Origin of the sequence: Streptomyces avicenniae, from assembly GCF_000719135.1 — a bacterium.
GTDB lineage: Bacteria > Actinomycetota > Actinomycetes > Streptomycetales > Streptomycetaceae > Streptomyces > Streptomyces avicenniae.
In genome coordinates this window covers 1-190,738 of sequence record NZ_JOEK01000013.1, presented here as the reverse complement: position 1 = coordinate 190,738, position 190,738 = coordinate 1, and the positions used below count along the sequence as shown (strand labels likewise).

Sequence of the window (190,738 nt, the reverse complement as noted above, 5' to 3'; positions counted from 1 at the left end):
GACCACCGAGATCTACACACTGCATATCGTCGGCAGCGTCAGATGTGTATAAGAGACAGGGACCGAGTTGTCTCGGTCCCGGCCACCCCGTGGGGCCCGGTCATGGGGCCTGGTTTCCGCAGGTGGTCCGGGTCAGTACATGACGGTCCGGGCCAGGGCCCGGCGGGCGCGGTGTGAGGCGCGCTCGGCCCGGCGCCGGAGACGTGCGGACCGGCGTTCGAGCCGGCGCGCCACCGCGAAGCGGTGGGCGGTGCGTTGGGACTCCGCTTCCCTGATCTGCTCGCTCATATGAGAGCGGGCCATGGCTTCTTGGATGAGTTGCAACTTGCTTGTCCTGTTCGGTTCTTCTTCTGTGAGCGGGTGAGCCGCGCGGGGCGCGGTACCCGGCTCGGTGGTCATGAGGGTCATGGGGAGGTCTCTCCGTGGGCCATGAGGTGCAGGCCGTCCGATGGTGCCCAGCGTGTTCATGCGACGACCGGGTTCTTCCGGGGACGGCCACGCGGGCGCTTGCGGGGTACGACGACTCCCTGGACGAACAGCTCGCCGCCCCAGACGCCCCAGGGCTCGCGGCGCTCCTTGGCTCCGGCGAGACATGCCTCGCGCAGCGGACAGGTCCCGCAGAGGGACTTGGCGTACTCGACGTCCTCGGGGGTCTCGGCGAAGAAGACCTCGGGGTCGTAGGCGCGGCAGGGCACGGCCTGGTCGAGGCGCTCGATGGCTTCGTCGAGCTCGTTCAGCGTGTACAGCGGGGTCACAGCGTTCTCCGGAGTGGGTGGCGACGTCAGGTCGGGGCGCGGGTACGGCGCGAGTGGCACGGTTATTCCTCGTGTCGTGTCGGTCCCGGCTGGTGGCCGGGCTCTGTCGGCGGAAAACAGAAGGGCCGCGGATCCCGGTGTGGGTTCCGCGGCCCTGGAAGGTGCCGACCTGATCTCGCCGATCAGGCTGGATCACTCCAGGGATCAAGCCCGCGGAGGGCCCACATCGTGTGAAGCTGCGTGTTCTGCTGTCCGAAGATCTGGTGTCCGGCGCCGGTGGTGGTGTCATAGGCGTCAAAAGTGCTGCCTGCTGTCACCGTTGCTTCCACGGGCGCCTGGATCGGTCGCTCGCTGACGGACCCGCGGAACGCGGCGACCGACAGCTGTGCGCACGCGGCGGCGGACAGGGAGGTGCCCGCGTCACGGACTACGCCACCGGACACGACGGTGGTGGCGAGCGGCCGACCGGCCAGTTTGGTGATCAGCTGGTTAATCAAGGGACTCGCCTCCTTCGGCGTCTCGGTGGGCTCGTGCGGAGCCCGATGCGTGCACTTCAGTAGAGCATGGTCCAGAGGTGAGGGGAACCCTCCCCCCTGTGCCACGAGAGGCACGGTATGCGGATTTCTCCAGCGGGCGCAAACTATTTTTCGGTGACGTCCGAAGTCACTTCTTCAACCATGTCCTCGGGGGGCTCCTCGGCCTCCGGGGCGGGCGCGTCCGCGGCCTCCCGCGCCCCCGGAGCCGCCTCCCCGGCGCACAGGGCGAGCACGTCCGCGCCGAACTGCCGGAGCTTGTGCGGGCCGACGCCGGAGATGCGGGCCAGTTCACGCTCGGTGCCCGGGAGGTTCTCCGCGATGGCCATCAGGGTGACGTCGGTGAACACGGCGTAGGGGGGCCTGCCCAGTTCCTTCGCCTGGTCGAGGCGCCAGGCGCGGAGCCGCTCGAACAGTTCCTCGTCCATCGTGGACGGGCACTCGGCGCAGCGGCGCAGTTTGATCTCGGGTGCCTCGGTCAGCGTCCGGTCGCACACGCGGCACTTGACGGGGCCGCGGGGCTTGCGCCCCCGTGCGCCTGTGCCCCGCTCCACGCTCCCACCGGCGCTTCCGCGGCCTCCGGCGGGGGCGCCGGGGCGCAGGCCGTCCAGGAAGCGGCTGGGGCGGCGTCCGGCCCGGCCGCCGGGTGAACGGGCGAGTGCCCAGGACATCGCCAGGTGTCGGCGGGCGCGGGTGACGCCGACGTAGAGGAGGCGGCGTTCCTCCTCGATCTGTTCCGGGGTCTTGGCGTGGGTGATGGGGAGCATGCCGTCGGTCAGGCCGACGAGGAAGACGGCGTCCCACTCCAGGCCCTTGGCGGCGTGCAGGGAGGCGAGGGTGACGCCTTCGACGGTCGGCGCGTGCTGGGCGGCGGCGCGTTCGTCGAGCTCGGTCATGAGGTCGGCGAGACCGGCTCCTGGCTTGGCGCGGCCGACGTCCTCGGCGAGCCGGACGAGGGAGCGCAGTGATTCCCAGCGGTCGCGGACGGCGCCGGATCCGGCGGGGGGCTCGGGGGTCCAGCCGAGGGTGGCGAGGACGGCGCCCACCTGTGCGGCGAGGCCGTCGGCGCCCTGGAGGGCGGGGTCGTTGTCCCCGGCGCGGGCGGCGCCGCGCAGTGCGGTTCCGGCCTGGCGGATCTCGGGCCGTTCGAAGAAGCGTTCCGCGCCGCGGAGCTGGTAGGGGACGCCCGCGTCGGCGAGTGCCTGTTCGTAGACCTCGGACTGGGAGTTGGCGCGGAAGAGGATGGCGATCTCGCTGGCGGGGACACCGGCGCCGCCTTCGGTCGCCGGGAGGGTGAGGTCGCGGACGCGGCGGGCGACGGCCTCGGCCTCGGCGGGTTCGTCGGTGTGTTCGGCGAAGACGGGTTCCGGGCCGGTGGGGCGCTGGGAGACGAGTTCGAGGCGGTGTTCGGCGGCGGCGCCGGTGGCCTGGGCGAGGAGGCCGTTGGCGAGGTGGACGACCTGGGGGGTGGAGCGGTAGTCGCGGACGAGTTTGACGAGGGTGGCGCCGGGGTGGCGGGTCCTGAAGTGGAGCAGGTACTCGGGGGTGGCTCCGGCGAACGAGTAGATGGTCTGGCTCGCGTCGCCGACGACGCAGACGCTGTCGCGGTCGCCGAGCCACATCTGGAGGAGGCGTTGCTGGAGGGGGCTGACGTCCTGGTACTCGTCCACGACGAAGTGCTGGTACTGGCGGCGGACGGTCTCGGCGATGTCGGGGCGGTCGTTGAGGATGCCGACGGTGAGGAGCAGGACGTCCTCGAAGTCGATGACGCCGCGTTCGCTCTTGAGGCGTTCGTAGGCGGCGTAGACCTGGCTGGTCTGGGCGGGGTCGCGGGGGACCTCGCGGCCGGTCTTGAGGACGGCGGCGGGGTAGTCGTCGGGCGTGGTCTGGGTGACCTTGGCCCAGTCGATCTCGCGGGTGAGGTCGCTCAGCTCCAGGCGTTCGAGGCGGAGGCGGGAGCGGCTGGCGGCCTCGGCGACGAGGGAGATCTTGCGGTCGAGGAGCCGGGGCAGTTCGCCGCCGACGGCCTTGGGCCAGAAGTACTGGAGCTGGCGGAGGGCGGCGGAGTGGAAGGTTCTGGCCTGGACGCCGCCGACGCCGAGCTGGCGCAGGCGTCCGCGCATCTCTCCGGCGGCGCGGACGGTGAAGGTGACGGCGAGCACCGTCGTGGGCTGGAGGACACCGGAGCGGACGCCGTAGGCGATGCGGTGGGTGAGGGCGCGTGTCTTGCCCGTGCCCGCGCCTGCGAGGACGCACACCGGTCCGTGCAGGGTGGTGGCGACGGCGCGCTGCTCGGGGTCGAGTCCTTCGAGCACGGCGTCGGCGGAGTCCGGTGTGGCTGTGGGGGGGGTGTCCGGTGTGGTGCTCACGGGGCCATGCTGCCAGGTTCGGGCGGTGGGGCGGGCGGGTTGTCCACAGGCCCGAGGAATTAGTCACACCGGGGTGCGTGTTCTCCTGGTCGGGAGCCCGCCGCGCATGGGTGGGGTGTTCCCTGGACAGCGGTGGAGCAGGACCCGTCGGCCGGGCGGAAGGGCCGTGTGGGGCGACGGGACGACATGAAGGAGTACGGGACGATGCCTGGCACTGTGACGATGTACAGCACCACGTGGTGCGGCTACTGCCGCCGCCTGAAGAGTCAGCTGGAGCGCGAGGGCATCGCGTACGAGGAGATCGACATCGAGCAGGAGCCGTCGGCGGTGGCGCTCGTGGAGAAGGCGAACAACGGGAACCGTACGGTGCCGACGGTGGTGGTGTCGCCTGAGTCGGGGGGCGATGAGGTGACGATGACGAATCCGTCCCTGCTCCAGGTCAAGCAGGCGCTGACCGCCTGACCCGGGCGGTCCCGGCGTCCGGGTCGGGCGTCACCAGGGTGACGCGGACGCGATGGGCTTGCCGTACCACATCTCGACCAGGCGGGCCGCGATGGAGACACCCGCGGGGGGCAGGACCTCCCCGGCCTCCATGGCGGCCCGCAGGTCGTCCCGGGAGAACCAGCGGGCCTCCTCGATCTCCTCGCCGTCGGCCTGGACGTCGGTGCCGGTGGCGTGGGCGAGGAAGCCCAGCATGAGGCTGGACGGGAAGGGCCAGGGCTGGCTGGCGACGTACTGGACCTCGCCGATGGGGATGCCCGCCTCTTCGCGCACCTCGCGCACGACGGCCTGTTCGATGGATTCGCCTGGTTCGACGAAGCCGGCGAGGGTGGAGAAGCGTCCTTCGGGCCAGTGCATCTGGCGGCCGAGGAGGGCGCGGTCGTCCTCGTCCACGACGAGCATGATCACGGCGGGGTCGGTGCGGGGGTAGTGCTCGGCGCCGCAGGCGGGGCAGCGGCGGATGTGTCCTGCGGCGGCGATGACGGTGCGTTCGCCGCAGCGGGAGCAGAAGCGGTGGAGGCGCTGCCAGTTCTCGAGGGCGACGGCGTGGACGAGCAGCTCGCTGTCGCGTTCCGACAGGAGGGCGGCGGCTTCGCGGAGCCCGGCGGGGCGGGCGGCGGCGTCCATGCGGCCGGGGAGGGAGTCCTTCTGGAGGGCGAAGTACTTGACGCCGTCGGCGTCGGTGCCGAGGAAGTAGCGGTGTGCTTCGGTGAGGGGCGCGTCGAAGGACGGCATGGTGACCAGTTCGGTGCCGCCGTCAGGTGTGTCCACGATGAGTGCCTGGCCGCCCGACACCACGAAGACGCGTGTGGTGGGGTGGCTCCAGGCCGCGGCGAGCCATGCCTCGTCGAGGCGGTGACCGGCATCGCGGTCGATCCCGCCGGTGCCGGTGAGGGCGATCGGGCGGACGTCGTTGTCCGGGGACGCCGGGGTTGTACTCATGATGAAAAGCCTAACCGGGGTCGTTGGGCTCCCAGGAGTCCTCCCCCAGCAGGAGGCGTTCCAGACCGCGTCTTCCGGGCAGGACGGTGGGGCGTACGACCTCGCCGCTGCGGATGTAGAGAAATGCGGCGGTGACGGCCGAAAGGGGCAGTTCGCGGCGCTCGGCCCAGGCGAGCCGGTAGATGGCGAGCTGGAGGGGGTCGGCGTCCTGGCGGCGTGAGGTCTTCCAGTCGATGATCTCGAAGGTGCCGTTCTGGCCGCGGTAGACGGCGTCGATCCGGCCGCGGATGACGCGTCCGGCGAGCTGGAGCTGGAAGGGGGCCTCGATGCGGTAGGGCCTGCGGTGGGCGTACGGGGTGCGGGCGAAGGCTTCCTTGAGGGCTGTCAGCTCGCGTTCGTCCCTGATCTCCATGTCTTCGCGGTCGCCGCCCGGCAGCTCGTCGGGGTCGAGCATGGGGAGTTCGAGGGCTTCGAAGCGTGATTCGACCCAGGCGTGGAAGCGGGTGCCGCGGCGGGCGGCGGGCTGGGGTGGGCGGGGCATGGGGCGGGCGAGGTCGCGGGCGAAGCCGTCGGGGTCGGAGGCGAGGCGCTGGACCTGGGAGGCGGAGAGGGACACGGGCAGGGGGACGTCGCGGGAGGCGGCGCGTGTCTGGCGGAGTTCGCGGGAGAGGGCGGAGAGGTCGCGGTCCCAGGAGGCGACGGTCCGTAGTTCCTCGGGGGTCAGTTCGTCGGTGTCGTCGTGGTGGCGGGTGGGGTCGTCCTGGCGGGGTGGGGGGACGGTGCCGTCGCGCAGCCGGGCGAGGACGGCGTCGGCCGCGGCGCGGCGGCGGGTGAGGGCGCCCGCGTCGAGGGGCAGGGGCCAGGGCTGGTCCTGGTCGCGGTCGGCGAGGGCGGGGTTCTCCTCGTCGTCGGCGGGGGGCTGTGCCCATGCCTCGACCTCGCCGTGGGAGGGGTGGGCCTCGCAGTGGGCGCGGAGGGCTTCGAGGAAGGCGGAGGGGCCGCGGGGGCGTTTCTGGCTGGGGCCCCACCAGTGGCCGGAGCCGAGGAGCAGGGTGCGGGGGCGGGTGAACGTGACGTAGCCGAGGCGCAGCTCTTCGAGGGAGAGGTGCTCGGCGACGGCGGCGAGGTACTCCTTGTGGGCGGTGGAGGTCCATGCGGGGGTGGCGGGGAGGGTGTCGGCGTCGCCGCGGAGGGGGTGCGGGAGGGCTCGGGGCTGTTTGAGCCAGGAGTCGCGTGTGGGTTTGGCGGGGAAGGTCTCGGCGCTCAGGCCGGGGACGACGACGACGTCCCATTCGAGGCCCTTGGCCTTGTGGGCGGTGAGGACCTTCACGGTGTCGTCGCCGCCGGGGAGGGAGCCGTCGAGTCCTTTGTCGTACTGGGCGGCGGCGCGGAGGAAGGCGAGGAAGGCGGGGAGGGTGGCTTCGCTGTCCACGGCGGTGCCCGCGCGTCCGGCGGCGAATCCGGCGGCGACGTCGAGGAAGGCGCTGAGGGTTTCGCGGCGGCGGGCGGCGAGGGCCTGGGGGGAGGCGGCGAGCTCGACTTCGAGGCCGGTGACGGACAGGACGCGGTGCAGGACGTCCATGAGGGGGTCGCCGAGGGAGCGGCGGAGTTCGCGGATCTCGGCGGCGAGGTGGGCGAAGCGGACGCGTGCCTCGGCGGAGAAGGGGAGGGTGACGGCTTCCTCGCCGCCTTCGCGGGGGGTGTCGCCGGGGGGGCCGCTGTCGATGAAGGTGTCGAGGGCGTCGGCGAGTGAGGTGATCTCGGAGGGGTCGGTCCCTTCGACGGCGGCGGCGAGGCGTTCGGGGGTGAGGGCGTCGTCGGTGCGGCGGACGAGGAGGCGGGCGAGTCTGCCGAGGAGCGCGAGGTCGCGGGGGCCGATGCGCCAGCGGGGGCCGGTGAGGAGGCGGACGAGGGCGGCGTTGGCGGTGGGGTCGGCGAGGACCTGGCAGACGGCGACGAGGTCGGAGACCTCGGGGAGGTGGAGCAGTCCTGAGAGGCCGACGACCTCGACGGGGACGCTGCGGGCGACGAGTTCGCGTTGGATGGCGCCGAAGTCGCCCGCGGTGCGGCACAGGACGGCGATCTCGCCGGGGGTGGTGCCGGTGCGGACGAGGTGGGCGATGGAGTCGGCGGCCCAGGTGAGTTCTTCGGCGTGGGTGCGCAGGAGGGCGCAGCGGACGAGGCCGTCGTGTTCGGCGCCGGGGGCGGGGCGGAGGGGGGCGACGGCGGGGTGGCGGGCGCGTAGGGGTGCGGCGAGGTGGTTGGCGAGGGTGAGGAGGCGTCCGCCGCTGCGGCGGTTCTCGCTGAGGCTGTGGCGGGTGGCGGGGGTGCCGTCGCGGTGGGGGAAGTGGTCGGGGAAGTCGTCGAGGTTGGCGACGGAGGCGCCGCGCCAGCCGTAGATGGCCTGGCAGGGGTCGCCGACTGCGGTGACGGGGTGTCCGGTGCCGTCGCCGAAGAGTCCGGCGAGGAGGACGCGTTGGGCGACGGAGGTGTCCTGGTACTCGTCGAGGAGGACGACGCCGAACTGGTCGCGCAGGGCCTGGCCGACGTCGGGGACGTCGCGGGCGAGGCGGGCGGCGAGGGCGATCTGGTCGCCGAAGTCGAGGAGGTCGCGGGCGCGTTTGCGGGTGCGGTACTCCTCGACGAGGTCGAGGAGGCGGGTGCGGCCGACGGCGGTCTCGGGGATGCGGCGGAGGTCGGCGTTGGTGAGTTCGGCGTGGGCGAGTTCGGCGGTGAGGGCGGTGTCGAAGGCGCGGAGGCGGGGGGGTTCGACGAGGTGTTCGGACAGTTCGGCGTCGAGGGCGACGAGGTCGGTGACGAGGGTGGTGAAGCTGCCGGGGGGTGGTTCGTAGGTGGCGGGGGCGGCGCGGAGGACTTCGGCGGCGAGTTGGAAGCGGCCCGCGTCGGCGAGGAGGCGGGAGGCGGGTTCGACGCCGAGGCGGAGGCCGTGTTCGGCGAGGAGGCGTCCGGCGAAGGCGTGGTAGGTGGAGATCTGGGGTTCGCCCGCGGTCTCGGTGTCGGGCGGGGGGGTGCCGGGTGGGGTGTCGGCGGGGGTGCCGATCCCGGCGAGGGTGAGGGCGGCGCGGACGCGTTCGGCGAGTTCGGCCGCGGCCTTGTTGGTGAAGGTCAGGCCGAGGACGCGTTCTGGGGCGACCTGTCCTGTGCCGGTGAGCCAGACGACGCGGGCTGCCATGACGGTCGTCTTGCCCGAGCCGGCGCCGGCGACGATCGCCTGGGGCGCCGGCGGCGCGGTGACGCACGCCAGCTGCTCTCGGGTGAACGGGATGCCGAGCAGCTCGCTGAGCTGCGCGGGGCGTTCGAGGGGGGCGCCTGGCACATCGGGGAGCCTATCGCCGGTCGCTGACAGCGGTGTCGGTGCCGCTGCCGAGGAGGCCGTGGGCGAGGGCGGTGTGGAGTGCGGTGAGGCCGCGTACGAGGGGGACGGCGGTGGCGAGGAGGAGGGCGCCGATGGCGGTGTTGAACGCGATGTCGGCGGCCTGGGACGAGATGCCGAACATGAGGTCGAGGAGTCCTTCCTCGCCTTCGTCGCGGGGCAGGGACCAGGACCAGGTGCCGTAGAGGAGTGCGCCGAGCCCGCCGAGTGTCCAGGTGAGGGCGAGGGAGAAGGAGACGACGCGCAGGGGGAAGGAGACGAGGGCGTGGGCGAGGGCGCGCCAGCGGGGTGCGTCGCGCAGGGCGTGAAGCCAGCCGGTGACGCCGGTGCCGTGGCGCTCGCGGGGGTGGGGTTCGGGGAAGGGGCGGCCGGTGACGTGGGCGACGCGGCGGCGTTCGAGGCGGGCGAAGGTGTGGGCGACGGCCAGGGCGGCGAGCAGGACGGGCATGCCGACGACGAGGACGAAGCCGACGGTGCCGAGGGCCAGTGCCGTCAGGACGACGGTGAACGCCGCGATGCCGAGGGGCAGTCCTGTGAGGAGGTATCCCAGCTCGCGGCCGAAGCGCCCGGCGCGTCTGCGTTGCCGTGGTGTGTCCTGCTCATCCTGTATGCGGTACGTCGTGGTGCTGCCGGTGGCCGTCACTGCGGTCTCCCTCGTCTGTGCGGTGCGCCCAGACTCTCGCACGGGGGTGGCCGCCCCCAGCCGTCCAGGTGGTCATCCGGAGGTGGTGCCAGCAACACCCTGCGGGCGCGCGGTCAGTCCACGACCTGTCGTCCTTCTGGTCGTGCGCCGCACGCGCCGTGGAAGGAGCACGTCCCGCAGTGCTGTCCGGTGCGGGGCGAGAACCGTTCGTCCAGTACCCGGCCCGCGGCCTCCGCCAGGAGTTCCCCGACCCAGGCGCCGTCCTGCCCGTGCTCCCCTGTGCCGTCCAGGGACTTCTGGCGCTGCACGACGGGCAGAGCGTCGCCGCCGTCCTTCTTCGCGGCGCCCTGGCGCAGGTGGACGAGCTCGGCTCCTGCGGGCGTGGTGCCTTCCTCGCCGTGTCTGATGGCGAGTTGGTAGACGGCGAGCTGGGGGTGGTGCTCGACCTCTTCGCGGGTCGGTTTCCTGCGGCCCGTCTTGAAGTCCACGATGTAGGCGCGCCCCTCCGCGTCGTGCTCGACGCGGTCCATGACGCCGCGGATGCGTACCTCGTGGCGCCCGGCGCTCAGCGTGACGTCGAACTCCTGCTCGCTGGCGGTGGCCTCGCGGCCGTCGCGCTGTTGCAGGACGTGCCAGCGCAGGAAGCGTTCCAGTGCGGCCCGTGCCTCCGCCTGTTCCTTGCGTGACTGCCACGGTGCCTCGAACGCCAGGGCGTCCCAGACGGTCTCCAGGCGTTCCATGAGGACGGACAGGTCGGCGGGTGTGGTGCCGGACGCCACTTCGTCCGCCAGGACGTGCAGGACGTTCCCGAATCCCTGGGCGGCCGTCGCGGGGGCGTCGGCGTGCACCTCGCGGCCCAGGAACCATTGGAGGGAGCAGGTGTTGACCAGTTGGTCGAGGGCGCTGCCCGACAGGGCCACGGGGCGTTCGGGGTCGCGTACGGGCGTGGGGGAATGCGAGGTCTCCCGCAGGCCCCACCAGCGTTGCGGGTGCGCGGCGGGTACGAGGGGGTGGCCGTCGTCGTCGCGCAGCGCGGCGAGTTCGGCCAGCCGGTCGGCGGCGGCGCGGCGGAGGGCGGGGGACGCGTCGGGGTCCACGGTGGTGGCGCGGAGTTCGGCGATCAGGGCGGCGAGGGCGAGCGGGCGGCGGGGGCGCTGTCCGGCGTCCACCGGTTCCGTGCCGAGTTCGCGCAGGAAGCGTGAGGGCTGGTCGCCGTCGTCGGCGCCTCGTACGGCGGTGACGACGAGCCGGTCGCGGGCGCGGGTCGCGGCGACGTAGAACAGGCGGCGTTCCTCGGCGAGGAGCGCGCCGGGGGTGAGCGGGTCGGCGAGGCCGTGCCGTCCGATGCGGTCGGCCTCCAGGAGCGAGCCGCGGCGGCGCAGGTCGGGCCACAGGCCCTCCTGGACTCCGGCGACGACGACGAGGGACCATTCGAGGCCCTTGGCGCGGTGGGCGGTCATGAGCCGCACGGCGTCGGGGCGTACGGCGCGTCCGGCGAGGGTGTCGGCGGCGATGTCGTGGGACTCCAGCTCGTCGAGGAAGATGCGGGCGCCGCGTCCGCCGACGCGTTCCTCGGCGCGCGCGGCGACCTCGAACAGGGCGCAGATCGCGTCGAGGTCGCGGTCGGCGTTGCGTCCGGCGGCGCCGCCGCGCCGTGCGGCGCGTTCGAGGCGGGCGGGCCAGCCGGTGCCGTCCCACAGCTGCCACAGGGCTTCCTCGGCGCTGCCGCCGCCCGCGAGGAGTTCGCGGGTCTTGCGCAGCAGGAGCCCGAGGCGCTGGGCCGCGCCCGCGTAGGCCGGGTCGTGGGCGACGAGGCGTTCCGGTTCGGTGAGGGCGCGGGCGAGGAGTTCGCCGGAGGGGCGGGGTACGGCGGTCCCGGCGGCGCGTTCCTCGTTGCGCAGGGCGCGGCCGAGGCGGCGGAGGTCGGCGGCGTCCATGCCGCCGAGGGGGGAGGTGAGGAGGGCGTGGGCGGTCTCGGCGTCGAGCGGGGGCCCGTGGGGCGGTTCGTGGCCGGTCTCGTGGTCGGGTTCGGTGACGGCGACGGCGCGCAGGGCGGTGAGCAGCGGGGCGACGGCGGGTTCCTGGCGCAGGGGGAGGTCGTCGCCGTCCACGTCGAGGGGTACGCCCGCGGCGGTGAGGGCGCGCCGTACGCCGGGGAGGGAGCGTGCGCCCGCGCGGACGAGGACGGCCATCTCGCGCCACGGGACGCCGTCCTCCAGGTGGGCGCGGCGCAGGAGGTCGGCGATGTGTTCGAGTTCGGCGCCGGGTGTGGGGCAGGTGAGGACGTCGGCGCGGCCTCCTTCGCGGACGGGGTGCAGCGCGCGGTGGCGGCGGACGGCGTCGGCGGGGAGGCGGGGCAGTGGCATGCGCTGCGTGAGGAGGCGGGTGGCGGCGAGCAGTGCGGCGCCGGAGCGGCGGGCTGTGGTGAGGACGGCGACGGGGGCGGGGCGGCCGTCGCGGGTGCGGAAGGTGTCGGGGAAGCCGAGGATGCCGTTGACGTCGGCGCCGCGGAAGGCGTAGATGGACTGGTCGGGGTCGCCGAAGGCGGTGAGGTCGCGGCCGTCGCCCGCGAGGGCTTCGAGGAGGGCGGCCTGGGCCGGGTCGGTGTCCTGGTACTCGTCCACGAACACGGCGTCGTAGCGGGCCCGTACGCCCGCGAGGACGGTCGGGTCGTCGGCGAGGCGGACGGCGCCGCGTACGAGTTCCGTGTAGTCGAGGACGCCCTGTGCCTGGGTCACGTCGAGGTATTCGGCGAGGAAGTGGGCGGCGGCCTCCCAGTCGGCGCGGCCGGTGCGGCGGGCGAACGCGGCGAGGGTGCCGGGGTCGAGGCCGAGTTCGCGTGAGCGGGCGAGGACGGCGCGCAGTTCGTCGGCGAAGCCGCGTGTGGTGAGACAGGCGCGGAGGTCGTCGGGCCATGACCAGTCCGTGGCCATGTGGCCGGACTCGCGGTGTCCGGCGAGCAGTTCGCGCAGGTAGAGGTCCTGTTCCGGTCCTGACATGAGGCGCAGGGGTTCGGCGAACAGCTCGCGGTCCTGGTGGGCGCGGACGAAGGCGTAGGCGAAGGAGTGGAACGTGGTGGCCTGGGGTGCCCGCCCGCCGAGCCGTGCCGTCATGCGGTCGCGCAGTTCGGCGGCGGCCTTGCGGCTGAAGGTGAGGACGAGGACGCGCTCGGGGTCGGTGCCGCGCCCCACGCGTTCCGCGACGGCCTCGACGAGGGTGGTCGTCTTGCCGGTGCCTGGACCGGCGAGGACGAGCAGCGGGCCGCCGGATCGGGCGGCGTGCTCAACCACGGCGCGCTGGCTTGCGTCCCCAGCGAGGGCACGCGCGTCAGCGGCCGGAGGGCGGACGAGTCGGTACGCTCCCGGGGCGGACGGCGGGCGGTCGGTCAACGGGACGGAGAGGCTCACGTGCATCGCGCAATCTGGGAGACCGGCGCGCCTTGTGGCGGCACGGCCGGACGGACGGCGGGCGGTTCGGGCGGTTCCGGCGGAATGACGACCGTACGCCTCCCGGTGCGGCGCGCGCACGGCGCCGCCGGTGTCCCCCGGTCGGACCGGCCAGCCGATGGGTGGGGGCGCCGTACGGGATGCTGGTACGTGTGAGGCTCGTTCCCGACGGCACCGGACACCGCGCCCTGCGGCGTGTCTCAGGGCGCCGCGCCGTCGGCGCGGGCCTGGCGCATGTCCACGCGCGGGTAGGTGCCGGGGTCGGTGGCGTCGCGCAGGGGGGTGCCCTCGGCGCGGTAGTTCTCCAGGGCGCGCCGTTCGTGGCCGGGGAGGAGTCGGCCGTCGGCGCGGACCACGCGCCACCACGGGACGGCGCCGCCGTACTGGGCCATGACATGCCCGACCTGGCGTGGGCCACCGCGTCCGACGGCCGCCGCGACGTCGCCGTAGGTGAGAACCCGTCCTGGCGGGATGTGTTCGACGACCGACAGGACCTGGTCGGCGTACTCGCCGATCTGATGGGGCGCGGTGGGCTCGGCCATGCCGCCCATCGTGCCGTATGTCACGGGGCGGCCCGTGCCGGGCGTCTCGCGTGCCACTATCGTCCCAGCACGGGGGGGATCACGGTGACGTACGCACGTGGGAGCTGGCGGGTGGCCCCGGGACGAGGAGAGGCGCGGGGGCACGGCCGGTGATACGGGGCGAGGAAGAGCGTGTGCGGCGTTCGGGTGACCGGGGCGAGGAACCGGTGCTGGGCGCGACGAGGGTCGGTGACCTGCCGGACGTGCCGGACGTGCCGGACGGCACGGGTGTCGAGGGCCCGGGGGGTGCGCCGGGGCCGGTGGACGGCGACGAGCCGATCCTCGCGGCGCGGGTGCACCGGCCGGCGGACCTGCTGCGCGTGCTGCTCGGCCTGCTCGGTATCGGCGTGGTGCTGGCGCTGGCGACCTGGGCCATCGGCACGACCGAGGGCATCGAGCACGACGTGGACGCAGGCGCGGAGCAGGCGCCTTCGCTGCTGATCAGTTTCGTCGGGTTCGTGTCGAGCGTGGCCGTGCTGGTGGTGCCGGTGGCGTTCGCCATCGAGCGGCTGGTGAAGCGGGACGGGCTGCGCATCGCGGACGGTGTGCTGGCGGCCGTGCTGGCGCACGGGGTGTCGCTGACGTTCAGTCTGTGGGTGGCGCGCATGTCGCCCGACTCGGTGCAGAACGCGCTGACGCGCGAGGCGCCGGGCGGCGGGCTGACCGATCCCGTGCACGACTACCTGGCGCCGGTCATCGCGTACGCGACGGCGGTCGGGATGACGCACCGGCCGCGGTGGCGGCTGGCGATGTGGTCGGTGCTGCTGCTGGACGGGGTGGCCGTGCTGGTCGCCGGGTACACGACGCCGTTCTCCATCGTCGTCACGCTGCTGATCGGCTGGACCATCGCCTACGCGACGCTGTACACGGTGGGTTCGCCGAACGTGCGGCCCACGGGGCAGCAGTTGCTGGCCGGGCTGCGTCACGTCGGGTTCCGCCCGGTGAGCGCGCTGCGGGCCGAGGACCCGGACGAGGCGGAGCGGCGCGCCAAGCGTGACCGCAGCGACTACAGCGAGCCGTCGCGCCGCTATCTGGTGACGCTGGAGGACGGCCCGCCGCTGGACGTGACGGTCGTGGACCGCGCCCAGCAGGCGCAGGGGTTCTTCTACCGCCTGTGGCGGCGGCTGGCGTTGCGCGGCATCACGCAGCGGCGCAGTCTGCCGTCGCTGCGTCAGGCCCTCGAACAGGAGGCGCTGCTGTCGTACGCCGCCATCGCCGCGGGGGCGAACGCGCCGAAGCTCATCGCCACCTCGGAGCTGGGCCCTGACGCGGTGATGCTGGTCTACGAGCACATCGGCGGGCGTGACCTCGACTCGCTGCCGGACGACGAGATCACGGACGCGTTGATGGAGGCGGCCTGGCAGCAGGTGACGGCGCTCCAGTCGCGGCGTATCGCGCACCGGCGCCTCGACGGGGGCTCGCTGCTGGTCGGGCACCAGGGCACCGTCTTCCTGACGGATCTGCGCGGCGGCGAGATCGCCGCCGGGGATTTGCTGCTGCGCATGGACGTGGCGCAGCTGTTGACGACGTTCGGGCTGCGCGTGGGCGCGGAGCGGACGGTGGCGGCGGCCGTGGCCGTGCTCGGCCCGGACACGGTGGCGGACAGCCTGCCGCTGCTCCAGCCCATCGCGCTGAGCCGCAGTACGCGCGGGACGCTGCGGCAGCTGGCGCGGGAGCGCTCGGGCCGGGAGCGGCAGGCCGTGCTGGAGGCGACGCGGGCCTACCGCGAGGCGCGCGGCAGCCTGCCGGAGAACGCCGACCGGAAGACCGTGCGGGCCGCCAGGCAGGCCGAGAAGCAGGTCATGGAGGAGGCGCTCGACACGGCGCGCGAGCAGGACCTGCTGTCGCTGATCCGTCAGCAGGTGCTGCTGATCAGGCCGCAGGCGCCGATAGAGCCCGCCAGGGTCGAGCGCATCAAGCCGCGCACGCTCGTCACGATCATCGCCGCCGTGTTCGCGGCGTACTTCCTGTCCATCCAGATCATCACGCCGGAGTTCCAGCGGGTCTGGGAGGACGCGAACTGGGGCTGGGTCATCGTCGCGGCGCTGTTCTCGGCGCTCACCTACTTTGCGGCAGCGATGAGTCTGCTGGGGTTCGTGCCGGAGAAGGTGCCGTACGGGCGGACGGTGATCACGCAGGTCGCCGGGTCGTTCGTGAAGCTGGTGGCACCGGCCGCGGTGGGTGGCGTCGCGCTCAACACCCGCTATCTCCAGCGGCAGGGCCTGCGGCCGGGGCACGCGGTGGCGAGCGTCGGGGCGTCGCAGCTGTTCGGGCTCGGCAGCCATGTGGCGCTGCTGGCGATCTTCGGGTACATCACGGGCGAGGAGCACACGCCGTCGCTGTCGCCGTCGAGGACCGTGATCGCGGGGCTGTTGACGGTGGCGGTGGCGGTGCTGATCATCACGGCCGTGCCGCGGCTGCGGAAGTCGTTGTCGGAGCGGGTCCGTACGCTGTTCGCGGGTGTCGTGCCGCGGATGCTGGACGTCGTGCAGCGGCCGAAGAAGCTGCTGCTCGGCATCGGCGGGATGCTGCTGATGACGCTGGCGTTCGTGATGTGCCTGGACGCGTCGCTGCGCGCGTTCGGGTGGGAGCTGAGCTATCCGACGATCGCGGTCGTCTTCCTGGCGGGGAACGCGCTGGGCTCCGCGGCGCCGACGCCGGGCGGTGTCGGGGCGGTCGAGTTCGCGCTGAGCGCGGGTCTCGCCGGGTTCGGGGTGCCGGACCACGCGGCGCTGGGCGCGGTGCTGCTGTTCCGGCTGATGACCTTCTGGCTGCCGGTGCTGCCCGGCTGGCTGGCGTTCACGCAACTGACCAGGAAGGGCGCCATCTAGACGCGGCCTGACGCGGCGTCGCCTCACAGGCCGCGGATGCGAGCCGTGAGGCCGTCGCCGCCTTGCGTCCGCGAGCCCGCGCCGCATAACGTGCCGCACATGCGTTCCTACGGAATCGGCCGCGCCGCCCGACTGCTCGGGGTCAGCCCCGACACCGTCCGCCGCTGGGCGGACGCCGGACGGCTGCCGACCCGCCGTGACGACGCGGGCAAGCGGCTGATCGACGGCGTGGACCTCGCCGCCTTCGCCGCGGCGCTCGCCGCCGACGGCACGGGCGAGGGCGACGACGCCCCGTACACCTCCGCGCGGAACGCGTTCCCCGGCATCATCACGGCCGTCAGGCTCGGCGACGTGGCGGCCCAGGTGGAGGTCCAGGCGGGCCCGCACCGGCTCGTCTCGCTGCTGACCCGCGAGGCCGTCGAGGAGCTGGGCCTGGCCGTCGGCATGGAGGCCGTCGCCCGGGTGAAGGCCACCAACGTCCACATCGACACGGTGTGAGGTACTCAATGCCGCCGCTTTCCCGTCTCACCCGGGCCCTGCCCGCCGTCCTCGCCGTCGCCCTGCTCGCGGCGTGCGGCTCCGACGACTCCTCGGACGGGGACGACGCCTCGGGCGCCTCGCCGTCCGCGAGCGGCGGTGGTGAGTCCGTCGAGCTGACGGTGCTGGCCGCCGCCTCCCTCACCGACGTGTTCGAGGACGCGGCGGAGGTGTACGAGGCGGCCAACGACGGCGTGACGCTGACCTTCTCGTTCGCCGGTTCCCAGGAATTGGCCGCCCAGGTCCAGGAGGGCGTGCCCGCCGACGTCCTGGTGACCGCCGACACCACGACGATGGACGGTGTCGCCGACCTCACCGAGGACCCGTCCGTCATCGCCCGCAACGCGCTCACCCTCGTCACCCCGCCCGACGACCCGGGCGGCGTGGACGACCTGACCGATCTGGCCGACTCCGACCTGCGGCTCGTCCTGGCCGCGCCCGAGGTCCCGGCCGGGCGGTACGGCCGCGAGATCCTGGACGCCCTCGGCATCGACGCGCAGCCCGACTCGGAGGAGCCGAACGTCCGCGCCGTCCTCAGCAAGGTGGAGCTGGGCGAGGCCGACGCGGGGCTCGTCTACGTCACGGACGCGACCGCCGCAGGGGAGGACGCGGTCCGCACCGTGCCGATCCCCGAGGAGGACAACGTCCTCGCCGCCTACCCGGCCGCCGCGCTGACCGAGTCGGAGAACGCCGAGGCCGCGGCGGACTTCGTGGAGTGGCTGCTGTCCGACGAGGCGCAGGCGGTCCTGGCCGACGCGGGCTTCCTCGCCCCGTGACACCTCGGCGCGGCGGCGGCCGGACGACGACCCGCGTCCGGCACCGCCCGCCCCTGACGCTCGCGCTGCCCGCGCTGCTGGCCGTCGCGTTCCTGCTGGTCCCGCTGCTCGGCATCGTCGCCGACGCGCCCTGGCACGACCTGGGGGCCCGGCTGACGGAGCCGTCCGTCGTCGAGGCGCTGCGGCTGTCATTGCTCGTCTCCGGCTGGGCGCTGGTCCTGTCCGTCGCGGTCGGTGTCCCGCTGGCCTGGCTGCTGGCGCGCACCGACTTCCCCGGCAGGACGGCGGTGCGCTGCCTCGTCATCCTGCCGATGGTGCTGCCGCCGACGGTCGCCGGGGTGGCGCTGCTGCGGGGGCTCGGGCGGCGCGGGCTGCTGGGCGGGCCGCTGGAGTCGATCGGCGTCAACCTGCCGTTCAGCACGGCGGGCGCGGTGCTGGCCGCCGTGTTCGTGTCGATGCCGTTCCTCGTCATCACCCTGGAGGGCGCGCTCGCCGGGATCGAGCCGCAGTACGAGGAGGCCGCCGCGACGATGGGCGCGGGCCCGCTGACGACGCTGCGCCTCGTCACGCTGCCGATGGTCGGGCCGTCGCTCGCGGCGGGGGCGGCGCTGTGCTGGGCGCGCGCGCTGGGCGAGTTCGGCGCGACCATCACGTTCGCGGGCAATCTGGAGGGCACGACGCAGACGCTCCCCCTCAAGGTGTACCTGCTGCTCCAGGAGGACCCGGAGGCGGCCACCGCCGTCTCGCTGCTCCTGCTGCTGATCGCGGCGGCCGTGATCGTGGGGCTGCGCGGGCGCTGGCTGGGGTCGGTGCGCCGCTCACCCGGTTGACGTCCTGCGGGGGCGGGGCGCGGCGGGCGCGCCGACGATGGGCCTGTCGGAGCAATCGATGGGAGCCCGTATGCGCCGTGCCCGACTCGTCGCGCCGTCCTGCCTTGCCCTTGCCGCGCTGCTGACCACCGCCGCCTGCGGCGGGGGGACGGGCGGCGCGGACCCGGGCTCGCTGCGGCCCGCGGCCGACGGGCGCGCCACCGACACGTCCGACCTGCCCGACTCCCTCACCGGCCAGCGCCTCGACTGGTCGGCCTGCCCGAGCACCGACCCGGCCCAGGGCCCCGAGACGTCCCCCACGCCGCTGCCCGACGGGGCCGCGTGGGAGTGCGCGACGCTGACGGCGCCCCTGGACTACACGGACCCGGAGGGCGACACGATCGACCTCGCCATGATCAGGGCCCGCACCGACGCGAAGGGCGAGCGGCGCCTCGGCTCGCTGCTGTTCAACTTCGGCGGCCCGGGCGGCTCGGGCGTCGCGACGCTGCCCGCGTTCGGCCGGGACTACGCCGAGCTGAACAAGCGCTACGACCTGGTCAGCTTCGACCCGCGCGGCGTCGGCGACAGCGAGGGCGTGCAGTGCCTGGACGACCGGGGGCTCGACGCCTTCTTCGCCGCCGACGCCGACCCCCGTACGGCCCGCGAGCGCCGGGAGTTCACCGACCGGCTGAAGGACTTCGCGCGCGGCTGCGAGGAACGCTCGGGCGACCTGCTGCCGCACCTCACGACGACCGCCACCGCGCGGGACATGGACCTGATGCGCGAGGTGCTCGGCGACCGGAAGCTGCACTACTTCGGCATCTCCTACGGCACGGAGCTCGGCGGCGTCTACGCGCACCTCTTCCCGCGCCGCGTCGGCCGGGCACTGCTCGACGCCGTCGTGGACCCGACGGGCGACAGCGAGCAGGGCGCCCTCGGCCAGGCCAGGGGCTTCCAGCTCGCGCTCGGCAGCTACCTCGACCACTGCACGCAGGACGACGACTGCCCGCTCGGCGGCGACAAGGACGAGGCGGAGGACCGGCTCGGCCGCTTCCTCGACCGGCTGCGCGACCACCCCCTGCGCACGCAGGACCCGGAGGGCAGGGAGCTGACGCAGTCCCTGGCCTGGAACGGCATCGCCCAGTCGCTGTACTCGGAGGACTTCTGGCCGTACCTCACCCAGGGCCTGGACGACGCGCTGTCGGGCGACGCCCGCGACGGCACCGTCCTGCTCTCCCTGGGCGACTCGATGAACGGCCGCAACCCCGACGGCACGTACTCCACGCTCCAGTCGTCGCTGACGGCCATCAACTGCGCCGACTCCAAGGCGCGGTACTCGGTGGACCACGTCCGGGACCGGCTCGACCAGTTCGAGGACGCGTCGGCGGTCTTCGGGCCGCCGATGGCCTGGGGCATGCTGTCGTGCACCTACTGGCCCGTCCGGGGCCGCCACGACCACCCGGACGTCGAGGCGAAGGGCTCCGCCCCCATCCTGCTGATCGGCACGACGGGCGACCCGGCGACCCCGTTCGAGGGCACGGAGCACATGAAGGACGCGCTGGGCGACGACGTCGCCGTCGAGCTGACGTACGAGGGCGAGGGGCACGGCGCGTACAACAGCGGCAACGACTGCGTGCGCGACAAGGCGAACGCCTACCTCCTCGACGGGCGCGTGCCGGACGACGGGACGACCTGCGAGGCCTGAGCGCGGGCGCGGGCGCGGGAATGCCCGGCCATAACCGATGGGCATGACGGCGGGTATTGGACCGCCCGCGCGCGGGGCGCGGAGCATGAGGCCGTCCCACGGCTCTCGCGAGGAGAACGCCCCATGCGTGCCCTGATCCACGACCCCGACGCGCCGCGCGGCCTGCGCCTGGCCGACGACGTGCCCGCCCCTGAACCGGCGCCCGACGAGGCGCTGGTGCGCGTCGCGGCCGTCTCCCTGAACTTCGGCGAGCTGGACCTCGTCGGCGGCAACCCGCCAGGGCAGGTCGTCGGCCGCGACAGCGCCGGAACCGTGCTGCGGGCCGCCGCCGACGGCTCGGGGCCCCCGGCGGGGACGCGGGTCGCGTCGTTCGCGCCCGGCGGCGGCGCCTGGGCGCAGCTGCAGGCCGTGCCGGGCCGGGACCTCGCGGTGCTGCCCGACGGGGTGGAGCCGGGCGCCGTCGCCGCGCTGCCGTCCGCCGGGGTGAGCGCGCTGCGCGCGGTGCGGCGCCTCGGCGCGGTGCTGGGGCGGCGGGTGCTGGTGACCGGCGCGTCCGGCGGCGTCGGGCGGTACGCGGTGCAGCTCGCCGCGCTGGCGGGCGCCGACGTCGTCGCCTCGGTGGGCGCGCCCGAACGCGGCCGGGGCCTGCGGGAGCTGGGCGCGGCGCAGGTGGTCGTCGGGCTGGACGGCGTGGACGAGCCGGTGCACGGCGTGCTGGACAACGTCGGCGGGCCGCTGCTGGCGGACGCGCTGGACCTCGTCGCGGAACACGGCGTCGTGCAGCAGATCGGGGCGGCCTCCGGCGAGCCGACCGTGCTGAACCTGGCGCACAAGCTGGTCAACAGGCGGCTTGAGCTGTTCGTCGTCGGCACCGGGCTGACGACGGGCGACGCGCGGTTCGCGTTCGGGCCGGACCTCGCCTATCTCGCCCGGCTGCTCGGCGAGGGGCGGCTCGACGCGCAGATCGGCTGGCGCGGGCCGTGGGAGCGGGCGGTGGAGGGCGCGGACGCGCTGTTCGGCCGCCGCGTCGCGGGCAAGGTGGTGCTGGACGTCACGTGACGGCGCCGGACACGACGGACGGCGGCGCCGGGAGAGCTTCCCCGGCGCCGCCGTCCGTCGTCCGTCGTCGTGCCGCCGGTCAGTAGACCGGCTTCTCCGGCTCGATCTGGTTGACCCAGCCGATGACGCCGCCGCCCACGTGCACGGCGTCGGCGAAGCCCGCGTTCTTCAGGACCGCGAGCACCTCGGCGGAGCGCACGCCCGTCTTGCAGTGCAGGACGATCCGCCGGTCCTGCGGCAGGTCGCTGAGCGCGTTGCCCATCAGGAACTCGTTCTTCGGGATCAGGCGCGCGCCCGGGATCGAGACGATCTCGTACTCGTTCGGCTCGCGGACGTCGATGATGTCGATCTTCTCGTCACCGTCGATCCACTCCTTGAGCTGGCGCGGCGTGATCGTGGAGTCGAGCGCCGCCGCCTGGGCCTCGTCGGAGACGACGCCGCAGAACGCCTCGTAGTCGATCAGCTCGGTGACGGTCGGGTTGTCGCCGCAGACGGCGCAGTCCGGGTCCTTGCGGACCTTGACCTGGCGGTACGTCATCTCCAGGGCGTCGTAGATCATCAGCCGGCCGACCAGCGGGTCGCCGATCCCGGCGAGCAGCTTGATGGCCTCGGTGACCTGGATGGAGCCGACCGACGCGCACAGCACGCCGAGCACGCCGCCCTCGGCGCAGGACGGGACCATGCCGGGCGGCGGGGGCTCGGGGTAGAGGCAGCGGTAGCAGGGGCCGTGCTCCGACCAGAAGACGGACGCCTGCCCGTCGAACCGGTAGATGGAGCCCCACACGTACGGCTTGTCGAGCAGCACGCAGGCGTCGTTGACCAGGTAGCGGGTCGCGAAGTTGTCCGTGCCATCGACGATCAGGTCGTACTGCGCGAACAGCTCCATGACGTTGGACGAGTCCAGGCGCTCCTCGTGCAGGTTGACCTGGACGAGGGGGTTGATGCCCTGGACGGTCTCCTTCGCGGAGAGCGCCTTGGACTTGCCGATGTCCGCCTGGCTGTGGATGATCTGCCGCTGGAGGTTGGACTCGTCCACGGTGTCGAACTCGACGATGCCGAGCGTGCCGACCCCGGCGGCGGCCAGGTACATCAGCGCGGGCGACCCCAGACCGCCCGCGCCGACAGCCAGCACCTTGGCGTTCTTCAGCCGCTTCTGCCCGTCCATCCCGACGTCGGGGATGATCAGGTGGCGGGAGTACCTGCGGACCTCATCGACGGTGAGCTCGGCGGCCGGCTCTACCAGGGGTGGCAGCGACACGGGGACTCCGTAGGTCTAAGGGAACAGTCGTGACTCTCCCCCAACACTGCCACGCGCCGTCCCATTCCGAGACACCCGTTCCACAGTCCGGGCAGGCGGCCGGGCCGGGCGCCGGTCACATACGGCAGGCGGCCTCCATCCAGATGTCGGCGAGCGACTCCTCAAGCCCGATCCGCGCGCGCCAGCCGAGGCGGTCGCGGGCCGTGCGGACGTCGGCCTGCTGCCAGCCGCCGCAGCCGTCGGGGTAGGGCGGCGCGACGGGGTGGGAGGCGGCGGGCGTGTGGTGGTGGCCGCCCGGCTCGTGGAGCTGCCGGGGCACGGACGGCCCCTCCAGCTCGTGCAGCGCCCCGGTGAAGCCGGAGATCCGCGCCAGGGAGACGGCGGCCTCGCGCAGCCGTACGGCGTGGCCCGTGCCGATGTTGACGACGCCCTGGGCGGCGGACAGCGTCGCCGCGTGCACGGCGCGCGCGACGTCGCGGACGTCCACGAAGTCGCGGTGGACGGCGAGCCCGCCGAGCTTCAGCTCGGTGTCGCCGTGCTGCATCGCGCGGCGCAGGGCGTCGGCCAGCCGCCCGAGCGGCGACCCGGCGGGGGTGCCGGGGCCCGTCGGGGAGAAGACGCGCAGCACGATCGCGTCGAGCCCCGAGCCGAGGACCAGTTCGGTGGCGGCGAGCTTGCTGACGCCGTAAGGACCGCCCGGGCGCGCGACGGCGTCCTCGGCGATCGAGGAGCCGTTCGGCGAGGGCCCGTACTCGGCGGCGCAGCCGATGTGGACGAGACGGGCACGGCAGCCGCTGCGGCGCAGCGACTCGCACAGCGTCGCCGTGGCGACGGTGTTGTGGCGGGCCAGCTCGCTGGCGGTGCCGCGGATGGCGCCCGCGCAGTTGATGACCACCCCGGGGTGGACGGCGTCGAGGAAGCGGGTCAGCGCGCCGGGGCTGCCGGTGGACAGGTCGAAGCGGACATCGGCGTCGTCACCGCGGCCGAGTGCGGTGAGCTGGACGGCGGGGTCGGCGAGCAGCCGGTCGGCGACGAACCGGCCCAGGTAGCCGGCGGCGCCGAGAAGCAGCACTCTCATGGCTCTGTGCTCCTTGTGTGTGCACGATCAATCGTGGGGGTCGGGATTCGGGAAGGTGGGGCGTGGGGCGTCGGGGACGGCGGCGGGGGGACCGCGGGCGGTCAGGCGCAGGGCACGGAACGGGGTGTGCCGTGTCCTGCCGCGTCCGGGTGGGGAGCGGGCCGGGGGGCCGACGCCATGGCGAGGAGTTCGGGGTAGACGGCGCCGTAGGCGGCGGCACCGTGGTCGGCGGTGAACAGTTCACGGGCCCGCGCGCGGGCCGCCGCGCCGAGCGAGGCCCGGCGTTCCGGGTCGCGCAGCAGGGCGAGGCAACCGGCGGCGAGCGCGGCGGGGTCGAGCGGCGGCACGAGGACACCGGCGCCGCCGACGACCCGCCCCGCCGCGCCGACGTCGGTGGCGACGGTCGCGTGCCCGCGCGCCATCGCGGCGATCAGGGGCACGGGGACGCCTTCCACGACGCTGGAGAGGACCGCGACGGCGGCCGTCGGGCAGGCGTCGGCCGACGCGGGCGCGCCCGCGCTGGTGAACGAGACGCCGCCGGGGACCAGCCGTCCGGCCAGCTCGCGGCACCGCGCGAGGTACCCCGCGTCCGTGCGGGCGCCGCCGGTGTCCACGATCCGCAGGGAGGCGGCGGGCTCGGCGGCCCGTACGGCGCGGAACGCGTGGAGGAGCCCGACGAGGTCCTTGGCCGGTTCGATCCGGTCGGCCCACACCAGCGTGACCGCCTGGCCCGGCCTGCCCTGGGGCGTGGGGGGCGGGGCGGGGGGCGGGCCGCAGCCCGGCGTGACGAGCGAGGCTGCGGCGCGGACCTCGCGCGCGAGCCGGTCCTGGAAGGCGGCGAGCAGCGCCCGTACCGGCGCCCGTGCCGCCGAGGGCGCCACCGCGTACGCCGCGCCGAACGCGCGCCCGGCGCCCGGCCGTTCCGTCTCCTCGGTGAGGAGGAGCGGCACGCCGTGCAGCCGCGCGGCGACGAGCGCGGGCAGCGCGACGGGCCCGGCGCCCACGGCGTGGCACAGGTCGATGCCGGGGGCCGCGCCCGGCGGCAGGAGCCCGAGGGGCCGGAGCGCCCGCTCCAGCCGTTCGGTGACGGCCAGCAGGTCGGGGACGCGGGCGGCGCGTACGGCCCGGGGGGCGCCGGGGGCGCGGCAGGCGGCTTCGAGGAGGCGGACGGCCTGCTCGGAGTAGAGCCAGCGGGTGAGCCCCGGGTGCCGGGCGGCGAGCGCGGCGAGGCCGAGGAGCGCGCTGCTGAAACGGTCCGCCTGCCCGTGAGGCCCGCCCTCGCGCTCCAGCGGCGCGCGGTCGGTGCCGGGCGCGGGGCGTGAGCACAGGGCGGCGGCCAGGTCGGCGAAGCACTCGGCGAAGCGCCGCGCGGGCCGCCCGTACGCGCGCCAGGGGCCGCCGGGCGGCGGGCCCCACAGCGCGGCGGTGCGGACGCGGCGGACGTTCGGCGGCAGCGGACGGCGCGGCCCCGCGGCCTGCCGCCCGCTACGGCTGAGCGCCCAGATCTCGAAGTCGTGCCGGGACAGGCCGCGCAGCAGCCGGTCGCACCAGGCGGCCGATCCACCACGGGCGTACGGATAGCCACCCTCGGTCAGCAACGCGACGCGCACCGGCGCACCCCCTGTCATACGTCTCTCCCATGACGGCAAGACGGTATGTCTACATGTGCCGGTTACGGCGGACGGTTGTCCGTCACACCACCGGAAGGGGTGAAGTTTCGTGACTCGGAGCGCGCCCCGGTCGTTAACCGCGATTGGTTCGAGAGTCGGTCAGTTGTCCGGATGCGGCCACGGGTTCGGCAGGCAGGTCAGCCCGTCCGTGTCGAGGAACTTGGTCTGCTGCATCATCACCGGGGCGAGCGCGCCGTCGGCGGGGCAGAGCGCGTGCCCGTAGCCGAGCCGGTGGCCGACCTCGTGGTTGACGAGCATCTGGCGGTACGCCGCGATGTCGCCGAAGTACGTCTCGGAACCCTGCGCCCAGCGCCAGGCGTTGATGATGACGCGCTCGGTGTTCGAGGAGTTGCAGGAGACGTTGTCCTCGGTGATGTCGAGGCCCGAGCGCGCGCACCAGTCGGCGGCGGTGCCGGGGCTGGCGAGGGTGACGACGAAGTCGTGGTCGCCGCCCGAGACGCGGGCGAAGCTGCGCTCCCCGCCGTTGCCCCAGCTGCGCGGGTCGTTGAGCGTGCGGTGGACGACCTCGGCGAAGAACTCGGGGTCGAGCCCGAGCCCCGCCTCGACATCCACCCGGTAGCGCAGCACGGTGGTCGCGTCCGGGTCGTCCGCCGGGTCGGTGCCGGGCACGGGCACCAGCTCACCTGAACCGGTCAGCTCCGGGTCCATGGCGAACATCGTCATCATCATCCGGTCGTACGTCTGCTCGCCGTCGGGCAGCGTCTCGGCGGACGGGGACGACAGGGCCTCGGGCTCCTGCCCCGACGGGCCGTCGTGCGTCTCGGGCCCGCCGTCGGCGGGGCCGCTCGCGGCGGGCGCGCGCTCGTCGCCGCCGGTCCCGCGCACCAGCGCCGACCTGTCGTCCTCGCCGCCCGCGACCTGCACGGCGACGGCCACGGTGAGCACCGTCACGACCGCCGCGGCGGCCACCCCGGTCAGCGTCCTGCCACGGCCGCCCGCCCGGCGGCCCCCGCTATCCCCGGGCACGCGTCGGCGCCCGTGCTGCGGCGGGAGGCGGTGACGGCCGCCCGGCGACGGGCTCTTCCGCTCCGCCGCGCGCTGCCTCGGGATGGGCTGCGGTCGTCCGAAGGTGTCTTCCTCGAAGGCATCCAGATACTCCTGGCGCGGTCCTGGGCCCGTCTCCGCGTCGGCGGACGGGGCGGCGGTCTCGCGGTGGTCCATGCGGCTCCCTCAGCCATCCGTGACGACGGTGGTCTCGGCGCCCTCGGCCCTGAAGTCGAGGAACGCACCGGCCACGACGGCTGGGTACTCCATCATCGCCACATGTCCGGCTTCCGGCAGGACGACCAGCCGGGAGCACCCGAATGCCCGGCTCGCCCGTTTCGCGGACTTGAGCGCGACGAGCCGGTCCCGCGCCCCGTAGATCAGCAGCGTCGGCGCCAGGACGCGTTCCGCCTGCCGCCACAACGACTGCTGCCCACCGAGCGTGTAGGCGTTCACGATGCCACGCGCGCTGCGGCTGAGCGAGTCCCAGAAGTAAGGAAGTGCTTGACGTCTCTCCTGCTCCGCCTCGGCGGCGGCGTGCTCCTCGGGGGTGATCAGCTCGGGGTTGCCGTAGCAAAGCCGCAGCACCTCGCGGGCCCGCTGCCCCGGGGAGACGTCACGGGTGAGGCGCCGCACGAGCGTGGGGATGCCCGGCAGGCCGAGCAGTCCGGTGGGCAGCGCGGTGCGCTGCGGCGGCAGTTCCGGCAGCGCGGGCGAGATGAGCGTGAGCGTGCGCACCAGGTCGGGGCGCAGGGCGGCGACCCGGGTGACGGCGGCGCCGCCGAGGGAGTTGCCGAAGAGGTGCACGGGGCCGCGTCCCGAGGACTCGATGATGCGGACGACGGCGCGCGCGTGGCCGTACACCGAGTAGTCCCCGTCGTCGGGCGGCGGGGAGGCGCCGAAGCCGGGCAGATCGACGGCCTCGCACTCGACCTCGTCGGCCAGGAGGGCCATCAGCGCCGACCAGTTGCGGGAGGAGCCGCCGAGGCCGTGGACGAAGAGGGCGGGGTCGAGACCGTCGCGTCCGGCGGCTCTGCGGCGTACCGCCAGGATCGTCCCGGGGAGTGCGACGGACCGCAGCGTCTCCCCGTCCCGTACCCCCGGCCAGCCCTCGGCCGCGGCGAGTGCGGCCTCGACGCGCTGCTCTTCGGTGCTCGGCATGGCGCAATATTACGAGCACGGCAACGGCCGTACGCCGTACGGCGTGCTCCCGGCCGGTTCGCGTCCGGGGGCCCGCGCCCCTACGCTGGGAGTTACCCGCCGGTTGTCCGGAGGTGACCGCCAATGCCACGGGAACGCAAGGAGAACGGGCCCCCAGGCGAACCGCTGCCCGACGCGCGGCTCGTCGAGGAGGCCGAGCGGTACGAGACGCTCGACGCACAGCGCGCCGCGCGGCCGTACCCCGGTGACGGGGAGGGACCGGCCGACGGCACGCCGGAGGCCGACGCCGCGGAACAGCGGCGTCCGCTGCTGGAACCGGTGGACCCCGGGCCGGGCACGCGGCTCCCGGCCGAGGCCGATCCGGCCGACGCGGCGGAGCAGGACCGCGAGATCGGCGCGGGCGACGACGACTACCGGTGACCACCGGTCACGGCGCCCCCAGGGGTCCCTTCCCTGACGACAGGGTGTCCGCAGCGTGAGATCGTCCCCCGCCGGATGCACGCTGCGCGACGGCACGAACGTACGATGACGGGACGGCACGTGGCCCCGAGCCGCGCGGCCCACCGAACCTGAGACACCGGGAGGCGGCGTGAGCGCCACCGAGCAGACCGAGGCTCGCCCCCGCGGCACCCGCCTGCCGCGCCGGGCCCGACGCAACCAGCTGCTGGGCGCGGCGCAGGAGGTGTTCGTCGCCCAGGGTTACCACTCGGCGGCCATGGACGACATCGCCGACCGGGCCGGGGTCAGCAAGCCGGTGCTCTACCAGCACTTCCCGGGGAAGCTTGAGCTGTACCTCGCGCTGCTCGACCAGCACTGCGAGGCGCTGGTCCAGGCGGTGCGCGAGGCGCTGGACTCGACGCACGACAACAAGCAGCGCATCGCCGCGACGATGGATGCGTACTTCAGCTACGTGCAGCACGAGGGCGGCGCGTTCCGGCTGGTCTTCGAGTCGGACCTGACGAACGAACCGGCCGTGCGCGAGCGGGTGGACCAGGTCGCGGAGGACTGCGCGAAGCTCGTCAGCCCGCTGATCTCCGAGGACGCCGACCTGCCGGAGGAGCAGGCGATGCTGCTCGCGGTCAGCCTGTGCGGCATGGCGCAGGTGACGGCGCGGCACTGGCTCAGCTCGGACCGCGCGATCCCCCGGGACGTCGCCAAGAACCTGACGGCGTCGCTGGCCTGGCGCGGCATCGCGGGCTTCCCGATGCAGCAGCACTGAGACGTACGGCACGTACCGCACGTCCGTCGGCCGCCGCTCCCCCGCCCGGGGGCGGCGGCTGTTCGCTCTCGGCGTGGCAGGGCGGCGACGGGCGCAGGGTGGGCGCGGATAACCTGTGACCAGTAACGGACCAGTGGAGGGACAAGCCGTGGAGATCAAGATCGGCGTTCAGCACACGCCGCGCGAGATTGTTCTCGAAAGCGGGCAGTCTGTCGAGGACGTGGAGGGCGCTGTGTCCGACGTCTTCTCCGGCACCGCCAAGTTGCTCAGCCTGGTCGATGTGAACGGGCGCAAGATCCTCGTCCCGGCCGACCGGATCGCCTACATCGAGATCGGCAGGCCGGCGTCACGCCGGGTGGGCTTCGGGGCGGTCTGACCCCCTCCCACCGACACCGGCCGCGGCCGGTGCGCACGAACGGCGCCCTGAGGGCGCGCGGGCGGTCCGCGACGGCGGGCCGCCCTCCGGCGTTCCGGGCTTGTGCGGGACGGCCGCGCGCCCGCATGCTCGACAGGCGCGGCCCCGGCGTGGGCGCGCCGGAGGAGGAAGGGAGGCGCCGTGTCCGCTCCCGGCACGGAACGCCGGGCGGCCCCCGGCCGTGCTGCGCGCGCCGCCGCGTCCGTGCCCTCCGTCCCCGCCTCCCCCTTCGCCGCGCACCGGCTCGACTTCACGCTTCTCGCCGTCGCCGTCGCCGGCATCTCCCTCTCCGGGCCGCTGATAGCGGCGACCGCCGCACCGGCCCTGGCCATCGCCTTCTGGCGCAACGGGCTCGCCGCCGCCGGTCTGGCGCCCGTCGTCCTGCTGCGGTCCGGGCTGCGCCGGGAGCTGGCACGCGCGGGGCGGCGGACGCTGCTGCTGTCGTGCGCGGCGGGGGTGGCGCTGGCGGCGCACTTCGCGCTGTGGCTGCCCAGCCTGCGGATGACGTCGGTCGCCTCGTCCGTCGCGCTGGTGACGACGACGCCGCTGTGGACGACGCTGCTGCTGCGCTGCATGGGCCACCGGCCGCCGTTGGCGGTGTGGCTGGGGACGTCGGTCGCGTTCGGCGGGGTGCTGCTGCTGACCGGCGTGGACCTGAGCGTGTCGGCCGAGGCCCTGGCGGGTGACGCGCTTGCGCTGGGGGGCGGCGCCGCAGGGGCGGTGTACGTCCTGATCGGCGCCGAGGTGCGGCGCACCACCAGCACGACCGTCTACACGTTCCTGTGCTACGGCTGCACGGCCGTGCTGATGCTCGTCCTGTGCCTCGCGACGGGCGCCTCGCTCGGCGGGGACTACAGTGCGCGGACGTGGGGTCTGCTGCTGGCCGTCACGGTGGTCTCGCAGCTGCTGGGGCACTCGCTGATCAACCGCGTGGTGTCCGGCCTCGGCCCGACCGTCACGTCCACGGCGCTGCTGTTGGAGACGCCGGGGGCGGCGCTGGTCGCCGCCGTGTGGCTGGGGCAGTACCCGCCCGCCGCCGCCTATCCGGCGCTGGCCGTCGTGCTCGCGGGGCTGGCGCTGGTCGTCCGAGGAGAACGCGTTCCATGACGTCGCCCGTGTCCGTCCTGCCGCTGGTCGAGGAGCGGCTGCGCGCCGCGCTGGGCGAGCCCGACGCCCGCGCCTCCGTCACGTTCCTGGGGACCGAGCGCGTGGAGGTGCTGCGCTTCGCCGACGGCGTGACGGTGCGCTACGCGACGCTGGGCATGTCGGGGGCGCCGATGGCCGACCCGGCCGCGGTCGTCGCCGATCCGGCGCGGGGGCCGCGTGCCGAGCTGCTGCTGACGTTCCGCGCGGGGGCGGCGGACACCGACGGTGTGCTGCGCCCGCTGGCCGTGCTCGCCGCGACGCCTGTGGTGGAGGGCGTCGTCGTGGCGCCGGGCGCCTCGCTGGACCTCGGCGAACCGCTGTGGCCAGGCGCGCCGTTCACCTCGGTCCTGGTCGGCGAGCCGGGCGACCCGGTGCCCGACCTCGCGCTGCCCGCGCCGCTGGATCCGGTGCGGTTCCTGCCGCTGCTGCCGATGACGCCGCACGAGACCGCCTGGAAACGCGCGCGCGGCGCCGAAGCCCTGCGCGAACGCTGGCGGGCACACGGCGTGGACCCGCGTGATCCCCTACGGGCCGGGGTACCCCTCAGCGGGTGAGACAGCTTGACGGACCGACAGGTGGAAGGGACTGTTGTTCCCCATGAGGGGCGAACCCAGTTGCCCGAAGTGTGGTGGACGGGTGAGGGCGCCCAGTCTGTTCGCCGACGTGTGGCAGTGCGCCGCGCACGGCACCGTCCATCCCGTGCAGCCCGTCGTCCCTCCGAGCGTCGGCGCCCTGACCGTCGTGGTGGAGCGGGCGAGGGTGCCGGTGTGGATGCCCTGGCCCCTCCCTGTCGGCTGGCTGTTCAGCGGCGTGGCCTGCGCCGGTGACGACCGCAGCGGCGGGCGCGCCACCGCCGTCGCGTGCACGGGCCCCGGTCCGCTGGGCGGCCCCGGTGAGCTGGTGCTGGTCGCCGAGGAGCCAGGCGTCGGGCTCGGCGCGCGCTACGCGGGGATACCCGGGCCCGATCCCGGGCCGAAGCTGCACACCGAGCAGGCGGCCGAGGCGAGGGTGCTCGCCGCCGGACGCCCCACACCGCTGTGGCACGTCGAGGACGCCCCCGCCGACCGCGCCGTGTTCGCGGGCGAGGCGATGGGGCTGTGGCTGTGGGCCGTGATGTGGCCGGAGCGCTGCGGCCCGTTGCTGTACGAGGACCTGGTGCTCACCGACGCGCGGGACGCGGGCTCCGAGATCGACCTCGTGCCCTGCGGCGCGCTGTCGCCCCGGCTGATGCGGCCGGACGGCTGACGCGCGGGCCCGTCCGGGGGCTGTGCCCGCCTGCCGTAGCCTTGCACCCGTGCGCATCGACCTGCACGCCCACTCCACCGCTTCTGACGGCACCGACTCGCCCGCCGAGTTGGTCCGCGCCGCGGCGGCTGCGGGGCTCGACGTGGTGGCGCTGACCGACCACGACACCGTCGCGGGGCACGACGAGGCCGCGGCGGCGCTGCCCGCCGGGCTGACGCTGGTGCCGGGGGCGGAGATCTCCTGCGTGCTCGACGGCGTGAGCCTCCACATGCTGGCCTACCTGTTCGACCCGGCGGAGCCCGCGTTCGCGCGCGAGCGTGACCTGCTGCGTGACGACCGGGTGCCGAGGGCGCAGGCGATCGTGGCGCGGCTCCAGGGTCTGGGTGTGCCGATCACCTGGGAACGGGTGCGGGCGCTCGCGCAGGGGGCCGTGGGCCGTCCGCACATCGCGCAGGCGATGGTGGAGGCCGGGGTGATCGGGACGGTCTCCGAGGCGTTCACGCCGGAGTGGATCGGCGACAGCGGCCGGGCACACGTGGGCAAGCACGAGCTGGACGCGTTCGACGCGATCGGCCTGGTCCACGGCGCGGGCGGTGTCGCGGTGTTCGCGCACCCGATGGCCGTCAAGCGGGGGCGGGTCGTGGCGGACGAGGCGATCGCCCGGCTCGCGGCGGCGGGCCTCGACGGGGTGGAGGTGGACCACATGGACCACGACCTCGACACCCGCCTGCGCCTGGACGCGATGGCGGTGGATCTGGGGCTGCTGGCCACCGGTTCGAGCGACTACCACGGGTCGCGCAAGTCGTGCTCGCTGGGCGAGCACACGACCTCGCCCGAGGCGTACGAGGCGATCGTCGCGCGGGCCACGGGCGCGAGGCCGGTCACCGGCGGGCGGTAGCCGGGGCGCACACGAGACGCGGTTACTCTCGGCAACGGATTCCGGCGGCCCGCCGCCCGGCGTTGACGACGGCGAATCCGCAGGTCAGACCAAGTACGGGCTCGATTGTCAGACCCGTGGCGCATGATGTCCTCATGAACATCGCTCCCACGTTCGTCACCGTCCGTGAAGGTCATCGGCTGGCGGTCCGCCGTCGCGGGGAGGGCGGCGTGCCGCTGCTCCTCGTGCACGGCTTCCCCTGCACGAGCCTGATCTGGTCGCGCGTCATAGTGCCGCTGGCGGACGCGGGGTTCGACGTCGTCGCCCCCGACCTGCGCGGCTACGGCGACTCCGACTTCGCACCCGACGGCTTCTACGACTTCGCCGCCTTCACCTCCGACCTGACGGGGCTGTTCGACGCACTGGGCTGGGAGCGCGCCGTCGTCGCGGGCCACGACCTGGGGGCGATGGTGGCCATCGACATGGCGACACGTCACCCCGGGCGTGTGGACCGCCTGGTGATACTCGACGACTCGATGCCCGACCTGCCGGAGGAGTTCGCCGCCGCCGGGATACCCGCGAGCCGCCCGAAGCCCGCCGTGTACGACTACCAGCGGCGGCAGGGGCTGCACGCGGACGAGCTGGTCGCCGAGCTGGACACGCCCGAGCGGCGGCGGCGCTACGTCGCCGAGTTCTTCGGACACCGGATGTGGTGCCCGCCCGACGCCTTCGGCGAGGAGGACCTCGCGCTCCTCACCGAGCCGTACGCGGACGCCGCGCGGCTGCGCGCCTCGTTCGCCGACTACGAGGTGGTCATGGGCACCCGCCCCGTGTCCGGGCCGGAGCTGACCGACCGGCCCGTGGAGCAGCCCGCGCTGATCATGATCGGCACCGACCAGGTCACCCTGGGCGAGCACGTGGACGAGCGGTGCGCCCTCGCGTTCCCCCGGGCCGTCGGGCCGTTCTGGATACGCGGCGCGGGCCACTTCATGCCCTGGGAGCGGCCGACCGTGGTGCACCGCGCCGTCAGCGCGTTCTGCGGGGACCTGCTGGCGCGCCGACCACAAGGGGCGGAGGTGTGACGGCCGCCGGGTCAGCGGTCGGGGCTGCCGCCGGGCAGGCCGGTCCAGAAACCGGCGAGCGCCGCCGCCGTCGCGCCGGGCTGCTCGGCGTTCGGGGAGTGCTCGGCGCCGGGGATCACGGTGCGGTGGGCGCCGAGTTCGGCCGCCATGCGGTCGAGCGACGGCACCGGCCAGGCGCCGTCCCGCTCCCCCGACACGACATGGACCGGCAGCCCCGCGGCGGCGAGACGGGCCACCCGGTCCGGCTCGCGCAGCAGGGTGCGGCCGGTGGCCAGCAGTTGGGTCGGCGCGTTGGCCAGCCAGCGGCGGCGCAGGAACTCCGCGATCTCCCCCGCGTCCGCCCTCGGATGCAGGAACCGCCACACGAGATCGGCGCCCAGCACGGGCAGGCTCACCGACAGCATGCGCACCTTCCAGCGCTGGAGCGGCGCCACCCGTCCCGGGCCTGACGCGATCAGCGTCAGGGAGGCGAACGGCAGCGGCACGCGGCCCGCCGCCGCGGCACGCAGCACCGCGCCCCGCGCGATCAGCCCGCCCAGCGAATGCCCCACCAGGTGCACAGGGCCGGCGTCGGACAGCGCGTCGGCCTGCGCGAGGACGTCCTCGGCGAGCGCGCCGATGCCGTAGGAGGCACGTGCCCGCGTCCCGACCGTCTCGTACTGCCCGCGCCCGTCCACCGCGAGCGTGCGGAACCCGGCCGCCGACAGCGGTACGAGCAGCGCGATGAAGTCCTCCTTGCTGCCCGTGTAGCCCGGCACGAGCAGGGCCGTGCCGATCGGCTCGCCCGCGGGCTCCACGTCCAGCACCGCGAAATCCCCGCGCCGCGTCACGAGCGGATACGCGCGCACCCCCACCGGCGGCACGTGGAACGGCGGCTTGCTCACCCAGTCCTCCCGAACACCCGAACCGAACACCCGGCCCCCGGACAGCCCGTGACCGACCCTAACCGCACAGGGCGCGCGCCCGGGGGGTGACTCCCACCCGGGCACTCCGCCAGAATCTCGCGTATCCCCCCACACCGCGAGGAGTCGCCCGATGCCCGCCCTCGACCGCAGGTCGTTCCTCGGCCGCACCACCGCCACCGCCGCCACCGTCACCGCCGCCGGAGCCATGACAGCGACCACCGCCGACGCCGCCACGCCCACGGGGGGCCGCCCTGGACGCCGCTACGCCTTCACCGTCCTCGGCACCACCGACCTGCACGGACACGTCCACAACTGGGACTACTTCACCGACGCCGAGTACGACGACGCGACGCACAACGACGTCGGCCTCGCCAAGGTGTCCACCCTCGTCGAGCGCGTCCGCGCCGAGCGCGGCCGACGCCACACCCTGCTCATCGACGCGGGCGACACCCTCCAGGGCACCCAACTCGCCTACTACTACGCCCGCGTGGACCCGATCACCGGCGCGGACGGCCCCACCCACCCCATGGCCACGGCCATGAACGCCCTCGGCTACGACGCCGCGGCCCTCGGCAACCACGAGTTCAACTACGGCATCCCCCTGCTCCGCGCCTTCGAGCGCCAGTGCGCCTTCCCCCTGCTGGCCGCCAACGCGCTCGACGCCCGCACCGACCGCCCCGCCTTCCCGCCCTACTGGACGACGCGCCTGCGCACCCCGCACGGCCGCGACGTGAAGGTCGCCGTCCTCGGGCTGACCAACCCGGGCATCGCCGTCTGGGACCGCGCGAACGTCGAGGGCAGGCTGCGGTTCCCCGGCCTGCCCGAGCAGGCGGCCCACTGGGTGCCGCGCCTGCGCGCCATGGGCGCCGACGTCGTCCTCGTCTCCGCGCACTCGGGCACCGACGGCCGCTCCAGCTACGGCGACCAGCTCCCGCACGTCGAGAACGCCGCCACGCTCGTCGCCCAGCAGGTGCCAGGCATCGACGCGATCCTCGTCGGCCACGCGCACGCCGAGCTGCCGGAGCACCGCGTGAGGAACGAGGCGACGGGCCGCGAGGTCGTCCTCTCCGAGCCGCTGCGCTGGGGCCAGCGCCTCACCCGCTTCGACTTCACGCTGGTCCTGGAGCGCGGCCACTGGCGCGTCGAGGCGGTGACGGCCGACGTCCTCAACACCAACACGGTCCCCGAGGACCCGCGGATCACCGGCCTGCTCGCCGACGAGCACCGGAAGGTGGTGGCCTATGTCAACCAGGTCGTCGGCACCGCGACCGAGGCCATGTCGGCGGCCGAGTCGCCCTGGCGTGACACGCCGCTCGTGGACTTCGTCAACGACGTGCAGGCGGAGACGGTGCGCGCCGCGCTCGCGGGCGGCGAGTGGGCCGACCTGCCCGTCCTGTCGCAGGCCGCCTGCTTCTCGCGCACGGCCGCGATCCCGGCGGGGGACGTCACCATCCGGGACGTCGCGGGGGTCTACGTCTACGAGAACACGCTGGAGGCGCGCCTGATCACCGGCGCGCAGCTCAAGGACTACCTGGAGTACTCGGCGCGCTACTTCGTCCGCACCCCGGCGGGCGCCCCCGCCGATCCGGCCGACCTGACGAACGCGGACGGCATCCCCGACTACAACTACGACGTCGTGAGCGGCGTGACCTACGAGATCGACATCGCCCGGGAGCCCGGGTCACGTGTCACCGGGCTCGCGTACGACGGCGCCCCCGTGGCACCTGACGCGCGGTTCGCCCTGGCCGTCAACAACTACCGCGCCTCGGGTGGCGGCGCGTTCCCGCACGTCGCGGCGGCCGAGCAGCTGTGGTCGGACCCCGAGGAGATCCGCAACACGCTCATCGCCTGGGTCCGCGCGCACGGCGAGATCGACCCGGCCGCGTTCGCCCGCGACGACTGGCGGCTCACCCGCGAGGGAGAGCCCGTGCTCTGACGGCGACGGGCCCCTCGCGCGAGGCGGACAGCGCACGGCCCGCCTCGCCCGTTCCCACCGACCGGCCCCACCGGGGGCCGGTCCATGCCTCTCAGTCGCCCGCGACCGCCTGGCCCGCCGCGGCGGCCCCGTCGCCCCCGGCGCCACCGCTGCGCCTGCGCCGCCTGCGGCGCGGGGTACGCGGCGTGGCGGGCGCGTCGCCCGGCTGCTCGGCAGGGGCTGCGGCCTCGGCGCGGCCCGCGGGGGCACCCGCCGTCTCCGCCACCGGCGCCCCGGCGCCGTCGCCCGCGGTCGCGACTCCACCACGCGTACGGCGGCGCTGACGCGGCGCGCGCGACGTCCGCTCCTTCGGCGGCTGCGGCTCCTGCCGCGCGCCACCGCGCTTGCGGCGGCTGTCGGGACCGCCGAGGTCCTCGACCTCCTCCGCGTCGAGCCCCGCCCTGGTGCGCTCGGCACGCGGAAGCGTGCCCTTCGTGCCCGGCGGGATACGCAGCAGCTCGAAGAGGTGCGGCGAGGTCGAGTACGTCTCCGGCGGGTCGGGGAAGTCCAGCACGAGCGCCTTGTTGATCAGCTGCCAGCGCGGGATGTCGTCCCAGTCCACGAGGGTGACGGCCGTGCCGGTCGCGCCCGCGCGGCCCGTACGCCCGATGCGGTGCAGGTAGGTCTTCTCGTCCTCGGGCGTCTGGTAGTTGATCACGTGGGTGACGCCGTCCACGTCGATGCCGCGCGCCGCGACGTCGGTGCAGACGAGGACGTCCACCTTGCCGTTGCGGAAGGCGCGCAGCGCCTGCTCACGGGCGCCCTGGCCCAGGTCGCCGTGGACCGCCGCGGTGGCGAAGCCGCGCCGCGTCAGCTGGTCGGCGACGTCGGCGGCCGTCCGCTTGGTGCGGCAGAAGACCATGACGAGGCCGTGCCCCTCCGCCTGGAGGATGCGCGCGACCAGCTCGGGCTTGTCCATCGAGTGCGCCCGGAAGACGTGCTGTGTGATGTTGGCCACGGTCGCGCCCGCGTCATCGGGCTCGGTGGCGCGGATGTGGGTGGGCTGGCGCATGTAGCGCCGGGCCAGGCCGATGACCTGGCCCGGCATGGTCGCCGAGAACAGCATCGTCTGGCGCTTGGCCGGGAGCAGGTCCATGATCTTCTCGACGTCCGGCAGGAAGCCGAGGTCGAGCATCTCGTCGGCCTCGTCCAGGACGAGGCTGCGGACCTCGGACAGGTTCAGCTTGCGCTGCCCCGCGAGGTCGAGCAGCCGCCCCGGGGTGCCGACGACGACATCGACGCCGCGCGTCAGGGCCTCGACCTGCGGCTCGTAGGCACGGCCGCCGTAGATCGGCAGGACACGGACGTTGCGCACCTTGCCCGCGGTCAGCAGGTCGTTGGTCACCTGCTGGCACAGCTCACGCGTCGGCACGACCACGAGGGCCTGCGGCGCGTCGGTGAGCTGCTCGGGCGTGGCGCGGCCCGCCTCGACGTCGGCGGGGACGGTGACGGCCTCCAGCAGCGGCAGGCCGAAGCCCAGCGTCTTGCCGGTGCCGGTCTTGGCCTGGCCGATGACGTCGGTGCCCGCGAGGGCGACCGGCAGCGTCATCTCCTGGATGGGGAACGGGGTGATGATCCCGACGGCCTCAAGGGCCTCGGCGGTCTCGGGCAGGATGCCGAGATCGCGGAAAGTGGTGGGAACGGTAGCGGACAGGGTCGTTGCCTCTTCTAGTGTGACGCGGCACACGGCGGCGAGGCGGGTCTTGTCCACCGCGCCGTGGTCAGGCGGCCACCAGGGGCCGGCCGGCCGGCGCGGGACCCGGTCGTCTCGCTCAAGCGCACGCACCGCGCGAGCGGGTCCCTCGTGACACGGGCCGTGCGAGGGTGCACGGTTCCGCTGCGGAGGGCTGGTCAGTCGGAGCCGATCGGGCCACCGACCGGGCATCCGCGGAGGGTCCCCGGGCGCCGTGACTTCCGGGCCGCCGGGACTCCAGCAGGGGGAACGCGAGCCGCCGCGTACGGGTGGCTCTTCTTAGCACTGTACCCCGGAACCGCGCACATGTGTCAGGGCCAGGACGTGAGGGCTTGGCCACGGGCGGGTACGAGGCCGTCGGCGACGGCTATTGTGCACTGCCATGGAGACGCCGCAGACTTCCGCAGACCAGCCCCCGTCCGACGCGCCCGCGCCGACGGGCATCGCCGCGCAGGACTGGGCCTCCGCGTCGGCCGACCCGCGGTACCGCGCGGCCGTCGTCGATCTGCTGGGCGCGCTGGCGTACGGGGAGCTGGCCGCGTTCGAGCGGCTCGCCGAGGACGCGAAGCTGGCCCCCACGCTGGGTGACAAGGCGGCGCTGGCGCGGATGGCGGCGGCCGAGCTGAGCCACTTCGAACAGCTCACGGAGCGGCTGCGCGCGATCGACGAGGAGCCGACGACGGCCATGGAGCCGTTCGCGGCGGCGCTGGACGGCTTCCACCGGATGACCGCCCCGTCCGACTGGCTTGAGGGCCTGGTCAAGGCGTACGTGGGCGACGCGATCGCCGCCGACTTCTACCGCGAGGTCGCCTCCCGGCTCGACGCGGACACCCGCTCGCTGGTGCTGGGCGTCCTGGACGACACCGGGCACGCCTCGTTCGCCGTGGAGAAGGTGCGGTCGGCGATCGAGGCCGAGCCGCGGGTCGGCGGGCGGCTGGCGCTGTGGGCGCGGCGGCTGATGGGCGAGGCCCTGTCGCAGGCGCAGCGCGTGGTCGCGGACCGTGACGCCCTGTCCACGATGCTGGTCGGCGGGGTCGCCGACGGCTTCGACCTGGCGGAGATCGGCCGGATGTTCTCGCGGATCACCGAGGCGCACACGAAGCGGATGAGCGCGCTCGGGCTGTCGGCGTAGCGCGGTGGCGACGGTGGCCTCGGACGGGCCCGGAGCGGCGTTCGACCGCGCGCTGGTCGAGGAGGCGGCGCGGAAGTCCGCGCTGGTGTGGGTGCGCGGCCCCGGGGGGACGGCGCGGGCGCTGTGGCACGTGTGGCACGACGGCGCGGTCTGGCTCGTCGGCGGCCCTGGCGAGCAGCCGCTGGACGGGCTCGGCCTCGTGGACGGCGGCCGGGCGGAGGTCTCCTGCCGCAGCAAGGACAAGGGCGGGCGGCTCGTCGTGTGGCCCGTGGCCGTGACGGAGCCCGCGCCGGGCGGCGAGGCGTGGACGGCGGCCGTGGCCGAGCTGTCCGCGAAGCGGCTGAACGGGCGGGACGCCCCCGGGGCGACCGCCGACCGCTGGCGTGACGGCTGCCGGGTCCTGCGGCTCGGTCAGGAAGGGGAGCCGACGCAGCGGCCTGGCGCGATGCCCACCGCGTCCGAGGCGGCGCCGCCCCTGCCGTCCCCGGCCACCACGCGCTCCCCCACGCCCAGCGGCCTTCCGGCGCGGCGGGCGCGGCGCGGGCGCCGGGGCGGGGTGTGACGGGCCGGGCGCGTCACCCGTCCTCGTCCGACTCCGACTCCTCGTCCGCCTCCTCGTCGAGGATCGCGTCCCCGTAGTCCACGACCTGCTCCTCGGCGGGCAGCACCGGCTCGAACGGCTCGTCCCAGTCCCGCAGCATCAGCTCACCGGCCGCGCCGCCCCGTTCGAGGCGCAGCGGATACGGCTCCCCCATCAGCGCGACGTCCAGCGCCCCGCCCGCGCCGTCACCGGCCGTCACCCGGATCGTCTGCACCCCGCCGACCTCGGCGCGGTCCGCCGTCGCCCGCTCGCCCTCCATGACCAGCAGCCCGTCCAGCAGGACGTCCATCTCGGTGAACCCGATCAGCTGCTCGTACGCCGGGTCCTCGGGGGCCACCAGCACGTACTTGCCGTCCAGCTTCTCCGCCGGGTCCGAGTTCAGCCCTTCGGGTACGGCGTCGCTCTCCCAGAACGCCTGGTCGGCGGAGATGTACAGCTCCTCGCCCACCCGCAGCAGCTCGAAGAGGGCGCCCTCCCAGGACACCTCGCCCATCGCGCCGTCCTCGGCGAGCTGCACGTCCAGCTCGAACTCCTGGTCGGCGGTGATCACCGTGCCCTCAAGCCGCACGGACGAGGCGCCCGCCGCGGCCTCCCTGGCGCGCTGCTCGATCTCCTCGGCGGTGAGCCTGCCGACGCCGTTCGTCCCCGCGTCGGGGTCCTCGCCGCCGCCGCAGGCCGTCAGCGCGGCGCCCAGCAGCCCGACGCACAGGGCCGTGCGCGCGCGGCCTCTCCCACCGCCGCCGCGCCCTGCCGGGAGGCCGCGCCGACGCCGGGGGAACAGGGGGGAACGAGGGGTCACGAGGGCTGCCTCTCGCCGGGGGTCGCGGACAGGTGAGGCGCAGCGTACCGGCAAGGGCGCGCGGCCCGGAAAGGGCCATGGCCGTGGGGAGTTCCGGCCGCCGTACCATCGGGGCATGGCTACCGATACCTCCCTCGTCGGCGAGGACGCCGTACGGGCGGCGCTGCAGCGGGTGAACGACCCGGAGATCCACCGGCCCATCACCGATCTCGGCATGGTCAAGTCGGTGGAGATCGCGGCGGACGGCACCGTCACCGTGGGCGTGTATCTGACCATCCAGGGCTGTCCGATGCGCGACTCGATCACCGCGGACGTCACGGCGGCGGTCCGCGCGGTCCCCGGGGTGACGGACGTCCGGGTCGATCTCGACGTGATGAGCGACGAGCAGCGCAAGGAGCTGGCGACGACCCTGCGCGGCGGGAAGGCGGAGCGGGAGATCCCGTTCGCCCAGCCCGGCTCGCTGACGCGGGTGTACGCCGTCGCGTCGGGCAAGGGCGGCGTCGGCAAGAGTTCCGTGACGGTGAACCTGGCGGCGGCCCTCGCCGCGGACGGGCTGAAGGTCGGCGTCGTGGACGCCGACATCTACGGCCACTCGGTGCCCCGCATGCTCGGCACCGACGCGCGGCCGACCCAGGTCGAGAACATGATCATGCCCCCGTCGGCCCACGGCGTGAAGGTCATCTCCATCGGGATGTTCACGCCGGGCAACGCCCCGGTCGTGTGGCGCGGCCCGATGCTGCACCGCGCGCTCCAGCAGTTCCTGGCGGACGTCTACTGGGGCGACCTCGACGTGCTGCTGCTCGACCTGCCCCCGGGGACGGGCGACATCGCCATCTCGGTGGCGCAGCTGGTGCCCGGCGCGGAGATCCTCGTCGTGACGACGCCGCAGCAGGCGGCGGCCGAGGTCGCCGAGCGCGCGGGCTCGATCGCGGTGCAGACGCACCAGAAGATCGTCGGCGTCGTGGAGAACATGGCGGGCCTGCCCTGCCCGCACTGCGGCGAGCTGGTGGACGTCTTCGGCACGGGCGGCGGGCAGCGCGTCGCCGACGGGCTGACGCGGGCCACGGGCGCCGAGGTGCCGGTCCTCGGGTCGGTCCCGATCGACGTGCGGCTGCGCGAGGGCGGCGACGACGGGACGCCCGTCGTGCTGGCCGACCCCGGCTCCCCGGCCGCCGAGGCGCTGCGCCGGGTGGCGTCCACGCTGAGCGGACGGCAGCGGGGGCTGGCGGGCATGTCGCTGGGGCTGACCCCGCGCGGCAGGCTCTGACCGGCCCGCCGGAGGGCGTACGCGGGCCGGGCCGGGGGTCCGGCCCGGCGGTCGCGGGCCCGCGCGGGGGGCGGGTCAGGGCGTGGGGGTGGTGCGCTCCGCGTAGCTCTCGATGTCCTTGACGACGGCGAAGCCGAGGCCGTAGGCGCTCATGCCGCGGCCGTACGCGCCGATGTGGACGCCGTGCTGGGCCGCCCCGGCGAGGACCCAGCCGTACTCGGACTCGCGGTAGAGGAAGTCGGTGGGGATGCCGTCCACGGGCAGGGACAGGGTGGACCAGCCGCCGCCGTCGAGGTCGTCGGCCAGCTCCCACGCGATGGCCGTCTGCTGTTCGAGCCAGTCCTGGCGCAGCGCGCGTTCCATCTGGGCGGGCCAGGTGCACGACAGCAGTCCTGAGCCCGCGAGCCAGGCGGCGGAGGAGACCGAGGTGGCCTCCAGCATGCCGCTGCCGTCCGGGCTGCGGCGTCCCGGGCGGCTCGCGACCGTCACGACGACGGTGAAGCGCTGGTCGGCCTCGCCGCCCAGCTCGCCGCGGAGCGAGGGCTCGTCGCCGTGCCCGGTGGAGCCGTGCTCGACGGCGCCGTCGGCGGCCATGCCGACCTGCATGAGCCAGCGCGGTCCGGTGAACGCCTCGTCCAGCCCGTACCAGGGGAACTGGGCCAGCAGATAGCCCTCCACCGCGCGCCGCGCCCCGGGCACCCCCTGCGCCGCGCCTTGTCCCCCGGTGTCGTCGCCACCACCCGTGGCGTCCTGCGGTTCGGCTCGACTGGTCGTCTCCATGTAACGCGACGCCTCCTCATTGCCCTCGTCCTGGGCACACCCCGGACATAGGGAGGATAGCCATCCGCATCGGAGCTGTCGGGCATGCCGGAAGACCGGGTGGCGTCATGTGCCCGCGCGCGGGTGTGATTCCACTCAGGTGGCGTCGGGCGGGCGCCCTCCGGGCCGGTTCGGCGCCCCGCGTCAGGTCGCGTCGGCGTCGTACGGGCTGCGCTCCGCGGGGGAGGTCGCCGGGGGCGGCACGACGGGCTTGACGTCGGTGTCCTTGGCGAGGCTGACGGGTCCGGCGGCCGGGCGGGCGGCGGCGGTGTCCGAGGGCTTCGTCAGGTCGGGACCGTCCGGGCGGCTGTTCACCGCGTCGGCGACGTCGGACAGCTCCTTGCGCATGTCGAGGCTCGTGCCCAGCTCGCGCAGGCCCAGGTCGTCGTTGTCGAGGAGGTGCTTCTTCGCGAAGGTGCGCGGGTTCAGGTCCTCGAAGTCGAAGTCCTTGAACTCCGGGCCCAGCTCGGAGCGGATGTCGCGCTTCGCGGTGTCGGAGAACTCGCGGATCTTGCGGATGAAGGCGGCGGCCTCCTGGATCATCTTGGGCAGCTTCTCCGGCCCGAAGACCAGGATCGCCAGCACCAGGAGCACGATGAACTCCAGGGACCCAATATCGAAGAACACCTGTCAGCTCCCTCGCGCGCGCGGTTGTCACAAAACGGTACCCGCCCAGGGGGGCGTATGGGAGAGGCGGGGAGCCACGAGCGGGTAAACGATGCGGGTCCGCGCGTGGCACGGGCCGCCTCACGCGTCGCCCGCCGCCTCCCCCAGGACCACGGTGAGCGTCACGTCCTCGCCGTCGCGCTCCACGGTCAGGGACAGCTCGTCGCCCGGGCGGTGGCTGCGGATGCGGACGATCAGCTCGTCGGCGCTGCGGACCTGGGCGCCGTCCACGGCCGTGATGACGTCGCCCTCCCTGATGCCCGCGGCGTCGGCGGGGCTGCCCGGCTCGACCGCCGTGCCGCCGGTGGAGCTGCCGACCCGGGCGCCGTCGCCCGTCCAGCCGGTGTCGAGGGTCACACCGATGACCGGATGGGTCGCGCGCCCGGTGTTGATCAGCTGCTCGGCGACGTCGGCCGCCTGGTTGACGGGGATGGCGAAGCCGAGGCCGACGCTGCCCGAGCCACCGGCGTCGAAGCCGCCCGAGTCGCCGGTGCGGATGGCGCTGTTGACACCGATCACGCGGCCGTCGAGATCGACCAGGGGCCCGCCCGAGTTCCCCGGATTGATGGGGGCGTCGGTCTGGAGCGCGTTGACGTAGCTGATGTCGGAGCCGTCCGCCTCCTCGCCGCCCGCGGTGATGGGGCGCTCGGTGGCGCTGATGATGCCGGAGGTGACGGTCCCCGCGAGGTCGAAGGGCGCGCCGATGGCGACGACGGGGTCGCCGACGCGGACGGTGTCGGAGTCCCCCAGCTCGACGGGCGTGAGGCCGGTCACGCCCGAGACCTTGACGACGGCCAGGTCGTAGCCCGCGTCCTGCCCGACGACCTCGGCGCGCGCCGTCTCGCCGCCCGCGAACATGACCTGTATGGCGCCGCCCTCACCGGCCGGGCGCACGACGTGCGCGTTGGTGAGGATGTGGCCCTCGTCGTCGAGGACGAAGCCGGTGCCGGTGGCGCCGGAGTCGGTGCCCGAGACGTGGAGGGTGACGACGGCGGGCAGCACGGCGTTGGCGATCCCGGCGATGCTGCCCGGCTCGGGGGCGCTGTCCTGGCCCGCCGTCCTGGAGAGGTGGACGTCGCTGAACGCGCCGTTCCGTTCCAGGTAGACGCCGATGACGCCGCCCAGGACGCCCGCCAGCAGCGCGAGCAGCGTGGCGCCCGCGACCAGGCGGCGCGCGCCGGGGCGCGGCGGGGTGTCCGTGGTGTCGTCCGCCGGCGGGACGCCGGGCGGCGCGGGGGCCGCCCAGGGGCTCCGTGCGGCCCAGGGGTCGTAGCGCGGGGGCTGCGGCGGGGGGCCCGGCAGGACGGTCTCGCCCGAGGGCGGTCCCGCCGGTGGCGTGCCGACGCTGGTCCCGGCCGGTGGCGTGGGCTCGGGCCGCTGGACCGGGGGCGCGGGGGCCCACGGGCCCGGCTGGCCGTAGGGCGGGGTGCCGTACGGGTCGTGGCCCGGGTGGTCGTCCGGCTCGGGGGCGACGCCCTTCGGCTGTTCGGGCCGCTCAGGCGGCCCCGGTGGCAGTTGGGAGTCGGCCTGGTGGCCGGGAAGGCTGTTTCCCTTGTCCATGGCGTGTCCCCATCGTGTGACGAGCCGTCCGAATCCCCCGTGCCCCGTTCCCCCTAGGCATTGAACCAGGTGAGGCGGCCGGGATCAGCGCGGGCTCACGGCTCCGTCGGTGACGGACGGCGGGGCGGTGGGGGCCGGGGTGGGGGACGTGCCGTCGGACGCCGGGGCCGTCGGCGGGGCGAGGGTCAGCAGCGAGACGGCGGGGACGACGACCGGATCGGGTGAGAAGGGCGTGGCGGGGTAGCTCAGCGGGTCGGGGGCGAGGAACGGCATGCCGGGCGGCGGCAGCTGGCCGCTCGGGGCGACCGGACCGAGCGAGCCGCTCAGCGCGGCGAGCTGGGAACGGGGCCCGCGGCTCTCCTCGTCGGACCGGCCGCTCACCGGGCGGAGGGAGGAGGTGGCGGGGGCACCGTTGCCCGCGGCGACGGTGCCGGGAGAACCGGTCCCGCCGGAGGGGGTGCCCAGGCCGGAGAGCGCGCCGCCGATGGCGAAGGCGGCCAGGGAGACCGCCCCCGCCGCGGCGAAGGCCAGCCGGTGACCGCGGTGCGGGCGGGCCGTCTCGTGGATGCGGAAGCCGCGCTGTGCGTCGAGCGTGGCGGGGGCGAGCAGCGAGTCGCGGTCCTTGCCGCCGGGCAGCAGCCCGAGGGCGAAGGCGCGCTCGGCCTGCGGGCGCTCCTCGCCGCCGGGCAGCGCCCGGCCGCCGAGGCCGCGCCCCAGGGGGCCCGCCGCGTCCGGGCCTTCGGGCCCGTCGGGGGGGGCCGACGCCGTCGTGGGGAGGCCCTGGAGGCGTGCCAGGAGGCCCGCGGAGGGGGCCGGCGGCGGGGTGCTGGCGAACGCGGACTTCAGCGCGCGCTGGGCGTCCGCCTCGGCCTTGCAGCCGGGACAGGTCGCCAGATGCGCGAGGACGCGGTCGCGGCTGTCGTGGGACAGCTCGCCGTCCACCAGGGCGGCGAGCCTGTCACCGAGATGCCGGTCGGCCGGGCCGTGCTCGGGAGGGCTGCTCATACCGCCCCGCTTTCCGGCCCGGCGGGCGCGACGGCGAGGACGGACTCGTCCGCCGGCTGCGCGTCGGCGTCCGCGCGGCCACGGGGGGAGCGGTGCGGCAGGGCCTTGCGCAGGTGTGAGCGGCCCCGGTGGATACGGCTGCGGACGGTGCCCAGCTTGACGCCGAGCGTGGTGGCGATCTCCTCGTAGCTCAGGCCCTCGATGTCGCACAGGACCACGGCGGCGCGGAAGTCGGGCGGCAGGGTGTCGAGCGCCTGCTGGATGTCGGCGTCGAAGTGGGTGTCGTTGAAGTGCTGCTGGGGGGTGGGCTCACGGCTGGCCAGCCGCTCGGCCGCGTCCTCCCCCAGGGCGTCGAACCTGATGCGCTGCTTGCGGCGGACCGAGTCGAGGAACAGGTTGGTGGTGATGCGGTGGAGCCAGCCCTCGAAGGTGCCCGGCGTGTAGGTGGACAGCGAACGGAACACCCGGACGAAGACCTCCTGGGTGAGGTCCTCTGCGTCGTGCTGGTTGCCGGTGAGGCGGTAGGCCAGCCGGTAGACGCGGGTGCTGTGGGTGCTGACGATCTCCTCCCAGCTGGGCGGTGCCCAGCTCTGACCCTCGGGCCCCGCGCCGAACGTCGCGACGGCGGTGGTGGTGCCGTCGGTGAAGGCGGCGGTGGTGTGCGCCCGATCTGCGTCAGCGGTGTCTGTCACGGAATTCGGCCCGCCGGACGTCCGCAGAAAGCGCCTGAGCCCTCTCCGCCCCGTGGACGTGGCCGCACCTCCCCTGTCGGCTCTGGTGGTGTCCAGTGGAGTCCCTACCATAGCCACCTCGCCCGTTAGCTCCGGATAAGCATTCTTGACCGGCTTTGACCGCGGGCATCGGGTCCGCGGGCCGTCCGGTGGATCCAACGAGCGGTCCGGGCGTCCTGTTCCCGCCCGGAGTCGCTACAGTCGAACCGCGTGACAGACGGGGACAGGAGAGGGTCATTACCGGCAACCGGCTGAGGAGCTGGGCGTTCGCCGAGGCGTATGGCGAACCTGACGCCGACAGCGCCGGGGGAACGGCCCTGCGCTGGGCCCGCGAACGGGCACGGGAGGCAGGCGTACGCGCGGTGTCCCCCGGGACCGGCGACACCCTGCGACTGCTCGCCTCGACGGCGGGCGCCCGCGCGGTGGCGGAGATCGGCACGGGCACCGGCGTCTCCGGCCTGTACCTGCTGCACGGCATGCGCCCCGACGGGGTGCTCACCACCGTGGACATCGAGCCGGAACGGCAGCAGTTCGCCCGGCAGGCGTTCAGGTCCGCGGGCTTCGCCGCCAACCGGGCCCGCTTCATCCCCGGGCACGCGCTGGACGTCCTGCCCCGGCTCGCCGACGGCGGCTACGACCTCGTCTTCTTCGACGGCGACCGGCTCGAATGCCTGGAATGCCTCGCAGAATCGTTGCGGCTCCTGCGGCCCGGCGGGCTGCTCTGCTTCGCCGGGATGTTCGCCGGGGGACGCACCGTGGACTCGGCGGCCCAGCCCACGGAGGTCCGCAGGATCCGCGAGCTGCTGCGCACCGTCAGGGAGAGCCGGGAACTCGTCCCGGCGCTGCTGCCGGTCGGCGACGGCCTGCTGTGCGCCACGCGCGTGTGAGCCGCGGCGGCGCCCCGACGCCGAGACGGCGCTGCCCCGGACCAGGCCGGGGCAGCGCCGAAGGAATACGACGGTGGAACGGTGAAGCGGTAAAACGCTGATACAAGGAGATATAAAGAACGGCCGAGCACCGGGGCTCAGCCGGTCACCTTCTTGAGTTCCTCGTCAAGGGCGACCGCTTCGTCCGGGGTCAGCTCGACAACGAGTCGGCCACCGCCTTCGAGCGGAACGCGCATGATGATGCCCCGCCCCTCCTTGGTCACCTCAAGCGGACCATCGCCCGTCCGCGGCTTCATGGCCGCCATGCTCGTTCCCCTTCCTGAACCAGCCCGTCTCCACCGGCGCCCCTTGGACGAGAAGCCAACGGACACCGGCGTCGAACACATTGCTCCAGGTCATTATCCCGCATGGAACGTCCCCCTGACCAACATCGGCCGGTATCCCTTCGGCAACGCGTACGCGCAAAACCACTCAATACGGCGATTGACCGCGATACCCCCGATGTCTGCGCCATGCTGAAAGACATGGACGACACGGTGCTGCGGGAAGTGACCGAGAGTCTTGCGACGATCACGCTGAATCGACCGGCGCAGCTGAATGCCCTGAATGTCGCGGCCAAGGAAGCACTCCTGGCGGCGCTGCGCGAGGCGGCGGCGGATTCCGCGGTACGGGCGGTTCTCCTGACGGCGGGCGGCCGTGCGTTCTGCGTCGGACAGGATCTCGCGGAGCACCGCGCGGCCCTCGCCGGGGAGGCGGAGCCGGGGGACGCCATGGCCACCGTGGCGCGCCACTACGGGCCGATCGTCCGGGAGATCGCCGCGATGCCCAAACCGGTCGTCGCCGCCGTCCAGGGCGCCGCCGCCGGAGCGGGGCTCGGTCTCGCCCTCGCGGCCGACCTGCGCGTGGCGGGCCTGAGTGCGTCATTTCACACCGCGTTCGCCGGGATCGGCCTGACGGCGGACTCCGGGCTGTCCTGGACGCTGCCACGCGCCGTGGGCGCGGGCCGGGCCGCCGAGCTGCTGCTGTGCCCGCGCCGGATCGGCGCCGAGGAGGCGGAACGGCTCGGCCTCGTGCAGCGTGTCGTGCCGGACGACGCGCTGGCGGCGACCGCGCGCGAGCTGGCGCGCGCTCTCGCGGCCGGGCCGACGCTCGCCTACGCGGCGCTGAAGCGGTCCCTGGCCTTCGGCGCGGCGCACACGCTGGACGAGACCCTGGCGCTTGAGGCGGAGCTCCAGCGGGAGGCCGGGGCCTCGGCCGACCACCGGGCGGCCGTCGAGGCGTTCCTCCGGAAGGGGACGCCACGCTTCGAGGGCCGCTGAGGGCCGCCGACGCTCAGACGCCGGGCCCCGCCGAGCGCTCCTGGGCCGGGCCGCCGTCCGCGAAGGCGCCGTCCACGAACGCCGCGTTCTCCGCCGCCCGGTCGGCGAACGCCTCGCGCGGGTACGCGCCGCCCCCCGTGGCCTCGTCCGCGCGCGCGGGCGCCTCGTCCGCGAGGTCCTGGTGGTCGAGCGCCAGGGCCTGCGCGCCCGCCAGGGCGGTCTCCAGCTCGGTGATGCGGGCGTCCCGCTCGGCCAGCTCGGCCGCCAGGCGGTCCAGCACGTCGTCCACCTCCGCCATGCGGTAGCCGCGCGCGCCGACCGGGAACCGGACGCGCACCACGTCGGCCGGGGCGACCGGCCGGTCACGGGGCAGCGGGTCGTCGAGCCGGTCGGGCACGGCGTCCACGAGCCCGCCGGTGACCGGGCCGCCCGTGCCGTCGCCGCTGCTGAGCACGGCCAGCGTGACTCCGGCGATCACCAGCACCATCGTGGCGATGAGAATCCAGAACACCCGCGTCCCCTTCGTCGGTTCCTGCCGTCCGCGCCCGCCCCGCCCGCCGCGCGCTCCGCCGATCGTCGCACGTCCCGCCCACGACCGGTGGCCGGACCGCCAGGTAGGTTCGTGCCCCGGGGCCGGCGCCCGCGCGGCGGCCACGGAGGACCCCAAGCGCCTGAAGAGGGAGCGGAGAGCTGAACGGCATGCTGCGTCTCGGAACCGCGACGTATCCCCCGGACGAGCCGGTGATCATGGCCATCGTCAACCGCACGCCCGACTCCTTCTACGACCAGGGCGCGACCTTCGCCGACGGCGCGGCGCTCGAACGGGTCGCGCAGGCGGTCGAGGAGGGCGCGGGCATCATCGACATCGGCGGGGTCAAGGCGGGTCCCGGCGCCGAGGTGGACACGGCCGAGGAGATCCGGCGGACGGCCGGGTTCGTGGCGGCGGTCAGGGAGCGGCACCCGTCGGTCGTGATCAGCGTGGACACCTGGCGGCACGAGGTGGGGCGCGAGGCGTGCGCGGCGGGCGCCGACCTGCTGAACGACGCCTGGGGCGGCGTGGACCCCCGGCTGGCCGAGGTGGCCGCCGAGTTCGGCGCGGGCCTCGTCTGCACGCACGCGGGCGGCGCCCTGCCCCGCACGCGACCGCACCGGGTGGCGTACGACGACGTGATGGCGGACATCCTGCGCGTCACGGTCGGGCTGGCGGAGCGGGCCGTCGCCCTCGGCGTGCGCCGGGACGGGGTGCTCATCGACCCGGGCCACGACTTCGGCAAGTCCACGCGCCACTCGCTGGAGGCGACGCGGCGGCTCGGCGAGATGACGGCGACCGGCTGGCCCGTGCTCGTCTCGCTGTCCAACAAGGACTTCGTCGGCGAGACGCTGGACCTGCCGGTGAAGGAGCGGCTGCTCGGGACGTTGGCCACCACCGCCGTCTCCGCCTGGCTCGGCGCCCGCGTCTACCGGGTGCACGAGGTGGCGCAGACGCGGCAGGTGCTCGACATGGTGGCCTCGATCGCGGGCCACCGGCCCCCGGCGGTCGCCCGCCGGGGGCTGGCCTGACGCGGACGGGGCCGCTCAGGGCTCGGTGACGCGCGCGATCGCCTCGTCCACGTCGTCCGTGACGTGGATGAGCGCCAGGTCACGGTCGGACGCCTTGCCCTGCGCGATCACGGTCTCGCGCAGCCAGTCGGCAAGACCGGCCCAGTAGGCGGTGCCGACCAGGACGATGGGGAAGCGCGTCACCTTCCTGGTCTGCACGAGGGTGAGCGCCTCGAACAGCTCGTCGAGCGTGCCGAGCCCGCCGGGCAGGACGAGGAAGCCCTGCGCGTACTTGACGAACATCGTCTTGCGCACGAAGAAGTAGCGGAAGTTGATGCCGATGTCCACGTACTCGTTGAGCCCCTGCTCGAAGGGCAGCTCGATGCCGAGGCCGACCGAGACGCCGCCCGCCTCGCTCGCGCCGCGGTTGGCGGCCTCCATCGCGCCGGGCCCGCCGCCGGTGATCACCGCGAAGCCCGCCTCGACGAGCCCGCGGCCGATCCGCCTGCCCAGCTCGTACTCCGGCGCGCCAGGGGGTGTCCTCGCGGAGCCGAAGACGCTGACCGCCGGGCCGAGTTCGGCCAGCGCGCCGAAGCCCTCCACGAACTCGGACTGGATGCGCAGCACCCGCCACGGGTCGCCGTGCACCCAGTCGGACGGGCCCCTGGTGTCCAGCAGCCGCTGGTCGGCCGTCCCCGGGACGACCTGGCCGCGGCGGCGCACCACCGGGCCGAGGCGCTGCTCGCCCCGGTGCGTCGTCGCCCCGGCGCGCTCGCGCGCGACGGCCTCGTCCGCCGCCGCGGAATCGGCCGGTACGCCCTCCCGCAAGCCCCCGGGACGGTCCCGTTCGGGCTCCGCGCTGCCGTTCATGCCCTGCTCCTCACCTCTGGGTACCTCCGTGCGGGCGGTACCGGTCGTCGTCCCCGGCGGGCGTCGGCGTCAGGCCGCCGTCAGCCAGGCGCGCAGCCGCTCCTCGCAGCGCAGCACCTGCCGCGTGTCCACCCGCTCGTCCCGCTTGTGGGCGAGATTCGGGTCACCAGGACCGTAGTTCACGGCGGGCACGCCGAGGGCGCTGAAGCGCGAGACGTCCGTCCAGCCGAACTTGGGCCGCGCCGTGCCGCCGACCGCCTCGATGAACGCGCGGGCCGCGGGGTGCGCGAGGCCGGGCAGGGCACCGGGCGAGTGGTCGTCCACGGTGAACTCGGCGACGCCGCAGTCCGCGAAGACCTCGCGGACGTGCGCGACGGCCTCGCGCGCGTCGCGGTCCGGGGCGTAGCGGTAGTTGACGGTGACGACGCACTCGTCCGGGATGACGTTCCCCGCGACGCCCGCCTCGATCCGCACGGCGTTGAGCCCTTCGCGGTACTCAAGGCCGTCGATGAGGGGGCGGCGCGGCTGGTAGGCCGCGAGGCGGGCGAGGACGGGGGCGGCGGCGTGGACCGCGTTCTCGCCGGTCCAGGAACGCGCCGAGTGCGCACGCCTGCCGGTGAGCCGCAGCAGCATCCGCAGGGTGCCCTGGCAGCCGCCCTCGACCTCGCCGTCCGAGGGTTCGAGCAGGACGGCGAAGTCGCCCGCGAGCCAGTCGGGGTGCGCCGCCGCGAGGTGGCCGAGGCCGTTGTGCTCGGCGGCGATCTCCTCGTTGTCGTAGAAGACGAAGGTCAGGTCGCGGTTGGGCTCGGGGACGGTCGCGGCGACGCGCAGCTGCACGGCCACGCCCGACTTCATGTCGCAGGTGCCGCAGCCCCACAGGGTGCCGTCCGCGTCGAGGCGGGACGGGACGTTGTCCGCGATCGGGACGGTGTCGAGGTGCCCCGCCAGGACGACGCGCTCGGCCCGGCCGAGTGCCGTGCGGGCCACGACGTTGTTGCCGTGCCGGTCCACGCGCAGCCACGGGAGGGTCCGCAGGGCCGCCTCGACCGCGTCGGCGAGCGGCTTCTCCGTGCCGCTCACGGAGGGGATGTCCACGAGGCGCGCGGTGAGCGCCGCGGCGTCCAGGCCGAGGTCCAGCAGGGGCGGTTCCATGGGCTCACCGTACCCGGGCGGCGGGAGGGGGCGGGCCGCACCGGCTACCCTCGTCGCGTGCCAGAACGGACGGACGCCGCAGGAGCACGCCGCGTGGTGCGCGGCCTGTTCGGCATGGTCGTGCTGGCGGCGCTGGGAGGCTACGCGTACGCGCAGTTCGTGGCCGGTCCGGGCAGCGAACCGGCGCACTGCCTGGTGACCGCGGCGGCGGAGGGCGGTGAGCCGTACCGGCTGGAGCCGCAGCAGGCGGCCAACGCGGCGACGATCGAGGCGGTGGCCTCCGTACGCGGTCTGCCGGAGCGTGCGGTGACGATAGCGCTGGCCACGGCGATGCAGGAGTCGGCGCTGCGCAACATCGACTACGGCGACCGGGACTCCCTCGGCCTCTTCCAGCAGCGGCCCTCGCAGGGCTGGGGCACGGAGGAGCAGGTCATGGACCCGGTGTACGCGGCGGGGCAGTTCTACGACCACCTGGTCGAGGTGCCCGACTACGAGACGCTGCCGCTGACCGTCGCGGCGCAGGCGGTGCAGCGCAGCGCGTTCCCCGACGAGTACGCGAAGCACGAGCCGCGGGCGACGCTGCTGTCCGGCGCGCTGACCGGCCGGGCGCCCGCGTCCCTCACCTGCGTGCCGGACGAGCCGGGCGCGGGGGACGGCGCGGAGGGCGACGAGGGGCGCGCGGACGGCGGGGCGACCGCCGCGCAGCTCGCCGAGGCGGCGGCCGCCGGGGTGACGGCGCGGCTGGTGCGGGACTTCGGCCCGTCGGCCGACCCGCGGGGCGAGGGCGCGGACGTGACGGTGCCGGTGCCGGACGAGGGCGGCGAACGGCGCGGCTGGGAGCTGGCGCACTGGGCGGTGGCGCACTCGGGGGAGCTGGGAATTACCCGCGTCGCCTATGCGGGACGGGTCTGGGAGGCCGACTCGGGCGCCGACGGCTGGCGGGAGGAAAACGCGGGGGAAAACGCGGCGGGGCCGCCGTCCTCCGTGCTGATCTCCGTGTCCCCCGCGGGCGGGTAAGTCCCCGGAATCGCCCCGGTACAGGTGTGCGGAAATCCCCTCGTCCGGGGAGAGGAACGGAATGAGGACGCCCGCTTCCTCATCCGCCGTACAACATCCCGCGGCCGCTTTTCGTGTGACGCGTCGCGGACAAGGAGAGCTTCCACGGGGCGTGCGCCGCGTGAACACGCCTTGCCGGTACGTGATGCTGACGTGACGTCAATTCCCGTACGTGGCGGGCCGTCCGCCGAATGCCCCCTTACCCGCCCGCCGGTAATTCCGCGCATTGCCAATCCTTTACCCGGAAGGCCCGCAACCTCCCGCCGCTCCCGGCCGATAGGCACGGAGGCAACCGAGGATTCCCTCCACGGCCCCCGCAGAACCCAGGCGAAGGAGCACCATGTCCACCTCCCGCAAGCCGTTCGCCCGCCGGATCGCCCGCGCGGCCCTCCTCCTGGCGGCAGGCGCCGCGCCGGTCGCGGGCGCGGCCGGACAGGCGGTCGCGGCAGGAGCAGAACAGCCGCTGGCCGCGCCGCTGGCGGGCCTGGAAGGGCTGGAGAGCGCGGGCGTCGAGCAGACGCTCGAGAATGTGACGACCGCCGCGAACGGCGTGGTGAACAAGATCGGCGGCGAGTTCGTGACGGCCGTCATGCCGGTCGTCGGCCCGATGGCCAACGACCTCGCGACGGGCACCGGCCGCACGGCGGCCACGACGGTGCGCGACGTCGTCGGCAGCCCGGAGGACGCCCGCGCCGCCACCAACGAGCTGAGCGGCACGGCCGCCTCGGTCGCGCGGCCCGACGCCCAGAACATCGGGCTGCTCTGACACGTCCGACCGGTCCGACCGGCGCGCCCCGCCGGGCCGCGGCTCCCGCCACGGCCCGGCGGCGGCTCACGCCAGGCGGCGTACGGCGGCGGCGACGCGTTCGTCGGTCGCCGTGAAGGCCACGCGGACGAAACGCCGCCCCGCCTCGCCGTAGAACTCCCCGGGCGCCACGAGAACGCCCAGCTCGCTGAGCCACGCAACCGTCGCCCAGCAGTCCTCGTCCCGCGTCGCCCACAGGTAGAGCGACGCCTCGCTGTCCTCGACGCGGAAGCCCCGCCCCTCCAGCGCCCCGCGCAGCGCGGAACGCCGGGCCGCGTACCGCGCGCGCTGCTCCGCGACATGCGCGTCGTCGTCCAGCGCGGCCACCATCGCCGCCTGCACGGGCGCGGGCAGCATCATCCCCGCGTGCTTGCGTACGGCGAGCAGCTCCCCCAGGACCGCCGCGTCCCCCGCGAGGAACGCCGCCCGGTAGCCCGCCAGGTTCGACCGCTTCGACAGCGAGTGCACCGCGACGAGACCCGCGACGTCGTCGCCGCACACGTCCGGGTGAAGCACCGACACCGGGTCGGCCTCCCAGCCCAGTTCGAGGTAGCACTCGTCGCTGAGGACGAGCACCCCGTGCTCCCGCGCCCAGGCGACGGTCTCCCGCAGCTCGTCCACCGACAGGACGCGTCCGGTCGGGTTGCCGGGCGAGTTGAGCCACAGCAGCCGCAGCCCGGCCGGGTCGAGTTCGGTCGGCTTCCCCCGGTACGGCACGGGCTCGGCGCCCGCCAGCAGCGCGCCCACCTCGTACGTCGGGTAGGCGGGCTCGGGGTAGGCCACCCGGTCGCCGGGGCCGAGCCCGAGCTGCGCGGGCAGCGCCGCGACGAGTTCCTTGGAGCCGATGACCGGCAGGACGTTCCGCTCGCCGAGCCCGGCGGCGCCGGTGCGGCGCGCCAGCCAGCCGAGGATCGCCTCGCGCAGCCGCGCCGTGCCCCACACCGTCGGATAGCCGGGGCTGTCGCTCGCGGCGGCCAGCGCGGCCCGGACGAGCGCCGGGACCGGATCGACCGGGGTGCCCACCGACAGATCGACGATCCCGTCCGCGTGCGCGGCGGCGGTCGCCTTGTACGGCTCCAGACGATCCCACGGGAAGACGGGCAGCCGGGCGGAGACGAGGGACACGGGGTGGCTCACTTTCTCGAAGGCGGGCGCGGGCGAGGGCACACGTCCGACGACGCGCCGGTCCCGCGCGGCTGCTGCCGCGCGGGACCGGTGACGGGCGGGGTGACGCGGGACGTCACTCGTCGTGGCTCTGCGGGGGCAGCGCGGCGATGAACGGGTGGTCACGTTCGATCAGGCCCAGCTTGCTCGCACCGCCGGGCGAGCCCAGCTCGTCGAAGAACTCCACATTCGCCTTGTAGTAGTCCTTCCACTCCTCCGGGGTGTCGTCCTCGTAGAAGATGGCCTCCACCGGGCAGACCGGCTCACAGGCACCGCAGTCCACGCACTCGTCGGGGTGGATGTACAGAGCGCGTTGACCTTCGTAGATGCAGTCAACAGGGCATTCCTCGATGCATGCCTTGTCCTTCAGATCGACACAAGGCTCCGCGATGACATAGGTCACGCTGTCTGTCCTCCTCATTACGGTGGCGGCGGTCCGCCGGGGCGCGCGGGGCGCGGCGTCGTCGGTGCCCGGGCTTAGTATCTCCGGTCCGGACAGCGCGAGGCCAAAGAGGGGGCTCACTCAGCCATGGAGTTCACCATGAGCGGACAGCTCGTCGTCCGTATCACACCCTCTGACGTGGGCAAACGGGTGTCGATCCGCTCGCTGACCGGCCCGGGAGATCGCAACGCGACGTTCACGGACACGGTGGGCGTCCTGACGTCCTGGCGTGACGGTGTGGTCAGCGTCACACGGCGCGACGGGCGGATCGTGCGGCTGGCCGAGGCCGACGTCGTCGCGGGGAAGGTGGTGCCGCCCGCCCCCGCCCCACGGCGCGGCGCCCCGGCGGCGGGCACGGCCGAGCTGACGGCGGTCGCCGCGCGCGGCTGGCCGGGCGAGGACACCGCGCGCCTCGGCGACTGGCTCGCCCGCGCGGGCGGCGACGGCTGGACCCGGCGCGCCAACTCGGCGGTGCGGGTGGGCCCGGCCGATCCGGAACCGGGCGCGCTCGTCGCCTGGTACGCGGCGCGCGGCCTGCGGGCCGCCGTCCAGGTCACGACGGGCGACCCCGGGGGCGACGGCGCGGGCGAGTTGCTGAGCGCGCGTCTCGACCAGCTCGGCTGGACCGCGTCCGGCCACTCGGCGACGCTCGTCGCGCCCCTGGCCCGGCTCGCCGACCGCGCGCCCGACCCGCGTGTGACGGCCGACAGGACGCCGTCCGCCGCCTGGCTCGCCGCCTACCCCCGCGTCGCGGAGAACCCGGCGGGCGCGCGGCGCGTCCTCACCGGCGGCCCGTCCGTCCTGTTCGGCGCCGTCCCGGCCGACGACGGGAACACGCACGCCGCGGTGGGACGTTGTGTCATCGACGGCCGCTGGGCCGGTTTCGGCGCGATCGAGGTGGATCCCGCCCACCGCCGCCGCGGACTGGCCACCGCCCTGATGGGCGAACTCGCGCGCGCGGCGCTCGCCGAGGGGGCGAGCGCCGCGTATCTCCAGGTCGAGACGGGCAACGATGCCGCCGCCGCGCTCTACGAGCGGCTCGGCTTCACCGTGCACAGCCACTACCACTACCGCGCCGCGCCCCCTGAACGGTGACGGCCCGTCGGCCCGTACGTGACGCGTACGGGCCGACGGGCCGCCTGGGTTCGGCGCGTGGCCGTCCGGGGTCAGTTCGCGTCCAGCTCCACGACCGCCACGCGTGCTTCCGGGTCCGTCTCGCGGAGCGCCAGCCGCAGTGCCCCCGCGACGTCCTCGGGGCTGACGGGCGTCTGCGAGCCGTCGCCGCGCGTGACGAGGACGCCGTCGAACAGCGAACCGTACAGCGCCGCCAGCGCGTCGAGGTCGTAGGTGTCCACGAGCGTGCCGTTGGCCGGGGCCATGCCGAGGAACTGGTGGATCGAGTTCTCCGGGCTGAAGTCGATGCTCAGGTCGCCCGCGACGACCGTCACGAGACCCGACATCGCGGGCTCCGCGAAGTCCGCCATGGCGGCGCGCACCTGCTCCTCGCCGATCTCCGGCTGCTGCTCGATCAGCGGCAGTTCGACGACGCCGTCGCCCGTGCCCGCCGCGCGGTCGCGGAAGGCGGCCTCCACGGCGTCGGCGGCGGCCTCGGCGTCCACGCCCATGCCGGGCCGTCCCGTGTCGGCGATGGGCCCGTCCGAGGTGAAGGTGATGCTGCCGTTGACGGGGCCGCTGCCCACGCCCTCGGTCAGGTCGCGCAGCGCGACCGTCAGCTTCTCCCGGTCCACGGCGACGACGGCGTCCCGCGTGCGCTCGGCGCCGAACAGCGAGCCGTAGACCGCGACCGGGCTGTAGTCCTGCCCTGAGACGGCCGCAGCGGTCGCCTCGGCGTCCACGGCCAGACCGGCGACGCTGGGCTTCAGCTCCACCTCCTGGTCGCCGAGCCGCAGGACGAGCGGCTCGTTGTTCGCCGCTTCGAGGCTGCTCTCCAGCTGGTTCTGCGCCTCCTGCGTGGTGAGGCCGCCGATGTCGATGCCGAGCACCGTCGTGCCCTGGGGCACGTCGGCCGGGCTGAGGAACAGCCCGGCGCCGTAGGCGATGACGCCGATCCCGACGAGCCCCACGGCCAGCAGCTTGACCTTGGACCGGCCGCGCTTGCGTGCCGCCGGTTGCGCGGGCGGCGGCGCGGCCTTCCGCGCCGGTTCCGCGGGCGGCGGCGCGGCGCCGCCACCGGGGCCCTGGCCCGGCGTACGGGGCGGGGCGGGGCGGTCGGCGTCGGTGATCGGCGCCATCCGCCCGGTGGACTCCAGGTCGGCGATCCCGGCCGGGGGCGCGGGCGGGAACGGGCCGCCGAGGTCCATCGTCGTGCCGGTCGGGTCCTCGTCCTCGGGACGGACCGGCTGGCGGCGCGGCAGCGGCATGGTGCCGGTGACGGGCCCGCTGGTCGCGCCGACCGGACGCGGCGGCAGGTGCGGCACGCCGTCCGCGGGCGTCTCGGGGTGCTCCGGGTACCACGGGTTGCGCGGTACGCGCGGCTCGTGCTCCACCGGGGTGTCGCCGCTGAGCAGCGGGTTGGGCCCGGTGCCGGGACCGTGGTCGGGCTCGGTGTGGCCGAACAGCGGGTTGGGCCCGGTGTCCGTGACGGAGCGGGGCGGCACGACGGGCGTCTGCCCGGTGGCGGCACCGGACGCGGACCGCGCGTCGGGCACGCCGGCGGGCGGGGTGTCGCCGACGACCGGGTGCCCCCCTGGCGGGGTGTCCGCGCGCAGGGGCGGTGTCGTCTTGCGGGGCTCGAACCAGGAGCTGGTCTTCTTGTTGCCCCCCGCCGTGCCGGGACCGCCCGGTGCCTCAGGTGGCGCCGTGGCGCGCGGCGGCGCGGCGGCGGCGGGCGGCGGCGCGGCCTCGGCGGCGCCCTCCGCCGTGTCCTCGGCGTCCTGCACCGTCTCACGCACCACGATGGGAGGGATCGGCCGGGACCCGGGGATGTTGATCCGGGCGCGCGTCGTCAGCGTGGTCTCGGTCTTCTTCTCCTCCGGCTGCGGAGCCGCCGGGCGGGCGCCACCGTCTCCTTCGCTGCGCTGGGGGTCCCCCCACCCCCTGGGACGGGGGGACGGATTGTCAGATTCACGACTCAAGGCAGGATCTCCCGGTTGGGCTACACCGGCCGCCCCGGGAACACACCGGGACCGGGCGGCTGGCCCCACGATACTGGTGACGGCCGTGTGGTACGCCGCCCCCACAGGATTGGCACATCCGTGCAACACACCACGGCGGCACACCGTCCGGCAACGGTACGGCGCCGCGCGACGCGGCGCAAAAACGCGCCACTCCCCCGCAAGTCTTCGCAGGTCAGGCCCGGTTGGGTGGCAGCCGGACGCACCGTGACCGCGCGGTGCGGTCCGCGTCACGGCGCGTGGGGCCCGTCCGCCCGCGCAGCCGTTCCCCCCTTCGCGCTGACGTGCGACAACGCGCCGTTCCCGGCACCACCCGTCAGCGCCGTGGGCGCGGTTCCTGGACGGCGAAGAGCGGGCGCTCGGACGGCGCGAGGGTCGCGGCGGCGCCCGCGACGGCCATGCCGCCGAGGAGGAAGAGGTAACTCCCGGCGCCCGCCGCGAAGACGAAGTCGCCCTGCGGACGGCTCGACGTCAGCGCCAGCACCGCGAGCGCCCAGCCCGCGGCCGGGGCGCCCGCCCCCGCCCGTGACCTGGTGGCGAGCGCGCCGCCCCAGAACAGCCCGGCCGCGCCCGCCAGCCCGAGCAGCAGCCCGAGCGGGAACCAGCCGCCCTGGATCAGGGAGCCCGCGACCCCGGCGAGCGCGCCGAGCACCCCGAGCAGGACGTACGCCGCGATCCTCATGCGTTCCCCTCCCGTACGGGGCCGGTCGTCCCGTCGATCGGCAGGCCCGCGAACACGTCGTCCGCGCCCGGGGGTACCGGCGCCCCCACGGCGAGACGGTAGTACTCGGTCTCCCACAGGGGCTGCGCGTGGCCGTTGGAGAGGGCGAACACGGCGCCGTCCACCTCGATCTGCGTCGCGTGCGCGGCCATCGCCGCCGCCTTGGCCGCGGTCTGCTCCTGGGTGCCGCGCACGGTCACGGCGACCTCCTCGTCCGGCACGACGCCCGGCACCTCCGCGAGGTCCGCGACGTCCGCGAACCGCCCCGGGCCCGTGGCGCGCAGCGCGGCGAGCCGCGCCTCGGCAACCGAGCGCGGCACGCAGGCCCACAGCACGCGCGGGACGGCGTACCCGTGCCGCTCCCGCGCGATCTCCGCGCCGCGCATGGCGGTGCGGTGGGCCTGGATGTGGTCGGGGTGGCCGTAGCCGCCCTCGGGGTCGTACGTGACGAGGACGTGCGGCCGTACCTCCGCGATGACCTCGGCCAGCACGGCGCCCGTGACGGCGGGGTCGGCGCGGTGGAAGGCGGCGGGGCGCTCGTTCTCCGGCAGCCCGACCATGCCGGAGTCGCGCCAGCGCCCCGGGCCGCCGAGGAAGCGGTGGTCGGTGACGCCGAGCGCGGCCATGGCGGCGGCGAGTTCGCGCGCGCGGTACGGTCCGAGCGCGTCGTCCCGGCCCGCCGCCAGATGGGCCAGCGACGCCGGGATGACCTCGCCCTCCTCGCCCTGCGTGCAGGTGACGAGCGTGACCCCGGCGCCGGAGGCGGCGCAGGCCGCCATCGTCACGCCGGTGGTGATCGACTCGTCGTCGGGGTGGGCGTGCACCAGCAGCACCCGGGGAGTGACCGGACTCATGCCGCGAGCCTACGCCGGAGGCAAGTGCCCGGGAAAAAACAAAGGGGGTCGCTCAGAAGCTCAGCTCGCTGATCATCCCGGCGACGCTCGACCCGAAGTCGCTGATGGCGGGCGCCACGTTCGACCCGGCGAGGTAGAAGCCGAGCAGCATGCACACGAAGGCGTGCATCAGGTTCAGTCCGGCTTTCCTGACGAGGAGGACGACGATGATGCCAAGCAGCAGCACGGCGGAGACGGAGAGCGCCACCGAGGATCACCCCTTGAGTTTCGGGCCCGTTCAGGGCAGGCCGGCGACAGGCTTCAGCGCGTGCTCGGGTGAGTGCTGCCCGTCACGTGCCATGGATCATAACGACCGGACGCACGTGCACGGCCGGGTGCACGGAAGCAGAGGAGGGGCGCACGCCCCCTCGGGCACGCGGGCGCCGGGGGCCGTCATGTCGGGCCGTGCGCCGGGCCGTTGACGTGCGCGGTCGCCACCGCCCGGCTCGGGGACGGGACGGGCTCAGGGCTCGACGGGTGCGGGGAGCACGGGCTCGGGCCGGTCGGCGGCCAGGGTGGTGCCCGCCTCGGGGAAGTGGCAGGCGGTGAGATGGCCCTCCGCGTTCCCCTCGATCCGCACGAGCGGCGGCTCCTGCTCGGCGCACAGGTCCTGCGCCTTCCAGCAACGCGTGCGGAACCGGCAGCCCGAGGGCGGGTCGGTGGGCGAGGGCACGTCGCCCTGGAGCCTGATGCGCTCGCGCGGCGGCTCGGCCGGCGTGCCGTCCGGGTGTTCCAGCGCGACCTCGGGGACGGCGGACAGCAGCGCGTGGGTGTACGGGTGGCGGGGCCGCTGGTGGATCGCCTCGCGGTCGCCCACCTCGACGATCTTGCCGAGGTACATCACGGCGATGCGCTGCGAGAAGTGGCGGACGACGGCCAGGTCGTGCGCGATGAACAGGAAGGCGATGCCCAGTTCCTCCTGCACCTTGCGCAGCAGGTTGACGACCTGCGCCTGGATCGACACGTCGAGCGCGGAGACCGGCTCGTCGGCGACGATCAGCCGCGGTTCGAGGGCCAGCGCCCTGGCCACGCCGATGCGCTGGCGCTGGCCGCCGGAGAACTCGTGCGGGAAGCGGTTGTAGTGCTCGGGGTTGAGGCCGACCGTCTCCAGCAGTTCGCGGACGCGCGCCGCCCGCCCGCCGGGCGGCCGGATGCCGTTGATCTCCATCGGGCCGCCGATGATGGTGCCGACGGTCTGCCGGGGGTTGAGCGAGGAGTACGGGTCCTGGAAGATCATCTGGATCTCGGAGCGGATCGGCGCCAGTTCGCGCCGGGACGCGTGCGTGATGTCGCGGTCCCGGTAGGTGAGGGTGCCGCCGCTCGGCTCAAGCAGCCGGGCGAGCAGCCGTCCTGTCGTGGACTTGCCGCAGCCCGACTCGCCGACCAGGCCGAAGCTCTCGCCCTCGTGCACGGTGAAGTCGAGGCCGTCCACGGCGTGCACGGCGCCCACGGTCCGCTTGATCGGGAAGCCGCCGCGGACCGGGAAGTACTTGGTGAGGCCCTCGGCGGTCATCAGCGGGGTACGCGTCCCGGCGGGGGCGGGCTGGGTCTCGGCGGTCTCGGTCGTCATGGCGGGTCCTCGGTCTCCGGTCCGTGCGGGCGGTGTCGTCGGGGCGGTGCTCACAGGAGCCGGGGCCTGATCCGTTCGGTGAACAGGACGGTCCTGCGCTCGCCGGTGAGGTGGCACGCGGCGCCCCTGCCGTCGGGGAGCGCGGGCCGGTCGTCCGCGCAGGAAAGGTTGTCGGGCACCTCGTCGCGGAAGGTGCAGCGCGGCGCGAACGGGCAGCCTGACGGCGGGTCGAGCAGGCTGGGCGGCGCGCCGGGGATGGACACCAGCTCCTTGCCGACGTCGCCGCCGAGCCGGGGCATGGAGCCCAGCAGGCCCCAGGTGTACGGGTGCTGGGGGCGGCTGAGGACGTCGTGGACGGTGCCCCGCTCGACGGCGCGGCCCGCGTACATCACGAGGATGTCGTCGGAGACCCGCGAGACGACGCCGAGGTCGTGCGTGATCATGATGATCGCCGAGCCGAACTCCTGCTGGAGTTCGAGGAGGAGGTCGAGGATCTGGGCCTGGACGGTGACGTCGAGGGCGGTCGTCGGCTCGTCGGCGATCAGGAGGTCGGGGTCGCAGACCAGGGCCATCGCGATCATGACGCGCTGGCGCATGCCGCCGGAGAACTGGTGCGGGTAGTCGTCCACGCGCCGTGCCGGGTGGGGTATGCCGACCTTCGCGAGCATCTCCACGGCCCGTTCGCGGGCCTCGCGGCGCCCGGCGCCCCGGTGTTTGCGGAACGGCTCCGCGATCTGCTGGCCGACGGTGTGGTAGGGCGACAGGGAGGTCAGCGGGTCCTGGAAGATGATCGCGATCTTGTTGCCGCGCAATTGCTCCATGCGCCGCTCGCGCGCCGTCACCAGGTCCTCGCCCTCCAGCAGGATCTGCCCGGTGATGTCGGTGGCCTTCGGGTTGTGGAGGCCGAGGATCGCCTGGTTGGCCACGGACTTGCCGGAGCCCGACTCGCCGACGATGCCGAGCGTCCGGCCGCGCGCGACGTCGAACGACAGCCCGTCCACGGCCTTCACGACGCCGTCCTCGGTGCCGAAGCGCACGCGCAGGTCCCGGACGGACAGGAACGGCTCGGCGGCGGGCTCCGTCGCGGGGCGGCCGGTCACCTCGGGCCCGGGGGCGGCGGGTTGCGTGGTCGTCACGTCGTCAGCTCCTTGCCCTACGCGAGCCGTACGCGCGGGTCGATCAGCGCGTAGCAGGCATCGACGATGATGTTGAACACGACGATCATCAGGGCGGCGAAGAGCATGACGCCCATGAGCATCGGCAGGTTGGACTGGGTGACCGAGTCAACGGCCAGGCGGCCGAGTCCCGGCAGGGCGAAGGTCTGTTCGGTGATCATGGCGCCGCCGATGAGCGAGCCCATGTCGATGCCGAGGACCGTCACGATCGGGATCAGCGAGCCGCGCCAGGCGTACCGGAAGAAGACCGTGCGCCGTCCCATGCCCTTGGCGCGGGCCGTCCGTACGTGGTCCTCCTGCAACTGCTCGATGAGCGCGGCGCGGGAGAGGCGCGTGTACTGGGCGGTGAAGATCGTGGAGAGCACCAGCCAGGGCAGCAGCAGCCCGGCGAACCACGCGCCTGGCCCCTCCGTGATCGGGAAGTAGCCGGGCTGCGACAGGATCTGGTTGTTGTAGACCAGCAGCGCGAGCGCGAGCGGCCCGAGGAAGTAGATCTGCGCGGAGCTGAGGACGAGGGACGTCGAGCTGACGGTCCGGTCCGTCAGGGTGCCGCGGCGCCAGGCGGCGACCATGCCGAAGCCGAGGCCGAGCACCAGGAAGACGACGACGCCGCCCGCGGCGAGCGACAGGGTGGTCGGCAGCCGGTCGAGGATGGTGTCCAGGACGGGGCGGTTGTCACGGAACGAGAAGCCGAGGCAGGGGGCGGGGCAACTGCCCGCGGGGAACTCCCGTCCGGCGAAGATCCCGACCATGTACTCCCAGTACTGCTGGGGGATCGGCTTGTCGATGCCCAGGTTGTGCTCGACGACGGCCAGTTGCTCCTGCGTGCAGACGCCCTTGCCGCAGGCGAGCAGCGCGGGGTTGCGCGGGATCGCGTAGAAGAGGAAGAAGGTCACGGCGCTGATGAGCAGCAGGATGGCGAGGGCGCCGAGGGATCGCCGCAGGAGGAATCTGAGCATCGGGTCGCAGCCTTCGGTTCGTTGGCCTGGGAGGGCGCCGGGCGATGCGGGGCGGGCGGCGGCCCGCCCCGCACCCGGCCGGACGTGTGCCGCCGGGGGGTGTCCGCGCGGCCCCCGCACGGGGCGGGGGCCGGGCGGACCGGCGGGCCAGGGTGCGTCTTCACAGGGGGCGTCCGGCCGCTCGCGGACGCGGCGGGCGTGCCGGGCGCCGCGAGCAGGGCGCCCCCTGTGAGGACGGGCCTAGCTGCCGTCCTGGATGACGTACAGGCGCTGCATGTCGATGGTGCCGACGTCGTCGTTGAAGACGGCGCCGCCGATGAGCGAGCCGTGCAGCATCGTCTGGCGGTAGTAGATGACCGGCACGGACGCGACGGCGTCCTCGACGACGTACTTGCTCAGCTCGAACCACTCGGTGGCGGCCTGGTCGGGGTCCTCGATCAGCAGGATGCGGTCGATCTCGGAGTTGACGTGCTCGTCGTCCAGGTGCGCGTAGTTCGACGCACCGTCGGCGATCTGGCGGCCGTCGTACTGCGGCGGGACGACCGTGGAGCCCGACAGCCAGTCGGCGCCCCAGCTGGAGCGGTAGATGTCGAAGCCGGAGTCCACGACGCCGATGGTGTCGTAGTAGGTCTCCGGCGGCACCTCGCTGCGGTTGACGTCGAACCCGGCCTCCTCCAGCGCGTTCTCCACGGCGATGGCGGCCTGCTGGTCCTCGGGCGCGGTGTGGTGGACGTAGTTCAGCTCGTAGCCGACCGCGTCGGCCTCCTCCAGGAGGGCGCGGGCGCCCGCGATGTCGCCCTGCGGGTTGGCGACCTTGCCGAACGGGTCGTAGTCGTCCTCGCGTCCGGGCAGCAGCGGGCTGATGAGGCTGCCCGCGTACTCGCCGCCGAGGGCGCCGCCGTACGCGGCGCGGACGCCGTTGAGCGGCACGGCCAGGGCTATCGCCTCGCGTATGCGCCGGTCGGTGACGGTCTGCTGGTTGATGGCGAGGCTCCAGACGTAGGGCTGGTAGCCGTCCACGAGGCGGTCCTGGTACTGCGGGTCCTCCACGACGGCGGGGCCCTGGCCCGCGTCCAGACCGTTGTTGAACGTCACCGTCGTCTGGTTCTCGCCGTTGTCGGCCATGAGCCGCGCGGTGGTGTCCTCACGGGTGTGGCCGAACGTGATCTCGTACCGGTCCGGGTACGCGTTGCGCGCCGGGTCGCTCGCGGCCTCCCAGTACTCGTTGCGCGTCAGCGTCATCGAGCGCCCGGGGCGGAACTCCTCGATCTGGTACGGGCCGGAGGTCATCGGCTCCTGGTCGTACGCCTCCTGGGTGTCACCCTCCGCGGAGACGACGGCGTAGCCCGGCATCGACAGGGCGTACGGCAGGTCGTTCTGCGGCTGCTCGAAGTGGAAGATGACGGTCCGCTCGTCCGGGGTCTCCAGGACGCTGTCGGGCAGGTGCTCGCCCCCGTACGGGCCGTCGGGCAGCAGCTCGCGGTACGTCTCCGGCTCGTTGGCCAGCCACCGCTGGAGGTAGCTGGGCCCCTGCGTGATGAAGTCGGCGAAGAGGCGCTCGACGGAGTGCCGGATGTCGGCGGACGTGATGGGGCTGCCGTCGTTGAAGTAGATGTCTTCCTTGAGGGTGTACGTCCAGGTGCGGCCCTCGTCGCTGACCTGGCCCGCGTCGGTGGCGAGGTCGCCCAGGACGCTGTAGTTGCCCTCGTTGTCGAGCCGGACGGCCGTCAGGCCCCGGTGGAGCAGGCGCGTGATGTTCGACTCGTGGGAGACGTAGACCTGGGCCGGGTCGAGGTGGTCGGGCGCCGTCTCCTGGAGGACGTTGACGGTGCCGCCCGGTGTCGCCCCCGGGACCTCCTCGGCCGGTCCCGTGGAGGCGGCCTCGTCGCCGAAGGTGATGGCCGCGGACTGCTCGGGGCCCGCGCTGTCCTCGCCCTCCGGCTCGCCGCCGCCTCCGCCACCGCTGCACGCGCTGAGGACGAGGGCTCCGGCGAGGGCGAGCGCCACTCCCGCCGTGCGCCTTCTGTGCGCTGTTCGCTTGCTCATGGGTTCCTTGGCACCTGCCCGTTCGTTGTGAGAGGTCGTGCCGGTCATCGCACGGTCTTCGGGTCGAAGGCGTCCCTGACCGCGTCTCCCAGGAGGTTGAAGGCGACGACGAAGATCACCAGCGAGACTCCGGGGAAGAACATGTAGGTGATGTCGCTGCGGTAGACGGCCGCCGCGGTGGCGAACATCCGGCCCCAGTCGGGCGTCGGCTCGGTGATCCCGACGCCGAGGAAGGACAGGGCCGCGGCCGTCGTCACGAAGGAGGGGAGCATGTAGGTGGCCTGCACGAGGATGGGCGAGACCGTGTTGGGCAGCAGTTCCTTGCGGATGATGCGCCAGGGGGACGCGCCGCTGACCTTGGCCGCCTCGACGAACTCGCGCTCGCGCAGCGAGAGGGTGACGCCGCGGAGGATGCGGCCGAGCGTCATCCAGCCCAGCGCCCAGAGCACCACGATGATCGAGACGACCTTGATCCAGACCGGTGTCTCTTCTCTGGGGTCCACGAACAGACTGGTCGTGATCGGCAGGAAGGCGACGAAGAAGAGCTGCTGGGGGAAGGCCATCAGCAGGTCGGTGAGGCGGCTGATCAGGAAGTCCCAGACGCCGCCGAGATAGCCGGCGGCGATGCCGAGGACGATCGCCGTCAGCACGGCGAGGACGGTCACCGCCAGCGCGATGAACAGAGACGTGCGGATTCCGTAAAGGAGTTCGGTGAAAACGTCACGTCCCGTGCTCGGTTCGAGCCCGAACCAGAACTCCCCGTCCATCCCGCCATTGGGCTTGATCGGATACCCGTACTCGTTGAGCAGACCGGGCTGGATCTGCCCATATCGGGTGTACGGATCTTTGCCGTACAGGGCCGATATGACCGGTGCCAGCAGTCCGATCAGAAAGAAGAACGCCACGACAAGGGCGGATACGACTCCGATCCGGTCACGCCGGAAGCGGCGCCACATCAGCTGTCCCGGCGAGCGGCCGACAAGTGCCGGCTCGGCGGGCTTGGTTGCAATGGACATCTCGGTGCCCCCGGCGGGATCGACCTGCATGCGATGCGTGTAGATCGCGACTGTGGCAAGGCACACACTTTCCCGTCAAGGGATAGCAATGGTATAAACCTATGGCAGTCCATTCATGGGCGAAGGTTATGCAGATCGACGCCGTAGCGTGCTTGACCTTGTTCTTCGGTTTTTCTTTTTTCCGGAATCTGCCCACAAGTACGGACCGCGCCTGTTAACACACAGGCAACACCCATGACGCCCTACCGATATGCGAACACCCCAGACTGAGGCGGTACGGCCGTGCGGGTGCCGTAGACCGGGGTGGCACCGCTTCCGAGCGGCGCCACCCCGGTCCTTGTTCAGGCGTTTTGCGCGCTCCCGGCGCTCACACCGCCGTCGCCGACGGCTCCTCCGCCGCGAAGTGACAGGCCGACTCGTGGGCCGCGGGTCCCGATGCCTTCGCGAACACCACCGGGACCGCGAGCGGCGGATCGACCCGTGTGCACAGCTCCTGCGCCTTCCAGCAGCGCGTCCTGAAACGGCAGCCGGAGGGCGGATCTGCGGGCGAGGGGACGTCACCGGTCAGAATGATGCGCTCCCGCTCCCGGGTCGCCGAGGGATCGGGAACCGGCACCGCGGAGAGCAGCGCCTGCGTGTACGGATGGGTGGGGTGTTCGTAGATCTCCCGGTCCGTTCCGGTTTCCACGATCCGCCCCAGATACATCACCGCGATCCGGTCCGAGATGTGCCTGACCACGGAAAGGTCGTGCGCGATGAAGAGATACGCGAGGCCGAACTCGTCCTGGAGCCGTTCCATCAGGTTCACGACCTGCGCCTGCACCGAGACGTCGAGCGCGGAGACCGGCTCGTCCGCGATGATCACCTCGGGCCGCAGGGCGAGTCCGCGCGCGATGCCGATACGCTGCCGCTGCCCGCCGGAGAATTGGTGCGGGTATCTGTTGATGTATTCCGGATTGAGCCCGACGACGTCGAGGAGTTCCCGCACCCGGCGGCGGCGGTCCCCCTTCGGCGCGACCTCCGGATGGATGTCGAACGGCTCCCCGACGATGTCGCCCACCGTCATCCGCGGATTCAGCGAAGTATAGGGGTCCTGGAAAACCATCTGGATGTTTCGGCGCACGGATTTCAGGGCACGGCCGGACAGTCCGGCGATGTCCTCGCCTTTGTAGAGAATCTTTCCCTCGGTGGGCCGCTCCAGGTGCATCAGCAGTTTCGCCACCGTGGACTTCCCGCAGCCCGACTCGCCGACGACGCCCAGCGTCTCCCCCTCGCGCAGCCGGAAGGAGACCCCGTCCACGGCCTGCACCGCGCCCACGCGCCGACGCACCAGCACGCCCTGCGTCAGTGGGAAGTGCTTCACCAGATCGCGGACTTCGAGCAGGACCTCACTCACCGACCGTCTCCTTCCAGAAGTGGCAGGCGCTCGCGCGCCCGAGCGCCGAGGGATCGTCCGGCATCAGCTCCGCCGCGCGCACGGCCTCGGCGTCGCGCCCCGCGTACGTCACCTCGTACAGCGGCGGCGGCGGGTCCACGCGGCACACGTCGCGCACCTGCGGGCAGCGCGGGTGGAACGGGCAACCGGGCGGGATGCGCAGCAGGTTGGGCGGCAGCCCGCTGATGGCCCGCAGCTCGCGGCCCTTGCGGTCGAGGCGCGGGATCGAGTCGAGCAGGCCCCTGGTGTACGGGTGCGCGGGCCGCTTGTAGAGGTCGGCGACCGGCGCGTTCTCCACGATGCGGCCCGCGTACATCACCGCGATCTTGTCGGCGACGTCCGCGACGACCCCGAGGTCGTGCGTGATGAGGATCAGCCCCATCCCGAACTCGCGTTGCAGGTCCTTCAGCAGATCCATGACCTGCGCCTGCACGGTCACGTCCAGCGCCGTCGTCGGCTCGTCGGCGATGATCAGCTCGGGCTCCAGCGCGAGGGCCATCGCGATCATGATGCGCTGGCGCATGCCGCCGGAGAACTGGTGCGGATAGTCCCCGGCGCGCGCCCCCGCGGCCGGGATGCGGACCCGGTCCATCAGCTCGACCGCCCGCTCGCGCGCCTCCTTGCGCGACGCGCGCCGGTGCACGCGGAACATCTCGCCGAGCTGGTAGCCCACCGGCAGCACCGGGTTGAGGGACGACAGGGCGTCCTGGAAGATCATCGCCATCCGCTCGCCGCGCACCCGGCGCCGGTCCTCCTCGCCGAGCCGCAGCAGGTCCGTGCCCTGGAAGAGGACCCGGCCGCCGGTGACCCGGGCGGGCGGGCTGTCGAGGATGCCCATGACGGCCTGCGCCGTCACGGACTTGCCCGAGCCCGACTCGCCGAGCACGGCGAGCGTCTCCCCCTCGGCCACCGAGTAGCTGACCCCGTTGACCGCGCGCACGACGCCTTCCCGCGTGCGGAACTCGACGCGCAGGTCGCGTACGTCCAGCAGCATGGGGCCTCCCGGCGGGTCAGCGGAGCTTGGGGTCCAGGGCGTCGCGGACGGCGTCGCCGAGCATGATGAACGCGAGCACGGTGATGCTCAGGGCACCGGCCGGGTAGAGCAGGATGTGCGGCGCGTTGCGGAACTGCATGCCGTCCGAGGCGGCGGAGATGTCCACGCCCCAGGACACCGTGGGCGGGCGCAGCCCGACGCCGAGGTAGCTGAGGGTCGCCTCCAGCGCGATGAAGGTGCCCAGCATGATCGTCGCCATCACGATCACGGGCGCCACCGCGTTCGGCAGGATGTGGCGCAGCAGCATGCGGGTGTTGCTCGCGCCGAGCGCGCGGGCGGCCTGCACGTAGTCGTTCTGCTTGGCGGTGATGACCGCGCCGCGGGCGATGCGGGCGATCTGCGGCCAGCCCAGCGCGGCGATGATCAGGACGACCGGCCAGATCCCGCCGAGGGAGACCATCGACAGGAAGACGATGGCGCCCAGCACCATCGGGATGCCGAAGAAGATGTCGCCGAGCCGGGAGAGCACGGCGTCCCAGAAACCGCCGTAGAAGCCCGCCAGGCCGCCGATGACGGCGCCGAGCAGGGCGACGCCGAGCGTCGCGCAGACGCCGACGGTGATCGAGGCGCGGGCGCCGTGGACCGTGCGGGTGTAGACGTCGCAGCCCTGCGTGTCGAAGCCGAACCAGTGGCCAGCCGACGGCCCTTCGAGCGAGCGGATCAGCTCGCAGTGGTTCGGGTCGCCCGTGGCGATGAGTCCCGGCCACAGGGCGACCAGGACGAGGAAGAGGATCAGCAGGGCGGAGACGAGGAAGACGGGGTTGCGCCGCAGGTCGTGCCAGGCGTCCGTCCACAGCCCGTGCGGGGCTCCCGGCTCGGGCGTGGCCTCCGACGCCCCGGCCGTCAGTCCCTCGGCGGTGGCGTCCTCCTGGGCGCCCAGCGGCTGGCGCGCCTGGTCAGGCATAGCGGATCCTCGGGTCGAGCACGGCGTACAGGAGATCGACGAGCAGGTTGGCGATCAGGAAGATCAGGACCAGGACGACGACGAAGCCCACGACGGTGGGCGAGTTCTGGCGCAGGATGCCCTGGAAGAGCTGGTAGCCGACGCCCTGGATGTTGAAGATCCGCTCGGTGACGATGGCGCCGGCCATCAGCGTGCCGATGTCGGCGCCGAGGTAGGTGACGACGGGGATCAGCGAGTTGCGCAGCAGGTGCCGCACGGTGATGCGGCTGCGCGGCAGGCCCTTGGCGACCGCCGTGCGGATGTAGTCGCTGCGCGCGTTCTCGACGACGGAGGTGCGCGTCAGCCGCGTCACGTAGGCGAGGGAGACGAGGCACAGGATCAGGCCGGGGACGAGGAGTTGGTTGAACGGGGCGTCGGGGCCGACGGCCGGGTCGATCCAGCCGAGCTTGACCCCGAGGAAGTACTGGGCGGTCGTGCCGAGGACGAAGGTCGGGATGGCGATCACGACCAGCGTCAGGACGAGGACCGTCGTGTCCACCGCGCGCCCGCGCCGCAGGCCGGTGACGACGCCGAGCGCGATGCCGATGAGCATCTCCAGGACGAGCGCGACGACCGCCAGCCGCAGGCTGATGGGGAACGCGTGCCGCATCAGGTCGGTGACCGGCTGGCCGTTGAACGCGGTGCCGAAGTCGCCGGTGAAGATCTTGCCCATGTACAGCAGGTACTGGTGCCACAGGGGCTTGTCGAGGTTGAACTCCGCGCGCAGCGCCCGCGCGGTCGCCGGGTCGGGGCTCCGGTCGCCGAACAGGGCGGTGACCGGATCCCCCAGCGCGTACACCATCAGGAAGATGATCAGCGTGGCCCCGATGAAGACGGGGATCATCTGGAGCAGGCGGCGGACGATGTAGCGCCCCACGGAGTCAGTCCACCTTGATGTCGGTGAAGACGGGGACGGAGAACGCGTTGAGCCTGACGTCGCTCAGCCGGTCGGAGAAGCCCCCGGTCCCGTTCTGGTACCACAGCGGGATGGCGGGCAGGTCCTTGGCGAGCTGGCGTTCCGCGTCCTGGAAGAGGCCGATGGCCTCGCCCTCGTCGCTGGCCGCGTTGGCGCGGTTCACCAGGTCGTCGAAGCGGCTGGAGCTGTAGCCCGAGTCGTTGGACGAGCCGTCGGTGTAGTACAGCGGCTGGAGGAAGTTCTGGATCAGCGGGTAGTCCATCTGCCAGCCGGTCCTGAACATCCCGGTCATCTTGTGGCCGCTGACGCGGTTGCGGAAGTCGGCGAAGGTGGCGACGGGGTTGACCGTGCACGCCTTCGACTTGTCCAGCGCGTTGTTGATGCTGTTGCAGACGGCGTCCATCCACTGCCGGTGCGAGCCGGTGTCCACGTTGGAGGTGATCGTGATCTTGCCGCCCGGCAGGCCGCCCGCCTCCTCGATCAGCTCCCTGGCGCGGTCGGGGTCGTACGTGCACGCCTCGCCGCACAGCCCCTTCTTGTAGCCGCCGTCCTTGCCGAGGACGGGCGAGGTGAAGTCCGTCGCCGGGGTGCGGGTGTCGTGGTAGAGCTTCGAGGTGATCTCCTTGCGGTTGATCGCCATCGACAGGCCCTTGCGCAGCTTGGCGGCGTCCGCGCCCTGCCAGTCCTCGTCGTAGAGCGGGAAGGACACGGTCTGGATGATCCCGGCGGGCTGGTTGATGAAGCGGTCGCCGAGGTCGTTCTCCGCGTTGGCGAGCTGCGAGGCCGGGATGTCGTCCACCAGGTCGATGTTGCCTGCCTGGAGGTCCGTGTACGCGGTGTTGTTGTCGGTGTAGACGCGCAGCTCGACGCCGTCGTTCTTCGGCTTGTCGGCCCCGGCGAAGTGCTTGTTCTTCACGAGCTTCATGCTCTGGCTGGGCCGGTAGGAGTCGATGCGGTACGGGCCGTTGCCGACCGGCTTGTCGAGCCAGGCGTCGTGGTCGTCGAAGAACGACTGCGGCAGCGGCGAGTAGGCGGCGTAGCCCAGCGTCTCGGGCCACAGGGAGAACGGCTCGCTGAGGCGGACGGTGAACGTGTGCTCGTCCTTGACGGCCAGGCCGCTGAGCGTGTCGGCGGTCGGCTCGGCGTCCTCGTCGGCGGGGTGGACCGCGTCGTAGCCGTCGATGAACTGGAAGAAGTAGCTGCTGACCTGGGCGTTCTTCGCGTTGGCGCCGTAGTTCCACGCGTCCACGTAGGACGCCGCGGTGACGGGCGTGCCGTCGCTGAACTTCCAGCCCTTCTTCAGGGTGATGGTGAAGTTCTGCTGGTCGTCCGTCGTGATCGACTCGGCCATGGCGTTCTTGGCCTTGCCGGTCTTCGGGTCGTACCGCTTGAGCCCGCGGAAGATCATGTCGAGGACCTTGCCGCCCTGCACCTCGTTGGTGTTCGCGGGCTCCAGCGGATGCTGGGGGTCGCCCCACGAGGCGCGCACCACGCGGTCGCCCGCCCCGGCGTCGGCGGGCGTGCTGCCGCAGGCCGTCGCCGTCAGGGAGAGGGCCGTCGCGCAGGCGAGGGCCATGGTGAGGTGGATGCTGCCGCGCATGGGGCGCCTCCTCGAATATCCCGAAAGTCACATCCGAGTACCATCACACCCCTTATGTCCGCTTCGTGCACGACGGGAGTACGGTGCGTCCGGTGTTTCGCCGAGAACCCCCCGTATGCCTCAGGCGCCTGCTCCGCTACTTTCTGAGGATGCGCGGGAAACCGTTCGTCGCCCTCGTTCTGCTGGCGCTCTTGGGTCCGGTCGGGTGTACCGCCGCCGAACCGGCCCCGCCCGACGACCCGTCGCCGCCCTCGCCCACCGCGCGGCCGTCCGTCGAGCCGCCGTCCGTCCCGTCCGCCCCCGACCTCCCGGCGGGCGACGAGTGGAGCATCGAGTTCGCCGACGAGGAGCACGCCTTCGCGCTCCCCTGGACCAGCTGCCGGACGAACATGCCCGAGGCCCGGTGCCCCCCGGGCATCGCGGTGCTCTCCGGGACGGACGGCTGGGCGCTGCGGCAGACCCCGGGGACCCCCACGCCCGGGACCGACATGACGCGCGACCTGCTCGTCGCCGCCCCGGGCGTGGCCCGGCTCTCCCTCCCCGACGGCGTGACCGGGTACCCCACGTGCTGGGTCACGACCGACGCCGCCGTCACCTGGGCCGAGACCTCCTGCACCGCGTCAGGCGAGACGGAGGAGGCGCCCGAGGGCGCGCGCCTCGTCCCCGCCCGCACGGAGACGGGCACGACGGCCATCCACGCGCTCGCGCCGGAGACGGGCGAACTCCTGCTCCTCACCGCGCAGCCGGGGCCGGTGGACGCCTGGTCAGGGGACTGGGGGGAACTGGCCGACGGCACGTTCTGGTGCGCCCTCGACGTGGGCTTCGACGACCCGCGACGCGTCGCCCTCACCCGCGACCGGGGCCGCACCTGGGAGCGTCCGGCGGCCCCTGCCCGACACGGCGACGGCCCCTCGGTCACGTCCTACCCCTGGCTCGTGGCGGCGCGGGACGGGCTCTACCTCTTCGAGAGGGGCAGCAGCCGGCAGAGCCAGTCCACGCTGCTCGGCGTCCACCACAGCGCGGACGGCGGCGCGAGCTGGGACACCCGCTGGGCACGCGCCACCGGCGAGACCTTCGGGACACCGCTCGGCCCCCCGGTCCTCACCTCGGACGGCCGGATACTCCTCTACGCGCAGGACGCCGTCCGGGTCAGCGAGGACGGCGGGCGGACCTTCACCGTCGAGCGGCCGGGCGCGCCGCCCGAGCGGCCCGCCACGACCCCGTTCGGCTACCTGCTGACCGACCGCGAGCGGTCCGGGCACTTCCGCCTCTCCATCGACGGCTTCACCTGGCGCACCGTGATCCTCGGCAGGACCGACGGCTGAGCCCCCGGACCGCGCCGCGGCCGGGGGCTCGGGGGCGGCGTGCCGGACGCCGCCCGAACCGTCAGACGCGCTTGGCGCGGGCCGTCGTGCGGGCGCGCTCGCGCTGGTCGAGGACGACCTTGCGCAGCCGCACCTCGTCCGGCGTCACCTCGACGCACTCGTCCTCGCGGCAGAACTCCAGGGACTGTTCGAGCGACAGCTTGCGCGGCGGCACGAGGTTCTCCGTGTTGTCGGCCGAGGCCGCGCGCATGTTGGTGAGCTTCTTCTCCTTGGTGATGTTCACGTCCATGTCGTCGGAGCGCGAGTTCTCGCCGACGAGCATGCCCTCGTACACCTCGGTGCCCGGCTCGATGAAGATGACGCCGCGCTCCTGGAGGTTCATCATCGCGTACGGGCTGGCGACGCCCGCCCGGTCGGCGACCAGCGAACCGCTCTTGCGGGTCCGCAGCTCACCGGCCCACGGCTCGTGCCGCTCGAAGATGCTGTGCGCGATGCCGGTGCCGCGCGTCTCGGTCAGGAACTCGGTGCGGAAGCCGATCAAGCCGCGCGAGGGCACCAGGAACTCCATGCGCACCCAGCCGGAGCCGTGGTTCGTCATCGTCTCCATGCGGCCCTTGCGCCCGGCCATGAGCTGCGTGATCGCGCCGAGGTGCTCCTCGGGCGCGTCGATCGTCATGCGCTCGACCGGCTCGTGCAGCTTGCCGTCGATCTCGCGGGTGACGACCTCCGGCTTGCCGACCGTCAGCTCGAAGCCCTCGCGGCGCATCGTCTCGACCAGGATGGCGAGGGCCAGCTCGCCGCGGCCCTGCACCTCCCAGGCGTCGGGGCGCTCGGTGGGCAGGATGCGCAGCGAGACGTTGCCGATCAGCTCGCGGTCGAGGCGGTCCTTCACCAGTCGGGCGGTGACCTTGCGGCCCTTGCCGCCGCGGCCGACGAGCGGCGAGGTGTTGGTGCCGATCGTCATGGAGATGGCGGGCTCGTCCACCGTGATCAGCGGGAGCGGCAGCGGGTTCTCCGGGTCGGCGAGCGTCTCGCCGATCATGATGTCCGGGATACCGGCGACGGCGCAGATGTCGCCCGGGCCCGCCTGCTCGGCGGGCTTGCGGGTGAGCGCGTCCGTCATCAGCAGTTCGGTGACGCGGACGTTCTGCTGGCTGCCGTCACGCTTCAGCCAGGCGACGGACTGCCCCTTGCGCAGCGTGCCCTGCCGGATACGGCACAGGGCGATACGGCCGAGGAAGTTGTCGGCGTCGAGGTTGGTGACGTGCGCCTGGAGCGGCGCGTCCTCGTCGTAGACCGGCGCGGGGACGGTCTCCAGGAGCGTCGAGAAGAACGGCTCCAGGCTGTCGCTGTCGGACGGGACGGTGCCGTCTGCGGGCTGCGTCAGCGAGGCGATGCCGTCGCGGGCACACGCGTAGACGATCGGGAACTCGATCTGCTCCTCGTCCGCCTCCAGGTCGAGGAACAGGTCGTAGGTCTCGTTCAGGACCTCCGAGATACGGGCGTCGGAGCGGTCGGTCTTGTTCACGCACAGGATGACCGGCAGCCGGGCCTGGAGGGCCTTGCGCAGGACGAACCTGGTCTGGGGCAGGGGCCCCTCCGAGGCGTCCACGAGGAGGACGACGGCGTCCACCATGGACAGGCCGCGTTCCACCTCGCCGCCGAAGTCGGCGTGGCCCGGGGTGTCGATGATGTTGATGACGACCGGGTCGCCGCCGCCCTTGGGGTGGTACCGGACGGCGGTGTTCTTCGCGAGAATGGTGATGCCCTTCTCGCGCTCCAGGTCGTTGGAGTCCATGACGCGGTCGTCCACCTGCTGGTGGGCTGCGAAGGCTCCCGCCTGCCGGAGCATGGCATCGACCAGGGTCGTCTTGCCATGATCGACGTGGGCGACGATGGCGACATTACGGATGTCGTGGCGCGTAGGCATGGCTGTGCGCTTCTCCCGAGCGAGGACGGTGTCAGGACGGCTCGGCGGGCGATGTCCGCCCGGCGGGGGTTCGCCCCCGAACAGACCACAGCACCGGCGTCACCCGCCATCGTACGTTGCCCGGGGAAGCCGGGCTGTTCCCCCAAGGGCGGACGCGGCCCCCGGCGGGCGCGCGGGACCGGCCCCGGGGGTCAGCGGCGGTGGCCGATGTCCTGGTAGCGGGGGGTTTCCAGGCCGAACGCGCCCACCCCTGCGAGGGTGTCCCGGACCGCGACGAGTTGCGGGCGCTGGTAGAGCGGGACGGAACCGGCGGCGGCCCAGATACGGGCGTCGGCGCGGTCGAGGAGGGCGTCGTACTCCTTCTCGTCCAGCTCACCTGCGGCCTGGTCGAGGAGCTGGTCCACGTAGTCGGTGCCGACGCGCGCGTAGTTCTGCTCGACCCGCAGGGTGCCGCCGGGGAGGGTGCGCGGCTTGGCGAACAGCGGGCGGGCGTCGGTGGCGGGGTAGGCGGTCGCGGGCCAGGAGAAGAGCGCGAGGTCGAAGTCGCCGGTCGCGACGTGCCCCTCGAAGAAGCGCGCCGCGTCCACCTCCTCCGTCACGGCGCGGATGCCGACGGTCGCGAGCATCGCGGCGACGCGCCGCGCGGTGGCGCGCAGCGGCTCGGCCTCGGCGCCGTCCGGCAGGACGAGGCGCAGTTCGAGCGGCGTGCCGTCCTTGGCGCGCGGCGGGACGGCGGCGGCCTCGGCGGCGCTCCTGGCGAGGGAGGCGGCGCGGCGCTCGGCGTCGTCGGCCCGGCGTTCCGTCTCCGCGGCGGCCTGCTCGTCCCCCGCGGCGCGCCGGGCCGCGGCGGACTGCCGCAGCAGGGCGGCCGACTGGGCGGCGGCGGGCCCGGCCGCGTTCAGGGGGGCGGCGGCGGCCGTGCCCGGCTTGGCGTCGGCCGTGGGGCCGCCCTCGCGCCAGCCCGCCTCGTCGAGCAGGGCGCTCGCGGACTCGGCGCCCGCGTCGCCGAGGGCCGCGCTGTTGTCCTGGTAGCCGGCCTGGCCGAGGGTGCGCAGGTGGTTGCCGAGCGGCCTGACGGGCAGGTCGGCCGGGGCGTGGACGGCCTCGGCGAGCGCGTCACGGTCGATCGCGCGGGCGACGGCCCAGCGGACCCGTTCGTCGGCGAGGGCGGGCGAGGTGCCGTTCAGCGTGAGCTGCGTCCAGGAGGCGTCGTAGGCGCGGTGGACGACGAGGTCGCCCATGGCCTCGCGGTCGGCCTCCTCGCGGGTGGCGTACTGCCGCTCGCGGGCGTGCTGCGCGGCGGCGTGGGCCGCGCGGTACTGCTCGGCGGCGACCTCCACCTCGTCGCCCGCCAGGCGGGCGCGGGCGAGGTCGTCGAGCGCCTCGGCGGCGGAGGGCACGGCCTCGGTGCGGCGCTTGCCGTCGTCGGCGGCTCCCGGGTCGGCGGCTCCTGAGTCGGCGGGGTCCCCGGCGGCTCCGTCCGCGTCCGGCGCGGGGGCGGCGGCGGTGTGGCGGGCGGCGGGCTCGTGGCGGGCGGCCGTGATCCGGTCGGCGTCCTGCGGGGAGACCTCGGCGATGTCCAGGTCACCGGCGGCGAGCGCGGCGCGGCGCTCACCGCGTGGCACGGCGGCCAGGACCAGTTCGTCCAGCAGGGCCGCGTCGCCCCACCAGGCGTCGTTGCGGGCGAGGGTGACGGTCCCGGCCTCGCCGTCCACGTCGGCCACCTCGAACGGGCCGCCGGAGACCGGGAGTTCCGTGCGCGCCCCGTCGTTGAAGACGTCGGGGTCGCCCGTGACGGCGCGGGGGTAGAGCGGGGTGAACAGGGACTTCCAGTCGGCGTAGGGGCGGGTGAAGGTCACCTCGACCTGGTGCGCCTCCGGGCCCTTGCGGACCTTCCCGATCCGGTCGTACCCGACGTTGCGCGCCGACCAGTAGTCCTTGTCCTCACCGTTGAGGGCCTTCCACTGGGCGAGGAAGTCGTCGGCGCCGACGGGGGTCCCGTCGCTCCAACGCGCCTTCGGGTTCAGGGTGTAGACGACGCGCTGGCGCGGCTCGCGCTCGGTGATCTCTGCCGAGCGGAGGTAGTCGGTGTTGAGCTGGGGGCGGCCCTCGGCGTCGAGGGTGAACAGGCTGGGCAGCACGGCGCCCGCGACGCGGTCGGTGACGGCGTCGGCCTCGAACTGGTAGGCGTTCAGCGTCGCGGGGAGGGCGTCCACCGCCCAGCGCGCGGTCCCGCCCGACTCCAACTGGGCCCGGCGGACAGTGCTGACGGACTGCACGGACCCGGGGGCCGCCCGCTCGGACTCCGCCCCCGAGGTGCAGGCCGTCAGCGTCGGCACGAGCATCGCTCCCATGACGCACGCGGCCCACCACGTCCGTCCCGTCCCGCCTGCCATGTCGCTACCTCCGGCCTCACCGGTGCGTTGATCACATCTTTTTGCTCACTGAAGAGGAAGCGCAGGTCATCGCACCGGAGACACGGCGGCGCCACGGCGGCAGGCCACCCGCACGGCCGAGCGGACGGCCCGAGGAGGCCGCGGGACAACGCGTGTGCCGTGACCACCCGGGCCGACCTCGGCGGCGGCGAGGCGCGCGGACGGATCATCGCCTCGACCGCGCCATGGACCGCCACGGCCCCAGCGGTACCCGGCACAGCGGCACGGGCGCGGAACATGTACCGCCACCGATCGCCAAGACAGCACCGGTGACGCCCGGCCTCGCCTCGGCGCCTCCACCGCGCCGCTGAACGGCCGCGCCCCAGCGATACCCGGCGCGAGCGCTGGCCGCGCCGCGGGACGAGACGTGTATCGCCACCGATCGCCGGGACGGCACCAGTGACGTCCGGCCTCGCCTCAGCGGCGGCGAGCAGGCGGAATCACCGCCTCGACCACGCCGTTAACCGCCGCAGCCCCAGCGATACCCAGCACAGCGGCACGGGCGCGGAACATGTACCGCCACCGATCGCCAGGGCGGCGCCGATGGCATCCGGCCTCGCCTCAGCGGCGGCGAGGCGCGCGAGCGGATCACCGCCTCCACCACGCCATGGACCGCCACGGCACGGGCGGCGCAGGCGCTGGCCGCACCGCAGGACGCGCCGAGCGCGGGCCCGGCCCGGGCCACCCCCGTGCCGCCGCCGCTGACGAGGGCAAGCCAGTCCAAGCGGCCGACGACGGCGTCGCCCCGGACCGGAGGCAGCGACAGCCTCGACACGCTCGACGGACCGGCCAGGGTCCGCTGTCGGAGGCGCCTCCAGGCCAGGCCGGGAGGACAGCGCCCCGGCCGCCCGCGCAGCGGAAGGAACCACCTGGCGACCCGCTCCACGGCCGCGCCCCCGTGGGCGGAGCAGGCTCCGCCGACCCCACGGCCGACGGCACCCCGCAACCAGCGGGCCAGGGCAGGCGGACGCTCACCCGTGCCGACCGTCCGCCACGGACGCGCCCACGGTCACGGGCCCGCCAGGAGCGAACTCACCGTCTCGACACCGGACCCGCGAGCACTCCTCCGCATCAGCCACACGGCCGGGCGCCGCGCCACCGCCACGCGCCGCGACGGCACAGTCTCCGCCCCGACCCGACGCTCCACGCGGGGCGACCTGCCACCTATCCCCTCACCCCACACCTCCTCAGCTCGGTCTCTCGCATGCTGTGGTTCCACGTGCTCGCCGCCTTCCGAGGCACGTGCGCGCTGTCGGAACTGCGCTGGCGCGCCCTGGTCACGAACGGCGGGGACCCCACCGCTTCCGGCCCGGCCCGGCCCGGCAACAAGGTCGTCGCCCCCATGGCGGGCACAACCCCGCTACCGGCCGAGGCCGAACGCGCCTTCCGACTCCCCACCGAACCCGGCAGCTGAACGCCGCCCTCCCGGACGAGGCGCCGAGCCCCGTCCGCGTGGCGCGGGACCGACCGGCCCCACCCCGCCCGTCCGGCCCGGACCCGCTCGCGCCGGGTGAGGGCCACGCCTACGGTCGAGGCAACGCGGTCCCCGGTCGGGAGGTGGGCGGATGCGCGGACGTCCCGCCGCCGCGATGATCGCCGCCCTGACCGTGTGGCTGACGGCCACCCCGCTCCCCGCCCGGGCCGCCGACACGGTCACGCTCGACCACGCCGGGCAGGTCACCGACCAGGTGGGCGCCCTCGGCCACCGCCGGGACGCCGTGCAGCGGGCACTCACCCGGCTCGAAGAGGACCACAGGTACCAGCTGTTCGTCGTCTTCGTCCGGGACTTCTCCGGACACGAGGCGCAGTCGTGGGCCGACGGCGTGGCCGACCGCAACCGGCTCGGCGTCCGCGACCTGCTCATCGCCGTCGCCACCCACGAGCGGCGGTACGCCCTCTCGGCCGACACGCACTCCGGCTTCTCCCCCGAGGACCTGGAAGCGGTCGAGACCGTCGCCGTCGCCCCGCCGCTGCGGCAGGCGGACTGGGCGGGCGCGGCGATCGGGGCGGCCGAGGGATTCGCCGCGCTGGCCGGGCGGACGCCCGTCCCCTCGCCCCGGATCACGCCGGGCGTCCGGGACCCCGGCCCCTCCCCCGGAAGCGGGCTGGGTGACTGGGTGGTGCCCGTGCTGCTCCTGGTGGGCGCGGCGGCACTGGCGGTCTTCCTGATCCGGCACGGTGAGCGGAGCCTGCCGCCCGTGGTGCCGCTGACCGCGCTCGACAGCCATGTGAGAGGCCTGCTGATCGACCTGGACGACGCGGTGCGCACCCGGGCGGCCGAGCTGTCCTTCTCCCCCGAGGCCACCCGGGCGGCCATGACCGCCCTGGAGACCGCGCGCACGACGGCGGACGCGGCGCTGCGCGCGTGGTACGCGTCGGGCCTGGCGCGCCGGCCCGGTCGCCTGGCCAGGCGCCGGGCGCTCACCCGGATCGCCGAGCGCTGCGCCCTCGCCCGCGAGCACCTCTCCGCCGCAGGGCCCGTCGCCGCCGCGGGCACGGCGGGCGCCCTCACGGCGGTGCGGCAACGGATCGCCGACGTGTCGGCTCCCGCCCGGGCGCTGCCGCAGTCCCACGTACGGCTCGCCGGGGCGCGCGAGCAACTGCGGCGGGCCGAGGAGGCGTTCGGGCGCGACGACCGCCCCGCGACGGCCCGAGCGGTCCGTGCCGCGCGCGCGGCGACGGTGGCCGCCGAGACGCTGCTGTCGGCCACGGCGCACCGGACGGCCGCCACGACGCGGGCGGATGCCCTGCTGATCCGGGCACGGACCGGCGCGGAGCAGGACCTGACGGATGCCCAGGGGGCGCGCGCCGCGCCCGTGGCCGTGCGGGAGGCCGAGACCGCGCTCACGGGCGTGCGCGGGGCGCACGATCCGATCGAGACGCTGCGGACCCTGGTCGCCGGGGGAGCCCCGCTGGCCCAGGCGCTGGCACGGGAGCGCACGGCACAGGCCCACGACCGGCGCGCGCGGGCGCTGCTCGGCCAGGGTCTGCTGCTCGCCAGGACGGAGCTGAACTGGACGGACGCCCTGGTCACGGCACATCGCCACAGCGTGGGCACCGCCGCCCGCGCCCGGCTCGCGACGGCCCGCGGCGCACTGGCCGACGCCGTCGCGCGGGCGGACCGCGATCCTGCCGGGGCCCTCGCGTCCGCCCGCCGGGCGGACACCCTGGCGCGCTCCGCCCGCGCCCGGCTGGAGCGCGACGCCGGGCCGCTGACCTGAGGGGACGCACTGTCCGGCCGGAGCCCTGTTCGGTGGGTGACGCGCTGGCGTATGGTCTGGCATATGCGGATGGGGGGTGATGAATGAACGTCGGCAATCCACAGCCCTGGCAGGTGATCCGGCAGGACGAGGACGGCAGCAGGTACCGCATAGGGCACTGCGCGACGCGGGCCGAGGCGCAGCGGCTCATCCAGCGCCTGCGGCTGAACGCGGGGGCGCACACGGCGGACGCTCCGGCGCACTATCTCGTGGAGCGCGTCGATACCGCCGAGGAGCGCATACCGCGCTGACTCGGGACACTCTTGGCACAATCGGGTAAGAGGGACAGGAAAACCCATACCCGACAGGGGCCGGCGGTGTCTGCACAACCTTCCGAACCGAGCGGCCGGGACGCGGCCGTCCCGGAACAGGCGGGTCCGCGCTCGCCGCTCGACCACCTGCCCGTGGGCCCGGTCACGCTGGACCCCCGGGGCACCCTCCTGCTGTGGAGCCCGCCCGCCGAAGACCTCCTCGGCTGGACCGCGCGGCAGGCCACCGGACGCCCGCTCGCCGCATTCCTGCCGCCGGGCCACCCCGCCGGCCACGGCACCGCCGCCCTGCGGGCGCTGCTGCGTGACGGCATGTGGCACGGCGTCCTGCCCCTGCGTCACCAGGACGGCCGGACCGTCGAGGCAGCCGTGCGCGCCTGGCTCGCCAGGGAGGCCGACGGCACCCTCCGCGTCCTGGCCGATCTCACCCCCACCACCGGGCTCGGCGCCCTGGAACGGGACGTCGCGGCGCTGGACGCCCTGTTCACCGCCTCCCCCATGGGAATCGCCCTGTTCGACACCGAGCAGCGCTGCACGCGCGTCAACGAGGCGCTGACCCGCCTCTACGGCATGTCCGCCGACGAACTGATCGGGCACACCGTCCTTGAGGTGCTGCCCGCCCCGATGGGACAGGAACTGCACCGCATCCAGCGCGCCGTCCTGCGGACAGGGCAGCCCATCACCGACCTGGTCACGGCCTCGCCCGACGGACAGGGCGCGCAGTCCGTCTCGTTCGGCCGCCTCACCGACCCGGCGGGCCGCCCGCTGGGCGTCAGCTGCACCGTCCTCGACATCTCGGAGCGCCGTGCGGCCCTCGCCGACATCGAACGGTCCCGTCGGCGCCTGGCCCTGCTGGACGACGTCGGCACCGCCCTGGGAGACCTGCTCGACCTCCGCCGCATCGGCGAGGCCCTGGCACTCACCCTCGTGCCGCGCTTCGCGGACTACGCCGGGGTGGAGCTGCTCATGCCGGTCGCCACCGGCGGGGAGCCGCCCACCGCCATGGAGAGCGCCGCGACCGAGCTGGTGCAGATCGGCGTCGCCGCCAAGCGGCACGACGCGACCGTGGACCGGTGCCTGGGCATCGGCCTGGAGGACCTGTCGTTCCGTCCCGGCTCCGTCCTGAGCCAGGTCCTCACCACGGGCGCCCCCCATCTGGCCGAGACCCGCGACCAGCTGCGGGCCGCTGTCGCCACGGACGCCCCGCTGGCGGACGCCGTCGCCGACCTCGGCATCCACTCGATGCTCACCGTGCCGCTGCGCGCGCGGGGCACGGTCCTCGGCCTGCTCGTCGTCAGCCGGGCCGGGGAACGCGCCGGCTTCGACCGGGAGGACCTCGCCCTGGCCCTCGAACTGGCCGCCCGCGCGGGCATCTCCCTGGACAACGCGCGGCTCTACGTCCGCGAGCGCGAGGGCGCCCTGACCCTCCAGCGCAGCCTGCTCCCCCAGTCCTTCCCCTCGCAGCCGGGCGTCGAGGTGAGCCACCGTTACGTCCCCGGCAGCATCGGCGCCGAGGTGGGCGGCGACTGGTTCGACGCGATCCCGCTGACGGGCGGCCGGGTCGCGTTCGTCATGGGCGACGTCACCGGGCACGGGCTGCGCGCCGCGGCCCTCATGGGGCAGCTGCGCACCGCCGTCCGCACCCTCGCCGGGCTCGACCTCGCGCCAGGCCAGCTGCTGCGGCGGCTCAACCAGCTGGGCCGTGACATCGCCGAGCGCCCCGACGACCCGGTGATGGCCACCTGCCTGTACTCGGTGTACGACCCGGCCACCGGGGTGCTCGTCCTGGCCAAGGCGGGCCATCTGCCGCCCGTGCTGGCAGGGACGGACGCCGCCACCGGCCACGGGACCTCCCGCGTCCTCGACATGCCCTCCGGCGCGCCGCTCGGCGTGGACGGGGTGCCGTTCGAGGAACTGCGCGTCGATGTGGCGCCGGGCAGCGTCCTCGCCCTCTACACCGACGGCCTGGTCGAGACGCGCGACGAGGACATCACGGACCGCGTGGCGCGGCTCGCCGACCTCCTCGCCGGAGCCACCGGACGGGACGTCCCGCTGGACGACATCTGCGACCGGGTCATCCGCGAGCTGCGCCCCCGGGACGACGGCCGCGAGGCCGACGACCTCGCGCTGCTGCTCGCCCGCCTGAGCACCCTGCCCGCCGACCGCGTGGACAGCGACGTCTTCGCCGCGGGGCCCGACACCGTGGACGCGGCGCGGCGGCGGGCCCGCGCCACCCTGTCCGCCTGGGGACTCGACGCGCTCGCGGACCGGACCGAGCGTCTGGTGGCCGAACTCATCGGCAACGCCGTCGGCGCCGCGCGCGAATCGGTCGCCCTGCGCATGGTGCACAGCGCCATGCTGCTGGTCGAGGTCACCGACCCGTCGCCCGACCCACTGCGCGAGACGGCCTCCGTCCTCGACGACGACGCGCGGCACGGCCTTCCCCTCATCTCCGCGGAATCGCACCGCTGGGGCACGCGCGAAGGCCCGATCGGCCGCACCATCTGGTTCGAACTGGCCCTTCCCGACCGCTGAGGTCCCCACCTCGTCCCCCCTCTCCCCTTCCCGTCCCCGGCCCGCCCGCCTCAGCGCACCGGCAGGTGGTAGGCGATGCGGAACCGGTCCGCCGGGACGATCACGTCCGCCGTCTCCACCGGCAGCCCGCCCGCCTGGTACGTGCGGCTGATCACCAGCACGGGGTGGCCGGGCAGTCCGCCGAGCAGCCGGGCCTCGTCGGCCAGCGCGGGCCGGGCACCGACGTGCTCGACGACGTTGTCCACCGTGATGTCGATGGCGGCCATCCGCTCCACCACCCCCCGACCCGCCAGCGGCCCGTGCTCCGGGAGCACCACCGGCGTGCGACCGGTCAGCCGCAGCGGCTCCCACGAGGTGGAGAGCATCGTGGCCTCGGAACCGGCGCGGAAGACGTACCGGGTGCACATCACCGGGTCACCCGGCTCCACGCGCAGCCGCGCGGCGATCCCCGGCTCCGCCTCCTCGCGCTCGCTGTCACCCTCCCAGGTGCCCCGCACCCGCTCGTCCGTCTGTTCCTGGCGGAACGGCGTGCACCCGCCGAGCATGCGGAAACCGCTGCGGCGGATCGCCCGCGGCACGGGCTGCTCCCGGACATATGTCCCCGAACCCGACCGGCCCTCCACCAGTCCTTCGGCCATGAGCACCTTCCTGGCCTCAAGCGCGACCGTGTCCGAGACGCCGTACGCGGCACGGATGGTGGCCTGCGAGGGCAGTCTGGTGTGCGGCGGCAGCGTGCCGTCGGCGATCTGCGCTCTGAGGTCTTCCGCGACACGGAGGTACGCGGGCTTCTCACCCAACGGCATTGGCCCTCCCGGTGCTGTTGACCGCGGTGCTCGTCACCCGGTGCTGTTGACTACCTGCAACAGCTTGACAACGCTCGGTTGCCATCCGCAAGAGACGGCCAGAGTTTCACCCGAAGTGATGACCGGCTGCCAGGGCCGCCCGTACGTACCGGGCGCGCACCGGCTCACGGGCCCACCCACCGGCCCGCGCGGCGGTGGGAGCTGCTGCAAGAATGTGCCGCCGTACGCGAGGAAGCATTCCGAAGGGGGACCCACAGACATGAGTGCGTCGGGCGGAACCAAGGCGATCGTCGCCGCGTTGACCGCCAACCTGGCCATCGCCGTCGCGAAGTTCGTGGCCGCGGTCTTCAGCGGCTCGTCGTCCATGCTGGCCGAGGGCGTGCACTCGCTCGCCGACTCGGGCAACCAGGCGCTGCTCCTCCTCGGCGGCAAGCGGGCCAAGCGCGCGGCCAGCGAGGAACACCCGTTCGGCTACGGCCGCGAGCGGTACATCTACGCCTTCCTCGTGTCGATCGTGCTGTTCTCGGTCGGCGGCGTCTTCGCGCTCTACGAGGGCATCGAGAAGATCCGCCATCCCCACGAGATCGAGCACTGGTACTGGCCGGTGGGCGTCCTGGTCTTCGCGATCATCGCCGAGACCTTCTCCTTCCGCACCGCCATCAAGGAGTCGAACGAGACACGCGGCTCGCAGTCGTGGGTGCAGTTCATCCGGACGGCGAAGGCCCCCGAACTCCCCGTCGTCCTGCTGGAGGACCTCGGCGCGCTGGTCGGCCTCGTCCTGGCGCTCGGCGGCGTGAGCGTCGCCCTGGCCACGGGGGACGGCGTCTGGGACGGCATCGGCACCCTGTGCATCGGCATCCTGCTGATCGTCATCGCCCTGGTCCTCGCGGCCGAGACCAAGTCGCTGCTGCTGGGCGAGTCCGCGGGCAAGGACGCCGTGGCCCGTATCCGCGCGGCGCTGACGGACGGCGAGACCGTCACCCAGGTCATCCACATGCGGACGCTGCACCTGGGGCCTGACGAGCTGCTGGTCGCGGCGAAGATAGCGGTGGACAGCGGGGACGACGCGGCCACCGTCGCCGCGGCGATCGACGCCGCCGAGGCACGCGTCCGGGCCGCCGAGCCGACCGCCCGCGTCATCTACCTGGAGCCGGACATCCTGCGGAGGCCGACCCCCGCGGAGTGACGGCGCGGCACACGCGGACCGCCGGCCCGTCCTCCTCAGGACGGGCCGGCGGTGTCATGTCCGGCGGCGGGTGGCCGTCAGAACTGGAGCGCCCAGGAGTCGATGAGCCCCTGGTCGAGGCTGGCGTTGTCCGTCACCTGGAGCGTCCAGGTGCCGTCGGCGTCGATCCCGGCGCCGTTCAGGTTGTAGGTGGCGTTGATGTCGTCGGCCGAGCCGCCCGTCTGGTCGCGCAGCAGGATCGTGTCGCCGTCGGGGGCGACCAGCTCGACGGTCAGGTCGCCCACCCACGTGTGCTGGATGTGGATCTCGACCTGGTACAGGCCGCTCAGCGTGCCGACACCGGAGACCGGGAGCGTGGACGACACCGTGGTGTTGTCCACGATCGACACGTTCGTGTCACTGGTGAAGCGCGGACCGGTCGGCGGCTCAGGGGCGCCGCCGCCCTCGCCGCCGATGTGCAGCAGCGCGTTGGCGGTGTCGGACGGGATGCCCGCCAGCTGGTTCCACACGGCGGTGTCCACCAGCTCGTCCTCGACCTGCGCCGGGGTGGCGGCCGGGTTCTCGCTCAGGTAGAGCGCGGCGGCACCGGCGACGTGCGGGGTCGCCATGGACGTGCCGGAGATGGTGTCCTCGTCCGTGTCGCTGCCGTTCCAGGCCGACGTGATGTCCGAGCCCGGCGCGTAGAGGTCCACGACGCTGCCGACGTTCGAGAAGTACGAGATGTTGTCGGACGAGTCGCTGGAGCCGACCGTGATGGCGTCCGCGACACGGGCGGGCGAGTAGCCGCTCGCGTCGTCGCCGTAGTCGTTGCCCGCCGCGACCGCGTAGACGACACCGGCGGCGACGGAGTTCTCCACCGCCTCGTCCAGCACGTCGTCACCGCCGCCGCCCAGGCTCATGTTGGCGACCGCAGGACCGTCCAGGCCCGCCGCGTCGCCCGTGACCCAGTCGATACCGGCGACGACCGACTCCGTGGTGCCCGAGCCGTTGTCGTCCAGCACGCGGACGGAGACGATCTCCGCCTCCTTGGCGACGCCGTAGCTCGCCCCGGCGACGGTGCCCGCCACGTGCGTGCCGTGGCCGTACCCGTCGAGGCCGTCGCCGCCGAAAGCGTCGAAGCCGACGCGCGCGCGGTCCTCGAAGTCCTCGTGCGTGACGCGCACACCGGTGTCGATGATGTACGCCGTGACGCCCTCACCGGCCGAGTCCGGGTAGGTGAAGCTGTCGTCCAGCGGCAGGTACGGCTGGTCGATGCGGTCGAGGCCCCACGACGGCGGGTCGGTCTGGGTCGCGTCCGCGCGGAAGACGCGGTTCTGGACGACGCGCTCGACCGCCGGGTCGGCGGCCAGCTCCAGCGCGTCGGCCTCGCTCAGCTCGGCGGCGAAACCGTTGAGCGCGTGGGTGTAGACGCTGGTCACCTCCGCGTCGTGCCGCTCGGCCAGGGTCTCGGCCCGCGCGGAGGACGCGGAGAAGCCGCCGTCCTTCAGTACGACGATGTAACTGCCCGGCACGGCGTCCGCCGCGTCGGCACCCGCGATCGTCGGCCGTGGGGCGTCCGCGGCCTGTGCTGTCATCGGCATCAACGCCCCGGCGCCGAGAGCCAGCAGCGCGGCGGTGGCCACGCTCGTCCTGGTCCGCGGCCGACCGGGAAATCGCATCACTGCCATCGAGGGGTTCCTCCTCATCGGTGGTGCGCCAAAACCCAAGGGGGCAGCCCACGACCACCGGTTAGTCATGTCATGGCCATGACATCTCCATGACCGCGGCGACTGCCAGATGGAATGATCCGATCACCTACCGGAATCCACAAGGGCCCCTCGGGCGGACGTCACACGGCGGACAACTTTGTGAAATCCGGGCACCGTTCCTTCGCGCAGGTCACGGCCGCATCACGGCGCACGGGCGGTCGGATGTTACGTTTTCCGCCACACGAACAGCACAGCGGACACCGGCCGACCCGTGCGACGGATCACGACATGCCCGGCAACGGCGACGCGTCGCGCGCCCCCTCACCGGCCTCCCGCACGCCCGGTATCCCTACGAACGACGGCGCGGTTTGCCGCTCCGCTTGGCCTGCGTGCTCCCGGAGCCGCCACGGCGCGAAGTCCGGCCGACGGCGCCCTTGCCACCGCCCGCCTTCGCGGCCTTCTTCGCCGCGGGCTTGCGTTTCGGCTCCGCCGCGGCTTGGGGGCGTCCGCGCGTGCTGTTCACGGTCCGGCCGCGCACGATCCCGATGAACTGCTCCACCAGGTCGGTCGTCCCGTCCTCCCGCCAGGACAGCGCGACGCGCGACTGCGGCACGTCGGCGACGGGACGGTACGTGAGGTCCTTGCGGTGGTGCAGGCGCGCGAGCGACAGGGGCACGACGAGCACGCCCACGCCCGCCGCCACCAGCTCGACGGCGTCGGCCGTCGTCGCGGGCCGTTCGACCGCCGGACGGCCGGGCGGGCGCTCCCAGTCGAGGGCGTCGTCGAGCGGGTGGAACAGCACCTCGTCCGCCAGGTCGGCGGGCGAGACCTCCTCGGCGGCGGTCACGACGTGATCCTTCGGGACCACGACGACGGTCGTCTCGGTGTAGAGGGGGATGGCGCTGAGGTCGGTGCGGTCGATCGGCAGCCGCAGGAGCCCAGCGTCCGCGCCGCGCTCGCGCAGCAGCCCCGGCGCGTCGGCGACGGCGACCGGCACCAGCTCAAGCGGCACCTCGGGCAGCCGCTCCTGCCAGATCCGCACCCACTTGCCCGGCGTCGCCCCCGGGACGTAGGCGAGCCTGAACGACGGGGGTGTGTCCGGGTCTGTCACCCGGCCAGGGTACCGGTCGCGTCCTGGGCACCCCGACACGCTCGTTAGGCTTGACACCATGACCTCGCACAGGACCTCCCAGACCATGAAGCCCGCGACCGCGGCGAAGAAGCTGGAGGTCTACCTGCAAGCCACCCCGGCGGAGTTCCAGGAGGGCACCGTCACGCGCGACGAGCTGAACGCCCTCCAGACCGACCCGCCCGCGTGGCTGCGGGACCTGCGCCGCGACGGCCCGCACCCGCGCTCCGTCGTCGCCGCCCGCCTCGCCGTCTCCATCTCGGGCCTGGCGCGCGGCGGCGTCACCGAGGCGCTGACCACGGAGCAGATCGAGGCGCTGCGGGAGGAGAACCCGGAGTGGCTCCAGAAGGAGCGCGCCACGCAGGCGGAGGTCCAGAAGGAAGCCGAGCGCATCAAGGCCAAGAACACCGCCACCACGCGCCCCTGATCCCCACGGCTCTTCCGGCGCAGCCCCCGCTCGTACATCCCGCTGCCCGACACCTCGCACCCGAGCGCCCTTGCAGCGCGGAATGCCCACGGCAACGCTGCGAACTGCGGAAACGGTGATTTCTGAAGGCCCAAGTCAGCACGGGGACAGCACGCCACGACCGGGGATCAGTAGTGGTAGCGGGCCGCCAGGATGATGATCTGCCGATCCATGACGAGATAGACGAGGCGGTGTTCGTCATCGATCCGCCGCGACCAGGCCCCCGGCAGGTGGTACTTCAGCGGCTCGGGCTTGCCGATCCCCGTGAACGGGTCCCGCAGGACGTCCTCGATGAGCTTGTTGATCCGGGCGAGCATCTTGCGATCGTTCTTGAGCCAAGACGTGTAGTCCTCCCAGCCGCCCTCCTCGAAGACGAGCCTCACATGGCGCCCTTCTCGGCACGCGACGCATCAGGGTCGATGAGCTCCCGCTCGGAGAGCCCTTTGTCACCCAGCGCGTTCTCGTACGCCTTGAGCAGCCGGCGAGCGTTGGCCGGCGAGCGCAACAGGTAGGAGCCTTCGCGCAGGGCGGCGTAGTCCTCGGCCGAGACGAGTACGGCGTTCCCGTGCTTGGAGACGATTTCGATGGCCTCATGATCGTCGTTGACCTTCTTGATCAACGGGAAGAGAGCCTTGCGCGCCTCGCTGGCAGTGATCGACATCGACGGAACTCCCTTCAGAAGTGGTACCATATACCGTACCACTGGGGAGAGGGTCGGGCAGGGCGAGAAGTCAGCACCAGGTCGGCAGGGAAGCAGAACGGGGCTCACCTCAGAAGAGACGGGCCCGCTCGACATGCGCATGTGACAGATGAATTCGGCTCAAGTTGATCGAACGCTCACACGTCGAAGCGGTGCGTACCCCACCTGGGGAAATACGGTTCTGCGAGGCTCAAGTCAGCACGGATCCAGGTCAAGATTCAGCCGTACCAGGGGACGTTCGCGAACGCCGGTGAGGAACGGATCGCCCGTTGGGGCCTCCCACGCCGCGGCGGAGACCCGGTGCATGGTGACCTCACGACGCAAGCGCCGTGACGCCTCCTCGGCGAGGTCGAAGAGGGCGTCGGCATCCGGGGTGCCCACGACGAGGACATCCACATCAGCGGGCAGCGGCCCCGGCTCACCGTTGTACCGAGCGGCCCAGGAACCGTAGATGTAGGCACGATCCACACCATCGAGCCCCGCCAACGCATCCGTCAGCACGGGCACGGGGCCGAAGGAGACGGACATGAGCTCGCTCAGCGGACGGCACAGTCGGAGGATGGGGAGCAGACTCGACGACACTTTCAGTGGGCGCAGTCTCCGTGAGGGCGTTGGCCTGCGCCACCGCTCTTGCCTGACGTCGGTTGTGGACGAGGGCCCAGAACGCGGCCGTCGATGAGAAGACGAGAGCCACCACGGAGATGACCACCGTTGCGATCTGGACCGATGAGTCGCTCGTGGCCGGATATCAGGTGGGGTGTCCGGTCGTGGTGCGGCACGTTGCCGAAAGTCCTCCGGCGGGGATCGTTGGCTCTCCGGCCTCAGCTGCGGGCCGCTACCGTGAAGCCATGACCGCACTGCCCGACTGGATGCGCCCGCCGCGCGCGGAAGGCTGGTTCGCGGAGGACCTCGACCGCCTCCCCGAGGCACCCCGCCACACCGAGCTGATCGATGGAGCCCTCGTCTTCATGATGTCGCCCCAGAGGTGGTGGCACGGCCACCTCGTCACCATGCTCACCGTCGCGCTCATGGAGCAGGTGCCCGCCGACACCAGAGTCGGCCGCGAAATGACCATCAAGCTCGACCCGCGGAACCGCCCCGAGCCAGACCTGCTGGTGACGACGGCCAATTTCGACGGCGACCGTACCTGGTTCGCACCGGAGGACGTCCAACTCGTCATCGAGGTCGTCTCCCCGGAGTCGGCCCATCGCGATCGCACAGTCAAACTCCGCAAGTACGCGGAGGCCGGCATCCCGCACTACTGGTGCATCGAGGACGAGGACGGGGCACCCGTCGTCCACGTCTACGAGCTCGACGAACCCACCGGCGCCTACGCGCCCGCCGGGATCTTCCGGGGGACCCTCCAGCGCCCGGTGCCCTTCCGGATCAGCCTCGACCTCGACAAGCTCACACCGCCCCGGAGCGGCTGAAAAGTCAGCACCAAGTCAGCACGGAATGCACAAGGGGCCGGACTCGCCAGAATCCGGCCCCTTCCGACGTGCCTGTTCGCCACGTCAGCGACGTGGTGCCACTTCATGCGTTCACACGTTGAAGCGGAATTCCACCACGTCGCCGTCGCGCATCACGTAGTCCTTGCCCTCCATGCGGGCCTTGCCGCGGGAGCGGGCCTCGGTGGTGGAACCGGCCTCGATCAGGTCGTCGAACGAGATGACCTCGGCCTTGATGAAGCCCTTCTGGAAGTCCGTGTGGATCACGCCCGCCGCCTCGGGGGCCGTGGCGCCCTGCTTGATGGTCCAGGCGCGGGTCTCCTTGGGGCCTGCCGTGAGGTAGGTCTGGAGCCCGAGGGTGGCGAAGCCCGCGTGCGCGAGGGTGGCGAGCCCCGGCTCGGTCTGGCCGACCGTCGCGAGGAGTTCGAGGGCCTCCTCGTCGTCCAGCTCGGCGAGGTCGGCCTCCAGCTTGGCGTTCAGGAAGATCGCCTCGGCCGGGGCGACGAGGGCGGCCTGCTCGGCCTTGAAGGCGTCGTCGGTCAGCTCGTCCTCGTCCACGTTGAACACGTAGAGGAACGGCTTGACCGTCAGCAGGTGCAGCTCGTGCAGCGGCTCGGCGCGCTCGGTGCCCTGGGCGATGCCCGCGGCGAAGAGCGTGCGCCCCTCCTCCAGGATCGCCTGGGCCTCCTCGACCGCCTTCACCAGCGGCTGCCGGTCCTTCTTCACGCGGGCCTCCTTCTGGAGGCGCGGCAGGACCTTCTCGATGGTCTGGAGGTCGGCGAGGATCAGCTCGGTGTCGATGGTCTCGATGTCGCTCTTCGGGGAGACCTTGCCGTCCACGTGCACGACGTTCTCGTCCTTGAACGCCCGGATGACCTGGCAGATCGCGTCGGACTCGCGGATGTGGTGCAGGAACTTGTTGCCCAGGCCCTCGCCCTCGCTGGCGCCGCGCACGATCCCGGCGATGTCCACGAAGTCCACGTGCGCCGGGATGATGCGCTCCGAGCCGAACACCTCGGCGAGCCGCGCGAGGCGGGGGTCCGGGACGCCGACCACGCCGATGTTGGGCTCGATCGTGGCGAACGGGTAGTTGGCCGCCAGCACGTCGTTCTTGGTCAGGGCGTTGAACAGCGTGGACTTGCCGACATTCGGCAGGCCGACGATACCGATCGTGAGCGACACGTGAGACTTCCCGGGGCGAGGTCGTGGTCCGCCGGACGGCGGAAGGGCCGAGGGCCCAGTCTACGGGCGCATCACGGGCCGGCGGCCGGGGCGGCGTCGTACCGTCCGACGGGCAGCCAGGAGGACAGTCATACGGCCCGCACGCGTGTCCATCACCGCTCTCGCGGGGCCCGACAGCTTACCTTGACCCCGTGGAACACTCTACGCACACAGCTCATCACCCTCGGCACCCGGCTGCCGCGGCCCGGGTGCGGACACGGGTGCCCCGGCCGGCCGGGGCCGTACGGGCCAGACCGCAGCCCGGCCGCCCGCCCCGCAGGCTGCCGCGCCCCCGGCTGACCGGTCTCGGCTGCGGCGTGCTGACCACGGTGGCGATGGTGGGGTCGGCGTGGTTCTGCGAACTGTTCGGCGGGGTCCCCATGCTCTACGGGATCCTGTTCGTCGTGACCGGCACCGCCTCGGCGGTGTGGGTACGGCCCGCCGACCTGGTCTTCGCGCCGGTGGCGGCACCCATCGCCTTCGCGACGGGCCTGCTCACCACCGGCGGGCCGCTGGACGCCGTGACGCAGCTGGCGCTGCGGGCGCCGTGGGTCTTCGCGGGCACGGCCGTGGCCGGGGTGATCGTCCTGGTGCGGAAGCTGCTGCTCGTCCTCGGCCGCAAGCTGCGCGAACGCCGCCCCGCGGCCGGGCGCCGCGCCTGAGCGGCGGCGGCGCGACGGCTCAGCGGGCGGCGGCCTTCGCCGCCGCGGCCTCGGCACGCAGGTCGCGGCGCAGTTCCTTCGGCAGCGAGAACTGGATGTGTTCCCGCATCGGCTGGACGAGCTGCACGTCGGCGAAGCCCCGCGCGGACAGCCACTCCAGCACGCCGTCCACCAGGATCTCGGGCACGGAGGCGCCGGAGGACAGCCCGACCGTCGTCACGCCGTCGAGCCACGCCTCGTCGATCTCCTCGGCGCCGTCCACGAGGTACGCGGCGTCCGCGCCCGCGCCGAGGGCGACCTCGACCATGCGGGCGGAGTTCGACGAGTTCTTCGACCCGACGACGAGGACGAGGTCCGCGTCGGCGGCGACCTGCTTGATCGCCGTCTGCCGGTTCTGCGTGGCGTAGCAGATGTCGTCGCTCGGCGGGTCGATCAGGGCGGGGAAGCGCTCCTTGAGCGCGGTGACCGTCTCCATCGTCTCGTCCACCGACAGCGTGGTCTGGGAGAGCCAGACGACCTTCTCCGGGTCGCGCACCTCCAGGCCCGCGACGTCGCCTGGCCCGTCCACGAGGGTGATGTGCTCGGGGGCCTCGCCGCTGGTGCCGATGACCTCCTCGTGCCCGTCGTGGCCGATGAGGAGGATGTCGTAGTCGTCCTTGGCGAAGCGGACGGCCTCCTTGTGGACCTTCGTGACCAGCGGGCAGGTCGCGTCCACGGTGGCGAGTCGGCCACGCTCCGCCTCGCGGTGCACCTCGGGGGCGACGCCGTGGGCGGAGAAGATGACGATCTCGCCCTCGGGGACCTCGGCGGTCTCCTCGACGAAGATGGCGCCCTTCTGTTCGAGGGTGCGCACGACATATTTGTTGTGGACGATCTCGTGGCGGACGTAGATCGGGGGTCCGTACTGTTCCAGCGCGCGTTCCACGGCGATGACGGCCCGGTCCACTCCCGCGCAGTATCCGCGGGGGGCGGCGAGCAGGACGCGGCGCGTGGTGTCGGTCGGGTCGGCCATGCGTTCATCGTACGGGGGCGGGCGGGGAGCCGTGGCACGGACCGCGTTGTCAGTGGCGGGCGTTAGCGTTGCGCGCATGACTGTGACGACGTCGGCGGAGGCCCCGATCCCGGTCGGGGAGGTGTCGCGGCTCATCGGCGGGTGGATCGACCGGCTGGGCGCCGTGTGGGTGGAGGGGCAGATCACGCAGCTCAACCGGCGTCCGGGGAGCGGGGTGGTGTTCCTCACGCTTCGCGACCCGGCGCGGGACGTGTCGCTGCGGGTGACGTGCTACCGCGCCGTGTTCGACCAGGTCGCGGATCTGGTGCGCGAGGGCGCGCGGGTCGTGGTGTTCGGCAAGCCGTCCTGGTACGCGGCGCGCGGTGAACTGTCGCTGCGGGCGACGGAGATACGCGCCGTGGGGATGGGTGAGCTGCTGGTGCGGCTGGAGCGGCTGAAGCGGGAGCTGGCCGCCGAGGGGCTGTTCGCGGCCGACCGCAAGCGGCGGTTGCCGTTCCTGCCCGGCTGCGTGGGGCTGGTGACGGGCCGGGCGTCGGCGGCCGAGCGTGACGTGCTGGAGAACGCGCGGCTGCGCTGGCCGGCCGTCCGCTTCGCGGTGCGGAACGTCGCGGTGCAGGGGGTGCACGCCGTGTCGCAGGTCGTCGCGGCCGTGCGGGAGCTGGACGAGGACCCGGCGGTCGAGGTGATCGTCGTGGCGCGGGGCGGGGGCAGCGTCGAGGACCTGCTGCCGTTCTCCGACGAGGAGTTGGTGCGCGCCGTCGCCGCCTGCGTGACGCCGGTGGTCTCCGCGATCGGGCACGAGCCGGACGCGCCGCTGCTCGACCTGGTGGCCGATCTGCGGGCCTCGACGCCGACGGACGCGGCGAAGCGGGTCGTGCCCGACGTGCGGGAGGAGCTGGCGCGGGTGGGGCAGTTGCGGGACCGGGCGCGGCGCTGCGTCGAGGCGCGGCTCGACCGTGAGGAGCGGGGGCTGGCGGGCATCCGCAGCCGTCCGGCGCTGGCCGAGCCGTACGGGCTGGTGGAGGGGCGCGGGGCGGAGCTGGCGGATCTCGTCGGGCGCTCCCGGCGTGCGCTCGGCCATCTGCTGGACCGCGCGCGGGCGGACGTGGAGCACACGAGGGCGCGTGTGGTGGCGCTGTCGCCCGCCGCGACGCTGCGGCGGGGCTACGCGGTGTTGCAGCGCCAGGACGGCGCGGCGGTGCGGGCGCCGGACGAGGTGGCGGAGGGGGACGAGCTGCGGGCCCGCGTGGCGGAGGGGACGTTCACGGTGAAGGTGAGTGGCGCATGAGCCGGGCGACGGGCGGAACGGTGAGCGGGCGGCCTGCGGGCCCCGGAATAGGGTGGTGGTCATGACCGATGCGGGGAGCGGGCCGGGCGCGGCGCTGGGCTACGAGCAGGCGCGCGACGAGCTGATCGACGTGGTCCGCAGGCTGGAGGCGGGCGGGGCGACGCTTGAGGAGTCGCTGGCCCTGTGGGAGCGCGGGGAGGAGCTGGCGCGGCTCTGCGGCCAGTGGCTGGAGGGCGCGCGGGCGCGGCTGGACGCGGCGCTGGCGGCAGGTGAGGAGCCGGAGACCGTACGGCGGGGCGGCGGCGAGGAGGACGGGCCGGGGGACGAAGGGGAATAGCATCACGGTCGAAGAAGTTGACCGGTCAATCAGGTGACCGTCGGCCGACCGCGAAAGGTACTCCCCCATGCCCCTGACCCTCGACTCCGTCGCGCAGGACCTCCTGTTCCACCAGGCGCACACCGCCCGGGCGTTCACCGACGAGCCGGTGTCCGACGAGGAGGTGCGGGCGGTCTACGACCTGATCAAGTTCGCGCCGACGGCCTTCAACATCTCGCCGCTGCGCGTGACGGTCGTCCGCAGCCAGGAGGCCAAGGCCAGGCTGCTGCCGCACCTGACCGAGGGCAACCGCGCGCAGACGGCCGCCGCCCCGGCGACGGCGATCCTCTCGGCCGACCTGCGGTTCCACGAGAAGCTGCCCACGCTCTTCCCCGTGTACCCGACGCTGGCCGACGACTTCTACGGCGACCCGGAGGTCCGCGAGGCGGACGGGCGGCTGAACGCGACGCTCCAGATCGGCTACTTCGTGCTCGGCGTCCGGGCTGCGGGGCTGGCGGCCGGGCCGATGAGCGGCTTCGACGCCGTCGGCCTCGACAAGGAGTTCTTCCCCGACGGGCAGCAGAAGTCGCTGGTCCTGGTGAACATCGGGCGGCCCGCCGAGACGTCCTACCGGCCGCGTCAGCCCCGGCTGGACGCGGCCGAGGCCGTCAGCTTCCTGTGACGGCGTGGCGCGACGGCGCCGTCAGGCGCGGCCCGGCTCGACGGTGAGCGCCCCGGTCAGGTCGGCCAGCTGGTCGAACGGCGCGGTGCCCATGACGACGGTGGTCTCCTCGGGGCCGACCCGCACCAGCGCGTCGTACTTCTCGCCCTCGTAGCGCTCCCACGTGTCACCGGCGACGCTCATGGTGTCGCCGGTGGCCTCGGCGCCGATGGTGACGGAGGAGACGAACGCGTCCTCGTTGCCCACCACGGGGACGGCCTGGGTGAGCGCGACGTACTCGTCGGCCGGGTTCATGTACCCGAGGCGCCAGGTCGGGCCGAACTCACCCTGCGGGTCGTAGCGCACGGCCGTCGCCCGCCAGTCCTCGCCGAGGCCACGCGGCACGACCAGGTCGTAGGGGGCGGCGCGGGCGGCGGTGCTGGCCGCCACGTCGTACTCGACGGTCCGCACGGGGTCGCGCGACTCGTCGTGCGGGATCACGAGCCAGAAGCCGAAGGCGCCGACGCAGATGAGCGCCATGGACAGCACCATGTTGCGGAAACTCTGGAGGCGCAGGCGGTTCGCCCGCCGGTCGCCGCCGGTGCTGCCGCCCGCCGGGACCCCCCCGTCGTCCACGGGGCCGCTCCCCGGCTCGTCCACCGGCCGCTGGGTCCCCGGCGCGGGGCTCTCGCTCGACACTTCGCTCGCCACACAACCATCGTCGCGCACGCCCCGCCCGTGCCCGCACCCGCCCCCCGAGGGGGCGCCGGGGAGCGACGGACGAGCAGTGCGCTCAAACGATGATTGCCGCGCTCATCTGTCGGGCAGGGGGCTAGAGTCGGGGCTACCCTCCAGCGCCGACCGGCGCAGAAAGGGGTGTCCTCCGATGCCCGATCACCTTCCGTCCCCCCTCGACGTCGCCCCCGCGGCCCCGGACCGCAACCTGGCGCTCGAACTCGTCCGCGTCACCGAGGCCGGGGCGATGGCGTCCGGCCGCTGGGTGGGCCGCGGCGACAAGAACGGCGCCGACGGGGCGGCCGTACGGGCCATGCGCTCGCTCGTCTCGACCGTCTCGATGAACGGCGTCGTCGTCATCGGCGAGGGCGAGAAGGACGAGGCGCCGATGCTCTTCAACGGGGAACGCGTCGGCGACGGCACCGGCCCGGAGTGCGACGTGGCCGTGGACCCGGTGGACGGGACGACGCTGACCGCGAAGGGCATGGCGAACGCGGTGTCGGTACTGGCCGTGGCCGAGCGCGGCGCGATGTTCGACCCGAGCGCCGTCTTCTACATGGACAAGCTGGCGACCGGCCCCGAGGCCGCCGAGTTCGTGGACATCGACGCGCCGCCCGAGGTGAACATCCGGCGGGTCGCCAAGGCCAAGGGCGGGACGCCCGAGGACGTGACGGTGGTCGTCCTCGACCGGCCCCGGCACACCGACCTCGTGCGCCGGGTGCGGGCGAGCGGGGCGCGCATCAAGTTCATCCAGGACGGGGACGTCGCCGGGGCGATCATGAGCGTCCGCGACCACACCGGCGTCGATCTGCTGCTGGGGATCGGCGGCACGCCCGAGGGCATCATCGCGGCCTGCGCGATCAAGTGCCTGGGCGGCACGATCCAGGGCAAGCTGTGGCCCAAGGACGAGGCGGAGCGCCGCGCGGCGCTGGACGCCGGGCACGACCTGGACCGCGTGCTGCACACGGACGACCTGGTGCGCGGCGAGAACGTGTTCTTCGTCGCCACCGGGGTGACGGACGGGGAGCTGCTGCGGGGGGTGCGCTACCGCGCCGAGACGGCGACGACGCAGTCGCTGGTGATGCGTTCACGGTCCGGGACGATCCGTCAGATCGACTCCACGCACCGGCTGTCGAAGCTGCGGGCGTACAGCGCCGTCGATTTCGACCGGGCGGGCTGACGGGTCGGCAGGTGGGGCCGGGGGACGGCGGGGAGCCGGGGCGGGGCGGGCGGTGGGTGGGGGACGGCCGCCCCGCTCGGCGGCGTGCGGCGCGGCTCAGGCGATCCGCGGGATCTCGGCCGCCCGGCTGCCGGGCGCGGCCGTGTCCCGGCGGCGCCTGCGGCTGAGCACGACGCGGCGTTCGGCCGCCGTCAGCCCGCCCCAGACGCCGTACGGCTCCGGTTGGAGCAGGGCGTGCTCCCTGCACTCCAGCAGGACGGGGCAGCGGGCGCACACGGACTTGGCCGCCTGCTCGCGGGACAGCCGGGCCGCTGTGGGCTCCTGGGAGGGCGCGAAGAACAGGCCCGCCTCATCGCGCCTGCACGCGGCCTCCGAGTGCCAGGGGCCGGCCAGGTCTCTCGGGCTGCGCTGGGCAGGGGCTGCTGGGGACCACTGGGACTCGTGTGGCGGTGACGATTGCAGCACGGTCAACTCCTGACGACGGCTACGGGGGTCGCTCCTGGCTGGTGGACCCTCACCCGTCCTGGGGGACGCCGCGCTGTCCTTCCCACCATGCGGCCATACGAGTGACGGTCCCCCGAGCCCTACCCGCTGTGCGCACGCTTATGCACGGAGCGACAACGTCGCCTGCCGCGTCAGCCGTACCGGTCAGTCCTTGCGCAGGTCCTTGACGCGTTTGCCGCGCACCGACTTGGCCTCGACACCCCCCATGAAGGCGAAGCCCTTCACCACGACGACGGGCGCGCCAGGTTCCGGCGCGTCGAACTCACGGACGTCGAAGCCGCCCATGAAGCCGCTGCCCTCGCAGCGCAGCGAGACGTTGTCCGGCACGCGTATCTCGATGCCGCCGAGGACCGCGACCGCGTTGACCACGACCTCGCGCTGCTCGAACAGGGCCTCGGTGAAGTCCAGTTCGATGCCGCCGAGGACGGCCACGGCGTCGATCGTGCCGCCGACGCGCCAGCGGCCGTGGCGGGTGGAGCCGCTGAGGACGGCGACGACGTTGCGCTTCCCGCCCGGTGTGCCGCCGGGCGCGGCCCACGGGCCGGGGGCGGTGGGGGCGGCGTGGGTGGGGGAGGTGGCGCCGAAGTGCTGACCTTCCGGCAGGTCACGCACCAGTGGCTCCAGTTCGCCGAGCGTCTTGGCGCCGTAGACGGCGTCGAGGCGCTCGGCGTGCTCGTCGGTGTCGAGGCGGCCGTCGGAGAGGGCCTGGGCGAGGATCTCGGCCACCCGGTCCCGGTCGGCGTCGGAGGCGCGGACCGGCGGCGGCGGCGGTTCTTTGCCCAGCGGTACCGCGGGCGGATTCTCGGCTGTCACGGACAACAGCCTAGCGACTCGCGATACATCGCGACCACCCCCATGGTGTAAAGTGATATCACTTTGCTAGATCCTGGCGCCGCGACGACGCGCGCCGACCGCTCGGAACGGGGACCTCATGACCGACACGACACCTCCGCGACACACCACCTCAGGCGGACGCGGGCCGCGGGCCGCCGACGTACCGGCGATGCCCGAGCCCGGCGTACGCGAGTTCCCCGCGCACAGCGTGCCGGGCGGCCTCGCCCTCCTCCTCACCTTCGTCGGCGTCCTCGCCGGTCTCGGCGGCGCCGCCGTCGGCGTCTCCCTGATCGACGACGGGTCAGGGCCCGCGGGAGCCGCCCTACTGGCCGCCGGTCTCGTCGCCACCGTCGTCAGCATCGTCCTCATGACCGGGCTGAACATGGTCGCGCCCGGCGAGGCCAGGGTCGTCCAGTTCTTCGGCCGCTACACGGGCACCATCCGCAAGGACGGCCTGCGCTGGGTCAACCCGCTGACGACCCGTGGCAAGATCTCCACCCGCGTGCGCAACCACGAGACCGCCGTCCTCAAGGTCAACGACGCGTACGGAAATCCGATCGAACTGGCCGCCGTCGTCGTCTGGCAGGTCGAGGACACGGCGCAGGCGTCGTTCGAGGTGGACGACTTCATCGAGTTCGTCAGCGTGCAGACCGAGTCGGCCGTGCGGCACATCGCCCTCGACTACCCCTACGACGCGCACGGCGAGGACGAGCTGTCCCTGCGCGGGAACGCCGAGGAGATCACCGACAAGCTGGCCGTCGAGCTGACCGCGCGCGTCGCCGCGGCGGGCGTGCGCATCATCGAGTCACGCTTCACGCACCTCGCCTACGCCCCCGAGATCGCCTCCGCGATGCTCCAGCGGCAGCAGGCGGGCGCCGTCGTCGCGGCCAGGAAGACCATCGTGGAGGGCGCGTGCGGCATGGTGGAGGACGCCGTCTCGCGCATCTCGGAGATGGACGACATCTCGCTGGACGACGAGCGCAGGGCGGCCATGGTCTCGAACCTGCTCGTCGTCCTGTGCGGCGACCGCTCCCCCCAGCCCGTGCTGAACACCGGGACGCTGTACCAGTGACCCCACCGCGCAAGCAGGTCCTGCTCCGGCTCGACCCCGCCGTCCACGACGCGCTCGCGCGGTGGGCGGCGGCGGAGCTGCGCAGCACCAACGCGCAGATCGACTACGTCCTGCGGCAGGCCCTTCTGGCCGCAGGACGCCTGCCGTCCGACGCGGGCCCCACCGCCAGGCGGGGCCGTCCGCGCCGCCCGGCCGCGCCGGAGGGGGGCGCGGCCGGGGGAACTCCCCCGGCCGCGGGGCCAGGACCGCGCGACGCGGACGGCACGCGCGACGCGGAGCACGGCGAAACGTGACGACTGTGGCACGGTAAGCGACGACATCTGTCGTGGACCGCTCCTGAAGGAGGCCCCGCCGTGCTGACCGTCGGCGACCCGTTCCCCCCGTTCGACCTCCCCGCCTGCGTCTCCCTGGAGAGCGGCGCGGAGTTCGCCAGGATCACCGAGAAGACCTATGCGGGCGCGTGGAAGGCCGTCTTCGCCTGGCCCATGGACTTCACCTTCGTCTGCCCGACCGAGATCGCCGCCTTCGGCCGCCTGGAGCAGGAGTTCACCGATCGCGGCGCGCAGGTCCTCGGCGTGTCGCTCGACTCCGAGTACGTCCACCACGCCTGGCGCCGCGAGCACCCCGACCTGCGGAACCTGCCGTTCCCCATGATGTCGGACGTGCGGCGCGAACTGTCCGCCGCGCTGGGCATCCTGGGCCAGGACGGGCTGCCGATGCGCGCCGTCTTCCTCGTCGATCCGCAGGACGAGATCCGCTTCAGCATGGTCACGGACGGCTCGGTCGGGCGGAACCCCGAGGAGGTGCTGCGCATCCTCGACGCGCTCCAGAGCGACGGGCTGACGCCCTGCGGGTGGACGCGGGGCGAGGCGACCCTCGACCCGGACGCGCTCCTCGCCGGCACCTGAGCCGGGCCTCCGGAGCGTCCGGGCCGGGAACGTCCTGGCCCGGGGCTCAGGCCGCCGAGGGCGTCGCCATCTCGAACCAGACGACCTTGCCCGTGCTCAGCCGCGTCGCGCCCCAGTTCCGCGCCAGCCGCTGCACCAGGTAGAGGCCACGGCCGCCCTCGTCGGCCGGGCCCGCCTGGCGCAGCCGCGGCAGCTGGGGCACGTCGTCGCCGACCTCGCAGCGCAGCACGTCGGTACGCAGCAGCCGGACGGTGACGGGCCGCTCCGCGTAGCGGACGGCGTTGGTGACGACCTCGCTGACCAGCAGCTCCACCGTGTCCTCGATGTCCAGCAGGTCCCAGCGGGCCAGGCTCTCGCGGACCAGGCGGCGCGCCTCGCGGACCGACTGGGCGCGCGGGTCGAGTTCGAGGACGGCGGTCGCCTCGGGCGCGATGCCCTCGAAGCGGGCGGCCAGCAGGGCGATGTCGTCGTCGCGGTCGCCGGGGCCGACGATGTCGAGGATCTCGTCGCACATCGGTTCGAGGGGCAGCGCGGCGTCCGGGCGGGTCAGCCGGGAGATCTCGGTGAGCTTCTCGCGCAGCTGCTCCACGCCGGTCCACACGTCACGCGTGCGGGACTCGACGAGGCCGTCCGTGTAGAGGACGAGCGTGGCGCCCGCCGGGGCGTCGAACTCGACGGTCTCGAAGTCCACGCCGCCGACGCCGATCGGCGCGTTGGGCGGCATCTGCACCAGCTCGGTGGAGCCGTCCACGTGGAGGAGGACGGGCGGGGGATGGCCCGCGTTGGCCGCCTTGATGCGGTGCGCGACCGGGTCGTAGACGGCGTACAGGCAGGTCGCCATCCGGTCGGTGCCGAGCCGCTGGGCCTGCTCGTCGAGGTGGTGCAGGACCTCCTGCGGCGGCAGGTCGAGCCCGGCCAGGGTCTGCACGGTCGTGCGGAGCTGGCCCATGATGGCGGCCGACGTGGTCGAGTGGCCCATCACGTCGCCGACGACGAGGGCGACGCGGCTGCCCGGCAGGGGGATCGTGTCGTACCAGTCGCCGCCGACGCGCGCGGACTGCGCGGCGGGCAGGTAGCGGCTGGCGAGCCGTACGCCGGTGGGCTCCGGCAGGTCGTCGGGGAGCATCGTGCGCTGGAGTTCGTCGGCGATCGACGCCTCGCGGCCGTAGAGCACCGCCTTGTCCACGCCGAGCGCGGAGTGGGTGGCGAGCTGGGCCGCGACCTGGAGGTCCTCCTGCTCGAACGCGTCGCGGTCGGGTGTGCGCAGGAAGACGGCCGCGCCGATCACCCGGCGCCTGCCGCGCAGCGGGGCGACGAGGACGCGGCGGCCCTCCGGCAGGTCCGTGGCGCCGGTCAGCTCCCGCATGGCGGCGCGCGGCACCTGCGAGTCCGTGAAGACGGGCCGGACGCCGCGCAGCACCTCGGCCAGCGGCCCGTTGCCCCGCACCTCGACCTGCGGCACCGGCTCGCCGAGCAGCGGCAGGCCCTGCGTGCTCTCGGCGGGACGGCTGCCCCCGAAGCTCAGCTGGTCGGGGATGCGGTCGCTGCGGCGCAGCTTGAGCACCCAGGGGGTGACCGGCTGCTCGTCGCCGACGGGCAGCGGGTGCCGCAGGTAGACGAGGATGACGTCGCAGAAGGTGGGGACGGACGACCGGCACAGTCCGAGCACGATCTCGTCGAGGTCCATGCCGCGTGCGATGCGGCGCGTGGCCGACCCCACGAAGCGCAGCCGGTCGGTCTCCGGCATGCCGCCGCCGAGGCCCTCACCGGCCAGGGGCCGGACGGGCGGATGTTCCGCGGGGGCGGACTCGGAGCGCGCGTGCGGCAGCACCCGGCTCTCGGCGAACGTGGTCACGTCCGCCGTGCGAGCCACGGGCTGCGGTGAGGTCGGGTCCGTCACGAGGGGATGTCCATCCAGGCTGGCACTGCGGAAACTGGGGTGCGTGATGGGGGTGTTGTGCAGTTGTGCGGTCGTGGGGACCGATCCTACGGTCGGCGCGGGGGGTGGTATCAAGAGGCTCGGGGATGATCGGGCATCCGCCGGGCCTGTGGACGGCTCGCGAGCGTGGGCCCCGTGTGGTGCCAGTCGTCGGGCAGCGCGGGGGTGCGCCAGCGTGGATCGGGGCGCCAGGCGGGCCAGTTCCCGGAGAACGGCGGGCCCCAGTCGCTGACGAGCCTGGCGGCCTCGCGGGCCGCCGCGCCGATCCTGGCGGCCTGCGTGGCGTCCAGCAGCCCGGCTCTCCTGGCCTGCGCGAACTCGTCCTCGTCGCGCCACTCCCAGCTGCGGTCGGGGTACACGGCGATGTCGAGGAAGTGGTCCTCGGAGTCGATGCCGCCCGGCCAGCGGGTCCGCGGCTCCTCCAGGTTCAGGTACCAGTTCTTGAAGCGCCAGCCGCGGTCCCAGAAGAGCCAGACGGACCACGGCTCGTCCGGTCCGGCCAGCTTGAGGACCCCGGCGCCGAACCAGCGGGAGCGCACGGTCGTGCGGGGCTTGGTGTAGCGCGTGGCCAGCGGCTCCAGGTGGATCGGCGTGCCGTCGGCCAGCTGGGGCTTTATGCACTCGGTGCCGGGTGCGAGCCACACGGCGAGCAGGTCGGGGGTGTCCTGGACGACGGTCACGGGACGGCAGATGTGGAACTGCCCGGCGGTGCCGCCCGCGCCGTTGGCGCGGTAGCGCCACAGGATGTGGTCACCGGGTCGCCACGGATGCGCACCGCCGTTCCCGTCAGTTCCCCTTGTCATCTACACATGGTATGGGTGACGACACGGACAGCGGGCGCATCCGGCCGAGAAGTACGTCAGGGGCGCGTCATGCTGAGGACGTCCAACGCCTCGTCCAGCTGTTCGAGGGTGAGGTCGCCGCGCTCGACGTACCCGCCGTCGAGGACGGCCTCGCGGATGGTCTTGCGCTCCTTCAGGGCGCGCTTGGCGACCTTCGCGGCCTCCTCGTACCCGATGTAACGGTTGAGGGGCGTGACGACGGACGGGGAGGACTCGGCGTACTCGCGGGCGCGCTCGGCGTCCGCGGTGATGCCGTCCACCGTGCGGTCGGCGAGGAGGCGGGAGGCGTTGCCCAGCAGGCGGATCGACTCCAGCAGGTTCTTCGCGATGACCGGCAGCATGACGTTCAGTTCGAAGTTGCCCGCGGCGCCCGCCGTGGTGACGGTCACGTCGTTGCCGATGACCTGCGCGGCGACCATGAGGACGGCCTCGGGGATGACCGGGTTGACCTTGCCGGGCATGATCGAGGAGCCCGGCTGGAGGTCGGGCAGGGCGATCTCGGCGAGGCCGGTGCGCGGGCCCGAGGACATCCAGCGCAGGTCGTTGCAGATCTTGGTGAGCGAGACGGCGATGGTCCGCAGCTGGCCCGACGTCTCCACCAGGCCGTCGCGCGCGCCCTGGGCCTCGAAGTGGTCGCGGGCCTCGGTCAGCGGCAGGCCGGTGACGCGGGCGACCTCGGCGATGACGGCCGCGGAGAAGCCGGGCGGGGTGTTGATGCCGGTGCCGACGGCGGTGCCGCCGAGGGGCAGTTCGGCGAGGCGCGGCAGGGAGGCGTTCAGCCGCTCGATGCCGTAGCGGATCTGGGCCGCGTAACCGTCGAACTCCTGGCCCAGGGTGACGGGCGTCGCGTCCATCAGGTGCGTGCGGCCCGACTTCACGATCCCGGCGAACTCGGCGCCCTTGCGCTCCAGCGCCTCGGCGAGATGCGCCAGGGCGGGGATCAGCTCGCCGGTGACGGAGCCGGTGGCGGCGATGTGGATGGAGGAGGGGAAGACGTCGTTGGACGACTGGCTGGCGTTGACGTGGTCGTTGGGGTGGACCGGGCGGCCGAGGCGCTCGGTGGCGAGGCTGGCCAGCACCTCGTTGGTGTTCATGTTCGAGGAGGTGCCCGAGCCGGTCTGGAAGACATCGACCGGGAAGTGCGCGTCCCAGCCGCCCTCGGCGACCTCACCGGCGGCGGCGGCGATGGCCTCGGCCATGTCCTTGTCGATGACGCCCAGCTCGGCGTTGACGGTCGCCGCGGCGGCCTTGATCCGGGCGAGGGCGGCGATGTGCGCGCGCTCGATGCCCTGACCGGAGATGGGGAAGTTCTCCACGGCCCGCTGGGTCTGCGCACGCCACTTCGCGTCCGCCGGGACCCGCACCTCGCCCATGGAGTCGTGCTCGATGCGGAATTCGTTGCTACCACTCATGGGCACGAATCTACCGGGAGGGGTTCAGCCGAGAGTGATGCGCTTCCCCTTCAGGGCCTTGCGGGCGCGACGGGTGCGTCCGGCCCCGTGCTCGCGGCGCAGCTGCTCGGCGACGGCGCGGGCCGTGCCGGTGGGGTCGAGCTGCCCGAGGCGTACGCAGGCGCGTTCCGTCGGCCAGCCGTCGGGGCCGAAGTAGCGGGCCAGGTCGGGGATGAGCGCGACCCACTCGGCGGGGGACTCGGCGGCCTCCGCGGCGGTGATGCGGTCGCGCAGGGTGGTGGCCTCGCCGGGGGCGTGGCGGAGGGGGCTGCGGCGCAGCGGGCGCGGGTCCTGTGCCCCGGAGGCGGACGGTCCTGTGCGCGGCGTCCGGGGGTGGGCGCCGGTGTCGGGCGTGGGCTGCGGGGTGACGGGGGGCGCGGTGCGCGGGTCGCGCGTGCGGGCGGAGGTGGGGCGGGCGTCCTCGGGCGGGCCGGTGGGAGGGGCGTCGGCGGAGGGTGTACGGGGGTCGGGCGCCGGGGTGGGCCCGTCGTGCAGCAGGTCGCGCGTCGGGGTGTCGTGGGACGGGCCCGCGCCGTGGCGTGCGGCCAGCTCGCGCAGGTGGTCGCGGACGGTCGTGGCGTGGGCCGGGCGTTCGCCGGGGTCCTTGGCCAGCAGCCGGAGCACCAGGGCCTCGACGTCGGCGGGGATGCCGTCGCGTACCTCGTGGAGGGGCTGCGGCGCCTGGTGCACCTGGCGGTAGAGGACCTGCATCACGGTGCCGCCCGGCGGGAAGACCGTGCGGCCGGTGAGCATCAGGTAGAGGACGCAGCCCAGCGCGTAGAGGTCGGTGCGCGCGTCCACCGGGTCGCCGAGGCACTGCTCAGGCGCCATGTAGTCGGGGGTGCCGATCGCGGCGCCGGTGGCGGTCAGGGAGCTGCGGTGGCGGTCGCTGAGCCCTTCGGCGAACCGCGCGATGCCGAAATCGAGCAGTTTGACCCGGTTGTGGATCACCATGACATTGGCCGGTTTCAGGTCACGGTGCACGATGCCGACGCCGGGCGCGTGCGCGGCGGAGAGCGCGTCGGCTATCTGGGCGGCCCACTCCAGGGCGGTCGGCAGGGGCGGCGGGTCCTGGGCGAGGTGCCGGTCGAGGGAGCGGCCGGGGACCATCTCCATGACGAGGAAGACGGTCGGACGCCCGTCGAGGGCGCCGGTGAACAGGTCGTGGACGGTGACGATGTGGGGGTGCGCGAGGCGGGCGATGGCGAGGGCCTCGCGCTCCAGGCGGGCGACGAGGTCGTCGGTCGCGCCGCCGTCCGTGGCCGTCTTGACGGCGACGTCGCGCCGCAGCCGCTCGTCGTGCGCGTGCCAGACCTGGCCCATGCCGCCCTCGCCGAGCTTGCGGACGAGCCGGTAGCGGCCATCGAGTACGTCGCCGGTCGCGACCATGGTGGTGTCCCCCGAACCCGCTTGTGTCACCGTCCCGGTGAGCGGCGTCGAACGTGCGTGGCTGTCGTCTGTCGGCACGTCGGCGGTGATCTCGCGCGGGGCGGGTTCCGCTGTCAGTGGCGCGGCTTAGGATTCCACAGCGATCGGCGACGGGTGAGGGGGGTTCGCGATGGGGAGGCGGACAGGGGGGCGTGCCGCGGGGCTGCTGGCCGCGTTGCTCGCCCCGGTGCTGGCGTTCGGTCTGCTGACCGCTCCCCCGGCGCACGCGGTGGGTCAGCTCGACGAGGCGGCGGAGGCGCTGGCCGACGGGTCAGGGGTGTGGGTGGCCGAGGGGTTCGAGGGCGCGCCCGAGACGCTGCTCGACCTCGTCAGGGCGCGGTACGCGCGCGCGGAGACGTCCATACGTGTCGCCATGGTCACCGAGGAACTGGGCGAGGACGACGCGGCGGCGCAGCAGTTCGCCGCCGCTGTGGGCGAGCCCGGGGTCTACCTCGTCTACAGCGAGACGGACGACCCGACCTCCGACTACCCCACCACGGCGCACCAACGGGCCGTGCTGGGCGGGGACGTGACGTACGAGCAGGTCTACGAGGAGTACAACGACCACCTCGGCTCGGGCTCGGGGAACTTCCTCCTGAGCCTGCCCGACGCCCTGGACGGCGACCTGTCGCCCGACGTGTTCGCGCTCTCGGACGACGCGCCGTTCTTCGTGGACCCGGCGGTGACCGACGTGTTCCCCGACGTCACGGCTGAGTGGCTCCGGGAGGTGTACGCCGACGTCGAGACGCCGGTGCGGGTGGCGGTCGTGACGGCCCTGGGCGGTTCCGACGCGGACACGCAGGACGCGCTGTTCGGTGAGCTGCCCGCGGACGGGACGGCGGTGCTGCTGCGTTGGGAGAGCGAGGAGTTCTCGGTGGCGGGGGCCACCGGGGGCGAGGCGCCGTTCGGCGTGGACGACGTGGAGAGCACGGTCGGCGGCATAGGCGCCGGGGACGTGCCGCCCGAGGTGCTGCCCCAGCGGATGGCGCTGCTGGCGGCGCTGCTCGGGCCCGACCCGGTCGAACTGGCGCGGCAGGCGCTCGTGGACGACCCCGTGTACGTCCATCCAGGCGTGTCGGACGGCGAGACGACTGCGGCGGAGGTGGACGCGCTGCGGGAGCGCCTGCGGGAGGCGTGCCCGTCGGCGCGGGCGGCGTTCATGCCGGAGGAGGTGCTGGAGCTGCGTCTCGGCGGCACCCTGCCCGACGCCGACTCGGGGGATCTGGCGCGGCTGTTCGTCCCGGAGAGCGACGGCAGCGACGAGCCGGGCACCGATGTGGTGGTGTGGACCCTCAGCTCCGAGGTGGGCGGGTACTTGTCGAACACCTCGGCGACGGGCCAGGCGTCCTTCGTGGAGGCGACGCAGTGGACGTTCGGCGCGTCGCCGCCCATCTCGGGCGCGCTGGAGGAACTGCTCTCCGAGGTGGACGACGGCGGTGGTGGCGGCGGCGGACTGCCCGACGCGGTGGGCGACACGGGGCAGTTGCGGATCTACCTCCTCGTGGCGCTGGGCATAGCCCTGCTGTGGCTGGGACCGCTGATCGCCGCCAACGCCACGCGCCGCAGGCGCCGCATACGCGCCACGGCCAAGTGGCGGCGGCGGCTCACCCGCCTGCCCGTGGGCCAGGCGCGCGAGGAGCAGGAGCGGGCCGATGTCGCGGCGCTCGCGGTGTGGCGCGACCTGGTGGCCCTGGGCGACGACCTCGGACACATCGCCTCTCCGCACGACCCCGTCAGGCTGCGCGCCTTGCAGCGGCTGCGCAGCGAGTACGAGCGCCTGCTCGCGATGCACGACCAGGCGATGACGTGGCACGAGGTCGCGATGGTGCGCGCCGACGCGCGGCGGCTGCGGCGGTCGCTCGACGTGTGGCTGCGCACGGCCGCCGCGCCGCAGCCCGCGGACGCCCGCTGAAGGGCGGGCGCCCGTCGTCCCCGCCCCGGCCGGATCCGCGGGGGCCCGGCCGGGGCGGGACGGCGTGTCACTCCGTGCGCAGGCCGTCCGCCCGCATCAGCCGCCACAGCGGCGGCAGGCTCGCGAACGTCACCATGGCGATGACCCCCGCGCCCGCCATCGCCATGGGCCAGAAGACGAACCAACTGCCCACCGGCACGTCCACCATCGCGAGCAGCAGCCCGCCGAGCACGGTGCCCACGAGGGAGGCGAGCGCGAGGCCGAGCACCACAGGCACGGCCGACTGCCACAGCACCGAGACGCCCAGCGTGCGGCGGCGCGTGCCGAAGGCGACGAGGACGGACAACAGGCGCTTGCGCTCCCGCAGTTGCTCGACGGTGGAGACGACCATGCTCAGGCCGATGATCAGCATGATGCCGGTCGCCCCGACGAGCAGGCCGCGCTCGATGCGCTGGAACTCCTCGGACGTCCGCTGGGACTGCATGTTCCAGATGGCGGTGTCGAAGCCGTAGCCCCACGCCACGTTCCTGATCCGTTCGACGGCGTCCGGCTCGCCCGGATCGACGCGCACGAGGACGCGGGTGATCACGTCGGGCAGCGTGCCCTGGTCGAGCGCCTCGGGCGTGGCGAAGACGCCGGAGCTCTCCACGCCGCTCGGGTCGAGGCGCGGCGGCACGACCCGCGCGTCCGCCGGGACGGTCCAGCTCCCCTGCTCGCCGGTGAAGTGCAGCTCCTGGCCGGGATCGGGATGCTCGGGCCCCCCACCCGGACGGCCCGTCTCGGTGAGGAAGACGTCCCCCGGCTCGCACGAGTCGGTCTCCACCACTTCCCGCAGGGCGGCGCAGTCCGCGATCTGGAAGTCGAACATCCCGGCGTCGGTCTCGACACCCCACGCGTTGACCGAGCCGAGCGTCGCGTCCACGCCTGGCTGCCCGCCGACGTCCGACACGAGCCGCCGCGAGGCGGCGGTGTCGAGGCCGTACGCGACGACCTCGTACTGAGCCCGGCTCGGATCCTGGCCCGTGTCGAACGTCTGCTCGTCCTCGACGCCGGACAGCAGCATGGACAGCGCGGTGGCGCCCGCGACCGCGACGGTGATCCCGCTGACCGCCCGCGCCGCCGGGCCGCTGCTCAGCTGGAGGCGGCGCACCGCCAACTGCCAGGAGACCGGGCCGCGGTGCAGCCGGGCGACGACCCGTTCGACGAGCCAGGGCAGGACGACGGTCACGCCGACGAGCAGCGCCACGACACCGACCGCGGCCTGGACGAGGGTCAGGTCGTCCGCCGCCTGGTAGGTGACGGCCAGCGGCGCGAGCAGCAGCAGGCCGAGCACGCCGGGCACCAGCCGCCAGCCGAGCCGCCGCGGGCGTCCCGCGGCCTCCCGTACGACGCCCAGCGGCTCGATCACGACGCCGCGCAGCGCGAGGAGGGTCACGACGACGGCCGACACGGGCACGGCCAGGGCGATCACCAGCGCGAGCGCCGGTGAGGGCACGATGTCGGACGGGTATCCGCTCTCGCCCCGGAAGGTGATGCCGCCCAGGAACTGACGGCCGAGGAAGAAGAGGGCGACGCCGAAGAGCAGGCCGAGCACGGCGCCGGTCAGCGCCTCGCCCGCGGCCACCCGGCGCGTCATCGCCGTGTCGGCGCCGACGAGGCGCAGGGCGGCGAGCCGCCGGTCGCGGCGTTCGCCGCCGAAGCGCACCGCCGTGCCGATGAACACGGCGACCGGCATCAGCAGGACGACGCAGACGATGAGGATGAGCAGGGTCAGCGTCGGCCCGATGGCCTCGCCCCGCGTGCTCACCCCCCACGCGACGCTCCGGGGGCTGTCGGCGGGGAGGTCGTCCGTGCCCGCGTAGAAGTACAGCTCGCCCGAGCCGACGAGCCCTTCCTGCCCGATGCTGCCGACGCGTTCGCCGCTCAGGCGCTCGGCGAGCAGCGCGCCGTCGTCCGAGTCGAGGAGGCGGTCGAGGGCCGGGGAGACGAACAGTTCGCCGGGGGCGGGCCAGCGGTCGGTGCCCGGGGGCGGCGGCGCGGTGGTGTCGGCGCCCGCCTCGGGCTGGACCCAGTAGCCGCCGATGTCCTGACCGCGGTAGGTCGTGTCCGCGCCGGTGAAGCGGAAGGCGTCCTGGCCGGGCGTGGGGCCGTCGTTCCAGACGATCTGCCGCGCGTCGCTCCGGTCGGTGCGCGCGGTGAGCATCGCGGGCACGGACGCGGCCAGCAGCAGGACCGCGACGCCGAGGCCGACCCCGACGGCGGTCAGGACCGTCCTGACCCGGCCGGACCTGCCGCTCGCCAGGGCGAACCGCGCGCCGATCCCGAGGTCGCGCCGCCAGCTCGTGGAGCCGCCGCCGCGCGGGCCCTGGGGGCCGTGCGCGCCGCCCGGGCGGGTGTCGGCGCGGTCGCGTCCCGCGAGGCCCGCGCTCACGCGGCGCCCGCCATGTCCCTGGCGCGCCCGTCGCGGACGACGACCTCGCGGTGCGAGTACGCGGCGACGCGCGACTCGTGCGTCACCAGGACGACGGCGGTGCCGGTCTCCTGGGCCGCGGCGACGAGCAGTTGCATGACGCGCTCGCCGTTCAGGGAGTCGAGGGCGCCGGTCGGCTCGTCGGCGAACAGGACGCGCGGGTCGTTGACCAGCGCGCGGGCCACGGCGACGCGCTGGCCCTGGCCGCCGGAGATCTGGCCAGGCCTGTGGTGGCGGACGTCCTGGACCTCCAGGCGGGTCAGCCACTCGGTGGCGCGCCGTTCCGCCTCCTTGCGCGGGACGCCGGTCAGCCGCAGGGGCAGGGCGACGTTCTCCGTGCAGGTCAGTTCCGGCACGAGCTGGCCGAACTGGAAGACGAAGCCGAAGTCGGTGCGGCGCAGGGCGCTGCGCTCGGCGTCGGAGAGCGCGCCGAGGTCGTGCCCGGCGTAGTGGATCGTGCCGCTGTCGGGCGGGACGATGCCGGACAGGCAGTGCAGCAGCGTGGACTTGCCGGAGCCGGAGGGGCCCATGACGGCGACGATCTCGCCCGCCCTGATCGTGAAGCCGGCGCCGTCGAGCGCGGGCGTAGAGCCGTAGGTCTTGTGGACGTCCGTCGCGGTCAGGAGCGCGGGGGCGGCGTGCGGGGGGTTCATGGGCGTATCTCCGATGCGAGCCGGTCGAGGCGGGCTGCGGTGAGTTCGAGCCAGCGGAGGTCGGCTTCGAGATGGAAGAGGGCGTGGTCGCAGATGAGCTGGTCGGCCAGGTCGCCGCCCGTCTTGCGCACGGTCAGCTCCCGCATGAGGCGCAGGTGTTCGGCGCGCTGCACGTCGAGCAGGGCGTCGGCGTCGCGGTGGGTGAGGAGCGCGAGGACGACCTTGGTGTACAGGAGGCTCTGGAGGTACGGCTCCGGCTTCTCCGGGCGGGCGAGCCACGCGGCGACGTCGGTGACGCCCGCGTCCGTGATGGCGTAGCGCTTGCGCTCGGGGCCGCCGCCGGGCTCGACGGCGTCCACCTCGACCAGCCCGTTCTTCAGCAGGCGCGACATCGTCGAGTAGACCTGCCCGTAGTGCAGGGCGCGGTCCTGGCCGAAGTGGGAGTCGAAGGCGCGCTTGAGGTCGTACCCGTGCCGCGGGCCTGCTTCGAGGAGGCCGAGGAGCGTGTGACTGATGGACATGCGCAGCACTATACACATGAGGTATACGCCACGTGTATAGCTGGAGTGCATAGGCGCTGAGCTGGTCTTTCTCCTGACTGGGCGTCATCCGGTCGGGTGGCCGCCGGGACAGCGGCGCACAGCACGCCTACAGCACGGATCGGCACCGGTGAGGCAACGCCGCGTACCGCCCCTGCGTCTGATCATCTAGCGTGGAGAGGCTGGGAAAGGGCCGCGGGTGGACGGGGGGCGTACCGTGAACGACCGACCGACGCCGGAGCCGGACAGACCCGGCGGACCCCAGGTCCGCGAGGCGGGCACGCCGCCCGGCGGCGTCCTGGTCGCCCCGCAGGAACCGCCCGCCCCCGGGCCGCGGGAGCGCCTGCGCGCCGCCGGGCGCCGCGTGGCCGCCCGCACGGCGGCGATCGCCCGGCACCCGTACTGGGAACGGCCCGACGCCGACTGGCTGATCCGCCGCTGGCCCGACCTCACGGCCTGCCTGACCGCCACCTTCTTCTTCTGGCTGTCCCTGACCCCCTCCCTCGTCCCGCGCCCCTGGTACTACCAGGGGCTCATCGGCGGCATCACGGCCGCGATCGGCTACGGCCTCGGCGGGCTGGCCAGCTGGCTGTTCCGGCTGCTCTCGCCCTGGCAGCCGGACGAGCGGGCGCGGGCCCGCTGCTGGCTCGCGTACCTCGTGCTGCTGCCCCTCGTCGTCGCCTTCCTCCTCGGCCGCAGCGCCGACATGCAGCGCGAGCTGCGGCGGCTCCAGGAACTGCCGCCGACCCTGACGTGGCACTCGCTGATGATCGCGCTGATCTCCCTGGTCGTCCTGGCGCTGCTGCTGACCGTGGCCCGCTCGATCCGGCTGGGGACACGGCTCCTGACGCGGCTGCTGGGCCGTTTCGTGCCCTGGCCGGTGGCCGTCGCGCTGGGCCTCGCGCTGTCCACGACCGTCGTCTTCGTCGGGACGCGCGACATCGTGTGGGACCGCGGCGTGCTGGGCGTGGCGAGCCGCCTGGCCGCCGCCAAGGACCGCAGCACCGACCCGGGCGTCATGCGGCCGTTCTCGCCGTCGCTGTCCGGCAGCCCCGACTCGCTGATCGACTGGGACGACCTCGGCAACAAGGGCCGCACCTTCACCGGAACGGCCCTGACCGCCGACGAGATCTCCGACTTCACCGGCACGGACGCGGTCGATCCCGTCCGCGTCTACGTCGGCCGCAAGGCGTACGAGGACTTCGCCGACGGCGCGCAGCTCGCCGTCCGCGAGCTGGAGCGCACCGGCGCGTTCGACCGGGACGTCCTCGCCGTCACCGGCACCACGGGCACCGGCTGGGTGAACCCGACGACCGTCGAGGCCCTGGAGTACATGCACGGCGGGAACACGGCCGTCGTCACGCTCCAGTACTCCTACCTGCCGAGCTGGGCGTCCTTCGTGGTGGACCGCGACGAGGCCGGGACGGCGACCCGCGCCCTGTTCGACGCCGTCTACGCGCGCTGGCAGCAGGAACCGGCCGACGATCGGCCCGAGCTGCTGGTCTTCGGCGAGAGCCTGGCCGTCTCGGCGGTCGAGGCCGCGTTCGACGGCCTGGACGACATGCTGGAGCGCACGGACGGCGCGCTCCTCATCGGGCCGCCCGACTTCAGCACGATCCACAGCGAACTGGTCGAGCGGCGCGACCCCGGCAGCCCCGTCTGGCGCCCGCAGTACGACGACGGGCGGCACGTACGGTTCGCGCAGTTCCCCGCCCGCGACCTGCGGCTGCCGCAGGGCGCGCCGTGGCTGGAGCCGCGCGTCGTCTACCTCCAGAACGCGTCGGACCCGGTCGTGTGGTGGTCGCCCGACCTGCTGTTCCAGCGGCCCGACTGGCTGGACGAGCCGCTGGGGCCCGACGTCACCTCGGCGATCGACTGGTTCCCGTTCGTCAGCTTCTGGCAGACGACCGTGGACATGGCCGTCTCCTACGGCGCGCCCGCGCCGCACGGCCACCGGTACGGCGCGAACCCGGTGTTCGCCTGGGCGGCGATCTCCCTGCCCGACGGCTGGACGGAGACCGACTCGGAACGCCTCGGCTGGCTGCTGGAGATCCGCCACCCGCCGAAGCACGGCTGGGCAGGCTGACCGACACCGGCCCGCCGCTCCCCCGGCACGGCGACGGCCCGGGCGCCGCGTCCCCGCGGAAAGCGGAACGCGGCACCCGGGCCGTGGGGCGTGTACGCCGCCGTCAGCTCTGCTCGGACGGCGGGTTCGCGGCGGGCGCCGGTGACACCTCGGCGATCGTCGCCCCGCCGCCGAGCGCCTGTTGCCCGGCGCGCTGGTCCAACTCGTCCTGGTAGGCCCGCAGATAGCCGACGACCGTGCTGATGACCGCGATCAGCGGCACGGCCACGACCGCGCCGGGGATCCCGGCCAGCATCGACCCGGCGGCGACGCCGAGCACCACGGCCAGCGGGTGCACCCGGACCATGCGGCCCAGGATGAACGGCTGGAGGATGTGCCCCTCGATCTGCTGCACCAGCAGCACGACGCCGAGCACCAGCAGCGCGTCCACCACACCGTTGGTCACCACCGCGACCAGCACGGCCAGCGCACCGGACGCGATCGCGCCGACCAGCGGCACGAAGGACGACAGGAAGACGATGACCGCCAGCGGCACCGCCATCGGCACGTCGATGACGAGCAGTCCGACGCCGATGCCGATCGCGTCGATCAGCGCCACGAGCACCGTGCCGCGCACGTACCCCGTCAGCGTGATCCACGCGCGCGGGCCCGCGCCCGCGACACCCTCACGGGCGGCACGCGGCACCAGCCGCAGGAACCAGCCCCACACCCCGGCGCCGTCGTACAGCAGGAACAGGACGACGAACAGCGTGATGCCCGCGCCGGTGAAGAACTCGACGGCGTAGTTCACGCCTTCGAGCCCGGCGGACGTCAACTCGCTGCTGTGGCTGCTGATCCAGTCGTTGAGGTTGTCCACCCATTCGTCGAGGTTGTCCTCGGTGATGTCGAACGGCAGCTCGGTGACCCAGTCCTGCAACTGCTCGATGCCGTCGCGGACCTGCTCGACGAGGTTGTCCGTGTTCTGGATGATCTGCCAGACCACGAACCAGCCGATGAGGCCCATCACGGCGAAGCCGCCGAACGCGGTCACCGCCGTCGCCGCGCCCCGGCCGAAGCCGAGCCGCTTGAGCCAGCCGACGAACGGCTGGAGCATCGCGGTGATCAGCAGACCGGCGGCGAACGAGATCACCAGCAGGCTCACGGCGCTGACCACCTGCATCAGCACCCAGACGACGCCCGCCAGCACCAGCATCCGCCAGCCTGCCTCGGCCGCGACGCGTACGCCCCACGGGATCGCCTCGGCGGCCGGTGGGCGGCTGGGGACCGGTCGCGAGGACGTCGGCGGGCGGACGCCGCCGCCCCCACCCCCGTCCCCTTCACCGCTGCCGCCGACGACGACCACGCCGCCACCGGCGGACGGTGCGGAGGGCGCGGCGGCGATCGCGGGCTCGGGCGCGGGTTCCCGCGCGCCTGTCACCTCGGCCTCGCCCCGGTCGCCCGCCTCGCGCTCCCGGCGCTCCTGCTCACGTTCGGCCTCGCCGCGCAGCCCCGACACTCTCCTGCCGAGCCGGGACATCCTGGCCCCGAACCGGCCCAGTCGTGACATCCGTTCTCCTCCGCCCCCTCGTGCTCTCACTGCCGTCCGACGTTACATGGCGGCGGCTGCGGCGCGGAGTCCGCGGGCGGGACGGCGAAGCCCCCGTGTCAGTTCTGACACGGGGGCTTGACCGGAACGATACGGGCGCGGGCCGCGCTCAGTACCAGTTGTTGACCGTCCAGAAGTCCCAGGCGCCGCAGGGGCTTCCGTACCGGCTGTCCATGTAGTCCAGACCCCAGCGGATCTGCGTCGCCGGGTTGGTCTGCCAGTCGGCGCCCGCGGAGGACATCTTGGAGCCGGGCAGCGCCTGCATCAAACCGTAGGCGCCGGACGACGGGTTGGTGGCCGTGTGGTTCCAGCCGCTCTCGTGGTCCACGATGTTCGAGAAGCACTGGAACTGGTCGGCGGGAACCAACTGCCGCGCCAGAGCCTGGACTTCAGCGACCGAGTAGGACGACTGCACGGGCGCGGACGCGGCGCTCTCCGCGGCGGCGGCGACCCGCAGTTCCTCCCGCTCCGCCTCCTCGGCGGCGGCTGCTTCCGCGGCGGCGCGCTCCGCCTCCTCCTCGGCGGCACGGCGGTCGTGGGCGTCCTCAGCGGCCTGGAGGCGGGCGGCCTCCTGGGCGGCGCGGCGCGCCTCGGCCTCGGCGGCGCTCGACTGCGACTCCGCCTGCTGGGTCAGCGACGCGGTGTGCAGCTGGGCATTCGCTCCAGCGGGTATCTCAGCGAGCAGCGTCGCGTCGGCAGCGACCACTTCGACCGGCTCGGTCGAACGGACCTGCTCATCCCCCGAGGCGACACCGACGGCAGCGCCGACGCTGGTCACCGCGGTGGCGGACGCCACTGCGAATCCCCGGACCGAAATCCCGGTCACACGGTTTCCTTCCGACATCGTCCGCGCGGCCGAAGCCTGCGGGCGCAATCGTGCCCCTGACACGGGCCTCCCCTGGTGGTGATCACAGGAGGCACTGACCCGGCCGGGTTCCCCAGGGGGAACCGCGTGGTGCTTCGGGCGGCATACGGCGGGCGGCTGTTCAGTTGTGGAACGCAGTCGTGGAGGTGTCCTCGCGGACACCGGTTGCCGTATGCGGGGCCTGACAGAGGCACACACTGCCGGACGCCGCCGTCCGGTGGCAATTCACCGCTGTGTGGGAAAGGTCACACGCGCGCCGGGCTTGTCAACCCTCCCCGGCCCGCCCCCACACCCCCCGCCTGCGGTTTCGCCGGTCCACCCGGGGCGCGGACGGCGAAACGCGCGCGGGGCGGGTGCGCCGGGTCACGTCGCCCGGCCCACCCGCCCCGCACCGGCGGTCAGCCGCGGTCGTCCTCCAGCATCTCGGTCACCAGAGCGGCGATCGGGGAGCGTTCCGACCGGGTGAGGGTCATATGGGCGAAGAGCGGATGCCCCTTCAGCTTCTCGACGACGGCGACCACGCCGTCGTACCGGCCGACCCGCAGGTTGTCGCGCTGCGCGACGTCGTGCGTGAGGACGACCCGCGAGTCCTGCCCGATGCGGGACAGCACGGTGAGGAGCACGTTGCGCTCCAGGGACTGCGCCTCGTCCACGATGACGAACGTGTCGTGCAGCGAGCGGCCCCTGATGTGCGTGAGCGGCAGCACCTCCAGCATGCCGCGCGCCACGACCTCCTCGATGACCTCCCGGCTCGTCACGGCGGAGAGGGTGTCGAAGACGGCCTGCGCCCACGGGTTCATCTTCTCGGCCTCGGTGCCCGGCAGATAGCCCAGCTCCTGGCCGCCGACCGCGTACAGCGGCCGGAAGACGACCACCTTGCTGTGCTGACGGCGCTCCAGCACCGCTTCGAGCCCCGCGCACAGCGCCAGCGCCGACTTGCCGGTACCGGCCCGGCCGCCGAGCGACACGATGCCGACCTCGGGGTCGAGCAGCAGGTCGAGCGCGATCCGCTGCTCGGCGCTGCGGCCGTGGATGCCGAACGCCTCCCGGTCGCCGCGCACCAGCCGCACCCGGCCGTCCGCCGTGACGCGGCCCAGGGCGCGCCCGCGGTCGGAGGAGATGACGAGGCCGGTGTGCACCGGCAGGCCCTCGGTCACGGGGTCGGCGACCTGCTCGGCGGTGAACAGCTCGTCCACCGCCTCCGCGCTCAGCGCGACCTCGACCAGGCCTGTCCAGCCGTCCGCGTCGGTGACGGCCAGTTCGGCGCGGTACTCCTCGGCGGCGAGGCCCACCGACGACGCCTTGATCCGCAGCGGCAGGTCCTTGGAGACGACGGTGACGTCGTGCCCCTCGGCCTGGAGGTTGCGGGCCACGGCGAGGATCCGTGAGTCGTTGTCCGCGAGGCGTCCGCGCTCGTTCAGCATGGCGGCGGGCAGGACCGTCGGGTCGGAGTGGTTCAGCTCCACCCTGAGGGTGCCGCCGAGGTCGCCGATGGGCAGCGGCATGTCGAGCCGCCCGTACCGCACGCGGTAGTCGTCCAGTCGGCGCAGCACCTGGCGGGCGAAGTAGCCCAGCTCCGGGTGCGCGCGTTTCGCCTCCAGCTCGGAGATGACCACGACCGGCAGCACGACCTCGTGCTCGTCGAAGCGCGTGAGGGCCGATGGGTCGGCGAGCAGGACGCTGGTGTCGAGGACGTACATGCGGCGATCGTTCGAACGCTTGTTGCTGGTGGCCACGTGTGGACGAACCCCCTCGGGACGAGGTGTGGGATCACGGCGCCCAGGGCGCCGGGGATCTGCCGGCCGGCGAGGCCCCGCGACACACGGGGCCCGTTACCGGCCCTGGTCCCCAGTGGAGAGGGGGGATTCGTGGTGCGCAAACGGGCCTCCCGGGGACCGCACCCGCGCACGGTCCGCCGGGAATATGCCCGCTTCCCGCACAACTCATGCGGACGGCGCGCGTCGCGGCGCTCCGCGCCCGCGCGTGTCGTCCGGGTGACCGGGCCGGTCAGCGGCCCGCGCGCCCGGCCATCCGGGCCCCGTCAGACCCCGTATCTCCGGTCACGCGCGGCGTAATCCCGCAGGGCGCGCAGGAAATCGACCTTCCGGAACGCGGGCCAGTACGCCTCGCAGAACCAGTACTCCGAATGAGCGCTCTGCCAGAGCATGAAGCCCGACAGCCGCTGCTCGCCGCTGGTGCGGATCACGAGGTCGGGGTCGGGCTGGCCGCGCGTGTAGAGGTGCTCCGAGATGTCCTCGACGCTCAACGACTCGGCCACCTGTTCGAGCGCCTGCCCCTCGGCGGCGCGCTTGGCGAGAAGGGAACGCACGGCGTCGGCGATCTCCTGCCGGCCGCCGTAGCCGATGGCGACGTTGACGAGGATGCCCTTGCGGTCCCCCGCCTGCTCCTGCGCGTCCCGCAGGACCCGGCGCGTGCGCTCGGGCAGGACGTCGAGCGCGCCGACGTGGTTGACGCGCCAGCGGCCGTCGGCGGCGAGGTCGAGCACCGCGCCCTCGACGATGGACAGGAGCTGCCCCAACTCGCGCGGCTCCCGGCTGAGGTTGTCCGTGGACAGCATCCACAGGGTGACGACCTCGACGCCGGTCTCCTCGCACCAGCCCAGCAGGTCGCGGATCTTCGCCGCGCCCGCCTCGTGCCCCTCCTTGGTGGTGCTGCCCGCCGCCTTGGCCCACCGCCGGTTCCCGTCCAGGATGACGCCGATGTGCTTGGGGGCGCGGTCGGTGTCGAGGCGCCCCTCCACCCGCCATGCGTACAGGCGCACGACCAGGCGGCGCAGTGTCTTCTTCATCGCGCTCTTGAACGCGCTCATGCCGTGTGCCCAACCCCTCGGAGACCGCTCGGGTGCTCCGGAACTCTACTGCCGCCCCACAGGCCCCAGAACCGGAACCGGTGGATCCGGCCATACGAGGGAGAGGCCCGCGCCCCTGGGAACAGAAAGCGGGCCGGTCCGTGGGGGGGGTTACGGACCGGCCCGAGGGGGGGTTTCCACCGTAACGCATCGGAGACCGTCTCGGGGCATCCGCGCACGAGTTTTACGCGGCGAGTCCGCCGAGGAGCAGACCGGCCAGCGCGCCGAGCGCCATGAAGGGCCCGAACGGCACCGCCGTCCTGCGTCCCGCCCTGCCCAGCGCGACCAGCGTCAGCCCGTAGCAGGCGGCCAGCAGGAAGCCGGTGAACGTGCCGAGCAGCACGGTGGACCAGCCGTACCACCCGAGGGCGACACCGATCGGGACGGCCAGCTTGACGTCGCCGAAGCCCATGCCGCGCGGGTTGACGAGGAAGAGGACGAAGTACACGCCGCCCAGGACCGCCCCGCCCAGCAGGGCCCGCGTCCAGTCGCCGCCCGCGCCGGGGGCGAGCGCCGCCGCGCCGAGCCCGGCGGCGACCAGGGCCGCCAGCGGCAGCGTCAGCACGTCGGGCAGCCGCTGCACGGCCGCGTCCACGGCGGCCAGCAGGACGGCGAGGGGCGCGACGGCGAGCCAGACGGCCAGTTCGGGCCGCGCCCCCACGGCCGCCGCGAGCGCGGCGCACACGGCGGCGGTCACGGACGTCAGCACGAGGGGCGTACGGGCGGCGGCGGGGGACAGCGGCGCGGCGCAGTCGGCGCAGCGTCCGGTCCCCACCCAGCCGGTCGCGCCGGGGGCGAGCGGATGCCCCGCCGGGCAGGCCGCACGCCAGGGCTCGCCGGGTTCGACGGCGAGCCGGTAGCCGGGCCGGGCGACCAGCGCGCCGGTCAGCACGCCCCAGAGGGCGGCCAGCGGGATCAACAGCGGGGCGGACACGGCCCCGAGCGTAATGCGGGCCGGTCTGTCCAAGTGGGGGGGAAGGACAGACCGGCCCGTTGATGGGGCGGGATCGGAGCGGGGGGGGGTGGCTCACGATCGCCCCGCCAGCTGCCGCCGGGGTGGGAATGGCGACACTGGCCGTAAAAGGTGTCAGCGACTGCCAACACTCGGAACGATACCGCACGGTCAGCGACGCCGTGACCCCTTGGCACAGAGCCGTCCGAGCGCACGGGCGTAACTGTGTGCGATTGTCCGCTGAGAGGCTCGTCCGACCACCCCAGTTCCGCGCAGGTACCACGCGGCCGGACGACTGACGGCTGTCACCGTGAGCGACACTCTACCGTCGGAGCGTCGTTCAACGATGAACGACTCCTCCCCCCGTACGGGGTGTCCTGGCAGCGTGCCGTAGGCGAAGCCGGCACGGTCGGGATCGCGCGTCGTCCACACCACGCGGCAGGGTGCGCGCAGCCGCAGCGGCCCGATCCCGGCCGCGAGCACCACCTCCGCGCCCGGGACGGCCTCGGGCGCCGCCGTCCGCACGCGCAGCCCACGCGTCGCCCGGTGCATGTCCCAGCCGAGCAGGGCGCGGACGGCGGCCTCCCAGGCGTCCGCGCCACGCCCGACGTCCGCGCGCACGCGCATCAGGCGCGTCCCCGGGGGCGGGGGCGCGTCGTCGCGCAGGTCACGGGTGACGCCGGTCCAGGGGTAGGTGAAGTCGCTCACGTCTCCTCCGGTACCCCCGCCGGGCGTGGACGCACCGCGGCGGACGGTGGCCAGTAGGATGCGCTGCGCAGCCGACACACCTGTGGGGGGTCACGCCGTGGCAGGGTTCGAGACGCCGTCGCCGTTCCGGCCGCTGGGCCGGGAGGATCCGCGCGAGGTGGCCGGTTATCGCCTCATGGCGCGGCTCGGGTCCGGCGGAATGGGCACCGTGTACCTCTCTTATACGCGCGGCGGGCAGCCGGTGGCGCTGAAGCTCGTGCGGAACGAGTTCGCCGAGGACCCGGACTTCCGGCGCCGGTTCGAGCAGGAGGTACGGGCGGCGCGCCAGGTGCACGGCGTGTACACCGTGCCGGTGCTCGACAGCAACACGGAGGGCGCCGCGCCCTGGCTGGCGACGGCCTACGTGCCGGGCATGCCGCTCTCGGAGGCGGTGCGCGACCACGGGCCGCTGCCGCTGGCGACCGTGCTGCTGCTGATGGGCGGCGTCGCGGAGGCGCTGTCGAGCATCCACGCGGCGGGGATCGTGCACCGGGACCTGAAGCCGGGGAACGTGCTGCTGGCCCCTGACGGGCCGAAGGTCATCGACTTCGGCATCGCGCGGGCGGCGGACGCGACGGCGCTCACGGGCACGGACGTTCGGGTGGGGACGCCGTCGTACATGGCGCCCGAGCAGATCACGGGCGCGCCGGTCGGACCGGCGACGGACGTGTTCACGCTGGGCCTGGTGACCTACTACGCGGCGACGGGCGGTCACCCGTTCGGGGAGGGCGCGGCGCACGCCGTGATGTACCGGGCGGTGCAGGACGAGCCGGATCTCGGCGCGGTGCCGCCCGAGGTGGCCGGGCTGATCCGGGCCTGTCTGGCGAAGGCGCCCGAGGCACGGCCGACGCCCGGGCAGGTGATCGAGGCGTGCCGGAGGCTGTCGCCCGGCCGGACGCTCCAGCGGGCGGAGAGCTGGCTGCCGCCGCCGGTGGCGGCGGCGGTGGGGCAGCGGGCGGCGACGCCTTCGGTGGCGACTCCCCCGCCCGTGCCCGCGCCACCCGCCGCCGCGCCCGCGCGTGGGGGCCGCAGGACGGCCGTCGCCATGGCGGCGACGGCGGTGGTGGCGGCGATCGTCGGCGGAGTGCTGGCGACGCAATTGCTGGACGGCGGCGACCGGGAGACCCCGGACGCGGCGGACGCCGACACCCCCACCACCACCCCACCGGACACCGCACCCCCGTCGGAGGGGGCCCCACCGCCGGACGAGGCCACGGGAGAGCCCTCGGCGACGGCCAGCAGGCAGCCGCCGCCGGACACCGACCCGGACGCGCCGTACTGGGAGTCGCTGAGCGACGCGGAGCTGACCATCCGCGCGCCCCGCTACCGGGAGGACGTGGACGTGTTCGCCGGTGAGTGTCACGGCGCCCAGGTGACGGTCGTGAGCCTCGAACGCGTCGAGGTGTTCAACGACATCGGGTACGGGAGCTTCGACCACCTCGGCGAGAGCACAGGGCTCGAATACCTCTTCTGCGACCAGGAGAACGCCAGCGACGACGGCATATCGTTCGATCCCGACACCTTCGCCGGAACGGTGGACGACCCGGACGTGTCGGCCGAGGAGTGCTACACGGCGGCGCACGAGTCGCCCCTGCCCAATCCGGTGCCGCCCGACGACGTGCTCCAGGGCCACAGCATCCACGAGGGCATGGGCATCTGCACCGAGAACCCCGACGCGTCGGTCACGCTGCTGTGGATCGACCGGGTGGAGACGAATCCCACCAACCGCGACCTGCCGACCTACTTCGTCACGGCGACGCAGTGGCAGCCGAACGGATGAGGGTGGAAGAGCGGCGGGTCACTCCCCCGTCGGCCAGGAGATCTCCACCCGGCGGTTGCGCTGCCGTCCGTCCTCCGTGGCGTTGTCGTAGAGCGGATAGTCCTCGCTGTAGCCCCGGACGTTGAAGACGATCGCGGACGGGTCCTCGATGAGCCCGAGCAGCGCCTGATGGGTGTTGCTCGCGCGCTCGTCTGACAGGCTGCGACCGCTCTCGTACGAGCCCTGGTCGTCGGTGAAGCCGAAGACGTTGACCCGGTCGGGCCGGTACTCCTCGATGGCCGCGGCGACCTCGGCGAGGGCCTCCTCGGTCTCCGGCGTGACCTCGCTGCTCCCCTCGCCGAAGATCACATCGGTCTGGAGGGTGAACTTCCGGGTCGAGCCGACCTGTTCCTCCCGCTGGCCGCCGTCGCCACCGTTCGGCTGCTGGCCGCCGCCTTCCCCTTCGTCCTCGCCGCCGGACGGCGGGGGATCGCTCTCCCCGCCTCCCCCCTGCTCGTCTCCCTCGTCGGCCCCACCGCCGAGGTCCTCGGTGATGAACTTGATGTCGAGGACACGGGCCGGGGCCAGCTCGGCGCCGTCCCCGAGCATCAGACCGGGCGAGTCCGGGTCGATCTCCGGGGATGCCGGGGCTTCGTACCCCGGGGGCTGTTCCGTCTCCGGCGTGACCTCGTCGGCCATCGCGGGGGTGCCGAAGGCCAGGACGGCCGCGCCGGTGAGGGCGACCACGGCGCCGCGGGCGGCACGTTCAGTGCGGAAGGTCATCCTCTGTCCCTTTCAACGGATCTGGACGGTCGCGGGAGGCATGTTGCCCACCTGGAACTCGATCTCGCTCGTGGACGCCTCGGGCTCGGGGAACTGGGCGAACCAGGAGACGGTGGCCCCGGGGTCGATGGGCTCGCCGAACCCGGTGCACAGGCAACGTCCCGTGGTGTCACGGAGGATGAGGTAGCGCTTCCCCTCGGTCCTCGCCACGACGGTGGCGCCCGCCATCGAGAAGCCGTTCTGGTCCAGTTCCTGTTCCGGGCCCGACCACCCGAGGTCGAGCCAGCCGTCGGATCCGCCGTTGTGGAGCGTCCCCTCCAGGGTGAGGAAGCCGCCCTCCTCCCGCTCCGCACGGGTGACCGCGAGGGTGAGGTCCACCTCGCCGGACACCTCGGCGAGCACCTCGCCCGGCTCGTCGTCCTCCGGCTCCTCCTCGGCCGGGGACTCCTCCCCCGCCGCACCGTCGTCGGAGGGTGAGCCCTCCGACGCCTCCTCGCGGCCCTGCGCGTCGTCACCACTGTCACCGCCGCCGCCCGAGCAACTGGCCACGGCGACGACCAGCGCGGCGCCGAGCGCCACGACGATGAGGATGAGGCGGGACTTGCTGTCGCGGAGATCCATCGGGCGCCGGTCCTTCGTGCGTCAACGTATGGGGGGTCAGTCTTCCAGGTACACGTGGAACAGGTCGCGGGGATCGGGGAGTTCGTCCTCGTTGTCCGGGTCGATGCTCCACTCGTCGTCGCCGCAGTCGAGCTGAACCGGATCGGGCTCGTCGGCCTCGCCGCCGTCGTCCTCGTCCGGGGGTGGTTCCTCGTCCGGGTCGTCGGGCTCCTCGGGCTCCTCGGGAGGAGGCTCGGGCGCCGTGCACAGGCCCTCGATGACGGCGACGGCGCCCGCCTCGGCCCTGCGCCCCTCGGTCCCCGGGATCACCGACTCACCGATGGCGTCGTCGGTGAGGACACGCACCTCGTAGCCCGCGCGTCCACCGGCGATCCCGCACTCCTGAAGCGTGGCGCCGTTGCGCGCCGCGAGGCGTTCCGCGGCCTGACAGGCGGACGGCACGTCGAAGTCGTCCCCGTCGAGGATGCCTCCCAGATCGAGGCCGCCGTCCGTGTCCACCGCGTCCAGCAGGTCCTCGAACAGACGGTCCCTGGCCTCCTGCGCCGCGGCGAGCGCCGCCGCGTCGGCCGCCGACTGCCCGCCGCCGCGCAACGACGCGGCCTGGGCGAAGACGAAGAACGTCAGGGCGATGAGAAGAAGCCCCGAGACCATCCAGATGTACAGCGGGAAGACCGCGCCCGTGTCGGCGGCACTCCGAGGCCGGTGTCTCAGCCGATGACGCTGTCCACCTGCGCAGAGATGAAGTTGCCGATCCGATCGGCGAGTCCGAGGCCGATGACGGCGCCTACGATCCCTGCGATCAGCAGCAGCAGGCCCGCGTATTCCACGAAGCCCGCGCCGCGGTCCGTGTAACGGCCCTGGAGCCGCGTGGTGATGGTGTGCAGCCACCTCAGCGTCAACCTGCTCATGGTGTCCCTCTCCTCCGGCCGGGGCCGGTGCGGGCGGCCTCTCCGAGCCTGTCGTGCTGCCGCCCTCACGGTACTGCGGAGCGTCCCGCCGTGGTACGGGAACCGGCGGACAAGTCTGCCCGGCGGCGGTTCGGTTGACGACGCGCCGTCTCATGTCGGTCCCCCTCCCCACAGGCCAACCCGTACCCCTGTCGGATCTGACTGTGCCACACCGGCCGTGCCTTCGGCAGCGGGACCATCCGATCAGATGACACCACATCAGGAACGGCCCGGCGCATCCGGGACGGTGCCCGGTGCGCCGGGCCGTGAAACCCGTGGCGCGTGTGCTCAGACGGCCTGTTGGTCGCCGCCGCCCCCGTCGCCGTCCAGGGTGGCCTCCAGCTCCGCCTCAAAGTCGTTCACCGTCTGGATGACCGTGTCGGCCATCTCGGCGAGCCCTTCGAGCTGTTCGCTGATGTCGCCCCGGCCGTCCTTCCAGCCGTTCACGAAGCTGTCCAGCGCGTCCACCACACGGTCGTCACCGAACGAGTCGTTGTACGAGTCGAACGTGTCCCCCGTGCGGTTCATGTACTCCCTGACGCTGCGCAACTGGGGTCCGAACTCGGCCAGTTCCGTGAGCGGGATCGCCATCCGCTCGCCGCTGTCCGCCATGTGCCCTCCTCTCCCGTCCTCGGTCTCGTCACGCCGCCGTGAAGCGGAACGTGGAGGTGATCGCGTCGAACACGTCGAAGAAGGAGTCGGCGAGGTCGAGCACCTGGCTGCTGCCCGCGACGAGCGCGACGGCCTGCTGGTCGCCCGGCACGGGGATGAACGTCTGCATCAGCACCGCGCGGATCGTGCGGGTGTCGCCGGGGACGCTGATGTCCTCGACGCCCCGCGTCCTGGCCGCCGTGCCCACCTCGGGGATGTCCACGGTGGTCACGTCGCGCCAGGCGTCGCCCTCGCGGCGGGCGACCCGGGTGCCCAACTGGCCGACGATCGCGGCCGGGTCGGTCGGCAGGACCTCGCCGGACGACGTGCGCGCGCCCACGATCGAGACGGTCACGGACGCGGTGATCGGCGGGCCGCCGCCGAAACTCTGCGCCATGCAGCCGCAGTAGACCGCCCCCGAGTCCCACGCCTGCCGCGCCTGCCGCCGCAGGAACGAGGTGACGACCTCGCGGTGCTCCGCCATCTCCGGCACGTTGCTGACGCGCTCGTCCACCATGCGGCGGATGCTGTTGTCCCGCGTCTCAGGACGCAGGTCGAACTCCCACCACGAGTCGGGGACCGAGATACGGAATCCCTGTCGCTCGACCGTGACGGTGTCCACCCATTTGTCGGCCATGCCGCTCCTCCCTCCGGGCCCCGGCGCCAAGGCCCGTCTTCCGATCTTCCCGGGACCGACAAGACCCGAAGACGGACCCTAGTCGCGGAGACCTTCCTCCAGCTGCTGGTCGAGGTCGGAGAAGCCGTCGGCCGCTCCGTCGAGGAAGTCCCCCATGCCCACGAGCGCCTCGACGGCGTCCCGCGCGCCGGTGGTGAACTCCTCGTACAGCGCGTCGAACCGTACCGACGACTGTGACGTCACATAGCCGTCGGACACGAGGTCGGTGATGTAGACGCGCAGTTGGTCGAGCTTGGTCCTCAGCTCGTCCTTCGCGTCACGCAGGTGGTCCGCCGCGTCGTGCATGTCCTGGTAGGTGACGTCGAGATCGCCCTGTGCCATGGGTGACACCCCCTTCCGACCAAGCCTACGCGGCCCGTCGCGTGGGCTTCTCCACGGATTCGTAACAGGCGGCGCACAGCGCCGCAACAGCGCCGCGGCGAGGGGAGGGTCACTCCCCCAGGATCGCGCCGAAATCGGTCCCCGAGCCGAGGATCATCCCGGTCACGATGATGATCATGGTGGCCGGGACCATGAAGACGAGGGTGGCCATCGTCGCCTTCGGTATGGCGCGGGCGGCGCGGCGACGGGCGTTCTGCGCGTCCGTGCGGCGCATGTCGGTGGCGATCTGGATCAGCGTGTCGGCGATGGGCGCGCCGAGTTCCTCGCCCTGCTGGAGGGCGGAGACGAACTGGTTGACGGGCTCGGAGTCGTTGCGCCTGCGCAGTTCGTCGAACGCCTGGCGGCGCGGCACGCCCATGTCCATCTGCCGCAGGGTGATGCGGATCTCGTCGGCCCACGGCCCCTCGTAGCGGGCGGAGACGCGGTCGAGGGCCTGCCGGAAGCCGAGCCCCGCGGCGACGACGACGGCGAGGACGTCGAGGAAGTCGGGCAGCGTGCGGTCGATGACGTCGCGGCGTTCGCGGGCGCCCTGCCAGATGGCGGCGTCGGCGGCGAAGGCGCCGAAGGCGACGCTGAACAGCGCCAGGACGGGCTGGCCCGCCGAGAGGAAGCTGACGGTCGTCAGCAGCCCGAAGACGCCGTAGACGGCGCGGCGGGCGGCGTAGCGGTCGATGGTGAGGCCGCCCGGGTTGCCCGCCTGGTCGATGCGGCGGCGCTTGCGGTCCACGGCGCGGCTGCCCATGAGCCGCAGGACGAGGGGGGCGAAGCGCATGCCGAGGCGGTCGATCGCGGAGCCGCCGGCCGAGACGCGGGTGGAGCCGATCTCCAGGGCGACCGCGAGGTCGGGTGGCAGCGGCGTACCGGCGCGCAGGATGCGGAGCGCGGTGACGATGCCGAGGACGGCGGCGCCCATCGCGAGGCCGAGCAGCAGTCCCACCATTGGCTTGTCCTGTTCTTCCTGGCTAGACGTCGATCCGGCCGAAGCGGCGCACGACGACGAATCCGACGATGTAGAGGGCCAGCGCGACGACCATGGCGATCTGGCCGCCTGTGCTGCCGGTGACGCGGCTGAGGGAGCCCGGCGAGATGCCGTTGAGCATCAGCAGCGCGCCGACGCCGAGCAGCGGCACGGTGACGGCCGTGGCGTTGACCTCGGCGAGGACGGTGCGGACCTCGCGCCGTGTCTCCTTGCGCTCCTCCAGGGTGGTGGTGAGGTTGCGCAGGGAGGCGACGATCGTGCCGCCCGCGCGGTTGGCGAGGATCAACGTGGTGACCAGGACGTTCAGTTCGCGGGAGGGGAGGCGGTCGCCCAGCTCGGTCAGCGCCTCCTCCATGGAGCGGCCGACGGCCAGCTGGTTGGCGACGGTGGCCAGTTCGGCCCCGGCCGGTTCGTCCATCTCCTCGGCGGCCATGGACAGCGCGGTGCGCATGGCGAGTCCGGCGGCGGTGCCGTTGGCGATGAGGCGGGCGAGTTCGGGGAGTTGGCCGATGAAGCGTTCGGTACGGCGCGCCCGCTGCCAGTTGAGGAAGGCGTTGCCGCCCCAGAGGGCGACGATGCCGCACAGCGGTCCGAAGAACGGCGCGAGCACGGCGGCGCCGATCAGCCAGAGCGCGGCGACGGCGCCGAGGACGTACGCGGCGTACTCGCCGACCGTCAGGTCGAGTCCGGTCGCCTGGAGCTTGCGGCGCAGGCGGCGGCCCAGCTCGGTGCCGCGCAGGCGGCGGTCGAGGGAGTCGAAGCGGCGGCGTCGGCCCGGCGTCCCGCCGCCGCTGCCAGGCGGGAGGGCGGCGGTCGCGCTGAGCCGGTCGAGGAGGTCGCGGCGCTGGGCGCGGCCCGAGGTCCACATCTGGAGCCCCGCGATGCCGAGGACGAGCGCGAGGACGGTGAGTCCGATGGTGAGCAGGGAGAGGTCGCTCTCCATGTCAGCTCGCCTCCCGGGTGCTGAGGTGGGAGTCGTCGAGGTGGACGCCGAAGGCGGCGGGGACCTGTTCGCCCGCCAGGTAGAGGCGGTCGGCGACGGCTCGGGGCAGGGGGTGGTGGACGAAGGCGCCGTGGACACGGCCGTCGGCGCCCATCGGCCGTACGCGGAACTCGGCGAGGGTGGCGATGCGGAACGACTCGCGGCCGTGGGAGGCGAGGACGGCGATCTCGGTGAGGCGGCGCGTGCCGTCCGGGTGGCGGACGAGCTGGACGAGGATGTCCACGGCGCTGTTGATCTGGTCGCGCAACGCCTCGAAGGGGACGTGCAGTTCCGACATGGACGCGAGCGTCTGGATGCGCAGCAGCGCGTCCTCCGCGCTGTTGGCGTGGACGGTGGCGAGCGAGCCGTCGTGGCCGGTGGACATGGCCTGGAGCATGTCGAGGGTCTCGCCGCCGCGCACCTCGCCGACGATGATGCGGTCGGGGCGCATGCGCAGGGAGTTGCGGACGAGGTCGCGGATGGTGACCTCGCCCTTGCCCTCGATGTTGGGCGGGCGGGATTCGAGCCGGATGACGTGGCTCTGCTGGAGCTGGAGTTCGGCCGCGTCCTCGACGGTGACGATGCGCTCGCCCTCGGGGATGAGGCCGCTGAGCGCGTTGAGCAGGGTGGTCTTCCCCGAGCCGGTGCCGCCGGAGACGATGACGTTGAACCGCGCGCGGACAAGTGCCGAGAGCAGCAGGACGAGTTGTTCGTCCAGGGTGCCGAAGCCGATGAGCTGCGGGAGCGTGTAGGCGCGGGGGAAGCGGCGGATGGTGAGCGTGGCGCCGCTGAGGGAGAGCGGGGGGATGATGACGTTGACGCGCTCGCCGGTGGGCAGGCGCGCGTCCACCATCGGATTGGACTCGTCCACGCGGCGGTTGACCGTGGAGACGATGCGTTCGATGGTCTGCATCAGCTGGTCGTCCGAGGCGAAGCGCAGCGGGAGCCGTTCGACGCGCCCCGACCGCTCGACGTAGATGTGGTCGGGGCCGTTGACCATGATCTCGGTGATCGAGGCGTCTTCGAGGAGCGGTTCGAGGATGCCGAGGCCGAGCGCCTCGTCCACGACACGGCGGATGAGGAGCGCGCGCTGCTGCGTGGACAGGACGGGGCCCTCGCGGCTGAGGATGTGGCCGAGGACGCGTTCGAGCCGGTCGCGGCGTTCCGCGATGTCGAGGGACGACATCTCGGCGAGGTCGATCTCCTCCAGGAGCTTCGCGCGGTAGGTCGCGACGAGTCGGCCGTCGCCCGGTCCTGTGGCGGCGGGCTCGCCGGGGGCGGTGACGCGGGATCGCAGGGCCATGGTTGCCTCCTCGGTCGCTGGTGTCGGGGTCGGGGACGGGGGTCGGGTCAGTCGCAGGGCATGGTCACGGTCCGGCTGGCCGTGCCGACGTTCAGGAACGGCAGGACCTGCGGGATGACGACGCTGACGGTCACGGTCGTCTCGTCGCCGCAGGCGGCGGTGCGGTCCACGCTGGCGCCGTCCGCCAGCGCGTCGCTGAGGGACGCGAGCCCGCCCGCGACGTACTCGTCCTCCGTCTCCTCCTGCGCGGCGAGGCGCGCGGCGGCGCGGGCGGCGGATCCGGCCTGGAGGGCGGCGTATCCGGCGGCGCCGAGCTGGAGCGCGGCGAGGGCGACGATCAGCAGGATCGGCACCCAGCCGACGAACTCGACGGCGGTGACGCCCCGGTCGCGCCCGCGCCGCGCCGTCACGGCCGGTCCTCCTCGGCCGCGCCCGCCGTGCCGGTGACGGTGACGGGCAGGCTGAACGCGCCGGGGAACAGGACGGGGACGCGCAGTTCGACGTGTGCGCGGCGCACGGAGCCCTCCAGCGGGCAGGAGACGGACGCGTCCCAGCCGCCCGGCAGGTCCTCCGTCGCGGCGGCGGCGCAGGCGCCCTCGGCGTCGCCCCGGGCGGCGGCTCCGGCGCGGGCCCCGGCGTCGGCGGCGTTCCCGGCGAGCGAGAAGGCGTAACCGATGAGGATGCACTGCCAGATGACGGCCATCATCAGCACGACGAGCGGGAACAGCCCGGCGAACTCGACGAGGGTCGAGCCCCGGTCCCGCTCCGGCGCGCGGTGTGCCGCCCGGCCGGTCATCCCCGCCTGCCGCGTCGCCTGCCGCCGGCGGGGGCGGCCTCGGGCGGGACGAGCCCCAGCTCGGTCGCGAGCGCCCACAGCGCCCGCCGTACGGGGGACTTGGCGTCGATGTCCTGGACGCGTCCGGCGTCCTGGGCCTCCTGGAGGTCGCGGTAGCCCGCCGGTACGACGGACCGCGCCACCTGCGTGCCGGTGATGCGGGCGATGAGCTGCGGCTGGATGGCGCTGCCGCGGCCCATGCGGTTGACGACGGTGACGGTGTCCTGGGCCTTGCGGATGCGCAGCCGGTCCCACATGCGGACCATGCGGTTGACGGCGCGCACGGAGATCACGTCGGGTGTGGTGACGAGCAGCGCGACGTCGGCCATCTCGACGGCGGCGGCGACGGCGCTGTTCATGTGCGAGCCGCAGTCCACCACGACGACGTCGTAGCGGGAGCGGACGGTGTGCAGGACGTGGCGCGCGGCGGTGTCGGTGATGTCCTCGCCGCGCTCGCCCTCGGCGGGGGCGATGAGCATGGCGAGGCCCGTCTCGTGGGCGAAGACCGCCTCGGCGAGCACCTGCGGCGTGATGTCGGCGATGCCCGCGAGGTCGGCCACCGAGCGGCGGAACTGCACGTCGAAGTACGAGCCGACGTCCCCGGCGAGCAGGTCGAGATCGACGAGGACGGCGCCGCGTTCGAACGGCCCGGTCTGCGCGGCCAGCGCGAGCTGGGCGGCGACGACGGTCGTGCCGACGCCGCCCTTGGCGCCCGAGACGGTGACGATCCGGCCGCCCGGCGTGGCGGGCCCTGCGTCGCCCGCGCCGAGGTGGCGGCGCATGCCGGACGCCCACTGGCCCGCCGCGCCGACGCGTGCGGCGAGTTCGTCGTACGACAGGGGCAGCCCGGCGAGGCCGCGCGCCCCGGCGTCCATGGCGGCCGAGTAGAGGCCGGCGGTGGGGTCGGCGGAGACGAGGACGACACCCACCGCCGGGAAGCGCAGGGCGACTTCGCGGATCAGCTCAAGCGCGGGCAGCGGCCCGATGCGTTCGTGGACGACGACGACCTCGGGCGGGCCCGCGACCGACTCCTGAGCGAGCGAGGCGAGCGTGTCGAGCAGCCCCGCCGAGTCGGGCACCGGGCGCATCGGCTCGCTGTCCGGCAGTTGGCTGAGCAGGGTGATCAGCGAACGGGCGGCGTCCGGGTCGCCCACCGCGGGGAGGATGCGCGTGGTCATCGGGTCCACCTGATCCTTACGGGACGAGCGCGTCGAGATCCGCGTGCGGATCGCCGTTGATGTCACCAATGATGGTGTACGTGCGGTCCTCCGGCGGGACTTCCTGCTCGTCGCCCGGCGCGACCAGGGCCAGCCTGACCTGTTCGGCGAACGCCTCGGCGAACGTGACGCGCTGGGCGTCGGTGTTGTCGAGGGCGAAGGTGATGGGGACGGCCTCGGCCGTGCCGTCGTCGTCCTCGACCTCGGTGAGGTCGCCGACCTCGATGACCTCGGCGTTGTTGACCATCAGTTGGACGATCTCGTAGCCGTCGTCACTGCCGCCGCCCTCGCCCGTGCCCTGCGGCTCGACGCGGTAGGCGGCGTACATGTTGATGGCGGCGCCGGGATAGATCTTCCCGGCCACGCCGGTGGAGGCGTCGATCATGACGGCGATCTCCTGCTGGCCCGGGTCGAGTTCGGGCCGGTCGGAGAGCATGTCGGTCTGGAGGAGCGAGCCTTCGCTCAGCGGTCCGACGGCGACCTGCCCGTCGATCTGGTCCAGGTCGGTGACGGTGGTCTCGGATATGTAGCGCTCGGGCATGCTGACCTCGCGGAGCTGGTCGGCCGTCACCCGCTCGTACGGCTCGACGTCCTCGGCGAGTTCGTAGGCCGTCCGCTCGGGGCCGACGCGTGACTCGACGTCGTTGACGACGGCGACCACGCCCGCGAAGGCGCCGAGCGCGAGGAGGACGGACGCGATCAGCAGCAGGGTGCCGCGTCGCTGGCGGGCGTTCATGCAGTGTCTCTACCTTCTCGTCCTCGTCCTACGCGTACGGAGGGCCGCCGGTTTCCCGGGCCGCGGCCGGTCAGTGGGGGGCGCCCGGGGTGAGCGCGCGGTGTCTGGCCTGGCCTATGGCCGCGCGGGGGGCGCGGTCGGGGTGCACCAGGGGGGCGGAGCAGAAGGCGCAGCGGTCGCCGATCAGGGTCAGGCCGCACCAGTGGCAGGTCTCCTGCCGCATGGAGGAGACCATCTGGTAGAGCAGCGCGACGTCCGGGATGGCGGCGGCGAACTCGACGAGTTTCCCGGTGCCCCACCAGTCGGCCGACTCGGCGGGCAGCGGCACGGGGTGGAGGCCGCGTACCTGCCACTGGCGGGCGAGGCGGCCGGTCACCCACTCGCTGCCGTTGCCGAGCGCACCGGGGGCGTACGTCAGAGCGGTGGAGAACTGCGGCCCCGCGAGGGTTCCTTCGCCGTCGGCGCGGACGAGTTGCGGCGTGGGCCCCGCGAGGACGGCGCGCTGGCCAGAGGGCTTCGGGACGCCGGCCGGGTCGGCGGGGAAGGCGACGGGGACGCGGTCGAGGCGTGCCCCGGGGGCCAACAGCGCGCCCGCGTAGACGTAGTGGGCCAGCAGCCGCGTGGACGCGCCGAGGACGCCGGGGGCGAAGTCGCAGACCGACAGCTGCCGTAGCTGCCGGACGAGCACGGCCGTGCCGAGCGGCGGGAGGGCGCTGGGCAGCAGCGCGATCCGGTCGGACTCCAGCATCGCCCGTACGGTGTGCAGCCGTTGGACGAACGCGCGCGGCGTGGTCGTCGGGTAGAACGTGACGAGGTGGCCGTGCTGGTCGAGGAGCTTCGCGGTCTCGGCGAGCGCGTCGGTGAACTCCTGGGCCTGCGGGGGCGTGAGGACATGGGCGCCCGGGGTGTTCTGGTCGGTGGGCGGGAGCACCAGGTCCGCGCTGGTGACCGCGATGGCGATCGGCATGCCGCTCCCCCCGGGCTGAGCACCCGTCAGTGACGTCGCTGGGTCTGCCAGTCGGGAGCTTATCGATATCGCGGGTGCGGGGAACAGCGGCGAACTGCCGTCTGTGTCCGCACCATTGACAGCGGCGCTGGTCTGGACCAATCTCCTGCATGACGGTGGCCACCGTTTCGTCCCACACCCCCACACCCCCACCCCACGGAGACGAAGTGGACAGCACCCCCCAGGCGCGCGCCCGTACGCGGGCGCCGCGCATCGCCGTGGCAGCCGCCACGCTGAGCCTCCTGGCCGCGGGCACCCTCGCCACGGCCGCCCCCGCCGGCGCCGACCCCTCCCCCACAGCGGTCCCGCGGCACGCCCTCACCGGCTACTGGCACAACTTCGACAACGGCTCGGTCGTGCAGAAGCTGCGCGACGTGTCGGACGCGTACGACATCATCGCCGTCTCGTTCGCCGAGTCCACGGCGACGCCGGGCGCGATCGACTTCCGGCTCGACCCGTCCCTCGGGTACGCGTCGGAACAGGAGTTCAAGGACGACATCGCCGCCAAGCAGGCCGAGGGCGCCTCGGTGATCATCTCGGTCGGCGGCGCCAACGGCTCGGTCGCGGTGACCGATCCGGCGTCCGCCCAGGCGTTCGCGGACAGCACGCTCGGGCTGATGGAGGAGTACGGCTTCGACGGTCTCGACATCGACCTCGAACACGGCATCGACGCCGAGCACCTGACCCAGGCGCTGAACACCGTGCACGACGCGGTGGGCGACAGCCTCGTCTACACGATGGCGCCGCAGACCATCGACATGCAGAACACGAGCAGCGAGTACTTCCAGCTCGCCCTGGACACGCGGGACTTCCTCACCGTCGTCAACATGCAGTACTACAACAGCGGTTCGATGCTGGGCTGCGACGGCCAGGTGTACTCGTCGGGCAGCGTGGACTTCCTCACCGCCCTCGCCTGCATCCAGTTGGAGAGCGGCCTCGCGGCCTCGCAGGTCGGCATCGGCGTCCCTGCGTCGCCGAGCGCGGCGGGCTCCGGCTATGTCGCGCCCTCGGTGGTCAACGCCGCGCTCGACTGCCTGACGCGCGGCACGAACTGCGGCAGCTTCGTGCCCGACCGCACCTACCCCGACCTGCGCGGGGCGATGACCTGGTCGGTGAACTGGGACGCGGCCTCCGGCAACGCCTGGTCCGACGTGGTCGGCCCGCACGTGGCGGCCCTCCCCTGATCCGGCGCCGGGCACGCGGGCGGCCCCCGCGTGCCCGGTACCACCCCTGTCTGGAAGGCACCCCCGTCTAGCAGGCACCCCTGTCTAGAAGAAGGTGCGGATGTAGTCGGTGACCGTGCCGTCCCCTGCGACCAGCGGGATCAGCGGCCACTTCTCGAAGATCGTGCACGGGTGCGACATGCCGAGCGCCACCCAGTCGCCGACCTCGGGGGCCTCCGCGCCCGTCACGAAGGCGTGCTGGTCGGCCAGCCTGCTGACGGCCAGCCCGCCCCCGCCGCGCACCCGCCCGTCCGGCGTCCGCACCGCCTGCACCTCGGGCAGCCCGAGGTCGTACGCCACGTCCCGCTTGCCCGCGTTGATCAGCGCGAGCCCCGGCTCGGGCCGCGAGACGACCTGCGCCCACAGCCGGAAGGCGGGCAGCAGCGACCCCTCCTGCGGCACGCGGTTGAACGGCGTGACGTCCCGGTACCGCCCGTCGTCATGGCTCACGTACGCGCCCGACCGCAGCAGCCGCAGCACCGGAGCCGACAGCTCGGGCAGCGCCTCGAACGCCTCGGCCACCACGTCGAACCACGCGCTGCCGCCCGCGCTGACGACGATCTCCGGCAGCCCCGCGAACCGCCCCGCCGTGTCGAACTCCTCCGCCAGCGCGCCCAGCGACCCCAGCCAGGCGCGCACGGACGCCGTGTCCGCGTCCGGCACCTCGCCCTCGTACCCGGCGACCCCCACCAGCCGCAGCGTGCCCGTACCGGCCACCGCGTCCGCGACGGCGGCGGCCTCCCGCGCGTCCCGCACCCCCGTACGCCCGCCGGGGACGCCCAGCTCGACCACGACCTCGACCGGACGCCCCGCCCCGGCGTCCCGCAGCGCGCGGTCCATCAGCGCGACGCCCCGCACCGAGTCCACGTAGCAGACGCAGCGGAAGACGGGGTCGTCGTCCTGCTCGGCGGCCAGCCAGGCGAGCGCCGCCGGGTCCACCAGCTCGTTGGCGAGGAACACGCGCGGCACCCCGTAGGCGCGCGCCACCCGCGCCTGGTGCGGGACGGCGACGGTGATGCCCCAGGCGCCGTGGTCGAGCTGCCGCTGGAAGAGCTGCGGCGCCATGGACGTCTTGCCGTGCGGGGCGAACGCGAGCCCGTGCCGCCCGGCGAACCGTTCCATCGAGGTGAGGTTGTGCCGCACGGCCTCGGCGGACAGCGTGAGCACGGGCGTGGTGAAACCGCCCGTGTACAGGTCGCGCCGCTCCGCCGCCAGGTCGCGGACCGTCCGGCCCGCCGCGTCAGGGGGGAGCCCTTTGAAGCGGTGGTCCACGATCTCGTCGGCGAGCGTGTCGAGCGGGATGATCATGGCGACTCCGATGGCCTGTGGGGATGGACAGGAGGTGTGTCGCGGCATGTGCGCGGCAGGGAGCGTAGCGTCCCCTCGCGGGCCGGGCACCACCCGCGTGGGGGAAAACACACGGCGGGCCGTGTTACACGGTCGTAAGGTTGCGGGCATGATGCAGGTGCTTCAGTCGGCCAAGCTCGCCAACGTCTGCTACGAGATCCGGGGCCCGGTTCTCGACGAGGCACAGCGGCTGGAGGCGGCAGGCCACCGCATTCTCAAGCTCAACACGGGCAATCCGGCGGCGTTCGGCTTCGACTGCCCGCCCGAGATCCTGGAGGACATCCTCCGCAACGTCGCCACGGCCCACGGCTACGGCGACGCGAAGGGCCTCCTGTCCGCGCGGCGCGCGGTGATGCAGCACTACCAGACGCGGGGCGTGCCCCTGTCGGTCGAGGACATCTACCTCGGCAACGGCGTCTCCGAGCTGATCCAGATGGCCATGCAGGCGCTGCTGGACGACGGGGACGAGGTGCTGGTCCCCGCGCCCGACTACCCGCTGTGGACGGCGTCGGTGGCGCTGGCCGGTGGCACCGCCGTGCACTACCGGTGCGACGAGCAGGCCGAGTGGATGCCGGACATCGCCGACATCGAACGCAAGATCACCGACCGCACCAAGGCCCTGGTGATCATCAACCCGAACAACCCCACGGGCGCCGTCTACGACGACGAGATGCTGCGGCAGCTCGCGGACGTGGCCAGGCGGCACCGCCTCGTCCTGTGCTCCGACGAGATCTACGACCGCATCCTGTACGACGACGCCACCCACACCTCGACGGCGGCGATCGCCCCCGACGTGCTGACGCTGACGTTCAACGGCCTGTCGAAGAACTACCGGGTCGCCGGGTTCCGCTGCGGCTGGCTCGCGGTGTGCGGGCCGAAGGACCACGCGAAGAGCTACGTCGAGGGCCTGACGATCCTCGCCAACATGCGGCTGTGCGCCAACGTGCCCGCGCAGCACGCGGTGGCTGCGGCCCTCTTCGGCCGCCAGTCGATCGAGCAGCTGGTGCTGCCGGGCGGCCGGATGCGGGAGCAGCGGGACGCGGCGTGGGAGATGCTGTCGAAGATCCCGGGCGTCACCTGCGTGAAACCGCGCGGGGCGCTGTACGCGTTCCCCCGGCTCGACCCGGCGGTCTACCCGATCAAGGACGACCGGCAGATGGTGCTCGACCTGCTGCGCGCGGAGAAGATCATGATCGTGCACGGCACGGGCTTCAACTGGCCCGAGCCGGACCACTTCCGGATCGTCACGCTGCCGTCGGCGGCGCAGCTGACGGACGCGATCGAGCGGATCGGCTCGTTCCTGGACGGCTACGCCCAGTACTGAGGCGCGCAGGAGAGAGAACGGCCGACAGCCCCCGCACGCCGTTGTGCGGGGGCCGTCTTGTGCCGCGCGCGGTCAGCCGAGACGTTCCGCCTGCGCGCGGTACTCCTCCCACAGCCCCTCGGGCGTGTGGTCGCCGAACGTCTTGAGGTGGTCGGGGATCAGCGCCGTTTCCTGGCGCCAGATGCCCGGGTCCACCTCCAGCAGGAAGTCCAGCTGCTCGGGCGTGAGGCCGAGGCCCTCCGTGTCGAGCGCGCCGGGCGCCGGGAGGACGCCGATCGGGCTGGTGACGCCCTCGGCGCCGCCGTCGAGGCGCTCCACGATCCACTTGAGGACGCGGATGTTCTCGCCGAAGCCCGGCCAGACGAAGCCGCCCTCGGCGTCCTTCTTGAACCAGTTGACGTAGTAGATCTTCGGCAGCTTCGCCGGGTCGGCCGCCCGCTCGCCGACCTTCAGCCAGTGGCCGAAGTAGTCGCCCATGTTGTAGCCGCAGAAGGGCAGCATGGCGAACGGGTCGCGGCGCAGCTCGCCGACCGTGCCCTCGGCCGCGGCGGTCTTCTCGGAGGCGACGTTGGCGCCGAGGAAGACGCCGTGGCGCCAGGAGAACGACTCGGTGACCAGCGGCACGGCCGTGGCGCGGCGTCCGCCGAACAGGATCGCCGAGATCGGCACCCCGGCGGGGTCCTCCCACTCGGGCGCGATGGTCGGGCACTGGGCCGCCGGGACGGTGAACCGCGCGTTGGGGTGCGCGGCCGGGGTGCCGGAGTCGGGCGTCCAGTCGTTGCCGCGCCAGTCGGTGAGGTGCGCGGGCGGGGTGTCCGTCATGCCCTCCCACCAGACGTCGCCGTCATCCGTCAGGGCGACGTTGGTGAAGACGGAGTTGCCCCACAGCGTGGACATGGCGTTGGCGTTGGTCGCCTCGCCCGTGCCGGGCGCGACGCCGAAGAAGCCCGCCTCGGGGTTGATCGCGTACAGCCTGCCGTCGTCGCCGAAGCGCATCCACGCGATGTCGTCGCCGATGGTCTCCACCGTCCAGCCGGGCAGCGTGGGCCGCAGCATGGCGAGGTTGGTCTTGCCGCAGGCGGACGGGAAGGCGGCGGCCACGTACGTCGGCCGCTCGCCGTCGGGCGGGGTCAGCTTGAGGATGAGCATGTGCTCGGCGAGCCAGCCCTCGTCCCTGGCCATCACGGACGCGATGCGCAGGGCGTAGCACTTCTTGCCGAGCAGCGCGTTGCCGCCGTAGCCGGAGCCGTAGGACCAGATCTCGCGGGACTCCGGGAAGTGGGAGATGTACTTCACCTGGTTGCACGGCCAGGGGACGTCCTTCTCCCCGGGGGCGAGGGGCGCGCCGACCGAGTGCACGGCCCGGACGAACGCGCCGTCGTCCCCCAGTTCGCGGAGCACGTCGGCGCCCATGCGGGTCATGGTCCGCATGGCGACGGCGACGTACGCCGAGTCGGTGATCTCCACGCCGAGCGCGGAGAGCGGCGAGCCCAGCGGGCCCATGCAGAACGGCACCACGTACATGGTCCGGCCCCGCATGGAGCCACGGAAGAGCCCGCCCTGCCCGGCGAAGATCTCCCGCATCTCGGCGGGGGCCATCCAGTTGTTGGTCGGGCCCGCGTCCTGCTCACGCTCCGCGCAGATGTAGGTGCGGTCCTCGACGCGGGCGACGTCGGTCGGGTCGGAGGCGGCGTAGTACGAGTTCGGCCGTTTCTCCTGGTCGAGACGGGTGAAGGTGCCGCGCTCGACGAGCAGGGCGCACAGGCGGTCGTACTCCTCCTGTGAGCCGTCGCACCAGACGATCTCGTCGGGCTCGGTGAGGGCGGCTATGTCCTGCACCCAGGCGAGGAGGTCGCGGTGGCGGGTCGGGGCGTGGGCGGCGACGGGAGCTGCTGGAGTCAGCGTCACGTTCGCTCCTGACAGTTGAGGGTTTTCTTCTGCGAATCGCGCACAAAACACGGGCGCTCATCGGATGAGCGACCCCGCTCATCTGATACTGCCTGCTTCTCTCGTCTGTGTCCAGAGCGGCTCATGTGAGCGGCCCCGGCCGCGGGCGCGGGGCCAGTACCATCAGCGGCATGACCTCGCTCGCCAAGCCCTTGCTCCGTGGCTGGCTGCATGCCGGCATGTTCCCCGCCGCCCTGATAGCGGGCGTCTTCCTCACCGCGCTCGCCGACTCGCCCCGCGCCCGCCTGGCCTGCGCGGTCTACACGCTGACCGCCTGCCTGCTGTTCGGCATCAGCGCCCTGTACCACCGGGGCGAGTGGAGCCCGCGCGTCGCCGCGCTGCTGCGGCGGCTGGACCACGCGAACATCTTCCTGATCATCGCGGGGACCTACACGCCGTTCACGATCCTGCTGCTCGACGGCGCACGGGAGCAGATCCTGTTGTGGGGCATCTGGGCGGGCGCCCTCGCAGGCATCGCGTTCCGCGTGTTCTGGGTCGGCGCCCCGCGCTGGCTGTACACGCCCTGCTACATCGCCCTCGGCTGGGCCGCGCTGTTCTTCCTGCCGGACTTCCTGGACACGGGCGGCAGCGCGGTGCTCACGCTCGTGCTGGTCGGCGGGCTGCTCTACAGCGCGGGCGGCATCGTGTACGGCCTGAAGCGGCCCGACCCGTGGCCGCGCTGGTTCGGCTTCCACGAGGTGTTCCACCTCTTCACGCTGGCCGCGTTCATCGTGCACTACGTCGGCGTGTCGCTGGTGGCCTACCAGCACACGTGACGCGTGCCCCGGCCGCTCCCCCGACGGGAGCGGCCGGGCCTCAGCCCTGGCGCCCCAGCTGCCCGGCGAGGACCGCCGCGTCCGTCGTCGGCAGTTCGCAGACGAAACCACGGCACACGTACGCCGTCGCCCGTCCGTCCCTGGCCGTGCGGTCCGCGAGCAGCGGTGCCTCGTCCGGGGCGCCCGGCGCCCCGAGGGCCACGACGGCGCCCGGGGCCGTGGCGCGCAGGGCGGTGCGGTGCAGCTCGGCGGTCGCCGCGTCGCCGCGCGGGCCGACGATCGCCACCTGACGCGGCCCGTCGAGGGCCGCCTCGGCGACCGCCAGGCCCCAGCCGATGAAGCGGGGCGAGCGCCCGGCCAGCGGCGTCACGATGCCGAGCGCCGCGTCCGCCGCCAGGCGGTACCGTTCGTCGCCGGTGAGCGCGGCGTACGACAGCAGCGCACCGGCCGCCGCCGTCCAGCCGGAAGGGGTGGCGCCGTCCGAGGGGTCCTGCGGGCGGCTGATCAGGCGCTCCGCGTCGTCCGCGGTGTCGAACAGGGCGCCGTCCTCGCTGCGGAACCGTGTCAGCACCGTCTCCAGGAGCGTGCCCGCGTGGCCGAGCCACACCGGGTCGCCCGTGACGCCGTGCAGGGTGAGGAAGCCCTCGGCGGCGTCCCCGTAGTCCTCCAGGACGCCCATGCTCGGCCCGGGGCGGCCGTCGCGTGAGGTGCGCGCCAGGCGCCCGGCGGCGTCGAGATGCACCTCGGCCAGGAGCGACGCCGCGTCCGCCGCCGCCGTGATGAGGTCGGGCCGGTCGAAGCAGGCCCCGGCCTCGGCGAGCGCGGCGACGGCCAGGCCGTTCCAGGCCGCGATCACCTTGTCGTCACGGGCGGGGCGCGGGCGCAGGGCGCGGGCGGCGAGCAGCCGGGCGCGCAGGTCCTCCGGCGGCTCATCGGCGGGGTGCGGCAGGCGCAGGACGGGCGCGTCGTCGATGAGGCCGAACGCGGCGGCGGCCCGTACGGCGTCGCCCTCGCCCAGGGCCTCGGCGAGCTGCGCGCGGGTCCAGGTGTAGAAGGCGCCTTCCTCGTGACCGCCGCCGGGCAGCTCGCTGTCCGCGTCGAGCCCCGAGGCGAAGCCGCCCTGCGGAGTGCGCAGTTCACGGACCATGAAGTCGGCCGTGCTCAGCGCGACCCGGCGGGCCCAGGCCGCGCCCGTGACGCGCCACAGGTGGGTGTAGACCCTGGCCAGCAGCGCGTTGTCGTACAGCATCTTCTCGTAGTGCGGTGTCACCCACGCGGCGTCCACGGTGTACCGGGCGAAGCCGCCGCCGAGTTGGTCGTGGATGCCGCCGCGCGCCATGGCCTCGCAGGTGCGCTCGGCGAGGTGCAGCGCCTCGACGGACCCGGTCCTGGCGTGGTGGCGCAGCAGGGACTCCAGGGTCATGGACGGCGGGAACTTCGGGGCGCCGCCGAAGCCGGCGTGTGCCTCGTCGAACTGCCGTGCCAGCTCGTGTACGGCTGCCGCGAGGTCGTCCGCGCCGGGCGGCTGCGGCGCGTCGTACACGCGCTCGGTGCCCGCGAGGTCGGCGGCGATCCGGGCGGCGACACCGTCCACCTCGCCGCGCCGGTCACGCCAGGCGGCGTGGACGCCTTCGAGGACCTGGCGGAAGGAGGGGAGGCCGTGGCCCGGCCGGGGCGGGAGGTAGGTGCCGAACCAGAACGGCTCGCCGTCCGCCGTCATGACGACGGTCATCGGCCAGCCGCCGTGCCCCGTGGCCGCCTGCACCGCCGCCATGTACACGGCGTCCACATCGGGCCGTTCCTCACGATCCACCTTGACGGACACGAACCGCTCGTTGAGGTACGCGGCCAGCTCGGCGTCCTCGAAACTCTCGCGCGCCATGACATGACACCAGTGGCAGCTCGCGTACCCGACGCTGAGCAGCACCGGCACGTCGCGCCGCCTGGCCTCGGCGAACGCCTCGTCGCACCACGGCCACCAGTCCACGGGGTTGTCGGCGTGCTGGAGAAGATAGGGCGACGTCGCGTCAGCCAGCCGGTTCATGCCCCCATCGTTGCACGCTCCGGTTCGGCCAACCCTGGCCTACTGAACGCGACGGACTCACGCCGCGCCCGTGCCGCCGCGCCGATCGGACTCCGCACCGGCAGGCAGAGCGGACGAGCTTCCAGCGACCTACAGGTATGTGACCTGGACGATGTAGATCTGCTCATGTCGTACGACGGTCAGGTACTCGAACATGCCGCCCGGGACGTCGGCGGTCCTGCTCTTCGGGTTCTCGCCCCGGTACGAGGTCCCGTCAAGATAGAGGGCTTCGGCAGCTCGAACGAGTTCGGCAGCCGTCTTCTCGACTTCGGCGACGAAGGCCGGCGGCGCTCCGCTGACCACGTACTCCTCACTGGGGAGGTACTCCCAGGACCACCTCACGCGCCCAGCACCCGGTAAGCGGCTCGAATGATCTCTGCGGCGGTGAGGGCATGACGCCTGGAGTCAACAGGGTCCTCCGCCACCTGCATGAGGTACTCGGCTCGGCGGAGCTTGGTGGCTGTCTCCGGATGCCGTTCGATCTCGACCACGACGGTCCATCGGAGGAGGAACCCTCGGAGAGGATCGAGGGTGTCGGAGTCGATGGCCCTGGTGATCGCTTCAGCCTGCTCGGTCTGCATCTCCGGCAGACGGTCCGGGGCCACGACGGCAAGGGCAGCCTTGAGAGCGGTGATGGTCCGCTCCGGGCGCGGGATCAGTGCTTCGGTGTGGTGCTCCGGCTGTGCGGTCACGTCTCCTCCGTGCAGTTGGGCCGCTATCACGCTACAACGCGGCAGGCCCGCTGATCCTCCGCTTCGGGTGAGACAGCTTTCCCCACCTCCATTCCCTCACCGAGCGCACTCGTCCCAGAACCTTTCGGCAACACATCAGGGCAGGACCACCGGGCTGTCTTCAGCTACTGGCACCAGTGGCAGCTGGCATACCCGACGCTGAGCAGCACCGGCACGTCGCGCCGCCCGGCCTCGGCGAACGCCTCGTCGCACCAGGGCCACCGGTCCACGGGATGGTCGGTGGGCTGGAGGAGGTGCGGCGATGCCGGGGGCGCGTGTATGCGGGTGTCGTGGCTGTGGCCGGGGGCCGAGGCGGTGTGGGCGGCGCCCGGTTCAGGTCACGGCACGTCGGTGAGGGAGACGCATGTGTGGTCGCCCTGAGGGATTGCTTCGGCGGCGCTGTTCAGATCCACCAGGATGTCCCCTGGCGGTGGGCTCGGATCCTCGATCGCGACTTCGATCGCGGGATCGCGGCCGTACGTCGTCAGGACACGTGGGCCACCGTCCTGGGCCCTCGCCTCGTCGAGCACCCAATCGACGCCGTTGACGCTCATGCACAGGTCGAGTGTCGGGCTCAGCGGCGGCACCCCGCACCGCAGGGTGATCCGGCCGTCGCCCCAGACGGCGGTGCCGGGGGCCGTCGTCTCACGCCTTTCGTTGCCCGCGACGCTCTCCGGCACTGCGGACACCACGGATGCGCATGCGCGGCTTCCGCCCTCGGGCGCGGCTTCCGGCGACTGATCCGCAGGCGCGAGCGCGAGACGCAGGAGCGCGGTCAGCAACACCACGAGCGCGAGACCGCCGGCGACGCGGATTCTTCTGCCAGGTGAGGAGAGCATTCGACCCAGCTCTGTCATGGTGCCTTCGGACGACCTGGCAAGATTACCCGGCCCCGGAGAGGCCGAACGGCCGTGCCGGGGTGCTTCGGGCGAGCTGCTGAGGACGTCAAGGCGTCGTCGTGGGCGGGCGAGGAACTCTGTGGCTCTGGGGGCTTTGCTTGCGATGCTGGGCGGCGACGAGGGAGGACCGTATGGAGCCATCGGAATTGCGGCGCGCCGTGGAGGCGGGACGGGTGACGGCGTCGGAGTTGGGGCTGCGGGTCGATGACGTGGTGGTCGTCCACGACTCGGACCGTGTCGCGCTGCGCCTCGTCCCCTGCGACGTGCTGGCGCGGGTCGCGCCCGCCGGGCATCTGGCCGAATCGACGTTCGAGGTGGAGGTCGCCCGCCGCCTCGCCGATGTCGGCGCCCCGGTGGCCGGGCTCGATCCGCGGGTGGCGCCGCGTGTCCACGTGAGGGACGGGTTCGCCGTCTCGCTGTGGACCTACTACGAGCCCGTGGGCGCGGAGATCGCCCCGGCCGCCTACGCGGACGCGTTCCTGCGGCACCACGCCGCGCTGCGTCGCGTCGAACTGGACGCGCCGCACTTCACCGATCGGATCGCCGCCGCGCTCAGGGAGGTGGGCGACCGGGAGCGGTCCCCCGAACTGCCCGACGCCGAAAGGCAACTCCTCGACACAACGCTCCGTGGACTGGGCGCCGAGATCGGCACAGGGAAGGCCGACCAGCTGCTGCACGGCGAGCCGCATCCGGGCAACCTGCTCGCCACGCGGAGCGGGCCGCTGTTCGTGGACCTCGCCACCTGCTGCCGCGGGCCCGTCGAGTTCGACCTCGCCCACGCGCCCGAGGACGTGGCGGAGCACTACCCGGGCGCCGACCAGGGCCTGATCGACCGCTGCCGCGCCCTCAACTGGGCGCTGTTCTCCGCCTGGCGCTGGCGCCAGGCCGACCAGATGCCCGACAGGGACCGCTGGCGGGCGGAAGGGCTGAACCAGGTCCGCGCCGCGCTCGTCCGCTGCGTGCCGGGCTGAACGCGACGCGGAAGCAGGTCAGTTGGCGGGCGGGGCGTCGTCGGCCGGGCGGGTCAGGTGGATGTCGCCCTGCTGGACGGCGAACACCGTACCGGAATCGTGCGCCGTGTTGTTCTGCTCCAGGGTGGAGGCGCCACGGCCGCCCGCGAGGGCCGCGTCGATCTCGGCGGTCAGCCGGGCCAACGGCGCGCGGCAGGCCGGGTCCCGGCGCAGCAGGTCGGCCAACTCCTCGGCCCACACTGCGGACAGGGCGCGCCGGGCGTCGTCGGGGGCCGCCGCCCTCCGCACCAGGGCCGCGCTCTCCTCCAGCCGGTCCCCGACCGACGCGGCACGCTCCGGGTCGTCCCGGCGGAAGAGCCCGAGGACGGTCTCCTTGGTGCCGTGCCACAGGTCCGTGGCCATCGTCGCCACGAGGGCCACGGCGCCCGCCTCGGCGAGCAGCGCCAGTTCTCCGGTCACGTGGCGCCGCCTCCGCTCTCCCCGCCGATGTTCATCGTGCCGTTCCTCAGCGCGTAGACGACGCCGTGGCCCGACGCCTTGTTGATCATCCGCGCGTCGCCCGACGCCCCGCCGTCCGCCGGGCGGTCCGCCGCAGGCGGCGGCGTGGCGTCGGCGTCGGCGTGCCCGGGTACGTGCAGCCAGGCCGACGCCGCGAACTCCTTGTGCCGCACGCCGACCCGCCGGAACGACGCCGGGTCGATCCCCGGCCGTCCCTGGCAGACCGTCTCCTCGTGGAAGTGCTCCGAGACGAGGAGCGCCGTCGTCGCCTCCGGGGTCCGCGCCAGGGCGGCGTGGGCCGGGGCGGCGTCGAGCAGCCGGGCGAGGACTTCGAGCGGCCGTCCGACGACCGTGCCGTCCCGGCCGACGCGTACGTCCCCCGCGTGCAGGGCGATCCGGACGCGTACCTGGGTGAGCGGCCCGGCGAGCCGGTTGTGCGCCCGCAGGCGCGCCGTGAGTTCGTGGACCAGCGGATGGACGAGGGCCGCCTTGGGCGTCCCGGCCGGGGCCGCGACCCGCATGCCGTCGCCGAGGTCCTGGCGCAGGCTCGCCCGCCAGTCGATCCCGCTGCACGCGAACGACGCGCGCAGCGCCGTCAGCAGCGCCTCGCGGATCTGCCGGAGGGCGACGTCGCCGCGTCCCGCCGAGCGCGAGATGTCCACCGCGAGCAAGGCACGGTATTCCGGCATGTCCTCCATACACCCTCCTCGTCCTGCGCCACACCCCGACTGTGCCCTGATTGAACGGAACACATCCCGTCGCAATACTGGATCGGCTCGATGTCGCCGAGCCGGCCCCGCCCAACTCGTCCCGGAGACAGGGGTGATGAGGAGCAGCCCGGCCTGGCGGTGGTGGCCTGCGACGGGCGGGAGGCGGGACGGCATGGACGGTACGACGCCGGGCCGGGACGCGAACGGCCGCGCGCCCGGGGGGAGATGGACGTGGCCCGCGTCGAGTCTGCTCGGTTCGCTCGCCGGGCCGGCCAGGGACAGGCTCCTGGCGCTGGGCGCGACCAGGCGGTACGAGGCCGACCGCGTGCTGATGCGCGAGGGGGAGCTGACGACGTTCGTCCTCGTCCTGCTCCACGGCGTGGTGAAGGCGACCGGGCGCACCCCCGACGGACGGGACGCCCTGCTGGCCGTGCGTATGGGCGGGGACCTGGTCGGCGAGCTCGCGGCGGCGGACGGCGGCCCCCGGTCGGCGACGGTCACGACCTGCGGGACGGTGGTGGCGCGGGTCGTCGGCCAGGACGAGTTCCTCGGCTGCACCCGCCGCGATCCCGCGATCGCGCAGGCGGTCAACGTGTCCGTGGTCTCGAAGCTCCGCGTCGCCAACGGCCATCGCATCGACTTCACCGGCTGCGACGCGGCCACACGGCTGGCCCGCGTGCTGCACCAGATCGTGCTGACGCACGGCGAGCGGTCGGGCGCGGGGGCGGTGATCCGCTGGCCGATCACCCAGCCCGAGCTGGCGACGCTCTCCGGCACGGCGGAGCCGACCGTGCAGAAGGTGCTGCGCAGGCTTCGCGAAGCCGGCGTGGTCTCCACGGGCTACCGCACCGTGCGCGTGGACGACCTCGCCCGGCTGAGCAGCATCGCGTTCGGCCCGACGCCTTGAGCGGGCGGAAACAGTCGTACGACGGTTTTGCCCGGCGCGTCGGCCACTAGCGTGCCGAGGGGAGGCGGAGGAGCAACGCGCCTACCTGGCAGAGGACTTCGGAACGAGCGGCGGCCGTCGTGACGGTCCGCCCGGCGCGGTCGCGCGTTCCACGAGCGGGAAGGGAATGGGCCATGGCAGAGACGGACGGTGCCGTGCGGGAACCCCCCGGGCCCGACCACGACGAGGACACTCCCCCGGCGGGCGGCGACCACCGCGTCCACATCGGCGGGAACGCGGCGCGGACGGTGATCGCGGGCAACCACAACGTGGTGATCGACGCGCACGGTTCGACGGTGAACCTGGTCACGCCCGAGGCGCGCCCGCGGCCGGTGCGCCGGGAGCGGGTCGCGCTGACGCCCAGGCGGCAGCGCGAGCCGATCGGCCGCGAGACGGACCTGGAGGAGCTGGCGGACGCCCTGCGCGGCCACGGGCTGGTGCAGGTGTGGGGGCCGCCCGGGGTGGGGAAGAGCACGCTGCTGCGGCATGCGGCCCACACCTTCGCGCCAGGCCCCGACGGGGTGCTGTTCCTCGACGGCGCCCACCGGGAGGCCGAGGATCTGGCCCAGGAGATCTTCGAGGCGTGCTACGACGCCCCGGGCTACGCGCCGACCGGCCCCGAGCTGCGCCGGTTGATGGCCGGGGTCAGGGTCACGGTCTACCTGGACGACGCGGACCTCCCGCCGGAGCGGCTGCGGCAACTCGCGGACGCCGCGCCCGACGCGACGTTCGTCTTCGCGAGCCGGGAACGTTCCGTGCTCGGCGAGGGCGCGCACCTGGAGCTGCGCGGCCTCGACCGCGCGGCCGGGATCAGGCTGCTCACCAGGGAGTTGAGGAACCAGTTGCCGGAGGGGCAGCGCGCCGCGGCCGACGAGCTGTGCGCGCTGTCGCTGGGTCGGCCGCTGCTGCTGCTGCGCGCGGCGGGGCTCGCCGGGTTCGACGCGGCGGGGGCGGTCACGCTGCCCCGTCCGGCCGAGATCTCCGGGCTGCTGCCGCTGCTGCTCGACAGGCTGGACACGGCGGCGGTGAACACCCTGCGTCTGCTGGCGACGCTGGAGGACGCGGAGGTGGACCCGGCGCACATCGGCGCGCTGTGCGGGGTGGCGGAACCCGGGCCGGTCTGCGGCCGGTTGGCCGATCTGGGGTTGCTGGTGGCCACGGAGCACGGCTACCGGAGCGCGGCGGACGTGGTGCCCGAGGTGCGGCGCCGGTCGTCCGAGCCGTTCCCCGCGGAGCGGCTGTGCGACCACTTCGCCCGCTGGGCCGCGCTGCCGACGACGACACCGGCCCAGGTCGCCGCCCACGGGCGCGCGTTGGAGCTGGTGGCGGTCCTGGCGGAGCGGCAGGGGCGGCCCGACCTCGCCGTGGGGCTGGCGCGAGCCGTGTCGCCGTTCCTCGCGCAGTCGTTGCGGTTCGGCGTGTGGGGGCGGCTGCTCGACCGTGGCCAGGACGCGGCGCGGCGGGCGGGCGACGCGACGGCCACGGCCTACTTCACGCACGAGAAGGCCATCAGGTACCTCCTGATCGGACGGCGTGTGGTGGCCGCGGTGCTCCTGGCCGAGGCGGTCGTGCTGTGGCGGCAGTTGGGCGACGAGGAGGGCGCGCGTGCGGCGCTCGACGCCCAGCGGTACACGCCGCCACCGGCGCCGCCGACACCGGACGCGTGGGGCGCGGGCCCTGACGCGGGCGCGTCCTCGGTGACGCCCGCGGGCGCGCCGCCCGGGGGCGGCGACCAGGGCAGCGCCCTGTGGAGCGACCCCGGCGCGGCGCAGTCCGGGCCCGGGGCCGGTGCGGGGGCGCCACCGGGGACCGCAGCCGATCCCGGCGCGGCATCGGCGGCGCACGCGAACGCGGGTGTGAACGCGAACGCGGGCGCGGTCACGCCGCCGCCAGGCGCGGACCCGTGGGCCGCCGCGCAGCTCCCGGCGGACCCGGCCACGCAGCTCGGCGCCCACGCCCCCGGCGCAGCAGCGGCGACGACGGCGGGAGGCGGCGCGACGGCCGCCGCCGGGGGCGGCGCGCTGGGGGCGGGCCTGATCACCGTCCTCCTCGGCGTCGCAGTCGCCGTCGCCGTCGGTGTGGGCATCTACCAGGAGCAGATGTCGGACGACGAGCCCTCCGCGAGCGCGGAATCGGCGGCGCCCGACGACCTCGCCGGGGTCTGGCAGGACGGCCTGGGCAACGTCTTCCGCATCGTCGGATCGGGGGACGGCACCTACGAGTTCATGGTGCAGGGCACCTGCGGCGAGAGCAGCACCGTCGAGGTGACAGGGGGTTCCGGCAGCTACACGGGCACGATGCCGGTGTGGGACGAGACGTCCTGTGGAACGACCCTGGGGGAGGCCGACATGACGATCGACGTCGCCTCCGACGGCTCCGGCGCCGACGTCACGACCACGGAGCGGTCGGACGGCTCGTGGGAGTGCTCCACCTGCGGGACCCAGAGCTGGACCCGCCTGTCCTGACGCCCCGCCGCCGGAGAAGTCCGCGGCGCTCTCGAAGGGAGAACGCCTCTCATGCCGTCGTCCGCATCGGGTGACCGGTACACGATCAGCATCGGCGGTGACGCCTCGGGCCCGGTCGTGGCGGGTCACGACATCACGGTCGGGGGCCGCGCGTCCGACGAGCAGGACGCCGGTCCTGGCCCGGCACAGACGACCACCGCCCGGGAGCACGGCACCGCGTACACCGTCATGGAGGGCGAACTGCACGTCCACCACGACCACTCCGCCCGGCCGCCGGAGGAGGAGGGCTGACGCCGGGCCGCGGGTCGGCGGGCGCCGGGCGGGACACCGCGGAGTGTGGTGTCCCGCCCCGGGGCCTTCCGTCCGTTCCCGTGGAGGGCGGTGCGCGACGGCGGGCCGCGACGGCGCGTGGCCGGGGCGGGGTGGGGTGCCGACGGGGACGACGGTGCCCGGTCGTCCCGCGCGCCGGGGGCGTGGTCCACCGCCCGCTCCGGCGCGTCGCCGGGCCCGTCATGTCACGCATCGCCCGGCCGTGTGCCGGGCACCGGCGCCGCGGGGGTACCCCAGGCGGCGCGGGGAGGGGTGGGTCAGGCGGCCTGGTAGGGCTTCGCCGCGAGCACCTTCACATGGGCGGTGCGGCCGTTCGGGAGCTGGTACTCGGCGTCGTCGCCGACCTTCTTGCCGAGCACGGCGGCGCCGAGCGGCGACTGCGGCGAGTACGTCTCGATGTCCGAGGTGGCGAACTCGCGGGAGGCCAGCAGGAAGGCCAGGGTGTCGTCCTCGTCGCCGTCGAAGGCGATCGTCACGACCATGCCGGGGGCGACGACACCGGTGTCCGCCGGAGCGGCGCCGACCTGCGCGGTCTGGAGGAGCTGGGTGAGCTGGCGCACACGCGCCTCCATCTTCCCCTGCTCCTCCTTGGCCGCGTGGTAACCGGCGTTCTCCTTCAGGTCGCCCTCCTCGCGGGCGGCCTCGATCTTCTTGGCGATGTCGATACGGGCGGGACCCGACAGGTGATCCAGCTCCGCCTTGAGCTGGTCATGCGCCTCCTGGGTCAGCCAGGTGACAGTGTCGCTGGTCTGGGTCACAGGTGCTCCTCGGGTACGTGAAGGGGGAAACGGTTGAACACATCAGCATGTGAACACATAAAAACAAGGCCCGACCCGGATGACTGCGCTCCTGGGCGGGCGAAACAACGATCGAACTGTTGACTCTAACAACGACGATCGGTGTGCGGAAGGATTACCCTCCGCTGCCAGGGGTGAAACCGCCGCACTTCACCCCGCGGTGTCCGCCTCCGTACAGCTCAGCAGCTCGGCGGCCGTCGCGCGGGACTTGGTCCGCAGCGTGACGGTGCGGTGGGCACTGTCCGTGTCCTCGTCGAAGCGGAAGTCGGCGCGGCCGACCTCCTCGCCGTCCTCCGCCTGGGCACGGACCGTGCACACACCGTCCGTCTCCGACGGCTTGCGGATGGCGAGATCGACGTCGATCCGCTCGTCGGAGACGACCTCGAAGCCGGTCAGTTCACCGCTGACGCTCCGGCCCGCGATGTACGACCAGCCCGCCCAGCCCACGAAGCCCACCAGCAGGGCGAGCAGGACCAGACCGATCACCGTGAGGCGACGGTCGGTGCGGGCGTCGGCCGAGCGGTCGCGGCCGTACCGCCCCTCGGGAAGCCCTGCGCGCGCTTCAGCCATGTCGTACGTTCCTCGTCGGCGGACGTGGGTGGGACGGGCGCGGGACGGCCGATGACGTGGAATAGCCGACCCGGTCCATCCGTCACTATAGAAGGCGCAGTCGGAACGAGATGACGAGGACCGAGCTGGTGACAGAGAAGCTGCGGCTCATGGCCGTGCACGCCCACCCCGACGACGAGTCGAGCAAGGGCGCCGCCACGATGGCGCGCTACGCCGCCGAGGGCGTGGAGGTGATGGTCGCGACCTGCACCGGTGGGGAGCGCGGCTCGATCCTGAACCCGAAGCTCCAGGGGGACCCGTACATCGAGGAGCACATCCACGAGGTGCGCGCGAAGGAGATGGCCGAGGCGCGCGAGATCCTGGGCGTCCAGCAGGAATGGCTGGGATTCGTGGACTCGGGGCTGCCGGAGGGCGACCCGCTGCCGCCGCTGCCCGAGGGCTGCTTCGCGCTGGAGGACCTGGACGTGGCGACGGAGCGGCTGGTGCGGCTCGTGCGCGCGTTCCGGCCGCAGGTGATCCTCACGTACGACGAGAACGGCGGCTATCCGCACCCCGACCACATCATGACCCACAAGATCTCGATGGCCGCCTTCGAGGCCGCGGGCGACCCGGAGCGCTTCCCCGAGGCCGGGGAGCCGTGGCAGCCGCTGAAGCTGTACTACCACCAGGGCTTCAACCGGCAGCGGACCGTCGTGCTGCACGAGGCGCTGCTCGCGCGCGGCATCGAGTCGCCGTACGCGGAGTGGCTGGAGCGGTGGGACAAGTCGGACATGCCGGAGCGGACGCTGACGACGCGCGTGCCGTGCGCCGAATACTTCCCCGTGCGGGACAAGGCGCTGATCGCGCACGCGACGCAGATCGACCCGGACGGCGGCTGGTTCCGGGTGCCGATGGAGCTCCAGCAGGAGATCTGGCCGACCGAGGACTACGAGCTGGCGCTCTCCCGGGTCGATACCTCCCTACCCGAGTCGGACCTCTTCGCGGGTATCCGACAGAATTGACGTCATGGACGATGTGAACGCGTGGCTGCCGCTCGCTTCCAAGGAGCTGAACGAATACACGGTGACGCCCGGCGTGCTGGGCTTCATCGTGTTCGCCGTGCTCGGTGTCGGCGTGTGGTTCCTGTTGAAGTCCATGAGCAGACACCTGGGCCGGATCAGCGTGCCGGAGACCGACGAGACGGAGCGCGGCGGACGGGACGGCGAACCGGCCACCACCGGGTCGCGCGCCTCCTGACCGTCTCCTGACGCGCCTCACGTGGGCGGGACCGCTCGCGGGCGGCGCACCCGACCACGCCTGATCACCGAGCGACACCCCTCCGTCACCCCGGGTGAGGGGCGGGGGCGTCCGCTCACGCCTCGACGCCGAACACGTCCCGCGCCGCCCGCCCCGGCACCATCCCGAGCCGCCACGCCGTCCAGCCCGCCTCGGGGCCCTGCCCGCGCTCCAGCAGCGGGGCGTAGCCGCGCGCCGCGTCGGTCAGGCGCGGGTCGCGCCGCGGGTGGTCGTCGGCGAGGAGCGCGGAGAGTTCCTGCTCGGCCACGGCCTGGCCGACGACCGAGCCGCCGGGTGACGCGAGCGGCAGCAGCGTGACGCGCAGGAAGCGCGCCCAGTCGGCGCCGCGCCGGTCGGCGAGCCCTTCGCCGTAGCCCTCGGTGAAGAGGGCGAGCGCCTCGTCGGCGAGGGCGAGGGCCTGGCCGTGCCGTTCGTTGCCCGCGTCGATGACGGCGAGTTCGAGCCGGGACCAGGCGGCGCCGTGCGGGACGCCCGCGCGTTCGAAGTCGCGGCGGGCGTCGGCGAGGAGCTGGCGGGCGAAGCCGCTGTTGCGCAGGGAGCCGGTGGCGGCGGCGCGGACGTCGCGCGTGACGCGGGCCGAGTGGTGGCGGGCGCAGGCGAGGCCGTAGAGGTCGCGCATCCTGCTGAACATGCCGCGCGCGCTCTCCAGGGCGCGGATGGCGCCGTCCGGGTCGCCCGCGTCCTCCAGGGCGTGGCCGAGGTCGTAGAGCGTCCACGCCTCGCCGCGCGCGTCCTCCGTCTCGCGGTGGAGGGCGAGGGCGGCGCGCAGCTGTTCCTCCGCGGCGGCCGGGTCGCCCGCGTGGACGCGGGCGAGGCCGAGTTCGGTACGGGCCCAGGCGGCGCCGCGGACGTCGCGGGAGCGCTCGTACAGGTCGAGGGACAGGCGCAGTTCGTGTTCTGCGGCGGGGACGTCGCCCCCGTACAGCAGGGTCTGGCCGAGGCCGAAGCGGGTCCACGCCTCGCCGTGGACGCTGCCGCTGCCCTGGTGGAGGCGCAGGGCCTCGGTGAGCAGCGTGCGGGCGGCGGCGAGGCGGCCTCGTTCGCGTTCGACGGCGGCGAGGGCGTGCAGGGTCCAGGCGCGGTCGCCTGGGAGGGCGTCGGCGGGCTGGAGCGCGAGGGCTTCGCGCAGCTTCTCGCCCGCCTCGTGCAGGCGGCCCTGGTGCTGGAGCGTGATGCCGAGGTCGCGCAGGGCGCGGGCGGTCCCGGCGTCGTGGTGGTCCTGCTGGTAGAGGGAGACGACGGAGCTGAGGGTGGAGTTCGCGCGGTCCAGCTCGCCGAGCTGCCGGGCGGCGACGCCGGTGCGCCACTGGACGGAACGCGTCAGGAGCCCTTGACCGAGTGCCTGGGCGAGTTCGTTCAGCTCGCCGAGGCGGTAGAGGTCGCCGCGCAGCAGGCAGTGGTCGCACAGCGCGCCCAGGAGGTGCTGGACGGCGTCGCGGTCCACGCGGGGGTCGGCGTGGCGGAGGGTGGCGGTGATGAAGCTGGTCTCCTCGTCCAGCCAGCGCAGCGCGGCGTCGAGGGAGCCGAAGCCGTGGCCTCCGGCGGTGGCGGGGAGGATGTCGGCGCGGGTGGAGGTCTTGCCGTCCACGAGGCGGATGACGGTGTCGGCCAGCTCGGCGTAGCTGCGGATGAGCCGTTCCTGGGCGGCGGAGCGGTCCTCGCCGGTCTCCTCCTCGTGGAGCCGGGCGCGGGCGAAGCGGCGGACGAGGTCGTGGAGGCGGTAGCGGTCGCCGCGGACGCCGTGGAGGAGTCCGGCGCGGGTGAGCGCGGCGAGGCCCTGCGCGCCTTCCTGCTCGGTGACGTCGAGGAGCGCGGCGGCGGCGCGGGCGCCGAGGCTGGCGCGGCCGACGAGGGCGAGGCGCCGGAGGAGGCGGCGGGCGTCGTCGGGCTGCTGGGCGTAGCGCAGGCGCAGGGCCCGGTCGGCGGGGTCGGCGGGGCTTGTGCCCGGGGTGTCGGCGGCGGTGAGGTCGTCGGCGAGGCGGCCCGGCGGGACGTCGTCGAGCGCGGCGCCGAGGAGGCGGAGCAGGAGGGGGCGTCCGTCGGCCAGCTCGGTGAGGCGGCGCCAGCCGTCCTCGTCGTAGGGCGCGGCGCCCGTGGCGGTGGTGGTGACGGAGGCGCGGAGCAGTTCCTCGGCTGCGGCGGTGTCGAGGGGGCCGAGCGCGAGGTGGTGGACGGTCGCGGGCAGGTCGGCGGGCAGCGCGAGGGGTTCTGCGGCGGTGACGAGGACGAGGGAGTCGGACCGCTCGGGGATCAGGGTGGCGACCTGCTCGGGGTCGGTCGCGTCGTCGAGGATGACGACGACGGGCTGGCCGGTGAGGTGCTGGTGGTAGCGCTCGGCGAGGCGGCGCAGGCGGCCGGGGTCGGCGCCCGATTCGGCGCCTTCGCGGAAGAGCAGCTGGTCGCGGGGGGCGCCGAGGCGGTTCATGAGGTGGAGGAGCGCGTCGCGGGTGGTCAGCGGGTCCTCGCTCTGGCCGCGCAGGTCCACGAGGCAGGCGCCGCGGAAGAGTTCGCGTGTCTCGTGGGCGGCCCAGCGGGCGAGCGTGGTGCGGCCTGAGCCCGGGGGGCCGTGCAGGACGACGACGGTGGGGCGTGTGCCGGTGCCCGCGCGGTCACGACCGACCCACTGGGTGATGCGGGCCAGCTCGGCGCGGCGGCCGATGAACGGCTCGCCGCGGTCGGGGAGCCGGTCGAACGAGCGGGCGAGGACGGAGCGGGAGCGTGCGGCGCCGCTGCGGTCGCGGGTGCGCTGGGGCACGAGCTGCCGGGGCGGGCGCGGGGGGTCCTGGGTGTCGTCCGTGTCCCTCGCCGGTGCTTCGAGGGACGCGGTGGCGGCGGGGGCGGTGGGCTTCGTGAGGGGTTCGCGGCGGGGGGCGAGGGCGCGTTGCTGCTCCAGGTAGGGGCGCAGGCCGCGTACCTCGACGGCGTTGCGCCAGGCGAGGCGGAGCTGTTCGACGCCGCCCGGCTGGTTGCGGCTGCCCGCCGTGCGTTCCGCGGTCCACAGGTGGGCCACGACGGCCTGGAGGGAGAAACCGGCGAAGGCGGCGGCGATGACGATCGCGGCGTCGGCGAACGCGGTGGCGGGTGAGCCGATGCTGCCGATGAGCAGCAGGGCGGCGAGTCCCGAGGCGACGGCAGCCGCCGCCGTGCCGCCGAGGGCGCGGGCGCCGAAGCGGTCGCCGAGCCTGCTCGGGGCGCTCTCGGCCTCGGCCCGCAGGTAGGCGGCGTACTCCTCCTCGGCCGGGTGGACGATCTCCGGCAGCGCGGCGCGGGCGCGTTCCAGCAGCCGGGGGCCGTCGATCCGGCCCTCGGAGCGGCGGACCTCGGCCTCGACGGCGCGGGTGAGCAGGCCGTCGAGCTCGGCCAGGTGTCTCCTGTGCGGGCGTGTCTGGACCGCCATCGGCTTCCCCCTCGGTCACTTTTTCCGGCCCCTTGCCCAACTCCTGTCACTCCATGCCGCTTCCGAAGCATGTCGAGACCAAGTCGTTGTATGGCACCGGTTGTTCGAACGGTGCCGCCGGGCGGGGGCCGGTGGCCGAGGGGGAGGCCGCCGTGGTCAGCCGGTGGCGCGCTTGTACTTCCGGACGGCGAGCGCGCGGAAGACCGCGATGATGAGGACGGACCAGAGCAGCGAGGCGAGTTGCGGGTGCTGCATGGGCCAGACGTCGGGCGCGTGGTAGTTGGGCGGCAGGTTGCCGAACAGGTCGCGGACGGCGAGGACGGTGGCGCTGAACGGGTTCCACTCGGCGACGGGCTGGAGCCAGCCCGGCATGTTCTCCGAGGGCACGAAGGCGACCGAGACGAACGTCAGCGGGAAGAGCCAGACGAGCCCGCCGGACGTCGCCGCCTCGGGGGAGCGCACGGAGAGGCCGATGAGGGCGCCGATCCAGGTGAACGCGTAGCCGAGGAGCAGCAGCAGGCCGAAGGCGGCCAGGGCGTCGAGGAAGCCGTTGTGGATGCGCCAGCCGACGAGGAGCGCGACGACGGCGAGGACGGCGAGGATCACGGCGGTCTGCGCGAGGTCGGCGAACGTGCGGCCCGTCAGGACCGCGCCGCGCGCCATGGGCAGGGAGCGGAACCGGTCGATGATGCCCTTCTGCATGTCCTCGGCGATACCGGCGCTGGCGCCCGCCGTGGCGAAGGTGACCGTCTGGGCGAAGATGCCGCCCATGAGGAACTCGCGGTAGGCGCTCGCGCTGTCGCCCGCGCCCGGGAGGGTGATGGAGCCGCCGAAGATGTAGCTGAACAGCACGACGAACATGACGGGCTGGATCAGGCTGAAGACGACGACCTCCGGGATGCGCAGCATCCGCAGCAGGTTGCGTCGGGCGACGACCAGCGAGTCGTGCAGTCCCTGGCGGAAGCCGATGCGCTCGCCGGTGCGCTGCATGGGACGGGCGCTCGCGTCGTCCTTGGTGATGCTCACCGCTCCCCCTCCTCTTTTTCGTTCTGCTCCTGGCCCGGTGGTGGGCCGCCGCGCGTGCGGCGGTCGGCCCGCGTGGAGTCCTTGGACAGCTCCATGTCGTCGGCCGAGTGGCCGGTGAGGGAGATGAAGACGTCGTCCAGGGTGGGGCGGCGCAGGCCGATGTCGTCGATCTCGATGCCGCGCCCGTCCAGTTCGCGGATGATCTCGGCGAGCAGCTTGGCGCCGCCGGCGGCCGGGACGCTGAGCTTGCGGGTGTGTTCCACGAGGGTCGTCTCGCCGTCGCCGACACGGCGCAGGACCTCGTCGGCCGTGGCGAGGTCGGCGCGGTCGTGGACGACGAGTTCGACGACGTCGCCGCCGGTCTGCGTCTTCAGCTCGTCGGCCGTGCCGCGGGCGATGACCCGGCCGCGGTCCACGACGGCGATGCTGTCGGCGAGGTGGTCGGCCTCCTCCAGGTACTGGGTGGACAGCAGCAGCGTCGTGCCGCCGCCGACCAGTTCCTCGATGACGTCCCACAGCGCCTGCCGGTTGCGTGGGTCGAGGCCGGTGGTCGGCTCGTCCATGAACATCACGGGCGGGCTGACGACGAGCGCGGCGGCCAGGTCGAGGCGGCGGCGCATGCCGCCCGAGTACGTCTTGGCGGTGCGGTCGCCCGCCTCGGCGAGGGCGAAGCGTTCCAGCAGCTCGCGCGCCCTGCGCTTCGCGTCGCGGCGGGTGAGCTGGTAGAGCTGGCCGACCATCTCCAGGTTCTCGCGGCCGGTCAGGTACTCGTCCACGGCGGCGAACTGGCCGGAGAGGCCGATGGAGCGGCGTACCTCGTCCGGCCGGGTCAGCACGTCGATCCCGGCGACCTCGGCCCGGCCGCTGTCCGGGCGGATGAGTGTGGTGAGGACGCGGACGGCCGTCGTCTTGCCCGCGCCGTTGGGGCCGAGCAGGCCGAAGACGGTGCCCTCCGGGACGTCCAGATCGACGCCGTCCAGCGCGCGGACGTCGCCGAAGGTCTTCACCAGGCCCTCGGCGTGAATGGCGCCTGCCATGTGTGGTCTCCCCCTGTGCGGTGAGGCGATGATGCGCGGAGTCCGGAACTCCAAGGTGACCCCTGCCGGACCCGCCCGCCAGTCTAGGCAGTCACGATACATCGCGACAGTAGCTCGTTCGGGTTACGTGAGCGGCGCCGCCCGTCAGTCGAGGATGCGGTACCCGGCCGACGTCAGGGCGTCCGTCAGCTGTACGCAGTGTTCCGGGCCTTGCGTCTCCAGCTGGACCTCCACCTCCGCGTCGCCCACCGCGAGGCGCGGGTCGGTCCGCAGGTGGTTCACGGCGAGCACGTTCGCGTCCGCCACCGACAGCTCGGCCAGCAGCGCGGCGAGCGCCCCGGGCCGGTCGGGGACCGTCAGCCGCAGCGACAGGTAGCGGCCCGCCGCCGCCATGCCGTGCCGCAGCGTGCGCTGGAGGACGAGCGGATCGACGTTCCCGCCGGACAGCACGGCGACGACCGGCCCGTCGCCGAACGTCTCGGGCGCGGCCAGCAGCGCCGCCACCGGGCTGGCACCGGCCGGTTCCACGACCATCTTGGCCCGCTCAAGGCACAGCAGCAGCGCGGCGGAGAGCTGGCCCTCGCTGACCGTGCGGACCTCGTCCACCAGGTCGGCGACGAGGCGGAACGGCACGTCCCCAGGCCGCGCCACCTTCATGCCGTCCGCCATGGTCGCGACGCGCTCAAGGGCCACCGGCCGCCCGGCCGCCAGCGACGGCGGGTACGCGGCGGAACCCGCCGCCTGCACACCCACCACCCGCACGTCGGGCCGCACCGACTTCACCGCGAGCGCCACCCCGGCCGCCAGACCCCCGCCGCCCATGCCCAGGACGATCGTGCGCACCTCCGGGCACTGCTCAAGGATCTCCAGCCCCAGCGTCCCCTGCCCGGCGACCACGTCGGGGTGGTCGAACGGGTGGATGAAGACGGCGCCGGTCCGCCGCGCGTACTCCTGGGCCGCCGCCAGCGTCTCGTCCACCACCTGCCCGGCCATCCGCACCTGGGCGCCGTACTCCCTGGTCGCCGCTATCTTCGGCAGCGGCGCGCCCACGGGCATGAACACCGTGGACTCCACGCCGAGCAGCGCCGCCGCGAGGGCCACGCCCTGCGCGTGGTTGCCCGCGCTGGCCGCCACGACGCCGCGCGCCCGTTCCTCGCCGGAGAGCCCGGCGATACGGGTGTAGGCGCCGCGCAGCTTGAACGAGCCGGTGCGCTGGAGGTTCTCGCACTTGAGGTGCACGGGGGCGCCGACCAGCCGCGTCAGGTAGCGGCTGCCCTCCAGCGCCGTCACGCGGGCGACTCCGGCGAGGGTCTTCCTGGCCGCCAGGACGTCGTCGGGACCCGGCACGGGCGGGTGGTCTTGCACGGGCATGCCGCCAGTGTCGCAGGCCGGGGGCGGGACGGCCCTGACGGGTTGGCGCATTGGCGGCACCGGCGCACGCGCGGCCAAGTACGCTGTGGGCTCGGCCGCGGAGCATCCTCCGTACGCCCCTCTCCCGCGCGCCCGCGCGGCGAAGACAGGGACAGGGACCCACATCCGGAACATGACGCCTGACGACACCGCATCCGCGACCCCGCCCCCGCAGGTGGCCCCGCAGCTCGCCGACCCGGCGCTGCTCGACGCCCTCCAGCACGAGGTGGCCGTCTTCGCCCGCCGCGCGGAACAGACCAGACTGGCGGGCTCTGGACCGGCCAAGGGCGCCATGGACCGCGCCGCGTACCTGCTGCTCAGCAGGCTGGACCAGAACGGGCCCACCGGGGTGAAGGCGCTGGCCGCCGGGATGGGCATCGACTCCTCGACCGTCACCCGGCAGGTCGCCCCGCTGGTGGAGGCCGGGCTCGTGCTGCGCGACGCCGACCCGGACGACGGGCGCGCGGTCGTGCTGCGGCTGTCGGAGAGCGGCAGCGCGCGGCTTGAGGAGGTCCGCGCGTCGCGGCGGCAGCTGATGGCGCTGCTGACGGAGGACTGGACGCCGCAGCAGCGTGACGAGTTCCGCGCGTTGCTGACGCGCTTCAACGCGGCGATCGGCGACTGGCAGACGGCACCGGCGACGGGCCGGGCGCCCGTGGCGACCGACAGCGACCGCCCGCCCGCGTGAGCCGTCCCGCCCCGCCCGGGCAGGCGGAGCGGGGCGGGGCGGGACGGTAGGGCGCGCGTCAGCCGAGGGCGCGCGTCAGGTCCTCCAGCAGGTCGTCCACGGCCTCGATGCCCACGGACAGCCGCACCAGGTCGCCCGGCACCTCAAGGGCCGAGCCCGCCGCAGAGGCGTGCGTCATCCGTCCCGGGTGCTCGATCAGCGACTCGACGCCGCCCAGCGACTCCCCCAGCGTGAACACCCGCGCACGGTCGCAGACGGCGACGGCCGCCTCCTCGCCGCCCGCGACGCGGAACGACACCATGCCGCCGAAGCCGCGCATCTGCTTGGCCGCCGTCTCGTGCCCCGGGTGGTCGGGCAGGCCCGGGTAGAGCACCTGGCTGACGGCGCGGTGCGCGGACAGCGTCTCCACGATGCGGGCGGCGTTCGCGCTGTGCCGGTCCATGCGGACGGCGAGCGTCTTGATGCCGCGCAGCACGAGCCACGAGTCGAACGGCCCGGCGACCGCGCCCAGGGCGTTCTGGTGGAAGGCCAGCTCGTCGGCGAGCCCCTGGTCGGCGGTGACGAGGGCGCCGCCGATGACGTCGGAGTGCCCGCCGAGGTACTTGGTGGTCGAGTGGACGACCACGTCGGCGCCCAGCGCCAGCGGCTGCTGGAGGTAGGGGCTGGCGAACGTGTTGTCCACCACGAGCCGGGCGCCCGCCGAGCGCGTGATCTCGGCGACGAGCGCGATGTCCGTGATGCCGAGCAGCGGGTTCGACGGCGTCTCGACCCACACGACCTTCGTCTCGGGGCGCAGCGCGGCCCGTACGGACGCCGGGTCGCCGGTGTCGGCGACCGACCAGGCGACGCCCCAGCGCTCGACCACCTTCGTGATCAGGCGGAACGTGCCGCCGTACGCGTCGCCCGGCAGGACCACGTGGTCGCCGGGCCGCAGGACCGTCCGCAGCAGGCAGTCCTCGGCGGCCAGGCCGGAGGCGAACGCCAGGCCGCGGCTGCCGCCTTCGAGCGCGGCGAGGTTCTCTTCGAGCGCGGTGCGGGTGGGGTTGGCCGAGCGGCTGTACTCGTAGCCGCCGCGCAGCCCCCCGACACCGTCCTGCTTGAAGGTGGACACCTGGTGGATCGGCGGGACGACGGCGCCGGTCAGGGGATCGGGCTCCTGCCCGGCGTGGATGGCCAGCGTCTCGAATCGTCCGGCGCTGTGCTGCTCGTTCATGGCACCACGGTAGTGGGCCGTACGGTGGAGTCGGTGCGCCGTAAGGTGAGCGCGCCGTACCGAGGACCCGTTCTGGACCCGACGCTGGGGGAGCCGCCGCCGTCATGGATGCCCTGATGTTGCTGTTCGCGATCGCCGTGATCATTGGTGTGGTCGTGGTGCCCGCGCTGCGCAGACGCCGTGAGCGGCAGGAGCTGGAGCGTGCCGCCGCGGCGGCCGACACGCTGACGGGGTCGGGGCAGGGGCCGCGGCCTGGGCACGTCTCGTTCGACAAGGACCCGGGCGGCGCGTCGGCGGACCTGCCGCCCGAGTACGCGGGCGGCCTGGTGCCGTCCGCCCAGCTCGACATCCGCCTGCCCGGCCCGGACGACGAGCTGATCGCCGCCCTGGAGGAGACGCAGCGTACGCAGAACTGGCGTCCGGTGGGTCAGCTGCTGGCCCTGACCGACGAGCCCGAGCTGCGCTGGCAGCGCGTGCAGTCGCTGGGCGGCGCCGCCTCCGTCGAGCTGGGCACGCACCGCGCGACCGGCGAGGGCACGGACGCGGGCTGGCTGCGTATGTGGCGCACGCAGGAGCCCGCCGACCCGGGCGGCTCCGAGGTGTACGCGCAGTTCCTCGTGTGGCAGGCGCTGCGGGACACGGAGACGGCCGAGCACCGCATCATCCTTGAGGAGGCCAGGACGGTCTGCGGCGAGGCGGCGCGGCTGGCGCCCGACGACGTGGTGCCCGGCATCGTGGAGCTGTACATCGCGCGTGGCTTGGGCTACAGCCGTCAGGAATTCGACGCGCTGTGGTCGCGGATCACGGCGCGCGCGCCGCAGCACATGGGCGCGCACGTCGCGGCGATCTCGTACCTGTCGGAGAAGTGGCACGGGTCGCGGGCGGAGGCCGAGGGCTTCGGGCGGACGGCGGCGGGCGGGGCGGGGCAGGGCAGCCTGCTCCCGGCGCTGCCGCTGTTCGCCGTGTACGACCACCTGCCGGAGATGCAGCACTCGCCGGGGATGTTCCAGGGGGCCGTGATCCGGGACGCGATCGAGGCGGCGCAGTTCGCGCTGAACACGGCGCGTGACGACCATCCGATGGCGCCGCACGTGCGGCATCTGCTGCTGTGGTTCCTGGTGCGCGCGGAGAGGTACCCGGAGGCCGTGGAGCAGATGCGCGCGGTGGACGGGTACGTGGGGGCGATCCCGTGGGTGACGGACGGCGACCCCGTCCGGTACTACACGGCGTTCCGCGCCCTGGCGATCGCGCGACAATAGGACTGTAGGCCGACCGAGCGCCGCGCAAGGAGCGAGTGGACCACCATGCTGTACACGCAGGCACACAAGAACCGCCTCCCCACCCCGGAGGAGGCTCTGCCGGGCCGCGACGAGCCGCTGTTCGAGCTGCCGGGGACCCACACCGTCCTCGGCACCGCGCTGGCGGGCCCCCACCCGGCGGGCCTGGAGGTGGCGGACTTCGCGCTGGGCTGCTTCTGGGGCGCCGAGCGCCGTTTCTACCGGGCGCCCGGCGTGTGGACGACGCTGGTCGGCTACCAGGGCGGGCTCACGCCGCACCCGACGTACGAGGAGGTGTGCAGCGGTCTGACCGGGCACACCGAGACCGTCCGCGTCGTCTTCGACCCGGACGTGGTGACGTACGACGACCTGCTGAAGGTGTTCTGGGAGTCGCACGACCCGACCCAGGGCCACCGGCAGGGCAACGACGTGGGCACGCAGTACCGCTCCGCGATCCACACCCACTCGCCGCGCCAGCAGGCGGCGGCGGAGGCGTCGCGTGACGCGTACCAGCGGGTGCTGGAGGAGTCGGGCTACAGCGCGATCACGACGGAGATCCGCCCGGCCGAGGGGCACACGTTCTACCCGGCCGAGGGCTACCACCAGCAGTACCTGGACAAGAACCCGGCGGGCTACTGCGGCCTCGGCGGCACGGGCCTGACCTGCCCGGTCGGCGTGGCACGCTACGCGGCCTGACGCCGGTACGGCACGCGCCCCCGGGCCCACGCCCCGGGGGCACCGCCGCTCCCGCGCCTTCGTCCGCGCGTGAGGGCCGCGTCCTGGATCAGGCGAAGCGGCTTCCCAGCGCCGCCACGGTCGCCAGCATTCCCTCTCGCCGGAGGCTTTCAAGAACGTCCCCTACCGTTCCTGGCGGACGTCTGCGACTGTCGGCGATCTGCCGGACCGCTCCATAGACGATCGCTGGGTCAAGGTCGATCTGTGCCTCCAGGAACGCGTCGGGATGCACGCTCTCGACGTCCCACCGCCCTAGATCCGTCGCGGGGAAATCCTTGAGGTTGAAGGTGACGATCACCTGTGCCCGCGCTTTGACCGCCGCCGCGAGGACATGCCGGTCGTCCGGGTCCGGAAGGCTGACCGCCTCGATCAGCGGCTCGTAACCGGTGACCTTGCTGTCCCGCACCGCCGCGGTCATCAGCTGCCTGGTCCGGTCCAGACGAACACTGTCGAGGTCTGGCCGGTTGGCCTTCAGATTCCGGAAGACCTCGTCGAGGATCGTCTCCGTCCACCTCGCATGCACGAGTCCGGCCTGAGCCACACGGATGAGAACGTCCCGGAGAGTGCTGGGGTAGAGCACATTCGCGTCATACAGCGCCACGAAGGGCATGTGTCAGACCAGTCCCATGTCCTGGCCGAGCTGGGTCAGCTCATCGGCCGCCTCACGACGACGCCGGTCGTCCTCGCGCATGTAGTCGATCAGGGAGGACGCCGCGATACGCCGGTGTGTACCGACGGTGCGGTAGGCGATCTCGCCCGCCTTCAGCAGGCCGATGAGGAAGGGCCGTGAGACGTTCAGCAGGTCGGCGGCCTGCTGTGTGGTCAGCTCGGCGCTCCTCGGGACGACGGAGACGCCCCGGCCCGCCGCCATGTGCGCCAGGATCGTCGCCAGGAGGTCGATCGCCTCCCGAGGCAGCTCCAACGGCTCGCGCTCGCCGTTCTCGACGGTGACACGGATGCGCGCCAGGTCCGGGTGGTGGGTCAGATGAGTCCGCATGAGGGCCAGCGCCGTACCGGCCGCCTCGCTCTGCTCGGCGGAGAGTTCGGCCGAACGGATGTCTGTTCTGCTCACCACGATCTCCTTCCGGACCCACGGACGCAGGTCTTCCGTCTCTCATGATGACAGCCAGGCGAAACAAACGCAAGATTCGAAACAATCGCAACGCGGCCAGCGGCAGCCGGCCGGGCCGCCGGGGGCGGCCCCGGAGTCCGTCAACGGTCCACGCATCGCCGGTCCCCTAACCCCGCGGCATCCCGCAGGTCAGGCGTCGTGCGGAAAGATCAGCGGATGCAGCGGGCGTCGTGGGCCTGGGGAGGTCCGGGCCGTGGGCTCGCCTGTGCAGGCACCTGTACCTCCGAGGAGTATCCGTGAGCACACACCGTCACGCGTCGTGGACGATTCCCCAGGCGCACCGTCTTGGTCCGGCGTAGGTCGAGGCCGGTGCGGCGATCGCCCTCGGGCAGGCGGTCCACGACCGGCGGACGGCGCTGGGGGTCGATCACGCCGCCCTCGCCGAGCGGGCGGGGCTGACCGTGGCGGACGTCGAACGTCTCGAAGGCGGCGGCACGCCCCCCGCCTTCCCCCCTCCTCCGCGCCCTCACGGCCGCCCTTGACGCGCAGCTCGACCTCACGCTCGACGCCGAGGAGACCCGGATCTCCTTCGCCCCCCGCACGGCCTGAGCGCGCGGCGCCGGCGCTCTGCTGTCGGCCGATCTGCCGGGGGCCGAGAACGCTTGGGCGGGGCCGTGCGGCGGCCGAGGGTGGAGGGCACCAGCTCACGAACGGAGGACCGGCATGACGCCACCCCTCTCCCCCTTCGCCCCCCGCGCCGCCGAGGACGACACCGCCCCGACGCGCTTCGACGACCACCTCGCCGAGCAGCTGCTGACCCGGCGCATCATCTTCCTCGGCACGCAGGTGGACGAGGTCTCCGCCAACCGCATCTGCGCGCAGCTCCTGCTCCTGTCGGCCGAGAACCCGCGCGCCGACATCACCCTGTGCGTCCACTCCCCCGGCGGCTCCATCACGGCCGGGCTCGCCATCTACGACACGATGCGCCTCATCCCGAACGACGTCGCGACGCTCGCCATGGGGTTCGCCGCCAGCATGGGGCAGTTCCTCCTCACCGTGGGCACGCCGGGCAAGCGCTTCGCCCTGCCGAACGCCCGGGTGATGATGCATCAGCCCAGCGCGGGCATCGGCGGCAGCACGTCCGACATCGAGATCCAGGCGGAGAACCTGGAGTTCACGAAGTCCACGATGGAGCGGCTGATCGCCGAGCACACCGGCCAGAGCCAGGAGACCATCGCCCGCGACAGCGACCGCGACCGCTGGTTCACGGCGGAACAGGCGCGCGAGTACGGCATGGTGGACCGGGTGGTCGAGTCGATGGACGACATCCGCCCCGGGAGCACGCAGCGAAGGGCGGGTTTCTGACATGAGCCAGTACACGATCCCCACGGTGGTGGAGCGCACCTCGTCAGGCGAGCGCGCGTTCGACGTCTACAGCAGGCTGCTGTCCGAGCGGGTCATCTTCCTCGGCACGGAGATCGACGACGGCGTGGCCAACGTCGTCATCGCGCAGCTCATCCACCTCGAATCCGACAACCCCGACCGCGAGATCGCGATCTACATCAACTCCCCCGGCGGCTCGTACACGTCGCTGATGGCGATCTACGACACGATGTCGTACGTCACCTCGCCGATCTCCACGATCTGCGTCGGGCAGGCGGCGTCCACGGCGGCGGTGCTGCTGGCGGGCGGCGATCCGGGGCGGCGCGTCGTCCTGGAGCACGCCCGGGTGCTGCTCGGCCAGCCGCAGAGCGGCGGGCAGCGCGGCACGGTGTCCGATCTGAGGCTCCAGGCCAAGGAGATGCTGCGCATCAGGGCGCAGGTCGAGGAGGTGTTGGCGCGGCACACCGGCCACGACGTGGCGCGGCTGCGCGCCGACACCGACCGGGACCGCGTGTTCACGGCCGAGGAGGCGGTGGCGTACGGGCTCGCCGACCATGTGCTCAGCCGACGACGGCCCGTCGCCTGACGACCGGCGGGGGCGGCGCGCCGTTCAGGCGGCGAGCCGCACCTCGCCGTGGCCGGTGGCCCGCCCCGACCCGCCGGGCCTGGCGGCGCGCAGCGCGGTGACGGACGTGCGCGACGCGAGGGAGGTCACGGTGCCGCGCCGCTCGTCGGGCAGGGGCGGGGCGAGCCTGACGATCTCGCGGTGCACGAGCGCGAGGAGTTCGGCCAGGGTCAGGCCGAGGGCGCGCGCGGCGGCGGCCAGCACCTCGGACGACGCCTCCTTCCGCCCGCGCTCGATCTCGGAGAGGTAGGGCATGGAGATGCGTGCCTGGTCGGCGACGTGCTGGAGCGTGCGCTCCTGGGCGCGGCGTTCGCGGCGCAGGACGTCGCCGACGACGTCGCGCCACAGCGGTTCCCTGGCCGGGGCGGCGGGGCGCGGGTGGAGGGTACGGACCTGGTCGGCTGCGTCGCTGCTCACCTCCTCAGCCTAGAAGCCCGGCGCCGGGGCCGTCCCCCGCAGGCGTTCCGCCCGACGCGAACGCGCCGGGCGGGCTAGGGCCTGTCTTCCCAGGCCCTAGGTCACCAGGTCTGTTCGGCGAGGAACGCCTCCCAGGTGCGCGTGCCCTCGTCCACGTCGTCGAGCACCAAGTTCCGCCCCTCCCGGTACGCGCGGCCGATCGCGCCGGGGACGCGCACCGGCAGCATCGGCCGCCGCTTGCCCCGGGCCGCCAGGTAGCCGCGCGCCAGCTCGCCCAGGGTGTAGACCTGGGGGCCGACGAGGTCGCGGACGTGGCCCGCCGGGCCGCCCTGCGCCAGCTCCACGAGCCGGTCGGCGACGTCGCGCGCGTCCACGGGCTGGGCGCGCATCCCGCCGGGGCTGGGGATGACGGGCAGCCGCCCCATGACCCGTACGGCGTTGAGCGCGAAGTCGTGGAACTGCGCCGCCCGCAGGTTCGTCCAGGGCACGCCCCCCTCGATGAGGACGTTCTCGGCGGCGAGCTTGGAGCGGAAGTAGCCGATGGGCAGGCGGTCGGTGGCGGTGACGGAGATGTTGATCAGGTGCGGGGTCCCGGCGTCCGACGCGGCGCGGACGAGGTGGCGCGTCACGGTCTCGTTGTTCTTGTCGTCGCCCGCGAGGTGCAGGATCGTCCCCGCGCCGTCCAGGGCCGCCGCGACGCCGGTGTCCTTCTCCAGGTCGCCGGTGACGTAGGTGACGCCGTCCTCTGGCGCCCGCCCGTTGCGGGTGAGGACGCGCACCTCGAACCCGGCCGCCCGCAGGCGCGGGACGACGTGGCGGCCCAGGGTGCCCGTGCCGCCGGTGACGAGGATGGGCGAGGTCATGGTTCCTCCTGCTGAGGGCGCTGCCCGGGGGCGGTCGCCCCGGGGTCTACCGTTACGACACCTGGCGAGGAGGGATGTGTGACACGGTGGACGACTCCGCGGCGCTCGCTGTCCGTTTCGAGGCGGAACGTCCGCGTCTGCGGTCGGTCGCCTACCGGATGCTCGGCTCGCTGAGCGAGGCCGACGACGCCGTGCAGGAGACGTGGCTGCGGCTCGGGCGGGTGGACGCGGCCGAGGTGCGGAATCTCGCGGCCTGGCTGACGACCGTGGTGGGCCGGGTGTGCCTGAACGTGCTGCGCGCGCGGGAGCGGCGCCGCGAGGACCCGCTGGACGTCCGGCTGCCCGATCCGCTGATCGGCGCGCCGGAGAGCGGCGATCCGCAGGAGGCGGCGGAACTGGCCGACGCGGTGGGGCTGGCGATGATGGTCGTGCTGGAGACGCTGGAGCCCGGGGAGCGGGTCGCGTTCGTGCTGCACGACATGTTCGGCGTGCCGTTCGACGTGATCGCGGCGCTGCTGGAGCGGTCGCCCGCCGCCGCGCGGCAGGCGGCGAGCCGGGCGCGCCGCCGGGTGCGGGAGGGGACGCCGGTGGCCGATCCCGATCCGGCGCGGCGGCGCGCGGTCGTCAACGCGTTCTTCGCCGCCGCGCGGGACGGGGACCTGGACGGGCTGGTCGCCGTGCTGGCGCCCGACGTCGTGCTGCGGTCGGACGACGCGGCGGGGCGCGGGACCGTCGTCAGCGGCGCGCGGGACGTCGCCGGGCGGGCCGTCCTGTTCAACCGGCTCGCCGCAGCGGGCCGCCTGGCGCTGGTGGACGGCGCGCCCGCCGTGGTGGTCGTGCACCGGGGACGGCCCGTGTCCGTCATGGTGTTCACGGTCTCCGGCGGCCGGATCGCCGCCGTCCACGTGCTCGCCGACCCGGCGCGGCTGCCGGGCGTCACGGCGGAGTTCCTGGGCGGCTGAGCGGTGCGGGGTCCCGGCCGCCGGGCCGGGACCCCTGGCGGCGTTCACGCCTGCTGCGCGCCTGGCCGTCCGTCCTCGACGACGAAGCGGGCGGGCGTCGTGATGCCCGCGCCGGTGCTGCTGACGTACGGCACCACCCGGTATTCGGCCCTGAACTCCGCCGCGTCGGCGCGGCAGACGGTGTAGCCGCGCTGCGAGTTGTGCCACTTCAGGTGCGGGTTGACGCCGGGGGCCATCCAGTCGAAGCCGAAGGTGTCCATGGCCGTGCCGTCGCCGCCGGAGCTGATCGACGTACCGGCGAACTCGGTGGCGACCACCGGGGACGCGGGGTCGTCGAAGTCCAGCTTCAGGTCGGCGACGACGCTGCGGTGGATGTCGCCGGTGAGGACGACGGGGTTGCGTACGCCCCGCCGGTCGATGCCGCCGAGGAGCCGGTCGCGGGCGGCGGTGTAGCCGTCCCACATGTCGAGCCCGGACGAGACGACCTCGGGGTCGGGGTCGTGGTCCACCTGGGCCACGAGCGTCTGGTTGGCGAGGACGTTCCAGCGCGCGCCCGACGCCTCCAGGCCGTCGAGGAGCCAGCGTTCCTGCCCGGCGCCGAGCATGCTGCGGGACGGGTCGGCGCGTTCGGTGTCGCAGCCGGGCTTGGTGCCGTCGCCGCACGCCTGGTCGTCGCGGTACGAGCGGGTGTCGAGGACGTGCAGGTCGAGGAGGCCGCCGAAGCCGAGGCGGCGGTAGAGCTGCGCGGACGAGCCGCTGGGCTTCTGCGGGAGTCGCAGCGGCAGGTGTTCGTAGTACGCCTGGAAGGCCGCCGCCTTGCGGGCGCGGAAGCTGGTGGGGTCGTCGTCGGGGAAGCCGTCCTTGTCGATCTGCGCGATGTCGCCCGCCCAGTTGTTCTCCACCTCGTGGTCGTCCCAGGTGAGGATCCACGGGAAGGCGTGGTGCGCGGCCTGGAGGTCGGGGTCGAGGCGGTAGAGCGCGTGGCGGTTGCGGTAGTCGGTGAGGGAGTACGTCTCGTGCTGGAAGGACGCGTCGAGCGTCATGCCGCGCACGCCGCCGTTCGCGCCGACGCCGTACTCGTAGAGGTAGTCGCCGAGGTGGACGACGAAGTCGAGGTCCTCGGCGGCCAGGTGCCGGTAGGCCGTGTAGAAGCCCTCGTACCAGCACTGGCAGGACGCGAAGGCGAACGAGACGGCGCCGCCGGTCGTGCCGGGGTCGGGCGCGGTGCGCGTGCGGCCCACGGGGCTGATGTCCCCGCTGCCGTCCACGCGGAAGCGGTAGAAGTAGTCGCGGCCCGCCTCCAGGCCGAGGACCTCGGCGTGCACGGAGTGGGCCAGTTCCGGCACGGCCTGCGCGGTGCCCTGCTGGACGACGCGCGTGAACCGTTCGTCCTCGGCGACCTGCCAGGACACGGAGACCCGGGCGTCCGGCATGCCGCCGCGTCCGTCGAGGGCCAGCGGTTCCGGGGCGAGACGCGTCCACAGGACGACGCCCCCGGGCAGCGGGTCGCCCGAGGCGACGCCGAGGCCGAAGGGGTGGGCGGCGAAACGGGGGGCGGCCCAGGCGCGCGCGGTGCTGAGTCCGGCGCCGAACAGGCCGAGGGCGGCGGCCGTGCCGAGGAATCGGCGTCTGGTGTGTTCCATCGCTGGAACCTTCGCCGCAGCGGGCGGCGTTTACGCGGAGGCACGCCCGACATTCCCCCGTGCCGGTCAGCGGGAGCCGAACTCCTCGTCCACCGCGACCAGGGTCCTCGCGTCCTTCAGGACGCGGGCCACGCCGTGCTCGGGCGCGCTGAACGGGGCGCCGCCGTGGTAGGGCAGCGGCGGCCGGTGCATCTGGGTCGTGTGCAGCGCCTCGCTCCAGAAGTCGTCGGGCGGCCGGGCCGTCACCCGTTCCCGGCATGCGTCGCACAGCACCTCGGTGCGCTCGCGGCGCCTTGGGCCCCGTGGGGGCGGATCGGGGACGGTGAGGAGGCCGTGCAGGGGATCGAGGACGCAGAAGTACAGCGTGTCGGCGGGCGGCCCGCCGGGGGCCAGCGCCGCCTGTCCGGCCCGTGCGAGGACGACGGCCGCGATCCTGCGGCTGACGCGTGCGCTCACGGAGTGTGAGAACGCGCCGGAGTCGATCGCCGCGTTCAACCCCCGTGCGAGGCGGAGGCATTCGGCCGGGCCGCCCGGCGCCGGGTCGGGCCCGGCGTCCGGCGGCGTGGGCGGGAGCGCCGCGGCCAGGGCGGCGATCTCGCGCTCGGCGAGCACGCGGATGCGTTGCTCGCCGGACGGGTGGACGAGGGTCACCGGGGCGTCCTTGCGCCGCGCCCTCATCGGTCCTCCGCCGGTTCCATGGTGTCCATCGGTCATCCCCCCTTTGTCAGCAGCATGCCAGAGAGGGGCGCGCCGTTTGCAACTCCGCTTCGCTCACGCCTGGTTGTGGACGGGGCGGCCGTGGCGTACCGGTTCCCTGGCGCTCTTCTCCGAGCTGATCAGCGGAAGATGGGTGAAGTACGGCGTGGCCGCGCCCCTCGGGACGGCCAGCCGCAGCACGCGTGCGGCCAGGTCCTCGTCCGGGTCGGCGTCGGCGCGCGCCCGGCAGGGGTCACCCCTGAACCGGGTGGATCCGAGGAATCGAGACGCCGCGGTGTGGCTGTCACTATGGTGGAGGCATGCTTCGGAAGTCGGGTGCGGACCACTGCGAGGTGTGCAATCGGCGGTTCAAGGCCGCGGGGGCCAGGGTCCGGCATGAGCTTCCACGCACGTCTGTCGCGGTGTACCGACGGGTAGGCGAGTGGTCGTACCGCCGACGCGTCTGTGAACGCTGCTGGCAGCGGCACGAGGAATACGAGGCAGAAACGCGGCGCCGGTTCGTGCGTGACAATCCTCCCGGTCCGCTGCTCGCCATGCTGCGGGACAGGGACGCGGACGAGGAGGCGAGAACCGCGGCGATGAGGATGCTCGTCGAACTCGGGGTTCCCGACGCTGTTCCTGCCCTGTGCGACCAGTTGGAGGCCCCGTCGGAGAGTGTCCGGTGCGAGGCGGCGAAGCTGCTGGGAGAGACCAAGGACGCCCGCGCGGTGGAGCCGCTGTGTCAGCGGCTCCACCGCAGTGTGGCAGACGAGTACACGTCGTTCTTCGGCGAACCTTCGTTCTTGATGGCTGCGCTCGCCGATATCGGCGATCCGCGGGCCGCGGAGGTGATCAGCGCGCTTCTGACCGATCGGCGGGCTTACCGCTGGGATACGGTCGCCGGTGACATGGATGTGAGCATGTCGGACGGTATCGCGGATGCGTTGGACAGCCTCGGTGGACCGGACCTGGTGTTCGACGCTTATGAGCGCGCGTTGCATACGCCGGACGAGTTCGTGCGCGATCATGTGGCGCGGGACCTGGGCAATATCCTGTGGCGGGGCGGCCTGAGCGGGGGAGACGACATGTCCGGCCGACAGCTCGGGGTTGTGCGGCGGATGCTTGTGACCGCGAGTCGCGACCCGTCGGAGCGGGTGCGACACTCGGCTGAATCCGGCCTCAAGAACTTCCGCCGCTGACAACGGCTTGCGGCCCGGGTGCCGGAACCGGCGTTCCGTGTGTGACGGCAGCGGCTCGATCTGCCCCCACAGGCCATCCGTCACGCTCCACGGCGTACGGCGACGTCGTACTCCCTCAGCCGCCCGCCCGGAAGTATCCGCGCGCGCTCCCGGGTGAGCGTGTAGTCCGGCAGGGCGTCGGCGCGCCGCGAGCCCAGGAAGTCCTCCAGCCGCAGGAGGGGGTCAGCGCACCCCGGCGGTGACGAACGCCCGCCACGCGGTGACCGGGAACGCCAGCACGGGCCCCTCGGCCACCTTGCTGTCCCGCACCGGAACAACCCCGGGCACCCCGCCCGCGACCTCGACGCAGTTACCGCCGGTGTTGCCGGAGTACGAACTCTTGCGCCAAGCGGGCTGCTTCGCCTGCATTGCGGTCACCTCGACCTCACTTCGCGGAACGGATGAAGCCGGTCCAGGCTCCAGGGGAGATCTCCAGCACCGGACCTGTCACAGCCTTGCTGTCCCGAACTGACACCACACCTACCACCACACGGGCGACTTCCACGCAGTCGCCGCCGTTGTTCGACGAGTACGAACTCCGGCGCCACTCAGAGTGGGGGGTGGAGGTGCTGCCGTTCATGCGTACAGTTCCTTCGCGATCCTGTCCATCAGCTCGATGGATTCGACGGGTGGGAGAGCATCGGCCCTCAGTAGATCGTAGGCCCACTCGGCGATGGCAACATCCTCTGAGAGCGCGTGAATGCTGCCCTGCGGAAAGCCGTCCGAATAAAGGATGTGGGGTGACTTGTCCTCGAAGCTCAGCAAGGAGAACGGACCAGCGATTCCCGCATGGGTGGCAATCTTGCGCGGGATGACCTGGACGACGGTGCGCGGTTCCTCAGCGGCTTGGATCAGGTGTCGAACCTGCCGGTACATGACGTCCCGGCTCCCGACCGGGCGCGACAGGGCGGCCTCTTCCATGATGACCCACAGTCGCGGGCGGTGAATCCGATGCAGGATGTGCTGGCGACGCATCCGGGCGGCCACGACATCCTCCAGGTTCTCAGGCCGTCCGCTCGCCAGGACGGCGCGGGCGTACTCCTCGGTCTGGAGGAGCCCTGGAACGACGATCAGTTGGAAGTTGCGGATGAGCGACGCCTTCTCCTCCAGGTCCACGAACGGCCGGAACCAGCTGGGGAAGGCGTATTTGATGACGATGGGCCACATGCGCTCGAACGCGCCATCAGTGGCCAGGACTTCATCGCATACCTGAGCGATACGCAGTGAGGGAATGCGTGTCGCCGTCTCGATCTTGTTGATCAGCGTGTGGTGGCACGGGACCTCGTTGGCCAGGTCCTGCTGGGAGATCCGCGCGCGTTCGCGGCACAACTTCAGTTCCTTGCCGAAGTAGGCCAGTGTCGAGACGGCGGGGTCGCGCTTCTCCTCGTACTCCAACTCCGTGGCCAAGGGAACTCCGTTCCTAGACATGATCAGACGTCTGTGTTCCACCCCTGGCCGAGATTACTCGGCGCGGGACACTCTGAGTACGCCGATCGGCACCCAGAGCAGTATTCGGAGGAGACAGATGTCCGTGTCAACAGATGACAACGCGCGGCGGCTCGACGTGCTCGTCGCCATCGAGGAGTTGAAGGCCGCGCTCGCCGCACACAACATCACGCTGCCGTCGCTGGGCATCGACGCGATGACGTTCCTGGGCAGCGTGGCCCCGCCGCTGGTGGAACTCGGGAGGTGCAACCCGGAGACCGCGCGCAAGCTGACGGAGGCGCTGCGGTGACGATCGCCCGGCTCGGGGACGGCAACGCCTGGGCCTTTGGGCGCTGTTGGCTCTACTGCCGCCGCGAGGACGTCTCCGTGCTCCGACTCGGGACGGTCAGCACGCCGCACGCCCGGGGGGACGTGTACGCGTGCGACGGGTGCCTCGCCGAACTGGCGTTCATGGTGGAGCGGTACGGGACGGGCGCGGGGGTCCCGTCCCGTAACGCCCCGCCGTTGGTGATCCCGGCGCACGTCCCGGTGTCGCGGCCCTGCGCCCATCCCGTGCTGGGCCGGGGCGCGGACGGGGAGTGGCGCTGCGCCTCCTGCGAGCGGCAGATCTATCTGTGACGGTGGGCGCGGAGCGCGATCCGCCCCGGCTACGCGGTGGTCCGCTTCAGGACCTCGACCAGGCTGGTCGCGCTCTCGTCGCCGTGCCCCGCCGCCACGCCCCGCCGGAAGATGTCCACGACCGCCGCGGGCAGCGCGTCGTCAACTCCCGCGTCACGCGCGGTCCGCAGCACGTGTTCCGCGCTGGCCACGCCCATGGTGAGCCTGTCGATGTCGCCCGGGTACTCCCCCGCGTCGATCCGCCCGGTGTAGAAGGCCATGAAGTCCGGCATCCCGGCGAGCACGGACGACGCGGACGGGAGGACGTCCTCGGCGCGGACCCCGTGGGCGTCGGCGAGGGCGAGGGCGTGCAGCCAGCCGAGGACCGTCGTCCAGAACAGGTCCATCCCGATCTGGTAGTACAGCGCCGCGAGTCCGGGGTCCTCGCCTCGGTAGTCCGTGCCGGTGAGCACTTCCAGGGTCTCGCGGTGCGCATCGAACACGTCCCGGGGGCCGCTGTAGAAGGTGGTGGACCCGGGCTGTCCGATGCCAGGGGGCGAAGCCTGCACGCCGCCGGTGAGGTACCGGGCGCCGTGCCCCGCCGCCCACCGCGCGGCGGCGCGGGCGCTGTCGGGCGTGTCCGAGCCGAGGTTGACGAGGACCCGGCCGGGCAGCGCGTGGCCGGCCGGTTCGAGGACGTCGTACATGGCGCGGTGGTCCGTCAGGCTGAGGACGGCCAGTTCGCTCGCGGCGAGCGCGTCGGGGACGGTGGCGGCCAGGTCGGCTCCCGCCGCCACCAGCTCGTCCGCCCGGCCGGGGGTCCGGTTCCAGACGGTGACCCGGTATCCCTTGTCGAGGAACGCGCCCGCCATCGCGCGTCCCATCGGGCCGAGGCCGATGACCGACACGTCGCGCTTGCTCATGTCACCTTTCACACGCGTCACGCCCTCTGCCTCGGCTTCCTGAGCACCTCGGTCAGGGCGGAGATGCTGTGCTCGCCGTGGCCCGCCGCAGCCGCCCGCCTCACGAGGTCGTGGAGCGGGGCGAGCCAGGCGGTCTCCACCGCCGTGTCCTCGTCGGGGTCCGCGTCGGCGTCCGCGAGGAAGAGGTTCACGGAGGAGGCGGCGTCCGTGTAGTCGCCGCTGTCGATCTCGCGGGCGAAGACGGGCAGCAGGGCCTTGATCATGTCCAGCCACTTCTCCGCGTACCGCACCATGCTCGCCGCCTCCAGCCCGCGGGCCTGGACGGCGGCGGCGCCCTGGAAGAAGCCGACGAGCGCGGGCAGGAGCATGGCGCCCACGGCGCTCTCGTACAGGGCGGCGAGGTCGGTCTCGTCCCCGAGGTGGACGGTGTCGCCGCCCAGCACGCGCAGCGTCGGCGCGTACGCGTCGAAGACGGTCCGGTCGCCGCCGTAGTACAGCAGCGTGTCCGGCGCGCCCACGGCCGAGGGCACGTTCTTGACCGCACCGGCCAGGAACCGGGCGCCGTGGCCGGTGGCCCAGGCGGCGAGGGCGCGGGCACCGGCGGGCGAGCCGCTGTTCAGCGTGACGAGGGCGCGTCCGGCCAGTGCCTCGGCGGCGGGTTCGAGGGCGGAGCGGGTGTCCTGGAACGTGGTCAGGCAGGTGAGGACGAGGGGGCTCGCCTCGACGGCGGCCCGCGGCGTCGGGGCGTGGACGGCGCCTTGGGCGACGAGGGGCGCGGCCTTGGCCGGTGTGCGGTTCCAGACCGTGGTGGGGTGTCCGGCAGCGACGAACGCCTCGGCCAGCGCCCGGCCCATGGAGCCGAGGCCGATGACGGTCACGGGCGTGGGGTCGTGCGTGGGCATGCGGCAACTCCAGGGGAAATGGGGAGGGTCGGGCAGCCGCGTATCGGCGGACAGGTGCGTCCGGGCGGCGCCTGTTCCATCCTGGGTGTGCGCATACTTTTGATCAAGTACCTACAATTCTGTTCGGTACTCACACTTTTGTAAGGATGAATGCCGATGGCCAAGCGCACTTTCATCTGCGGACTCGACGCCGCCATCACCGTCATGGGCGGCAAATGGAAGGGGCTGATCCTCTTCTCGCTCGGCGAGGGGACGCGGCGCTTCGGCGAGTTGCGGCGGGCCGTGCCCGGCATCAGCGAGCGGATGCTGATCCTTCAGCTGAGGGAGATGGAGGCCAGCGGCCTGGTGCATCGCGAGGTGTTCCACCAGGTGCCGCCCAAGGTGGAGTACTCACTGACCGAGTTCGGGGCGTCCCTCAACGCGGCGATGGGGCCGCTCGGCGCGTGGGGCGAGGAGAACATGGCGCGCATCGAGGCGATTCCCTGACGCCTCCCGGCGCGGCGGCGGGCGTGCTCAGGCCGGCGTGCTCAGGCGGGGGCGCCGCCCTCGTCGGTCAGGTGGGTGACGACGGTCTCGCCGATGCCCGCGAACGCGTCGATCTCCTCGGGGGTGAGGAGGTCGATGAAGTGACGGCGGACCGCCTCGACATGCCCGGCGGCGGCCTCCTCCAGCTTGCGCAGCCCCGCGTCGGTGAGGACGACGACGGCGCCGCGTCCGTCGTCCGCGCAGTGCTCGCGGGACACGAGCCCGCGCTGCTGCATGCGCGTGAGGTGGTGGGAGAGGCGGCTGCGGGACCAGAGCATGCGGTCGGCCAGCTCGTTGACGCGGCAGCGCCGCTCCGCGCTCTCGCCGAGGTTCGACAGGACGTCGTAGTCCGGGTCGGACAGGCCGCAGTCGTCGGCGAGTTCGCGGGAGATGCGCGCGTTCAGCAGCAGTGTCATACGGCGGTACGCCTGCCAGGCGCGCTGCTCAGGACCGGTCAGCCAGCGGGGAGAGGACGTCACGGCGCCAGCGTACGCGGATCTGATTGACATGTCACTCATCTCGGCCCTACGGTGCATCGGTGACACGTCAACTATCGCGGGGCGGCGGGATGGGACTGCGGGTGGAGCGGCTGTTCACGGGGCTGGTGCTGTTCGGGGTCAGCGTCGCGATGATGCTGTCGGCCGGGCTCGGCGTGGCGTCCTGGGACGTGCTGCACCAGGGCGTGGCGCGGAGCACGGGCGTGCCGTTCGGGTGGGTGGTCAACGCGATGGGCGTGCTGGTGCTGCTGGCGTGGATACCGCTGCGGGTGCGGCCGGGCGTCGGGACGGTGGCGAACGTGCTGGTGGTCGGGGTCGTCGCGGACGGCGCGCTGGCGTTGCTGCCCGAGCCCGACGCGCTGTCCGTGCGCGTGCCGCTGCTGCTGGGCGGGATCGTGCTGAACGCGGTGGCGACCGGTCTGTACGTCGGTGCCGGGCTCGGTCCGGGGCCACGGGACGGGCTGATGACCGGGCTGGCGGCGCGGGGCGTCTCGCTGCGGGTCGCGCGGACGGGCATCGAGGTCGCGGCGCTGGCGGGCGGCTGGTTGCTGGGCGGCACGGTCGGGGTGGGGACGGTGCTGTTCGCCGGGGCCATCGGGCCGCTGACGCAGCTCTTCCTGCGCCGCCTCGCGGTGCCGTCCTGACCGGCGTGTCCGCCGCGCGATCCGTGTTCCACCGAGGGAAGACCCGAAGGAAAGGGGCCCGCCATGGTCCGCCGTCTGCACGTCATCTCCGCCAGCACCCGTCAGGTCTCGGCCGGGCGGCCCCTGGCCCGCTGGGTCACCGGCCTCGCCGCGACCCGTCCCGGCGTGGCGGCCGAGCTGATCGACCTGCGGGAGGTCGGCCTGCCGCTGCTTGACGAGCCGGAACTGCCGTCCGGGGGACGGTACGTCCACGCGAGCACGCGGGCGTGGAGCGCGACGGTGGACGCGGCCGACGCGTTCGTCCTCGTCATGCCGATGTACAACGGCGGCTACACCGCGCCGCTGAAGAACGCGATCGACCACCTGTACCGCGAGTGGCGTGACAAGCCGGTGGGGCTGGTGAGTTACAGCGCGGGGACGTCGGGCGGCGCTCCCGCGCTGGAGATGGTGCGGCCGGTGCTGGGGCGGGTGGGACTGCGGGTGGTGACGCCGGACATGTCCGTGCCGGGGATCGAGGGCCACCTCGGGCCGGGCGGCCGGTTCCTGGCCACGCCGGAACTCACCGCACGCGTCACCGCCGTCCTCGACGCGGTGACGCAACGCCCCTGAACCGCTCTCCCTCCTCAGACGATTCGGCAGTGCGATGTGTCAGGTCTTCGATCTCCTGCACGTCTCAAGGGCCGTGACGACGAGCACTTCCGCCTCGGCGCCATAGGCCGCGACCGCCTTCAGCCCGTTGAACGCCTTCCGGTACAGGGCACCCTCGCTCGGCTGATTCTCCTCGATCGCGGCGGACAGCGTCTCAACGTGCACGCGATGCCCGTCACACATGGTGAGAGTCTCCGATGGCCAGCCCTTCCGAGGCGCAGCGAACGGAGTGATGTCCAGCGAACCCCGGGACAACGTGACGCCGTGCCCCGTCCGCACACCTCTTCCGGTGTGCGGACGGGACTTCGCGATGCGGAGGTCACGGACGGGCCGTCTCCGGAGAGGTCCGATGTCAACCCCGACGAACGTCGGGGCGGGGCGTTGTCGTTCGGCTCGGGTTCCGGGGGTGTTGCCGCTTCTACGTTCGGCCGCATGGAACGAGAACAGCGAGAGATGCCCTTGGCCCGCAGGTCACTTGCCGCCGCGGCGGTGTCGGTGGCCGCCGTCGGGGTGGTCGTCGGGCTCGCCCCCGGCGGGCTGGGCGAGGACGGTCCGGTGGAGGTCAGGGGCGGGGCCTCGGTGTCCGTCTACCGCTCGGTGACCGGACGGGTGGCGGACGCGCCGTCGTGGCTCGGCGCGCTGCTGGAGGTGGCGTCCGAGGGCACGTTGCTCCTCCTGGGCGCGCTGCTGGTGTGGATGTGGTGGGCCGCTGTCCGCCGCCGTGACGCGCGCGGCGCCGCGGGGACCGTGCTGACCGGCGTCGGCACCCTGGCGGCCTACGCCGTCAGCGAGGCGCTGAAGCTGGTGGTGGACGAGGAGCGGCCGTGCCGCGCGCTGCGCCCGGCGGCCGACGTGATCGCGGAGTGCCCGGCCCCCGGGGACTGGTCGTTCCCCAGCAATCACGCCACCCTGGCCGCCGGGCTGGCGGTCGGGCTGGCGGTGCTGTGGCCGCGCCTTGCCGCCGTCACGCTGCCGCTCGCCGGTGCGGCGGCGCTGCTGCGCGTCCTCGTGGGCGTGCACTACCCGCACGACGTGCTGGCCGGGGCCGTTCTCGGCGGCGCGGCGACGGCGCTCGTGCTGCTCCTGCTCACGCCCCCTGCCGCCCGGACGGTCTCACGGCTGCCCCGGTTCAGGCGGGGCGACGATGCCCGCCTCGTGCGCCATGACGGCGGCGGCGGCCCGGTTGTCCACTCCCAGGCGAGCCAGGATGGAGCTGACATGGGCCTTCACCGTGCCCTCCACCACGCGCAGCCGCCTGGCGATCTGCCCGTTCGACAGCCCGCTGCCGAGGAAGGCCAGCACCTCGCGTTCCCTGGCCGTCAGGGAATCGACCCGCTCACGGGCGGCGGCGCGCCGACCGGCCGCGGCGCCCGCGCCCGTCGCCGCGAGGTGCGCGACGACCCGGGCGGCGACCTTCGGTGACAGGTAGGCGGCGCCCCCGGCCACCGCGCGGACGCCCGCGATCAGTTCCTCCGGCTCGCCCGACTTGATCAGGAAGCCCGCCGCGCCGCCGCCGAGCGCCTGGAGGATGTAGTCGTCCTCCCCGAACGTCGTCAGCATCACGACGCCGGTGCCGGGCGCCGTCCTGCGGATCTCGGCGGCGGCCTCGATGCCGCTCGTCCCCGGCATGCGGATGTCGAGCACGGCCACCGCCGGGCGGTGGCGCAGGACCAGCTCGACGGCCTCGCGCCCGTCACCGGCCTCGGCGACGACGTCGATGTCCGGATCGGTGGCGAGGACGGCGCGCACTCCCGCACGGATCATCGCCTCGTCGTCGGCGACCAGGACCCGGATCACGGGGCGCTCACGGGGTGAGGGCGTCCAGGGACACGAGGGTGCCGTCCCGGAAGCACAGCCGGTAGGCGTCGCCCGAGCGGTCGTCGAAACGGTCGGCCGTCATCGCGTAGTACTCGCACGTCGTGCCCTGCTCCTCCGGTTCGGGGTCCCGTGGTCGGTGGTCCGTCTGGCGCTCCGGCAGCAGCGGCTCCACCTGGTCGCGATCCTGCCCGACCCGCAGGCGGGCCCAGTCGCCCGGCTCCAGGACCGCCCGTGAAGCCGACAGCGTCTGAGACACCATGAGCGCGCCGCTCAGCAACGCGCCTGCCAGCAGGGGCAGTACGACGGTGGCGGCCAGAGCGCGGTGGACGCGGCGACGGGCCCGGCGGTGCTCCGGCGACAGCGGGGCGTCGCCCGGTGGTTCCGGCACGGCGGCGGGCGCGGCGAGCGGTGACGGGAGCGTGTGCGGTATGCGCGCCGTGACCGCGAAGCCGCCGTCGCGCGGACCGTGCGTGAGGGAGCCGCCCGCCAGCCGCACGCGTTCGTCGAGCCCGACGAGACCGTGACCCCCGGTCGGCGGGCGGACGGGCGGCGGGCGGACGGGCGGAGTGCGCCGCGGCGGCGGGCCGTTCTCCACCACGACCTCGGTCTCCCCGCGTGTGTGGGTCACGCGCACGGTCGCCTCCGCGCCGGGCGCGTGCTTGGCGACGTTGGTCAGCGCCTCCTGCACGACGCGGTGCGCGGCCCGTTCGACCACCGGGGGCAGTCCGTCCGCCTCGCCGTCGGTGTGGAGGGCGACGGCGAGTCCCGACGCGGACGCCTCGGCGGTCAGCCGCGCGAGTCCCGGCTCGGACGGCCGCGCCGACGCGTCCCCGGCGTCCTCGCGCAGGACGCCGATCACCTCGCCGAGGCGCTCGACGGCGCCCGCCGCCCTGGCCCTGATGTCCGCCGCCGCCCGCCGGTGCCGCTCGCCGAGGCCGGGCGCGAGCTTCAGGGCACCGGCCGACAGCGCGATCATGCTGAGGTCGTGTCCCAGCACGTCGTGCATGTCCTGGGCGATGCGCGCCCGTTCCCGCAGCCGGGCGCGCTCGGCGACCAGCCGCTGTTCACGCCGCAGCTGCTCGGCGCGCTCCCAGCCCGCGCGGGCCAGCTCCTGGTACTGCCGCCAGAAGCGGCCCGCGAACCACGGGAGCAGTGTCGCGACCACCACGACGGCGACGAACCGGCTGCCCAGCGGCAGCCAGCCGGGGACGACGGACAGCGCCACCACGCCGCCCGAGCCGAGCGCGACCAGTGCGAGCGCCGTCGCCCACGAGCGTCCCGGCGCGCGTCCGGCCAGGAACGCGGCGACGGCGGCGGGGACGGCCCACCACAGGCTCACCATGCCCAGGCCCGCGCAGGTCAGGGCCGCCGCCGTCAGCGCGCCGGCCGTTCCGCGTGCGATCACCGTTTCGTCCACGGAGGCGACGGTACGGAGACCGGCGGTCGCCCGACACTGCCGAAAGTCCAATCCGCGCCCGCCGCGGGCCGGGTGGTGTCACCAGTCGCGGGAGGCGACCAGCGTCTCCATGTCCGCGTCAGGGAAGCCGTACGCCTCGGCGATGAACTGGAAGTCGGCGGATATCTCCTCGCGCGCGACCGTCTCGATCTCGCTGCCCGCCGCCTCGAACTCGGCCTCAAGCCGGTTGAACTCGTCCGTCGCGGCCCGCGTGAGGGCGTAGAGCGCGGCGAGGTCAGCCGGGCGCTCGGCCTCGACACGCTCGCACAGCCGCAGCAGGACGGCCCGCCCCTTGTCCAGCACGTGGTGCGGGAAGTACGGGTCCTCGTAGAGCACTTCCAGGAACGCGTACTGCGTCACCCGCTCGTTCGTGACCGCCATCGTGCCCACCGCCCCCTCGCTCCCCTGCCGACACGACGATCCTGCACCATGCCACTGACAGTGGCCCCTCGCCGGAACCGGTTCCGGGATGCGGTGAAGTACGCCCTCGCCGGGCAAGCGGGAGAGACGGGCGTGGGCCGTACCGCCGCGCCGGGGAGACCGGAGGTTGGGATGGGGCAGTACTTTCGCTATTTCGCCGCCACGCCGGACGAGGCCGCCGCCTGCGTCGTGAACGGCACCGAGAGCACGGGAGTGCCGCAGACCGAGGTGAAGTGGGTCGATCCCGTCGTGCTGCTCGGCGAGCTGTGCGCGCTGGCGCGCGGCCAGGACTTCACCGCGGAGGAAGGTGTCGCGCGGTACGCCGACGACGAGCCGCCTGAGGAGGGCACGGCGCCGCTGCTGCGGCTGCACCGGGAGGACGTCACCGTCCTGTCGTCCCTCAGCGACGAGGCGCTGCTGCCGCTGGCCGCGCGCTGGGCGGCGTCGGACAACTGGGTGATGCCGGAGGACCCGAACGAACTGGCCGACGTGATCGGCGAGTTGCGGACCATCGCCCACGCGGCCACCCGCGAGGGGCACGGGATGTACGCGTCGTTCTCCGTGTGAGGAGTTCGAGCGGGACGAGCAGAACCGGCGGGAAGGGCGCGACGGGCGGGACGGGCCCGGCTCACCCGGGGCCCTGGAAGGCCAGGAAGTCCGCGATCAGCTCCGGCGGGTTGGCGGCCTCCGTCGCCTCGACCTCCCAGCCGGGGCAGTCCATGTCGAACAGGACGACGGGCACCGGCCGCCCGAGCGCCGAGGTGAGCACGCCGTCCGCGTGCAGGCCGCGCGCGAGGTCGGAGCAGACGTCGGCGAAGTGCTCGTGGAGCAGTTCGTGGCGGGGGTCGGAGAGGTCCATGGGGCCCTCCGACCCGTCCCACAGGCCCAGTTCGCGGACCTCCTCCAGGTAGAGCGCGCGGCCCCGCGGGTCGGCCGAGGTGTTCCCGAGGGTCGGGAAGCCTTCGAGGATCCAGTACGCGTAGTTCCAGCGCGCCTCGGCCGGGTCGTCGGGGGGCGTGGTGGCGAGGACGCGGGCGTACTGGCTCTCGGTGTTGTGGCCGACGGTGAGGAACGGGTGGCGGCAGTCCTGGTCCTGGCGCCAGATGTCGAACGAGATCACGTACAGATCCCGCTTGCTCTCCTCCGGCAGCGCGCGGAGGATACGTTCGGTGCCGCTGCGCAGATGGGCGCGGAAGGGTGTCTTCGGCATACGGGTGTTCTACCAGAGGCGAACACGGCGCGTGCCCACGGAACTACCCGTGCGGCAGGCGGACACGGGCCATCTCCCGACAGGAGCACGATGACCACGAGCACCGTCCTGGGGACCTGGCGGGACCGGCGCCGCTTCGCGCGCTGCCAGCGGCGGCTGCACCACGACGCGGGGGCAGGCCGTCCCGTCGAACGCGACGGCCGGGCGCACGTCGAGTACCGCTGCGTGCCGTGCGACGTGCGCTGGGTCCGCCCGGTGGACACCGACATCGACGTCGAGGACGTCGTGCGCGCGGACCTCGGGGACGGCACCGTCTACGGCTGGGTGACGGCTGTCGAGGGCGACCGGATCACGCTGCTGTCCGACGGGACGACGCACACGGCCGACCGCTGGCGCGTCCAGGTCTACTGACCGCGCCGCGCACAAGCGGTCCCGCAGGCAAGGGATTTGTTCACCAGAACGACGAGCAGTTGTCACTTGGCGTCGCATCCGCCTGGCCTCCGCCACTCCAGCGGAGCGGTGACCACCTGGCCGAGGAGGCGTACACCGCGCTGCTCACGGCGCCGCTGCCGGGGCGGGCGGTGGGTCAGGGGGTGTGACGACGGTGAGGGAGACGGCCGCGCCGTCCGCCTCGGCGCGCAGCGCGGCCAGCACCTCGTCCCACGGCAGCCCGCCGAGGCCCGCCGCGACGCGCGGCAGGGCGACGCGGCGGACGGCGTGCGCGTCCGCGTGCGCCACCATGGCGGCGAAGGCGGCGCGCACGTCCGGGAGTTGGGCGGGCGTGCGCCAGTGCTGCTGCGTGCCGAGGTTGTAGATCAGCGGGCCGTCCGGCGCGCGCCAGGGGAAGACGCCACCCGGCGCGAGGCGGCCGGCGCGGCAGCGGGCGCGGTACTCCTCGTACATCCCGGGCCAGCGGTCGCGGAATTCCACGGCGATTCCGCGGCCCATGGCACCGGCGCAGTTGACGCCGTGCGCGAGGGCGTCGGCACGCATGCGCGCCGCCTCGGAGAAAAGGTCACCCGGCCTTTCCTCGACCGTCACGCGGCGCCGCCCGTCGCCCTTTTCCACACCGCGTCGAATTCCTCGCGGTCGATGACGAAGACGGTGAATGCGGAAGGGCCGTTTCCCTCTTCGGCATCGGAGACGTCGGAGACGTCGCCGAACGGGACGTCGGCGAGGAACACCCCGCCGTGCGTGCGCCGCTCGTCCGCCCAGCCCGTACGGCCGCCCCTGAACTCCTCCACCCGGCGCGTCTCCCCGTCGTCCGGGCCGATCTCGCTGTAGATCGCGACCGGCTCGGCGGGGAAACCGTGGTGCCAGTAGAGCTTCCAGTACCGCACCCCTACGTGCTCCTCCCGCTGCGGATGATCCGGTCCACGAGATCGAGTGTATCTTCGTTCGGAATCACGAAGACGTCAGGACGCTCGATGGATTGGAGCACGCGCAGATTCTGCACGTCGATCTCCACGAAATGCGTGAACCGGCGGCCCGCATAAGGAATCCGCAGGAATGCGTAGGACAACTGCCCGAGCGTCCTGCTGCCCGGCAGGATGTCGGTGAGGTACTGGCCGTTGCCGTAGCGCGCGTCCCTCGGATTGAGGCTGAGCAGCGAGGGCCGCATCGACCGGCTCTCCAGGATTCCCCGCAGACCGATCTCGTTCGTGTAGTGGTACAGGCTCCGCAGGTTGGTCAGCGCGCGCACGTTGCAGGCGACGAGCCCGAGGGGGTCGGTCCACGCCGTGGGGTTCGGCACGTAGCCGTAGCAGTCGGGGGCGGCGCTCAGGCCGAGGGGGTCGGGGCTGGTGTACGCGGCGATGTCCGGGTCGTAGTGGCGGTGGACGTTGTGGAACCAGCCCGTCTCCTCGTCCGCGTACTGCCCCGGGAAGCGCAGCGGCACGGGCGGGCGCTCGGCGCCGTCGTACGGCGCGCCCCACAGCGTGCGCCGGGCGCGCCACACGCTGCCGCCCGCGGCGTCCAGCAGCTCGACGGGGGCGCCGACGAGGTCGGTGACGATGGCGAGGAACCGGCCGTCCGTGTCGTCGGCGCCCGCGCGTTCCGTCTGGGCGAGCGGGCTGTCGCCGAGGTGGTCCCAGGTCAGCGTGGCCGGGGCGGCGCCGGTCGTCGTGGTCTGCTCGACCAGGGTGGTGGCGTCCCAGGTGAAGCGGGTCTCCTCGGCGACCGAACCGTCCTGCGCCATACGGCGTTTGGCGGTGCGGCGGCCGAGGGCGTCGTAGGCGTAGCGCCAGGACGTCCCGTCCGGGGTGGTCACGGCGGTGAGCCGGTCCTCGGCGTCCCACGTGTAGGTCCACGTCTCGTCGGGCCCGCTGAGGCGTTTGCGGCGGCGCCTGACGACGCGGCCCGCGGCGTCGTACGTGTAGTGGACGGCCCCGGCGCGCTTCACGCGCGTGCCGTGCAGGGTGACGGGGCGCCACTCGGTGCCCGTGCCGCCGGGCGCGGAGCGGGTGGCGGACAGGAGGCGGTCCGCCGTGCCGTACTGGTAGCCCTCGGCACGGTCGGGGCCCGTGACGGCGGTGACGTGCCCTGCCGGGTCGAGGGTGTACGAGGCCGTGTCGCCGCGCGAGTCGCGCAGGGCGGTGAGGAGTTGGTCGGGGCGGTACTCCTGCTCGCGCCGCCACCGGGAGGCCCCGGGGCCCGTCAGCTCAAGGCCGGTCGGGGCGCCCGCGAGGTCGAGGTCGCGGGCGAGCGTGGCGGACGACGGCAGGTGGCGGCGCGTCTCACGGCCCGCCGCGTCGTGGGCGAACGTGACGACGCGCCCCGCCGTGTCGAGCCGCGCGGGCCGCCCGGCCGCGTCGTAGGTCCAGGCGCTGGTGTGGCCGCTGGGCGTGGTGCGGGTCAGGGGGCGGCCGAGGCGGTCGGAGGTGTGGGTGGAGCGCAGGCCGTCCACCGTCTCGGTCAGCAGGTGGCCGAGCGGGTCGTAGGCGCGGGCGAGGGTGGAGTCGGCGCCCTCGGCGGCGAGCAGGCGGCCCGCCGGGTCGTACGCGTAGGTGACGGTCGCGCCGTCGCAGTCCTTGCTGACGACGCGGCCGAGGCCGTCCCTGCCGTACGTGACGCGCTGGCCCGTCGCGTTGACGCGCGCGGCGAGGCGCCCGGCGGCGTCCGTCTCGTAGGTGACGCGGCGGCCGTCCCAGTCGGTCTGGGAGAGGGGGTGGCCCGCCTGGTCGTAGGCGTAGTCCCAGGTCAGGCCGTGCGGGCCGCGGACGCGGGTCAGGCGCGTCTCCGCGTCGTGCTCGAACTCCCAGCGGGCGCCCTCGGGTTCGGTCAGGGCCTTGATCAGGTCGAAGGGGCCGTAGGTGAAGCGCGTGGTGCGGCCCGTCTCGTCCGTGTGGGCGACGCAGTTGCCCTCGCCGTCCCACTCCCACGTCTGGGCCGCGCCGAGCGGGGACTCCCGGCGGGACAGGAGCCCCTCGGGCGTCCAGGTCAGCCGGGTGACGGCGCCGAGGGGGTCGGTGATCTCGACGGGGCGCCCGAAGGCGTCGCGGCGGAAGCGGGTGACGGCGCCGAGCGGGCCGGTGACCTCGACGGGCAGCCCGGCGGCGTCGCAGCGCACGGTCGTCTCGGCGCCCGCCGCGTCGGTGACGGCGAGGAGGGCGCCGCGCCCGTCGTAGCGGTAGGTGGTGCGCTCGCCGAGCGGGCCGGTCGTCTCCGTGCGGTTGCCGTGCTCGTCGTAGGCGCGGCGCCAGACGGTGCCGTCGGCTTCGGTGAACTCGACGGGCAGGCCGCGGGCGTCGGTGCGGAGGGTGACGCGGTGGCCGTCCGGGCGGGTGACGGACGTCGGGGTGCCGTGGGCGTCGTACGTGTAGGTGGTGGTGTGGCCGAGGGGGTCGGTGTGGGTGAGGAGCCGGTCGTGGCGGTCCCACGTGCGGTGGGTGGTGTGGCCGAGCGGGTCGGTCTCGGCGTGGAGTTGGTAGCAGTCGTCGAACTGGTACGTGGTGGTGTGGCCGAGGGCGTCCGTGAACAGGGTGCGGTGGGCGGCCGGGTCGTAGGCGATGCGGCTGGAGAGGATGCCGTCGGGGCCTGAAGTGGCCGTGCAGCGGCCGGAGTCGTCGTACGTGTACCGGTAGGTGTTGTCGTTGCGGTCGTGCCAGGAGGTGAGGCGGTGGTGGTCGTCGTACGTGAGGGTGAGGGGGGCGCCGGAACTGTTCGTGATCGCGGCGAGGTTGCCCGCGGCGTCGTGGTCGTAGCGCACGAGGAGCGGGCGGCCGGGGGCGCTCAGCAGGTGGAGGGCGGTGACGCGGCGGCCGTCCGTGGTGACGCCGACGTGGTGCCCGCAGTCGTCGGTGAGGTCGGTGGGGGCGCCGTGCGCGTCGTGGCGGACGCGGATCGTGTTGCCGTTGCGGTCGGCCAGCGCGACGAGCGGGAGTTCGCCGCCCCTGCGGCCCGGCACGGGCGCGAACCGCAGGAGGCGGCCGGTGTCGAGGCGGTGGACGGTGAGCGGGGTGGCCGGGTCGCCGTCCCACTCCAGCGGCCAGCGCGGGCCTTCGACGGGGAGGACGGGCTCGCCCGGCAGCGGGCGCGGGTAGTCGAGGACGCGGCCCTCCTCCGTGACGAGCCGCGCGCCGCCGTCGTCCAGGATCAGGCGCTGGTCGAGCGTCGAGGTCCATGACGGGCCGAACCAGCGGCCCTGGCGCATGCCGCTGCGGTGGTGCCGGACGAGGATCAGGGGGAGGACGCCCGGGAGTTCCACGTCGGTGGCGTCCATGACCATCTCGCCGGTGGCCATGTCCACGGGGTCGGTGCGGCAGATCAGGTCGTCGCCGCCCCGGGAGAGGCGGCGGATGGTCTGGCCGAGGCCCCGCAGGCCCTGGGTGATGCCGCGCAGGCCCGTCGTGACGAGGCTGCGGATGCCGCGGACGAGGCCGCCGAGGGTGGTGAGGCCGCGCATGCCGGGGATGCAGTCGAGGGCGGCGAACATCACGTCGAGCAGGGACGCCTCGCCGCGTGCGAACTTGCCCAGCGTGTCGGCGAGGACGACCACGGCGGCGGCCAGGACGATCAGCGCCAGAGGCCCGCCGATGATCAGCGCGATGATGCCGAGGACGGCGACGATGACTTTGCAGATGGCGACGATGGTGTCCCAGGCGTCGGTGAACCAGCGCACGAGGTTCTGCCACCAGCTGCGGTTCTGGATTCCGGCGTCGGACGCCTCGTCGATGTCACGGGCCGCCTCCCGCGCGGCCTCCTCCCGCATCTCCCGTGCCTGCGCGGCGAGTTCGCGGGCGGCGTCCAGGTTGCCCCGGGCCTCGTCCACGCGGCCCTGCGCCGCGGCCTGGGCCTCGTCGGCGGCCTGACGGTCACGGGTCGCCGCCCGTACCGCCTCCTCGTCCGGCGGCGGCGCGCTCGCCCGCTCA

General features: G+C 73.4%; 184 protein-coding genes and 4 pseudogenes. 68 read left to right on the top strand and 120 right to left on the bottom strand.

Translation table 11 applies throughout. The features are described 5' to 3' along the window. Positions 1-464: 464 nt before the first annotated feature. The 3 genes from IF27_RS22945 to IF27_RS22935 form a co-directional block, all read right to left on the bottom strand. On the bottom strand, positions 465-815 hold the full coding sequence (locus IF27_RS22945) for a WhiB family transcriptional regulator (protein WP_052851612.1): 351 nt from the start codon (positions 813-815) through the stop codon (positions 465-467). A 122-nt stretch (positions 816-937) separates the two neighbouring features. Beyond that, on the bottom strand, positions 938-1,252 hold the full coding sequence (locus tag IF27_RS22940; RefSeq protein ID WP_052851611.1) for a hypothetical protein: 315 nt from the start codon (positions 1,250-1,252) through the stop codon (positions 938-940). A 143-nt stretch (positions 1,253-1,395) separates the two neighbouring features. Beyond that, positions 1,396-3,657 carry an ATP-dependent DNA helicase UvrD2 gene (locus tag IF27_RS22935; RefSeq protein ID WP_223291170.1) on the bottom strand — a complete coding sequence of 754 codons (2,262 nt, stop codon included), beginning with the start codon at positions 3,655-3,657 and terminating at the stop codon, positions 1,396-1,398. A 204-nt stretch (positions 3,658-3,861) separates the two neighbouring features. Here IF27_RS22935 and IF27_RS22930 point away from each other — a divergent pair, with 204 nt between their 5' ends. Then, on the top strand, positions 3,862-4,119 hold the full coding sequence (locus tag IF27_RS22930) for a mycoredoxin (protein WP_052851643.1): 258 nt from the start codon (positions 3,862-3,864) through the stop codon (positions 4,117-4,119). 30 nt (positions 4,120-4,149) lie between these two features. Here the strand turns inward: IF27_RS22930 and nudC are convergent, their stop codons facing one another. The 5 genes from nudC to IF27_RS22905 form a co-directional block, all read right to left on the bottom strand. Next, on the bottom strand, positions 4,150-5,100 hold the full coding sequence (nudC, locus tag IF27_RS22925) for an NAD(+) diphosphatase (RefSeq protein WP_052851610.1): 951 nt from the start codon (positions 5,098-5,100) through the stop codon (positions 4,150-4,152). A 10-nt stretch (positions 5,101-5,110) separates the two neighbouring features. Then, entirely contained in the window at positions 5,111-8,437 is a 3,327-nt protein-coding gene (locus IF27_RS22920; protein WP_052851609.1) for an ATP-dependent helicase, read from the bottom strand. A 10-nt stretch (positions 8,438-8,447) separates the two neighbouring features. Further along, positions 8,448-9,137 carry a sensor domain-containing protein gene (locus IF27_RS22915; RefSeq protein ID WP_223291169.1) on the bottom strand — a complete coding sequence of 230 codons (690 nt, stop codon included), beginning with the start codon at positions 9,135-9,137 and terminating at the stop codon, positions 8,448-8,450. Between the two features lie 113 nt (positions 9,138-9,250). After that, complete coding sequence (locus tag IF27_RS22910) at positions 9,251-12,550, bottom strand: ATP-dependent helicase (protein WP_052851608.1); 3,300 nt, start codon at positions 12,548-12,550, stop codon at positions 9,251-9,253. A 233-nt stretch (positions 12,551-12,783) separates the two neighbouring features. Further along, positions 12,784-13,134: an MGMT family protein gene (locus tag IF27_RS22905; protein ID WP_110946175.1), complete on the bottom strand. Its 351-nt coding sequence runs from the start codon at positions 13,132-13,134 to the stop codon at positions 12,784-12,786. A 164-nt stretch (positions 13,135-13,298) separates the two neighbouring features. On the opposite strand from IF27_RS22905, the gene IF27_RS22900 reads away from it, so the two are divergent. From IF27_RS22900 to IF27_RS22875, 6 genes and pseudogenes are all read left to right on the top strand, one after another. Further along, the gene (locus IF27_RS22900; RefSeq protein ID WP_420822045.1) at positions 13,299-15,995 is read left to right on the top strand and encodes a lysylphosphatidylglycerol synthase transmembrane domain-containing protein; all 2,697 of its coding nucleotides are present in this window, start codon (positions 13,299-13,301) and stop codon (positions 15,993-15,995) included. Positions 15,996-16,094: 99 nt separating this feature from the next. Then, entirely contained in the window at positions 16,095-16,493 is a 399-nt protein-coding gene (locus tag IF27_RS22895) for a TOBE domain-containing protein (RefSeq protein WP_052851606.1), read from the top strand. Positions 16,494-16,501: 8 nt separating this feature from the next. Beyond that, positions 16,502-17,308, top strand: coding sequence for a molybdate ABC transporter substrate-binding protein (gene modA / locus IF27_RS22890; RefSeq protein ID WP_052851605.1), 807 nt, complete (start codon positions 16,502-16,504; stop codon positions 17,306-17,308). Continuing rightward, positions 17,305-18,117 (top strand): annotated as a pseudogene (locus IF27_RS22885) (ABC transporter permease); the annotation flags it as partial. The gene modA and the pseudogene IF27_RS22885, both read left to right, overlap by 4 nt. A gap of 91 nt (positions 18,118-18,208) precedes the next feature. Beyond that, positions 18,209-19,822, top strand: coding sequence for an alpha/beta hydrolase (locus IF27_RS22880; RefSeq protein ID WP_110946161.1), 1,614 nt, complete (start codon positions 18,209-18,211; stop codon positions 19,820-19,822). A 123-nt stretch (positions 19,823-19,945) separates the two neighbouring features. Then, positions 19,946-20,881, top strand: a complete 936-nt coding sequence (locus IF27_RS22875; RefSeq protein WP_052851602.1) for a zinc-binding dehydrogenase — start codon at positions 19,946-19,948, stop codon at positions 20,879-20,881. 79 nt (positions 20,882-20,960) lie between these two features. On the opposite strand, the gene moeZ is transcribed toward IF27_RS22875, so the two are convergent. The 5 genes from moeZ to IF27_RS22850 form a co-directional block, all read right to left on the bottom strand. Continuing rightward, a complete protein-coding gene (gene moeZ / locus IF27_RS22870) occupies positions 20,961-22,139 on the bottom strand; it encodes an adenylyltransferase/sulfurtransferase MoeZ (protein WP_052851601.1) in 1,179 nt (392 codons plus the stop codon). Positions 22,140-22,254: 115 nt separating this feature from the next. Next, positions 22,255-23,217, bottom strand: a complete 963-nt coding sequence (locus IF27_RS22865) for an NAD-dependent epimerase/dehydratase family protein (protein ID WP_052851600.1) — start codon at positions 23,215-23,217, stop codon at positions 22,255-22,257. Positions 23,218-23,318: 101 nt separating this feature from the next. Beyond that, entirely contained in the window at positions 23,319-24,845 is a 1,527-nt protein-coding gene (locus IF27_RS22860) for a DUF3492 domain-containing protein (protein ID WP_223291168.1), read from the bottom strand. A gap of 141 nt (positions 24,846-24,986) precedes the next feature. Continuing rightward, positions 24,987-26,069, bottom strand: coding sequence for a DUF3152 domain-containing protein (locus IF27_RS22855; RefSeq protein ID WP_110946160.1), 1,083 nt, complete (start codon positions 26,067-26,069; stop codon positions 24,987-24,989). Positions 26,070-26,078: 9 nt separating this feature from the next. Next, positions 26,079-27,053 (bottom strand): alpha/beta fold hydrolase, encoded by a 975-nt coding sequence (locus tag IF27_RS22850; protein ID WP_052851598.1) that lies wholly within the window; start codon positions 27,051-27,053, stop codon positions 26,079-26,081. Between the two features lie 123 nt (positions 27,054-27,176). Between IF27_RS22850 and IF27_RS22845 the strand changes: the two genes are divergently transcribed. The 8 genes from IF27_RS22845 to IF27_RS22810 all read left to right on the top strand — a co-directional run bounded on the left by IF27_RS22845 (position 27,177) and on the right by IF27_RS22810 (position 33,037). Further along, positions 27,177-27,473: a hypothetical protein gene (locus tag IF27_RS22845; protein WP_052851597.1), complete on the top strand. Its 297-nt coding sequence runs from the start codon at positions 27,177-27,179 to the stop codon at positions 27,471-27,473. 169 nt (positions 27,474-27,642) lie between these two features. Then, a complete protein-coding gene (locus IF27_RS22840; protein ID WP_052851595.1) occupies positions 27,643-28,272 on the top strand; it encodes a TetR/AcrR family transcriptional regulator in 630 nt (209 codons plus the stop codon). A 148-nt stretch (positions 28,273-28,420) separates the two neighbouring features. Continuing rightward, positions 28,421-28,648, top strand: a complete 228-nt coding sequence (locus tag IF27_RS22835; protein WP_052851593.1) for a DUF3107 domain-containing protein — start codon at positions 28,421-28,423, stop codon at positions 28,646-28,648. 180 nt (positions 28,649-28,828) lie between these two features. Beyond that, positions 28,829-29,794 (top strand): DMT family transporter, encoded by a 966-nt coding sequence (locus IF27_RS22830; protein WP_110946159.1) that lies wholly within the window; start codon positions 28,829-28,831, stop codon positions 29,792-29,794. Then, a complete protein-coding gene (locus IF27_RS22825) occupies positions 29,791-30,387 on the top strand; it encodes a suppressor of fused domain protein (protein ID WP_052851591.1) in 597 nt (198 codons plus the stop codon). The genes IF27_RS22830 and IF27_RS22825 overlap by 4 nt, the downstream gene beginning before the upstream one ends. A 43-nt stretch (positions 30,388-30,430) precedes the next feature. Further along, positions 30,431-31,078, top strand: a complete 648-nt coding sequence (locus IF27_RS22820; protein ID WP_052851589.1) for a DUF6758 family protein — start codon at positions 30,431-30,433, stop codon at positions 31,076-31,078. 49 nt (positions 31,079-31,127) lie between these two features. Then, positions 31,128-31,976, top strand: a complete 849-nt coding sequence (locus IF27_RS22815) for a PHP domain-containing protein (RefSeq protein WP_052851587.1) — start codon at positions 31,128-31,130, stop codon at positions 31,974-31,976. 134 nt (positions 31,977-32,110) lie between these two features. After that, entirely contained in the window at positions 32,111-33,037 is a 927-nt protein-coding gene (locus IF27_RS22810) for an alpha/beta fold hydrolase (RefSeq protein ID WP_052851586.1), read from the top strand. An 11-nt stretch (positions 33,038-33,048) separates the two neighbouring features. Here the strand turns inward: IF27_RS22810 and IF27_RS22805 are convergent, their stop codons facing one another. Beyond that, on the bottom strand, positions 33,049-33,921 hold the full coding sequence (locus IF27_RS22805) for an alpha/beta fold hydrolase (RefSeq protein WP_052851584.1): 873 nt from the start codon (positions 33,919-33,921) through the stop codon (positions 33,049-33,051). Between the two features lie 151 nt (positions 33,922-34,072). Between IF27_RS22805 and IF27_RS22800 the strand changes: the two genes are divergently transcribed. Next, positions 34,073-35,878 (top strand): bifunctional metallophosphatase/5'-nucleotidase, encoded by a 1,806-nt coding sequence (locus tag IF27_RS22800; protein WP_052851582.1) that lies wholly within the window; start codon positions 34,073-34,075, stop codon positions 35,876-35,878. Between the two features lie 91 nt (positions 35,879-35,969). Here the strand turns inward: IF27_RS22800 and IF27_RS22795 are convergent, their stop codons facing one another. Beyond that, positions 35,970-37,604, bottom strand: coding sequence for a DEAD/DEAH box helicase (locus IF27_RS22795; RefSeq protein ID WP_420822046.1), 1,635 nt, complete (start codon positions 37,602-37,604; stop codon positions 35,970-35,972). 388 nt (positions 37,605-37,992) lie between these two features. Here IF27_RS22795 and IF27_RS22790 point away from each other — a divergent pair, with 388 nt between their 5' ends. Both IF27_RS22790 and IF27_RS22785 read left to right on the top strand, forming a co-directional pair. Further along, on the top strand, positions 37,993-38,742 hold the full coding sequence (locus IF27_RS22790; protein ID WP_052851580.1) for a ferritin-like fold-containing protein: 750 nt from the start codon (positions 37,993-37,995) through the stop codon (positions 38,740-38,742). Between the two features lie 13 nt (positions 38,743-38,755). Continuing rightward, complete coding sequence (locus IF27_RS22785; protein ID WP_052851639.1) at positions 38,756-39,304, top strand: hypothetical protein; 549 nt, start codon at positions 38,756-38,758, stop codon at positions 39,302-39,304. A gap of 13 nt (positions 39,305-39,317) precedes the next feature. On the opposite strand, the gene IF27_RS22780 is transcribed toward IF27_RS22785, so the two are convergent. Beyond that, positions 39,318-40,142, bottom strand: coding sequence for a hypothetical protein (locus IF27_RS22780; RefSeq protein ID WP_420822044.1), 825 nt, complete (start codon positions 40,140-40,142; stop codon positions 39,318-39,320). Positions 40,143-40,257: 115 nt separating this feature from the next. On the opposite strand from IF27_RS22780, the gene IF27_RS22775 reads away from it, so the two are divergent. After that, complete coding sequence (locus IF27_RS22775) at positions 40,258-41,409, top strand: Mrp/NBP35 family ATP-binding protein (RefSeq protein ID WP_052851578.1); 1,152 nt, start codon at positions 40,258-40,260, stop codon at positions 41,407-41,409. A 75-nt stretch (positions 41,410-41,484) separates the two neighbouring features. Here the strand turns inward: IF27_RS22775 and IF27_RS22770 are convergent, their stop codons facing one another. From IF27_RS22770 to sigE, 5 genes are all read right to left on the bottom strand, one after another. Beyond that, the gene (locus IF27_RS22770) at positions 41,485-42,189 is read right to left on the bottom strand and encodes a hypothetical protein (RefSeq protein ID WP_110946158.1); all 705 of its coding nucleotides are present in this window, start codon (positions 42,187-42,189) and stop codon (positions 41,485-41,487) included. A 183-nt stretch (positions 42,190-42,372) separates the two neighbouring features. Beyond that, the gene (locus tag IF27_RS22765) at positions 42,373-42,855 is read right to left on the bottom strand and encodes a sec-independent translocase (protein WP_052851573.1); all 483 of its coding nucleotides are present in this window, start codon (positions 42,853-42,855) and stop codon (positions 42,373-42,375) included. A gap of 120 nt (positions 42,856-42,975) precedes the next feature. Then, positions 42,976-44,454 (bottom strand): S1C family serine protease, encoded by a 1,479-nt coding sequence (locus IF27_RS22760; protein ID WP_110946157.1) that lies wholly within the window; start codon positions 44,452-44,454, stop codon positions 42,976-42,978. A gap of 84 nt (positions 44,455-44,538) precedes the next feature. Then, complete coding sequence (locus IF27_RS31220; RefSeq protein WP_052851571.1) at positions 44,539-45,459, bottom strand: anti-sigma factor family protein; 921 nt, start codon at positions 45,457-45,459, stop codon at positions 44,539-44,541. Continuing rightward, positions 45,456-46,262, bottom strand: a complete 807-nt coding sequence (gene sigE, locus IF27_RS22750) for an RNA polymerase sigma factor SigE (RefSeq protein WP_223291167.1) — start codon at positions 46,260-46,262, stop codon at positions 45,456-45,458. Before sigE ends, IF27_RS31220 begins: the two co-directional genes overlap by 4 nt. A gap of 104 nt (positions 46,263-46,366) precedes the next feature. Here sigE and IF27_RS22745 point away from each other — a divergent pair, with 104 nt between their 5' ends. Beyond that, entirely contained in the window at positions 46,367-47,077 is a 711-nt protein-coding gene (locus IF27_RS22745) for an O-methyltransferase (RefSeq protein WP_110946173.1), read from the top strand. A gap of 137 nt (positions 47,078-47,214) precedes the next feature. On the opposite strand, the gene IF27_RS30520 is transcribed toward IF27_RS22745, so the two are convergent. Next, entirely contained in the window at positions 47,215-47,382 is a 168-nt protein-coding gene (locus tag IF27_RS30520) for a DUF3117 domain-containing protein (RefSeq protein ID WP_019434894.1), read from the bottom strand. 219 nt (positions 47,383-47,601) lie between these two features. Between IF27_RS30520 and IF27_RS22740 the strand changes: the two genes are divergently transcribed. Then, entirely contained in the window at positions 47,602-48,396 is a 795-nt protein-coding gene (locus IF27_RS22740) for an enoyl-CoA hydratase-related protein (RefSeq protein WP_052851565.1), read from the top strand. Positions 48,397-48,409: 13 nt separating this feature from the next. On the opposite strand, the gene IF27_RS30515 is transcribed toward IF27_RS22740, so the two are convergent. Then, the gene (locus IF27_RS30515; protein WP_110946156.1) at positions 48,410-48,907 is read right to left on the bottom strand and encodes a DivIVA domain-containing protein; all 498 of its coding nucleotides are present in this window, start codon (positions 48,905-48,907) and stop codon (positions 48,410-48,412) included. Between the two features lie 188 nt (positions 48,908-49,095). Here IF27_RS30515 and folP point away from each other — a divergent pair, with 188 nt between their 5' ends. Next, positions 49,096-49,956 carry a dihydropteroate synthase gene (folP, locus tag IF27_RS22730; protein WP_052851564.1) on the top strand — a complete coding sequence of 287 codons (861 nt, stop codon included), beginning with the start codon at positions 49,096-49,098 and terminating at the stop codon, positions 49,954-49,956. A gap of 15 nt (positions 49,957-49,971) precedes the next feature. Here folP and IF27_RS22725 read toward each other — a convergent pair whose 3' ends face one another. After that, the gene (locus IF27_RS22725) at positions 49,972-50,805 is read right to left on the bottom strand and encodes an LOG family protein (protein WP_052851563.1); all 834 of its coding nucleotides are present in this window, start codon (positions 50,803-50,805) and stop codon (positions 49,972-49,974) included. A gap of 69 nt (positions 50,806-50,874) precedes the next feature. Then, on the bottom strand, positions 50,875-51,957 hold the full coding sequence (gene dapE / locus IF27_RS22720) for a succinyl-diaminopimelate desuccinylase (protein WP_052851562.1): 1,083 nt from the start codon (positions 51,955-51,957) through the stop codon (positions 50,875-50,877). 114 nt (positions 51,958-52,071) lie between these two features. On the opposite strand from dapE, the gene IF27_RS22715 reads away from it, so the two are divergent. Beyond that, positions 52,072-52,974, top strand: a complete 903-nt coding sequence (locus IF27_RS22715; RefSeq protein ID WP_110946172.1) for a VldE C-terminal domain-containing protein — start codon at positions 52,072-52,074, stop codon at positions 52,972-52,974. Positions 52,975-53,353: 379 nt separating this feature from the next. After that, positions 53,354-53,779, top strand: a complete 426-nt coding sequence (locus tag IF27_RS22710; protein ID WP_052851560.1) for a hypothetical protein — start codon at positions 53,354-53,356, stop codon at positions 53,777-53,779. Between the two features lie 66 nt (positions 53,780-53,845). Here IF27_RS22710 and dapC read toward each other — a convergent pair whose 3' ends face one another. Beyond that, entirely contained in the window at positions 53,846-54,943 is a 1,098-nt protein-coding gene (gene dapC, locus IF27_RS22705) for a succinyldiaminopimelate transaminase (protein WP_052851559.1), read from the bottom strand. Positions 54,944-55,058: 115 nt separating this feature from the next. Beyond that, a complete protein-coding gene (gene fdxA, locus IF27_RS22700; RefSeq protein WP_052851636.1) occupies positions 55,059-55,385 on the bottom strand; it encodes a ferredoxin in 327 nt (108 codons plus the stop codon). Positions 55,386-55,511: 126 nt separating this feature from the next. Between fdxA and IF27_RS22695 the strand changes: the two genes are divergently transcribed. Then, on the top strand, positions 55,512-56,519 hold the full coding sequence (locus IF27_RS22695; protein WP_052851558.1) for a GNAT family N-acetyltransferase: 1,008 nt from the start codon (positions 55,512-55,514) through the stop codon (positions 56,517-56,519). A gap of 71 nt (positions 56,520-56,590) precedes the next feature. Here IF27_RS22695 and IF27_RS22690 read toward each other — a convergent pair whose 3' ends face one another. The 14 genes from IF27_RS22690 to IF27_RS22625 all read right to left on the bottom strand — a co-directional run bounded on the left by IF27_RS22690 (position 56,591) and on the right by IF27_RS22625 (position 72,886). After that, complete coding sequence (locus IF27_RS22690; RefSeq protein WP_052851557.1) at positions 56,591-58,339, bottom strand: hypothetical protein; 1,749 nt, start codon at positions 58,337-58,339, stop codon at positions 56,591-56,593. A gap of 535 nt (positions 58,340-58,874) precedes the next feature. Beyond that, positions 58,875-59,240 (bottom strand): DUF6113 family protein, encoded by a 366-nt coding sequence (locus tag IF27_RS22685; protein ID WP_052851556.1) that lies wholly within the window; start codon positions 59,238-59,240, stop codon positions 58,875-58,877. Next, positions 59,237-60,133: an N-acetyl-1-D-myo-inositol-2-amino-2-deoxy-alpha-D-glucopyranoside deacetylase gene (gene mshB / locus IF27_RS22680; RefSeq protein WP_052851555.1), complete on the bottom strand. Its 897-nt coding sequence runs from the start codon at positions 60,131-60,133 to the stop codon at positions 59,237-59,239. The genes IF27_RS22685 and mshB overlap by 4 nt, the downstream gene beginning before the upstream one ends. Before the next feature lie 52 nt (positions 60,134-60,185). Further along, complete coding sequence (locus IF27_RS22675; protein WP_052851554.1) at positions 60,186-60,380, bottom strand: hypothetical protein; 195 nt, start codon at positions 60,378-60,380, stop codon at positions 60,186-60,188. Positions 60,381-60,635: 255 nt separating this feature from the next. Further along, positions 60,636-61,742, bottom strand: a complete 1,107-nt coding sequence (locus IF27_RS22670; RefSeq protein WP_052851553.1) for an ABC transporter ATP-binding protein — start codon at positions 61,740-61,742, stop codon at positions 60,636-60,638. Positions 61,743-61,792: 50 nt separating this feature from the next. Continuing rightward, entirely contained in the window at positions 61,793-62,842 is a 1,050-nt protein-coding gene (locus tag IF27_RS22665; RefSeq protein WP_052851635.1) for an ABC transporter ATP-binding protein, read from the bottom strand. Between the two features lie 53 nt (positions 62,843-62,895). Continuing rightward, positions 62,896-63,876: an ABC transporter permease gene (locus tag IF27_RS22660; protein WP_052851552.1), complete on the bottom strand. Its 981-nt coding sequence runs from the start codon at positions 63,874-63,876 to the stop codon at positions 62,896-62,898. Positions 63,877-64,116: 240 nt separating this feature from the next. Then, positions 64,117-65,922 (bottom strand): ABC transporter substrate-binding protein, encoded by a 1,806-nt coding sequence (locus IF27_RS22655; protein ID WP_052851551.1) that lies wholly within the window; start codon positions 65,920-65,922, stop codon positions 64,117-64,119. Positions 65,923-65,966: 44 nt separating this feature from the next. Continuing rightward, positions 65,967-66,968: an ABC transporter permease gene (locus tag IF27_RS22650; protein ID WP_110946155.1), complete on the bottom strand. Its 1,002-nt coding sequence runs from the start codon at positions 66,966-66,968 to the stop codon at positions 65,967-65,969. 337 nt (positions 66,969-67,305) lie between these two features. Further along, on the bottom strand, positions 67,306-68,334 hold the full coding sequence (locus tag IF27_RS22645) for an ABC transporter ATP-binding protein (RefSeq protein ID WP_110946154.1): 1,029 nt from the start codon (positions 68,332-68,334) through the stop codon (positions 67,306-67,308). Continuing rightward, entirely contained in the window at positions 68,327-69,367 is a 1,041-nt protein-coding gene (locus IF27_RS22640) for an ABC transporter ATP-binding protein (RefSeq protein WP_052851548.1), read from the bottom strand. Before IF27_RS22640 ends, IF27_RS22645 begins: the two co-directional genes overlap by 8 nt. Positions 69,368-69,383: 16 nt before the next feature. Continuing rightward, positions 69,384-70,331, bottom strand: coding sequence for an ABC transporter permease (locus tag IF27_RS22635; RefSeq protein WP_110946153.1), 948 nt, complete (start codon positions 70,329-70,331; stop codon positions 69,384-69,386). Then, positions 70,324-71,247 (bottom strand): ABC transporter permease, encoded by a 924-nt coding sequence (locus IF27_RS22630; RefSeq protein ID WP_052851547.1) that lies wholly within the window; start codon positions 71,245-71,247, stop codon positions 70,324-70,326. The genes IF27_RS22635 and IF27_RS22630 overlap by 8 nt, the downstream gene beginning before the upstream one ends. A 4-nt stretch (positions 71,248-71,251) precedes the next feature. Continuing rightward, complete coding sequence (locus IF27_RS22625) at positions 71,252-72,886, bottom strand: peptide ABC transporter substrate-binding protein (protein ID WP_052851546.1); 1,635 nt, start codon at positions 72,884-72,886, stop codon at positions 71,252-71,254. Between the two features lie 149 nt (positions 72,887-73,035). Here IF27_RS22625 and IF27_RS22620 point away from each other — a divergent pair, with 149 nt between their 5' ends. Further along, a complete protein-coding gene (locus IF27_RS22620; RefSeq protein ID WP_052851545.1) occupies positions 73,036-74,211 on the top strand; it encodes a beta propeller repeat protein in 1,176 nt (391 codons plus the stop codon). Between the two features lie 61 nt (positions 74,212-74,272). On the opposite strand, the gene typA is transcribed toward IF27_RS22620, so the two are convergent. Beyond that, the gene (gene typA / locus IF27_RS22615; protein WP_052851544.1) at positions 74,273-76,141 is read right to left on the bottom strand and encodes a translational GTPase TypA; all 1,869 of its coding nucleotides are present in this window, start codon (positions 76,139-76,141) and stop codon (positions 74,273-74,275) included. A 191-nt stretch (positions 76,142-76,332) separates the two neighbouring features. Then, positions 76,333-78,537 carry an ABC transporter family substrate-binding protein gene (locus IF27_RS22610; protein ID WP_052851543.1) on the bottom strand — a complete coding sequence of 735 codons (2,205 nt, stop codon included), beginning with the start codon at positions 78,535-78,537 and terminating at the stop codon, positions 76,333-76,335. A gap of 1,243 nt (positions 78,538-79,780) precedes the next feature. Between IF27_RS22610 and IF27_RS22605 the strand changes: the two genes are divergently transcribed. The 4 genes from IF27_RS22605 to IF27_RS22590 all read left to right on the top strand — a co-directional run bounded on the left by IF27_RS22605 (position 79,781) and on the right by IF27_RS22590 (position 84,640). After that, positions 79,781-79,990 (top strand): hypothetical protein, encoded by a 210-nt coding sequence (locus IF27_RS22605; RefSeq protein ID WP_052851542.1) that lies wholly within the window; start codon positions 79,781-79,783, stop codon positions 79,988-79,990. Positions 79,991-80,141: 151 nt separating this feature from the next. Continuing rightward, a complete protein-coding gene (locus tag IF27_RS22600; RefSeq protein ID WP_052851541.1) occupies positions 80,142-81,797 on the top strand; it encodes a TPM domain-containing protein in 1,656 nt (551 codons plus the stop codon). An 83-nt stretch (positions 81,798-81,880) separates the two neighbouring features. Next, positions 81,881-82,087 carry an SPOR domain-containing protein gene (locus IF27_RS22595; protein WP_052851540.1) on the top strand — a complete coding sequence of 69 codons (207 nt, stop codon included), beginning with the start codon at positions 81,881-81,883 and terminating at the stop codon, positions 82,085-82,087. A gap of 66 nt (positions 82,088-82,153) precedes the next feature. Further along, a complete protein-coding gene (locus tag IF27_RS22590) occupies positions 82,154-84,640 on the top strand; it encodes a SpoIIE family protein phosphatase (protein ID WP_052851539.1) in 2,487 nt (828 codons plus the stop codon). A 50-nt stretch (positions 84,641-84,690) separates the two neighbouring features. Here the strand turns inward: IF27_RS22590 and IF27_RS22585 are convergent, their stop codons facing one another. Further along, positions 84,691-85,443 (bottom strand): GntR family transcriptional regulator, encoded by a 753-nt coding sequence (locus IF27_RS22585; protein ID WP_052851538.1) that lies wholly within the window; start codon positions 85,441-85,443, stop codon positions 84,691-84,693. Between the two features lie 259 nt (positions 85,444-85,702). On the opposite strand from IF27_RS22585, the gene IF27_RS22580 reads away from it, so the two are divergent. Then, positions 85,703-86,629, top strand: a complete 927-nt coding sequence (locus IF27_RS22580; protein WP_052851537.1) for a cation diffusion facilitator family transporter — start codon at positions 85,703-85,705, stop codon at positions 86,627-86,629. A 77-nt stretch (positions 86,630-86,706) separates the two neighbouring features. On the opposite strand, the gene IF27_RS22575 is transcribed toward IF27_RS22580, so the two are convergent. Continuing rightward, positions 86,707-88,296, bottom strand: coding sequence for a S8 family peptidase (locus IF27_RS22575; protein ID WP_052851536.1), 1,590 nt, complete (start codon positions 88,294-88,296; stop codon positions 86,707-86,709). 370 nt (positions 88,297-88,666) lie between these two features. Continuing rightward, on the bottom strand, positions 88,667-89,428 hold the full coding sequence (locus IF27_RS22570) for a LysR substrate-binding domain-containing protein (RefSeq protein WP_052851535.1): 762 nt from the start codon (positions 89,426-89,428) through the stop codon (positions 88,667-88,669). A 58-nt stretch (positions 89,429-89,486) separates the two neighbouring features. On the opposite strand from IF27_RS22570, the gene IF27_RS22565 reads away from it, so the two are divergent. Beyond that, on the top strand, positions 89,487-89,873 hold the full coding sequence (locus IF27_RS22565) for a DUF5997 family protein (RefSeq protein WP_052851534.1): 387 nt from the start codon (positions 89,487-89,489) through the stop codon (positions 89,871-89,873). Positions 89,874-90,040: 167 nt separating this feature from the next. On the opposite strand, the gene IF27_RS22560 is transcribed toward IF27_RS22565, so the two are convergent. From IF27_RS22560 to IF27_RS22550, 3 genes are all read right to left on the bottom strand, one after another. Beyond that, the gene (locus IF27_RS22560; protein ID WP_052851533.1) at positions 90,041-90,295 is read right to left on the bottom strand and encodes a Txe/YoeB family addiction module toxin; all 255 of its coding nucleotides are present in this window, start codon (positions 90,293-90,295) and stop codon (positions 90,041-90,043) included. Continuing rightward, positions 90,292-90,573: a type II toxin-antitoxin system Phd/YefM family antitoxin gene (locus IF27_RS22555; RefSeq protein WP_052851532.1), complete on the bottom strand. Its 282-nt coding sequence runs from the start codon at positions 90,571-90,573 to the stop codon at positions 90,292-90,294. The genes IF27_RS22560 and IF27_RS22555 overlap by 4 nt, the downstream gene beginning before the upstream one ends. A 234-nt stretch (positions 90,574-90,807) precedes the next feature. Next, positions 90,808-91,140, bottom strand: a complete 333-nt coding sequence (locus IF27_RS22550; protein WP_223291166.1) for a nucleotidyltransferase domain-containing protein — start codon at positions 91,138-91,140, stop codon at positions 90,808-90,810. Between the two features lie 320 nt (positions 91,141-91,460). Between IF27_RS22550 and IF27_RS22545 the strand changes: the two genes are divergently transcribed. Continuing rightward, the gene (locus tag IF27_RS22545) at positions 91,461-92,042 is read left to right on the top strand and encodes a Uma2 family endonuclease (protein WP_052851531.1); all 582 of its coding nucleotides are present in this window, start codon (positions 91,461-91,463) and stop codon (positions 92,040-92,042) included. 111 nt (positions 92,043-92,153) lie between these two features. Here the strand turns inward: IF27_RS22545 and ychF are convergent, their stop codons facing one another. Further along, complete coding sequence (gene ychF / locus IF27_RS22540; RefSeq protein ID WP_052851530.1) at positions 92,154-93,242, bottom strand: redox-regulated ATPase YchF; 1,089 nt, start codon at positions 93,240-93,242, stop codon at positions 92,154-92,156. A gap of 260 nt (positions 93,243-93,502) precedes the next feature. Between ychF and IF27_RS22535 the strand changes: the two genes are divergently transcribed. Then, positions 93,503-93,943, top strand: a complete 441-nt coding sequence (locus IF27_RS22535) for a DUF6542 domain-containing protein (RefSeq protein WP_052851529.1) — start codon at positions 93,503-93,505, stop codon at positions 93,941-93,943. Positions 93,944-93,962: 19 nt separating this feature from the next. Here the strand turns inward: IF27_RS22535 and IF27_RS22530 are convergent, their stop codons facing one another. Then, positions 93,963-94,955, bottom strand: coding sequence for a 4-hydroxy-3-methylbut-2-enyl diphosphate reductase (locus IF27_RS22530; RefSeq protein WP_052851528.1), 993 nt, complete (start codon positions 94,953-94,955; stop codon positions 93,963-93,965). Positions 94,956-95,031: 76 nt separating this feature from the next. Between IF27_RS22530 and xseA the strand changes: the two genes are divergently transcribed. The 3 genes from xseA to IF27_RS22515 all read left to right on the top strand — a co-directional run bounded on the left by xseA (position 95,032) and on the right by IF27_RS22515 (position 97,241). After that, entirely contained in the window at positions 95,032-96,243 is a 1,212-nt protein-coding gene (gene xseA / locus IF27_RS22525; RefSeq protein WP_052851527.1) for an exodeoxyribonuclease VII large subunit, read from the top strand. Positions 96,244-96,304: 61 nt separating this feature from the next. After that, positions 96,305-96,580, top strand: a complete 276-nt coding sequence (locus IF27_RS22520) for an exodeoxyribonuclease VII small subunit (protein WP_052851633.1) — start codon at positions 96,305-96,307, stop codon at positions 96,578-96,580. A 67-nt stretch (positions 96,581-96,647) separates the two neighbouring features. After that, on the top strand, positions 96,648-97,241 hold the full coding sequence (locus tag IF27_RS22515) for a malonic semialdehyde reductase (RefSeq protein ID WP_052851526.1): 594 nt from the start codon (positions 96,648-96,650) through the stop codon (positions 97,239-97,241). Between the two features lie 21 nt (positions 97,242-97,262). Here the strand turns inward: IF27_RS22515 and IF27_RS22510 are convergent, their stop codons facing one another. Then, positions 97,263-97,931 (bottom strand): DUF4245 domain-containing protein, encoded by a 669-nt coding sequence (locus IF27_RS22510; protein ID WP_223291165.1) that lies wholly within the window; start codon positions 97,929-97,931, stop codon positions 97,263-97,265. 175 nt (positions 97,932-98,106) lie between these two features. Here IF27_RS22510 and glpX point away from each other — a divergent pair, with 175 nt between their 5' ends. After that, on the top strand, positions 98,107-99,135 hold the full coding sequence (gene glpX, locus IF27_RS22505) for a class II fructose-bisphosphatase (protein ID WP_052851524.1): 1,029 nt from the start codon (positions 98,107-98,109) through the stop codon (positions 99,133-99,135). A gap of 96 nt (positions 99,136-99,231) precedes the next feature. Here glpX and IF27_RS22500 read toward each other — a convergent pair whose 3' ends face one another. Together IF27_RS22500 and IF27_RS22495 are read right to left on the bottom strand one after the other, a co-directional pair. Continuing rightward, positions 99,232-99,600, bottom strand: a complete 369-nt coding sequence (locus IF27_RS22500) for a WhiB family transcriptional regulator (protein WP_420822043.1) — start codon at positions 99,598-99,600, stop codon at positions 99,232-99,234. Positions 99,601-99,783: 183 nt separating this feature from the next. Continuing rightward, positions 99,784-100,452 carry a DUF1707 SHOCT-like domain-containing protein gene (locus IF27_RS22495; protein ID WP_110946151.1) on the bottom strand — a complete coding sequence of 223 codons (669 nt, stop codon included), beginning with the start codon at positions 100,450-100,452 and terminating at the stop codon, positions 99,784-99,786. 118 nt (positions 100,453-100,570) lie between these two features. Between IF27_RS22495 and IF27_RS22490 the strand changes: the two genes are divergently transcribed. The 3 genes from IF27_RS22490 to IF27_RS22480 are packed head-to-tail and all read left to right on the top strand — an operon-like array spanning position 100,571 to position 102,453. After that, the gene (locus IF27_RS22490; protein ID WP_052851522.1) at positions 100,571-101,545 is read left to right on the top strand and encodes an SPFH domain-containing protein; all 975 of its coding nucleotides are present in this window, start codon (positions 100,571-100,573) and stop codon (positions 101,543-101,545) included. Then, positions 101,491-101,838 carry a type II toxin-antitoxin system antitoxin gene (locus tag IF27_RS22485; protein WP_190233074.1) on the top strand — a complete coding sequence of 116 codons (348 nt, stop codon included), beginning with the start codon at positions 101,491-101,493 and terminating at the stop codon, positions 101,836-101,838. Before IF27_RS22490 ends, IF27_RS22485 begins: the two co-directional genes overlap by 55 nt. Before the next feature lie 60 nt (positions 101,839-101,898). Then, the gene (locus IF27_RS22480) at positions 101,899-102,453 is read left to right on the top strand and encodes a peroxiredoxin (RefSeq protein ID WP_052851520.1); all 555 of its coding nucleotides are present in this window, start codon (positions 101,899-101,901) and stop codon (positions 102,451-102,453) included. Between the two features lie 46 nt (positions 102,454-102,499). Here IF27_RS22480 and IF27_RS22475 read toward each other — a convergent pair whose 3' ends face one another. From IF27_RS22475 to IF27_RS22460, 4 genes are all read right to left on the bottom strand, one after another. Further along, the gene (locus IF27_RS22475; protein WP_052851519.1) at positions 102,500-104,353 is read right to left on the bottom strand and encodes a SpoIIE family protein phosphatase; all 1,854 of its coding nucleotides are present in this window, start codon (positions 104,351-104,353) and stop codon (positions 102,500-102,502) included. Between the two features lie 110 nt (positions 104,354-104,463). Beyond that, positions 104,464-105,195 (bottom strand): cytidylyl-2-hydroxypropylphosphonate hydrolase, encoded by a 732-nt coding sequence (gene fomD / locus IF27_RS22470; RefSeq protein WP_052851518.1) that lies wholly within the window; start codon positions 105,193-105,195, stop codon positions 104,464-104,466. 56 nt (positions 105,196-105,251) lie between these two features. Continuing rightward, a complete protein-coding gene (locus IF27_RS22465; protein ID WP_052851517.1) occupies positions 105,252-106,646 on the bottom strand; it encodes a class II fumarate hydratase in 1,395 nt (464 codons plus the stop codon). 24 nt (positions 106,647-106,670) lie between these two features. Continuing rightward, on the bottom strand, positions 106,671-108,074 hold the full coding sequence (locus tag IF27_RS22460) for a serine/threonine-protein kinase (RefSeq protein WP_052851516.1): 1,404 nt from the start codon (positions 108,072-108,074) through the stop codon (positions 106,671-106,673). Positions 108,075-108,243: 169 nt separating this feature from the next. Here IF27_RS22460 and IF27_RS22455 point away from each other — a divergent pair, with 169 nt between their 5' ends. Next, a complete protein-coding gene (locus tag IF27_RS22455) occupies positions 108,244-110,025 on the top strand; it encodes a hypothetical protein (protein WP_052851515.1) in 1,782 nt (593 codons plus the stop codon). Between the two features lie 67 nt (positions 110,026-110,092). On the opposite strand, the gene IF27_RS22450 is transcribed toward IF27_RS22455, so the two are convergent. From IF27_RS22450 to IF27_RS22440, 3 genes are read right to left on the bottom strand one after another with little or no spacing between them, the layout of a single operon-like run. Next, positions 110,093-112,456: an ABC transporter permease gene (locus tag IF27_RS22450; protein ID WP_052851514.1), complete on the bottom strand. Its 2,364-nt coding sequence runs from the start codon at positions 112,454-112,456 to the stop codon at positions 110,093-110,095. Continuing rightward, positions 112,453-113,148, bottom strand: coding sequence for an ABC transporter ATP-binding protein (locus IF27_RS22445; RefSeq protein WP_052851513.1), 696 nt, complete (start codon positions 113,146-113,148; stop codon positions 112,453-112,455). The genes IF27_RS22450 and IF27_RS22445 overlap by 4 nt, the downstream gene beginning before the upstream one ends. Beyond that, positions 113,145-113,669, bottom strand: a complete 525-nt coding sequence (locus IF27_RS22440) for a PadR family transcriptional regulator (RefSeq protein WP_052851631.1) — start codon at positions 113,667-113,669, stop codon at positions 113,145-113,147. The genes IF27_RS22445 and IF27_RS22440 overlap by 4 nt, the downstream gene beginning before the upstream one ends. A gap of 235 nt (positions 113,670-113,904) precedes the next feature. Here IF27_RS22440 and IF27_RS22435 point away from each other — a divergent pair, with 235 nt between their 5' ends. After that, a complete protein-coding gene (locus IF27_RS22435; protein WP_420822042.1) occupies positions 113,905-115,773 on the top strand; it encodes an alpha/beta hydrolase in 1,869 nt (622 codons plus the stop codon). 103 nt (positions 115,774-115,876) lie between these two features. Here IF27_RS22435 and IF27_RS22430 read toward each other — a convergent pair whose 3' ends face one another. The 6 genes from IF27_RS22430 to IF27_RS22405 all read right to left on the bottom strand — a co-directional run bounded on the left by IF27_RS22430 (position 115,877) and on the right by IF27_RS22405 (position 122,752). Further along, positions 115,877-117,319 (bottom strand): AI-2E family transporter, encoded by a 1,443-nt coding sequence (locus IF27_RS22430; protein ID WP_052851512.1) that lies wholly within the window; start codon positions 117,317-117,319, stop codon positions 115,877-115,879. Between the two features lie 148 nt (positions 117,320-117,467). Then, positions 117,468-118,184 carry a lytic transglycosylase domain-containing protein gene (locus tag IF27_RS22425; RefSeq protein ID WP_052851511.1) on the bottom strand — a complete coding sequence of 239 codons (717 nt, stop codon included), beginning with the start codon at positions 118,182-118,184 and terminating at the stop codon, positions 117,468-117,470. 437 nt (positions 118,185-118,621) lie between these two features. Continuing rightward, entirely contained in the window at positions 118,622-119,923 is a 1,302-nt protein-coding gene (locus IF27_RS22420; protein WP_052851510.1) for a PhoH family protein, read from the bottom strand. Positions 119,924-120,264: 341 nt separating this feature from the next. Next, on the bottom strand, positions 120,265-121,053 hold the full coding sequence (locus IF27_RS22415; protein WP_223291164.1) for an isoprenyl transferase: 789 nt from the start codon (positions 121,051-121,053) through the stop codon (positions 120,265-120,267). A 223-nt stretch (positions 121,054-121,276) separates the two neighbouring features. Further along, positions 121,277-122,026, bottom strand: a complete 750-nt coding sequence (locus IF27_RS22410; RefSeq protein ID WP_110946149.1) for a prepilin peptidase — start codon at positions 122,024-122,026, stop codon at positions 121,277-121,279. A gap of 189 nt (positions 122,027-122,215) precedes the next feature. After that, positions 122,216-122,752 (bottom strand): DUF1990 family protein, encoded by a 537-nt coding sequence (locus IF27_RS22405; RefSeq protein WP_052851509.1) that lies wholly within the window; start codon positions 122,750-122,752, stop codon positions 122,216-122,218. 97 nt (positions 122,753-122,849) lie between these two features. On the opposite strand from IF27_RS22405, the gene IF27_RS22400 reads away from it, so the two are divergent. Next, on the top strand, positions 122,850-124,571 hold the full coding sequence (locus IF27_RS22400) for a serine/threonine-protein kinase (protein WP_052851508.1): 1,722 nt from the start codon (positions 122,850-122,852) through the stop codon (positions 124,569-124,571). Positions 124,572-124,589: 18 nt separating this feature from the next. Here IF27_RS22400 and IF27_RS22395 read toward each other — a convergent pair whose 3' ends face one another. The 15 genes from IF27_RS22395 to IF27_RS22325 all read right to left on the bottom strand — a co-directional run bounded on the left by IF27_RS22395 (position 124,590) and on the right by IF27_RS22325 (position 135,649). After that, positions 124,590-125,333: an OmpA family protein gene (locus IF27_RS22395; protein WP_223291163.1), complete on the bottom strand. Its 744-nt coding sequence runs from the start codon at positions 125,331-125,333 to the stop codon at positions 124,590-124,592. A 12-nt stretch (positions 125,334-125,345) separates the two neighbouring features. Continuing rightward, on the bottom strand, positions 125,346-125,954 hold the full coding sequence (locus IF27_RS22390; RefSeq protein WP_052851507.1) for a hypothetical protein: 609 nt from the start codon (positions 125,952-125,954) through the stop codon (positions 125,346-125,348). Positions 125,955-125,990: 36 nt separating this feature from the next. Next, entirely contained in the window at positions 125,991-126,605 is a 615-nt protein-coding gene (locus IF27_RS22385; protein WP_052851506.1) for a hypothetical protein, read from the bottom strand. A 56-nt stretch (positions 126,606-126,661) separates the two neighbouring features. Further along, on the bottom strand, positions 126,662-126,862 hold the full coding sequence (locus IF27_RS22380) for a hypothetical protein (protein ID WP_052851505.1): 201 nt from the start codon (positions 126,860-126,862) through the stop codon (positions 126,662-126,664). A gap of 327 nt (positions 126,863-127,189) precedes the next feature. Continuing rightward, on the bottom strand, positions 127,190-127,513 hold the full coding sequence (locus IF27_RS22375) for a hypothetical protein (RefSeq protein WP_052851504.1): 324 nt from the start codon (positions 127,511-127,513) through the stop codon (positions 127,190-127,192). 28 nt (positions 127,514-127,541) lie between these two features. Then, entirely contained in the window at positions 127,542-128,189 is a 648-nt protein-coding gene (locus IF27_RS22370; RefSeq protein ID WP_052851503.1) for a hypothetical protein, read from the bottom strand. Positions 128,190-128,267: 78 nt separating this feature from the next. Then, complete coding sequence (locus IF27_RS22365) at positions 128,268-128,570, bottom strand: WXG100 family type VII secretion target (RefSeq protein WP_110946147.1); 303 nt, start codon at positions 128,568-128,570, stop codon at positions 128,268-128,270. Between the two features lie 109 nt (positions 128,571-128,679). Beyond that, positions 128,680-129,570, bottom strand: coding sequence for a DUF5936 domain-containing protein (locus IF27_RS22360; protein WP_052851502.1), 891 nt, complete (start codon positions 129,568-129,570; stop codon positions 128,680-128,682). Positions 129,571-129,592: 22 nt separating this feature from the next. Further along, on the bottom strand, positions 129,593-130,552 hold the full coding sequence (locus IF27_RS22355) for a type II secretion system F family protein (RefSeq protein ID WP_052851501.1): 960 nt from the start codon (positions 130,550-130,552) through the stop codon (positions 129,593-129,595). Position 130,553: 1 nt separating this feature from the next. Then, positions 130,554-131,894, bottom strand: a complete 1,341-nt coding sequence (locus IF27_RS22350; protein WP_052851500.1) for a TadA family conjugal transfer-associated ATPase — start codon at positions 131,892-131,894, stop codon at positions 130,554-130,556. 47 nt (positions 131,895-131,941) lie between these two features. Beyond that, positions 131,942-132,304: a TadE/TadG family type IV pilus assembly protein gene (locus IF27_RS22345; protein WP_052851499.1), complete on the bottom strand. Its 363-nt coding sequence runs from the start codon at positions 132,302-132,304 to the stop codon at positions 131,942-131,944. Then, complete coding sequence (locus tag IF27_RS22340) at positions 132,301-132,690, bottom strand: TadE/TadG family type IV pilus assembly protein (protein WP_052851498.1); 390 nt, start codon at positions 132,688-132,690, stop codon at positions 132,301-132,303. The genes IF27_RS22345 and IF27_RS22340 overlap by 4 nt, the downstream gene beginning before the upstream one ends. After that, positions 132,687-133,907: a CpaE/TadZ family protein gene (locus tag IF27_RS22335; protein WP_052851625.1), complete on the bottom strand. Its 1,221-nt coding sequence runs from the start codon at positions 133,905-133,907 to the stop codon at positions 132,687-132,689. Before IF27_RS22335 ends, IF27_RS22340 begins: the two co-directional genes overlap by 4 nt. Before the next feature lie 16 nt (positions 133,908-133,923). After that, the gene (gene cpaB, locus IF27_RS22330) at positions 133,924-134,682 is read right to left on the bottom strand and encodes a Flp pilus assembly protein CpaB (RefSeq protein ID WP_052851497.1); all 759 of its coding nucleotides are present in this window, start codon (positions 134,680-134,682) and stop codon (positions 133,924-133,926) included. A gap of 70 nt (positions 134,683-134,752) precedes the next feature. Further along, a complete protein-coding gene (locus tag IF27_RS22325) occupies positions 134,753-135,649 on the bottom strand; it encodes a hypothetical protein (protein WP_052851496.1) in 897 nt (298 codons plus the stop codon). A gap of 149 nt (positions 135,650-135,798) precedes the next feature. Between IF27_RS22325 and IF27_RS22320 the strand changes: the two genes are divergently transcribed. Beyond that, positions 135,799-136,872: a chitinase gene (locus tag IF27_RS22320; RefSeq protein ID WP_110946146.1), complete on the top strand. Its 1,074-nt coding sequence runs from the start codon at positions 135,799-135,801 to the stop codon at positions 136,870-136,872. Between the two features lie 84 nt (positions 136,873-136,956). Here the strand turns inward: IF27_RS22320 and IF27_RS22315 are convergent, their stop codons facing one another. Beyond that, positions 136,957-138,219 (bottom strand): alanine racemase, encoded by a 1,263-nt coding sequence (locus tag IF27_RS22315; RefSeq protein ID WP_052851494.1) that lies wholly within the window; start codon positions 138,217-138,219, stop codon positions 136,957-136,959. A gap of 151 nt (positions 138,220-138,370) precedes the next feature. Between IF27_RS22315 and IF27_RS22310 the strand changes: the two genes are divergently transcribed. After that, a complete protein-coding gene (locus tag IF27_RS22310) occupies positions 138,371-139,582 on the top strand; it encodes a pyridoxal phosphate-dependent aminotransferase (RefSeq protein ID WP_052851624.1) in 1,212 nt (403 codons plus the stop codon). Positions 139,583-139,654: 72 nt separating this feature from the next. Here the strand turns inward: IF27_RS22310 and IF27_RS22305 are convergent, their stop codons facing one another. Further along, positions 139,655-141,490, bottom strand: coding sequence for a phosphoenolpyruvate carboxykinase (GTP) (locus IF27_RS22305; RefSeq protein WP_110946145.1), 1,836 nt, complete (start codon positions 141,488-141,490; stop codon positions 139,655-139,657). Positions 141,491-141,660: 170 nt separating this feature from the next. Here IF27_RS22305 and trhA point away from each other — a divergent pair, with 170 nt between their 5' ends. Beyond that, on the top strand, positions 141,661-142,305 hold the full coding sequence (trhA, locus tag IF27_RS22300) for a PAQR family membrane homeostasis protein TrhA (RefSeq protein ID WP_052851622.1): 645 nt from the start codon (positions 141,661-141,663) through the stop codon (positions 142,303-142,305). A 40-nt stretch (positions 142,306-142,345) separates the two neighbouring features. On the opposite strand, the gene IF27_RS22295 is transcribed toward trhA, so the two are convergent. From IF27_RS22295 to IF27_RS22280, 5 genes and pseudogenes are all read right to left on the bottom strand, one after another. Further along, complete coding sequence (locus IF27_RS22295; RefSeq protein ID WP_052851493.1) at positions 142,346-144,349, bottom strand: thioredoxin domain-containing protein; 2,004 nt, start codon at positions 144,347-144,349, stop codon at positions 142,346-142,348. 129 nt (positions 144,350-144,478) lie between these two features. Then, complete coding sequence (locus tag IF27_RS22290) at positions 144,479-144,730, bottom strand: hypothetical protein (protein ID WP_052851492.1); 252 nt, start codon at positions 144,728-144,730, stop codon at positions 144,479-144,481. Further along, positions 144,727-145,080, bottom strand: coding sequence for a hypothetical protein (locus IF27_RS22285; RefSeq protein ID WP_110946144.1), 354 nt, complete (start codon positions 145,078-145,080; stop codon positions 144,727-144,729). The genes IF27_RS22290 and IF27_RS22285 overlap by 4 nt, the downstream gene beginning before the upstream one ends. Positions 145,081-145,250: 170 nt before the next feature. Beyond that, positions 145,251-145,400 (bottom strand): annotated as a pseudogene (locus IF27_RS30505) (DUF255 domain-containing protein); the annotation flags it as partial. Positions 145,401-145,457: 57 nt separating this feature from the next. Then, entirely contained in the window at positions 145,458-145,976 is a 519-nt protein-coding gene (locus IF27_RS22280; protein ID WP_190233073.1) for a DUF3515 family protein, read from the bottom strand. 173 nt (positions 145,977-146,149) lie between these two features. Here IF27_RS22280 and IF27_RS22275 point away from each other — a divergent pair, with 173 nt between their 5' ends. Beyond that, entirely contained in the window at positions 146,150-146,989 is an 840-nt protein-coding gene (locus tag IF27_RS22275; RefSeq protein WP_052851490.1) for a phosphotransferase, read from the top strand. 18 nt (positions 146,990-147,007) lie between these two features. On the opposite strand, the gene IF27_RS22270 is transcribed toward IF27_RS22275, so the two are convergent. Continuing rightward, on the bottom strand, positions 147,008-147,448 hold the full coding sequence (locus tag IF27_RS22270) for a hypothetical protein (protein ID WP_052851489.1): 441 nt from the start codon (positions 147,446-147,448) through the stop codon (positions 147,008-147,010). Further along, positions 147,445-148,185 (bottom strand): nucleotidyl cyclase domain-containing protein, encoded by a 741-nt coding sequence (locus IF27_RS22265; RefSeq protein ID WP_052851488.1) that lies wholly within the window; start codon positions 148,183-148,185, stop codon positions 147,445-147,447. The genes IF27_RS22270 and IF27_RS22265 overlap by 4 nt, the downstream gene beginning before the upstream one ends. A 184-nt stretch (positions 148,186-148,369) precedes the next feature. Between IF27_RS22265 and IF27_RS22260 the strand changes: the two genes are divergently transcribed. The 3 genes from IF27_RS22260 (at position 148,370) to IF27_RS22250 (ending at position 151,899) form a co-directional block, all read left to right on the top strand. Further along, positions 148,370-149,104, top strand: coding sequence for a Crp/Fnr family transcriptional regulator (locus tag IF27_RS22260; RefSeq protein ID WP_052851487.1), 735 nt, complete (start codon positions 148,370-148,372; stop codon positions 149,102-149,104). 173 nt (positions 149,105-149,277) lie between these two features. Then, a complete protein-coding gene (locus tag IF27_RS22255; RefSeq protein WP_052851486.1) occupies positions 149,278-151,608 on the top strand; it encodes an ATP-binding protein in 2,331 nt (776 codons plus the stop codon). Positions 151,609-151,659: 51 nt separating this feature from the next. Continuing rightward, on the top strand, positions 151,660-151,899 hold the full coding sequence (locus IF27_RS22250) for a hypothetical protein (protein ID WP_052851485.1): 240 nt from the start codon (positions 151,660-151,662) through the stop codon (positions 151,897-151,899). Positions 151,900-152,195: 296 nt separating this feature from the next. Here IF27_RS22250 and greA read toward each other — a convergent pair whose 3' ends face one another. Both greA and IF27_RS22240 read right to left on the bottom strand, forming a co-directional pair. After that, on the bottom strand, positions 152,196-152,696 hold the full coding sequence (greA, locus tag IF27_RS22245; protein WP_052851484.1) for a transcription elongation factor GreA: 501 nt from the start codon (positions 152,694-152,696) through the stop codon (positions 152,196-152,198). A 189-nt stretch (positions 152,697-152,885) separates the two neighbouring features. After that, positions 152,886-153,305, bottom strand: a complete 420-nt coding sequence (locus IF27_RS22240) for a DUF4307 domain-containing protein (protein WP_052851483.1) — start codon at positions 153,303-153,305, stop codon at positions 152,886-152,888. Between the two features lie 128 nt (positions 153,306-153,433). On the opposite strand from IF27_RS22240, the gene mca reads away from it, so the two are divergent. Together mca and IF27_RS22230 are read left to right on the top strand one after the other, a co-directional pair. Further along, a complete protein-coding gene (mca, locus tag IF27_RS22235; RefSeq protein ID WP_052851620.1) occupies positions 153,434-154,306 on the top strand; it encodes a mycothiol conjugate amidase Mca in 873 nt (290 codons plus the stop codon). A 4-nt stretch (positions 154,307-154,310) separates the two neighbouring features. After that, positions 154,311-154,541, top strand: a complete 231-nt coding sequence (locus IF27_RS22230; protein ID WP_052851482.1) for a hypothetical protein — start codon at positions 154,311-154,313, stop codon at positions 154,539-154,541. A 115-nt stretch (positions 154,542-154,656) separates the two neighbouring features. On the opposite strand, the gene IF27_RS22225 is transcribed toward IF27_RS22230, so the two are convergent. The 4 genes from IF27_RS22225 to ilvA form a co-directional block, all read right to left on the bottom strand. Then, the gene (locus IF27_RS22225) at positions 154,657-157,998 is read right to left on the bottom strand and encodes a tetratricopeptide repeat protein (protein WP_052851481.1); all 3,342 of its coding nucleotides are present in this window, start codon (positions 157,996-157,998) and stop codon (positions 154,657-154,659) included. A gap of 156 nt (positions 157,999-158,154) precedes the next feature. After that, the gene (locus tag IF27_RS22220; protein ID WP_052851619.1) at positions 158,155-158,988 is read right to left on the bottom strand and encodes an ABC transporter permease; all 834 of its coding nucleotides are present in this window, start codon (positions 158,986-158,988) and stop codon (positions 158,155-158,157) included. 32 nt (positions 158,989-159,020) lie between these two features. Next, positions 159,021-160,061, bottom strand: a complete 1,041-nt coding sequence (locus IF27_RS22215; protein WP_052851480.1) for an ATP-binding cassette domain-containing protein — start codon at positions 160,059-160,061, stop codon at positions 159,021-159,023. Positions 160,062-160,205: 144 nt separating this feature from the next. Further along, entirely contained in the window at positions 160,206-161,432 is a 1,227-nt protein-coding gene (ilvA, locus tag IF27_RS22210; protein ID WP_052851618.1) for a threonine ammonia-lyase, read from the bottom strand. Positions 161,433-161,604: 172 nt separating this feature from the next. Between ilvA and IF27_RS22205 the strand changes: the two genes are divergently transcribed. Next, positions 161,605-162,159 (top strand): MarR family winged helix-turn-helix transcriptional regulator, encoded by a 555-nt coding sequence (locus IF27_RS22205; protein WP_052851479.1) that lies wholly within the window; start codon positions 161,605-161,607, stop codon positions 162,157-162,159. A gap of 58 nt (positions 162,160-162,217) precedes the next feature. Here the strand turns inward: IF27_RS22205 and IF27_RS22200 are convergent, their stop codons facing one another. Continuing rightward, positions 162,218-163,372, bottom strand: coding sequence for a cystathionine gamma-synthase (locus tag IF27_RS22200; RefSeq protein WP_052851478.1), 1,155 nt, complete (start codon positions 163,370-163,372; stop codon positions 162,218-162,220). A 104-nt stretch (positions 163,373-163,476) separates the two neighbouring features. Here IF27_RS22200 and IF27_RS22195 point away from each other — a divergent pair, with 104 nt between their 5' ends. Further along, the gene (locus IF27_RS22195; protein WP_052851477.1) at positions 163,477-164,631 is read left to right on the top strand and encodes a hypothetical protein; all 1,155 of its coding nucleotides are present in this window, start codon (positions 163,477-163,479) and stop codon (positions 164,629-164,631) included. A 45-nt stretch (positions 164,632-164,676) separates the two neighbouring features. Next, the gene (msrA, locus tag IF27_RS22190; RefSeq protein ID WP_110946142.1) at positions 164,677-165,345 is read left to right on the top strand and encodes a peptide-methionine (S)-S-oxide reductase MsrA; all 669 of its coding nucleotides are present in this window, start codon (positions 164,677-164,679) and stop codon (positions 165,343-165,345) included. Positions 165,346-165,433: 88 nt separating this feature from the next. Here the strand turns inward: msrA and IF27_RS22185 are convergent, their stop codons facing one another. Both IF27_RS22185 and IF27_RS22180 read right to left on the bottom strand, forming a co-directional pair. Further along, positions 165,434-165,994 carry a PIN domain-containing protein gene (locus IF27_RS22185; RefSeq protein WP_052851476.1) on the bottom strand — a complete coding sequence of 187 codons (561 nt, stop codon included), beginning with the start codon at positions 165,992-165,994 and terminating at the stop codon, positions 165,434-165,436. Between the two features lie 3 nt (positions 165,995-165,997). Next, entirely contained in the window at positions 165,998-166,456 is a 459-nt protein-coding gene (locus IF27_RS22180) for a helix-turn-helix domain-containing protein (RefSeq protein WP_052851475.1), read from the bottom strand. Between the two features lie 723 nt (positions 166,457-167,179). Here IF27_RS22180 and IF27_RS22175 point away from each other — a divergent pair. Together IF27_RS22175 and IF27_RS22170 are read left to right on the top strand one after the other, a co-directional pair. After that, the gene (locus IF27_RS22175; protein WP_052851474.1) at positions 167,180-167,821 is read left to right on the top strand and encodes a ClpP family protease; all 642 of its coding nucleotides are present in this window, start codon (positions 167,180-167,182) and stop codon (positions 167,819-167,821) included. Between the two features lies 1 nt (position 167,822). Next, positions 167,823-168,425: a ClpP family protease gene (locus IF27_RS22170; protein WP_052851473.1), complete on the top strand. Its 603-nt coding sequence runs from the start codon at positions 167,823-167,825 to the stop codon at positions 168,423-168,425. A 24-nt stretch (positions 168,426-168,449) separates the two neighbouring features. On the opposite strand, the gene IF27_RS22165 is transcribed toward IF27_RS22170, so the two are convergent. Further along, positions 168,450-168,881: a helix-turn-helix domain-containing protein gene (locus IF27_RS22165; RefSeq protein WP_052851472.1), complete on the bottom strand. Its 432-nt coding sequence runs from the start codon at positions 168,879-168,881 to the stop codon at positions 168,450-168,452. A gap of 101 nt (positions 168,882-168,982) precedes the next feature. Continuing rightward, entirely contained in the window at positions 168,983-169,744 is a 762-nt protein-coding gene (locus IF27_RS22160; RefSeq protein WP_052851471.1) for an SDR family oxidoreductase, read from the bottom strand. Between the two features lie 74 nt (positions 169,745-169,818). Here IF27_RS22160 and IF27_RS22155 point away from each other — a divergent pair, with 74 nt between their 5' ends. Continuing rightward, positions 169,819-170,706, top strand: coding sequence for a sigma-70 family RNA polymerase sigma factor (locus IF27_RS22155; protein ID WP_052851470.1), 888 nt, complete (start codon positions 169,819-169,821; stop codon positions 170,704-170,706). Positions 170,707-170,750: 44 nt separating this feature from the next. Here IF27_RS22155 and IF27_RS22150 read toward each other — a convergent pair whose 3' ends face one another. From IF27_RS22150 to IF27_RS31855, 3 genes are all read right to left on the bottom strand, one after another. Then, positions 170,751-172,349, bottom strand: coding sequence for an alkaline phosphatase D family protein (locus IF27_RS22150; protein WP_052851469.1), 1,599 nt, complete (start codon positions 172,347-172,349; stop codon positions 170,751-170,753). A gap of 66 nt (positions 172,350-172,415) precedes the next feature. Further along, entirely contained in the window at positions 172,416-173,000 is a 585-nt protein-coding gene (locus IF27_RS22145) for a hypothetical protein (RefSeq protein ID WP_190233072.1), read from the bottom strand. Positions 173,001-173,120: 120 nt separating this feature from the next. Continuing rightward, positions 173,121-173,246, bottom strand: coding sequence for a hypothetical protein (locus IF27_RS31855; protein WP_263053851.1), 126 nt, complete (start codon positions 173,244-173,246; stop codon positions 173,121-173,123). 119 nt (positions 173,247-173,365) lie between these two features. On the opposite strand from IF27_RS31855, the gene IF27_RS22140 reads away from it, so the two are divergent. Next, a complete protein-coding gene (locus IF27_RS22140) occupies positions 173,366-174,244 on the top strand; it encodes a HEAT repeat domain-containing protein (protein ID WP_110946140.1) in 879 nt (292 codons plus the stop codon). Here IF27_RS22140 and IF27_RS32085 read toward each other — a convergent pair. The 4 genes and pseudogenes from IF27_RS32085 to IF27_RS22130 form a co-directional block, all read right to left on the bottom strand. Beyond that, positions 174,227-174,328, bottom strand: a pseudogene (locus IF27_RS32085) (IS5/IS1182 family transposase); the annotation flags it as partial. The gene IF27_RS22140 and the pseudogene IF27_RS32085 overlap by 18 nt on opposite strands. A gap of 138 nt (positions 174,329-174,466) precedes the next feature. Then, on the bottom strand, positions 174,467-174,652 hold the full coding sequence (locus IF27_RS22135; RefSeq protein ID WP_052851466.1) for a DUF397 domain-containing protein: 186 nt from the start codon (positions 174,650-174,652) through the stop codon (positions 174,467-174,469). Positions 174,653-174,668: 16 nt separating this feature from the next. Continuing rightward, on the bottom strand, positions 174,669-174,863 hold the full coding sequence (locus IF27_RS30495) for a DUF397 domain-containing protein (RefSeq protein ID WP_110946139.1): 195 nt from the start codon (positions 174,861-174,863) through the stop codon (positions 174,669-174,671). Next, positions 174,860-175,690 (bottom strand): helix-turn-helix domain-containing protein, encoded by an 831-nt coding sequence (locus tag IF27_RS22130; RefSeq protein WP_223291162.1) that lies wholly within the window; start codon positions 175,688-175,690, stop codon positions 174,860-174,862. Before IF27_RS22130 ends, IF27_RS30495 begins: the two co-directional genes overlap by 4 nt. A 124-nt stretch (positions 175,691-175,814) precedes the next feature. On the opposite strand from IF27_RS22130, the gene IF27_RS22125 reads away from it, so the two are divergent. Both IF27_RS22125 and IF27_RS22120 read left to right on the top strand, forming a co-directional pair. Then, entirely contained in the window at positions 175,815-176,018 is a 204-nt protein-coding gene (locus tag IF27_RS22125; RefSeq protein ID WP_223291161.1) for a hypothetical protein, read from the top strand. Beyond that, positions 176,015-176,347 (top strand): hypothetical protein, encoded by a 333-nt coding sequence (locus IF27_RS22120; RefSeq protein WP_052851463.1) that lies wholly within the window; start codon positions 176,015-176,017, stop codon positions 176,345-176,347. The genes IF27_RS22125 and IF27_RS22120 overlap by 4 nt, the downstream gene beginning before the upstream one ends. A gap of 29 nt (positions 176,348-176,376) precedes the next feature. On the opposite strand, the gene IF27_RS22115 is transcribed toward IF27_RS22120, so the two are convergent. Beyond that, entirely contained in the window at positions 176,377-177,261 is an 885-nt protein-coding gene (locus tag IF27_RS22115) for an NAD(P)-dependent oxidoreductase (RefSeq protein ID WP_338058220.1), read from the bottom strand. Between the two features lie 5 nt (positions 177,262-177,266). Then, complete coding sequence (locus IF27_RS22110) at positions 177,267-178,151, bottom strand: NAD(P)-dependent oxidoreductase (RefSeq protein ID WP_052851461.1); 885 nt, start codon at positions 178,149-178,151, stop codon at positions 177,267-177,269. A gap of 156 nt (positions 178,152-178,307) precedes the next feature. On the opposite strand from IF27_RS22110, the gene IF27_RS22105 reads away from it, so the two are divergent. Then, positions 178,308-178,637: a winged helix-turn-helix transcriptional regulator gene (locus IF27_RS22105; protein WP_052851460.1), complete on the top strand. Its 330-nt coding sequence runs from the start codon at positions 178,308-178,310 to the stop codon at positions 178,635-178,637. Between the two features lie 41 nt (positions 178,638-178,678). On the opposite strand, the gene IF27_RS22100 is transcribed toward IF27_RS22105, so the two are convergent. Further along, complete coding sequence (locus tag IF27_RS22100; protein WP_223291160.1) at positions 178,679-179,155, bottom strand: MarR family winged helix-turn-helix transcriptional regulator; 477 nt, start codon at positions 179,153-179,155, stop codon at positions 178,679-178,681. A gap of 59 nt (positions 179,156-179,214) precedes the next feature. On the opposite strand from IF27_RS22100, the gene yczE reads away from it, so the two are divergent. Both yczE and IF27_RS22090 read left to right on the top strand, forming a co-directional pair. Further along, entirely contained in the window at positions 179,215-179,817 is a 603-nt protein-coding gene (gene yczE, locus IF27_RS22095) for a membrane protein YczE (protein WP_420822041.1), read from the top strand. Between the two features lie 63 nt (positions 179,818-179,880). Continuing rightward, positions 179,881-180,426, top strand: coding sequence for an NADPH-dependent FMN reductase (locus IF27_RS22090; RefSeq protein WP_052851457.1), 546 nt, complete (start codon positions 179,881-179,883; stop codon positions 180,424-180,426). A 39-nt stretch (positions 180,427-180,465) separates the two neighbouring features. On the opposite strand, the gene IF27_RS22085 is transcribed toward IF27_RS22090, so the two are convergent. Then, a complete protein-coding gene (locus tag IF27_RS22085) occupies positions 180,466-180,648 on the bottom strand; it encodes a hypothetical protein (RefSeq protein WP_190233071.1) in 183 nt (60 codons plus the stop codon). A 249-nt stretch (positions 180,649-180,897) separates the two neighbouring features. On the opposite strand from IF27_RS22085, the pseudogene IF27_RS31975 reads away from it, so the two are divergent. After that, positions 180,898-181,569: pseudogene (locus tag IF27_RS31975) on the top strand (phosphatase PAP2 family protein); the annotation flags it as partial. A gap of 9 nt (positions 181,570-181,578) precedes the next feature. Here the strand turns inward: IF27_RS31975 and IF27_RS22080 are convergent. From IF27_RS22080 to IF27_RS22070, 3 genes are all read right to left on the bottom strand, one after another. Next, a complete protein-coding gene (locus IF27_RS22080; protein ID WP_052851455.1) occupies positions 181,579-182,262 on the bottom strand; it encodes a response regulator transcription factor in 684 nt (227 codons plus the stop codon). Positions 182,263-182,269: 7 nt separating this feature from the next. Next, positions 182,270-183,700 (bottom strand): sensor histidine kinase, encoded by a 1,431-nt coding sequence (locus IF27_RS22075; protein WP_223291159.1) that lies wholly within the window; start codon positions 183,698-183,700, stop codon positions 182,270-182,272. 78 nt (positions 183,701-183,778) lie between these two features. Then, positions 183,779-184,120, bottom strand: coding sequence for a DUF5713 family protein (locus IF27_RS22070; protein ID WP_052851615.1), 342 nt, complete (start codon positions 184,118-184,120; stop codon positions 183,779-183,781). A gap of 171 nt (positions 184,121-184,291) precedes the next feature. Between IF27_RS22070 and IF27_RS22065 the strand changes: the two genes are divergently transcribed. After that, the gene (locus tag IF27_RS22065) at positions 184,292-184,726 is read left to right on the top strand and encodes a hypothetical protein (protein WP_052851454.1); all 435 of its coding nucleotides are present in this window, start codon (positions 184,292-184,294) and stop codon (positions 184,724-184,726) included. A gap of 61 nt (positions 184,727-184,787) precedes the next feature. On the opposite strand, the gene IF27_RS31635 is transcribed toward IF27_RS22065, so the two are convergent. Then, the gene (locus IF27_RS31635) at positions 184,788-185,369 is read right to left on the bottom strand and encodes a hypothetical protein (RefSeq protein WP_223291158.1); all 582 of its coding nucleotides are present in this window, start codon (positions 185,367-185,369) and stop codon (positions 184,788-184,790) included. A 90-nt stretch (positions 185,370-185,459) separates the two neighbouring features. On the opposite strand from IF27_RS31635, the gene IF27_RS31630 reads away from it, so the two are divergent. Next, positions 185,460-185,780 (top strand): hypothetical protein, encoded by a 321-nt coding sequence (locus tag IF27_RS31630; RefSeq protein WP_052851453.1) that lies wholly within the window; start codon positions 185,460-185,462, stop codon positions 185,778-185,780. 144 nt (positions 185,781-185,924) lie between these two features. Here IF27_RS31630 and IF27_RS22050 read toward each other — a convergent pair whose 3' ends face one another. The 3 genes from IF27_RS22050 to IF27_RS22040 all read right to left on the bottom strand — a co-directional run. After that, complete coding sequence (locus IF27_RS22050; protein ID WP_190233070.1) at positions 185,925-186,362, bottom strand: macro domain-containing protein; 438 nt, start codon at positions 186,360-186,362, stop codon at positions 185,925-185,927. Between the two features lie 44 nt (positions 186,363-186,406). After that, complete coding sequence (locus IF27_RS22045) at positions 186,407-186,709, bottom strand: DUF6881 domain-containing protein (protein ID WP_052851451.1); 303 nt, start codon at positions 186,707-186,709, stop codon at positions 186,407-186,409. 2 nt (positions 186,710-186,711) lie between these two features. Continuing rightward, a partial coding sequence (locus tag IF27_RS22040; RefSeq protein WP_052851450.1) for an HYD1 signature containing ADP-ribosyltransferase family protein occupies positions 186,712-190,738 on the bottom strand: 4,027 nt, incomplete at its 5' end.

Excerpts from the sequence above, each read along its gene's own strand:
- IF27_RS22930 (WP_052851643.1), top strand. The coding sequence starts at position 3,862 with ATGCCTGGCACTGTGACGATGTACAGCACCACGTGGTGCGGCTACTGC.
- nudC (WP_052851610.1), bottom strand. The coding sequence starts at position 5,100 with ATGAGTACAACCCCGGCGTCCCCGGACAACGACGTCCGCCCGATCGCC.
- IF27_RS22910 (WP_052851608.1), bottom strand. The coding sequence starts at position 12,550 with ATGCACGTGAGCCTCTCCGTCCCGTTGACCGACCGCCCGCCGTCCGCC.
- IF27_RS22905 (WP_110946175.1), bottom strand. The coding sequence starts at position 13,134 with ATGGGCGGCATGGCCGAGCCCACCGCGCCCCATCAGATCGGCGAGTAC.
- IF27_RS22895 (WP_052851606.1), top strand. The coding sequence starts at position 16,095 with ATGCGTTCCTACGGAATCGGCCGCGCCGCCCGACTGCTCGGGGTCAGC.
- modA (WP_052851605.1), top strand. The coding sequence starts at position 16,502 with ATGCCGCCGCTTTCCCGTCTCACCCGGGCCCTGCCCGCCGTCCTCGCC.
- IF27_RS22880 (WP_110946161.1), top strand. The coding sequence starts at position 18,209 with ATGCGCCGTGCCCGACTCGTCGCGCCGTCCTGCCTTGCCCTTGCCGCG.
- IF27_RS22875 (WP_052851602.1), top strand. The coding sequence starts at position 19,946 with ATGCGTGCCCTGATCCACGACCCCGACGCGCCGCGCGGCCTGCGCCTG.
- IF27_RS22865 (WP_052851600.1), bottom strand. The coding sequence starts at position 23,217 with ATGAGAGTGCTGCTTCTCGGCGCCGCCGGCTACCTGGGCCGGTTCGTC.
- IF27_RS22860 (WP_223291168.1), bottom strand. The coding sequence starts at position 24,845 with ATGACAGGGGGTGCGCCGGTGCGCGTCGCGTTGCTGACCGAGGGTGGC.
- IF27_RS22855 (WP_110946160.1), bottom strand. The coding sequence starts at position 26,069 with ATGGACCACCGCGAGACCGCCGCCCCGTCCGCCGACGCGGAGACGGGC.
- IF27_RS22850 (WP_052851598.1), bottom strand. The coding sequence starts at position 27,053 with ATGCCGAGCACCGAAGAGCAGCGCGTCGAGGCCGCACTCGCCGCGGCC.
- IF27_RS22845 (WP_052851597.1), top strand. The coding sequence starts at position 27,177 with ATGCCACGGGAACGCAAGGAGAACGGGCCCCCAGGCGAACCGCTGCCC.
- IF27_RS22825 (WP_052851591.1), top strand. The coding sequence starts at position 29,791 with ATGACGTCGCCCGTGTCCGTCCTGCCGCTGGTCGAGGAGCGGCTGCGC.
- IF27_RS22820 (WP_052851589.1), top strand. The coding sequence starts at position 30,431 with ATGAGGGGCGAACCCAGTTGCCCGAAGTGTGGTGGACGGGTGAGGGCG.
- IF27_RS22810 (WP_052851586.1), top strand. The coding sequence starts at position 32,111 with ATGAACATCGCTCCCACGTTCGTCACCGTCCGTGAAGGTCATCGGCTG.
- IF27_RS22800 (WP_052851582.1), top strand. The coding sequence starts at position 34,073 with ATGCCCGCCCTCGACCGCAGGTCGTTCCTCGGCCGCACCACCGCCACC.
- IF27_RS22790 (WP_052851580.1), top strand. The coding sequence starts at position 37,993 with ATGGAGACGCCGCAGACTTCCGCAGACCAGCCCCCGTCCGACGCGCCC.
- IF27_RS22775 (WP_052851578.1), top strand. The coding sequence starts at position 40,258 with ATGGCTACCGATACCTCCCTCGTCGGCGAGGACGCCGTACGGGCGGCG.
- IF27_RS22770 (WP_110946158.1), bottom strand. The coding sequence starts at position 42,189 with ATGGAGACGACCAGTCGAGCCGAACCGCAGGACGCCACGGGTGGTGGC.
- IF27_RS22760 (WP_110946157.1), bottom strand. The coding sequence starts at position 44,454 with ATGGACAAGGGAAACAGCCTTCCCGGCCACCAGGCCGACTCCCAACTG.
- IF27_RS31220 (WP_052851571.1), bottom strand. The coding sequence starts at position 45,459 with ATGAGCAGCCCTCCCGAGCACGGCCCGGCCGACCGGCATCTCGGTGAC.
- sigE (WP_223291167.1), bottom strand. The coding sequence starts at position 46,262 with ATGGTAGGGACTCCACTGGACACCACCAGAGCCGACAGGGGAGGTGCG.
- IF27_RS30520 (WP_019434894.1), bottom strand. The coding sequence starts at position 47,382 with ATGGCGGCCATGAAGCCGCGGACGGGCGATGGTCCGCTTGAGGTGACC.
- IF27_RS22740 (WP_052851565.1), top strand. The coding sequence starts at position 47,602 with ATGGACGACACGGTGCTGCGGGAAGTGACCGAGAGTCTTGCGACGATC.
- folP (WP_052851564.1), top strand. The coding sequence starts at position 49,096 with ATGCTGCGTCTCGGAACCGCGACGTATCCCCCGGACGAGCCGGTGATC.
- IF27_RS22725 (WP_052851563.1), bottom strand. The coding sequence starts at position 50,805 with ATGAACGGCAGCGCGGAGCCCGAACGGGACCGTCCCGGGGGCTTGCGG.
- dapE (WP_052851562.1), bottom strand. The coding sequence starts at position 51,957 with ATGGAACCGCCCCTGCTGGACCTCGGCCTGGACGCCGCGGCGCTCACC.
- IF27_RS22715 (WP_110946172.1), top strand. The coding sequence starts at position 52,072 with ATGGTCGTGCTGGCGGCGCTGGGAGGCTACGCGTACGCGCAGTTCGTG.
- IF27_RS22710 (WP_052851560.1), top strand. The coding sequence starts at position 53,354 with ATGTCCACCTCCCGCAAGCCGTTCGCCCGCCGGATCGCCCGCGCGGCC.
- IF27_RS22695 (WP_052851558.1), top strand. The coding sequence starts at position 55,512 with ATGGAGTTCACCATGAGCGGACAGCTCGTCGTCCGTATCACACCCTCT.
- IF27_RS22685 (WP_052851556.1), bottom strand. The coding sequence starts at position 59,240 with ATGAGGATCGCGGCGTACGTCCTGCTCGGGGTGCTCGGCGCGCTCGCC.
- mshB (WP_052851555.1), bottom strand. The coding sequence starts at position 60,133 with ATGAGTCCGGTCACTCCCCGGGTGCTGCTGGTGCACGCCCACCCCGAC.
- IF27_RS22670 (WP_052851553.1), bottom strand. The coding sequence starts at position 61,742 with ATGACGACCGAGACCGCCGAGACCCAGCCCGCCCCCGCCGGGACGCGT.
- IF27_RS22660 (WP_052851552.1), bottom strand. The coding sequence starts at position 63,876 with ATGCTCAGATTCCTCCTGCGGCGATCCCTCGGCGCCCTCGCCATCCTG.
- IF27_RS22655 (WP_052851551.1), bottom strand. The coding sequence starts at position 65,922 with ATGAGCAAGCGAACAGCGCACAGAAGGCGCACGGCGGGAGTGGCGCTC.
- IF27_RS22650 (WP_110946155.1), bottom strand. The coding sequence starts at position 66,968 with ATGCAGGTCGATCCCGCCGGGGGCACCGAGATGTCCATTGCAACCAAG.
- IF27_RS22640 (WP_052851548.1), bottom strand. The coding sequence starts at position 69,367 with ATGCTGCTGGACGTACGCGACCTGCGCGTCGAGTTCCGCACGCGGGAA.
- IF27_RS22635 (WP_110946153.1), bottom strand. The coding sequence starts at position 70,331 with ATGCCTGACCAGGCGCGCCAGCCGCTGGGCGCCCAGGAGGACGCCACC.
- IF27_RS22625 (WP_052851546.1), bottom strand. The coding sequence starts at position 72,886 with ATGCGCGGCAGCATCCACCTCACCATGGCCCTCGCCTGCGCGACGGCC.
- IF27_RS22620 (WP_052851545.1), top strand. The coding sequence starts at position 73,036 with ATGCGCGGGAAACCGTTCGTCGCCCTCGTTCTGCTGGCGCTCTTGGGT.
- typA (WP_052851544.1), bottom strand. The coding sequence starts at position 76,141 with ATGCCTACGCGCCACGACATCCGTAATGTCGCCATCGTCGCCCACGTC.
- IF27_RS22610 (WP_052851543.1), bottom strand. The coding sequence starts at position 78,537 with ATGGCAGGCGGGACGGGACGGACGTGGTGGGCCGCGTGCGTCATGGGA.
- IF27_RS22605 (WP_052851542.1), top strand. The coding sequence starts at position 79,781 with ATGCTGTGGTTCCACGTGCTCGCCGCCTTCCGAGGCACGTGCGCGCTG.
- IF27_RS22600 (WP_052851541.1), top strand. The coding sequence starts at position 80,142 with ATGCGCGGACGTCCCGCCGCCGCGATGATCGCCGCCCTGACCGTGTGG.
- IF27_RS22595 (WP_052851540.1), top strand. The coding sequence starts at position 81,881 with ATGAACGTCGGCAATCCACAGCCCTGGCAGGTGATCCGGCAGGACGAG.
- IF27_RS22585 (WP_052851538.1), bottom strand. The coding sequence starts at position 85,443 with ATGCCGTTGGGTGAGAAGCCCGCGTACCTCCGTGTCGCGGAAGACCTC.
- IF27_RS22580 (WP_052851537.1), top strand. The coding sequence starts at position 85,703 with ATGAGTGCGTCGGGCGGAACCAAGGCGATCGTCGCCGCGTTGACCGCC.
- IF27_RS22575 (WP_052851536.1), bottom strand. The coding sequence starts at position 88,296 with ATGGCAGTGATGCGATTTCCCGGTCGGCCGCGGACCAGGACGAGCGTG.
- IF27_RS22565 (WP_052851534.1), top strand. The coding sequence starts at position 89,487 with ATGACCTCGCACAGGACCTCCCAGACCATGAAGCCCGCGACCGCGGCG.
- IF27_RS22555 (WP_052851532.1), bottom strand. The coding sequence starts at position 90,573 with ATGTCGATCACTGCCAGCGAGGCGCGCAAGGCTCTCTTCCCGTTGATC.
- IF27_RS22550 (WP_223291166.1), bottom strand. The coding sequence starts at position 91,140 with ATGTCCGTCTCCTTCGGCCCCGTGCCCGTGCTGACGGATGCGTTGGCG.
- IF27_RS22545 (WP_052851531.1), top strand. The coding sequence starts at position 91,461 with ATGACCGCACTGCCCGACTGGATGCGCCCGCCGCGCGCGGAAGGCTGG.
- IF27_RS22530 (WP_052851528.1), bottom strand. The coding sequence starts at position 94,955 with ATGGCCGACCCGACCGACACCACGCGCCGCGTCCTGCTCGCCGCCCCC.
- xseA (WP_052851527.1), top strand. The coding sequence starts at position 95,032 with ATGACTGTGACGACGTCGGCGGAGGCCCCGATCCCGGTCGGGGAGGTG.
- IF27_RS22520 (WP_052851633.1), top strand. The coding sequence starts at position 96,305 with ATGACCGATGCGGGGAGCGGGCCGGGCGCGGCGCTGGGCTACGAGCAG.
- IF27_RS22515 (WP_052851526.1), top strand. The coding sequence starts at position 96,648 with ATGCCCCTGACCCTCGACTCCGTCGCGCAGGACCTCCTGTTCCACCAG.
- glpX (WP_052851524.1), top strand. The coding sequence starts at position 98,107 with ATGCCCGATCACCTTCCGTCCCCCCTCGACGTCGCCCCCGCGGCCCCG.
- IF27_RS22490 (WP_052851522.1), top strand. The coding sequence starts at position 100,571 with ATGACCGACACGACACCTCCGCGACACACCACCTCAGGCGGACGCGGG.
- fomD (WP_052851518.1), bottom strand. The coding sequence starts at position 105,195 with ATGACAAGGGGAACTGACGGGAACGGCGGTGCGCATCCGTGGCGACCC.
- IF27_RS22465 (WP_052851517.1), bottom strand. The coding sequence starts at position 106,646 with ATGAGTGGTAGCAACGAATTCCGCATCGAGCACGACTCCATGGGCGAG.
- IF27_RS22460 (WP_052851516.1), bottom strand. The coding sequence starts at position 108,074 with ATGGTCGCGACCGGCGACGTACTCGATGGCCGCTACCGGCTCGTCCGC.
- IF27_RS22455 (WP_052851515.1), top strand. The coding sequence starts at position 108,244 with ATGGGGAGGCGGACAGGGGGGCGTGCCGCGGGGCTGCTGGCCGCGTTG.
- IF27_RS22445 (WP_052851513.1), bottom strand. The coding sequence starts at position 113,148 with ATGAACCCCCCGCACGCCGCCCCCGCGCTCCTGACCGCGACGGACGTC.
- IF27_RS22440 (WP_052851631.1), bottom strand. The coding sequence starts at position 113,669 with ATGTCCATCAGTCACACGCTCCTCGGCCTCCTCGAAGCAGGCCCGCGG.
- IF27_RS22430 (WP_052851512.1), bottom strand. The coding sequence starts at position 117,319 with ATGTCACGACTGGGCCGGTTCGGGGCCAGGATGTCCCGGCTCGGCAGG.
- IF27_RS22420 (WP_052851510.1), bottom strand. The coding sequence starts at position 119,923 with ATGTACGTCCTCGACACCAGCGTCCTGCTCGCCGACCCATCGGCCCTC.
- IF27_RS22415 (WP_223291164.1), bottom strand. The coding sequence starts at position 121,053 with ATGAGCGCGTTCAAGAGCGCGATGAAGAAGACACTGCGCCGCCTGGTC.
- IF27_RS22395 (WP_223291163.1), bottom strand. The coding sequence starts at position 125,333 with ATGACCTTCCGCACTGAACGTGCCGCCCGCGGCGCCGTGGTCGCCCTC.
- IF27_RS22390 (WP_052851507.1), bottom strand. The coding sequence starts at position 125,954 with ATGGATCTCCGCGACAGCAAGTCCCGCCTCATCCTCATCGTCGTGGCG.
- IF27_RS22385 (WP_052851506.1), bottom strand. The coding sequence starts at position 126,605 with ATGGTCTCGGGGCTTCTTCTCATCGCCCTGACGTTCTTCGTCTTCGCC.
- IF27_RS22380 (WP_052851505.1), bottom strand. The coding sequence starts at position 126,862 with ATGAGCAGGTTGACGCTGAGGTGGCTGCACACCATCACCACGCGGCTC.
- IF27_RS22375 (WP_052851504.1), bottom strand. The coding sequence starts at position 127,513 with ATGGCGGACAGCGGCGAGCGGATGGCGATCCCGCTCACGGAACTGGCC.
- IF27_RS22370 (WP_052851503.1), bottom strand. The coding sequence starts at position 128,189 with ATGGCCGACAAATGGGTGGACACCGTCACGGTCGAGCGACAGGGATTC.
- IF27_RS22365 (WP_110946147.1), bottom strand. The coding sequence starts at position 128,570 with ATGGCACAGGGCGATCTCGACGTCACCTACCAGGACATGCACGACGCG.
- IF27_RS22360 (WP_052851502.1), bottom strand. The coding sequence starts at position 129,570 with ATGGTGGGACTGCTGCTCGGCCTCGCGATGGGCGCCGCCGTCCTCGGC.
- IF27_RS22355 (WP_052851501.1), bottom strand. The coding sequence starts at position 130,552 with ATGGAGAGCGACCTCTCCCTGCTCACCATCGGACTCACCGTCCTCGCG.
- IF27_RS22350 (WP_052851500.1), bottom strand. The coding sequence starts at position 131,894 with ATGGCCCTGCGATCCCGCGTCACCGCCCCCGGCGAGCCCGCCGCCACA.
- IF27_RS22340 (WP_052851498.1), bottom strand. The coding sequence starts at position 132,690 with ATGACCGGCCGGGCGGCACACCGCGCGCCGGAGCGGGACCGGGGCTCG.
- IF27_RS22335 (WP_052851625.1), bottom strand. The coding sequence starts at position 133,907 with ATGACCACGCGCATCCTCCCCGCGGTGGGCGACCCGGACGCCGCCCGT.
- cpaB (WP_052851497.1), bottom strand. The coding sequence starts at position 134,682 with ATGAACGCCCGCCAGCGACGCGGCACCCTGCTGCTGATCGCGTCCGTC.
- IF27_RS22325 (WP_052851496.1), bottom strand. The coding sequence starts at position 135,649 with ATGCCGATCGCCATCGCGGTCACCAGCGCGGACCTGGTGCTCCCGCCC.
- IF27_RS22320 (WP_110946146.1), top strand. The coding sequence starts at position 135,799 with ATGACGGTGGCCACCGTTTCGTCCCACACCCCCACACCCCCACCCCAC.
- IF27_RS22315 (WP_052851494.1), bottom strand. The coding sequence starts at position 138,219 with ATGATCATCCCGCTCGACACGCTCGCCGACGAGATCGTGGACCACCGC.
- IF27_RS22310 (WP_052851624.1), top strand. The coding sequence starts at position 138,371 with ATGCAGGTGCTTCAGTCGGCCAAGCTCGCCAACGTCTGCTACGAGATC.
- trhA (WP_052851622.1), top strand. The coding sequence starts at position 141,661 with ATGACCTCGCTCGCCAAGCCCTTGCTCCGTGGCTGGCTGCATGCCGGC.
- IF27_RS22295 (WP_052851493.1), bottom strand. The coding sequence starts at position 144,349 with ATGAACCGGCTGGCTGACGCGACGTCGCCCTATCTTCTCCAGCACGCC.
- IF27_RS22280 (WP_190233073.1), bottom strand. The coding sequence starts at position 145,976 with ATGACAGAGCTGGGTCGAATGCTCTCCTCACCTGGCAGAAGAATCCGC.
- IF27_RS22275 (WP_052851490.1), top strand. The coding sequence starts at position 146,150 with ATGGAGCCATCGGAATTGCGGCGCGCCGTGGAGGCGGGACGGGTGACG.
- IF27_RS22265 (WP_052851488.1), bottom strand. The coding sequence starts at position 148,185 with ATGGAGGACATGCCGGAATACCGTGCCTTGCTCGCGGTGGACATCTCG.
- IF27_RS22260 (WP_052851487.1), top strand. The coding sequence starts at position 148,370 with ATGGACGGTACGACGCCGGGCCGGGACGCGAACGGCCGCGCGCCCGGG.
- IF27_RS22255 (WP_052851486.1), top strand. The coding sequence starts at position 149,278 with ATGGCAGAGACGGACGGTGCCGTGCGGGAACCCCCCGGGCCCGACCAC.
- IF27_RS22250 (WP_052851485.1), top strand. The coding sequence starts at position 151,660 with ATGCCGTCGTCCGCATCGGGTGACCGGTACACGATCAGCATCGGCGGT.
- IF27_RS22240 (WP_052851483.1), bottom strand. The coding sequence starts at position 153,305 with ATGGCTGAAGCGCGCGCAGGGCTTCCCGAGGGGCGGTACGGCCGCGAC.
- IF27_RS22230 (WP_052851482.1), top strand. The coding sequence starts at position 154,311 with ATGGACGATGTGAACGCGTGGCTGCCGCTCGCTTCCAAGGAGCTGAAC.
- IF27_RS22225 (WP_052851481.1), bottom strand. The coding sequence starts at position 157,998 with ATGGCGGTCCAGACACGCCCGCACAGGAGACACCTGGCCGAGCTCGAC.
- IF27_RS22220 (WP_052851619.1), bottom strand. The coding sequence starts at position 158,988 with ATGCAGCGCACCGGCGAGCGCATCGGCTTCCGCCAGGGACTGCACGAC.
- IF27_RS22215 (WP_052851480.1), bottom strand. The coding sequence starts at position 160,061 with ATGGCAGGCGCCATTCACGCCGAGGGCCTGGTGAAGACCTTCGGCGAC.
- ilvA (WP_052851618.1), bottom strand. The coding sequence starts at position 161,432 with ATGCCCGTGCAAGACCACCCGCCCGTGCCGGGTCCCGACGACGTCCTG.
- IF27_RS22205 (WP_052851479.1), top strand. The coding sequence starts at position 161,605 with ATGACGCCTGACGACACCGCATCCGCGACCCCGCCCCCGCAGGTGGCC.
- IF27_RS22200 (WP_052851478.1), bottom strand. The coding sequence starts at position 163,372 with ATGAACGAGCAGCACAGCGCCGGACGATTCGAGACGCTGGCCATCCAC.
- IF27_RS22195 (WP_052851477.1), top strand. The coding sequence starts at position 163,477 with ATGGATGCCCTGATGTTGCTGTTCGCGATCGCCGTGATCATTGGTGTG.
- msrA (WP_110946142.1), top strand. The coding sequence starts at position 164,677 with ATGCTGTACACGCAGGCACACAAGAACCGCCTCCCCACCCCGGAGGAG.
- IF27_RS22185 (WP_052851476.1), bottom strand. The coding sequence starts at position 165,994 with ATGCCCTTCGTGGCGCTGTATGACGCGAATGTGCTCTACCCCAGCACT.
- IF27_RS22175 (WP_052851474.1), top strand. The coding sequence starts at position 167,180 with ATGACGCCACCCCTCTCCCCCTTCGCCCCCCGCGCCGCCGAGGACGAC.
- IF27_RS22170 (WP_052851473.1), top strand. The coding sequence starts at position 167,823 with ATGAGCCAGTACACGATCCCCACGGTGGTGGAGCGCACCTCGTCAGGC.
- IF27_RS22160 (WP_052851471.1), bottom strand. The coding sequence starts at position 169,744 with ATGACCTCGCCCATCCTCGTCACCGGCGGCACGGGCACCCTGGGCCGC.
- IF27_RS22155 (WP_052851470.1), top strand. The coding sequence starts at position 169,819 with ATGTGTGACACGGTGGACGACTCCGCGGCGCTCGCTGTCCGTTTCGAG.
- IF27_RS22150 (WP_052851469.1), bottom strand. The coding sequence starts at position 172,349 with ATGGAACACACCAGACGCCGATTCCTCGGCACGGCCGCCGCCCTCGGC.
- IF27_RS22140 (WP_110946140.1), top strand. The coding sequence starts at position 173,366 with ATGCTTCGGAAGTCGGGTGCGGACCACTGCGAGGTGTGCAATCGGCGG.
- IF27_RS22135 (WP_052851466.1), bottom strand. The coding sequence starts at position 174,652 with ATGCAGGCGAAGCAGCCCGCTTGGCGCAAGAGTTCGTACTCCGGCAAC.
- IF27_RS30495 (WP_110946139.1), bottom strand. The coding sequence starts at position 174,863 with ATGAACGGCAGCACCTCCACCCCCCACTCTGAGTGGCGCCGGAGTTCG.
- IF27_RS22110 (WP_052851461.1), bottom strand. The coding sequence starts at position 178,151 with ATGCCCACGCACGACCCCACGCCCGTGACCGTCATCGGCCTCGGCTCC.
- IF27_RS22105 (WP_052851460.1), top strand. The coding sequence starts at position 178,308 with ATGGCCAAGCGCACTTTCATCTGCGGACTCGACGCCGCCATCACCGTC.
- IF27_RS22090 (WP_052851457.1), top strand. The coding sequence starts at position 179,881 with ATGGTCCGCCGTCTGCACGTCATCTCCGCCAGCACCCGTCAGGTCTCG.
- IF27_RS22085 (WP_190233071.1), bottom strand. The coding sequence starts at position 180,648 with ATGTGTGACGGGCATCGCGTGCACGTTGAGACGCTGTCCGCCGCGATC.
- IF27_RS22070 (WP_052851615.1), bottom strand. The coding sequence starts at position 184,120 with ATGGCGGTCACGAACGAGCGGGTGACGCAGTACGCGTTCCTGGAAGTG.
- IF27_RS22065 (WP_052851454.1), top strand. The coding sequence starts at position 184,292 with ATGGGGCAGTACTTTCGCTATTTCGCCGCCACGCCGGACGAGGCCGCC.
- IF27_RS31635 (WP_223291158.1), bottom strand. The coding sequence starts at position 185,369 with ATGCCGAAGACACCCTTCCGCGCCCATCTGCGCAGCGGCACCGAACGT.
- IF27_RS31630 (WP_052851453.1), top strand. The coding sequence starts at position 185,460 with ATGACCACGAGCACCGTCCTGGGGACCTGGCGGGACCGGCGCCGCTTC.
- IF27_RS22050 (WP_190233070.1), bottom strand. The coding sequence starts at position 186,362 with ATGCGTGCCGACGCCCTCGCGCACGGCGTCAACTGCGCCGGTGCCATG.